Origin of the sequence: Escherichia sp. E2661, assembly GCF_004745185.1 — a bacterium.
GTDB lineage: Bacteria > Pseudomonadota > Gammaproteobacteria > Enterobacterales > Enterobacteriaceae > Escherichia.
This window is the reverse complement of the sequence record NZ_PDIG01000005.1, coordinates 57672-288357: the sequence shown is the minus strand read 5'-3', so window position 1 is coordinate 288357 and position 230686 is coordinate 57672. Positions and strand designations below refer to the sequence as shown.

Annotated in this window: 180 protein-coding genes, 1 tRNA gene, 1 other RNA gene, 41 pseudogenes and 1 other annotated feature (2 of these 224 only partly in view); of the genes and pseudogenes, 123 read left to right on the top strand and 100 right to left on the bottom strand. The window is 52.5% G+C overall.

Annotated features, from left to right (window positions below; translation table 11 throughout):
- The 3 genes and pseudogenes from CRI63_RS04515 to amtB form a co-directional block, all read left to right on the top strand.
- Positions 1–53: the end of a SmdB family multidrug efflux ABC transporter permease/ATP-binding protein gene (locus CRI63_RS04515; RefSeq protein WP_130223209.1), read on the top strand. It extends 1729 nt beyond the left edge of the window; 53 of the gene's 1782 nt are visible here — the last part of the coding sequence; the start codon falls outside the window, past its left edge; it ends in the stop codon at positions 51–53.
- Positions 54–233: 180 nt separating this feature from the next.
- On the top strand, positions 234–572 hold the full coding sequence (gene glnK / locus CRI63_RS04510; RefSeq protein WP_000780338.1) for a P-II family nitrogen regulator: 339 nt from the start codon (positions 234–236) through the stop codon (positions 570–572).
- Positions 573–601: 29 nt separating this feature from the next.
- Positions 602–1889: pseudogene (amtB, locus tag CRI63_RS04505) on the top strand (ammonium transporter AmtB).
- A 182-nt stretch (positions 1890–2071) separates the two neighbouring features.
- On the opposite strand, the gene tesB reads toward amtB, so the two are convergent.
- Positions 2072–2932, bottom strand: a complete 861-nt coding sequence (gene tesB, locus CRI63_RS04500; RefSeq protein ID WP_135518637.1) for an acyl-CoA thioesterase II — start codon at positions 2930–2932, stop codon at positions 2072–2074.
- Between the two features lie 218 nt (positions 2933–3150).
- On the opposite strand from tesB, the gene CRI63_RS04495 reads away from it, so the two are divergent.
- Positions 3151–3723 (top strand): YbaY family lipoprotein, encoded by a 573-nt coding sequence (locus tag CRI63_RS04495; protein ID WP_130258548.1) that lies wholly within the window; start codon positions 3151–3153, stop codon positions 3721–3723.
- Between the two features lie 30 nt (positions 3724–3753).
- Here CRI63_RS04495 and CRI63_RS04490 read toward each other — a convergent pair whose 3' ends face one another.
- Entirely contained in the window at positions 3754–4065 is a 312-nt protein-coding gene (locus tag CRI63_RS04490) for an MGMT family protein (protein WP_130215477.1), read from the bottom strand.
- Between the two features lie 162 nt (positions 4066–4227).
- Here CRI63_RS04490 and ffs point away from each other — a divergent pair.
- Together ffs and CRI63_RS04480 are read left to right on the top strand one after the other, a co-directional pair.
- An RNA gene (ffs, locus tag CRI63_RS04485) (signal recognition particle sRNA small type) lies at positions 4228–4324 on the top strand.
- Between the two features lie 120 nt (positions 4325–4444).
- Positions 4445–4798, top strand: a complete 354-nt coding sequence (locus CRI63_RS04480; RefSeq protein ID WP_064529090.1) for a DUF1428 domain-containing protein — start codon at positions 4445–4447, stop codon at positions 4796–4798.
- A 37-nt stretch (positions 4799–4835) separates the two neighbouring features.
- On the opposite strand, the pseudogene CRI63_RS04475 reads toward CRI63_RS04480, so the two are convergent.
- From CRI63_RS04475 to acrA, 7 genes and pseudogenes are all read right to left on the bottom strand, one after another.
- Positions 4836–6387 (bottom strand): annotated as a pseudogene (locus tag CRI63_RS04475) (EAL domain-containing protein).
- Positions 6388–6549: 162 nt separating this feature from the next.
- Positions 6550–7020 (bottom strand): YlaC family protein, encoded by a 471-nt coding sequence (locus CRI63_RS04470; RefSeq protein WP_130206287.1) that lies wholly within the window; start codon positions 7018–7020, stop codon positions 6550–6552.
- Between the two features lie 113 nt (positions 7021–7133).
- Positions 7134–7685, bottom strand: a complete 552-nt coding sequence (gene maa / locus CRI63_RS04465) for a maltose O-acetyltransferase (protein WP_130206289.1) — start codon at positions 7683–7685, stop codon at positions 7134–7136.
- Positions 7686–7856: 171 nt separating this feature from the next.
- Entirely contained in the window at positions 7857–8075 is a 219-nt protein-coding gene (locus tag CRI63_RS04460; protein ID WP_135518635.1) for an HHA domain-containing protein, read from the bottom strand.
- A gap of 25 nt (positions 8076–8100) precedes the next feature.
- On the bottom strand, positions 8101–8475 hold the full coding sequence (gene tomB / locus CRI63_RS04455; RefSeq protein WP_000344800.1) for an Hha toxicity modulator TomB: 375 nt from the start codon (positions 8473–8475) through the stop codon (positions 8101–8103).
- 557 nt (positions 8476–9032) lie between these two features.
- Complete coding sequence (gene acrB, locus CRI63_RS04450; protein WP_135518633.1) at positions 9033–12182, bottom strand: efflux RND transporter permease AcrB; 3150 nt, start codon at positions 12180–12182, stop codon at positions 9033–9035.
- A 22-nt stretch (positions 12183–12204) separates the two neighbouring features.
- Positions 12205–13398 carry a multidrug efflux RND transporter periplasmic adaptor subunit AcrA gene (acrA, locus tag CRI63_RS04445; protein ID WP_130215483.1) on the bottom strand — a complete coding sequence of 398 codons (1194 nt, stop codon included), beginning with the start codon at positions 13396–13398 and terminating at the stop codon, positions 12205–12207.
- A gap of 141 nt (positions 13399–13539) precedes the next feature.
- Between acrA and acrR the strand changes: the two genes are divergently transcribed.
- The 3 genes and pseudogenes from acrR to CRI63_RS24650 form a co-directional block, all read left to right on the top strand.
- The gene (acrR, locus tag CRI63_RS04440) at positions 13540–14193 is read left to right on the top strand and encodes a multidrug efflux transporter transcriptional repressor AcrR (protein ID WP_130206295.1); all 654 of its coding nucleotides are present in this window, start codon (positions 13540–13542) and stop codon (positions 14191–14193) included.
- A gap of 121 nt (positions 14194–14314) precedes the next feature.
- A pseudogene (gene mscK, locus CRI63_RS04435) lies at positions 14315–17676 on the top strand (mechanosensitive channel MscK).
- A 60-nt stretch (positions 17677–17736) separates the two neighbouring features.
- Positions 17737–17835: pseudogene (locus CRI63_RS24650) on the top strand (hypothetical protein); the annotation flags it as partial.
- A gap of 45 nt (positions 17836–17880) precedes the next feature.
- Here CRI63_RS24650 and rsmS read toward each other — a convergent pair.
- Together rsmS and priC are read right to left on the bottom strand one after the other, a co-directional pair.
- Positions 17881–18048: a pleiotropic regulatory protein RsmS gene (rsmS, locus tag CRI63_RS04430; RefSeq protein ID WP_135403874.1), complete on the bottom strand. Its 168-nt coding sequence runs from the start codon at positions 18046–18048 to the stop codon at positions 17881–17883.
- 13 nt (positions 18049–18061) lie between these two features.
- Positions 18062–18589 (bottom strand): primosomal replication protein N'', encoded by a 528-nt coding sequence (priC, locus tag CRI63_RS04425; RefSeq protein ID WP_135518631.1) that lies wholly within the window; start codon positions 18587–18589, stop codon positions 18062–18064.
- 69 nt (positions 18590–18658) lie between these two features.
- Here priC and CRI63_RS04420 point away from each other — a divergent pair, with 69 nt between their 5' ends.
- The 8 genes and pseudogenes from CRI63_RS04420 to hemH all read left to right on the top strand — a co-directional run bounded on the left by CRI63_RS04420 (position 18659) and on the right by hemH (position 26719).
- Entirely contained in the window at positions 18659–19027 is a 369-nt protein-coding gene (locus tag CRI63_RS04420; protein ID WP_130215613.1) for a DUF454 family protein, read from the top strand.
- A gap of 161 nt (positions 19028–19188) precedes the next feature.
- Positions 19189–19740: an adenine phosphoribosyltransferase gene (gene apt / locus CRI63_RS04415; protein ID WP_064529079.1), complete on the top strand. Its 552-nt coding sequence runs from the start codon at positions 19189–19191 to the stop codon at positions 19738–19740.
- Between the two features lie 118 nt (positions 19741–19858).
- Entirely contained in the window at positions 19859–21790 is a 1932-nt protein-coding gene (dnaX, locus tag CRI63_RS04410) for a DNA polymerase III subunit gamma/tau (protein ID WP_135518629.1), read from the top strand.
- Positions 21123–21187 (top strand) — a sequence feature (DnaX frameshifting element). (Overlaps the previous gene by 65 nt.)
- Positions 21791–21842: 52 nt before the next feature.
- Entirely contained in the window at positions 21843–22172 is a 330-nt protein-coding gene (locus tag CRI63_RS04405) for a YbaB/EbfC family nucleoid-associated protein (protein ID WP_000467098.1), read from the top strand.
- A complete protein-coding gene (gene recR, locus CRI63_RS04400) occupies positions 22172–22777 on the top strand; it encodes a recombination mediator RecR (RefSeq protein WP_130206305.1) in 606 nt (201 codons plus the stop codon). Before CRI63_RS04405 ends, recR begins: the two co-directional genes overlap by 1 nt.
- A 109-nt stretch (positions 22778–22886) precedes the next feature.
- Complete coding sequence (htpG, locus tag CRI63_RS04395) at positions 22887–24761, top strand: molecular chaperone HtpG (RefSeq protein ID WP_135518627.1); 1875 nt, start codon at positions 22887–22889, stop codon at positions 24759–24761.
- A gap of 217 nt (positions 24762–24978) precedes the next feature.
- Positions 24979–25623 (top strand): adenylate kinase, encoded by a 645-nt coding sequence (adk, locus tag CRI63_RS04390; protein WP_001313630.1) that lies wholly within the window; start codon positions 24979–24981, stop codon positions 25621–25623.
- A gap of 131 nt (positions 25624–25754) precedes the next feature.
- Positions 25755–26719 (top strand): annotated as a pseudogene (hemH, locus tag CRI63_RS04385) (ferrochelatase).
- Here hemH and aes read toward each other — a convergent pair.
- On the bottom strand, positions 26694–27662 hold the full coding sequence (gene aes, locus CRI63_RS04380) for an acetyl esterase (protein ID WP_135518625.1): 969 nt from the start codon (positions 27660–27662) through the stop codon (positions 26694–26696). The pseudogene hemH and the gene aes overlap by 26 nt on opposite strands.
- Before the next feature lie 151 nt (positions 27663–27813).
- Here aes and gsk point away from each other — a divergent pair, with 151 nt between their 5' ends.
- On the top strand, positions 27814–29118 hold the full coding sequence (gene gsk, locus CRI63_RS04375) for an inosine/guanosine kinase (RefSeq protein ID WP_135518623.1): 1305 nt from the start codon (positions 27814–27816) through the stop codon (positions 29116–29118).
- Between the two features lie 130 nt (positions 29119–29248).
- On the opposite strand, the gene ybaL is transcribed toward gsk, so the two are convergent.
- Both ybaL and fsr read right to left on the bottom strand, forming a co-directional pair.
- On the bottom strand, positions 29249–30925 hold the full coding sequence (ybaL, locus tag CRI63_RS04370) for a YbaL family putative K(+) efflux transporter (RefSeq protein ID WP_135518621.1): 1677 nt from the start codon (positions 30923–30925) through the stop codon (positions 29249–29251).
- Positions 30926–31162: 237 nt separating this feature from the next.
- Complete coding sequence (fsr, locus tag CRI63_RS04365; protein WP_130223189.1) at positions 31163–32383, bottom strand: fosmidomycin MFS transporter; 1221 nt, start codon at positions 32381–32383, stop codon at positions 31163–31165.
- 217 nt (positions 32384–32600) lie between these two features.
- Here fsr and ushA point away from each other — a divergent pair.
- Positions 32601–34251, top strand: a pseudogene (ushA, locus tag CRI63_RS04360) (bifunctional UDP-sugar hydrolase/5'-nucleotidase).
- 39 nt (positions 34252–34290) lie between these two features.
- Here the strand turns inward: ushA and ybaK are convergent.
- Positions 34291–34771 (bottom strand): annotated as a pseudogene (gene ybaK, locus CRI63_RS04355) (Cys-tRNA(Pro)/Cys-tRNA(Cys) deacylase YbaK).
- 201 nt (positions 34772–34972) lie between these two features.
- Positions 34973–35768 (bottom strand): annotated as a pseudogene (locus CRI63_RS04350) (TraB/GumN family protein).
- Positions 35769–35817: 49 nt separating this feature from the next.
- Here CRI63_RS04350 and CRI63_RS04345 point away from each other — a divergent pair.
- A pseudogene (locus CRI63_RS04345) lies at positions 35818–35895 on the top strand (addiction module antidote protein, HigA family); the annotation flags it as partial.
- Between the two features lie 315 nt (positions 35896–36210).
- Here the strand turns inward: CRI63_RS04345 and copA are convergent.
- Positions 36211–38716, bottom strand: a pseudogene (gene copA, locus CRI63_RS04340) (copper-exporting P-type ATPase CopA).
- A gap of 261 nt (positions 38717–38977) precedes the next feature.
- Between copA and glsA the strand changes: the two are divergent.
- The 7 genes and pseudogenes from glsA (at position 38978) to cueR (ending at position 68420) form a co-directional block, all read left to right on the top strand.
- Positions 38978–39910 (top strand): glutaminase A, encoded by a 933-nt coding sequence (gene glsA, locus CRI63_RS04335; protein ID WP_135518619.1) that lies wholly within the window; start codon positions 38978–38980, stop codon positions 39908–39910.
- A gap of 2 nt (positions 39911–39912) precedes the next feature.
- Positions 39913–41204, top strand: a pseudogene (locus tag CRI63_RS04330) (APC family permease).
- A gap of 342 nt (positions 41205–41546) precedes the next feature.
- Positions 41547–42902, top strand: coding sequence for a TolC family outer membrane protein (locus CRI63_RS04325; RefSeq protein ID WP_130215513.1), 1356 nt, complete (start codon positions 41547–41549; stop codon positions 42900–42902).
- A 108-nt stretch (positions 42903–43010) separates the two neighbouring features.
- Positions 43011–64679: pseudogene (locus CRI63_RS04320) on the top strand (Ig-like domain-containing protein).
- A 3-nt stretch (positions 64680–64682) separates the two neighbouring features.
- The gene (locus CRI63_RS04315; RefSeq protein WP_135518617.1) at positions 64683–66845 is read left to right on the top strand and encodes a type I secretion system permease/ATPase; all 2163 of its coding nucleotides are present in this window, start codon (positions 64683–64685) and stop codon (positions 66843–66845) included.
- Positions 66842–68016, top strand: a pseudogene (locus CRI63_RS04310) (HlyD family type I secretion periplasmic adaptor subunit). The gene CRI63_RS04315 and the pseudogene CRI63_RS04310 overlap by 4 nt, the downstream one beginning before the upstream one ends.
- Positions 68013–68420 (top strand): Cu(I)-responsive transcriptional regulator, encoded by a 408-nt coding sequence (gene cueR, locus CRI63_RS04305; RefSeq protein ID WP_135518615.1) that lies wholly within the window; start codon positions 68013–68015, stop codon positions 68418–68420. Before CRI63_RS04310 ends, cueR begins: the two are co-directional and overlap by 4 nt.
- Positions 68421–68423: 3 nt before the next feature.
- Here cueR and CRI63_RS04300 read toward each other — a convergent pair whose 3' ends face one another.
- Genes CRI63_RS04300 through CRI63_RS04290 form a run of 3 tightly spaced genes read right to left on the bottom strand, consistent with a single transcriptional unit; the run spans position 68424 to position 70149 of the window.
- Entirely contained in the window at positions 68424–68627 is a 204-nt protein-coding gene (locus tag CRI63_RS04300; RefSeq protein ID WP_130215523.1) for a hypothetical protein, read from the bottom strand.
- The gene (locus CRI63_RS04295) at positions 68624–69046 is read right to left on the bottom strand and encodes a hypothetical protein (protein ID WP_130215525.1); all 423 of its coding nucleotides are present in this window, start codon (positions 69044–69046) and stop codon (positions 68624–68626) included. The genes CRI63_RS04300 and CRI63_RS04295 overlap by 4 nt, the downstream gene beginning before the upstream one ends.
- Positions 69047–69099: 53 nt before the next feature.
- Positions 69100–70149, bottom strand: coding sequence for a YadA-like family protein (locus tag CRI63_RS04290; RefSeq protein ID WP_240782716.1), 1050 nt, complete (start codon positions 70147–70149; stop codon positions 69100–69102).
- A gap of 731 nt (positions 70150–70880) precedes the next feature.
- Here CRI63_RS04290 and CRI63_RS04285 point away from each other — a divergent pair.
- A pseudogene (locus CRI63_RS04285) lies at positions 70881–71244 on the top strand (hypothetical protein).
- A gap of 185 nt (positions 71245–71429) precedes the next feature.
- On the opposite strand, the gene CRI63_RS04280 reads toward CRI63_RS04285, so the two are convergent.
- A complete protein-coding gene (locus CRI63_RS04280; protein ID WP_130215529.1) occupies positions 71430–71888 on the bottom strand; it encodes an NfeD family protein in 459 nt (152 codons plus the stop codon).
- Positions 71885–72796 (bottom strand): SPFH domain-containing protein, encoded by a 912-nt coding sequence (locus CRI63_RS04275; protein ID WP_135518611.1) that lies wholly within the window; start codon positions 72794–72796, stop codon positions 71885–71887. Before CRI63_RS04275 ends, CRI63_RS04280 begins: the two co-directional genes overlap by 4 nt.
- Before the next feature lie 151 nt (positions 72797–72947).
- Here CRI63_RS04275 and fetA point away from each other — a divergent pair, with 151 nt between their 5' ends.
- Positions 72948–73625, top strand: a complete 678-nt coding sequence (gene fetA / locus CRI63_RS04270) for an iron ABC transporter ATP-binding protein FetA (RefSeq protein WP_130258563.1) — start codon at positions 72948–72950, stop codon at positions 73623–73625.
- On the top strand, positions 73612–74391 hold the full coding sequence (gene fetB / locus CRI63_RS04265; RefSeq protein ID WP_010347707.1) for an iron export ABC transporter permease subunit FetB: 780 nt from the start codon (positions 73612–73614) through the stop codon (positions 74389–74391). Before fetA ends, fetB begins: the two co-directional genes overlap by 14 nt.
- A 173-nt stretch (positions 74392–74564) precedes the next feature.
- On the opposite strand, the gene cnoX is transcribed toward fetB, so the two are convergent.
- From cnoX to tesA, 3 genes are read right to left on the bottom strand one after another with little or no spacing between them, the layout of a single operon-like run.
- Complete coding sequence (gene cnoX / locus CRI63_RS04260) at positions 74565–75419, bottom strand: chaperedoxin (RefSeq protein WP_016159169.1); 855 nt, start codon at positions 75417–75419, stop codon at positions 74565–74567.
- 60 nt (positions 75420–75479) lie between these two features.
- Positions 75480–76289 carry an NADP(+)-dependent aldehyde reductase gene (gene ybbO, locus CRI63_RS04255; RefSeq protein ID WP_135518609.1) on the bottom strand — a complete coding sequence of 270 codons (810 nt, stop codon included), beginning with the start codon at positions 76287–76289 and terminating at the stop codon, positions 75480–75482.
- Positions 76279–76902, bottom strand: coding sequence for a multifunctional acyl-CoA thioesterase I/protease I/lysophospholipase L1 (gene tesA / locus CRI63_RS04250; RefSeq protein ID WP_001295836.1), 624 nt, complete (start codon positions 76900–76902; stop codon positions 76279–76281). Before tesA ends, ybbO begins: the two co-directional genes overlap by 11 nt.
- Here tesA and ybbA point away from each other — a divergent pair.
- Complete coding sequence (gene ybbA, locus CRI63_RS04245) at positions 76873–77559, top strand: putative ABC transporter ATP-binding protein YbbA (RefSeq protein WP_001110573.1); 687 nt, start codon at positions 76873–76875, stop codon at positions 77557–77559. The two genes, tesA and ybbA, sit on opposite strands and share 30 nt — an antisense overlap.
- The gene (ybbP, locus tag CRI63_RS04240) at positions 77556–79970 is read left to right on the top strand and encodes a putative ABC transporter permease subunit YbbP (protein WP_135518607.1); all 2415 of its coding nucleotides are present in this window, start codon (positions 77556–77558) and stop codon (positions 79968–79970) included. Before ybbA ends, ybbP begins: the two co-directional genes overlap by 4 nt.
- Positions 79971–79985: 15 nt before the next feature.
- Here ybbP and CRI63_RS24645 read toward each other — a convergent pair.
- The 3 genes and pseudogenes from CRI63_RS24645 to allS form a co-directional block, all read right to left on the bottom strand.
- Positions 79986–80084: pseudogene (locus CRI63_RS24645) on the bottom strand (hypothetical protein); the annotation flags it as partial.
- 120 nt (positions 80085–80204) lie between these two features.
- Complete coding sequence (gene mnmH / locus CRI63_RS04235; protein WP_135518605.1) at positions 80205–81299, bottom strand: tRNA 2-selenouridine(34) synthase MnmH; 1095 nt, start codon at positions 81297–81299, stop codon at positions 80205–80207.
- Between the two features lie 68 nt (positions 81300–81367).
- The gene (gene allS, locus CRI63_RS04230; RefSeq protein ID WP_135518603.1) at positions 81368–82294 is read right to left on the bottom strand and encodes an HTH-type transcriptional activator AllS; all 927 of its coding nucleotides are present in this window, start codon (positions 82292–82294) and stop codon (positions 81368–81370) included.
- A gap of 229 nt (positions 82295–82523) precedes the next feature.
- Here allS and allA point away from each other — a divergent pair, with 229 nt between their 5' ends.
- From allA to glxK, 9 genes and pseudogenes are all read left to right on the top strand, one after another.
- Positions 82524–83006 carry an ureidoglycolate lyase gene (gene allA, locus CRI63_RS04225; RefSeq protein WP_130206359.1) on the top strand — a complete coding sequence of 161 codons (483 nt, stop codon included), beginning with the start codon at positions 82524–82526 and terminating at the stop codon, positions 83004–83006.
- 77 nt (positions 83007–83083) lie between these two features.
- Positions 83084–83900 (top strand): annotated as a pseudogene (gene allR, locus CRI63_RS04220) (HTH-type transcriptional repressor AllR).
- 89 nt (positions 83901–83989) lie between these two features.
- A complete protein-coding gene (gcl, locus tag CRI63_RS04215) occupies positions 83990–85771 on the top strand; it encodes a glyoxylate carboligase (RefSeq protein WP_135518601.1) in 1782 nt (593 codons plus the stop codon).
- Positions 85772–85783: 12 nt separating this feature from the next.
- Positions 85784–86561: pseudogene (gene hyi / locus CRI63_RS04210) on the top strand (hydroxypyruvate isomerase).
- Positions 86562–86661: 100 nt separating this feature from the next.
- Positions 86662–87540, top strand: coding sequence for a 2-hydroxy-3-oxopropionate reductase (gene glxR / locus CRI63_RS04205; protein WP_135518599.1), 879 nt, complete (start codon positions 86662–86664; stop codon positions 87538–87540).
- A gap of 170 nt (positions 87541–87710) precedes the next feature.
- On the top strand, positions 87711–89165 hold the full coding sequence (locus CRI63_RS04200) for a putative allantoin permease (RefSeq protein WP_135518597.1): 1455 nt from the start codon (positions 87711–87713) through the stop codon (positions 89163–89165).
- A gap of 61 nt (positions 89166–89226) precedes the next feature.
- Positions 89227–90588, top strand: a complete 1362-nt coding sequence (gene allB, locus CRI63_RS04195; RefSeq protein WP_130223141.1) for an allantoinase AllB — start codon at positions 89227–89229, stop codon at positions 90586–90588.
- 56 nt (positions 90589–90644) lie between these two features.
- Positions 90645–91946 (top strand): uracil/xanthine transporter, encoded by a 1302-nt coding sequence (locus tag CRI63_RS04190; RefSeq protein WP_135518595.1) that lies wholly within the window; start codon positions 90645–90647, stop codon positions 91944–91946.
- Between the two features lie 21 nt (positions 91947–91967).
- Positions 91968–93113, top strand: coding sequence for a glycerate 3-kinase (gene glxK / locus CRI63_RS04185; RefSeq protein WP_135518593.1), 1146 nt, complete (start codon positions 91968–91970; stop codon positions 93111–93113).
- Positions 93114–93317: 204 nt separating this feature from the next.
- On the opposite strand, the gene allE is transcribed toward glxK, so the two are convergent.
- From allE to allD, 3 genes are read right to left on the bottom strand one after another with little or no spacing between them, the layout of a single operon-like run.
- Positions 93318–94103, bottom strand: a complete 786-nt coding sequence (allE, locus tag CRI63_RS04180) for a (S)-ureidoglycine aminohydrolase (RefSeq protein ID WP_135518591.1) — start codon at positions 94101–94103, stop codon at positions 93318–93320.
- Positions 94104–94113: 10 nt separating this feature from the next.
- A complete protein-coding gene (allC, locus tag CRI63_RS04175; protein WP_135518589.1) occupies positions 94114–95349 on the bottom strand; it encodes an allantoate deiminase in 1236 nt (411 codons plus the stop codon).
- Positions 95350–95370: 21 nt separating this feature from the next.
- Entirely contained in the window at positions 95371–96420 is a 1050-nt protein-coding gene (gene allD, locus CRI63_RS04170) for an ureidoglycolate dehydrogenase (protein WP_135518587.1), read from the bottom strand.
- A gap of 315 nt (positions 96421–96735) precedes the next feature.
- On the opposite strand from allD, the pseudogene CRI63_RS04165 reads away from it, so the two are divergent.
- From CRI63_RS04165 to CRI63_RS04150, 4 genes and pseudogenes are all read left to right on the top strand, one after another.
- A pseudogene (locus CRI63_RS04165) lies at positions 96736–98404 on the top strand (acyl-CoA synthetase FdrA).
- 9 nt (positions 98405–98413) lie between these two features.
- Positions 98414–99673: a DUF1116 domain-containing protein gene (locus CRI63_RS04160; protein WP_135518585.1), complete on the top strand. Its 1260-nt coding sequence runs from the start codon at positions 98414–98416 to the stop codon at positions 99671–99673.
- Between the two features lie 10 nt (positions 99674–99683).
- Positions 99684–100498: pseudogene (locus CRI63_RS04155) on the top strand (DUF2877 domain-containing protein).
- Positions 100495–101388: a carbamate kinase gene (locus CRI63_RS04150; RefSeq protein WP_135518583.1), complete on the top strand. Its 894-nt coding sequence runs from the start codon at positions 100495–100497 to the stop codon at positions 101386–101388. Before CRI63_RS04155 ends, CRI63_RS04150 begins: the two are co-directional and overlap by 4 nt.
- A 220-nt stretch (positions 101389–101608) precedes the next feature.
- Here the strand turns inward: CRI63_RS04150 and purK are convergent.
- The 4 genes and pseudogenes from purK to ppiB form a co-directional block, all read right to left on the bottom strand.
- Positions 101609–102677 (bottom strand): annotated as a pseudogene (purK, locus tag CRI63_RS04145) (5-(carboxyamino)imidazole ribonucleotide synthase).
- Positions 102674–103183: a 5-(carboxyamino)imidazole ribonucleotide mutase gene (gene purE / locus CRI63_RS04140; protein ID WP_001295318.1), complete on the bottom strand. Its 510-nt coding sequence runs from the start codon at positions 103181–103183 to the stop codon at positions 102674–102676. Before purE ends, purK begins: the two are co-directional and overlap by 4 nt.
- Before the next feature lie 117 nt (positions 103184–103300).
- Positions 103301–104023: a UDP-2,3-diacylglucosamine diphosphatase gene (gene lpxH / locus CRI63_RS04135; RefSeq protein WP_135518581.1), complete on the bottom strand. Its 723-nt coding sequence runs from the start codon at positions 104021–104023 to the stop codon at positions 103301–103303.
- A 2-nt stretch (positions 104024–104025) separates the two neighbouring features.
- Positions 104026–104519 (bottom strand): annotated as a pseudogene (ppiB, locus tag CRI63_RS04130) (peptidylprolyl isomerase B).
- A 173-nt stretch (positions 104520–104692) separates the two neighbouring features.
- Here ppiB and cysS point away from each other — a divergent pair.
- On the top strand, positions 104693–106078 hold the full coding sequence (cysS, locus tag CRI63_RS04125) for a cysteine--tRNA ligase (protein ID WP_000912345.1): 1386 nt from the start codon (positions 104693–104695) through the stop codon (positions 106076–106078).
- Positions 106079–106113: 35 nt separating this feature from the next.
- On the opposite strand, the gene CRI63_RS04120 is transcribed toward cysS, so the two are convergent.
- From CRI63_RS04120 to folD, 3 genes are all read right to left on the bottom strand, one after another.
- Positions 106114–106635, bottom strand: coding sequence for a metal-dependent hydrolase (locus CRI63_RS04120; protein WP_135492576.1), 522 nt, complete (start codon positions 106633–106635; stop codon positions 106114–106116).
- 107 nt (positions 106636–106742) lie between these two features.
- Positions 106743–106955: a ribosome-associated protein YbcJ gene (gene ybcJ / locus CRI63_RS04115; RefSeq protein WP_000190288.1), complete on the bottom strand. Its 213-nt coding sequence runs from the start codon at positions 106953–106955 to the stop codon at positions 106743–106745.
- Position 106956: 1 nt separating this feature from the next.
- Entirely contained in the window at positions 106957–107823 is an 867-nt protein-coding gene (gene folD, locus CRI63_RS04110; RefSeq protein WP_064529024.1) for a bifunctional methylenetetrahydrofolate dehydrogenase/methenyltetrahydrofolate cyclohydrolase FolD, read from the bottom strand.
- A 372-nt stretch (positions 107824–108195) separates the two neighbouring features.
- Here folD and CRI63_RS04105 point away from each other — a divergent pair.
- Positions 108196–108272 (top strand) — tRNA-Arg (locus CRI63_RS04105).
- 15 nt (positions 108273–108287) lie between these two features.
- Here the strand turns inward: CRI63_RS04105 and CRI63_RS04100 are convergent.
- From CRI63_RS04100 to CRI63_RS04040, 12 genes and pseudogenes are all read right to left on the bottom strand, one after another.
- Positions 108288–109452 (bottom strand): annotated as a pseudogene (locus CRI63_RS04100) (site-specific integrase).
- A 162-nt stretch (positions 109453–109614) separates the two neighbouring features.
- Positions 109615–109679 (bottom strand): annotated as a pseudogene (locus CRI63_RS24205) (helix-turn-helix domain-containing protein); the annotation flags it as partial.
- Positions 109651–109929 (bottom strand): DUF4222 domain-containing protein, encoded by a 279-nt coding sequence (locus CRI63_RS04090; RefSeq protein WP_000488407.1) that lies wholly within the window; start codon positions 109927–109929, stop codon positions 109651–109653. The gene CRI63_RS04090 and the pseudogene CRI63_RS24205, both read right to left, overlap by 29 nt.
- Positions 109930–109976: 47 nt before the next feature.
- Complete coding sequence (locus CRI63_RS04085) at positions 109977–110195, bottom strand: TraR/DksA family transcriptional regulator (RefSeq protein WP_000763364.1); 219 nt, start codon at positions 110193–110195, stop codon at positions 109977–109979.
- A 98-nt stretch (positions 110196–110293) separates the two neighbouring features.
- Positions 110294–110509 carry a hypothetical protein gene (locus CRI63_RS04080; RefSeq protein ID WP_000188870.1) on the bottom strand — a complete coding sequence of 72 codons (216 nt, stop codon included), beginning with the start codon at positions 110507–110509 and terminating at the stop codon, positions 110294–110296.
- Between the two features lie 76 nt (positions 110510–110585).
- The gene (locus CRI63_RS04075; RefSeq protein WP_032255841.1) at positions 110586–111143 is read right to left on the bottom strand and encodes a phage N-6-adenine-methyltransferase; all 558 of its coding nucleotides are present in this window, start codon (positions 111141–111143) and stop codon (positions 110586–110588) included.
- Entirely contained in the window at positions 111140–111298 is a 159-nt protein-coding gene (locus CRI63_RS04070; protein WP_002431455.1) for a DUF1317 family protein, read from the bottom strand. The genes CRI63_RS04075 and CRI63_RS04070 overlap by 4 nt, the downstream gene beginning before the upstream one ends.
- Positions 111295–111975: a lambda exonuclease family protein gene (locus tag CRI63_RS04065; protein WP_135518578.1), complete on the bottom strand. Its 681-nt coding sequence runs from the start codon at positions 111973–111975 to the stop codon at positions 111295–111297. The genes CRI63_RS04070 and CRI63_RS04065 overlap by 4 nt, the downstream gene beginning before the upstream one ends.
- Positions 111972–112757: a phage recombination protein Bet gene (bet, locus tag CRI63_RS04060; protein ID WP_000100847.1), complete on the bottom strand. Its 786-nt coding sequence runs from the start codon at positions 112755–112757 to the stop codon at positions 111972–111974. Before bet ends, CRI63_RS04065 begins: the two co-directional genes overlap by 4 nt.
- A gap of 5 nt (positions 112758–112762) precedes the next feature.
- Positions 112763–113059, bottom strand: coding sequence for a host-nuclease inhibitor Gam family protein (locus tag CRI63_RS04055; protein WP_135518576.1), 297 nt, complete (start codon positions 113057–113059; stop codon positions 112763–112765).
- 75 nt (positions 113060–113134) lie between these two features.
- Positions 113135–113341 (bottom strand): phage encoded cell division inhibitor protein, encoded by a 207-nt coding sequence (locus CRI63_RS04045; RefSeq protein WP_000233576.1) that lies wholly within the window; start codon positions 113339–113341, stop codon positions 113135–113137.
- Between the two features lie 593 nt (positions 113342–113934).
- Positions 113935–114624: a helix-turn-helix transcriptional regulator gene (locus CRI63_RS04040; protein ID WP_064767403.1), complete on the bottom strand. Its 690-nt coding sequence runs from the start codon at positions 114622–114624 to the stop codon at positions 113935–113937.
- Between the two features lie 104 nt (positions 114625–114728).
- Here CRI63_RS04040 and CRI63_RS04035 point away from each other — a divergent pair, with 104 nt between their 5' ends.
- The 7 genes and pseudogenes from CRI63_RS04035 to CRI63_RS04005 all read left to right on the top strand — a co-directional run bounded on the left by CRI63_RS04035 (position 114729) and on the right by CRI63_RS04005 (position 120518).
- A complete protein-coding gene (locus CRI63_RS04035) occupies positions 114729–114959 on the top strand; it encodes a helix-turn-helix domain-containing protein (RefSeq protein ID WP_001067459.1) in 231 nt (76 codons plus the stop codon).
- A gap of 81 nt (positions 114960–115040) precedes the next feature.
- Positions 115041–115580 (top strand): toxin YdaT domain-containing protein, encoded by a 540-nt coding sequence (locus tag CRI63_RS04030; RefSeq protein WP_135518574.1) that lies wholly within the window; start codon positions 115041–115043, stop codon positions 115578–115580.
- Positions 115577–116596 carry a replication protein gene (locus CRI63_RS04025; protein ID WP_205713387.1) on the top strand — a complete coding sequence of 340 codons (1020 nt, stop codon included), beginning with the start codon at positions 115577–115579 and terminating at the stop codon, positions 116594–116596. Before CRI63_RS04030 ends, CRI63_RS04025 begins: the two co-directional genes overlap by 4 nt.
- Entirely contained in the window at positions 116593–117294 is a 702-nt protein-coding gene (locus tag CRI63_RS04020) for a replication protein P (RefSeq protein WP_135518572.1), read from the top strand. The genes CRI63_RS04025 and CRI63_RS04020 overlap by 4 nt, the downstream gene beginning before the upstream one ends.
- Positions 117291–117602: a protein ren gene (locus tag CRI63_RS04015; RefSeq protein WP_135518570.1), complete on the top strand. Its 312-nt coding sequence runs from the start codon at positions 117291–117293 to the stop codon at positions 117600–117602. Before CRI63_RS04020 ends, CRI63_RS04015 begins: the two co-directional genes overlap by 4 nt.
- An 828-nt stretch (positions 117603–118430) precedes the next feature.
- Positions 118431–118670 carry a hypothetical protein gene (locus tag CRI63_RS04010; RefSeq protein WP_240782713.1) on the top strand — a complete coding sequence of 80 codons (240 nt, stop codon included), beginning with the start codon at positions 118431–118433 and terminating at the stop codon, positions 118668–118670.
- Between the two features lie 320 nt (positions 118671–118990).
- Positions 118991–120518 (top strand): annotated as a pseudogene (locus CRI63_RS04005) (recombinase family protein).
- Positions 120519–120652: 134 nt separating this feature from the next.
- Here the strand turns inward: CRI63_RS04005 and CRI63_RS04000 are convergent.
- Entirely contained in the window at positions 120653–121009 is a 357-nt protein-coding gene (locus tag CRI63_RS04000; protein ID WP_135518568.1) for a hypothetical protein, read from the bottom strand.
- A 172-nt stretch (positions 121010–121181) separates the two neighbouring features.
- Between CRI63_RS04000 and CRI63_RS03995 the strand changes: the two genes are divergently transcribed.
- The 8 genes and pseudogenes from CRI63_RS03995 to cspB all read left to right on the top strand — a co-directional run bounded on the left by CRI63_RS03995 (position 121182) and on the right by cspB (position 124100).
- On the top strand, positions 121182–121283 hold the full coding sequence (locus CRI63_RS03995; protein ID WP_077629860.1) for a hypothetical protein: 102 nt from the start codon (positions 121182–121184) through the stop codon (positions 121281–121283).
- Positions 121280–121735: a DNA base-flipping protein YbcN gene (gene ybcN, locus CRI63_RS03990; RefSeq protein WP_059272308.1), complete on the top strand. Its 456-nt coding sequence runs from the start codon at positions 121280–121282 to the stop codon at positions 121733–121735. The genes CRI63_RS03995 and ybcN overlap by 4 nt, the downstream gene beginning before the upstream one ends.
- Positions 121735–121905 carry a NinE family protein gene (locus CRI63_RS03985; protein ID WP_021550626.1) on the top strand — a complete coding sequence of 57 codons (171 nt, stop codon included), beginning with the start codon at positions 121735–121737 and terminating at the stop codon, positions 121903–121905. Before ybcN ends, CRI63_RS03985 begins: the two co-directional genes overlap by 1 nt.
- Positions 121898–122188, top strand: coding sequence for a DUF1364 domain-containing protein (locus CRI63_RS03980; RefSeq protein ID WP_000774477.1), 291 nt, complete (start codon positions 121898–121900; stop codon positions 122186–122188). Before CRI63_RS03985 ends, CRI63_RS03980 begins: the two co-directional genes overlap by 8 nt.
- Positions 122185–122547, top strand: coding sequence for a crossover junction endodeoxyribonuclease RusA (rusA, locus tag CRI63_RS03975; protein WP_130210682.1), 363 nt, complete (start codon positions 122185–122187; stop codon positions 122545–122547). The genes CRI63_RS03980 and rusA overlap by 4 nt, the downstream gene beginning before the upstream one ends.
- Positions 122544–122683: pseudogene (locus CRI63_RS03970) on the top strand (YlcG family protein). The gene rusA and the pseudogene CRI63_RS03970 overlap by 4 nt, the downstream one beginning before the upstream one ends.
- An 80-nt stretch (positions 122684–122763) precedes the next feature.
- A complete protein-coding gene (locus CRI63_RS03965; protein ID WP_135518566.1) occupies positions 122764–123516 on the top strand; it encodes an antitermination protein in 753 nt (250 codons plus the stop codon).
- A 368-nt stretch (positions 123517–123884) separates the two neighbouring features.
- Positions 123885–124100, top strand: a complete 216-nt coding sequence (gene cspB / locus CRI63_RS03960) for a cold shock-like protein CspB (RefSeq protein ID WP_000066486.1) — start codon at positions 123885–123887, stop codon at positions 124098–124100.
- 281 nt (positions 124101–124381) lie between these two features.
- On the opposite strand, the gene ynfU is transcribed toward cspB, so the two are convergent.
- Entirely contained in the window at positions 124382–124552 is a 171-nt protein-coding gene (gene ynfU / locus CRI63_RS24200) for a putative zinc-binding protein YnfU (protein ID WP_001405948.1), read from the bottom strand.
- Between the two features lie 221 nt (positions 124553–124773).
- On the opposite strand from ynfU, the gene essD reads away from it, so the two are divergent.
- Genes essD through CRI63_RS03940 form a run of 4 tightly spaced genes read left to right on the top strand, consistent with a single transcriptional unit; the run spans position 124774 to position 126339 of the window.
- The gene (gene essD / locus CRI63_RS03955) at positions 124774–124989 is read left to right on the top strand and encodes a phage lysis protein EssD (protein WP_000839596.1); all 216 of its coding nucleotides are present in this window, start codon (positions 124774–124776) and stop codon (positions 124987–124989) included.
- Positions 124989–125495 (top strand): lysozyme RrrD, encoded by a 507-nt coding sequence (gene rrrD, locus CRI63_RS03950; protein WP_135518564.1) that lies wholly within the window; start codon positions 124989–124991, stop codon positions 125493–125495. The genes essD and rrrD overlap by 1 nt, the downstream gene beginning before the upstream one ends.
- Positions 125483–125926: a lysis protein gene (locus CRI63_RS03945; protein ID WP_135518562.1), complete on the top strand. Its 444-nt coding sequence runs from the start codon at positions 125483–125485 to the stop codon at positions 125924–125926. Before rrrD ends, CRI63_RS03945 begins: the two co-directional genes overlap by 13 nt.
- Before the next feature lie 38 nt (positions 125927–125964).
- Positions 125965–126339, top strand: a complete 375-nt coding sequence (locus tag CRI63_RS03940; protein WP_089601969.1) for a hypothetical protein — start codon at positions 125965–125967, stop codon at positions 126337–126339.
- Between the two features lie 98 nt (positions 126340–126437).
- Here CRI63_RS03940 and CRI63_RS03935 read toward each other — a convergent pair whose 3' ends face one another.
- The gene (locus CRI63_RS03935) at positions 126438–126620 is read right to left on the bottom strand and encodes a hypothetical protein (RefSeq protein ID WP_135518560.1); all 183 of its coding nucleotides are present in this window, start codon (positions 126618–126620) and stop codon (positions 126438–126440) included.
- On the opposite strand from CRI63_RS03935, the gene CRI63_RS03930 reads away from it, so the two are divergent.
- The 27 genes and pseudogenes from CRI63_RS03930 to CRI63_RS03795 all read left to right on the top strand — a co-directional run bounded on the left by CRI63_RS03930 (position 126619) and on the right by CRI63_RS03795 (position 150329).
- Complete coding sequence (locus CRI63_RS03930; RefSeq protein WP_229986656.1) at positions 126619–126927, top strand: hypothetical protein; 309 nt, start codon at positions 126619–126621, stop codon at positions 126925–126927. The genes CRI63_RS03935 and CRI63_RS03930 overlap by 2 nt on opposite strands.
- A 237-nt stretch (positions 126928–127164) precedes the next feature.
- Positions 127165–127710, top strand: coding sequence for a DNA-packaging protein (locus CRI63_RS03925; protein ID WP_135518558.1), 546 nt, complete (start codon positions 127165–127167; stop codon positions 127708–127710).
- The gene (locus CRI63_RS03920) at positions 127685–129610 is read left to right on the top strand and encodes a phage terminase large subunit family protein (protein WP_135518556.1); all 1926 of its coding nucleotides are present in this window, start codon (positions 127685–127687) and stop codon (positions 129608–129610) included. The genes CRI63_RS03925 and CRI63_RS03920 overlap by 26 nt, the downstream gene beginning before the upstream one ends.
- The gene (locus CRI63_RS03915; RefSeq protein ID WP_000198149.1) at positions 129607–129813 is read left to right on the top strand and encodes a gpW family protein; all 207 of its coding nucleotides are present in this window, start codon (positions 129607–129609) and stop codon (positions 129811–129813) included. Before CRI63_RS03920 ends, CRI63_RS03915 begins: the two co-directional genes overlap by 4 nt.
- Complete coding sequence (locus CRI63_RS03910) at positions 129810–131411, top strand: phage portal protein (RefSeq protein ID WP_135518554.1); 1602 nt, start codon at positions 129810–129812, stop codon at positions 131409–131411. The genes CRI63_RS03915 and CRI63_RS03910 overlap by 4 nt, the downstream gene beginning before the upstream one ends.
- A complete protein-coding gene (locus CRI63_RS03905) occupies positions 131392–132711 on the top strand; it encodes a S49 family peptidase (RefSeq protein ID WP_044862920.1) in 1320 nt (439 codons plus the stop codon). The genes CRI63_RS03910 and CRI63_RS03905 overlap by 20 nt, the downstream gene beginning before the upstream one ends.
- Before the next feature lie 9 nt (positions 132712–132720).
- On the top strand, positions 132721–133053 hold the full coding sequence (locus CRI63_RS03900; RefSeq protein ID WP_001299443.1) for a head decoration protein: 333 nt from the start codon (positions 132721–132723) through the stop codon (positions 133051–133053).
- Between the two features lie 55 nt (positions 133054–133108).
- A complete protein-coding gene (locus tag CRI63_RS03895) occupies positions 133109–134134 on the top strand; it encodes a major capsid protein (RefSeq protein WP_000063252.1) in 1026 nt (341 codons plus the stop codon).
- Between the two features lie 41 nt (positions 134135–134175).
- A complete protein-coding gene (locus tag CRI63_RS03890) occupies positions 134176–134571 on the top strand; it encodes a DNA-packaging protein FI (protein WP_024222986.1) in 396 nt (131 codons plus the stop codon).
- 11 nt (positions 134572–134582) lie between these two features.
- Positions 134583–134936 carry a head-tail joining protein gene (locus CRI63_RS03885; RefSeq protein ID WP_024222985.1) on the top strand — a complete coding sequence of 118 codons (354 nt, stop codon included), beginning with the start codon at positions 134583–134585 and terminating at the stop codon, positions 134934–134936.
- A gap of 11 nt (positions 134937–134947) precedes the next feature.
- The gene (locus tag CRI63_RS03880) at positions 134948–135526 is read left to right on the top strand and encodes a phage tail protein (RefSeq protein WP_135518552.1); all 579 of its coding nucleotides are present in this window, start codon (positions 134948–134950) and stop codon (positions 135524–135526) included.
- A complete protein-coding gene (locus tag CRI63_RS03875; protein ID WP_000683145.1) occupies positions 135523–135918 on the top strand; it encodes a phage minor tail U family protein in 396 nt (131 codons plus the stop codon). Before CRI63_RS03880 ends, CRI63_RS03875 begins: the two co-directional genes overlap by 4 nt.
- A gap of 7 nt (positions 135919–135925) precedes the next feature.
- On the top strand, positions 135926–136666 hold the full coding sequence (locus CRI63_RS03870) for a phage tail protein (RefSeq protein WP_021521695.1): 741 nt from the start codon (positions 135926–135928) through the stop codon (positions 136664–136666).
- 15 nt (positions 136667–136681) lie between these two features.
- Complete coding sequence (locus CRI63_RS03865; protein ID WP_000479202.1) at positions 136682–137095, top strand: phage minor tail protein G; 414 nt, start codon at positions 136682–136684, stop codon at positions 137093–137095.
- Positions 137077–137511, top strand: coding sequence for a phage tail assembly protein T (locus CRI63_RS03860; RefSeq protein WP_001605279.1), 435 nt, complete (start codon positions 137077–137079; stop codon positions 137509–137511). The genes CRI63_RS03865 and CRI63_RS03860 overlap by 19 nt, the downstream gene beginning before the upstream one ends.
- Positions 137504–140065 (top strand): annotated as a pseudogene (locus CRI63_RS03855) (phage tail tape measure protein). Before CRI63_RS03860 ends, CRI63_RS03855 begins: the two are co-directional and overlap by 8 nt.
- Positions 140062–140391 carry a phage tail protein gene (locus CRI63_RS03845; RefSeq protein ID WP_047089015.1) on the top strand — a complete coding sequence of 110 codons (330 nt, stop codon included), beginning with the start codon at positions 140062–140064 and terminating at the stop codon, positions 140389–140391. Before CRI63_RS03855 ends, CRI63_RS03845 begins: the two are co-directional and overlap by 4 nt.
- Positions 140391–141089, top strand: a complete 699-nt coding sequence (locus tag CRI63_RS03840) for a phage minor tail protein L (RefSeq protein ID WP_135518548.1) — start codon at positions 140391–140393, stop codon at positions 141087–141089. Before CRI63_RS03845 ends, CRI63_RS03840 begins: the two co-directional genes overlap by 1 nt.
- Before the next feature lie 5 nt (positions 141090–141094).
- On the top strand, positions 141095–141838 hold the full coding sequence (locus CRI63_RS03835) for a C40 family peptidase (protein WP_135518546.1): 744 nt from the start codon (positions 141095–141097) through the stop codon (positions 141836–141838).
- Entirely contained in the window at positions 141835–142407 is a 573-nt protein-coding gene (locus CRI63_RS03830; RefSeq protein ID WP_000847638.1) for a tail assembly protein, read from the top strand. The genes CRI63_RS03835 and CRI63_RS03830 overlap by 4 nt, the downstream gene beginning before the upstream one ends.
- A 60-nt stretch (positions 142408–142467) precedes the next feature.
- Positions 142468–145866, top strand: a complete 3399-nt coding sequence (locus CRI63_RS03825) for a host specificity protein J (protein ID WP_135518544.1) — start codon at positions 142468–142470, stop codon at positions 145864–145866.
- 67 nt (positions 145867–145933) lie between these two features.
- The gene (locus CRI63_RS03820) at positions 145934–146533 is read left to right on the top strand and encodes an Ail/Lom family outer membrane beta-barrel protein (RefSeq protein WP_135518542.1); all 600 of its coding nucleotides are present in this window, start codon (positions 145934–145936) and stop codon (positions 146531–146533) included.
- Between the two features lie 64 nt (positions 146534–146597).
- Positions 146598–147697, top strand: a pseudogene (locus CRI63_RS24195) (prophage tail fiber N-terminal domain-containing protein); the annotation flags it as partial.
- 971 nt (positions 147698–148668) lie between these two features.
- The gene (locus tag CRI63_RS03810; protein WP_135518540.1) at positions 148669–148947 is read left to right on the top strand and encodes a hypothetical protein; all 279 of its coding nucleotides are present in this window, start codon (positions 148669–148671) and stop codon (positions 148945–148947) included.
- A gap of 10 nt (positions 148948–148957) precedes the next feature.
- The gene (locus tag CRI63_RS24805) at positions 148958–149227 is read left to right on the top strand and encodes a hypothetical protein (RefSeq protein ID WP_135518538.1); all 270 of its coding nucleotides are present in this window, start codon (positions 148958–148960) and stop codon (positions 149225–149227) included.
- A gap of 7 nt (positions 149228–149234) precedes the next feature.
- The gene (locus CRI63_RS03800) at positions 149235–149999 is read left to right on the top strand and encodes a tail fiber domain-containing protein (RefSeq protein WP_135518536.1); all 765 of its coding nucleotides are present in this window, start codon (positions 149235–149237) and stop codon (positions 149997–149999) included.
- 42 nt (positions 150000–150041) lie between these two features.
- Complete coding sequence (locus CRI63_RS03795; RefSeq protein ID WP_135518534.1) at positions 150042–150329, top strand: hypothetical protein; 288 nt, start codon at positions 150042–150044, stop codon at positions 150327–150329.
- 54 nt (positions 150330–150383) lie between these two features.
- Here the strand turns inward: CRI63_RS03795 and CRI63_RS03790 are convergent, their stop codons facing one another.
- Positions 150384–151673, bottom strand: a complete 1290-nt coding sequence (locus tag CRI63_RS03790) for a FliC/FljB family flagellin (protein WP_135518532.1) — start codon at positions 151671–151673, stop codon at positions 150384–150386.
- A gap of 198 nt (positions 151674–151871) precedes the next feature.
- Between CRI63_RS03790 and CRI63_RS24190 the strand changes: the two genes are divergently transcribed.
- On the top strand, positions 151872–151982 hold the full coding sequence (locus tag CRI63_RS24190; RefSeq protein ID WP_135518530.1) for a capsid protein: 111 nt from the start codon (positions 151872–151874) through the stop codon (positions 151980–151982).
- On the opposite strand, the gene CRI63_RS03780 is transcribed toward CRI63_RS24190, so the two are convergent.
- Both CRI63_RS03780 and CRI63_RS23895 read right to left on the bottom strand, forming a co-directional pair.
- The gene (locus tag CRI63_RS03780; RefSeq protein ID WP_135518528.1) at positions 151975–152193 is read right to left on the bottom strand and encodes a DinI-like family protein; all 219 of its coding nucleotides are present in this window, start codon (positions 152191–152193) and stop codon (positions 151975–151977) included. The two genes, CRI63_RS24190 and CRI63_RS03780, sit on opposite strands and share 8 nt — an antisense overlap.
- A 230-nt stretch (positions 152194–152423) precedes the next feature.
- Positions 152424–152582, bottom strand: a pseudogene (locus CRI63_RS23895) (integrase); the annotation flags it as partial.
- A gap of 94 nt (positions 152583–152676) precedes the next feature.
- Here CRI63_RS23895 and emrE point away from each other — a divergent pair.
- Positions 152677–153009 (top strand): multidrug efflux SMR transporter EmrE, encoded by a 333-nt coding sequence (gene emrE / locus CRI63_RS03775; protein ID WP_001070455.1) that lies wholly within the window; start codon positions 152677–152679, stop codon positions 153007–153009.
- 103 nt (positions 153010–153112) lie between these two features.
- Here the strand turns inward: emrE and CRI63_RS03770 are convergent, their stop codons facing one another.
- The 6 genes and pseudogenes from CRI63_RS03770 to cusR form a co-directional block, all read right to left on the bottom strand.
- A complete protein-coding gene (locus CRI63_RS03770) occupies positions 153113–153790 on the bottom strand; it encodes a hypothetical protein (protein ID WP_130223117.1) in 678 nt (225 codons plus the stop codon).
- Between the two features lie 235 nt (positions 153791–154025).
- Positions 154026–154917: pseudogene (locus CRI63_RS03765) on the bottom strand (DUF4434 family protein).
- Positions 154918–157890, bottom strand: a complete 2973-nt coding sequence (gene nfrA, locus CRI63_RS03760) for a bacteriophage adsorption protein NfrA (protein ID WP_135518526.1) — start codon at positions 157888–157890, stop codon at positions 154918–154920.
- Positions 157877–160113: pseudogene (nrfB, locus tag CRI63_RS03755) on the bottom strand (cyclic di-3',5'-guanylate-activated glycosyltransferase NrfB). The gene nfrA and the pseudogene nrfB overlap by 14 nt, the downstream one beginning before the upstream one ends.
- A 149-nt stretch (positions 160114–160262) precedes the next feature.
- Entirely contained in the window at positions 160263–161705 is a 1443-nt protein-coding gene (cusS, locus tag CRI63_RS03750; RefSeq protein WP_135518524.1) for a Cu(+)/Ag(+) sensor histidine kinase CusS, read from the bottom strand.
- Entirely contained in the window at positions 161695–162378 is a 684-nt protein-coding gene (cusR, locus tag CRI63_RS03745) for a copper response regulator transcription factor CusR (RefSeq protein WP_000770953.1), read from the bottom strand. Before cusR ends, cusS begins: the two co-directional genes overlap by 11 nt.
- Positions 162379–162534: 156 nt before the next feature.
- Here cusR and cusC point away from each other — a divergent pair, with 156 nt between their 5' ends.
- From cusC to pheP, 5 genes and pseudogenes are all read left to right on the top strand, one after another.
- Complete coding sequence (gene cusC, locus CRI63_RS03740; RefSeq protein ID WP_135518522.1) at positions 162535–163914, top strand: Cu(+)/Ag(+) efflux RND transporter outer membrane channel CusC; 1380 nt, start codon at positions 162535–162537, stop codon at positions 163912–163914.
- Between the two features lie 26 nt (positions 163915–163940).
- Positions 163941–164273 (top strand): Cu(+)/Ag(+) efflux RND transporter periplasmic metallochaperone CusF, encoded by a 333-nt coding sequence (cusF, locus tag CRI63_RS03735; protein ID WP_000709880.1) that lies wholly within the window; start codon positions 163941–163943, stop codon positions 164271–164273.
- 15 nt (positions 164274–164288) lie between these two features.
- On the top strand, positions 164289–165512 hold the full coding sequence (cusB, locus tag CRI63_RS03730; RefSeq protein WP_000717118.1) for a Cu(+)/Ag(+) efflux RND transporter periplasmic adaptor subunit CusB: 1224 nt from the start codon (positions 164289–164291) through the stop codon (positions 165510–165512).
- 11 nt (positions 165513–165523) lie between these two features.
- A pseudogene (gene cusA / locus CRI63_RS03725) lies at positions 165524–168669 on the top strand (Cu(+)/Ag(+) efflux RND transporter permease subunit CusA).
- Between the two features lie 101 nt (positions 168670–168770).
- Positions 168771–170153, top strand: a complete 1383-nt coding sequence (gene pheP / locus CRI63_RS03720; protein ID WP_064529014.1) for a phenylalanine transporter — start codon at positions 168771–168773, stop codon at positions 170151–170153.
- Positions 170154–170239: 86 nt separating this feature from the next.
- On the opposite strand, the pseudogene ybdG reads toward pheP, so the two are convergent.
- From ybdG to CRI63_RS24800, 6 genes and pseudogenes are all read right to left on the bottom strand, one after another.
- Positions 170240–171488 (bottom strand): annotated as a pseudogene (ybdG, locus tag CRI63_RS03715) (mechanosensitive ion channel YbdG).
- A 228-nt stretch (positions 171489–171716) separates the two neighbouring features.
- Entirely contained in the window at positions 171717–172370 is a 654-nt protein-coding gene (gene nfsB / locus CRI63_RS03710; protein WP_130206403.1) for an oxygen-insensitive NAD(P)H nitroreductase, read from the bottom strand.
- Positions 172371–172463: 93 nt separating this feature from the next.
- Complete coding sequence (locus CRI63_RS03705) at positions 172464–172832, bottom strand: MmcQ/YjbR family DNA-binding protein (RefSeq protein ID WP_135409646.1); 369 nt, start codon at positions 172830–172832, stop codon at positions 172464–172466.
- 64 nt (positions 172833–172896) lie between these two features.
- Complete coding sequence (locus CRI63_RS03700; RefSeq protein ID WP_135518520.1) at positions 172897–173145, bottom strand: DUF1158 domain-containing protein; 249 nt, start codon at positions 173143–173145, stop codon at positions 172897–172899.
- Between the two features lie 65 nt (positions 173146–173210).
- A complete protein-coding gene (locus CRI63_RS03695) occupies positions 173211–174329 on the bottom strand; it encodes a YbdK family carboxylate-amine ligase (RefSeq protein ID WP_135518518.1) in 1119 nt (372 codons plus the stop codon).
- Positions 174330–174538: 209 nt separating this feature from the next.
- A complete protein-coding gene (locus tag CRI63_RS24800) occupies positions 174539–174814 on the bottom strand; it encodes a hypothetical protein (protein ID WP_135518516.1) in 276 nt (91 codons plus the stop codon).
- Here CRI63_RS24800 and hokE (CRI63_RS03685) point away from each other — a divergent pair.
- On the top strand, positions 174783–174935 hold the full coding sequence (gene hokE, locus CRI63_RS03685; protein WP_000956465.1) for a type I toxin-antitoxin system toxin HokE: 153 nt from the start codon (positions 174783–174785) through the stop codon (positions 174933–174935). The genes CRI63_RS24800 and hokE (CRI63_RS03685) overlap by 32 nt on opposite strands.
- Before the next feature lie 152 nt (positions 174936–175087).
- Here hokE (CRI63_RS03685) and CRI63_RS24795 read toward each other — a convergent pair.
- A pseudogene (locus CRI63_RS24795) lies at positions 175088–175317 on the bottom strand (hypothetical protein).
- On the opposite strand from CRI63_RS24795, the gene hokE (CRI63_RS23890) reads away from it, so the two are divergent.
- A complete protein-coding gene (hokE, locus tag CRI63_RS23890; RefSeq protein WP_240782712.1) occupies positions 175286–175438 on the top strand; it encodes a type I toxin-antitoxin system toxin HokE in 153 nt (50 codons plus the stop codon). The pseudogene CRI63_RS24795 and the gene hokE (CRI63_RS23890) sit on opposite strands and share 32 nt — an antisense overlap.
- A gap of 121 nt (positions 175439–175559) precedes the next feature.
- Here the strand turns inward: hokE (CRI63_RS23890) and entD are convergent, their stop codons facing one another.
- Entirely contained in the window at positions 175560–176180 is a 621-nt protein-coding gene (entD, locus tag CRI63_RS03675; protein WP_135518513.1) for an enterobactin synthase subunit EntD, read from the bottom strand.
- A gap of 174 nt (positions 176181–176354) precedes the next feature.
- A pseudogene (gene fepA / locus CRI63_RS03670) lies at positions 176355–178596 on the bottom strand (siderophore enterobactin receptor FepA).
- Between the two features lie 242 nt (positions 178597–178838).
- Between fepA and fes the strand changes: the two are divergent.
- The 4 genes and pseudogenes from fes to wzz(fepE) all read left to right on the top strand — a co-directional run bounded on the left by fes (position 178839) and on the right by wzz(fepE) (position 185489).
- A pseudogene (gene fes / locus CRI63_RS03665) lies at positions 178839–180040 on the top strand (enterochelin esterase).
- Positions 180041–180042: 2 nt separating this feature from the next.
- On the top strand, positions 180043–180261 hold the full coding sequence (gene ybdZ, locus CRI63_RS03660) for an enterobactin biosynthesis protein YbdZ (protein WP_000885782.1): 219 nt from the start codon (positions 180043–180045) through the stop codon (positions 180259–180261).
- A complete protein-coding gene (gene entF, locus CRI63_RS03655) occupies positions 180258–184139 on the top strand; it encodes an enterobactin non-ribosomal peptide synthetase EntF (protein WP_135518511.1) in 3882 nt (1293 codons plus the stop codon). The genes ybdZ and entF overlap by 4 nt, the downstream gene beginning before the upstream one ends.
- Before the next feature lie 216 nt (positions 184140–184355).
- Entirely contained in the window at positions 184356–185489 is a 1134-nt protein-coding gene (wzz(fepE), locus tag CRI63_RS03650) for an LPS O-antigen length regulator Wzz(fepE) (protein ID WP_135404627.1), read from the top strand.
- Here the strand turns inward: wzz(fepE) and fepC are convergent.
- From fepC to fepD, 3 genes are read right to left on the bottom strand one after another with little or no spacing between them, the layout of a single operon-like run.
- The gene (gene fepC, locus CRI63_RS03645; RefSeq protein ID WP_135404626.1) at positions 185486–186301 is read right to left on the bottom strand and encodes an iron-enterobactin ABC transporter ATP-binding protein; all 816 of its coding nucleotides are present in this window, start codon (positions 186299–186301) and stop codon (positions 185486–185488) included. The two genes, wzz(fepE) and fepC, sit on opposite strands and share 4 nt — an antisense overlap.
- Entirely contained in the window at positions 186298–187290 is a 993-nt protein-coding gene (fepG, locus tag CRI63_RS03640) for an iron-enterobactin ABC transporter permease (protein ID WP_135486527.1), read from the bottom strand. The genes fepC and fepG overlap by 4 nt, the downstream gene beginning before the upstream one ends.
- Positions 187287–188291: a Fe(3+)-siderophore ABC transporter permease gene (fepD, locus tag CRI63_RS03635; protein ID WP_001295314.1), complete on the bottom strand. Its 1005-nt coding sequence runs from the start codon at positions 188289–188291 to the stop codon at positions 187287–187289. Before fepD ends, fepG begins: the two co-directional genes overlap by 4 nt.
- Positions 188292–188401: 110 nt before the next feature.
- Between fepD and entS the strand changes: the two genes are divergently transcribed.
- Positions 188402–189652: an enterobactin transporter EntS gene (entS, locus tag CRI63_RS03630; protein ID WP_135518509.1), complete on the top strand. Its 1251-nt coding sequence runs from the start codon at positions 188402–188404 to the stop codon at positions 189650–189652.
- Positions 189653–189655: 3 nt separating this feature from the next.
- On the opposite strand, the gene fepB is transcribed toward entS, so the two are convergent.
- Positions 189656–190612 (bottom strand): Fe2+-enterobactin ABC transporter substrate-binding protein, encoded by a 957-nt coding sequence (gene fepB, locus CRI63_RS03625; RefSeq protein ID WP_135518507.1) that lies wholly within the window; start codon positions 190610–190612, stop codon positions 189656–189658.
- Between the two features lie 299 nt (positions 190613–190911).
- Here fepB and entC point away from each other — a divergent pair, with 299 nt between their 5' ends.
- The 7 genes and pseudogenes from entC to CRI63_RS03590 all read left to right on the top strand — a co-directional run bounded on the left by entC (position 190912) and on the right by CRI63_RS03590 (position 198349).
- On the top strand, positions 190912–192087 hold the full coding sequence (entC, locus tag CRI63_RS03620; RefSeq protein WP_130219399.1) for an isochorismate synthase EntC: 1176 nt from the start codon (positions 190912–190914) through the stop codon (positions 192085–192087).
- A 9-nt stretch (positions 192088–192096) separates the two neighbouring features.
- On the top strand, positions 192097–193707 hold the full coding sequence (gene entE / locus CRI63_RS03615; RefSeq protein WP_135518505.1) for a (2,3-dihydroxybenzoyl)adenylate synthase EntE: 1611 nt from the start codon (positions 192097–192099) through the stop codon (positions 193705–193707).
- Between the two features lie 13 nt (positions 193708–193720).
- Entirely contained in the window at positions 193721–194578 is an 858-nt protein-coding gene (gene entB / locus CRI63_RS03610) for an enterobactin biosynthesis bifunctional isochorismatase/aryl carrier protein EntB (protein WP_135489645.1), read from the top strand.
- Positions 194578–195324: pseudogene (gene entA / locus CRI63_RS03605) on the top strand (2,3-dihydro-2,3-dihydroxybenzoate dehydrogenase EntA). Before entB ends, entA begins: the two are co-directional and overlap by 1 nt.
- Before the next feature lie 2 nt (positions 195325–195326).
- Positions 195327–195740: a proofreading thioesterase EntH gene (gene entH / locus CRI63_RS03600; protein WP_000637953.1), complete on the top strand. Its 414-nt coding sequence runs from the start codon at positions 195327–195329 to the stop codon at positions 195738–195740.
- Between the two features lie 180 nt (positions 195741–195920).
- Positions 195921–198025, top strand: a pseudogene (cstA, locus tag CRI63_RS03595) (pyruvate/proton symporter CstA).
- 126 nt (positions 198026–198151) lie between these two features.
- A complete protein-coding gene (locus CRI63_RS03590; protein ID WP_000460431.1) occupies positions 198152–198349 on the top strand; it encodes a YbdD/YjiX family protein in 198 nt (65 codons plus the stop codon).
- Positions 198350–198358: 9 nt separating this feature from the next.
- Here CRI63_RS03590 and hcxA read toward each other — a convergent pair whose 3' ends face one another.
- Positions 198359–199447, bottom strand: a complete 1089-nt coding sequence (hcxA, locus tag CRI63_RS03585) for a hydroxycarboxylate dehydrogenase HcxA (RefSeq protein WP_135518503.1) — start codon at positions 199445–199447, stop codon at positions 198359–198361.
- 108 nt (positions 199448–199555) lie between these two features.
- Here hcxA and ybdL point away from each other — a divergent pair, with 108 nt between their 5' ends.
- Complete coding sequence (ybdL, locus tag CRI63_RS03580) at positions 199556–200716, top strand: methionine-oxo-acid transaminase (protein WP_135518501.1); 1161 nt, start codon at positions 199556–199558, stop codon at positions 200714–200716.
- On the opposite strand, the gene CRI63_RS03575 is transcribed toward ybdL, so the two are convergent.
- The 4 genes and pseudogenes from CRI63_RS03575 to dsbG form a co-directional block, all read right to left on the bottom strand.
- Entirely contained in the window at positions 200717–201346 is a 630-nt protein-coding gene (locus tag CRI63_RS03575) for a ParB/RepB/Spo0J family partition protein (protein WP_130219409.1), read from the bottom strand. It lies immediately after the preceding gene.
- Entirely contained in the window at positions 201319–202539 is a 1221-nt protein-coding gene (locus CRI63_RS03570; protein ID WP_135518499.1) for a phosphoadenosine phosphosulfate reductase, read from the bottom strand. The genes CRI63_RS03575 and CRI63_RS03570 overlap by 28 nt, the downstream gene beginning before the upstream one ends.
- A gap of 146 nt (positions 202540–202685) precedes the next feature.
- Positions 202686–203589 (bottom strand): annotated as a pseudogene (locus tag CRI63_RS03565) (LysR family transcriptional regulator).
- Positions 203590–203798: 209 nt separating this feature from the next.
- Positions 203799–204546 (bottom strand): annotated as a pseudogene (gene dsbG / locus CRI63_RS03560) (thiol:disulfide interchange protein DsbG).
- A 373-nt stretch (positions 204547–204919) separates the two neighbouring features.
- Between dsbG and ahpC the strand changes: the two are divergent.
- Positions 204920–205483: an alkyl hydroperoxide reductase subunit C gene (gene ahpC, locus CRI63_RS03555; protein WP_130222584.1), complete on the top strand. Its 564-nt coding sequence runs from the start codon at positions 204920–204922 to the stop codon at positions 205481–205483.
- On the opposite strand, the gene CRI63_RS23885 is transcribed toward ahpC, so the two are convergent.
- A complete protein-coding gene (locus CRI63_RS23885) occupies positions 205480–205656 on the bottom strand; it encodes a hypothetical protein (protein ID WP_165383272.1) in 177 nt (58 codons plus the stop codon). The two genes, ahpC and CRI63_RS23885, sit on opposite strands and share 4 nt — an antisense overlap.
- On the opposite strand from CRI63_RS23885, the gene ahpF reads away from it, so the two are divergent.
- The gene (ahpF, locus tag CRI63_RS03550; RefSeq protein ID WP_130219415.1) at positions 205655–207220 is read left to right on the top strand and encodes an alkyl hydroperoxide reductase subunit F; all 1566 of its coding nucleotides are present in this window, start codon (positions 205655–205657) and stop codon (positions 207218–207220) included. The two genes, CRI63_RS23885 and ahpF, sit on opposite strands and share 2 nt — an antisense overlap.
- Before the next feature lie 121 nt (positions 207221–207341).
- Here ahpF and uspG read toward each other — a convergent pair whose 3' ends face one another.
- The 10 genes from uspG to citC all read right to left on the bottom strand — a co-directional run bounded on the left by uspG (position 207342) and on the right by citC (position 216436).
- Entirely contained in the window at positions 207342–207770 is a 429-nt protein-coding gene (gene uspG / locus CRI63_RS03545; RefSeq protein ID WP_130206453.1) for a universal stress protein UspG, read from the bottom strand.
- 355 nt (positions 207771–208125) lie between these two features.
- Positions 208126–208536, bottom strand: a complete 411-nt coding sequence (gene rnk / locus CRI63_RS03540) for a nucleoside diphosphate kinase regulator (RefSeq protein WP_130206455.1) — start codon at positions 208534–208536, stop codon at positions 208126–208128.
- Between the two features lie 240 nt (positions 208537–208776).
- Entirely contained in the window at positions 208777–209583 is an 807-nt protein-coding gene (gene rna / locus CRI63_RS03535; protein ID WP_130219419.1) for a ribonuclease I, read from the bottom strand.
- A gap of 113 nt (positions 209584–209696) precedes the next feature.
- Entirely contained in the window at positions 209697–211160 is a 1464-nt protein-coding gene (gene citT / locus CRI63_RS03530; RefSeq protein ID WP_135518497.1) for a citrate/succinate antiporter CitT, read from the bottom strand.
- Between the two features lie 50 nt (positions 211161–211210).
- Positions 211211–212089, bottom strand: coding sequence for a triphosphoribosyl-dephospho-CoA synthase CitG (gene citG, locus CRI63_RS03525; RefSeq protein WP_130222588.1), 879 nt, complete (start codon positions 212087–212089; stop codon positions 211211–211213).
- Positions 212064–212615: a citrate lyase holo-[acyl-carrier protein] synthase gene (gene citX, locus CRI63_RS03520; RefSeq protein ID WP_000550408.1), complete on the bottom strand. Its 552-nt coding sequence runs from the start codon at positions 212613–212615 to the stop codon at positions 212064–212066. The genes citG and citX overlap by 26 nt, the downstream gene beginning before the upstream one ends.
- Positions 212616–212618: 3 nt before the next feature.
- Positions 212619–214151, bottom strand: coding sequence for a citrate lyase subunit alpha (gene citF / locus CRI63_RS03515; protein ID WP_135518495.1), 1533 nt, complete (start codon positions 214149–214151; stop codon positions 212619–212621).
- 10 nt (positions 214152–214161) lie between these two features.
- Complete coding sequence (citE, locus tag CRI63_RS03510) at positions 214162–215070, bottom strand: citrate (pro-3S)-lyase subunit beta (RefSeq protein WP_000622357.1); 909 nt, start codon at positions 215068–215070, stop codon at positions 214162–214164.
- On the bottom strand, positions 215067–215363 hold the full coding sequence (gene citD / locus CRI63_RS03505) for a citrate lyase acyl carrier protein (protein ID WP_000700703.1): 297 nt from the start codon (positions 215361–215363) through the stop codon (positions 215067–215069). The genes citE and citD overlap by 4 nt, the downstream gene beginning before the upstream one ends.
- Before the next feature lie 14 nt (positions 215364–215377).
- Complete coding sequence (gene citC / locus CRI63_RS03500; RefSeq protein WP_130206465.1) at positions 215378–216436, bottom strand: [citrate (pro-3S)-lyase] ligase; 1059 nt, start codon at positions 216434–216436, stop codon at positions 215378–215380.
- Positions 216437–216823: 387 nt separating this feature from the next.
- Between citC and dpiB the strand changes: the two are divergent.
- Together dpiB and dpiA are read left to right on the top strand one after the other, a co-directional pair.
- Positions 216824–218484 (top strand): annotated as a pseudogene (gene dpiB / locus CRI63_RS03495) (sensor histidine kinase DpiB).
- Positions 218453–219133 carry a two-component response regulator DpiA gene (gene dpiA, locus CRI63_RS03490; protein WP_130206469.1) on the top strand — a complete coding sequence of 227 codons (681 nt, stop codon included), beginning with the start codon at positions 218453–218455 and terminating at the stop codon, positions 219131–219133. The pseudogene dpiB and the gene dpiA overlap by 32 nt, the downstream one beginning before the upstream one ends.
- Positions 219134–219171: 38 nt before the next feature.
- Here the strand turns inward: dpiA and dcuC are convergent, their stop codons facing one another.
- Entirely contained in the window at positions 219172–220557 is a 1386-nt protein-coding gene (gene dcuC, locus CRI63_RS03485) for an anaerobic C4-dicarboxylate transporter DcuC (protein ID WP_130206471.1), read from the bottom strand.
- 561 nt (positions 220558–221118) lie between these two features.
- Between dcuC and pagP the strand changes: the two genes are divergently transcribed.
- Together pagP and cspE are read left to right on the top strand one after the other, a co-directional pair.
- On the top strand, positions 221119–221679 hold the full coding sequence (gene pagP, locus CRI63_RS03480) for a lipid IV(A) palmitoyltransferase PagP (RefSeq protein WP_135518661.1): 561 nt from the start codon (positions 221119–221121) through the stop codon (positions 221677–221679).
- A gap of 175 nt (positions 221680–221854) precedes the next feature.
- A complete protein-coding gene (gene cspE, locus CRI63_RS03475; protein ID WP_000034825.1) occupies positions 221855–222064 on the top strand; it encodes a transcription antiterminator/RNA stability regulator CspE in 210 nt (69 codons plus the stop codon).
- Between the two features lie 54 nt (positions 222065–222118).
- Here cspE and crcB read toward each other — a convergent pair.
- Positions 222119–222503: pseudogene (gene crcB, locus CRI63_RS03470) on the bottom strand (fluoride efflux transporter CrcB).
- 92 nt (positions 222504–222595) lie between these two features.
- Here crcB and CRI63_RS03465 point away from each other — a divergent pair.
- Together CRI63_RS03465 and tatE are read left to right on the top strand one after the other, a co-directional pair.
- Positions 222596–223384, top strand: coding sequence for a deaminated glutathione amidase (locus CRI63_RS03465; RefSeq protein WP_135404611.1), 789 nt, complete (start codon positions 222596–222598; stop codon positions 223382–223384).
- Positions 223385–223512: 128 nt separating this feature from the next.
- On the top strand, positions 223513–223716 hold the full coding sequence (gene tatE / locus CRI63_RS03460; protein ID WP_064528973.1) for a twin-arginine translocase subunit TatE: 204 nt from the start codon (positions 223513–223515) through the stop codon (positions 223714–223716).
- A gap of 99 nt (positions 223717–223815) precedes the next feature.
- Here the strand turns inward: tatE and lipA are convergent, their stop codons facing one another.
- The 7 genes from lipA to mrdA form a co-directional block, all read right to left on the bottom strand.
- A complete protein-coding gene (gene lipA, locus CRI63_RS03455; protein WP_000042625.1) occupies positions 223816–224781 on the bottom strand; it encodes a lipoyl synthase in 966 nt (321 codons plus the stop codon).
- Positions 224782–225083: 302 nt separating this feature from the next.
- The gene (gene lipB / locus CRI63_RS03450; RefSeq protein WP_130206479.1) at positions 225084–225725 is read right to left on the bottom strand and encodes a lipoyl(octanoyl) transferase LipB; all 642 of its coding nucleotides are present in this window, start codon (positions 225723–225725) and stop codon (positions 225084–225086) included.
- 99 nt (positions 225726–225824) lie between these two features.
- Positions 225825–226088 (bottom strand): DUF493 family protein YbeD, encoded by a 264-nt coding sequence (gene ybeD / locus CRI63_RS03445; RefSeq protein WP_130206481.1) that lies wholly within the window; start codon positions 226086–226088, stop codon positions 225825–225827.
- Between the two features lie 109 nt (positions 226089–226197).
- Positions 226198–227409 carry a D-alanyl-D-alanine carboxypeptidase DacA gene (gene dacA, locus CRI63_RS03440; protein WP_064528971.1) on the bottom strand — a complete coding sequence of 404 codons (1212 nt, stop codon included), beginning with the start codon at positions 227407–227409 and terminating at the stop codon, positions 226198–226200.
- Positions 227410–227549: 140 nt separating this feature from the next.
- Positions 227550–228626, bottom strand: coding sequence for an endolytic peptidoglycan transglycosylase RlpA (rlpA, locus tag CRI63_RS03435; RefSeq protein WP_130222594.1), 1077 nt, complete (start codon positions 228624–228626; stop codon positions 227550–227552).
- 9 nt (positions 228627–228635) lie between these two features.
- Positions 228636–229748 carry a peptidoglycan glycosyltransferase MrdB gene (mrdB, locus tag CRI63_RS03430; RefSeq protein ID WP_000131717.1) on the bottom strand — a complete coding sequence of 371 codons (1113 nt, stop codon included), beginning with the start codon at positions 229746–229748 and terminating at the stop codon, positions 228636–228638.
- Positions 229749–229750: 2 nt separating this feature from the next.
- Positions 229751–230686, bottom strand: the 3' end of a protein-coding gene (mrdA, locus tag CRI63_RS03425; protein WP_130219433.1) for a peptidoglycan DD-transpeptidase MrdA. The gene runs 966 nt beyond the window's last position; 936 of the gene's 1902 nt are visible here — the last part of the coding sequence; its start codon lies off the right edge, out of view — the gene reads right to left on this strand; the stop codon is at positions 229751–229753.

Genomic DNA, 230686 nt, shown 5'->3' with positions numbered 1-230686 from the left:
CGGGCGAAGAGCTGGCAGCCAGCGTGCGTGAAGATGAATCTCTGAGCGCCTGATTAGCGCAAAATTTCATCGGTGGTGCAAAAATGTAACGCACTGTGCACTGTCATAGTGCGTTTTTATTTTCAATCTTCTTAACTTCCTGCTCTCTTTCTCGTTTTTCATTTCTGGCACACCGCTTGCAATACCTTCTTCGTGTAGCAGAACCATTACCGAATTCTGACCGGAGGGGATCTATGAAGCTGGTGACCGTGATAATCAAACCATTCAAGCTGGAAGACGTTCGTGAAGCGTTATCTTCCATTGGTATTCAGGGCCTGACCGTCACCGAAGTGAAAGGTTTTGGGCGTCAGAAGGGCCATGCTGAGCTATACAGGGGCGCGGAATACAGCGTCAATTTCCTGCCAAAAGTAAAAATTGATGTGGCGATTGCTGATGATCAACTCGATGAAGTGATCGATATCGTCAGTAAGGCGGCTTACACCGGAAAAATTGGCGATGGCAAAATCTTCGTCGCTGAATTGCAACGCGTCATTCGTATTCGTACCGGCGAAGCCGACGAAGCGGCGCTGTAATCTCTGGCACACAGCAACAGGAACGAAAAATGAAGATAGCGACGATAAAAACTGGGCTTGCTTCACTGGCGATGCTGCCGGGACTGGTCATGGCTGCACCTGCGGTGGCCGATAAAGCCGACAATGCGTTTATGATGATTTGTACTGCGCTGGTGCTGTTTATGACTATTCCGGGGATTGCCCTGTTCTACGGCGGGTTGATTCGCGGCAAAAAACGTGCTGTCGATGCTAACGCAGGTGACCGTGACGTTTGCACTGGTCTGTATTCTCTGGGTGGTTTACGGTTACTCGCTGGCGTTTGGTGAGGGCAACAACTTCTTCGGCAACATTAACTGGTTGATGCTGAAAAACATCGAACTGACGGCGGTGATGGGCAGCATTTATCAGTATATCCACGTGGCGTTTCAGGGATCGTTTGCCTGCATTACCGTAGGCTTGATAGTCGGGGCGCTGGCGGAACGAATCCGCTTCTCAGCTGTGTTGATTTTCGTGGTGGTATGGCTGACGCTCTCTTACATTCCGATTGCGCATATGGTGTGGGGCGGTGGTTTGCTGGCTTCTCATGGTGCGCTGGATTTCGCGGGTGGCACGGTGGTGCACATTAACGCCGCAATCGCCGGTCTGGTGGGCGCGTATCTGATAGGTAAACGCGTGGGCTTTGGCAAAGAGGCGTTTAAACCGCACAATCTGCCGATGGTCTTCACCGGAACTGCCATTCTCTATATCGGTTGGTTTGGCTTTAACGCCGGGTCAGCGGGTACGGCGAATGAAATCGCAGCACTGGCATTTGTGAATACTGTGGTGGCAACGGCGGCGGCGATTCTTGGCTGGATCTTCGGTGAATGGGCGCTGCGTGGTAAGCCTTCACTGCTGGGGGCGTGTTCTGGCGCGATTGCCGGTCTGGTCGGCGTGACGCCAGCCTGTGGCTACATTGGGGTTGGCGGCGCGTTGATTATCGGCGTGGTAGCGGGTCTGGCGGGCTTGTGGGGCGTTACCATGCTCAAACGCCTGTTGCGGGTCGATGATCCTTGCGATGTATTCGGTGTGCACGGCGTTTGTGGCATTGTCGGCTGTATCATGACCGGGATTTTTGCCGCCAGCTCGCTGGGCGGCGTGGGCTTCGCTGAAGGTGTGACGATGGGCCATCAGTTGCTGGTACAGCTGGAAAGCATCGCCATTACGATCGTCTGGTCCGGTGTGGTGGCATTTATCGGCTACAAACTGGCGGATCTGACGGTTGGCCTGCGTGTGCCGGAAGAACAGGAGCGAGAAGGGCTGGACGTCAACAGCCACGGCGAAAATGCCTATAACGCGTAACAAGCAATCAAATGCAATTTCGCCTGATGCACTGCGCTTATCAGGCCTACAATAAAAAACACAATTTGTTGAATTTACGATAATTTGTTGACCGGATAAGGCATTTACGCCGCATCCGGCATCACCAAAAGTACGTTACCAACTATCTGGCAGCCGGACGGTTTTCACCTCCGGCTGTTTTTTTAATTGTGATTACGCATTACCCCTTCCTGAACGGTCGAGGCAACCAGTACGCCGTCCTGGGTATAAAACTCACCGCGCACAAATCCTCGGGCGCTGGACGCTGACGTGCTCTCCACGCTATACAGCAGCCATTCGTTTAAATTAAATGGTCGATGGAACCACATGGAATGGTCAATAGTGGCTATCTGAATCCCCGGTTCGAGAAAACCGATGCCGTGCGGCTGTAGAGCTACCGGCAGGAAGTTAAGATCAGAAGCGTACCCCAGCAGATACTGATGAACGCGCAGATCATCCGGTAGGCTACCATTTGCGCGGATCCACACCTGACGATGCGGCGCGGCGACGTGACCTTTCAGTGGGTTATGAAATTCCACCGGACGCACTTCCAGCGGACGATCGCAGATGAATTTATCTTTCAGCACTGGCGGCAGCAGGTGCGCCAGCGACTGGGCGATCTGTGTTTCCGAGGGCAAACCATCAGGCGCTGGGGCCGGAGGCATCTCTTTTTGGTGTTCGAATCCAACTTCTGGCGCCTGGAAAGACGCTGTCATATAAAAAATGGGTTTGCCGTTCTGAATCGCTGCCACACGGCGAGCACTGAAACTGTTGCCGTCGCGCAGTGTTTCGACATCATAAATAATCGGCTTCTTGCTATCACCAGGGCGAAGAAAGTAGCTGTGGAATGAATGCACCAGACGCTCTTCGGGTACTGTCTCCTTTGCGGCATACAGGGCCTGACCCACGACCTGGCCGCCAAACACCTGGCGTAAACCTAAATCTTCACTCTGGCCGCGAAAGAGTCCTTCCTCAATTTTTTCCAGATTCAACAATGTCAGTAAATTTTTTAAGGCCTGACTCATATTAACTCTCCAGTAACAAAGCTGCCGCAGCAAGCCAAAGTGAGTTGAGTATAACGCAATTTTGTCACTGGTCCGATGGGTGCAATGGTCTGAATTACGGGCTAAATGCAGGCGTAAATACGTGATTTGTGCCACACTTATTGACGTTACGATTTTGTTAACCACTCTTCCGGCGAGGAAAGTTAGCCCGCTGGTGCATTGATAATAAGGAGACGTGAATGAAACTCGTGCACATGGCCAGTGGTTTAGCGGTTGCGATTGCGTTGGCGGCTTGCGCTGATAAAAGCGCGGATATCCAGACGCCAGCACCTGCTGCAAATACCTCTATTGCGGCGACACAACAACCTGCTATACAGCAACCTAATGTCTCCGGTACGGTCTGGATCCGTCAGAAAGTCGCACTGCCTCCCGATGCTGTGCTGACCGTGACACTTTCTGACGCGTCGTTAGCCGATGCGCCGTCTAAAGTACTGGCGCAAAAAGCGGTGCGTACCGAAGGTAAACAGTCACCATTCAGCTTTGTTCTGCCATTTAACCCGGCAGACGTTCAGCCGAACGCGCGTATTCTGTTAAGTGCGGCGATTACCGTAAATGACAAATTGGTGTTTATTACCGATACCGTTCAGCCGGTGATCAACCAGGGCGGAACTAAAGCCGACCTGACATTGGTGCCGGTTCAGCAAACCGCCGTGCCGGTTCAGGCCAGCGGTGGCGCAATGACCACCGTACCTTCGACTTCACCAACTCAGGTGAATCCGTCTTCGGCAGTTCCAGCTCCAACGCAATATTAAGCGAAGTTAACCCTCTCCGCCCGGAGAGGGTTAGTAGTTCCAGCGATAACGCTGTAAGTCGATTTGTCCGTTTCCCGATACCATCACGCCTTCTGCCAGTAATGCCTGCCGCTGACGCTGTAAATCTGGTCCGGTTAATGAGATTGTGCCGTGGCGGTTAACCACCCGATGCCAGGGCAAAGTGCTGCCTTCGGGCAGGCGCTTTAACACACCGCCCACCTGGCGCGCGGCACGGGGCGATCCTGCCAGTTTCGCGACATCGCCGTAAGTAGTGACATACCCTTCGGGAATAGCGGCTACGATTTGCCACACGCGTTGGGGAAATGAATCTTCTTTTTCCATCTTTCCTTCCTGAGGTAATTTCTCAGCATAATCTGGAAAAACGTCCGAGTGAAGCCGCATTGCGCAAGAAACCAGCATCCAGCACGCAATGGGTTGCAATTAGCCGGGGCAGCAGTGATAATGCGCCTGCGCGTTGGTTCTCAACGCTCTCAATGGGGGCTCTGTTGGTTCTCCCGCAACGCTACTCTGTTTACCAGGTCAGGTCCGGAAGGAAGCAGCCAAGGCAGATGACGCGTGTGCCGGGATGTAGCTGGCAGGGCCCCCACCCATTTCTGCCTCCCCACCGTTTCGTCAAAAAATCCCAATATGGCTAAACTTTAATCACGACTGATGCCGCAAGAATTTTCTGGCTGCGCAGTACGCTTCGGAGGTATGTCTGATGAAGTATGTTGATGGTTTTGTGGTTGCTGTTCCTGCCGACAAAAAGGATGCCTATCGTGAAATGGCCGCAAAGGCCGCGCCGCTGTTTAAAGAGTTTGGCGCCCTGCGCATTGTTGAATGCTGGGCCAGCGATGTACCGAATGGCAAAGTGACCGATTTTCGTATGGCGGTCAAAGCGGAAGAGAATGAGGAAGTGGTTTTTAGCTGGATTGAATACCCTTCAAAAGAGGTCCGCGACGCTGCCAATCAGAAGATGATGTCGGACCCACGGATGAAGGAGTTCGGCGAGTCCATGCCGTTTGATGGTAAACGAATGATCTACGGTGGGTTCGAGTCAATCATCGACGAGTAGCGTGACGGGCTGTGCGGCGTGCCGCCAGCCCCAAAATTCACAGATGGTGTTCTGCCCAGCGTAAAAACTCCTCTTTCGGTAATGCTTTGCTGTACAACCACCCCTGGCCGTAATGCACGCCATGCTGGCGTAGCCACTCTTCCTGTTTGCTGGTTTCGATCCCTTCCGCCACCATTTTAAGTTTCAGTGTTTTTGCCATTTCGATGATATGCGGTGTGACATTTTTTATATTCCAGCGCATCAACGAAGGATTTATCGATCTTCAGAATATCGACATCCAGATCCTGCAAATAACTTAAGCTCGAATAACCGGTACCAAAATCATCAAGATAAATTTCATGACCAACCTGTCGATATCGGGAGATTACCGGGGCGCTGATTTTTGGATCGGCAAACTCGCGTTCAGTGAGTTCAAGAGCGATCTGTCTGGGATTGACCTGGTAGTGATTGATCATTTCACGCAGCAATTGCGGGATTTTTCCGAGGTGAGCACGGTGGATTCAAGATTGATCGAAATATGTTGCTGCGGATGCTGACGCAGCCAGTCGCCCATATCTTCAAAGACCGTTTTGATAATAAGCAGAGTCAGAGATTCTGACAGGCCCGTTTGTTGCGCCAGCGGGATAAAACTATCCGGTGACAACCAGCTACCGTCTGTCTGCGGCCAGCGCGCCAGCGCTTCGGCTCCGACAATCTTTCCATTCGATAAGGAGATAATAGGCTGATAGTGCACGCAAATATCGCGGTTTTCGATAGCATCCTGCAGGCGATGATGCGGTGACTGGATACGGCGTAAAATCCGCAAGACGAACATTGCCGCCAGTAGGCCAATTAACAATCCGACAGGCAACCAGATAAAGACCTGCCGATACCAATCTTTTTGTAACGTTTTTGTCGAAGACCAGGTGATTATGGAAATGTTCATCGCGGGGAGAGGCAGGATATCGTAAATGATTCCATTCTTTTCGATGTGTTCGCCCGGTGTTTTTTGCAGCTGGGTAATAATTCCCTGGGCTATTTCGTCACTGCTGGTAATGATAATGTTATGCGCATTGCCAATAATCGCGGCATCAATTTGCCACGAGCTATAAGGAATCACATCTATAAATGAGGCGGGGTCAATCATCACTATGTAATGTGCAGTTCCCATAGCGACCATGTAGCGGGTAATACCTAAATCGTTGTGCGAGGTTAACCATACCCGATAACCATCGTTCGATATTTTACCTGGCTCGGGGAAGGTATCTGGCGGGCTTTCATGTTCCAGAGAAGAGCACTGAGGAACGTTGTTATCGACATAGACCACTTCCTGAATATAGCGATAACTATAAGATACCCGGCGCATTTCCATTAGATGAGCCTCGCTACAGGCTGCGCCTTGCCATTTTTTCCAGTTTTTGTAGTGCATCTTTCCCTTGTGACGCCACTTTGTTGGCGCGAATAGCGACGCGGGATGAGTAGGTATGTAGCTCCTCAACAAATGACGTTTCTACCTGTTGATGAGCCAGCCAGATGCTTAAGCCCACTGGCAGAAGTACGGAAAGGATCAGTACTCCTGAAATTAGGCTGACCAGATGTCGTGTTCTCACCAGCATGTCCTTATTTACGCAGTGTAGGGAAAGTATATCCGATAGCGAATAACGGCATGCAAAAGATAAGTGATGCGGGGGAGTTTCGTTAAATGCGTTGTGGCAACGATTGTTGTCAATTCACCAGGCGCGGAGGTTTACGCCTGGTGAGGGTGATACAACTTATGGTGTCGCTTCGGTGCGGGCGAGAGTGAAAATATCGTAAAAGGACAACTCACCTTTACGAGCGATCATTTTCTGCAACTGTTCTTTGTGGATGTTCGCGACACGCGGCGAGTTCAGAATAGCGTCGACCAATGCAGTTGGAACAAAGCGTGTATTGTACCATTCGCCGTTGTAGCAAACCCGGAAATCCAGAACGTCGATATCTTCGTAATGGTAACGCGGATAAACGTCAAAAAAGAAGAAACCGTTAAGCAGGATGAACAATACCACCAGGAGCCAGACTGAACCAACCAGCGTTTCAGACTGTAACATCACAGCCAGAGTGGCAAAAAAAGCGACATACATACCGATAAACAGCCCCGGATGTTTACGGATAAAACTGATACTAAAGCGAGGTTTATTATCGCGTTTTTCGTGTGCATTTAGTGCATCAATTGTTTCGGTCAGCAGGCGTTGTATTTCAGTCATCTTTTGCCTTTGTGGTATCTGCAACTTTTCAGGGAACACCCTATTTTAACGTGGGAATCATATGATAAAAGTAACAGATTAACCACAATTTTGCATAACAGTTGCAACTATGGTTACAGTTTTTTAATGACAGTGGCCGGGTTACCGCCCACGACAACGTTAGCCGGAACATCTTTTGTGACGACGGCGCCAGAGGCCACCACGACGTTATCGCCAATGGTTACACCAGGGTTGATGACAGCACGTCCGCCAATCCAGACGTTATTACCGATAGTCACAGGTTTCCCCAGTTCAGCGCCACTATTACGGGCTACCGGGTCGACAGGGTGCGTTGCGGTATAAATGTGAACACCTGGTGCCAACATGCAATTATCACCGATACGAATTGGGCAGACATCGAGCATCACGCAATCGAAGTTGGCGTAAAATCCTTTGCCCAAAAAAATGTTATAGCCATAGTCGCAGCGAAAAGAGGGTTCAATATAAGCATCTGCTACCTGACCGAATAAATCGGTGAGAATTTTCTGGCGTAATGTTTGTTCTTCCGGTGCGGAATGATTGTATTGGTGAATAAGCTGACGAGCGCGCAGGCGATCGCGAGATAACTCCTCATCTGCCGAGCGATACAACTCACCAGCAATCATTTTTTCTTTTTCTGTGCTCATTACTGACCTCCCGTTGCTGAAAATGCGGCAACACGGTAATGCGAATAGTCAGTTAAGAGAACGTTCCCGTTTCCCGAGTGTGATGAATGTCACATGCAGTATGCTTTCATTGCGAATAATATAATAATGTTAATAAACAGTCGGTTACATCTTCGAATGTCTGCTATTTAATTACCGAATAAATTTCCATACAGAGGAGGGGATCTTGTCGTACAGTTTATTCATGGTCAATTCTGCGAGGCGGTGATCTGCGGCTGAGTAAAATACCGCCAGTTCATTATCTGATAATTCGTATTTATTTTTCTCGATAACACGCTCAAGCGTGTCAATTGTCTGGCAACGACGCAGACGCATCAAATAATCGGTTTTCGTTAAAGGTTTATCGTACATACTTCTACCCATGGTTGTAATAATTCTAACAAGATAAACTCGCAGGATTCTCTTTAGTGGCATTCACAAAACAACGGAACAGTCGGTTACCTGACTTCCGCCATTTCTGGAGATCCTGCATATTAATACCATAACTACTGAACAACATAAAGGTGTCGTCCAGATATTCATCTATCTGCTCAATGAGCTTATTGTCTTCATTATACTTAATTTTGTAATTAAGTGCGAAGGTTGCTATATGCTCAATGAGTTCATTAAGCTGCAGATTGATGGCCGAGGTAGGGTCGTTAACCCAACCATGGTTACTTTCTTCAAGGTTTGCAAGACAGTCATGATACAAGGTTTCGCAGAGAAATTTAAGCTGCGCGATATCATGTCTTTTTGGTGAGTATTCATCCATAACGCGTCCCCCTTCTTAGCGGTTGAACTAACGGACACCTTTTGGGATGGAAAACTTACAGACCTGGCCTTGCTCTCTCACTTGTTAGATTAACTATAAGCTACTCTTTGGCGGTTTTCATCGTATTATTACGAAAAATTACAATTAGGAGGAGGGGAGGGAAAAGACCCTCTTCCTCATTCCAGCGCCGACGACGTAATGGCTAAAGCACTTTGTCTGATGCTATTCATAACATAATGTAATCAGGATGTTTGAGAGTGATAAAATGGTCTGACGATTTGTCACACTAATACCCAGGATTACTCTGATTATGATGTAATTGACATGAACAAATAAAGAATTGCCGCAAATAATTAAGAATAGCCTCTAGATGCCTGGGGGTTATTAAATCTATCAGTACGACTTAATATAAATTAACTAACAATAAGTATTTTTTATGAATTTTATGCGGCGTTAAAACTAACTTACATTTGAAATCATTAACTATAAACATTTCAACATTAAGATTACGCGTATAAAAAAGGCCGCTTGCGCGGCCTTAGTGATTACGACGTTAATCAGTGATGATCGACTGTATGGTTATGTTCGATATCTTCATTTTTGCGGCTAAAGCGGCGGCGAACCACCACGAAGAACACCGGAACGAAGAAGATCGCCAGTACCGTTGCGGTCACCATCCCGCCCATTACACCAGTACCTACTGCGTTCTGCGCGCCGGAACCAGCACCGGTGCTGATAACCAGCGGCATAACACCGAGGATAAATGCCAGTGAAGTCATCAGGATTGGGCGTAAACGCATCCGCACCGCATCCAGAGTTGCTTCAATCAGACCTTTACCTTCTTTATCCATCAAGTCTTTGGCGAATTCGACGATAAGTATCGCGTTCTTCGCCGACAACCCAATGGTTGTGAGCAGGCCCACCTGGAAGTAAACGTCGTTGGTCAGGCCGCGGAAGGTGGCTGCCAGCAACGCACCGATAACCCCCAGCGGAACGACCAGCATAACGGAGAACGGAATCGACCAGCTCTCGTACAATGCCGCCAGACACAGGAACACGACAATCAACGAAATCGCATACAGCGACGGCGCCTGGTTGCCGGAGAGACGTTCCTGATAGGACATCCCCGTCCAGTCGTAGCCAACACCGGTAGGCAGTTTGCTCGCCAGTTGTTCCATCAGCGCCATTGCTTCACCGGTACTCTTACCTGGTGCCGCCTGGCCTAAGATCTCCATGGATGGCAGGCCGTTGTAACGTTCCAGACGCGGCGAACCGTACTCCCAACGCGAAGAGGAGAATGCCGAGAACGGCACCATCTGGCCATCAGCAGCACGCACATACCAGTTACCGATATCTTCCGGCAGCATGCGGTATTTTGCTTCTGACATGACGTAAACTTTCTTCACACGACCGCGGTCGATAAAGTCGTTCACGTAGCTGCCGCCCCATGCAGCGCCCAGGGTAGTGTTAATATCGTTAATAGAAACACCCAGAGCCTGAGCTTTCTCCTGGTCGATATCAATCTTGAACTGCGGAGTATCTTCCAGACCGTTCGGACGCACGCTGGTCAACAGATCAGGATGTTTCGCCGCTTCGCCCAGCAGCTGGTTACGCGCTTGAGTCAGTTTTTCGTGACCGAGGCCAGCCTGGTCAATCAGCTCAAAGTCGAAGCCGGTTGCCGTACCCAGTTCCACAATCGCAGGCAGGTTAAAGGCGAAGACCATCGCATCTTTAATTTGCGAGAAGGCGCGCGTCGCACGCATGGTAATCGCTTCAACTTTGTTTTCATCACCCGGACGGTCAGCCCAGTCCTTCAACGAAACGAACGCAATACCGGTGTTCTGACCACGTCCCGCAAAGCCGAAGCCGTTAACGGCGAATACCGACTCAACGTTGTTCTTCTCTTTGGTCAGATAGTAATCCGTCACCTCATTGAGCACTTTCTGCGTACGTTCCTGCGTCGCACCCGCTGGCAGTTGGACCATGGTCATAAATACACCCTGGTCTTCATCTGGCAAGAAGGAACTAGGCAGACGTACAAACAGATAAGCCATGCCGACCACAATGATCAGATACAGCACCAGATAACGCCCCGTACTGCGCAGAATGCCGCCTACGCTGTCGGTGTAGTGGTGCGTGCTCTTCTCGAACATGCGGTTAAACCAGCCGAAGAAGCCTTTTTTGCCTTCGCCGTGATCGCCTTTAGCGATAGGTTTCAGCATAGTGGCACAAAGTGCCGGAGTCAGGATCAACGCCACCAGCACTGACAGCGCCATTGCCGAAACAATGGTAATGGAGAACTGACGATAGATTGCACCAGTAGAGCCGCCGAAGAAGGCCATCGGGATAAATACCGCCGACAGCACCATCGCGATACCCACCAGTGCGCCCTGAATCTGCCCCATCGACTTACGTGTGGCTTCTTTCGGCGGCAGACCTTCTTCCGCCATCACACGCTCAACGTTTTCTACCACGACGATGGCGTCATCCACCAACAGGCCGATGGCGAGCACCATCCCGAACATCGTTAGCGTGTTTATCGAGAAGCCAAAGGCGGCAAGGACGGCAAAGGTCCCCAGCAATACCACCGGTACGGCAATGGTCGGAATCAACGTCGCGCGGAAGTTCTGCAGGAACAGATACATAACCAGGAACACGAGGATGATCGCTTCGACCAGCGTTTTAACCACTTCGTGAATAGAGATTTTCACGAACGGCGTCGTGTCGTACGGATAAACGATTTTCAGACCTGACGGGAAGAATGGCTCCATCTTCGACAGTTCAGCACGGATTGCCGCAGCAGTTTCCAGCGCGTTCGCACCGGTTGCCAGCTTGATACCCAGACCCGAAGCCGGTTGTCCGTTAAATTCCGCGATGATGTCGTAGTTCTCACCACCCAGCTCAATCTTCGCCACATCACGCAGCAGCACGCGGGAACCATCCTGATTCACTTTCAGCAGAATTTTGCCGAACTCTTCAGTAGAGGTCAGACGCGTCTGAGCAATAATAGAGGCGTTAAGCTGCTGGCCTTTCACCGGCGGTGTACCGCCGAGCTGACCGGCTGCGACCTGGGCGTTCTGTGCTTTGATAGCGGTAATGACATCAACCGGCGTTAGCTGGTATTTGTTCAACTCATTCGGGTTCATCCAGATACGCATCGCGTACTGTGAACCGAACAGCTGAACGTCACCAACGCCCGACGTACGGCTAATGGCATCTTTCATATTTGCCGCTACGTAGTCAGAGATATCTTCCTGCGTCATGGTGCCGTCAGTGTTGATAACGCCGACAACCATCAGGAAGCTACTGGAAGATTTCTCAACGCTCACCCCTTGCTGCTGTACTTCTTGCGGCAGCAACGGCATCGCCAGCTGCAGTTTGTTCTGCACCTGAACCTGCGCGATATCCGCATCAGTACCAGACTCAAAGGTCAGGGTGATCTGCACAGTACCTGTGGAGTCACTGTTAGAGGACATATACATCAGGTTATCGATACCGTTCATATTCTGTTCGATAACCTGCGTCACCGTGTCCTGCACTGTTTTCGCATCAGCGCCGGGGTAGGAGGCGGAGATCGTGACCGCCGGCGGTGCAATCGTAGGATATTGCGCCACCGGCAGTTTGAGGATCGCCAGCCCCCCTGCCAACATGATAATGATGGCGATCACCCACGCAAAAATCGGGCGATCGATAAAGAAATTAGGCATGTCTTAACGGCTCCTGTTTAAGTTAAGACTTGGACTGTTCAGGCTGAGCACCGCTTGCGGCTTGCTGGTTATTATCAGCGGTAACTTCTTGTGCTTTTACCTGGACACCAGGACGCACTTTCTGCAGCCCACTTATTACTACGCGATCGCCTGCTTTCAGACCTTCTGTCACCAGCCACTTATCGCCAATAGCCTGGCTTGCGACGATTGGGCGGGTTTCCACTTTGTCATCTGCGCCAACCACCAGAACGGTAGCCTCACCGCGTGGTGTACGAGTTACACCCTGTTGCGGAACTAAAATGGCGTTAGGATTAAGCCCTTCTTCCAGACGAGCGCGTACGAACATGCCCGGCAGCAGAGTGTGATCCGGGTTCGGGAAGATAGCGCGTAAAGTGATAGAACCGGTGGTCTGATCGACAGTCACGTCAGAGAACTCCAGCGTACCGTCCTGCGGGAACTTAATGCCGTCGCTGGTGATCAGCGAGACTTTGGCCTTGCCGTTCTCTTGCTTCAGCGTGCCATTTGCCAGTTCCTGTTTCAGACGCAGGAAGTCGTTGCTGGACTGGGTAACATCCACATAGATAGGATCAAGTTGCTGCACGGTTGCCAGCGCAGTCGCCTGACCGTTTTGCACCAGGGCGCCTTCCGTCACGTTCGATTTACCAATACGGCCAGTAATTGGAGAGGTGACTTTGGTGTAAGCCAGATTGATCCGCGCGGTTTCAACAGCCGCTTTTGCCGCAGTGACAGCCGCATTTGCCTGTTGCGCATCAGCCAGCGCCTGATCGTACTCTTGCTTACTGATGTACTGAGTACCCAGCAGTTTCTGGTAACGATTAACAGTCAGTTGCGCGATATTGGCTGCCGCCTGCGCTTTCGCCAGATCGCCTTTTGCACTGTCGTACGCCGCTTGGTAGGTAGCAGGATCAATCTGATAAAGAGAGACGCCTGCTTCGATGTCGCTACCCTCTTTGAAATTACGCTTCAGGATAATCCCGCTAACTTGAGGACGAACTTCTGCGATCCGGTAAGCACTGGTGCGGCCCGGAAGCTCGGTTGTGATCTGCAGAGGTTCAGTTTTGACTGTTACTACCCCAACGGCGGGCATCTGCTGGCCACCTTGTTGGGCCTGTTTGTCGTCACATCCTGTAAGCGCTAAGCTGCCTGAGAGCATCAGAACGATCGCCAGAGGCGTAAACCCTCTGTTTTTGTTCATATGTAAACCTCGAGTGTCCGATTTCAAATTGGTCAATGGTCAAAAGTCGATAAACCCATTGCTGCGTTTATATTATCGTCGTGCTATGGTACATACATTCATAAATGTATGTAAATCTAACGCCTGTAAATTCACTAACATATGGCACGAAAAACCAAACAAGAAGCGCAAGAAACGCGTCAACACATCCTCGATGTGGCGCTACGTCTTTTCTCACAGCAGGGGGTATCATCCACCTCACTGGGAGAGATTGCAAAAGCGGCAGGCGTTACGCGCGGTGCAATCTACTGGCATTTTAAAGACAAGTCGGATTTGTTCAGTGAGATCTGGGAGCTGTCAGAGTCCAATATTGGTGAACTAGAGCTTGAGTATCAGGCAAAATTCCCTGACGATCCACTCTCAGTTTTAAGAGAAATACTAATTCATGTGCTTGAATCGACGGTGACAGAAGAACGGCGTCGATTATTGATGGAGATTATTTTCCACAAATGCGAGTTTGTCGGAGAAATGGCGGTTGTCCAACAGGCACAACGAAATCTCTGTCTGGAAAGTTATGAACGTATAGAGCAAACGTTAAGGCATTGTATTGAAAAGAAATTATTACCAACCAATTTAATGACGCGCCGTGCGGCGATAATTATGCGCGGTTATATTTCCGGCCTGATGGAAAACTGGCTGTTTGCACCGCAATCTTTTGATCTAAAAAAAGAAGCCCGCGATTACGTAGCCATCTTGTTGGAAATGTATCTTCTTTGCCCGACCCTTCGTACTCCCGCCGCCAACGAAAAATCCTGAATCAGACTCCAGGATTTATCCTGGACATTTTCGCTGTTGCTATTCTGGCTCTCTACACCGTGATATTCTAGCCACCCGACTAGTTCAGGTCGTTCTTCAGGTTCAGAAACCTTCATTCATCATGACTATGTTCCAGTATTACAAACGATCACGGCATTTTGTTTTTTCAGCATTTATTGCTTTTGTTCTTGTCTTGTTATGCCAGAACACGGCGTTTGCGCGGGCGTCATCGAATGGTGATCTACCGACGAAAGCAGACCTGCAGGCACAACTTGACTCACTTAATAAACAAAAAGATCTTTCTGCCCAGGACAAGCTGGTGCAGCAAGATATTACTGACACATTAGCCACCCTCGAGAAAATCGATCGCGTAAAAGACGAAACGGTGCAATTACGGCAAAAAGTTGCCGAAGCGCCAGAGAAAATGCGCCAGGCGACCGCAGCGTTAACTGCGCTCAACGATGTGGATAACGACGAAGAAACCCGCAAAATTCTGAGTACGCTATCGTTGCGTCAGTTGGAGTTACGCGTCTCCCAGGCGCTGGACGATTTGCAGAATGCACAAAATGATCTGGCTTCTTATAACAGCCAGTTAGTTTCGTTACAGACGCAGCCTGAACGCGTGCAAAATGCGATGTATACCGCCTCGCAGCAATTGCAACAAATTCGCAGCCGCCTGGATGGAACCGAGGTCGGCGAAGCCGCCTTACGTCCCAGCCAGAAAGTGTTAATGCAGGCACAGCAGGCTTTGCTGAATGCCGAGATTGACCAACAGCGTAAAAGCCTGGAAGGGAACACTGTCTTACAGGACACCCTGCAAAAGCAGCGTGATTACGTGACGGCGAACAGTACGCGACTTGAACATCAGCTACAACTGTTGCAGGAGGCGGTGAACAGCAAGCGCCTGACATTAACCGAAAAAACGGCGCAGGAAGCCGTTACCCCGGATGAAGCTGCGCGTATTCAGGCTAATCCGCTGGTGAAGCAGGAGCTGGAAATAAACCAGCAATTAAGCCAGCGTCTGATTACCGCTACCGAAAACGGTAATGTCCTGATGCAGCAAAACATCAAAGTCAAAAACTGGCTGGAGCGGGCGCTGCAATCGGAACGTAACATCAAAGAGCAGATTTCTGTCCTGAAAGGCAGTCTGCTGCTTTCACGCATTCTTTATCAGCAACAACAAACGCTGCCCTCGGCGGATGAACTGGAAAATATGACCAACCGCATCGCGGACTTGCGTCTCGAACAGTTTGAAGTCAACCAGCAACGTGACGCGCTGTTCCAGAGCGATGCGTTCGTCAGCAAGCTGGAAGAAGGTCACGCCAACGAAGTCAACAGCGAAGTTCACGATGCGTTATTGCAAGTGGTTGATATGCGTCGCGAACTGTTGGATCAGCTTAACAAACAGTTGGGTAACCAGCTGATGATGGCCATTAACCTGCAAATCAACCAGCAGCAGTTAATGAGCGTATCGAAAAACCTGAAATCCATCCTGACTCAGCAAATTTTTTGGGTGAACAGTAACCGTCCAATGGACTGGGACTGGATCAAAGCGTTCCCGCAAACCCTGAAAGATGAGTTTAAATCGATGAAAATTACGGTGAACTGGGAAAAAGCCTGGCCCGCCGTATTTATCGCTTTCCTTGCCGGTTTGCCGCTGCTGTTGATTGCCGGGCTGATTCACTGGCGTTTAGGCTGGCTGAAAGCATATCAACAAAAACTGGCTTCGGCGGTAGGTTCCCTGCGTAACGATAGCCAGCTCAATACGCCAAAAGCGATTCTTATTGACCTGATCCGCGCACTGCCGGTGTGCCTGATTATTCTCGCTGTCGGCCTGATTCTGCTGACTATGCAGCTCAACATCAGCGAATTATTGTGGTCGTTCAGCAAAAAACTGGCGATTTTCTGGCTGGTGTTTGGCCTGTGCTGGAAAGTGCTGGAGAAAAACGGTGTTGCCGTGCGTCACTTTGGTATGCCGGAACAGCAGACCAGCCACTGGCGTCGGCAAATTGTCCGCATCAGCCTCGCGTTGCTGCCGATCCATTTCTGGTCTGTGGTGGCAGAACTCTCCCCGCTGCATCTGATGGATGATGTGCTGGGGCAGGCGATGATTTTCTTCAACCTGCTGCTGATTGCCTTCCTGGTGTGGCCGATGTGCCGCGAAAGCTGGCGTGATAAAGAGTCGCACACCATGCGACTGGTCACCATTACCGTGCTGTCGATTATCCCGATTGCACTGATGGTGCTGACCGCTACAGGCTATTTCTACACCACGCTGCGCCTCTCCGGGCGTGGATTGAAACCGTTTATCTGGTGATCATCTGGAACTTGCTCTACCAGACGGTGTTGCGCGGCTTAAGCGTAGCGGCGCGACGTATCGCCTGGCGTCGTGCGCTGGCGCGTCGGCAGAATCTGGTGAAAGAGGGCGCTGAAGGTGCCGAACCGCCGGAAGAACCCACCATCGCGCTGGAGCAGGTTAACCAGCAGACGCTGCGTATTACCATGTTGCTGATGTTTGCGCTGTTCGGTGTCATGTTCTGGGCAATTTGGTCCGATTTGATCACCGTGTTCAGCTATCTCGACAGCATCACGCTCTGGCATTACAACGGCACTGAAGCTGGCGCTGCGGTGGTGAAAAACGTCACCATGGGCAGTCTGTTGTTTGCGATTATTGCCTCAATGGTGGCCTGGGCGTTGATTCGCAACCTGCCTGGTTTGCTGGAAGTGCTGGTGCTGTCGCGCCTGAACATGCGCCAGGGGGCATCGTATGCCATCACCACTATCCTTAACTACATCATCATTGCCGTTGGTGCGATGACGGTGTTCGGATCGCTGGGCGTCTCGTGGGATAAACTCCAGTGGCTGGCAGCAGCATTATCCGTAGGTCTTGGTTTTGGCTTACAGGAGATCTTCGGTAACTTCGTCTCCGGTTTGATCATCCTGTTCGAACGTCCGGTGCGCATTGGCGATACGGTAACCATTGGTACCTACTCTGGGACGGTCAGTAAGATCCGTATTCGTGCGACAACGATTACCGATTTCGATCGCAAAGAAGTGATCATCCCGAACAAAGCGTTTGTTACCGAGCGTCTGATCAACTGGTCGTTGACTGACACCACCACGCGTCTGGTGATCCGCCTGGGCGTGGCCTATGGCTCCGATCTGGAAAAAGTCCGCAGAGTTCTGCTCCAGGCAGCGACTGAGCATCCAAGGGTGATGCACGAGCCAATGCCAGAAGTCTTCTTTACGGCATTTGGCGCCAGCACGCTGGATCACGAACTGCGCTTGTATGTTCGTGAACTGCGCGACCGTAGCCGCACCGTCGATGAACTGAACCGTACTATCGATCAGTTATGCCGTGAAAACGACATCAACATTGCCTTTAACCAGCTTGAAGTGCATTTGCATAACGAGAAGGGCGATGAAGTGACGGAAGTGAAACGTGACTACAAAGGTGACGATCCGACGCCTGCGGTAGGATAATAACGAAAGGGGCGGCATTTAGTTGCCCCCGAGATTGCTGACAAAGTGCGCGTTGTTCATGCCGGATGCGGCGTGACCGCCTTATCCGGCCTACGAAACCGCGAAAATTCAATATATTGCAGGAGCGGTGTAGGCCTGATAAGCGTAGCGCATCAGGCAGTTTTGCGTTTGCCCGCAATCTTAGGGGACATTTAGCGGCCCCATTTATTTATCACTTTGCGCCTCATCACCGCGCGTTAATTTCTTTTCATAATCACGCTTTACAATATCCAGCGCGCGCAGCACGGTACTGGCAGGGATTTGATTTTCTTCCAGCAGCACAATTAAATCGACGGCCAGTTTGACATCGTCAGGGGCATTTTCCAGTGACATACTTTCTCCATTGTTAGCGGGTTAAACGCGCTAACCTGTTTTCGATTTTTTCCAACGCATGACGGCAACGCGCCAGGCGCGCTTCATAGGCTTCCACTTCACGATGTAGCGTTTGCTGTTCCACGAGATCGGTCGCCCGCACCAGACGGGCTTTACGTTCGGCAACCATTTCACGTAGCCGTCGTTCAAACTCCTGATGCTGAATACGTTTACGCTGCCAGCGGGCAATTTTTGGTGGTGCGCTATCCCACTTGCGTAGCGACCAGGCTGCGGCTTCACGCGCTATAGCCTCCAGTTGTGCCGCCAGATGTTCTGCCAGCCAGGCGACTTGCGGCAGTTGCTGTTGCTCAACCGCATGGCGAAGCGCGGACAAATTATCTCCCGCTTCTTCCAGGCACGCCTGTAACGTTGTCGCACGGGTCTGAAAAAGGTGCCTGTCGAAACGGGCGCTTAACGTGGCGAACTGCGCCACCGGGGCACAACGCTGGCGCAGCGTGGCGAGCTGACCTTCCAGTTTTTCCAGCAGTAGGGCAGTTTTCACGATAAGACCTCAATGAAAATGATAATTGTTATGCTAAAGTAGCCACTCTGTATGCTGACTACACATAATATGCAACGAATCATTTTAATCATCATTGGCTGGCTGGCGGTAGTGTTGGGTACGCTGGGCGTGGTATTACCGGTATTGCCGACGACGCCATTTATCCTGCTGGCCGCCTGGTGCTTTGCCCGTTCATCGCCGCGCTTCCATGCCTGGTTGCTGTACCGTTCATGGTTTGGCAGCTATTTACGCTTCTGGCAGAAATATCATGCAATGCCACGCGGCGCAAAGCCTCGGGCGATATGCATTATTTTACTGACTTTTGCGATTTCACTTTGGTTCGTACATATGACGTGGGTGCGGATTCTGTTATTGGTGATCCTCGGCTGTTTGCTGATTTTTATGTGGCGAATCCCAGTGATTGATGAAAAGCAATAAAAACGGCAAAGCACAACAATCGCTGTTGCAATTATCGCCCACAGCCAGTACATTCTGGCGTTTTCGAGCACAGGCGCAGGCGGTCAAAGGTTAAACAACTGTTACTTTTGACTCGTTTAAAACGCGCCGTGAGTACCACCGTAACAAGCAGGCATACACTTATGACCGCGACTGCACAGCAGCTTGAGTATCTCAAAAATAGCATCAAAAGCATTCAGGACTACCCGAAACCCGGCATTCTTTTCCGCGATGTCACCAGCTTACTGGAAGACCCGAAAGCTTACGCTCTCAGCATCGATTTACTGGTTGAGCGTTACAAAAATGCGGGCATTACCAAAGTTGTCGGCACTGAAGCTCGTGGCTTCTTGTTCGGCGCTCCGGTAGCACTGGGTCTGGGCGTTGGTTTTGTGCCGGTACGTAAACCAGGCAAACTGCCGCGCGAAACTATCAACGAATCTTACGAACTGGAATACGGCACCGATAAGCTGGAAATCCACGTTGATGCCATTAAACCTGGCGACAAAGTGCTGGTGGTTGATGATTTGCTGGCAACAGGCGGCACCATTGAAGCGACGGTTAAACTGATCCGCCGTTTAGGTGGTGAAGTTACTGACGCTGCGTTCATCATTAATCTGTTCGATCTTGGCGGCGAACAGCGCCTCGAAAAGCAGGGCATTACCTGTTATAGCCTTGTCCCGTTCCCGGGCCATTAATTTTCGCCAGCCCACGTCATGGGCAGCACAAGTTGTACATTCAGCCTCGCCGTTCTGACGGGGCTGTGTTAGCATTACCCCTTCGTGAATCCACCTTCCAGCGTTTCAGAGCCTGCCAATGAGTTATCAGGTCTTAGCCCGAAAATGGCGCCCACAAACCTTTGCTGACGTCGTCGGCCAGGAACATGTGCTGACCGCACTGGCGAACGGCTTGTCGTTAGGGCGTATTCATCATGCTTATCTTTTTTCCGGCACCCGTGGCGTCGGAAAAACCTCTATCGCCCGACTGCTGGCGAAGGGGCTAAACTGCGAAACCGGCATTACCGCGACGCCGTGCGGCGTATGCGATAACTGCCGTGAAATCGAGCAGGGGCGCTTTGTCGATTTGATTGAAATCGACGCCGCCTCGCGCACTAAAGTTGAAGATACCCGCGACCTGCTGGATAACGTTCAGTACGCTCCGGCGCGTGGTCGTTTTAAAGTCTATCTGATCGACGAAGTGCATATGCTGTCGCGTCACAGCTTTAACGCACTGTTAAAAACCCTTGAAGAGCCGCCAGAGCACGTTAAGTTTCTGCTGGCGACGACCGATCCGCAGAAATTGCCGGTGACGATTTTGTCACGCTGTCTGCAATTCCATCTCAAGGCGCTGGATGTCGAGCAAATTCGCCATCAGCTTGAGCACATCCTCAACGAAGAACATATCGCCCACGAGCCACGTGCGTTGCAGCTGCTGGCGCGCGCCGCTGAAGGCAGCCTGCGAGACGCCTTAAGTCTGACCGACCAGGCAATTGCCAGCGGTGACGGCCAGGTTTCAACCCAGGCGGTCAGTGCGATGCTGGGTACGCTTGACGACGATCAGGCGCTGTCGCTGGTTGAAGCGATGGTCGAGGCCAACGGCGAGCGCGTAATGGCGCTGATTAATGAAGCCGCTGCCCGTGGTATCGAGTGGGAAGCGTTGCTGGTGGAAATGCTCGGTCTGTTGCATCGTATTGCGATGGTACAACTTTCGCCTGCTGCACTTGGCAACGACATGGCCGCCATCGAGCTGCGGATGCGTGAACTGGCGCGCACCATACCGCCGACGGATATTCAGCTTTACTATCAGACGCTGTTGATTGGTCGCAAAGAATTACCGTATGCGCCGGACCGCCGCATGGGCGTTGAGATGACGCTGCTGCGCGCGCTGGCGTTCCATCCGCGTATGCCGCTGCCTGAGCCAGAAGTGCCACGCCAGTCCTTTGCGCCCGTCGCGCCAACGGCGGTAATGACGCCAACCCAGGTGCCGCCACAACCGCAATCAGCGCCGCAGCAGGCACCGACTGTACCGCTCTCAGAAACCACCAGTCAGGTGCTGGCGGCGCGTCAGCAACTGCAGCGCGCTCAGGGAGCAACCAAAGCAAAAAAGAGTGAACCGGCAGCCGCTACCCGCGCGCGGCCGGTGAATAACGCTGCGCTGGAAAGACTGGCTTCGGTCACCGATCGCGTTCAGGCGCGTCCGGTGCCATCGGCGCTGGAAAAAGCGCCAGCCAAAAAAGAAGCGTATCGCTGGAAGGCGACCACCCCAGTGATGCAGCAAAAAGAAGTGGTCGCCACACCGAAGGCGCTGAAAAAAGCGCTGGAGCATGAAAAAACGCCGGAACTGGCGGCGAAGCTGGCGGCAGAAGCCATTGAGCGCGACCCGTGGGCGGCACAGGTGAGCCAACTTTCGCTACCCAAACTGGTCGAGCAGGTGGCGTTAAATGCCTGGAAAGAGGAGAGCGACAACGCAGTATGCCTGCATTTGCGCTCCTCTCAGCGGCATTTGAACAACCGCGGTGCACAGCAAAAACTGGCTGAAGCGTTGAGCACGTTAAAAGGTTCAACGGTTGAACTGACTATCGTTGAAGATGATAATCCCGCGGTGCGCACGCCGCTGGAGTGGCGTCAGGCGATATACGAAGAAAAACTTGCGCAGGCGCGCGAGTCCATTATTGCGGATAATAATATTCAGACCCTGCGTCGATTCTTTGATGCGGAGCTGGATGAAGAAAGTATCCGCCCCATTTGATCGTAAGCACTGCTTACGATCGTCATCCTTAACGTGATTGAGAGAGAAACCTATGTTTGGTAAAGGCGGTCTGGGCAACCTGATGAAGCAAGCCCAGCAGATGCAAGAAAAAATGCAGAAAATGCAGGAAGAGATCGCGCAGCTGGAAGTCACCGGCGAATCTGGCGCAGGTCTGGTAAAAGTGACCATCAACGGTGCACACAACTGCCGTCGCGTAGAGATCGACCCGAGCCTGCTGGAAGACGACAAAGAGATGCTGGAAGACCTGGTGGCTGCAGCATTCAACGACGCAGCACGTCGTATTGAAGAAACGCAGAAAGAAAAAATGGCCTCTGTATCCTCCGGAATGCAGCTGCCGCCTGGCTTTAAGATGCCGTTCTGATGCAAACCAGCCCGCTGTTAACACAGCTTATGGAAGCACTGCGCTGTCTGCCGGGCGTTGGCCCGAAGTCGGCGCAGCGTATGGCGTTCACGCTGCTTCAGCGCGATCGTAGCGGCGGGATGCGTCTGGCGCAGGCGCTCACCCGGGCGATGTCGGAAATCGGCCACTGCGCCGATTGTCGGACCTTCACTGAACAGGAAGTCTGTAACATCTGTTCAAATCCGCGTCGTCAGGAAAACGGTCAAATCTGCGTGGTAGAGAGTCCGGCGGACATCTACGCCATTGAGCAGACGGGGCAGTTTTCCGGTCGTTATTTTGTGTTGATGGGGCATCTGTCACCGCTGGACGGCATTGGCCCGGATGATATCGGACTTGATCGCCTGGAACAGCGTCTGGCGGCAGAAAAAATCACCGAAGTGATCCTCGCCACCAACCCGACGGTCGAAGGTGAAGCCACCGCTAATTACATTGCCGAGCTTTGCGCGCAATATGACGTGGAAGCCAGCCGTATCGCTCATGGCGTACCGGTTGGCGGCGAGCTGGAAATGGTCGATGGCACCACGTTGTCGCATTCCCTTGCCGGGCGTCATAAGATTCGTTTTTAAGCAAACGAGAGCAGGATCACCTGCTCTCGCTTGAAATTATCCTTCCTTGTCCCCATTTACCCCTCATCCTGTTTTTAACCTTAAAATGGCATTATTGAGGTAGACCTACATGAAAGGACAAGAAACTCGTGGTTTTCAGTCAGAAGTGAAGCAGCTTCTGCACCTGATGATCCATTCTCTCTATTCCAATAAAGAAATCTTCCTGCGTGAGCTTATCTCTAACGCCTCCGATGCGGCGGACAAGCTGCGTTTCCGCGCGCTCTCTAACCCGGATCTGTACGAAGGTGACGGCGAACTGCGCGTTCGTGTTTCTTTCGATAAAGACAAGCGCACGCTGACCATTTCCGATAACGGCGTGGGGATGACCCGCGACGAAGTGATTGACCATCTGGGGACTATCGCTAAATCCGGCACCAAATCATTCCTCGAATCCCTGGGTTCTGACCAGGCGAAAGACAGCCAGCTGATCGGTCAGTTCGGTGTTGGTTTCTACTCCGCGTTTATCGTGGCCGACAAAGTGACCGTGCGTACTCGTGCGGCGGGCGAAAAACCAGAAAACGGCGTGTTCTGGGAATCGGCTGGTGAAGGTGAATACACCGTTGCCGACATCACCAAAGAAGATCGTGGTACTGAAATCACCCTGCATCTGCGTGAAGGCGAAGACGAGTTCCTCGATGACTGGCGCGTGCGTTCCATCATTAGCAAATACTCCGACCATATCGCGCTGCCGGTAGAGATCGAAAAACGCGAAGAGAAAGACGGCGAAACCGTTATCTCCTGGGAGAAAATCAACAAAGCGCAGGCGCTGTGGACCCGTAACAAGTCGGAAATCACCGATGAAGAGTACAAAGAGTTCTACAAACATATCGCCCATGACTTTAACGATCCGCTGACCTGGAGCCACAACCGCGTTGAAGGTAAGCAGGAGTACACCAGCCTGCTGTACATCCCGTCGCAGGCACCGTGGGATATGTGGAACCGCGATCATAAGCACGGCCTGAAACTGTACGTCCAGCGCGTGTTCATCATGGACGACGCAGAACAGTTCATGCCGAACTATCTGCGCTTCGTGCGTGGTCTGATTGACTCCAGCGATCTGCCGCTGAACGTTTCCCGTGAAATCCTCCAGGACAGCACAGTAACGCGTAACCTGCGCAATGCGCTGACCAAGCGTGTGCTGCAAATGCTGGAAAAACTGGCGAAAGACGACGCGGAAAAATACCAGACCTTCTGGCAACAGTTTGGCCTGGTACTGAAAGAAGGTCCGGCGGAAGATTTCGCTAACCAGGAAGCGATCGCCAAACTGCTGCGTTTTGCGTCTACCCATACCGACTCTTCTGCGCAGACCGTGTCTCTGGAAGACTACGTTGCCCGCATGAAAGAAGGGCAGGAGAAAATCTACTACATCACCGCAGACAGCTATGCGGCAGCGAAGAGCAGTCCGCACCTGGAACTGCTGCGTAAGAAAGGCATCGAAGTTCTGCTGCTTTCTGACCGCATCGATGAGTGGATGATGAACTATCTGACTGAGTTCGACGGTAAACCGTTCCAGTCTGTGTCTAAAGTTGACGAGTCGCTGGAAAAACTGGCTGACGAAGTTGATGAGAGCGCGAAAGAAGCGGAGAAAGCACTGACTCCGTTCATCGACCGTGTGAAAGCCCTGCTCGGCGAGCGCGTGAAAGATGTCCGTCTGACCCACCGTCTGACCGATACGCCAGCGATTGTTTCTACCGACGCGGACGAAATGAGCACCCAGATGGCGAAACTGTTCGCCGCAGCGGGCCAGAAAGTGCCAGAAGTGAAATACATCTTCGAACTGAACCCGGATCACGTACTGGTGAAACGTGCGGCAGATACTGAAGATGAAGCCAAGTTCAGCGAGTGGGTAGAACTGCTGCTGGATCAGGCGCTGCTGGCAGAACGCGGTACGCTGGAAGATCCGAACCTGTTTATTCGTCGTATGAACCAGTTACTGGTTTCCTGATGTAATGCCGGATGAATTTTATCCGGCATACAGCTGAATGTGGTGCCGGATGACCTTCGTGTCATCCGGCATTTTTCTTTTCATCCTCTGCAATTTCCGCAAATTATCTCACCATTAACCGTTTCAGCCCCGGGCGCTTTCTTGAGGCAATCGCCTGTTGGTGGTATCGTTTATCGCTTTTTCAAAAAATTCGACACATTTTAAGGGGATTTTCGCAATGCGTATCATTCTGCTTGGCGCTCCGGGCGCGGGGAAAGGGACTCAGGCTCAGTTCATCATGGAGAAATATGGTATTCCGCAAATCTCCACTGGCGATATGCTGCGTGCCGCAGTCAAATCTGGCTCCGAGCTGGGTAAACAAGCTAAAGACATTATGGACGCTGGCAAACTGGTCACCGATGAACTGGTGATCGCGCTGGTTAAAGAGCGCATTGCTCAGGAAGATTGCCGTAATGGTTTCCTGTTGGACGGCTTCCCGCGCACCATTCCGCAGGCAGACGCGATGAAAGAAGCGGGCATCAATGTTGATTACGTTCTGGAATTCGACGTACCGGACGAGCTGATTGTTGATCGTATCGTCGGTCGCCGCGTTCACGCGCCGTCTGGTCGTGTATATCACGTTAAATTCAATCCGCCGAAAGTAGAAGGCAAAGACGACGTGACCGGTGAAGAGCTGACTACCCGTAAAGACGATCAGGAAGAAACCGTACGTAAACGTCTGGTTGAATACCATCAGATGACTGCACCGCTGATTGGCTACTACTCCAAAGAAGCAGAAGCGGGTAACACCAAATACGCGAAAGTTGACGGCACCAAACCGGTTGCTGAAGTTCGCGCGGCTCTGGAAAAAATCCTCGGCTAACCAAGCCGCAGCAGATCTGCTCTCGGGCAGGTCTGCGTATCCTCCTCAGGCCAGACCTCTCACAGCAATTAGTTCTTCTTCCTCACTTTTCCGCTACAATTATCAACAAGTTGAATCGATAAGAGGCGGTAATGCGTCAGACTAAAACCGGTATCCTGCTGGCAAACCTGGGGACGCCCGATGCCCCCACTCCTGAAGCGGTAAAACGCTATCTGAAACAATTTTTAAGCGATAGACGCGTGGTCGATACCTCACGGCTGTTGTGGTGGCCGTTGCTGCGTGGTGTGATTTTGCCGCTGCGCTCGCCGCGCGTGGCGAAGCTGTACGCCTCGGTCTGGATGGAAGACGGCTCGCCACTGATGGTTTACAGCCGCCAGCAACAGCAGGCGCTGGCACAACGTTTACCGGATATGCCAGTGGCGCTGGGCATGAGCTACGGCTCGCCATCACTGGAAAGCGCCGTAGATGAACTACTGGCAGAACATGTTGATCATATTGTGGTGCTGCCGCTCTATCCGCAATACTCCTGTTCAACGGTCGGCGCTGTGTGGGATGAACTTGCACGCATTCTCGCGCGCAAGCGTAGCATTCCGGGGATTTCGTTTATTCGTGATTACGCCGATAACCACGATTACATTAATGCGCTGGCAAATAGCGTGCGGGCCTCTTTCGAAAAACATTGGACGAGCCGGATCTGCTGCTGCTCTCTTATCATGGCATTCCTCAGCGTTACGCGGATGAAGGTGATGATTACCCGCAGCGTTGCCGCACAACGACGCGTGAACTGGCTTCCGCACTGGGAATGGCACCAGAAAAAGTGATGATGACCTTTCAGTCGCGCTTTGGCCGGGAACCCTGGCTGATGCCTTATACCGACGAAACGCTGAAAATGCTTGGAGAAAAAGGCGTCGGTCATATTCAGGTGATGTGCCCGGGCTTTGCTGCGGATTGTCTGGAGACGCTGGAAGAGATTGCCGAGCAAAACCGTGAAGTCTTCCTCGGCGCTGGCGGGAAAAAATACGAATATATTCCGGCGCTTAATGCTACACCGGAACATATCGAAATGATGGCTAATCTTGTTGCAGCCTATCGCTAAAGAATCGAGCACCGTCGCGAAGAGCCTCGTCGGCGGTTTTCATCATCCGTGAATAATGCAAAAAGGCGTGCAGCGTACCGGAGTAGAGTTTGAACTCACAAGGTTGCTGGTGTGCCGCTAACGTCTGGTAAAGCAGGCGACTGTCATCCAGCAGCGGATCGAACTCCGCTCCGGCGATATAACAGGGCGGCACATTTCGAGTGAGATCATTATTAAACAGGCAGTAATACGGCGACTCGCGATCCGCTTCGCTGCCTAAATATGCCTCTTCATACATCTGTAAATCCTGTTGCGTTAAGCCATCCCAGCCACCGCCCAGCAGGCGACGAGTCACGGAATCCCGTAACCCATAAAGTCCATACCACAGCAAAACGCCCACAACCTTACCGCAATCGATCTGTTTATCCCGCAGCCACAAGGCGCTGGCTAGCGCCAGCATTGCGCCAGCGGAATCACCGGCAAAGCCAATACGTGACATATTGATTTGATAATCGCCCGCCTGCTGGTGGAAGTGACAACAGGCGGCCACGATTTCCTCTATCGCCTGCGGAAAACGCGCTTCTGGCGAAAGGGTGTAATCAATGCCAATCACCGTACACTGAGTGTAGATTGCCAGAAGTCGCATGATGCGATCGTGGGTATCTAGGTTGCCGAGAATAAAACCACCGCCGTGAAGATAAAATAGCGTCGCTGGGCTATCTGAATTTGGACAAAATAAGCGGGCCTCCACCTGTCCATATTTTGTCGGAACTGCGTAATCCCTGGTTTCCATTTCTGGAGCGCCAGCATTCCAGAATCGCCGCTCGAGCGTGTAATGCTGACGCTGCTCGGCAAGAGTTCCTTCTGCGGGCCAGGGCGGTAAATCAGGCTGAAGTGTATTAACAACGGCCCTCATTTCGGCAGAAATCAGTTCCAGTGCGGGTAGTTTGTTTTCCATCTTCATAGAAAAACTCCTTTCAAATTGCGCCATTGTAAGGAAGCTCTGCCATGATAATGCGATCTCGTCTGCTGATATTGAAACTGGCTGCATCTCGCGCGTTCCCGTGAGATTGTGTTAACATTCGCCGCTCAGTTAACCACCCGTAAAAACAACCATGAAATTTCCCGGTAAACGTAAATCCAAACATTACTTCCCCGTAAACGCACGCGATCCGCTGCTTCAGCAGTTCCAGCCAGAAAACGAAACCAGCGCCGCCTGGGTAGTGGGTATCGACCAGACTCTGGTCGATATAGAAGCGAAAGTGGATGATGAGTTCATTGAACGTTATGGATTAAGTGCCGGGCATTCACTGGTGATTGAAGATGATGTTGCCGAAGCACTCTATCAGGAACTTAAAGAGAAAAACCTGATTACCCATCAGTTTGCGGGTGGCACTATTGGTAACACCATGCATAACTACTCGGTACTGGCGGATGACCGCTCGATACTACTGGGCGTGATGTGCAGCAATATTGAAATTGGCAGCTACGCCTATCGTTATTTGTGTAATACCTCCAGCCGTACCGATCTTAACTATCTGCAAGGCGTAGACGGCCCGATTGGACGCTGTTTTACGCTGATTGGCGAGTCTGGCGAACGCACTTTTGCCATTAGCCCTGGCCATATGAACCAGCTACGGGCAGAAAGCATTCCGGAAGATGTGATTGCCGGAGCGTCGGCGCTGGTACTCACCTCATATCTGGTGCGCTGCAAGCCGGGCGAACCGATGCCGGAAGCAACCATGAAAGCCATTGAGTACGCGAAGAAATATAACGTACCGGTGGTGCTGACGCTGGGGACTAAATTTGTCATCGCCGAGAATCCGCAGTGGTGGCAGCAATTCCTCAAAGAACACGTTTCCATCCTTGCGATGAACGAAGAAGAAGCCGAAGCGTTGACCGGAGAGAGCGATCCGCTGCTGGCGTCTGACAAGGCGCTGGACTGGGTGGATCTGGTGCTGTGCACCGCCGGGCCAATCGGTTTGTATATGGCGGGCTTTACTGAAGACGAAGCGAAACGCAAAACCCAGCATCCGCTGCTGCCGGGCGCTATCGCGGAATTTAACCAGTATGAGTTTAGCCGCGCCATGCGCCACAAGGATTGCCAGAATCCGCTGCGCGTCTATTCGCACATTGCGCCGTATATGGGCGGACCAGAAAAAATCATGAACACTAACGGTGCCGGAGATGGGGCGCTGGCGGCGCTGTTGCATGACATTACCGCTAACAGTTATCACCGTAGCAGCGTACCAAATTCCAGCAAGCATAAATTCACCTGGTTGACGTATTCGTCATTAGCGCAGGTGTGTAAATACGCCAACCGTGTGAGCTATCAGGTACTGAACCAGCATTCTCCACGCTTAACGCGCGGGCTGCCGGAGCGTGAAGACAGCCTGGAAGAATCTTACTGGGATCGTTAAGTTATCGTCGGTTCGTAGGCCAGATAAGGCGTTCACGCCGCATCTGGCATTTGGCTCTCGATGCCTGATGCGACGCTGGCTGCGTCTTATCAGGCCTACATATCCGCGCCTATTATCCGGTAATCACCGTTTACCCCGTCACCACTTCACCTGCCGGTGGCGTTTCCAGCAGTTCCAGCATGGTACGGGCAATTTCACGCTCGCCCATCACCACCTGATTCGCGCCACGTTCGGTGATATAGGCCACCTCGTCGTCATAATGGGCGCGGGCGATAATCTCAATATCCGGGTTTTTCGCGCGAGCAGATGCCACAATCTCGCCTGCTTCGTAACCGTTGGGAATCGTCAGGATCAGCCATTTTGCGCATTCCAGATGCGCCAGTTGCATGATCTCTTCGTTAGCCGCGTTGCCTAATACCGCCCGGACTCCGCGCTCACGCAGTTCGTCGACGCGAGTACGTGACGTCTCAATCACCACTAAAGGAATATCAGACGCGAGCAATTTCTCCCCCAGCAGGCTGCCCACACGACCATAACCTACCAGCAGCGCATGGTTGCAGATATCCACCGGAATCTGCTTCTCTTCTTCGATAGCTTCCTCCAGCGTCTGCTCTTCCAGCGTTTCGGTTTTCGCCAGGTATTTCTCCAGCAGCGCGAACAGCACCGGGTTGAGCATAATCGACAAAATCGCCCCCGCCAGCACCAGGTTTTGCCCCGCCTGCGGCAGCAGATTCAATGCCATCCCCAGACCTGCCAGTATAAAGGCGAACTCACCAATCTGCGCCAGGCTGGCGGCGATGGTCAACGCCGTACGCTGGGAGTGGCCAAACAACCGGACGAGGAAGAGCGCCGCAACCGATTTACCAAACAGAATAATCGCCAGCGTAGCCAGCACCGCCAACGGCTGCTGAATCAGGATTAACGGATCAAACAACATCCCGACAGAGACGAAGAACAACACTGCAAACGCATCGCGCAATGGCAACGTATCGTGAGCGGCACGGTGGCTAAGTTCGGACTCATTCAGCACCATCCCGGCGAAGAACGCGCCGAGCGCAAAGGAGACGTCAAACAGCTCCACCGCGCCAAAAGCAATCCCTAACGCCAGCGCCAGCACCGACAGGGTAAACAACTCGCGCGAACCCGTTGCTGCGCTGCGTGCCATAATCCACGGCACCAGACGGCGACCTACCAACATCATAATGGCGATAAACGCGACCACTTTGCCGATGGTGATACTCATATCCAGCGCCAGCGTCGCAAAGCCCACATCGCCCTGTTCCAGCATTCCAGCTACCGCTGGCAGCAACACCAGCGTCAGGACCATCACCAAATCTTCCACAATCAGCCAGCCGATGGCGATTTGCCCTCGCTGGCTGTCTATTAATTGCCGTTCTTCAAGTGCACGCAGTAACACCACGGTACTGGCGGTGGAAAGACACAAACCGAACACGATACCGGTCATCAACGACCAGCCCAGCAAGGCGGAGAGCGCCATACCCAGCAGTGTCGCCACGGCTATCTGGGCGATCGCGCCGGGAATGGCGATGGACTTTACCGCCATCAAATCCTTGAGCGAAAAATGCAGGCCGACGCCGAACATCAGCAAAATAACGCCCAGTTCCGCCAGTTCAGGCGCAAGTTTTGTATCGGCAACAAAACCTGGGGTAAAGGGGCCTGCCAGCACACCCGCTAACAGATATCCCACCAGAGGAGAAATACGCAGTTTATTGGCCAGCATGCCGAGGATAAAGGCAAGCACAAGGCCGCCAACAATTGTGGTGATAAGCGGGGTGGCGTGATGCATTCCGTCTCCTTTTCCTGGTGGTGGTTGTCCATATTTTGGCCGGGAAAACCAAAATTACAGGTAATAGTTTATGACAATTTCATAGATGATGTTTATGAATAATTGTTGAATTTTGCAGAAAAATGGAATTAGCCGCAAAAAAGGCACGGATCGGAAAAGTGATGAGGTGTATGAAGAGGAAAGGCTTATGGTTACTGCAAAATGAAGCAGCCAAAGTTTACCTTTGCTGCCGGGAATTCAGGATTTATGCCGATTATCAGGTAAGAATATGGTCAACATTCCAAGAAGCGGCAGGAAAGCACATATTTTATAAACTAACTCGATACTGGTATGGTCGGCGATAAGCCCCAGAACTGCGGCTCCAAGGCCCCCCATGCCAAAAGCAAAACCGAAAAAGAGCCCGGAAACCATGCCGATACGCCCCGGAAGTAGCTCCTGAGCATAAACCAGAATGGCAGAAAACGCCGAGGCGAGGATAAATCCAATAATCACCGTCAAAACCCCCGTCCAGTGCAGGCTTGCGTACGGTAAAATAAGCGTAAAAGGCGCAACGCCGAGGATAGAGCCCCAAATTACATATTTTCGCCCAATCTTATCGCCAACAGGCCCGCCAATCACCGTCCCCGCCGCAACGGCAAATAAGAAGGCAAACAGATGAAGTTGGGCATTCTGGATGGATAATCCGAATTTTTCCATCAGATAAAAGGTGTAATAGCTGCTGATGCTCGCCATATAGAAATATTTCGAGAAAATCAGCACTAACAGTACGCAAACAGCCAGAACGACCTTATTTCGTGGCAGCGGATTGATTATTGGCGCTTTCGGCTTGCCTTTACTCATTCGGTGCTGCGCAGAGTACCAGCGGCTGATTTGCGCCAACACCACGATTGCCAGCAGTGCCGCCAGTACAAACCATGCAACGTTGCCTTTGCCATAGGGGGCGATGAGCACCGCCGCCAGCAAAGGCCCCAACGAACTGCCAAAGTTACCGCCGACCTGGAAGATGGATTGCGCCAGACCATGACGTCCGCCAGACGCCATACGTGCCACGCGGGAAGATTCTGGATGAAAGACCGACGAACCGGTACCGACCAGCGCCGCCGCCAGCAACACCGAGCCAAAACTGCCCGCCAGTGCCAGCAATACCAGGCCGCTTAAGGTAAAGCACATGCCAATTGGCAACGACCACGGCATTGGGTATTTATCTGTCCAGTAGCCGACGACCGGTTGCAGCAGCGAAGAGGCGAGCTGGAAGGTGAGGGTTATCAGCCCAATCTGCATAAACGTCAGGGAAAACTCTGACTGTAATAGCGGATAAATCGCCAGAATCAGCGATTGGATCATGTCGTTCAGCAGATGTGAGAGGCTGATAGCGCCTAAAATACCAAACGAAGTTCGGGCCTTGGTGGCCGACGCAGTCGCGCCCGCCACAGGCTGGGATTGTTCACTCATTGCCATAGGAAAGTCACTTTTTTAGAGTTGCGATGTAAAAAGTTATCTTAATTGTGATTATTACCTGACTAACATACCTGCACGTGCCTTTTGAAGGAAGTCTCAATGTGGAAAACAGAATTTCCAATCTGGATGTAGATTTATCGTAACCGAACGCAGACTTGTCTATGATGTCGCGTCATACTAATTTTCAACACGTTATTATCTGGTCAGGGAGAGAAGTATGAAATTATTGCAGCGGGGTGTGGCATTAGCACTGTTAACCACATTGTCACTGGCGAGTGCAACTGCGTTGGCCTATGAGCAGGATAAAACCTATAAAATTACGGTTCTGCATACCAACGACCATCACGGTCATTTCTGGCGCAATGAATATGGCGAATATGGTCTGGCGGCGCAAAAAAACGCTGGTGGATGGTATCCGCAAAGAGGTCGCCGCTGAAGGCGGGAGCGTGCTGCTACTTTCCGGTGGCGACATTAACACTGGCGTGCCCGAGTCTGACTTACAGGATGCCGAACCTGATTTTCGCGGTATGAATCTGGTGGGCTATGACGCGATGGCGATCGGTAATCATGAATTTGATAACCCGCTCACCGTATTACGCCAGCAGGAAAAGTGGGCAAAGTTCCCGTTACTTTCTGCCAATATCTACCAGAAAAGTACCGGCGAGCGCCTGTTTAAACCATGGGCGCTGTTTAAGCGTCAGGATCTGAAAATTGCCGTTATTGGTCTGACGACGGATGACACAGCGAAGTTAGGCAACCCAGAAAACTTCACCGATATTGAGTTCCGTAAGCCCGCCGATGAAGCGAAGCTGGTGATTCAGGAGCTGCAACAGACAGAAAAGCCAGACATTATTATCGCGGCGACCCATATGGGGCATTACGACAATGGTGAGCACGGCTCTAACGCACCGGGCGATGTGGAGATGGCGCGCGCGCTGCCTGCCGGATCGCTGGCGATGATCGTCGGTGGTCACTCGCAAGATCCGGTCTGCATGGCGGCAGAAAACAAAAAACAGGTCGATTACGTGCCGGGTACGCCATGCAAACCGGATCAACAAAACGGCATCTGGATTGTGCAGGCACATGAGTGGGGCAAATACGTGGGACGGGCTGATTTTGAGTTTCGTAATGGCGAAATGAAAATGGTTAACTACCAGCTGATTCCGGTGAACCTGAAGAAGAAAGTGACCTGGGAAGACGGGAAAAGCGAGCGCGTGCTGTACACCCCTGAAATCGCTGAAAACCAGCAAATGATCTCGCTGTTATCGCCGTTCCAGAACAAAGGCAAAGCGCAGCTGGAAGTGAAAATAGGCGAAACCAATGGTCGTCTGGAAGGCGATCGTGACAAAGTGCGTTTTGTACAGACCAATATGGGGCGGTTAATTCTGGCAGCACAAATGGATCGCACTGGTGCCGACTTTGCGGTGATGAGCGGAGGCGGAATTCGTGATTCTATCGAAGCAGGCGATATCAGCTATAAAAACGTGCTGAAAGTGCAGCCATTCGGCAATGTGGTGGTGTATGCCGACATGACCGGTAAAGAGGTGATTGATTACCTGACCGCCGTCGCGCAGATGAAGCCTGATTCAGGTGCCTACCCGCAATTTGCCAACGTTAGCTTTGTGGCGAAAGACGGCAAACTGAACGACCTTAAAATCAAAGGCGAACCGGTCGATCCAGCGAAAACTTACCGTATGGCGACATTAAACTTCAATGCCACCGGCGGTGATGGCTATCCGCGCCTTGATAACAAACCGGGCTATGTGAATACCGGCTTTATTGATGCCGAAGTGCTGAAAGCGTATATCCAGAAAAGCTCGCCGCTGGATGTGAGTGTTTATGAACCGAAAGGTGAGGTGAGCTGGTAGTAATCCGAAAGTGCCGGATGTTCGCATCCGGCACAATGCTTAATCGCGGCGGGCGATATCAGCAAATTTGGCATCGAGGATCTTCGCCAGATCGCCTGCCGCCAGTTCGATATCCAGTCCGCGCTTGCCGCCGGAAACATAAATAGTGGCAAATTCTTGTGCGGGGGCGTCGATAATCGTTGGCAGACGTTTTTTTCTGCCCCAGTGGGCTAATCCCCCCAACCAGGTATCCCGTCGAACGCTGCGCGACCATCGGATCGGCCATCTCAACTTTCTTGGCACCCAGCGCTTTTGCTACTTTTTTAAGGTCCAGTTGACCTGCGACCGGCGTAACGGCCACGGCAAGGTGTTTCATATCACCGTTCACTGCCACCAGCAGCGTTTTGTAGACCTGATCCGGATTCAAACCTAATTTTTTGACGACTTCATCGCCAAAATTGGTTTCAGCCGGATCGTGTTCGTAGGTATGAACCTGAAAAGAAATTTTGTTTTTTTCGAGTAATTTAACTGCGGGTGTCATCGTAATTTTCCTGCCTCAAACAAAAAACGAAGAAAGCATACGCCTGATGGCGGCCCAAAAAAAAGTGTCATCTTGCCTAAGAGTATTGGCAGGATGGTGAGATTGAGCGACAATCGACTTACACCGTCGTTTAAAGCGACGGCATAATAATAAAAATATGAAATTCCTCTTTGACGGGCCAATAGCGATATTGGCCATTTTTTAGCGCAACATTTGCGGCAAATTCCCTTCTCCATACAGATGTAAAGCACCGACAGCGACCACATAGCGCCCTGGCGGCATAGCATGCAGTTTATCCCGCCAGGCGAGATTTCGCTGGTGCATCAGCACATCGTACAGCGACTGACTGAACGTATTGGGCAGCGTTATTTCATTATTTTGCGGCGGCGCATTCAGCCACCAGCTCATCATTTGTTGCAGCAACCGTGCATTGGTATGCCAGTGAGTCAGCGTATCGTCCAGCAGCGCCTGTCCTTTGTCGGGAAGCTGGAGCAACATGGCAATTTGCTTTTCTGCCCCTTCCAGTTCAATTACAGGTTTATGTTGTTGCTTCGCCGCCTGCAATAACTGGTAATCGATACCGTATTCTGCCCGCAGCCCCAGTTTTTGCGCCTGCGTCGCCTGAAGAACCATCGCGATTTGCCACAGCGGTTGAGTAGAAAAGAGTGAGGGAGAAATGCCCATCTCCTGGCTAATGTGCTGCAGATTTTGCAATTGTTCTTCGCTAATGCGCTCTTCCAGCGCCTCGCAGGCTGGCAAATTGGCAAAAGGCGTATCGCTGGTGGAAACATCCGCCTCGACGATCAGCGCATCGGCGTTTTTTGAGCTTTTTGAGCAAACGGGTGGGCAGGGGAGCCATATCGTGACTCCCCATATGAATACTGCCAATCAGATGAAAATGGCGATTGCCGGGAAGAGAGATATCGATGGCAGGCCAGGTGTAATGATTACCGCGCAGCGCGGCCCAAAGCGTTTTTACCCGGTACAACAGATCCATACGACCTCCCTTTGTGAAATATCATGCTAGCGCGCGGGGAGGGATGGCGCAAATGGAGTTGAGACGGATTGAAACTGCGACCGAATATTTGGCACGCCGTGAAGAGCGTGCAAAAAAGATCGCGTAAGGCTAAAACATCGCTTCATCTCGTAGGTCGGATAAGGCGTTTACGCCGCATCCGGCATCCGAGCACCATTGCCTGATGCGACGCTTACGCGTCTTATCAGGCCTACAAACCTGTGCCTGAACCGTAGGCCGGAGAAGGCGTTTACGCTGCATCCGGCATCCGAGCACTATTGCCTGATGCGACGCTTACGCGTCTTATCAGGCCTACAAACCTGTGCCTGAACCGTAGGCCGGATAAGGCGTTCACGCCGCATCCGGCAGTCATGCGTCGATGCCAAATGCGCCGCCCTAAAGCAGCGCATCCGCAATGACGTACTTATTCCTTCGGTTTAAACCGCAGCAACCGGTTGGCGTTACTCACTACGGTAATCGACGAGAGCGCCATTGCCGCTCCGGCAACTACCGGGTTAAGCAACGTTCCAGTGAACGGCCACAAAATACCGGCGGCGACCGGAATACCGATGCTGTTGTAGATAAACGCGCCGAGCAGGTTCTGCTTCATGTTGCGCAGCGTTGCGCGGGAAATAGCGAGCGCATCCGCAACGCCCATCAGGCTATGGCGCATCAGGGTAATCGCCGCGGTTTCAATGGCAACATCACTGCCGCCCCCCATCGCAATGCCGACGTCCGCCTGGGCCAGCGCTGGCGCGTCGTTAATGCCGTCGCCCACCATTGCCACCTGACGTCCTTCACTTTGCAGGCGTTTAATCGCTTCGGCTTTACCGTCCGGCAGCACCCCGGCGATCACCTCATCAATCCCTGCTTCTTTGGCGATCGCATTGGCGGTGGTTGGGTTATCCCCGGTCAACATCACCAGACGATATCCCGCTTTATGCAGACGTTGCAGCGCCGCCACGCTATCACTACGCAACGGATCGCGTACAGCCAGCAGGGCTACCGCTTTCCCGTCAACCGCCAGCAGCACAGGCGTTGCCCCTTGCGATGCCTGAGCTGAAATATCTGCTTCAATCGCTTTAGTATCAACTTGCTGGTCATTTAACAGCGCCTGATTGCCCAGCAATAACGCATGACCTTCAGCTTCACCGCTCACGCCCAGCCCGCGCAATGTGCGGAAACCGTTGACCTGCGGCAGCTGCATATCGCTTGCTTTATCGAGGATCGCCCGCGCCAGCGGATGGCTGGAACCTTGTTCCAGTGCCGCCGCCAGACGCAGCGCCTGCGCTTCGTCAAAATCAGCAAATGTTTTCACTGCGACAACCTGCGGCTTCCCTTCGGTCAGCGTCCCGGTTTTATCGAACACGACGGTATCGAGTGTACTGGCGCGTTGCAGCGCGTCGGCGTCCCGCACCAGCACGCCAAACTCAGCCGCCCGCCCGACGCCGGAAATAATCGACATCGGCGTCGCCAGCCCCAGCGCACACGGACAGGCAATAATCAGCACCGTGGTGGCAATCACCAGGGTATAGACAATCTGCGGTGCCGGACCAAAGAAATACCAGATTGCCGCACTGACAAGCGCAATCACCACTACTACCGGCACAAATACGGCTGAGATTTTATCCGTCAGCTGACCGATTTCTGGCTTGCTGCTCTGGGCCTGGCGCACCATGCGAATGATTCGTGACAGCGTAGTATGGCTGCCAACCGCACTGGCGCGAAACAGCACGCTGCCGTCCTGAACTACTGTCCCGGCATGGACGCTATCGCCTTCGCCTTTTTGCTGCGGGATAGGTTCGCCCGTCAGCATCGCTTCATCCAGCCATGCTTCGCCCTGGGTAATCTCGCCATCTACTGGCACGCGGTCGCCCGTCGTCAGGCGCAGTAGCATGCCTGGCTGAACTTCCGCCAGCGGCACGCTTTTTTCACCTTCGTCAGTAACCAGGCGCGCCGTCGGCGGAGTTAAATCGAGTAATTTCTCCAGCGCCTTTGAAGAACGCTGACGTGCGCGCGCTTCCAGCATATGACCGAGATTAATCAGACCGATAATCATCGCACTGGCTTCATAGTAAAGATGCCGCGCTTCCATCGGGAACCACTGCGGCCACAGGTTGACGCTCATCGAATAGAGCCACGCCACGCCAGTACCCAGCGCCACCAGTGTATCCATCGTCGCTGCACCGTTCAGCAGGCTTTTCCATGCGCTGCGGTAAAAATGGCCGCCAGCGAAAACCATCACTGCCAGGGTTATCAGGCCGATAACCAACCACAGGCTGCGGTTGTCAGCGGTGACCATCATGTTATCGCCGATCATCCCCCAGACCATTACCGGGATACCCACCGCCAGTGCAACAATTGCCTGCCAGCGGAAGCGCTTCATCGTAGCGACTGCGGTTTCCTGCTGGCGCTCGCGGCGTTTAGCGTCATCTTCAATCGCTTCCGCGCCGTAGCCCGCTTTTTCCACCGCCTGCACTAAATCTTGTGGGGAGGCACTGCCCATCCACCAGCGCAGTACGCTCCGCCAGGTTTACCCGTGCCTGAGTGACGCCCGGTACGCTTTGCAGCGCATTTTGTACGCGGGTGACACAGCTGGCGCAGCTCATGCCGCTCAGCAGCAACTGCTGGCTGTCATCGTCATCGGCGGTCGCTGCCGGAAGCGCCTCAGAAACCGCTGTCAGTGCTTCCGACGGGATTGATGACTCCGCCAGCGGTTTAGCCTTTGGGTGGCTTACAGATGCGTCATAACCCGCTTGTTTGATGGTTTCGATCAGCTGTTCTGCACTGGCAGTGCCGGTAACGTGTGCTTCAGTGACAGACACATCCGCCTGCTCAACGTCCGGGCGCTGTTCGAGACTTTCTTTCACGCGTTTAACGCAGTGACCGCAGGACAGGCCGTCCAGGGTCAGGTCGATAGTTTGTGACATAACGTACTCCTTTAAGACAGTGTTGACTGACTGTGATAAAGGGTAAACCTTCCAGCAAGGGGAAGGTCAAGAAATTATTTATCAGCGAAATGAAAAGTCGGCAGAGATTAAAAAATTGGCGCAATTAGCATCAGAATTAGACATTTATCTCTTTGTTTTCCTTTATCTAAAGTACGGGTGCTAAGTTAAATCAGGATGCCTGAAAACTGGCATCGGGGTGAGGAAATACCTCCCGCATCTATAAAAAGGAGTTAACAAAAGATGTTAGATGCAAACAAATTACAACAAGCAGTGGATCAGGCGTACACCCAATTTCACTCACTTAGCGGCGGACAAAACGCCGACTACATCCCCTTTCTGGCGAATGTCCCCAGTCAACTGGCGAGCGTCGCTATCGTAACCTGCGATGGCAATATCTATAGTGCCGGTGACAGTGATTACCGCTTTGCGCTGGAATCCATCTCCAAAGTCTGTACGTTAGCCCTCGCGTTAGAAGATGTCGGCCCGCAGGCAGTACAGGATAAAATTGGCGCAGATCCCACCGGACTTCCCTTTAACTCGGTCATTGCCTTAGAGCTTCATGGTGGCAAACCGTTATCACCGCTGGTTAATGCGGGGGCTATCGCCGCCGTCAGTCTGATTAAAGCCGAGAATGCAGAACAACGCTGGCAGCGAATTTTACATATTCAACAACAGCTTGCAGGAGAACAAGTCGCGCTCTCTGACGAAGTCAACCAGTCGGAACAAACAACCAACTTCCATAACCGCGCTATTGCCTGGCTGCTGTACTCCGCCGGATATCTCTATTGCGATGCGATGGAAGCTTGTGATGTCTACACTCGCCAATGTTCCACGCTCATCAATACCGTGGAACTGGCGACGCTTGGCGCGACGCTGGCGGCGGGCGGGGTTAATCCGCTAAGTCAAAAACGCATTCTGCAGGCCGACAACGTGCCATACATTCTGGCAGAAATGATGATGGAAGGACTGTATGGCCGCTCCGGTGACTGGGCGTATCGCGTGGGTTTGCCAGGAAAAAGCGGCGTTGGCGGCGGCATTCTGGCGGTCGTACCTGGCGTGATGGGGATTGCCGCGTTCTCCCCGCCGCTGGATGAAGACGGTAACAGTGTTCGGGGTCAGAAAATGGTGGCAAATGTTGCTAACCAACTCGGCTATAACGTGTTTAAGGGCTGATCATGATGAACGCGGAAGGTGATAACGGTAACAAACCCCTCGGGCTATGGAATGTCGTTTCCATTGGCATCGGGGCAATGGTGGGGGCAGGGATCTTTGCCCTGCTGGGGCAGGCGGCGTTGTTAATGGAAGCCTCAACCTGGGTCGCTTTTGCCTTTGGCGGCATAGTGGCGATGTTTTCCGGTTATGCCTATGCGCGGCTTGGGGCGAGTTATCCCAGTAACGGCGGGATTATTGACTTCTTTCGCCGGGGATTAGGGAACGGCGTCTTTTCGCTGGCATTATCCTTGCTTTACCTGATGACGCTGGCGGTGAGTATTGCTATGGTTGCCCGCGCATTTGGTGCTTATGCCGTGCAGTTTCTGCATGAAGGCAGCCAGGATGAGCATCTTATTTTGCTGTACGCGCTGGCTATCATTGCGCTGATGACGTTATTCAACTCTTTAAGCAACCACGCGGTAGGCCGACTGGAAGTTATCCTCGTTGGCATCAAAATGATGATCCTGTTGTTGTTGATCATTGCGGGTGTCTGGTCGCTACAACCTGCGCACATTTCTGTCTCCGCGCCACCCACTTCCGGCGCGTTCTTCTCCTGTATCGGGATTACCTTCCTTGCCTACGCGGGCTTTGGCATGATGGCGAACGCGGCGGATAAAGTAAAAGATCCGGCGGTCATTATGCCACGGGCGTTTCTGGTGGCGATTGGCGTTACTACGCTGCTTTACATCGCACTAGCGCTGGTATTGCTTAGCGATGTTTCGGCATTAGAGTTAGAAAAATATGCCGATACCGCGGTAGCGCAGGCCGCTTCTCCGCTGCTCGGGCATGTGGGGTATGTGATTGTGGTGATCGGCGCTTTACTGGCGACGGCTTCAGCCATTAACGCTAACCTGTTCGCGGTATTTAATATTATGGACAACATGGGCAGCGAGCATGAACTGCCGAAGCTAATGAATAAATCCCTGTGGCGGCAGAGCACATGGGGCAACATCATCGTGGTGGTGTTGATCATGCTGATGACGGCGGCGTTGAATTTAGCTCGCTCGCCAGCGTCGCCAGTGCCACTTTTTTGGTCTGTTACCTGGCGGTGTTTATGGTCGCTATCCGCCTGCGTCATGATATCCACGCCTCGTTGCCAATCCTCATCGTTGGCACGCTGGTTATGTTGTTGGTGATCATCGGTTTTATTTACAGCCTGTGGTCCCAGGGCAGTAGTGCGCTGATGTGGATTATAGGCGCACTATTACTAAGCCTTATTGTGGCAATGGTAATGAAACGGAATAAAACGGTATAAACCTTCTTGTGCGCAGTGCTTTCTGCACTGCGCTTTTATTTTTTATCCTTAATTTAATTCCTTGCTTATGCTTTTAATAAATAATTCACACCAAAAAGATATATAGACGATAAAACTGTGATTTCTATCACTTCTTATCGTGGATTATTCTTAACGAGGATGATGGTAAACTAAAAGTCGTAGTGTATTCTTAATAAATAACGTATAAGCTTTTTCACTGCATTTCTTTTAATGGGGGAAGTAAAAACAAAAGAGATGCACAAGTTATTACCCTTCTTAAATAAAATGATGCTGGTTATAAAGATCAGTTAAAATAATGACCTGGAAGGAAGTGACTTATCTATGGCGCGATTACAATTAAAAAACCGTAAAAATAAAGGTCTGATATTTTTAATCAGTTTTATTGTGATGGGTGGAGACGCGCTTGCTGCGCCATTACCGCAATGGGCGAATGCCCCTGCGGTTACGCCGGTTGCCAGTTTATCGTTACAGGAAAGCATATTGCGTGCCTTTGCGCGAAACCCCGACGTCACCCAACAGGCGGCGCAGATAGGTATTGGTGAAGCGCAAATCGATGAAGCCAAAAGCGCCTGGTATCCGCACATCGGTTTAACGGGTAATGCGGGGCCTTCCCGGCAAACGGACTCCAGCGGCAGGCTGGATAACAACGTTTCTTATGGCATAACCCTGACGCAGCTGGTGTATGACTTTGGTAAAACCAGTAACGATATCAAACTGCAAACTGCTGCTCGTGACAGCTACCGCTTTAAATTGATGGCAACCTTAACCGACGTAGCCGAAAAGACGGCGACGACCTATATGGAAGTCAGTCGTTATCAGGCTTTGTGCGACGCAGCGCAACGTAACATTCACTCTCTGGAAAACGTCTACAACATGGCTGCACTACGCGCCAACGCCGGGCTTAATTCATCATCCGATGAGTTACAGGCGCAAACGCGTATAGCGGGAATGCGCTCGACGCTGGAACAATATCAGGCACAGATGACAAGCGCCAAAGCACAGCTGGCGGTGCTCACAGGCGTACAGCCGGAGGCGATAGCTTCGCCGCCAGCCGCATTAGCCGAACAGCCAGTGTCGCTAAAAAATATCGACTATCAGTCCATCCCGCTGGTACTGGCGGCAGAAAACTTACGCCAGTCTGCCCAGTACGGCGTGGAGAAAACCAAATCGCAATACTGGCCTACGCTCAGTATTCAGGGCGGCAAAACACGCTACCAGACCAGCGACCGCTCGTATTGGGATGATCAGTTACAACTGAACGTCAACGCGCCGCTGTATCAGGGCGGCGCGGTTTCAGCCCAGGTGCAACAGGCCGAAGGGCAACAAAAAATCTCTGCTTCGCAGGTTGAGCAGGCAAAACTGGACGTGCTTCAACGAGCGTCGGTGGCGTATGCCAACTGGACTGGCGCACGGGGTCGTGAAGAGGCTGGGTTAGCGCAATCTGAAAGTGCGCACAAAACGAGAGATGTGTACCAAAATGAATATAAATTGGGTAAACGCAGCCTGAATGATCTATTAACCGTCGAGCAAGATGTCTTTCAGGCGCAATCGGCTGAAATAAATGCCAATTATGATGGCTGGGTCGCCGCAGTGAATTATGCCGCTGCGGTTAATAACCTTATTCCATTAGCGGGAATTAAACAGGGCTTATACAACGACTTACCCGACTTGAAATAATCCTGCCATTATTAATATCAGGTATGCATCGTTGTTGAGTGATTACCTTTGTCTTATTTAGATAAATGGACTCGCTAAGGATGTGCGCCATTTATCAGGAATGCCATTATGAGCCTGATTATTGATGTTATTTCGCGAAAAACATCCGTCAAACAAACGCTGATCAATCCTGGCGACGTTACGGTTGTCATTTATGAGCCCTCTGTGGTGCAGGTTCATGCTCAGGCATCTGCCGTTGCGCGTTATGTTCGTGACGGAAATGACTTGTTGATCTATATGCAGGACGGCACGGTGATCCGCTGCAACGGTTATTTCCTGCAAGCGGCAAATACCAGCGAACAATCCGAACTGGTGTTTGCCGATGGTCAACAGCTGACTCATGTCACCTTTGCCGATACCGCGGCAGGTGGATTAGCGCCCGTGGAGCTGACCGCTCAGACTACGGCAATTGAAAGCATTGCGCCGTACCTTGATATCGTCGGCCAGACGACGGCTTTCCCGTGGGGATGGCTGGCGGGGGCGGCGGTAGGTGGCGGCGCGCTAGGCGCTTTACTGGCAAGCGGTGGCGATGATGACTCAAAAACTGAAGTGGTTAACAACCCACCGCCAGCCGAACCCGGCAACGCCACGCCATCGTTTTTGGTAACCGATAATCAGGGCGATCAACGCGGTATTCTTTCCGCCAACGATACCACCGATGACACTACGCCAACCTTTAGCGGCAGCGGGCAGGCGGGGGCAACCATTCAGATTAAAGACAGCAATGGTGACACCATCGCCAGTACTCAAGTCGGTAGCGATGGACGCTGGAGCGTCGATTTGCCCACGCAAAGCGCGGGCGAACATACCTGGTCAGTGGTGCAAATCGTCGGTAGCACCATTACTAACGCCGGTTCGATAACGTTAACCATCGACAATAGTCAGGCCGCCGTACAGCTCGCCACCACCGCAGGCGATAACATCATTAACGCCAGCGAACAGGCCGCCGGATTTACGCTTTCTGGCACGAGTAGCCATCTGGCACAGGGAACAGAACTCACCGTCACGCTAAACGGCAAAACCTACACTACCACCGTTGGGGCTAACGGTGGATGGAGCGTGCAGGTGCCGACTGCCGATGCGCAAGCGTTAGGCGAAGGGAATCAGGCGGTGCTGGTCAGTGGGAAAGATGCCACGGGCAATACGGTCACTGGCGCGCAACTGTTAACGGTCGATACCCAACCGCCGACACTTGCTATCAACACCATCGCCCAGGACAACATTGTCAGCGCCGCCGAGCATAACGCCGCGCTGGTACTGAGCGGTACGTCGAATGCGGAAGCGGGGCAAACCGTAACCCTGACCGTCAACGGGAAAAGCCATACAGCAACCGTCGGTAGCGACGGAACCTGGCAAGTGACGCTGCCTGCTACGGAGGTCCAGGCACTGGCGGAGGGTAATTACGCTGTCAATGCCAGTGTCAGCGATCGGGCAGGGAACAGCACCAGCAACAGCGCGAATTTTACGGTAGACACCTCAGCACCCGTGGTCAGTGTTAATACCGTAGCGGGCGACGATATTCTTAATAATGCCGAGCAGGCCGTCGCGCAGATCATCTCCGGACAAGTCAGCGGTGCTTCTCCTGGCGATACGGTAACGGTGAAATTGGGCACTCATGTCCTGACGGGCATTGTGCTGGCAGATGGCAGCTGGAATGTGGCGCTGGATCCGGCGGTAACCCGTACTCTGGCGCGTGGCCCTAACGACATCATCGTCACGGTTACTGATGCCGCTGGAAATACCGGTACAGCGACCCATAACATCACGCTGGCAGGCGTCGCGCCGCAGGTGGCAATAGATACTATCAGCGGTGATAACGTACTGAATGCGCTGGAATCTCAGCAGCCGCTCACGTTAAGTGGCACCAGCAATTTACCTGACGGCGGCACGGTTAACGTGACGCTGAATAATGTCACGTATAGCGCTCAGGTCAGCGGCGGCGTCTGGTCGCTGAATGTTCCGGTGAGCGATGTCCTGAATCTGGCAAACACCAATTACACCGTTACCGCCAGCGCCACCGATGTGACCGGCAACACCGGCACCGCGCAGAGCAATTTGCTGGTCGATACGGTGCTGCCGCAGGTGATCATCAACACCTTTGCAGGCGACAACATTGTTAACAACGCCGAAGCAGCGGCAGATCAAACCCTCAGTGGGCGCGTCGTGGGTGCGGTGCAGGGCGATACCGTCACTATTGAACTGGGCGGTCATACCTACACGGCGACGGTGGGCAGCAACCTTACCTGGAGCGTGAACGTACCGACGGCGGATTTACAGGCGCTGGGCGATGGGGCGTTAACGATAAATGCCTCTGTGACGAACGGGCATGGCAACACTGGTAATGGTGAGCGTGATATCACCATCAGCGCCACGCTGCCGGGACTGCGTATCAATACTGTCTCCGGCGATGACATTATTAACGCTCTCGAACAGCAGCAGGATTTGGTCATTTCTGGCAGCAGTAGCCATTTACCTGCGGACACTACCGTGACGGTAACACTCGGCAACGAAAGCTATCAGGGCGTGACCGACAGCAACGGCAACTGGCAGGTGGGTGTTCCAGCTGCGGACTTGCAGGCGCTCACTGCGGGCACGGTTATTGTTACCGCCAGTGCGGAAGATCCGGCAGGTAACCCGGTTTCTATCAACCATAATGTGCTGGTTGATGCGGGTAGCGTGGCGATTGTTATCAATACCGTCTCCGGCGATGACATTATTAATGCCGCAGAAAAAGGCGCGCCGCTGACGCTGACCGGCACTACTCAAGGAGTAGAGGCCGGGCAAACGGTAGTCGTGAAATTTGCCGGGCAAACCCTGACGACCACTGTTCAGAATGACGGTTCCTGGAGCCTGACCGTTCCCGCCAGCGCGGTGAGCAGCCTGGCAGATGGCGCAGCGGAAATCACCGCGACCGTCACCAACATCAGCGGTAACACTGGCGACACCTCCCGCACCATTACCGTCGACAGCCAGGCCCCGGCGTTGAGCATCGATCCGCTGACCGCCGATAACATCATCAACGCCGCCGAAAGTGGTCAGGATCTGCAAATCACTGGCACCACCGACGCCCAGCCGGGGCAGACGGTGACCGTTACGTTGAATGGGCAAACCTATCAGGGCGTCGTGCAGCCAGACGGCACCTGGAGCGTGACCGTTCCCGCCGCGAATGTTGACGCACTGGCTGACGGCAACGCCACCGTCACCGCCAGCGTGAACGATATCGCAGGTAACCCGACCAGCGTCTCACGCGTGGCGTTGGTGGACGCCACGCCACCTGTAGTAACCATTAATCCGGTGGCGACCGATAACGTCATCAACACGCCGGAACACACTCAGGCGCAAATTATCAGCGGCACGGTCACTGGCGCACAGGCGGGCGATATCGTCACCGTGACGCTGAATAATGTGAATTACACCACCGTGGTGGATGCTTCCGGCAACTGGAGTCTGGGCGTTCCGGCCTCGGTGGTCAGTGGGCTGGCGGACGGCAGTTATCCTGTCAGCGTCTCAGTAACCGATCGTGCCGGAAACACGGGCAGCCAGTCACTGACCGTCACGGTCGATACCGCCGCGCCGGTGATTGGTATTAACACCATTGCTGGTGATGATGTGATTAACGCCAGCGAAAAAGGGGCCGATGTTCAAATTACCGGCACCAGCGATCAGCCTGTTAATACCGCCATCACCGTGACGCTGAACGGGCAAAACTATACGGCGACGACCGACGCCTCCGGCAACTGGAGCGTGACGGTTCCGGCATCGGCGGTCACCGCCCTGGGCCAGGCCAACTATACGGTGACGGCAGCGGTGACCAGCGGTATCGGCAACAGCGCCACCGCCAGCCATAACGTGCTGGTCGACAGCGCGTTGCCCGGTGTGACAATTAACCCGGTGGCAACCGACGATATTATTAACGCCGCCGAAGCGGGCGTAGCGCAAACCATCAGCGGGCAGGTTACTGGAGCCGCCGTTGGCGACACGGTAACGATTACGCTGGGCGGTAATACTTACACCACCACCGTGCAGGCCAATTTAAGCTGGAGCGTGAGCGTTCCGGCGGCAGATATTCAGGCGCTGGGTAATGGCGATTTAACGGTGAGCGCCTCGGTCACCAATCAAAACGGCAATACCGGTAGCGGCACGCGGGATATCACCATCGACGCCAATCTGCCCGGTCTGCGGGTCGATACGGTGGCGGGCGATGATGTGGTCAATATCATCGAACACGGGCAGGCGCTGGTTGTCACCGGCAGCAGCTCGGGGCTGGCAGAAGGCACGCCGCTTACCGTCACAATTAATAATGTGGACTACACCACTGCGGTGCAGGCCGATGGCAGCTGGAGTGTGGGCGTTACGGCGGCGCAGGTTAGCGCCTGGCCTGCGGGGACGGTTAATATTGCCGTGTCCGGGGAAAGTAGCGCCGGAAATCCGATAAGCATTACGCATCCGGTAACGGTGGATCTCACTCCGGCGGCGATCACCATCAACACTATCGCCACGGACGATGTGATTAACGCCGCAGAAAAAGGCGCTGATTTAACGCTTTCCGGCACCACCACGAATGTAGAAGCCGGGCAAACGGTCACCGTGACCTTTGGCGGTAAAAACTACACCGCTACCGTGGCGAGCGATGGTAGCTGGACCGCCACTGTTCCCGCCGCCGATCTGGCGTCATTAACCGATGGCAGCGCCTCCGCGCAGGCCAGCGTCAGCAATATCAACGGCAATAGCGCCTCGGCGGTGCATAGCTACAGTGTCGACAGCAGCGCGCCAACCATCATTATCAATACCGTCGCGAGCGACAATATCGTCAACGCCAGCGAAGCTGATGCGGGCGTGACGGTGAGCGGCACCACCACCGCCGAAGCGGGGCAGATTGTTACGATAACGCTCAATAGCCCGACCGTGCATACGTATCAGGCAACGGTACAGGCCGACGGCAGCTGGAGTATTAATATTCCGGCGGCAGATCTTGAGGCATTGACCGATGGCAGCCACACCCTGACCGCGACGGTCAATGACAAAGCGGGCAACCCGGCGAGCACCACGCATAATCTGGCGGTGGATCTCACCGTTCCGGTACTCACCATCAATACCATTGCGGGCGACGATATTATTAACGCTGCCGAGCACGGGCAGGCGCTGGTGATTTCCGGTTCCAGCACTGGCGGAGAAGCGGGGGATGTCGTCAGCGTCACGCTAAACAGTAAAACCTATACAACAACCCTGGACGCTTCCGGCAACTGGAGCGTCGGCGTTCCGGCGGCGGATGTCACTGCGCTTGGTAGCGGCCCGCAAACCATCACTGCCAGCATTACCGATGCCGCCGGTAACAGCGATAGTGAGACGCACACGGTTACCGTTAACCTTACCGCGCCGACCATTGGCATCAACACCATCGCCACCGATGACGTGATTAACGCCACCGAAAAAGGCGCGGACCTGCAAATTTCCGGCACCAGCAATCAGCCCGCAGGCACCACAATTACGCTGACGCTTAACGGACAAAATTACACCGCCACGACGGACGCCGCAGGAAACTGGAGCACCACGGTGCCAGCCTCCGCCGTCAGTGCGCTGGGCGAAGCCAGTTACACGGTGACGGCGAACGTCACCGACAGCGCAGGCAACAGCAATTCCGCCAGCCATAACGTGCAGGTCAATACCGCGTTGCCGGGTGTCACCATTAATCCGGTAGCGACTGACGATATTATTAACGCCGCCGAATCGGGCGTGGCGCAGACCATCAGCGGTCAGGTGACGGGCGCGGCGGCGGGCGATACGGTTACCGTGACGTTTGGCGGGAAAACCTACACCGCTACCGTGCAGGGGAATTTAAGCTGGAGCGTGGACGTTCCGGCAGCGGATATTCAGGCCATCGGTAATGGCGACCTCACGGTTAACGCCTCGGTGACCAACGGCGTTGGCAATACCGGCAGCGGTTCGCGCGATATAACTATCGATGCCAACCTGCCAGGTCTGCGCGTTGATACCGTGGCGGGCGATGATGTGGTCAATAGCATTGAGCACGCTCAGGCGCTGGTAATAACCGGTAGTAGCAGCGGGCTGGCGACGGGCGCGGCGCTGACGGTGGTGATTAACACGGTCACTTACGCTGCGACAGTATTAGCCGATGGCACGTGGAGCGTTGGTGTTCCGGCGGCAGATGTGGGCAACTGGCCTGCGGGGACGGTGAATATCACGGTTTCAGGCGCCAGTAGCGCCGGAAACCCGGTCACTATCACTCATCCGGTCACCGTCGATCTGGCAGCGGTGGCGATCTCCATTCACACCGTTTCCGGCGATGATGTGATTAACGCCGCTGAAAAAGGGGCTGATTTAACCCTTTCCGGCAGCACTTCCGGCGTGGAAGCGGGGCAAACCGTCACCGTCACCTTTGGCGGCAAAACCTACACCGCCACCGTAGCGGGCGATGGCAGCTGGACAACCACCGTGCCTGCCGCCGATCTCAGCGCATTACGCGACGGTGACGCCACGGTACAGGCCAGCGTCAGCACTATTAACGGCAACACGGCTTCGGCGACGCACGACTATAGCGTCGATGCCACAGCCCCGACGCTTGCCATTAACACCATCGCCACCGACGATATTCTTAACGCCGCCGAGGCGGGCAATCCGTTAACCATCAGCGGCAGCAGCACCGCCGAAGTGGGGCAGACGGTAACCGTCACGCTTAATGGCGTGACTTACAGCGGCACCGTCCAGGCTGACGGAAGCTGGAGCGTCAGCGTACCGACGGCGGATCTCAGCAATCTGACCGCCAGCCCGTACACGGTCAGCGCCTCGGTAAGCGATAAAGCGGGTAACCCGGCGACCGCCACTCACGGTCTGGCGGTGGATCTCACTGTTCCAGTGCTGACCATCAACACCGTCTCTGGCGATGACATTATTAACGCCGCCGAACACGGGCAGGCGCTGGTTATTTCAGGCTCCAGCACTGGCGGCGAAGCGGGCGATGTCATCACCGTCACGTTAAACAGTAAAACCTACACCACCACGCTGGACGCTTCCGGCAACTGGAGCGTCGGCGTTCCGCTGTCAGATGTCACTGCGCTGGGCAGCGGCCCGCAAACCATCACTGCGGCAATTACCGACGCGGCAGGCAACAGCGATGACGCCAGCCACACGATCACTGTGAATCTCACCTCGCCAACCATTGGTATCAACACTATCGCCGGCGATGACGTGATTAACGCCACGGAAAAAGGCGCGGATCTGCAAATTTCCGGCACCAGTAATCAACCCGCAGGCACCACAATTACAGTGACGCTGAACGGGCAAAATTACACCGCCACCGCAGATGCTTCCGGCAACTGGAGCGCCACGGTGCCAGCCTCAGCGGTTAGCGAGCTGGGTGAGGCCAACTACACGGTAACCGCGAACGTCACCGACACGGCAGGCAACAGCAATTCCGCCAGCCATAACGTGCTGGTCAACAGCGCCTTGCCTGCCGTCACCATTAACGCGGTGGCGACCGACGATATTATCAACGCTGCCGAATCGGGCAATGCGCAAACCATCAGCGGCCAGGTCACGGGTGCCGCGGCGGGGGATACGGTCACCGTTACGCTGGGTGGCAACACCTACACCACCACGGTGCAGGCCAACTTAAGCTGGAGTGTGGACGTTCCGGCGGCGGATATTCAGGCGCTGGGTAACGGTTCTCTGACAGTTAACGCCTCGGTCACCAATGGCGTCGGCAATACAGGCAGCGGCTCGCGAGATATCACTATCGACGCCAATCTGCCTGGTCTGCGTGTCGATACCGTAGCGGGCGATGATGTTATTAACAGCATTGAGCACAATCAGGCGCTGGTGATCACCGGGAGCAGCACCGGACTGACGGCAGGAACCGCGTTAACGGTCGTTATCAATAATGTGACTTACGCCGCGACGGTGTTAGCCGACGGCACATGGAGCCTTGGTGTTCCGGCAGCCGACGTCAGCAACTGGCCTGCGGGTACGGTGGATATTACGGTAAGCGGCACCAACAGCGCCGGAACAACCTCCACCATTACCCATCCGGTTACCGTCGATCTGGCGGCGGTCGCCATCACCATTAACACACTCTCTGGCGATGATGTGATCAACGCCGTCGAAAAAGGCGAAACGCTGGTCGTAAGCGGCAGCACCAGCGGCGTGGAAGCCGGACAGACGGTGACCGTCACCTTTGGCGGTAAAAATTACACCACCACCGTGGAAGCCAACGGTAGCTGGACGGTGAATGTGCCGCCTGCCGATCTCGCCGCGCTGCCTGACGGCGCGGGCAACGTGCAGGCGAGCGTCAGCAACATTAACGGCAACAGCGCCCAGGCGGATCGCGCGTACAGCGTCGATGCCACCGCGCCGCTTGTGATCATCAACACCATCGCCAGCGACGATATTCTCAACGTGAGCGAAGCGGGCGCGGGGATCACCATCAGCGGCACCACCACGGCGCAGGCCGGGCAGACGCTGACCGTCACGCTCAATAACAACACGTACCAGACCACCGTCCAGGCCGATGGCACCTGGAGCGTGAATGTTCCGGCAACGGATTTAAGCGGATTAACCGCCAGCAGCTATACCGTGACTGCGACGGTGAGCGACAAAGCGGGCAACCCGGCAAGCGCCGACCATGCGCTGGCGGTGGACGTCACCGCGCCGGATCTCACCATTAACACCGTCGCGGGCGATGACATTATTAACGCCATCGAACACGGGCAGGCGCTGGTGGTGAGCGGCACTAGCACGGGCGCGGAACCCGGCGATATGGTCACCGTCACGCTCAACGGCAAAACTATACGACCACGCTGGACGCCTCCGGTAACTGGAGTGTGGGCATTCCGGCGGCGGATGTCACGGCGCTGGCAACCGGTAGCCAGACCATCACCGCCAGCCTGATCGATCGCGCGGGCAACAGCGACAGCACGACTCACGATGTGACCGTTGATCTCAGCGGCCCGACGCTGACCATCAATATCGTCTCCGGCGATGACATTATTAACAGTACCGAGAAAACCCAGGATCTGACCATCAGCGGTGGCTCCAGCGGCCTGGCGACAGGCACCACGGTCACTGTGATGTTGAATGGCCTGGCGTACAGCGCCACTACCGATAGTTCCGGCAACTGGAGCGTTACCGTGCCTGCTTCGGCAGTCGGCGCATTGGGCGAGGCGGTGTACCAGATTAGCGCCAGCGCCACCGATAGCGCGGGCAACAGCGGCAGCACAACGCATACGGTGAATGTCGAATCACTTCTGCCTGGGGTGATCATTAATACTGTGGCAGGTGATGACATTATCAACGCCGCTGAAATCGCCGTTAACCAGACCATCAGCGGTCAGGTGACGGGAACGGCGGCTGCGGGGAATACGGTGATTGTCACTATTGGTGGCAATCAATATAACGCCACCGTACAGCCAGATTTAAGCTGGAGCGTCAGCGTACCTGCGAACGTTTTGCAGGCGCTGGGCAACGGAGAACTGACCATCAGCGCCTCGGTGACCAATTCCGCAAATAATACTGGCACCGCAACGCACGACATCGTAATAGACGCCAACCTGCCTGGTCTGCGCGTCGATACCGTGGCAGGCGATGATGTGGTCAATATTATCGAGCACGGTCAGGCGCTGGTGGTCACCGGTAGCAGCACCGGACTGGCGGCGGGCGCGGCGTTGACGGTAGTCATCAACAACGTTACCTATGGCGCAACGGTACTTGCCGATGGCACCTGGAGCGTGGGAATTCCGGCAGCGGATGTCACAAACTGGCCTGCGGGGACGGTCAATATTGCCGTCTCTGGCACTAATACCGCCGGAACCACAACCAGCATTAGCCATCCGGTCACGGTCGATCTTGCTGCCGTGGCGATTACCATCAATACCCTTTCCACTGACGATATCATTAACGCCGCCGAGAAAGGCAGCGATTTGCAGCTCTCCGGCACCACCTCCGGCGTGGAAGCGGGGCAGACCATTACCGTTATTTTCGGCGGCAAAAGCTACACCACCACCGTGGCAACGGGCGGTAGCTGGGGCTTGACAGTTCCGGCAGCGGATCTCGCAACCTTGCCAGATGGCGCAGCAAACGTACAAGCCAGCGTCAGCAACGTAGCTGGCAACATCGCCCAGGCAACGCATGCTTACAGCGTTGATGCCACCGCGCCATCCGTTACTATCAACACCATCGCCTCGGACGATATTCTTAATGCCGCTGAAGCCGGAACGGCGCTGACCATCAGCGGCACCAGTACGGCAGAAGCCGGGCAGACGGTGACCGTGACGCTAAACGGCGTCAGTTACAGCGGGAACGTACAGGCTGACGGTAGCTGGAGCGTCAGCGTCCCGACTGGCGATTTAGCCAACCTTACCGCCAGCTCGTATACGGTGAGCGCGGCGGTCAGTGACAAAGCCGGAAATCCGGCCTCGGCAACGCATAATCTGACGGTAGATCTCGTTGCCCCAGTCGTCACCATCAACACGGTAGCGGGCGATGACATCATCAACGCCACGGAACATGCTCAGGCGCAGATTATCAGCGGCTCGGCAACGGGCGCGACGACGGGTAACACGGTTTCCGTGACGATTGGCACGACCACCTACACCACCGTGCTGGACGCCAACGGCAACTGGAGCATCGGCGTGCCTGCCAGCGTGATTACCGCACTGGCGCAGGGCGATGTGACCATTACCGCCACGGTCACCGACTCCGCCGGCAACAGTGGCACAGCCTCGCACACCGTCACCGTGGCGCTCGGCGCACCCGTGCTCGGCATCAACACGATTGCCGTCGATGACATTATCAACGCCACGGAGAAAGGCGCGGATCTGGCGATTTCCGGCACCAGCAACCAGCCTGCGGGTACGCAGGTAACCGTTACGCTCAACGGGCAAAATTACACCACCACAGCCGATGCCTCAGGTAACTGGAGCGTGACCGTTCCGGCGTCCGCTGTGAGCGCGCTTGGTGAAGCGACTTATACCGTAACCGCCGCCGCAACCGATGTTGATGGCAACAGCGGTTCCGCCAGCCATAATGTGCAGGTCAATACCGCGCTGCCGGGCGTCACCATTAACGTTGTGGCGAGCGACGATATTATTAACGCTGCCGAAGCGGGCGCGGGCCAGACCATCAGCGGTCAGGTCACAGGCGCGGCGGCAGGCGACACGGTAACCGTCACGCTCGGCGGGGCGACTTACATCGCCACGGTGCAGGCCAATTTAAGCTGGAGTATTAATGTTCCGGCAGCCGCTTTACAAGCATTGGGCAACGGCGAACTGACCATTTCGGCTTCGGTAACGAACAGCGTAGGCAATACCGGTAACGGCACGCGTGAAATCACCATCGACGCGAATCTGCCCGGTCTGCGGGTCGATACCGTGGCTGGCGATGATGTGGTCAATATTATCGAGCACGGACAGGCGCTGGTGATTACCGGCAGCAGTTCCGGTCTGGCGACGGGCAGCAACGTCACTCTGACCATTAACGGGCAAACCTATGTTGCGGCGGTACTGGCGGATGGCACCTGGAGCGTCGGCGTTCCGGCGGTGGATGTCAGCGCCTGGCCTGCGGGGACGGTCACAATTACGGCGAGCGGTAGCACCACAGCCGGAAATCCGGTCAGCGTTACGCATCCGGTGACTGTCGATCTCTCGGCGATTGCCGTCAGCATCAACGCCATTACCGCCGATGATGTGATTAACGCCGCTGAAAAAGGCGCGGCGTTAACGCTCACCGGTAGCACTTCCGGCGTCGAAGCCGGGCAAACGGTCACCGTGACCTTTGGCGGCAAAACATATAGCGCAAGCGTCGCGGCGAATGGTTCCTGGAGTACCACGGTTCCGGCGGCGGATATGGCAGCCCTGCGTGATGGTGATGCCAGCGCACAGGCCAGCGTCAGCAATGTTAACGGCAACAGCGCCACTACGACCCATGCTTACAGCGTCGATGCCAGCGCGCCAACGGTGACCATCAACACCATCGCGGGCAACGACATTCTTAACGCCGCCGAAGCCGGAGCGGCGCTGACCATCACTGGCAGCAGCACGGCGGAAGCGGGGCAGACGGTGACCGTTACGCTCAATGGCGCAAACTATACCGGCACGGTACAGACGGACGGCCGCTGGAGCGTCAGCGTGCCGTCAGCCGACTTAAGCGCGCTGACCGCCAGCAACTACACCGTCAGCGCGGCAGTGAGCGACAAAGCCGGAAACCCGGCCTCCGTTAACCACAACCTGACGGTGGATACTTCCGTTCCGGTCGTCACCATCAACACGGTGGCAGGCGATGATGTGATCAACGCGACGGAACACGCCCAGGCGCAGATTATCAGCGGCTCCGCCACGGGCGCGGCAACCGGTAGCACCGTGACGGTGACTATCGGCATAAACACCTTTACCACGGTGCTGGATGCCAGCGGTAACTGGAGCGTCGGTGTTCCGGCAAGCGTTGTCTCGGCGCTGGCGAACGGCACGGTGACCATTAACGCCAGCGTCACCGATGCCGCCGGAAACAGCGGCAGCGCCACCCATCAGGTGACGGTCAATACTGGCCTGCCGTCAATTACCTTTAACGCCATCAGCGGCGATAACGTCCTGAACGCCGATGAAAAAGGCCAGCCGTTGACCATCAGCGGTAGCAGTACGGGGCTGGCGACGGGCGCACAGGTTACCGTCACGCTCAACGGTCATAACTACAGCGCCACCACCGACGCGGCGGGCAACTGGACCTTAACCGTTCCGGTCAGCGATCTGGCGGCTCTAGGCCAGGCTAACTATACGGTCAGCGCCAGTGCCACCAGTGCGGCGGGCAACACCGCCAGCAGCCAGGCGAATTTACTGGTCGACAGCGGCCTGCCGGGCGTCACCATCAATACTGTGGCGGGTGACGATATTATCAACGCCGCTGAAGCGGGGGCCGATCAAACCATCAGCGGGGTAGTGACCCGCGCCGCCGCTGGCGATACGGTCACCGTGACGCTGGGCGGCAACACTTACACCACCACGGTACAGGGCAACTTAAGCTGGAGTATCAGCGTTCCGGCAGCCGATCTTCAGGCGGCTGGGCAATGGCGATTTGACCATTACCGCCTCGGTGACCAACGCGAATGGCAATACAGGTAGCGGCACGCGGGATATCACCATCGATGCCAACCTGCCAGGTCTGCGGGTGGATACCGTGGCGGGCGATGATATCGTCAACAGTATCGAACACGGGCAGGCGCTGGTGATCACCGGCGGCAGTAGCGGCCTGAATGCAGGCGCAGCGCTGACGGTCACCATCAACGGTGTGGCCTATGCCGCCACGGTACAGGCTGACGGTAGCTGGAGCGTCGGCATTCCGGCGGCGAACGTTAGCGCATGGCCTGCGGGGCCGTTGGCCGTTGACGTGGCAGGACAGAGCAGCGCCGGAAACCCGGTCAGCGTCAGCCATCCGTTCACCGTCGATTTAACGGCGGTGGCAATCAGCATCAACACCGTTGCCAGCGACGACGTGATTAACGCCGCCGAAAAAGGCACCGACCTGACCCTTTCTGGCAGCACCAGCGGGATTGAAAGCGGGCAAACCGTTACCGTCACCTTTGGCGGCAAAACCTACACCGCAAGCGTTGCCGCCAACGGAAGCTGGAGCGTGAACGTTCCGGCGGCAGATCTGGCAACTCTGCCAGACGGCGCGGCGAACGTGCAGGCCAGCGTCAGCAGCGCGAGCGGTAACAGTGCCTCGGCGACCCATGCGTATAGTGTTGATGCCAGCGCACCGACGCTCACCATAAACACCATCGCCAGCGATGACATTCTTAACGCCACAGAGGCGGGAAATCCGCTTACCCTCAGCGGCACCAGCACCGCCGAAACCGGGCAGACGGTCACCGTCACCCTTAATGGCGCAACCTACAGCGGTAATGTGCAGGCGGACGGTAGCTGGAGCGTCAGCGTTCCCACCTCAGCCTTAGGTGCGCTGACCGCAAGCAATTACACCGTCAGCGCCACGGTCAACGACAAAGCGGGCAACCCCGGCAGCGCCAGCCATAATCTGGCGGTAGACACCAGCGCGCCCGTTCTCACCATTAACACCGTGGCGGGCGATGACATCATCAACGACGCCGAACACGGGCAGGCGCTGGTGATCTCCGGCACCAGCACGGGCGGGGAAGCGGGCGATGTGGTGAGCGTTGTGCTCAACGGCAAAACCTACACCACCACCCTGGATGCCTCCGGCAACTGGAGCGTTGGCGTACCGGCAGCGGATGTTACGGCACTCGGTAGCGGCGCACAGACCATCACCGCCAGCGTCAGCGATCGGGCAGGCAACAGCGATGACGCCAGCCGCACCGTGACCGTCAGCCTCACCGCGCCAGTGATTAGCATCAACACCATCGCGGGCGATGATGTGATCAACGCGACGGAAAAAGGATCCGATCTGGCGCTTTCCGGCACCAGCGATCAGCCTGCGGGTACGGCGATCACCGTGACGCTGAATGGACAAAACTACAGCGCCACCACCGACGCCTCCGGCAACTGGAGCGTCACCGTTCCCGCCTCGGCGGTCAGTGCGCTGGGCGAAGCCACCTACAGCGTGACGGCGAGCGTCACCAATGCTCAGGGCAACAGCAGCACCGCCAGCCATAACGTGCAGGTCAATACCGCGCTGCCGGGCGTCACCATTAATCCGGTGGCGACGGACGACATTATCAACGCTTCAGAGGCGGGCAGCGCGCAAACTATCAGCGGCCAGGTAACCGGTGCGGCGGCGGGCAACTCCGTCACCGTTGAACTGGGCGGCAAAACTTACACCGCCACCGTCCAGCCAGATTTAAGCTGGAATGTGAGCGTACCAGCCGCCGACTGGCAGGCGCTGGGTAACGGTGAGTTAACGGTTAATGCCTCGGTGACCAACGCCGTTGGCAACACCGGCAGCGGCACGCGCGATATCACCATCGATGCCAGTCTGCCAGGTCTGCGGGTGGATACCGTTGCGGGCGATGATGTGGTCAATATCATCGAACACGCTCAGGCGCAGGTGATCACCGGCAGCAGCTCCGGCTTTGCGGTAGGCACGGCGTTGACAGTGGTGATTAACAACCAAACTTACGCCGCGACGGTGCTGGCGAACGGATCCTGGAGCGTCGGCGTTCCGGCGGCGGATGTCAGCAACTGGCCTGCGGGAACGCTGAACATTACCGTTAGCGGCGCGAACAGTGCCGGAACGCAAACCAGCATTACCCATCCGCTGACCGTTGATCTCACTACCGTCGCCGTCAGTATTAACACCATCACCAGCGATGATGTGATAAACGCCGCCGAAAAAGGCGCGGCGCTAACGCTCTCCGGCAGCACGTCCGGCGTCGAAGCGGGGCAAACCGTTACCATTACTTTTGGCGGTAAAACCTACACCACCACGGTGGCGGCAAACGGTAGCTGGAGCACCACTGTTCCGGCGGCGGATATGGCGGCCCTGCGTGATGGCGATGCCAGCACCCAGGTGCGGGTGACTAACGTCAACGGCAACAGCGCCACGGCAACGCACGAATACAGCGTCGATAGTGCCGCGCCAACGGTGACTATCAACACCATTGCCAGCGATAACATCATCAATGCCAGCGAAGCGGCAGCGGGCGTAACGGTGTCCGGCACCAGCACGGCGGAAACGGGGCAGACGCTCACCGTCACGCTAAACGGCACTAACTACCAGACCACGGTGCAGGCGGACGGTAGCTGGAGCTTAACGCTACCCGCCAGCGACATAACCGCACTGGCAAATAACGGCTACACCCTGACCGCCACGGTCAGCGATCTGGCGGGGAATCCTGGAAGCGCCAGCAAAGGCGTGACCGTCGATACCACCGCGCCCGTCATCAGCTTTAACACCGTGGCGGGCGATGATGTGATTAACAACGTCGAACACACTCAGGCGCAGATTATCAGCGGCACCGCCACGGGCGCGGGCGCGGGCGACCGCCTGGTGGTGACCATCGCCGGGCAGCAGTATGTCACCAGCACCGATGCCAGCGGCAACTGGAGCGTCGGCGTGCCTGCCAGCGTGATTTCCGGCCTTGCGGACGGCACGGTGACCATCAGCGCCACTATCACCGATAGCGCAGGCAACAGCAGCACCCAGACGCACAATGTGCAGGTGAACACGGCGGCAGTGTCACTTTCGGTCAGCACCATCAGCGGCGATAACCTTATTAATGCCGCCGAAGCAGGCAGTGCGCTGACCCTGAGCGGCACTGGCACTAATTTTGCGACAGGCACAGTGGTGACCGTGTTGCTTAACGGCAAAGGCTACAGCGCCACTATTCAAAGCAACGGGAGCTGGAGCGTGAATGTGCCAGCGGCAGACGTTGCGGCGCTGGCGGATGGTACCAGCTACACGGTCAGCGCTTCCGCTCAGGACAGCGCCGGAAACAGCGCCACGGCTTCGCGCAGTGTGGCCGTGGATCTCACCGCGCCGATTATCAGCATTAACACCGTTTCGACGGACGACCGACTTAACGCCGCAGAACAACAGCAGCCGTTAACCCTTAACGGCTCTACCAGCGCGGAAGTGGGGCAGACGGTCACCGTGACCTTTGGCGGCAAAACTTACACTGCCACGGTTGCCGCCAATGGCACCTGGGCGCTTAACGTGCCTGCGGCTGATCTGGCATCGCTCGGGCAGGGCGCGCAGACCATTACCGCCAGCGTGAACGATCGCGCCGGTAACCCCGGACAGGCCACGCACGCTCTGACCGTTGACACCGTTGCGCCAACGGTGACCATCGCCACCGTGGCGGGTGACGATATTATCAACAACGCCGAGCAGCTTGCCGGGCAGACCATCAGCGGCACCACCACCGCCGAAGTGGGTCAGACGGTGACCGTCACCTTTAACGGTCAGAGCTGGACCGCCACGGTCGGCAGCGGCGGAAGCTGGTCGGTCTTTATTCCGGCGCAGCAGTTTGCCGGATTAAGCGACGGCAGCTACACCATCAGCGCGACGGTCGCCGATCAGGCCGGAAACCCCGGCAGCGCCAGCCGTGGCGTGACGTTGAACGGCGATGTGCCTACCGTCACTATTAACACCTTTGCGGGCGATGATGTGGTGAATGCAGCGGAACACGGCTCGTCTTTGGTGATCAGCGGCACCACCACCGCCCCAGTCGGGCAGACGCTGACCCTGACCTTAAACGGTAAAACCTACACCACCACCGTGCAGACCGGCGGTAGCTGGAGCTACACCCTCGGCAGCGCCGATGTCACCGCGCTGGCGGACGGCAACGCCTACGTGATTAACGCCTCGGTGAGCAATGCCATTGGCAATACCGGCAGCAGCAATCACACCATTACCGTCGATCTCAGCGCCCCGGCGATGGGTATTAATATCGATTCCCTGCAAGCCGACACCGGCCTTAGCGCCAGCGACTTTATCACCAGCGTCAGCCCGGTGGTGGTCAACGGCTCGCTCACCGCCGCGCTTGCCAGTAACGAGACGGCGCAAATCAGTATCGACGGCGGCGTAACCTGGATCACGCTCACCGTTACCGGCACGACCTGGCGCTATAACGACAGCCGCACGCTGACCGATGGCAACTATCTCTATCAGGTGCGGGTGATTGACGCGGCGGGCAACGTCGGCGCCACCGACAGCCAGAATGTGGTGATCGACACCATCGCGCCAGATCCAGCGGTGAAAACCATCGCCATCAGCGCGATCACTACCGATACGGGCTTGATCGCTAACGATTTTGTCACCAGCGACACGACGCTTGCGGTGAGCGGCACGCTGGGCGCGACGCTTTCTGCCGGTGAGTTCGCGCAAATCAGTATCGATGGCGGCACCACCTGGCAGAATCTTTCGGTAAGCGGTTTGACCTGGACGTACCTTGACGGACGCACGCTGGCTGACGGTAACTACAACTATCAGGTGCGGGTGATCGACACCGCCGGAAATATCGGTGCGACCGCCAGCCAGATTGTCACCGTGGACACCACCGCGCCGCTGGCGAGCAAAACCATCGCCATTGCGGGCATCAGCGATGACACCGGGTTAAGCAGCAGCGATTTTGTTACCCGCGATACCACGCTGACCGTGCGTGGGACGCTCGGCGCGGCGCTGGCCGCCGATGAACGGGCGCAAATCAGCCTCGACGGCGGGGTTACTTGGACCACCTTAACCGTTATCGGCACCAGCTGGAACTATACCGATGGTCGCACACTGACCGACGGCACCTGGAACTACACGGTGCGGGTGGTGGATCTGGCGGGGAACGTCGGGCAGACCGCAACGCAAAACGTGGTGGTCGACACCAGCAGCCCGGAAGTGGCGAAAAGTATCACCATTACCGGCATCAGCGATGACACCGGAGCCAGCAGCAGCGATTTTATTACCAGCGACACCTCGCTGACCGTGCGCGGCGTACTGGGCGCGGCGCTAGGGGCTAATGAGTTCGCGCAAATCAGTACCGATAACGGTGCAACCTGGGTGAACGTAACGCTGGCGGCAGACGGCCTGAACTGGAGTTACGTTGACGGACGCACGCTAACGAATGGCACGACGACCTGGCAGGTGCGGGTGGTCGATCTGGCGGGTAACGTCGGCGCAACCGGCAGCCAGACGGCGCAGATCGACACCGTTAACCCGGCGCAGGTGCTCACCATTGCCAGCATCAGCACCGACACGGGGAGTTCGGCAACTGACTTTATCACCAGTGACACCACGCTCACGCTAACCGGTTCGCTGGGGGCGGGGCTTGCCAGCGGCGAAGTGGCGCAGATTAGCCTTGATGGCGGTGCGACCTGGATCACGCTCACTACCAACGGCACGCAGTGGACTTACACCGACAGCCGCACGTTGACCGACGGCAGCTATATTTATCAGGTGCGGGTGCTGGATCTGGCGGGAAATACCGGCCCGGTGGTGTCGAAAACGGTGGTGGTCGATACGATTAACCCCACCGCCACGCCGACTATTGTGTCGTATACCGATGATGTCGGGCAGCGACAGGGGACGTTAAGCAGTTCGCAGGCCACCGACGATACCACGCCACTGCTGAACGGCGTGCTCTCCGGCCCGCTGGCCAGCGGCGAAGTGGTTTACCTCTACCGCAATGGCTTGCTGTTAGGCGCGGTAACGATGGTCGGCGCACTCAACTGGACCTACAGCGACAGCGGGCTGGTCAGCGGTGCCTATACCTACAGCGCGCGGGTAGTGGATCTGGCAGGGAATATCACCTCCTCCAGTGATTTTATCCTGACGGTCGATACTTCTATTCCGACCACGCTGGCGCAAATCACCAGCCAGACCACGCGCGATACTACGCCGATTATCAGCGGGGTGATCACTGCCGCGCTCGCCAGCGGGCAGTATGTCGAAGTGGTCATCAATGGCAAAACCTACACCTCGCAGCCGGGCGGTGCGGTGGTAGTCGATCCGGCACACAACACCTGGTATGTGCAGTTACCGGATACCGATGTGCTGGCGGCGTCCGCGACCGCCTATAACGTCACCGCGCAGGTGAAAAGCTCGGCGGGCAACGGCAACACCGCCAACGTCAGCAATGGCACGGTGACGGTTAACGCGGCGATTGATTACACGCCCGCCTGGACAACTGCCAATAAAACGACCGCCTGGGGGCTGACCTACGGCCTCGACAACCACGGGATGTGGACGGTGCTGGCTAACCAGCAAATTATGCAATCAACCGATCCGCTCACCTGGTCGAAGACCGCACTGACGCTGGTGCAAAGCGGCAACAACTACGCCACCAGTTCAATTGCCGATTATGACCGTAACGGCACGGGCGATCTGTTTATCACCCGTGATGACTACGGTACGGGCTATATCAACGGTTTTACCAACAACGGCGACGGCACCTTTTCCAGCGCGATTCAGGTGAACGTCGGCACGCTGACGTGGTATGGCTCGATTGTGGCGTTTGATAAAGAGGGCGACGGCTATCTCGATTTCTGGATTGGCGACGCAGGCGGGCCGGACTCCAACACCTTCCTGTGGAATAACGCAGGCACTCTGGTAGGCAACTCCACCACCGCCAACAACGGAGGAAGCGCCACGGTCGGCGGGGTAGTAAACGGCTATCTTTCCCTTAACGAAGGTTCCGGCGTCGATCTGAATAATGACGGCAGGGTAGACCTGGTTCAGCACACCTTCAACCTGAATAACTACTACACCCTTTCATCGCTCATCAGCCAGGGCAACGGCACTTTTGTCTGGGGACAAAACACCATCAATACCTTCCTCAGCGTTGCAGGCAGCGGCGGTAACTCGACGTCTGTCTCCATGACCTGGGCGGATTTCGATGGTGACGGCGATATGGATCTGTTCCTGCCCGCCAGCCAGGGAAGAGCTAACTACGGCTCGCTGTTATTCAACACCAACGGCGTGCTGGGAAGTCCGGTGGCGGTGGGGGCAACGGCAACCACCTACGCCAGTCAGTTTAGCCTGGCGGTGGACTGGAACCATGACGGTCTGATGGATATCGCCCGTATCGCCCAGACCGGACAATCGTATCTTTACACCAACGTTGGTGGTGCCAGCAACTGGACGCAGTCGGTACTCGGCGGCAGCCAGAGTGGCACCACCAGCGGCGTGGCGGCAATGGACTACGACTGGGACGGCGCGGTGGATGTACTGGTGACCAAACAGTCGGGCAGCGTATTCCTGATTCGCAACACCAACACGGTGAGCTACGGCACCTCGCTGCACTTACGCATCACCGATCCCAACGGCATTAACGTCTATTACGGCAATACCGTAAAACTCTACAACTCGGCGGGTGTGCTGGTCGCCACGCAAATCATCAACCCGCAGTCGGGGATGGGGGTTAACGACACCTCGGCGCTGGTCAATTTCTACGGGCTGAATGCCGGGGAAACCTACAACGCGGTGCTGATCAAATCCACTGGCACCACCGCCAGCAATATTGACCAGACGGTGAATAGCACCTGGGGCGGTTTACATGCCACCGATGCTACCCACGCTTACGATCTCAGCGCCGAAGCAGGCACGGCGAGCAACAACGGTAAGTACGTTGGTACCGGCTATAACGATACCTTCTTCGCTACCGCAGGTACCGACACCTACGACGGTTCCGGCGGCTGGGTGTACAGCTCTGGCACCGGAACCTGGCTGGCGAACGGCGGGATGGACGTGGTTGATTTCCGCCTCTCCACGGTGGGGATCACCGCCAACTTAAGCACCACTACTGCCCAGACGACCGGCTTTAACACCTCGACATTTACCAATATCGAAGGTATTTCCGGCTCCAACTTTAACGACACTCTGACCGGCAGCACGGGCGATAACCAACTGGAAGGGCGCGGCGGTAACGACACGCTCAACATCGGCAACGGCGGTCACGATACCTTGCTCTATAAACTGCTCAACGCCAGCGACGCCACTGGCGGCAACGGCTCGGACGTGGTGAATGGTTTTACGGTAGGGACATGGGAAGGTACCGCCGACACCGATCGCATTGATATTCGTGAACTGTTGCAGGGCAGCGGCTACACCGGAAATGGCAAAGCCAGCTACGTCAACGGCGTAGCGACGCTGGATGCGCAGGCTGGGAACATCAGTGATTTTGTCAAAGTCACCCAGAGCGGCAGCGACACCATCGTGCAGATCGACCGCGACGGCACGGGCGGCACTTTTGCGGCAACTAACGTGGTCACGCTGACGGGCGTGCATACCGACCTCGCCACATTGCTGGCGAATCATCAGTTGATGGTGGTGTAAATAATGAAAAAAAATGCCCAGTCCGTGGAAGCCTGGCTGGAGGCGATGATCGCCGTGGCGCGTTATTACCGCCTCGATTTTTCTCAGGAGAACGTGCGCGCGACCGTCAACTGGGAGCGCGACAGCAAGCGGGAAGAGTTACTTACCGATATGGCGCGGCAACTGGGGATGGGGTTACGGCTGGTGGAGTTTTCCGCCGATTCGCTTAACCCCTGGCGGCTGCCGCTGATCGCGGTATTTGATAATCAGCAGATTGGTGTGATCACTCGCCGCGATAACCACGACAATATCAGCATTCAGTTCAGCGGTGACGAAGGGCTGGAAACCACGCTTAACGTCGCGGATGTTGAGGATAAAATCGTCGAACTGGCGCTACTTCGCCCGCTCAGTGCCATTCCAGATGCGCGCGTAGATGACTACATTCGCCCGTATCAGGCGAACTGGTTCTGGAGCCTTTCGCTAAAAGACTGGCGGCGCTACGGCGATATTATGCTGGCGTCACTGGTGGCGAACGTGCTGGCGCTGGCGGCGATGATTTTCTCGATGCAGGTTTATGACCGGGTGGTTCCGGCGCAGTCGTACCCGACGCTATGGGTGCTGTTCGCCGGGGTGATGATGGCGATCCTGTTTGAGTTCTGTATGCGCATGGTGCGCACGCATCTATCTGATGTGATCGGCAAGCGGGCGGACCTGCGTATTTCGGATCGCGTTTTTGGTCATGCGCTACGGCTGAAAAACAACGTGCGATCGAAATCCACCGGATCGTTTATCTCGCAGATCCGCGAACTGGAATCGGTGCGAGAGCTGATCACTTCCACCACCATCGGCGCGGTGGCGGATCTGCCGTTCTTCCTGCTGTTTGTCTTTATTCTGTGGATGATCGGCGGCTGGCTGGTGCTGGTGGTTTTGCTGGCGCTGCCGTTATTGGTGATCCCCGGCCTGCTGGTGCAACGCCCGCTGGCACGGCTGGCGAACGAAGGGATGCGCGAGTCAGCGGTACGCAACGCTACGCTGGTGGAAGCCGTGCAGTCGATTGAAGATATTAAACTGCTGCGCGCCGAACAGCGTTTTCAGAATCAGTGGAATCACACCAACGACGTAGCCTCGTCCATCAGCATGAAGCAACGCTTTCTCACCGGGCTGCTGCTCACCTGGACCCAGGAAGTGCAATCCATCGTCTACGTGGTGGTGCTGTTGGTGGGCTGCTTTATGGTGATGAACGGCGACATGACCACCGGTGCACTGGTCGGGACGACGATCCTGGCTTCGCGCACCATCGCGCCGCTGTCGCAGATATCCGGCGTGCTCTCGCGCTGGCAGCAGGCAAAAGTGGCGCGTAACGGCCTTGATGAACTGATGAAGCGCCCGGTGGATCAGCCGGAGCACGGCAAACTGGTGCATAAAGCGGTGCTGCACGGCAATTATCAGTTCAGCAACGCGGTGTTTTATTACGACGAAGAAGAGAAGATTGCCGATGTGGCGATTGGCAAACTCAACATTCAGGCCGGAGAGAAAATCGCCATTCTCGGGCGCAACGGCGCGGGTAAATCAACGCTACTGCAAATGCTCGCCGGAATGCGTATCGCCCAGCAGGGGCAGGTGCTGCTGGATAACATCAGCATCGGGCAGCTTGATCCGGCAGATCTGCGCCGCGACATGGGGCTGCTCAGCCAGACCGGGCGACTGTTCTTCGGTTCGCTGCGGGAAAACCTGACGATGGGGATGTCGGAAGCCAGCGATGAAGATATCGAACGCGCATTAACCCTCAGCGGGGCGCTGCCCTTTGTGCAGAAGCAGAAAAACGGCCTCAACTACATGATTCAGGAAGGGGGATTTGGCCTCTCTGGCGGTCAGCGGCAAACGCTGCTGCTGGCGCGGCTCCTCATCTCTCAACCCAATATCGTCCTGCTCGACGAACCCAGCGCCTCGCTGGATGAAATGGCGGAAGCTTATTTAATCGAACAACTGAAACAGTGGATTGGGCATCGCACGCTGGTCATCGCCACTCACCGCACGGCGATGCTGCAACTGGTCGACAGAATCATCGTGATGGATCAGGGGCGGATTGTGATGGATGGCACGAAAGAGGCCATTTTGCGTGAACAGGGCGAACCCACGGCGCGACGGGTGGTGTTGCAGGAGAAGAATAAGGGGTCTGCTGCATGAACGGACAACTGCAATACAACCGTGGCCTGACTGAACCCCGCCTGCCGCGCTCGGCGCTGGCGGTACGTGTGACCGTCGTCATGCTGCTCTGTTTTCTCGGCTGGGCGTGGTATTTCCAGCTTGATGAAGTCACTACCGGCAGCGGCACGGTAGAACCTTCCGGGCGCGAACAGGTGGTGCAGTCGCTGGAAGGCGGAATTCTGTATCATCTGAACGTGAAAGTTGGCGATATAGTTGAACAGGGCCAGCCGCTGGCGCAGCTTAACCGCACCAAAACGGAATCCGACGTTCAGGAAGCGATGTCGCGGCTGTACGCGGCGCTGGCAACCTCGGCGCGGCTGCGGGCGGAAGTGAGTAATAAACCGCTGGTCTTCCCTGACGAACTGAATAAATTCCCCGAACTTATCGAGTCGGAAACGGCGTTGTACAACACTCGCCGCGACGGGTTGAACAAAGCCACCACCGGGCTGACGCAGGGGATTAGCCTGGTCAACCGTGAACTGGCGATGACCCAGCCGCTGGTGAAACAGGGGGCGGCGAGCAGCGTCGAAGTGCTGCGCCTGCAACGCCAGGCCAATGAACTGGAAAACAAACTCAGCGACGTGCGCACGCAATACTACGTTCAGGCGCGCGAAGAGTTAGCAAAAGCCAATGCGGAAGTGGAAACCCAGCGTTCGGTGATCCGTGGACGGGAAGATTCCCTCACCAGGCTCAACTTTACTGCGCCGGTACGAGGCATTGTTCAGGACATTGACGTCACCACGGTTGGCGGCGTCATCGCCCCCGGTGGTAAACTGATGACCATCGTGCCGCTGGATGAGCAACTGCTGATCGAAGCAAAAATCTCCCCGCGCGATGTGGCGTTTATCCATCCGGGGCAAAATCGCTGGTGAAAATAACTGCCTACGATTACTCCATCTATGGCGGCCTGCCGGGGGAAGTGGCAGTGATATCACCAGACACCGTGCAGGATGAAGTGCGGCGCGATGTTTATTACTATCGGGTGTACATTCGCACCTTCAGCAACCATCTGGAAAATAAACATAAACAGCAGTTTCCGATATTCCCCGGTATGGTGGCGACGGTCGATATCCGCACGGGTAAAAAAAGCGTGCTGGATTATCTGTTGAAACCCTTTAACAAAGCACAGGAGGCGTTGCGCGAACGATGAACATTAGCGATGTGGCAAAAATTACCGGCCTGACCAGCAAAGCCATTCGCTTCTATGAAGAGAAGGGACTGGTGACACCGCCGATGCGCAGCGAAAACGGTTATCGCACCTACACGCAGCAGCATCTCAACGAACTGACCTTACTGCGGCAGGCACGCCAGGTGGGCTTTAACCTGGAAGAGTGCGGCGAACTGGTGAATCTGTTTAACGACCCGCAGCGTCATAGCGCCGACGTCAAACGTCGTACGCTGGAGAAGGTGGCGGAGATCGAACGGCATATCGAAGAACTGCAATCCATGCGCAACCAGCTACTGGCGCTGGCGAATGCCTGCCCCGGTGATGACAGCGCCGACTGCCCGATTATCGAAAATCTCTCCGGCTGCTGTCATCATCGGGCGGGGTGAAAATCAGTTAATCCCCGTTTGCACCGAGAGAATATGTTGCAAACTTTCTACCATAATGCGTCCCGACTGAAATAAGCCTTCCTGGATTTCGTTGTTAACATTCACAGCGTGCACCAGGGAGGCTAATAATGCTACTTGCAAGAAGGCAAAAATAAACGCACCGATAATCATAATATGCGTCAGGGCCATTTTCTTTTGCTCCTTCATTTTAAATAGCCCACAAACTGGCCTTCTTTCATTAAGGCGACTTTTCCTGTGTGATGATAAACAATGACGTTATACAGACCCGACTGATAAACCGTAGCATCGGTATTATCTTCATCTATGGCACATAGTGAATCATTGAGGTAAGCAAAGTTTTTACTGCTCATTCTGAAGGTGACGCCAAATCCTTTATAAATGGATTTTTTAGCGGCCTGGGCATGTTGTGCGGCTTCTGCATTTTTAAATGCCTGCGCCTCGGATGCACTTAAAATAGCCGCCTGACGCTGTTGTTCTGCGAGATAACAGGTGTCATGACTGACGCCCTGCGCCTGGCAATCTGCGATGCGGGAAGTGGGAGAACTACAGCCAGCCAGTAATATCACCGCCAGCAGGGAAAACGATTTAATGGTGCTATTCATCATTGTTAACCTTAAATAATGTGCGGAAAATTGCGAATAAGAAATTGCTATTAAAATTAGAACGAATATCCCACGCCGACACCTGCGCCGAAATCAGATTGTGTATCCGCTGAGACTCCCGCTTTAATTACCGTATGAATTCCAGCATTAAAAGATGTTCCGACAGACACCGCAGATTCACCGTTGAACGTTCCTGCTCCCGCTGACACCATCATTAAATCACCGGTTTTCACCTGCGGCTGTGAGGCAATGGCAATGGCTGACGCGATCCCCGCATTAGCATCTTTACGGTTATCTTCAACTTCGTTTTTCAGCGAACTGAAATTGTTATTGAGCGTGTTAATTTGCTGGCTGTTATCCGCTACTCGTTTTTGCGTGTTGCTTAACTGCTGATGCGTTTGGGTTGCGTCTTGTGTCAGGCTGTCAATTTGTTCATGCGTTTGCGTTGAGTCTTGCGCCAGACGCTGAATTTGCTCCCCGTACTGCACGCTATCGATATGTTGTTGAGTTGCCTGGTTAGTCGCAAGGGTATCAATTTTCTGTTTTTGTTCTGCTGCAATACGCGCATTCGCATCATTTTGTGCGGTCAGTCTGGCGTTAACCATCTGCTGATAATGTGCGCTGGTCTGGGCATCGCCAAGTGCAGAAACCGTTTTTTGCGTCGCGTCGATTTGCTTCTGCTGATCGGTAATTTGTTGCTGCTGGGTGTCTGCTTGTTCCTGCTGCGCGTTGGTAGCGGCTGTCTGCCTGGCGTCAATCATGCCCTGATATCGGGCAGCAGTCTGTACATCACCGGTGGCAGCAACGGTTTTCTGGGTTTCGTCGAGCTGTTGCTGCTGGTCAGCAATATCGCTGCGGTTCTGTTCGATATTATTTTTATTTTCCGTCACGGCAGCGGAGAGTTTGACGTCGTTCAGCAGTGCGGTGTTGGCGTTAGCGTTGGCATGGTCAGCCGTTGACTGGGCATGTGCGACATCGCCTTTTATGGTGCTGACGTCTGACTGTACGGCGGAGACATCATTGCGGGCGTCGGTGATGGCAGCTTTATTGGCATCAATATCCGTCTGCGCCACCATAATGGCATGATGCGCATCATCGGCTTTCAGCGATGCCCAGTTGGCAGTGTGCTGCGCGTTCTGAATGGCGGTATCCTGCCCGTTGTCGCGGTCGATCTGCGCTTGATTGGTTATCGGGTTCAGCGTACTGGTAGGCTGTACGGGAGAAGCCGTTGTATCTTCCTGAGGCGTTGTAGTTTTGTAATCATGCGCAATCAGGTAATTTTGTGCGGCTGCGCTATTTCCTGTCCTTTCTAAAAATCGACCAATTTTCTGATCAATTTCCATTTGCGACATTCCTGGCTGGATTGCCGCTAATTTTGTCGCTGCTGCCTCAACAGTATCACCCGCAAACGCAGATGGACTTACCGCGGTAGCAACAACGACAGCCAGTAAAGACAGCTTTACAGTTTTCATGCATTTTTTCTCGTTCAAAGTAAGTCACATATTTGTTTCTATAAGCAACGTATAACGTTGTTATAAGAATTAATTTGCGTTGCAATTTAATCGAAATCTACGCCGCCATTTGTGTGATGTAAAGCGCGTTTTTGTCTTGTGTAAGCGTAAACATCACCTATAAGAAACAAAAAATGTTTCTTATATAAATAAAATTGAAAATCATTTTGTGCTCTTTCAATGTAAAAAAGAGTAAAGACTTGTTTTGATAAGCGAAATAAATGTTGTTTCTGGGCTAAACGTGAAGCGGTTCCTGATGTGTGCTAGAATGCGTTTCTTTGATAAATCTCAATTTTTAAGAGGTTTACGCCAGGCAGGAAAATTAAATGAATGAATTTGAGAAGATTTTTAATGAAATGAATCTGGACAGGGCGCTGCTCCCCATCCTTTTTCGTTCGAATCGCTCTACGGTGTGGAAGTATTTAAGCGGCGATAGTACGGCTCCTGCCTCTGCCATGTCGCTGATCATGCTGTTGCAGTTGATCCAGAAGAGAAACCCCGATCTGTTAGCCGAATGGTTAACGCTTTCTGATTTCACCATTCCGCCAGAAGTTTACCTGGACCAGCCTGATTACTGGAAAGGGTGGGTGTATACCCAACACAAGGTCAATAAAAAACGTCCTGGAATATCTAAAAAAACACTATCCGGATGAAGACCAAAAAAACATGAATAAAGGTAGTGACGAGTAATTTGCCAATACCAGTCAATATGGCGGAGGCGGCCTACGATTCGGGTGCAGACTTCCAGGCATGATAAGACGCGTCCGCGTCGCATCAGGCATCGGCGCATAACCGCCGGATGCGGCGTAAACGCCTTATCCGGCCTACGGTTCGGGCACAGTTTTGTAGGCATGATAAGACGCGCCAGCGTCGCATCAGGCGATGATCGCACGGATGATCAGCGTTATCCCTTCAATCGCAATCACCTCAACATGCGTACCTGCACCGAGATCCTCGCTGGCGCTGACGGGCCATGAACTGTCGCCGACGCGCATATGACCGCGCCCGTTGACTAACGGTGATTCCAGCACAAAACGTCGGCCAATCAGCTGTTGACCGCGCTGGTTTAAATGACTGTCACTGTGCTTTTGTTCGCGCACGCCTCGTGCCAGCCATTTCCACCACAGCCAGGCGGCGAGCAGCGTCAGGACGGCAAACATCACCCCTTGCCACTCCCAACCCAGCGGCAGCAGCCAGACCACCAGGCCAGTAATCACCGCCGCGACACCGCTCCACAGTAGATAACCATTGCCGCCCAGCATCTCGGCAGCCAGCAGCAGACCGCCGAGACTCAGCCAAAAAATATGCGGATGGATAGCTATCATCTCGATCATGATTTATTTCGCTCGTTCGCGCTGTCTTTCACCAGTTCAGCAATCCCGGCAATCGACCCCATCAGGCTGCTGGCGTCTAATGGCATCATCACCACTTTGCTGTTACTGGAGGAACCAATCTGCTGTAACGCTTCGGTGTATTTCTGCGCCACGAAGTAATTCACCGCCTGAATGTCACCAGAAGCAATGGCTTCAGACACCATTTGGGTCGCGCGGGCTTCCGCTTCGGCAGAACGTTCACGCGCTTCGGCCTGTAAGAATGCCGACTGACGTTCGCCTTCTGCTTTCAGGATTTGTGACTGTTTTTCACCTTCGGCTTTGAGGATTTCCGCCTGACGGATCCCTTCCGCTTCAAGGATGTAAGCGCGTTTGGTACGTTCCGCTTTCATCTGCGCGTTCATCGAAGAGATAAGCTCAGCCGGTGGGCGCACATCGCGAATTTCAATACGGGTGACTTTTATCCCCCACGGATTAGTGGCTTCATCGACAATATGCAGCAGACGCGAGTTAATGCTGTCGCGCTGAGAGAGCATTTCATCGAGTTCCATTGAACCCAGAACGGTACGGATATTAGTCATGGTCAGGTTGATGATCGCAAGTTCCAGATTGCTGACTTCATAAGCGGCACGCGGGGCATCAATCACCTGAATAAAGCAAACGGCGTCGATAGTGACGTTGGCGTTATCTTTCGAGATAACTTCCTGGGATGGGATGTCGAGCACTTGCTCCATCATATTGATCTTACGACCAATGCGGTCCATAAACGGCACCACCAGACTTAGCCCCGGCTGTAATGTTTTGGTATAACGACCAAATCGTTCTACCGTCCACTGATAGCCCTGCGGAACGATTTTGACGCCCGCGCCAACAATGACCAGCGCGACAAAAATGAGAATCGGGATAAAAATAAAGCATCGGAAAACCTCCTAGTTGTACCGTCCATAAAGAGCAAAATTGCTGCTTGATTAAACAAATTATACCTGATTACTGAAAGAGAGTTCCCCCTTATTCTTGCGGAGGATAAACTGTTTTTAGTAAAAATCAGAAAAGGGATGGGCAATGCAGGAAAATAGTCTTTTGCTCCAACTACAAAATGTTGGATATCAGGCGGGCGATACGAAGATTCTCAATAACATCAATTTTTCGCTGCGTGCTGGCGAATTTAAGTTAATTACCGGCCCTTCTGGCTGCGGTAAAAGTACGCTACTAAAAATAGTTGCTTCATTAATCAGCCCGACCAGCGGAACGTTACTGTTTGAAGGTGAGGATGTCAGCACACTAAAGCCAGAAACCTATCGCCAACAAGTTTCTTACTGCGCCCAGACGCCGGCTCTGTTTGGCGACACGGTCTACGATAACCTGATCTTTCCCTGGCAGATCCGTAACCAGCAGCCTGATCCGGCCATTTTTCTCGATTTTCTCGAACGTTTCTCCTTGCCGGACACCATTTTGACGAAAAATATCGCCGAGCTATCTGGTGGTGAAAAACAACGCATCTCATTGATTCGTAACCTACAATTTATGCCGAAGGTTTTATTGCTCGACGAAATCACCAGTGCGCTGGATGAAAGCAACAAACGCAACGTCAATGAGATGATCCACCGCTATGTACGTGAGCAAAATATTGCGGTGTTGTGGGTGACGCACGATAAAGACGAAATTAATCATGCGGATAAGGTGATTACACTGCAACCGCATGCCGGAGAAATGCAGGAAGCACGCTATGAACACGCATAATATTACCAACGAGTCACTGGCCCTGGCATTAATGCTGGTGGTTGTCGCAATCTTAATTAGCCATAAAGAAAAACTGGCGCTGGAGAAAGATATTCTCTGGAGTGTGGGGCGTGCGATAATTCAGCTGATTATTGTCGGCTATGTGCTGAAGTATATTTTCAGCGTGGATGATGCCAGCCTGACATTATTGATGGTGTTATTTATCTGCTTTAATGCGGCGTGGAATGCGCAAAAGCGCAGTAAATATATTGCTAAAGCTTTTATCTCATCGTTTATTGCCATTACGGTCGGGGCGGGAATTACTCTGGCGGTGCTGATTCTCTCAGGGTCGATTGAATTTATCCCGATGCAGGTGATCCCTATCGCCGGGATGATTGCCGGTAACGCGATGGTGGCGGTGGGGTTGTGTTACAACAATTTAGGGCAACGGGTCATTAGCGAACAGCAACAGATTCAGGAGAAACTGAGTCTTGGCGCGACGCCGAAGCAGGCTTCAGCGATATTGATTCGCGACAGTATTCGCGCGGCTTTAATTCCGACGGTGGATTCGGCAAAAACGGTTGGCTTAGTGAGTTTACCAGGAATGATGTCCGGGCTGATATTTGCCGGGATTGATCCGGTGAAGGCGATTAAATATCAGATTATGGTGACCTTTATGCTGCTCTCAACCGCCAGCTTGTCGACCATTATTGCCTGTTATTTAACCTATCGTAAGTTTTACAATTCGCGCCACCAGTTGGTGGTGACGCAATTGAAGAAGAAATAATGCGATGCCTGATGCGACGCGGGTGCGTCTTATCATGCCTGGAAATCTGCGCCCGAATCGTAGGCCGGATAAGGCGTTTACGCCGCATCCGGCGGTTATGTGACGATGCCTGATGCGACACTGGCGTCTTATCAGGCCTGCAAACCTGCACAGCATCGCATTTCAACGGAAAATTAATACAACAACGCATACAGCTGGCGGCGATACTTCGACGCCAGTGCATCACCCGTACCCAGCGCAGCGAGGATCTCCTGGAACGTTTTACGTGTCTGACCGTCTGCGGCGGTGAGATCTTTACGCAGATGTCCGAACAGTAACTCCAGCGCCTCTTCATTGCGCCCAACCTGATGCAGTTGCAGCGCCAGTTGCGTCGCCAGTGCGGCATCTTCTGGATTCTCTGCCACCTGCTGTTGCAGCTGCTGAATTTCCGGCGTATCAGCCGCCTGCTTCAGCAGTTCGATTTGCGCCACCAGCCCCTGGTAGCGGGTGTCCTGATCCTGCAACGGAATCGTTTTCAGCACCGCTTCTGCATCTTCAGAACGGTTCAGCGCAATCAGCGTTTCTGCCAGCAGCAGGCCGATCTCCCCGTTCTGATTCGACAACTGCCAGGCGTCTTTCAGCAATGGCAGGGCATCGGTGTAATTGCCTTCCTGCATCAGTTGCATCGCCTGCTGCGCTTTCAGCTCTTCTTCGCGCGGCAGCACTTTATCCAGCAGGGCGCGGATCGCTTCTTCCGGTTGCGGCCCCTGGAAGCCGTCTACCGGTTGCCCGTTCTGGAACAGATAAACGGTCGGAATCGCGCGCAGACCAAACTGGGAAGCAATCATCTGCTCGGCGTCGCAGTCCAGCTTCGCCAGAATAAATTGCCCGTTGTACTGCGCCGCGAGGCTTTCCAGGATCGGGGTTAACTGCAAACAGTGCTGGCTACGTTCAGACCAAAAATAGAACAGCACCGGTGTGGTCATCGACTGTTCAAGAACCTGTTGCAGGTTAGATTCGTTAATGTTGACAATATTTTCTACGGACATGGAGTCGCTCTCTGTTGTCGATATTTTCTTTGACATGGGGGCTTAAGCGCGCGCTTCAACTCACCCCTGCAATATTTTGTCCATCACACGCCCCGGCAGCAGGCGCTTAAGCACCATTACTGCCCAGGTCACCAGCGTTACCGGATAGCGCATCTTCGGTTTCTCGCTAATAAAAGCATGGCGCACTTTGTTGACCACCGCTTCTGGCCCCAACGTAAAGCGAGCGGCGATGCCGGGATTTTCGACCGGTTTATCGCTTTGCGTCTGGTTGACGTTGTCGGTGAAGCGGGTACGAATGGGACCGGGTTCGATCAGGCTAACTTTAATTCCGCTGTGGCGCAGCTCCATGCGCAGCGCGTCTGACCACGCCTCCAGCGCATATTTACTGGCCGCGTAAGCGCCGCGACCCGGCGTGGAGATTAATCCCATCACCGATGAGGTCATCACAATACGCCCTTCACCGTGCGGCAACATCGCGGGTAGCAGGCGCATGGTGAGCTGGTGTGCGCCGAAAAAGTTGGCGGAAAACTGCTGTTCCATCTGCGTACGGCTGATGGTGGAAAGGGGGCCATACATGCCGAATCCGGCATTGTTAAAGATCCCATACAGACAATTATCGGTCAGGGCGATCACTTCGTCGGCTGCGCGATCAACACTTTCTGGCGAATCCAGATCGATCAACACACCGGTGAATCCCATGCTGTTCATGCGCTCAACATCATCCGCTTTCCGGCAACCTGCCAGCACATGAAAACCCTGGCGTTTTAATTCGAGCGCGCTTTCCAGACCAATTCCACTGGAACATCCGGTAATTAAGACCGATTTTTGCATAACTTTACCTGTCAGGATCTCCGTTGCTTTATGAGTCATGATTTACTAAAGGCTGCAACTGCTTCGCCATCCAGTCGGCAATAAACGGCTGGGCGTCGCGGTTGGGATGAATACCGTCATCCTGCATCCATTGTGGCTTGAGGTAGACCTCTTCCATAAAAAAGGGCAGCAGCGGAACATCAAACTCTTTGGCGAGTTTGGGGTAAATGGCGCTAAAGGCTTCATTATAACGGCGACCATAGTTTGCAGGCAGACGTATTTGCATTAACAATGGTTCAGCGTTGGCGGCTTTGACATCCTGCAAAATCTGGCGCAGCGTTTGCTCGGTTTGTTGTGGCTGAAAACCACGCAAACCGTCATTGCCGCCCAGTTCAACCAGCACCCAGCGCGGCTGATGCTGTTTCAGCAGAGCCGGAAGGCGCGCCAGCCCTTGTTGCGAGGTGTCGCCGCTGATGCTGGCATTAACTACCGACGTTTTACTCTGCCACTTATCATTCAACAAGGCAGGCCAGGCCGCGCTGGCAGACATTCGATACCCGGCGCTCAGGCTATCACCCAGAATCAATAACGTGTCCGCTGCGGCGGCACGGAAGGTTAACAGGACCAGGAACAGGAAGGGCAAATGCCAGCGGAAAACATTGTTGAAGTTCATCATCTTAAGAAGTCCGTCGGTCAGGGGGAGCATGAACTCTCCATCCTCACCGGAGTTGAGCTGGTTGTCAAACGTGGCGAGACCATCGCGCTGGTGGGCGAGTCGGGATCGGGTAAGTCAACCTTGCTGGCGATCCTCGCCGGGCTGGATGACGGCAGCAGTGGCGAAGTGAGTCTGGTGGGACAACCGCTACATAATATGGACGAAGAAGCGCGGGCAAAGTTGCGCGCGAAGCACGTAGGCTTTGTTTTTCAGTCATTTATGTTAATTCCTACCCTTAACGCACTGGAAAACGTCGAGCTTCCGGCGCTGCTGCGCGGTGAGAGTAGCGCGGAAAGTCGTAACGGGGCGAAAGCGTTGCTCGAACAGTTAGGGCTGGGTAAACGTCTTGATCATCTTCCGGCACAGCTTTCCGGCGGTGAACAGCAACGGGTGGCGCTGGCGCGAGCCTTTAACGGTCGACCTGATGTGCTGTTTGCCGACGAACCCACTGGCAACCTTGACCGCCAGACGGGCGATAAAATTGCCGACCTGCTGTTTTCCCTCAACCGTGAGCATGGCACCACGTTGATTATGGTGACCCACGACCTGCAACTGGCGGCACGCTGCGACCGCTGCTTACGGCTGGTGAACGGGCAGTTGCAGGAGGAAGCATGATTGCACGTTGGTTCTGGCGCGAATGGCGTTCGCCGTCGCTATTAATTGTCTGGCTAGCGCTAAGCCTGGCGGTGGCCTGCGTGCTGGCGCTGGGCAATATCAGCGATCGCATGGAGAAGGGCTTAAGCCAGCAAAGCCGTGAGTTTATGGCGGGCGATCGGGCGTTGCGCAGTTCGCGCGAAGTGCCACAAGCGTGGCTGGAGGAAGCGCAAAATCGCGGCCTGAAAGTTGGCAAGCAGCTGACTTTCGCCACGATGACCTTTGCGGGCGACACACCGCAGCTGGCGAATGTCAAAGCGGTGGATGATATCTACCCGATGTATGGCGATCTGCAAACCAATCCCCCAGGCCTGAAACCGCAGGCGGGCAGCGTATTGCTGGCCCCACGCCTGATGGCACTGCTTAACCTGAAAACGGGCGACACCATCGACGTGGGCGATGCCACCTTGCGGATTGCCGGAGAAGTGATTCAGGAACCGGATTCCGGTTTTAACCCCTTCCAGATGGCTCCGCGTCTGATGATGAATCTGGCGGATGTTGATAAAACCGGAGCCGTGCAGCCGGGGAGTCGGGTCACCTGGCGTTATAAATTCGGTGGCAGCGAGAACCAGCTCGACGGCTATGAGAAATGGTTGTTACCCCAGCTTAAACCCGAACAACGCTGGTACGGTCTGGAACAGGACGAAGGCGCGCTGGGGCGCTCAATGGAACGCTCGCAACAGTTCCTGCTGCTTTCGGCGCTTCTGACCTTGCTGCTGGCAGTGGCTGCGGTGGCGGTGGCGATGAATCATTACTGTCGCAGTCGCTACGATCTGGTGGCGATCCTCAAAACGCTGGGGGCAGGGCGAGCGCAACTGCGTAAGTTAATCGTCGGTCAGTGGTTGATGATTCTGGTGCTTTCAGCCGTTACCGGCGGGGCGATTGGCCTGTTGTTCGAAAGCGTATTGATGGTACTGCTCAAGCCCGTTCTGCCTGCCGCACTACCGCCTGCCAGCCTCTGGCCGTGGCTGTGGGCGCTCGGCACCATGACGGTCATCTCGCTGCTGGTGGGGCTACGACCGTACCGCTTGTTACTGGCAACACAGCCTTTACGCGTATTACGTAATGATGTGGTAGCGAACGTCTGGCCGCTGAAGTTTTATCTGCCGATTGTCAGTGTGGTGGTTGTGCTGCTGCTCGCCGGATTAATGGGCGGCAGTATGCTGCTTTGGGCGGTGCTGGCGGGCGCGGTAGTACTGGCTTTGCTGTGCGGGGTTCTGGGCTGGATGCTGCTGAATGTACTTCGCCGCATGACGCTGAAATCGCTGCCTCTGCGCCTGGCGGTTAGCCGCCTGTTACGTCAGCCGTGGTCAACGTTAAGCCAGCTTTCGGCATTTTCGCTCTCCTTTATGCTGCTGGCACTGCTGCTGGTGTTGCGTGGCGATCTGCTCGACCGCTGGCAGCAGCAGCTACCGCCAGAAAGCCCGAACTACTTTTTAATCAACATCGCCACAGAACAGGTTACGCCGCTAAAAACGTTCCTCGCGGAACATCAAATAGTCCCGGAATCGTTTTATCCGGTGGTGCGGGCGCGACTGACGGCGATTAACGGCAAGCCGACAGAAGGCAATGAAGATGAGGCGCTCAATCGCGAACTCAATCTCACCTGGCAAAATACGCGGCCCGATCATAATCCGATTGTCGCCGGTAACTGGCCGCCAAAAGCCGATGAAGTGTCGATGGAAGAGGGGCTGGCGAAACGCTTAAACGTTGCCCTCGGCGATACCGTCACCTTTATGGGCGATACCCAGGAGTTCCGCGCTAAAGTGACCAGTCTGCGCAAAGTAGACTGGGAAAGTCTGCGGCCTAATTTCTATTTTATTTTCCCGGAAGGGGCATTAGACGGGCAACCGCAGAGCTGGCTTACCAGTTTCCGCTGGGAGAATGGCAACGGCATGTTGACGCAACTCAACCGCCAGTTCCCGACCATTAGCCTGTTAGATATTGGCGCGATTTTAAAACAGGTCGGTCAGGTGCTGGAGCAGGTAAGTCGGGCGCTTGAAGTGATGGTGGTGCTGGTCACCGCCTGCGGTATGTTGTTGTTGCTGGCTCAGGTGCAGGTGGGAATGCGTCAGCGTCATCAGGAGCTGGTGGTGTGGCGCACACTCGGTGCGGGGAAAAAACTGCTGCGCACGACATTGTGGTGTGAGTTCGCCATGCTTGGGTTTGTTTCCGGCCTGGTGGCCGCAATTGGTGCGGAAACGGCGCTGGCAGTGTTGCAGGCGAAAGTGTTTGATTTCCCGTGGGAGCCCGACTGGCGATTGTGGATTGTGCTGCCGTGCAGCGGTGCGCTGCTGCTATCGCTTTGCGGCGGCTGGCTGGGTGCGCGACTGGTTAAGGGTAAGGCGCTGTTCAGGCAGTTTGCGGGGTGATGACAGGCGTTAGATTGCCTGATGCGCTACGCTTATCAGGCCTACGAAGAGCGTGCAATATATTGATTTTGCAAGATTGTGTAGGCCGGATAAGGCGTTTACGCCGCATCCGGCATGAACAGCGTGCATTTTGGCAATAAATCTGAAACCGACTGTCATGTCGGTTTTTTTATATCTGTATTCTGGTGCAACCATTCTGTTCTCACGACAATCGCCGTTTCAGAATACCGCCCATCACTGCGCCTTAACCCATTCCGCCACTTCCGCCCACTCACCGCGAAAGACAACTTTTTCCGCTTTTTTCTCAAGCTGATAGCGATACATCGGGTCGTAATATTCTTCAAGTAACGGCACCAGCCAGGCCAGATGACCGTCGGTGCTGCCGGTGGTGAGTTGCGTTGTCAGCGCTGCATCCAGCCTTGCAGCCAGTTCGTTATATCGCTGTAGCCCCAGCCGACGCTTAATCGCCGAAAGACCATGATGCAGGTATTCGCAATACTCTTGCCAGCCCTGTTCGTCGCCATAAGCATGGGTAAAATCATGATGCATACGTAAGAAATACTCTTCGTTCAGGCGCTCAAGACGGATCTCAAACGGATCTTCTACCACCGCAATCGCCGCCTGAGTCATTCGCTCGCGCAGGCATTCCGGCAGGTGATTCGAACCGATCATCCGGCTTTCATCTTCCATCACCCACAGGCGCAGCTCCTGACGGGCGTCGGTTTTTAGCATTTCGGCAGCCAGCAGGTTTTCAAAACTCGCCTGACTAAGTTGCGGCTGCAATGTGCGACCAAAAGCAGAACCGCGATGGCGCGCCAGCCCTTCCAGATCAACACCGTTCGGCTGTTGTTGCACTAACAGCGTTTTGCCGCTGCCGGTACAACCGCCAATCAGCACTATCGGTTTTTGTGCCAGTTCAATGGTCGCCTGAATCGCGGTCTGGCGCAGAGCCTTATAACCACCTTCCACCAGCGGATAATCAATCCCCGCTTCATGCAGCCAGCGTTGCACAATATGTGAACGTTGACCGCCACGGGCGCAGCAGAGAATACCTTGCGGATTTTGCAGACACGCTGCCCGCCAGGCGTCCATGCGCTGCTGACGAATTTCACCCGCCACCAGTTTATGCCCCAGCGCCAGCGCCGCGTCAGACCCTTGCTGTTTATAGCAGGTGCCAACGGCGGCGCGTTCATCATTATTCATTAACGGCAGATTGATAGCGGCGGGCATTGCGCCTTGCTCAAACTCGATGGGGGCGCGAACATCAATAATGGGCGTATCAGCAATCAGCAGGGCACGATAGTCCTGTTCCGTGTGTCTCTCTTGCATAGTAAAAAGTGAACCTCAAATCAGCTTGCGCGCTATTTTACGCGCCAACGCGCAAGGAAACTTGATTTTTAACTGTGTGAGTTGCCGAAAATTTCTAAAAATCCACTGATTTCCGGCCTGCGCTGGGTAAACAAGGCCACAATATCTTCCACCGCTTTGCCGCTGCCAAATTTGCGCCATGCCAGACTCAATGGCGAAGGCGGGCGCATCGTTGGAATGACCCGGCTGACCAGTTGTTGATTATCAATCATCGACTGGCAAAGTGATTTTGGCAAAAAACCAATGCCAACGCCCGCCAGATGGGCGGCGATTTTCGTTTCCATATCAGGAACAATAATCTCCTTTTGCCCCGGCAAACGCCAGGCGACGCGTTTGGTTAAGGTGCGGGCGCTGTCTTCAATATTGACCGCAGGAAAGCGCCGCAACTGCGCTTCTGTTAGCGGCTCTTCAACCTTCGCCAGTGGATGATCCGCCGCGATAACAAAGCGCCATTGCACCGAACCTAAGGGATCAAGGCTAAAAGTATTTGCCAGTGCTTCGGTTCCCGTGACGCCGATGGCCAGTGAAAAACCTTCGTAAAGTAGCGAATCCCAGACGCCCATATAGATTTGTCGGGAGATGTGAAACTGGGTAAACGGGTAACGTTCATTCAGCCACGCCAGCAGTTGGGCGACGGCCTGGGGATTGTAGAGCAGGTTGTTGATGACAATATTCACCTGGCGTTCCACGCCATCATTCACCTGTTGTAGCTCGCTCGGCATGCTTTCCAGCCAACTCAGCCAGTCTCTGGCCTGGCAAAGCAGATGTTCGCCAGCCGCTGTCAACGTTACGCTACGAGTCGTGCGGAAAAACAGCGCTACTCCGGTATTCTCTTCCAGAAGCTTAATGCGATAACTGATGGTCGCCGTCGTTTTACATAATCGTTCTGCCGCTTTTGAAAAACTTCCCGTTTCGGTAACAGCAATGAAAGTCCGCAAAGTTTCTGGATCAAACATCTTCAGGTATCCCCTTTTAAATCAGCAGGTTGCGTGATTTTCCTGTCCTTTGATTTACCTGTATTTTCACATGATAACCCTGCGTGATTTGTGGGCTAAATCTAGTTTTGGAAAAATATTCCAACTTTTGTATTGATGTTGTTCTCTTAAGGTTTTAGATTGCCTGTTATTGAAACCAAGCTGACCGGTCGGCGGTGGTTGAACGGAATTATGTTACAAGGACAAAAAGATGAAACTTCAGGTATTACCGTTAAGTCAGGAAGCCTTCTGTGCTTATGGCGACGTTATTGAAACGCAGCAACGGGATTTTTTCCATATTAACAATGGCCTGGTGGAGCGCTATCACGATTTGGCGCTGGTTGAGATTCTTGAGCAAGACCGTACGCTTATCAGCATTAACCGCGCGCAACCGGCGAATCTGCCGCTGACCATCCACGAACTCGAACGTCACCCGCTGGGTACTCAGGCATTTATCCCGATGAAAGGTGAAGTGTTTGTAGTGGTCGTGGCGTCAGGTGACGATAAACCAGACCTGTCAACCCTGCGGGCGTTTATCACCAACGGTGAGCAGGGGGTGAATTATCATCGTAACGTCTGGCATCACCCGCTTTTCGCCTGGCAGCGCGTCACCGATTTTCTGACCATCGATCGCGGCGGCAGTGACAACTGTGATGTTGAAAGTATTCCTGAACAGGAACTCTGTTTTGCGTGACGCCTGCAACCGACTTGCATAAGATAAACTAATTGTTCATTGTTTATGCTCACTTGTAGGTCGGAGTTAACGTAGGTATGACGGAAGTTAGACGGCGCGGCAGGCCAGGACAGGCGGAGCCTGTGGCACAGAAGGGCGCACAGGCGTTAGAGCGGGGAATTGCGATTCTGCAAATATCTGGAAAAAAGTGGAGGAAGCTCGTCGGTTAGCGATATTTCTCTCAATCTGGATTTGCCGCTCTCGACGACCTTTCGCCTGTTAAAGGTTTTACAGGCAGCGGATTTTGTCTATCAGGACAGTCAGTTAGGCTGGTGGCATATAGGATTAGGTGTCTTTAACGTCGGCGCGGCGTACATCCATAACCGTGATGTCCTCTCCGTCGCCGGGCCGTTTATGCGCCGCCTGATGCTACTTTCCGGCGAGACGGTCAATGTCGCGATTCGTAACGGCAATGAAGCGGTATTAATTGGTCAGTTAGAGTGTAAATCGATGGTCAGGATGTGTGCGCCGCTGGGCAGTCGTCTACCGCTGCATGCTTCCGGTGCGGGCAAGGCGCTGCTTTATCCGCTGGCGGAAGAGGAGCTGATGAGCATCATCCTGCAAACCGGTTTGCAGCAGTTTACGCCAACTACGCTTGTGGATATGCCCACCTTGCTGAAGGACCTGGAACAAGCGCGTGAACTGGGCTATACCGTAGATAAAGAAGAGCATGTTGTAGGCCTGAATTGCATAGCTTCAGCAATTTACGATGATGTAGGTAGTGTTGTTGCCGCTATCTCCATCTCCGGGCCTTCATCAAGACTGACAGAAGATCGTTTTGTCAGTCAGGGTGAGCTGGTCAGAGACACCGCCCGTGATATCAGCACGGCGTTGGGACTGAAAGCACATCCATAGTGTCTGTCGCATCCCGCTCTGCGGAGCGGGTTTTTTTGACAAAATTTAAAAGTTGGAAAATTTTTCCAATTAATAGAGGTAGGAATAAAATGGCAAAAATGAGAGCCGTTGACGCGGCAATGTATGTGCTGGAGAAAGAAGGTATCACCACCGCCTTCGGCGTTCCGGGAGCAGCAATCAATCCTTTCTATTCAGCGATGCGTAAGCACGGCGGTATTCGTCACATTCTGGCGCGTCACGTGGAAGGTGCGTCGCACATGGCGGAAGGCTATACCCGCGCAACGGCTGGGAATATCGGCGTTTGTCTGGGGACTTCAGGTCCGGCGGGTACTGACATGATCACCGCGCTCTATTCTGCTTCAGCTGATTCCATTCCTATTCTGTGCATTACCGGCCAGGCTCCGCGCGCCCGTCTGCATAAAGAAGATTTCCAGGCCGTAGATATCGAATCTATCGCCAAGCCGGTCAGTAAAATGGCGGTTACAGTACGTGAAGCGGCACTGGTGCCTCGTGTGCTGCAACAGGCATTTCACCTGATGCGTTCTGGTCGTCCGGGTCCGGTACTGGTGGATTTACCGTTCGACGTTCAGGTTGCGGAAATCGAGTTTGATCCTGACATGTACGAACCGCTGCCGGCCTACAAACCTGCTGCCAGCCGTATGCAGATCGAAAAAGCGATAGAAATGTTAATTCAGGCCGAACGCCCGGTGATTGTTGCCGGGGGCGGGGTAATCAACGCCGATGCCGCGGCGCTGTTACAACAGTTTGCCGAACTGACCAGCGTTCCGGTGATCCCAACGCTGATGGGCTGGGGCTGTATCCCGGACGATCACGAACTGATGGCCGGGATGGTGGGTCTGCAAACTGCGCATCGTTACGGTAACGCAACGTTGCTGGCGTCGGACATGGTGTTTGGTATCGGTAACCGTTTTGCTAACCGTCATACCGGTTCGGTAGAGAAATACACCGAAGGGCGCAAAATCGTTCATATCGATATTGAACCGACGCAAATTGGCCGCGTGCTGTGTCCGGATCTCGGCATTGTCTCCGACGCCAAAGCGGCGCTGACGCTGCTGGTTGAAGTGGCGCAGGAGATGCAAAAAGCAGGTCGTCTGCCGTGTCGTAAAGAATGGGTCGCCGACTGCCAGCAGCGCAAACGTACTTTGTTGCGTAAAACTCACTTCGACAACGTGCCAGTGAAACCGCAGCGCGTGTATGAAGAGATGAACAAAGCCTTTGGACGTGATGTTTGCTATGTCACCACCATCGGCCTGTCACAAATCGCTGCGGCGCAAATGCTGCATGTCTTTAAAGACCGTCACTGGATCAACTGTGGTCAGGCAGGCCCGCTGGGCTGGACCATTCCGGCTGCGCTGGGCGTGTGTGCTGCTGATCCAGAGCGCAATGTGGTGGCGATTTCCGGTGACTTCGACTTCCAGTTCCTGATTGAAGAATTAGCCGTTGGCGCACAGTTCAACATTCCGTACATCCATGTGCTGGTGAATAACGCCTATCTCGGCCTGATTCGTCAGTCACAACGCGCATTTGATATGGATTACTGCGTACAGCTCGCGTTCGAAAATATTAACTCCAGTGATGTGAACGGTTATGGCGTTGACCACGTGAAAGTAGCGGAAGGTTTAGGTTGTAAAGCTATCCGCGTTTTCAAACCGGAAGATATTGCGCCAGCCTTTGAACAGGCGAAAGCCTTAATGGCGCAGTACCGTGTCCCGGTGGTGGTGGAAATTATGCTGGAACGTGTAACCAATATTTCGATGGGCAGTGAACTGGATAATGTCATGGAATTTGAAGATATCGCTGATAGCGCAGCGGACGCGCCGACTGAAACCTGCTTCATGCACTATGAATAAGGGAGATAAATAATGTTACGTTTCTCTGCTAATTTATCGATGTTATTTGGTGAATATGATTTTCTCGCCCGTTTTGAGAAAGCCGCGCAGTGTGGTTTTCGCGGTGTTGAATTTATGTTTCCTTATGACTACGACATTGAAGAATTAAAACATGTACTGGCGAGTAATAAACTCGAACATACGTTACATAATTTACCGGCGGGTGACTGGGCGGCAGGCGAGCGGGGTATTGCCTGTATTCCTGGCCGTGAAGAAGAGTTTCGTGATGGCGTAGCAGCAGCGATTCGTTATGCCCGTGCGTTGGGGAATAAAAAAATCAACTGTCTGGTCGGTAAAAACGCCGACTGGTTTCAGCAGTGAACAGATTCACGCAACGCTTGTGGAAAACCTGCGTTATGCCGCGAATATGTTGATGAAAGAAGATATTTTATTACTGATTGAACCTATCAACCATTTCGATATTCCTGGTTTCCATCTCACCGGAACTCAACAGGCGCTGAAACTGATTGACGATGTTGGTTGCTGCAATTTGAAAATACAGTATGACATTTATCACATGCAGCGGATGGAAGGTGAATTAACCAACACCATGACCCAATGGGCCGATAAAATTGGTCACCTGCAAATTGCCGATAATCCACATCGCGGCGAACCAGGGACCGGAGAAATTAATTACGAATATCTCTTTACGGTAATTGAAAATTCTGACTACAACGGTTGGGTTGGGTGTGAATATAAACCTCAAACCACCACGGAAGCTGGTTTACGCTGGATGGATCCGTACCGTTAAAACGTAACGCTGTTCAGGCAATGCTTTTTTAGGCCGCTAAGTCGGCAGGGGATCGTGTTGTCTGGATTCAGGAATAGCGACATTTAAAAAGAGGTTAATTATGAAACTGGGATTTATTGGCTTAGGCATTATGGGTACTCCGATGGCCATTAATCTGGCGCGTGCCGGTCATCAATTACATGTCACGACCATTGGACCGGTTGCTGATGAATTACTGTCACTCGGTGCCGTTAATGTCGACACCGCGCGCCAGGTAACGGACGCTGCCGACATCATTTTTATTATGGTGCCGGATACGCCGCACGTTGAAGAAGTTCTGTTTGGTGAAAATGGTTGTACCAAAGCCTTGCTGAAGGGCAAAACCATTGTTGATATGAGCTCCATTTCACCGATTGAAACTAAACGTTTCGCTCGTCAGGTGAATGAACTGGGTGGCGATTATCTCGATGCGCCAGTCTCCGGCGGTGAAATCGGCGCGCGTGAAGGGACGTTGTCAATTATGGTTGGCGGTGACGAAGCGGTATTTGAACGCGTGAAACCGCTGTTTGAACTGCTCGGTAAAAATATCACCCTCGTGGGCGGTAACGGCGACGGTCAAACCTGCAAAGTGGCAAACCAGATTATCGTGGCGCTCAATATTGAAGCGGTTTCTGAAGCCCTGCTATTTGCTTCAAAAGCCGGCGCGGACCCGGTACGTGTGCGCCAGGCGCTGATGGGCGGCTTTGCTTCCTCACGTATTCTGGAAGTTCACGGTGAGCGCATGATTAAACGCACCTTTAATCCGGGCTTCAAAATCGCTCTGCACCAGAAAGATCTCAACCTGGCACTGCAAAGTGCGAAAGCACTGGCGCTGAACCTGCCAAACACCGCGACCTGCCAGGAATTGTTTAATACCTGTGCGGCAAACGGTGGCAGCCAGTTAGATCACTCTGCATTAGTACAGGCGCTGGAATTAATGGCGAATCATAAACTGGCCTGATACCAGTAATAAAAAATGGCCGGTATCAGCAAATGAATCGGCCAGTAGTATTAAAAAAAGAAAGCAGCCAATGACGTTGCTTCAGAATTAAAAATAATATTTTTATTTTATTTGTTCCTCATAGCTAGATTAAAACAACGTTATTCGATACGTGAAATTAAGAGGGATTTATGGAACATCAGAGAAAACTATTCCAGCAACGCGGCTATAGCGAAGATCTATTGCCGAAAACGCAAAGCCAGCGGACCTGGAAAACATTTAACTATTTTACCTTATGGATGGGTTCGGTTCACAACGTTCCCAATTATGTGATGGTCGGCGGCTTTTTTATTCTCGGCTTGTCTACCTTTAGTATTATGCTGGCAATTATCCTTAGCGCCTTTTTTATTGCTGCGGTAATGGTATTAAACGGTGCGGCGGGCAGTAAATACGGCGTACCGTTTGCCATGATCCTGCGTGCTTCTTACGGCGTACGCGGCGCACTGTTTCCCGGATTATTAAGAGGTGGTATTGCTGCCATTATGTGGTTTGGCCTGCAATGTTACGCGGGGTCACTGGCCTGCTTGATCCTGATTGGCAAAATCTGGCCGGGATTTTTAACTCTCGGTAGTGATTTTACCCTGTTAGGGCTTTCTCTACCGGGCTTAATCACTTTCTTACTCTTCTGGCTGGTTAACGTTGGTATTGGTTTTGGCGGCGGCAAAGTTTTAAATAAATTCACCGCCATTCTTAACCCGTGCATCTATATCGTTTTCGGCGGCATGGCGATTTGGGCGATTTCGCTGGTTGGGATCGGTCCAATTCTCGACTACATTCCCAGTGGAGTGCAGAAAGCAGAAAACGGTGGCTTCCTGTTCCTGGTGGTGATAAACGCGGTGGTTGCGGTTTGGGCGGCACCGGCGGTGAGTGCATCTGACTTTACGCAAAACGCCCACTCTTTCCGTGAGCAGGCGCTGGGGCAAACGCTGGGTTTGGTCGTAGCTTATATTCTGTTTGCGGTCGCCGGGGTAAGTATTATTGCTGGCGCCAGTATTCATTACGGTGCTGATACCTGGAACGTGCTGGATATTGTTCAGCGTTGGGACAGCTTGTTCGCCTCATTCTTTGCGGTACTGGTTATTCTGATGACGACCATTTCCACTAACGCCACCGGTAATATTATTCCAGCCGGTTATCAGATTGCCGCCATTGCACCGACAAAACTGACCTATAAAAACGGCGTACTGATTGCCAGTATTATCAGTCTGCTGATCTGCCCGTGGAAATTAATGGAAAATCAGGACAGTATTTATCTGTTCCTCGATATTATCGGCGGGATGCTGGGTCCGGTAATTGGTGTAATGATGGCGCATTATTTTGTGGTGATGCGCGGACAAATTAATCTTGATGAACTGTATACCGCAGCAGGTGATTTCAAATATTACGATAACGGATTTAATCTCACGGCGTTCTCAGTAACTCTGGTAGCGGTTATTTTATCTCTCGGCGGTAAATTTATTCCGGTCATGGAACCGTTATCGCGTGTTTCATGGTTTGTCGGCGTTATCGTCGCCTTTGCGGCCTACGCTTTATTAAAAAAACGCACAGCAGTCGAAAAAACAGGAGAGCAAAAAGTCACAGGTTAATTAATCCCGATATTCAAAATTGAGTTAGAAAAACCAATCTGTATTTTACAAGGAGTTTGTTATGTCTTTTGATTTAATTATTAAAAACGGCACCGTCATTTTAGAAAACGAAGCTCGCGTTGTAGATATCGCCGTTAAAGGCGGAAAAATTGCCGCTATCGGTCAGGATCTGGGTGATGCAAAAGAAGTTATGGATGCGTCTGGCCTGGTGGTTTCTCCGGGCATGGTCGATGCGCACACCCATATTTCTGAACCGGGCCGTAGCCACTGGGAAGGTTATGAAACTGGTACTCGCGCAGCGGCAAAAGGCGGTATTACCACCATGATCGAAATGCCGCTCAACCAGCTGCCTGCAACGGTTGACCGCGCTTCTATTGAACTGAAGTTCGATGCTGCTAAAGGCAAGCTGACTATCGATGCGGCACAACTCGGTGGCCTGGTGTCTTACAACATCGACCGTCTGCACGAGCTGGATGAAGTGGGCGTTGTCGGCTTCAAATGCTTCGTTGCGACCTGTGGCGATCGCGGTATCGACAACGACTTCCGTGACGTCAATGACTGGCAGTTCTTCAAAGGCGCGCAGAAGCTGGGCGAACTGGGTCAGCCGGTGCTGGTGCACTGCGAAAACGCGCTGATCTGTGACGAACTGGGCGAAGAAGCGAAGCGTGAAGGCCGCGTAACCGCTCATGACTATGTGGCTTCGCGTCCGGTATTTACCGAAGTGGAAGCGATTCGCCGCGTGCTGTACCTGGCGAAAGTTGCTGGTTGCCGTCTGCACGTTTGCCACGTCAGCAGCCCGGAAGGTGTTGAGGAAGTCACTCGTGCACGTCAGGAAGGTCAGGACGTTACCTGTGAATCCTGCCCGCATTACTTTGTACTGGATACCGATCAGTTCGAAGAAATTGGCACCCTGGCGAAGTGTTCTCCGCCGATCCGCGATCTGGAAAACCAGAAAGGCATGTGGGAAAAACTGTTTAACGGTGAAATCGACTGCCTGGTTTCCGACCACTCTCCATGCCCGCCGGAAATGAAAGCAGGCAACATCATGAAAGCATGGGGCGGTATCGCCGGTCTGCAAAGCTGCATGGACGTGATGTTCGATGAAGCGGTACAGAAACGCGGTATGTCTCTGGCAATGTTCGGCAAATTAATGGCGACTAATGCAGCAGATATTTTCGGTCTGCAGCAAAAAGGCCGTATCGCCCCAGGAAAAGATGCCGACTTCGTCTTCATTCAGCCGAATAGCAGCTATGTTCTTACCAATGACGATCTGGAATATCGCCACAAAGTCAGCCCGTATGTTGGCCGTACCATTGGCGCGCGTATCACGAAAACCCTCTTACGTGGTGATGTGATTTACGACATCGAACAGGGCTTCCCTGTTGCGCCGAAAGGTCAATTTATCCTTAAACATCAGCAGTAATCTGGCCCCTGCAATGCCCGTCCTTGCGGCGGGCATTCTCCGGTTAAGGTGTGTTTATGTTCAATTTTGCAGTGAGCCGCGAAAGCCTGTTATCAGGATTTCAGTGGTTTTTCTTTATTTTTTGCAACACGGTTGTGGTTCCTCCTACGCTACTTTCTGCTTTTCAGTTGCCGCAAAGTAGCCTGCTTACGCTCACGCAATATGCTTTTCTCGCAACCGCGCTGGCCTGCTTCGCTCAGGCATTCTTCGGTCATCGTCGCGCTATTATGGAAGGGCCAGGTGGCCTGTGGTGGGGAACCATCCTCACGATTACTCTCGGCGAAGCCTCGCGCGGGACACCGATCAACGATATCGCTACCAGCCTGGCGGTGGGGATTGCGCTCTCTGGCGTGCTGACGATGTTGATTGGTTTTAGCGGATTAGGTCATCGCCTGGCACGGTTATTTACGCCGTCGGTGATGGTCCTGTTTATGTTGATGCTGGGCGCGCAACTGACCACTATCTTTTTCAAAGGTATGCTCGGGCTGCCGTTTGGCATAGCCGACCCAAATTTTAAAATTCAGTTACCGCCGTTCGCGCTCTCAGTCGCGGTGATGTGCCTGGTACTGGCGATGATTATCTTCCTGCCGCAACGTTTTGCCCGTTACGGCTTGCTGGTCGGTACCATAACCGGCTGGTTGTTGTGGTACTTTTGCTTTCCTTCTTCGCACTCGCTCTCCGGTGAGTTGCACTGGCAGTGGTTCCCACTCGGCAGCGGCGGTACTTTGTCGCCGGGGATTATTCTGACGGCGGTGATTACAGGTCTGGTAAATATCAGCAATACCTACGGTGCGATTCGGGGCACGGATGTTTTTTATCCGCAACAGGGCGCGGGGAATACGCGTTATCGTCGCAGCTTTGTGGCGACCGGATTTATGACGCTGATAACCGTACCGCTGGCGGTAATTCCATTTTCACCGTTTGTTTCATCCATTGGTTTATTAACCCAGACTGGCGATTACACGCGGCGTTCGTTTATTTATGGCAGCGTTATTTGCCTGCTGGTGGCGCTGGTTCCGGCACTCACGCGACTGTTTTGCAGTATCCCTTTACCCGTGAGTAGTGCGGTCATGCTGGTTTCTTATCTGCCTTTACTCTTTTCCGCGCTGGTGTTTAGCCAGCAAATAACGTTTACCGCTCGCAATATTTATCGACTCGCATTGCCGTTATTTGTCGGCATATTTTTAATGGCATTACCGCCTGTGTATCTGCAAGACCTTCCATTAACGCTTCGTCCTCTGCTCAGTAACGGCTTATTGGTCGGGATTTTACTGGCTGTTCTTATGGATAACCTTATTCCGTGGGAACGCATCGAATAATTTGTTGAAAAAGGATTGATAATGAAGATTGTCATTGCGCCAGACTCTTTTAAAGAGAGCTTAAGTGCAGAAAAATGTTGTCAGGCAATTAAAGCCGGGTTTTCGACCCTCTTTCCCGATGCGAACTATATCTGTTTGCCGATAGCGGATGGCGGCGAAGGGACGGTGGATGCGATGGTCGCCGCGACGGGCGGTAACATCGTGAAGCTTGAAGTCTGCGGGCCGATGGGCGAAAAAGTGAATGCTTTTTATGGCCTTACCGGGGACGGGAAAACAGCGGTGATTGAGATGGCGGCAGCAAGCGGCCTGATGCTGGTCGCGCCTGAAAAGCGTAATCCGTTGCTGGCCTCCAGTTTTGGTACGGGGGAGTTAATTCGCCATGCGCTGGATAACGGCATTCGCCATATTATTCTCGGCATTGGTGGTAGCGCGACGGTCGACGGCGGTATGGGCATGGCGCAGGCGCTTGGTGTGCGTTTCCTTGATGCCGACGGTCAGGTGCTGGCGGCTAACGGCGGCAATTTAACACGCGTGGCAAGCATTGAAATGGAGGAATGCGATCCGCGTCTGGCGAACTGCCATATTGAAGTAGCATGTGACGTTGATAACCCGCTTGTAGGGCCACGCGGCGCGGCGGCGGTGTTTGGCCCGCAAAAAGGGGCAACGCCGGAAATGGTCGAAGAGCTGGAGCAGGGGCTGCAAAATTACGCCCGTGTTTTACAACAGCAAACTGAAATCAACGTCTGCCAGATGGCGGGCGGTGGCGCGGCGGGCGGTATGGGCATTGCGGCGGCGGTATTCCTCAATGCGGATATTAAACCGGGCATTGAGATTGTGTTGAATGCGGTCAATCTTGCGCAGGCAGTGCAGGGTGCAGCGCTGGTGATCACCGGGGAAGGGCGCATCGACTCGCAAACGGCGGGCGGTAAAGCGCCGCTGGGCGTGGCGTCTGTGGCGAAGCAGTTTAATGTCCCGGTGATTGGGATTGCAGGCGTATTGGGCGATGGCGTGGAAGTGGTGCACCAGTACGGCATTGATGCGGTATTCAGCATTTTGCCACGTCTGGCACCTTTAGCCGAAGTGCTCGCCAGCGGTGAAACCAATCTCTTCCACAGTGCGCGAAATATTGCCTGCGCCATTAAAATAGGTCAGGGAATTAAACTCTGATTATTACCATTAGAGCGGATGCGGTTTATATCGCATCTGCTTCAGATTGCTGACAACGTGCGTGTTGTGTATGCCGGATCCATCCCGAAAATTATCATGTAGGCCTGATAAGCGAAGCGCATCAGGCAATGTTGCAAAAAAAGCCACGGTATAAACCGTGGCAAAATCCAACATAGCTAAAAATAATCAGGCGAGTGGTATGACTTAAATCTCTACGTCGCGGTTGCAATCTTTCGAGTAAATATAGCTGAATGCTTCACCACGCCCTACGCCATAACCAGCCTGTAAAGAATAAGCGCCCATAAAGATGTAATCGCCTTTTTTCACCGGGATCCAGTTATTGTCGAGGTTATAAACCCCCTGACCGGAAAGAATATAGGCACCGTGTTCCTGAACGTGTGTTTCGATATAACCGTGGCTGGCACCTGGCGCAAAAGAGAGGATATGCATGTTCATATCAAAACCTAACTCTTTGGGCAGGAAATCCAGCAGGATCACATCATCCATACCTTCATAATGAATGCGTTCCAGTTCGCTGGCATTGCCAGAAACCAGCCACGGCGCATGACCTTCTACCGGAACATAGCGACGCTTATATAAAAAGATTTGGCTGTCTTCGGCCTGGGCGTTAACAAACGTCATTAAGGTGCCAGGCGGGCAATAAAGATAGCCACCTTCGCTTAAGGCAAATGTTTTCCCTTCGGCTTTGGCAGTGACATTTCCAGAGATCACATACAGGAACGTTTCAATACCTTCGCCACCGAAGCCCTGTTGGTTGCCGCCGTTTTGATGCAGTGTGACCAGATAATCAACAAAAGAGGCACCCAGCTTTGGCGTGGAGAGGATTGTCGCGTCACAATTTTCAAAGCCCGGAATAATATTTTTTACCAGACCATCCGGGGTTAACAGCGCGAAATTACCGTGTTTCACAATTGCACGGTTAGCCAGTAAATCATCGCGGTAACCGGTGACGTTATTTAAATATCCCATTTATGACTCCTTATTTCTGCCAGGCAAGTTGATAAAGCATGAGTGCCAACGTTTTGACCCCTTCGGCAAGGTCGTTAATATTGGTGCGTTCCGCCGGGTTATGGCTGATCCCGTTAATGCTGGGGATAAAAATCATGCAGGTTGGTACGCGAGGCGCGAAAATTTGCGCGTCGTGCCCGGCACCACTGTGCATCACCCGGTAATTCAGTTTTTCGCTTTCACACAATTCTGTCAGGGGGGCGACCAGCTCCTTGTTCATCGGCACGGGTTCTTCGTCCATCCATAAATCGATATCAATACCAATGTCCATTTCATCGCAAATCGCCCGCATGTCGTTTTCTAACTGTTGGGTGAAATCGCGCAGCACGGCGGCGTCGGTATGACGACAATCAATGGTGAACGTGGTTTTCCCCGGCACTACATTCACCGTATTCGGGCGCGGCTCTACTTTGCCAAAAGTCAGCACCAGCGGGTCGCCCATCTTTTTCGCTTTTTCGACCGACTGATGGCAAATGCGACTGAAAGCGTAAACCGTATCACGACGATAGCCCATCGGCGTGGTGCCTGCATGGTTTGATTCGCCGTTCAGCGTCACCGTATAGCGACGTTGCCCGACAATTGCATTCACCACGCCAATTGACTGCCCATTACTTTCCAGCACACAGCCCTGTTCAATATGCAATTCGACAAAGGCTTTAATATCCTGACGCGGAGTTAGTGGGGCGTTCGGCAGAGTAAATCCGCAAGCCTTCATCGCATCGACAAAGCCATTTCCTTTGGCATCACAGATATTCCGCACGTCGTCAGGATTCGCCAGGCCAAAAATATTTTTACTGCCCCAGAAGACATACGGGAAGCGGCTGCCTTCTTCTTCTGCCATCGCCACCACTTCGACCGTACGTAGCGGCGCGCCGTATTGCGTTTTCAGCCAGTCAATTGCCAGCCACGCCGCCAGCGCGCCGAATTGCCCGTCGAGGTTACCGCCGTTGACCACGGTATCGATATGCGAACCGCTCAGAATCACTTCCTGTGGATATTCGGTGCCATTCAGGCGACCGTATAAATTCCCTACTTCATCGAAACGTGTTTCCAGCCCACTTGCTGCCATTCTTTTTTTAAATTGCTGCTGGGTTTCCAGCCATTCCGGCGAATAAAGTAGACGGGTCATCCCACCCGTTGGGTCAGCGCCAAAAGAGGAAAGCCAGGGCAGCGTTTCTTCTATAGCTTGACGGAAATGTGTAATCATAAGAAAGTCCTGTCTCAATAATTATTGCGCAAAGGGATTTTTCGTTTCGTATGACGTGTTATAAAGCGCGTCGGCAATTAAATACTGGTAAATATCATCAACAATTTCGATGCCTTCGACGGCGGCTTTGCGTTGTTTAATATCCTGATCCTGTCCGGGATAATAAACCTGATTAAAACCGGGCGCGGGGGTAATGGCATTTAATTCGCGCATGGTCTGGCTAAGATGTTGACGGAATAATTCGCTGGAGGAGAAAAAGTTCGGGTTAATAACTATATGTAATTGCCCCAAATTACGCCCGGCGTGTAAATCGTCATACATCGAACTAACCTGTCGCCCGAACGGTAAGCCGAGTAACACGCCTGAGAGGACGTCAATCATCATCATCAGGCCATACCCTTTCGGCCCAGCGGCGGGGAGCAGAGCATGTACCGCGAACGGATCGGTTGTTGGTGCACCGTTTTTATCGACCGCCCAGGTGTCCGGGATAGACATATTACGCGAGCGGGCGTCGAGCACTTTTCCCCATGCCTGTACGGTAGTCGCCATATCAAAGGTAAGGATCTCGTCGCCTTCTCCCGGTGCGGCAAAGGCCAGTGGGTTAGTACCGTAGTAAATTTCCGCGCCGCCAAACGGCACCACCATTGGATCGGACTGGCACATCGAAATGCCAATTAATCCGGCGCGAGCTGCCTGCTGCACAAAATAAGAGATTGCGCCGCTGTGACCCATCCGGCTGATGCCGACCACCGCAACGCCATTTTGCTGGGCGGTTTTGATGGCATGTTCCATACCCATTTTCGCCGCGACCTGCCCGGCGGCATTATCGGCATGTAAAATTGCCGAACATGGCCCGGTTTCTTCAAGACGAAACTCCGGTTCGCGGTTGGTGCCGCCTTTTGAAATGCGTTCGGCGTAGTATTCCACGCGCACCGCGCCATGAGAGTGGATCCCTCTGGCATCGGCATAAACCAATACTTCAGCCACGGTTGCAGCGTGCTCACGTTTTAACCCAGCCTGGCAGAGTTTATTCTCAATTAGCTGGTGGAGTGTTTCCCGACTGATTTTCATCTGTCTTCCTTTTTAACGACGGTGTGAAGCATGACTGCAATTAACATACAGGGAAAATATCTGGATTATGTGATCCAGACAGGCAAAAAAATATAGTTAGAATTTATTTGATAATCCGCTCGTTTTTAACCTGTTTTTTAAAACAACCATGCTTATTAAAAATAACGCGTAATTGCCTGGTGGTTATTTGAATTCTTTTGTTAATAATCCCTGTGTGATATTCATCACCTTATTTACCCGTTGTCATCGATACCGTAATCGCCACATTAACACTGCTCGTGCAATTGCCATGGGTGCAATTTTTAAGGAGTTGTTATGATCCACGCCTTTATTAAAAAAGGGTGTTTTCAGGATTCAGTCAGTTTAATGATTATTTCACGAAAACTCAGCGAATCAGAAAATGTTGATGATGTTTCCGTAATGATGGGTACGCCCGCCAATAAAGCGTTATTAGAGACTACAGGTTTCTGGCATGACGATTTTAATCACGCCACGCCGAACGATATTTGCGTGGCAATTCGTAGCGAAGCGACGGATGCGGGGATCGCGCAGGCGATTATGCAGCAGCTTGAAGAGGCGTTAAAACAACTGGCGGCAGGGGGCAGGCAGCAGCCAGGCGTTGACGCAGGTACGTCGCTGGGACAGTGCCTGTCAGAAATTACCCGATGCCAATCTGGCGCTGATTTCAGTGGCTGGTGAGTATGCGGCGGAGCTGGCAAACCAGGCGCTGGATCGCAACCTCAACGTGATGATGTTCTCCGATAACGTCACGCTGGAAGATGAAATCCAACTTAAAACCCGCGCGCGGGAAAAAGGCCTGCTGGTGATGGGGCCGGACTGCGGTACATCAATGATTGCCGCCACGCCGCTGGCTTTTGCCAACGTAATGCCGGAAGGCAACATTGGCGTCATTGGCGCTTCCGGTACCGGGATTCAGGAGCTGTGCTCACAGATTGCGCTGGCAGGGGAGGGAATTACTCACGCGATTGGCCTTGGCGGGCGCGACCTCAGCCGTGAAGTGGGCGGCATCAGTGCGCTGATGGCGCTGGAAATGCTCAGTGCAGACGAGAAAAGCGAAGTGCTGGCATTTGTTTCAAAACCACCTGCCGAAGCTGTGCGTCTGAAAATTGTTAATGCCATGAAAGCAACCGGCAAACCGACGGTGGCGCTGTTTTTAGGTTATACCCCGGCGGTGGCCCGCGACGAGAATGTCTGGTTTGCCTCCTCGCTGGATGATGCTGCGCGCCTGTCTTGTCTACTTTCTCGGGTCACGGCGCGACGTAATGCGCTAGCGCCTGCCAACAAAGGTTTTATTTGCGGTTTGTATACCGGCGGTACGCTGGCTGCCGAAGCGGCGGGATTACTTGCCGGACACCTTGGCGTGGCAGCCGACGATACCCATCAACATGGCATGATGCTGGATGCCGATGGACATCAGATCCTCGACCTGGGCGATGATTTTTACACCGTTGGGCGTCCCCATCCGATGATCGACCCGACCTTACGCAACCTGTTAATTGCCGATCTCGGTGCTAAACCACAAGTGCGCGTGTTGCTGCTTGATGTGGTGATTGGCTTTGGTGCGACCGCCGATCCTGCCGCCTCGCTGGTGAGCGCCTGGCAAAAAGCCTGTGCCGCGCGTTCAGACAGCCAACCGCTGTACGCCATTGCCACGGTGACAGGTACCGAACGTGACCCGCAATGCCGCTCGCAGCAAATCGCCACGCTGGAAGATGCGGGGATCGCAGTAGTCAGTTCGCTGCCGGAAGCCACCTTGCTGGCGGCGGCACTGATTCGTCCGCTTTCGCCTGCCACTCAGCAACACACACCGTCATTACTGGAAAACGTCGCCGTGATTAATGCCGGATTACGCAGTTTTGCGCTGGAGCTACAAAGTGCCAGCAAACCAGTAGTGCATTACCAATGGGCGCCAGTCGCTGGCGGCAATAAAAAACTGGCTCGTTTATTAGAACGTTTGCAATAAGGGGTTCCCATGTTTACATCAGTGGCGCAAGCCAATGCTGCGGTTATCGAACAAATTCGTCGCGCTCGTCCACACTGGCTGGATGTGCAACCGGCTTCTTCACTTATTAGCGAACTACACTCGGGCAAAACACTGCTTCACGCCGGGCCGCCAATGCGCTGGCAGGAGATGACCGGACCCATGAAAGGGGCGTGCGTGGGCGCATGTCTGTTCGAAGGCTGGACGAAAGAGGAAGCGCAGGCACTGGCGATGCTGGAGCAGGGGGAAGTGAACTTCATTCCTTGTCACCATGTGAATGCCGTCGGGCCAATGGGCGGCATTACTTCTGCCAGTATGCCGATGCTGGTGGTCGAGAACGTGACCGACGGCAACCGGGCGTACTGCAACCTCAACGAAGGTATCGGCAAAGTGATGCGTTTTGGCGCTTACGGCGAAGATGTCCTGACTCGCCATCGCTGGATGCGCGATGTGTTAATGCCAGTATTAAGCGCGGCGCTGGGGCGCATGGAGCGCGGTATCGATCTCACCGCGATGATGGCGCAGGGTATTACCATGGGCGATGAGTTCCATCAACGCAATATTGCTTCCTCAGCACTGTTAATGCGCGCGCTGGCCCCACAAATTGCTCGCCTCAATCACGATAAACAGCACATCGCCGAAGTGATGGATTTCCTCAGCGTGACCGATCAGTTCTTCCTCAACCTCGCGATGGCTTACTGCAAGGCGGCGATGGATGCAGGCGCGGTGATTCGTGCGGGCAGTATCGTTACGGCTATGACCCGCAACGGCAATATGTTCGGGATTCGGGTAAGCGGGCTGGGCGATCGCTGGTTTACTGCGCCTGTAAACACTCCACAAGGTCTGTTTTTCACCGGCTTCTCGCAGGAGCAGGCGAACCCGGATATGGGCGATAGCGCGATTACCGAAACCTTTGGTATCGGAGGTGCCGCAATGATCGCCGCACCTGGCGTAACGCGCTTTGTCGGTGCGGGTGGCATGGAAGCTGCCAGAACGGTATCTGAAGAGATGGCGGAAATCTTCCTTGAGCGCAATATGCAGTTGCAGATCCCCGGCTGGGATTTCCAGGGCGCATGCCTGGGGCTGGATATTCGTCGCGTGGTAGAAACCGGCATTACGCCACTCATCAATACCGGAATCGCCCATAAAGAGGCGGGGATCGGGCAGATTGGCGCAGGCACCGTGCGGGCACCGCTGGCGTGCTTTGAACAGGCGCTGGAAGCACTGGCTGAAAGTATGGGGATTGGTTGAGGAACGCGCAATGACGATCATCCATCCTCTGCTTGCCAGCCGTAGCGCACCGAATTATCGCCAGTCCTGGCGGTTAGCGGGAGTGTGGCGGCGGGCGATTAACCTGATGACGGAAAGCGGCGAACTGTTAACGCTGCATCGTCAGGGTAGTGGTTTCGGCCCCGGAGGATGGGTGCTTCGCCGCGCGCAATTCGATGCGTTATGCGGTGGATTATGCGGCAATGAACGACCGCAGGTTGTGGCACAAGGGATTCGCCTCGGGCGTTTCACGGTTAAACAGCCACAGCGTTATTGTTTGCTGCGTATTACACCGCCTGCGCATCCTCAACCGCTTGCAGCTGCATGGATGCAACGCGCGGAGGAAACTGGGCTTTTCGGGCCACTGGCGTTGGCGGCAAGCGATCCGCTGCCTGCTGAATTACGCCAGTTTCGCCACTGTTTTCAGACCGCGCTCAATGGTGTTAAGACCGACTGGCGGCACTGGCTGGGTAAAGGTCCCGGATTAACGCCAAGTCATGATGACACGCTAACGGGAATGCTGCTGGCGGCCTGGTATTATGGCGCTTTAGATGCGCGCTCCGGTCGCCCGTTTTTGCCTGTTCCGACAATCTTCAACTCGTTACCACAGCGGTGAGCGTCAGTTATTTACGTTATGCCGCGCAAGGATATTTCACCTCGCCACTCCTGCACTTTGTTCATGCTCTGAGTTGCCCGAAACGTACCGCTGCGGCGATTGATTCGCTGCTGGCGCTGGGGCATACGTCAGGGGCAGATACGCTGCTGGGGTTCTGGCTTGGTCAACAATTATTACAAGGAAAACCATGAAAACACTGGTTGTAGCTCTTGGGGGCAACGCCTTACTCCAGCGCGGTGAGGCACTGACGGCAGAAAATCAATATCGCAATATTGCCAGTGCTGTACCCGCGCTGGCGCGCTTGGCCCGTTCTTATCGGCTGGCGATTGTTCACGGCAACGGGCCGCAGGTGGGGCTGCTGGCATTGCAGAATCTGGCGTGGAAAGAGGTAGAACCGTATCCGCTGGATGTGCTGGTGGCGGAAAGCCAGGGGATGATTGGCTATATGCTGGCGCAGAGTTTGAGCGCACAGCCGCAGATGCCGCCTGTCACGACGGTGCTGACGCGCATTGAAGTTTCGCCTGATGATCCGGCGTTTCTGCAGCCAGAGAAATTTATTGGTCCGGTTTATCAGCCAGAAGAACAAGAGTCGCTGGAAGCGGCTTACGGCTGGCAGATGAAACGTGATGGTAAATACTTGCGCCGGGTGGTGGCGTCTCCGCAACCGCGTAAAATTCTCGACAGCGAAGCCATCGAGTTGTTGCTCAAAGAGGGGCATGTGGTGATTTGCAGTGGCGGCGGCGGTGTGCCTGTGACGGAAGACGGGGCAGGGAATGAAGCGGTGATTGATAAAGATCTCGCCGCTGCGTTGCTTGCTGAGCAGATTAACGCCGATGGACTGGTGATCCTCACTGATGCCGACGCGGTTTATGAAAACTGGGGAACGCCGCAGCAACGCGCCATTCGCCGTGCCACACCGGATGAGTTAGCGCCATTTGCCAAAGCCGATGGTTCGATGGGGCCGAAGGTAACGGCGGTGAGTGGTTATGTCAGAAGCCGTGGTAAACCCGCGTGGATTGGGGCGTTATCGCGGATTGAAGAGACGCTGGCGGGCGAAGCGGGGACCTGTATTTCGCTGTAGTCGTAGGCATTAGACATTTGTGCCTGATTCGATGCTGATTATCCGACCTGGAAATATCATCACTTCCGCAGGCCGGATAAGGCGTTCACGCCGCATCCGGCAATCGGCGCACCATGCCTGATGCGACGCTTGCCGCGTCTTATCAGGCCTACAATGGGTACCGGATCGGTAGGTCGGATAAGGCGTTCACGCCGCATCCGGCAAGAATATGAGCACCAGGTTAACTGAACTTACTCTGCGCCCAAATCACGCCGCTGGCATACTCTGGCGGCAGCAGCGGGATTAAGGCTTCCAGCGTTGCGGTCAGACGCGATGTGTCGCTGTCGGTCAAATTCAGATGCCCCACTTTACGCCCCGGACGGACTTCTTTGTCGTACCAGTGCAGATGCACCAGCGGCAGTTTCAGCCAGTCATAATTCACATCGCTACCAATCAGGTTGATCATCACCGACGGACTATTCACTACTGGTTGCGGTAACGGCAGATCGGTAATCGCCCGCAGATGCAGCTCAAACTGGCTGATGCTGGCACCGTTTTGTGTCCAGTGACCGCTGTTATGCACACGCGGAGCCAGTTCGTTGATCAACAGACCTTGCGGGGTGACAAAACACTCCATCGCCATCACGCCCACATAGCCCAGCTCCTGCATAATCGCCGACAGCATCTCTTCGGCTTGCGCTTGCTGCTGCGCATTGGCCTGCGGGAAAGCGACGCTTGTGCGCAAAATACCGTCCTGATGCAGGTTATGTGTCAGCGGATAAAACACGGTGCTGCCATCAAAGCCGCGCGCGCCAACCAGCGATACTTCGCCAGAGAAGTTAATGCCTTGCTCGACAATACATTCACCGTAACATTCAGCCGGTAACTGTTCGGTTTCATCGGCGCGTAAACGCCATTGACCGCGACCGTCATAGCCACCAGTGCGACGCTTAACAATCGCCAGTTCACCTAAACGCTCAAACACCGCAGGCCACTCGCTGCGATCGGCAAGTAACTGCCACGGCGCGGTCGGCAGGTGGAGCTTGTCGAAAAGCTGCTTCTGAGTCAGACGGTCGAGCAATAATCGGGAACACATCGCGGTTCACAAAGGCCGGATGGCGCGCCAGCTCGCGGGTTAATGCGGTTTCCGGCCAGCGTTCGATCTCAGCGGTAATCACGCTTTGTTGAAAAGGCACCGCCGCCGGTTCAGCGTCCAGCCCGACCGGCCAGACAGCAATGCCTAACGGTTCGCCTGCCTGACGCAACATACGGCCTAACTGCCCGTTCCCGAGCACGCAAACCTGTTTCATGCCGCACCTCGCGGGTCCGGGTTTTCCAGCACTTCGTCGGTCTGGGCTTTGCGCCAGTCATTCAGACGCTGGTGTAGCTCTTTATCGTGAGTCGCAAGAATTTGTGCTGCCAGTAACGCCGCGTTTGCCGCGCCAGCTTTACCAATCGCCAGTGTACCCACCGGAATGCCGCGCGGCATTTGTACGATGGAGTAGAGGCTATCGACACCGCTCAGTGCGGCGCTCTGTACTGGCACGCCCAGCACTGGCACCAGCGTTTTGGCGGCAATCATGCCTGGCAGGTGCGCTGCGCCGCCTGCGCCCGCAATAATCACCTGATAACCGTTCTCTTCGGCGCTTTCGGCGAAGCTGAACAGTTTATCGGGGGTGCGGTGAGCAGAAACCACTTCAACGTGGTGCGGGACATTCAGGATTTCGAAGATTTCGGCGGCGAACTGCATGGTAGCCCAGTCGCTTTTGGACCCCATCACGATGGCGACACGCGCCGGATTATTGCGGGAAGACATGCGTCTTAAAACTCCTGTGGTGCACAACTCTCGGCTTTAGAGGGCACAGAGAATAGCACGGAAAGAGAGCAAGGAAAACGGTTGCGTAGCTGTGAAATCAGCAAAGCTGCGGGTTTTTTAAAACGGAAAATGGATCAGCTCAACGTCATCCGCCGTGACTTTCACCATTGAACCTTCAGTATGCCAGGCTCCCAGCACGACGCGGAAACCAGGTTGCTGGTTGGCGATAAGTTCATGTACCGCCGGGCGATGGGTATGCCCGTGGATCAGCCATTGCACCTGATGTTTTTCCATCGCACTGACCACCGCGTTTTGGTTAACGTCCATGATCGCCAGCGATTTACTGCTGTTGGCTTCTTTACTGTTCGCGCGCATTCGCGCGGCAATGCGTTTGCGCACAAACAACGGCAGGGCGAGGAATAGCGTTTGCAACCAGGGTTTGTGGACTTTGGCGCGAAAAGCTTGATAACCCACATCGTCAGTGCACAGCGTGTCGCCATGCATAATCAACACCCGACGACCATAAAGTTCGAGCACCTTTTCTTCCGGCAATAACGTCATGCCACTTTCACGGGCAAAGCGTTTGCCGAGCAGAAAATCACGGTTGCCATGAATGAAATAACAGGGAACGCCGGAATCGGACACCGCTTTGATCGCTGCGGCCATCTGGCGATGAAACGGGCTGGGATCGTCGTCGCCAATCCAGGCTTCAAACAGATCGCCAAGAATATACAGCGCGTCGGCGTTGCGGGCTTCTCCCGCTAAAAAACGCAGAAAACCGGCGGTGATCGCCGGTTCTTCCACGCAGAGATGAAGATCTGCAATAAAGAGTGTCGCCACGATTACTCGCTAACGGTCACGCTTTCAATGATAACGTCTTCTTTTGGCACGTCCTGGTGCATACCGCTACGACCGGTAGCGACACCTTTGATTTTGTCGACTACGTCCATGCCTTCAACCACTTCAGCAAACACGCAGTAACCCCAACCTTGCAGCTCTCGCCGGAGAAGTTCAGGAAGTCGTTATCAACCACGTTGATGAAGAACTGGGCAGTTGCAGAGTGCGGTGCCTGAGTACGGGCCATTGCCAGCGTACCACGGGTGTTTTTCAGACCGTTGTTGGCTTCGTTTTTGATCGGCTCTTTGGTGGCTTTTTGTTTCATGCCCGGCTCAAAACCGCCGCCCTGAATCATAAAACCGTTGATAACACGGTGGAAAATGGTGTTGTTGTAAAAACCTTCGCGGCAGTAGTCCAGGAAGTTTTTAACTGTTTCAGGTGCTTTATCGTCAAAAGTTTTGATGACAATATCGCCGTGATTGGTGTGGAAAGTAACCATTTTTGCATCCTGTTCCGTTTGATTGGTGCTTCAACCCTGTTCGGGTCATATATAGGGTGGTGTTATAGCATAACCGCACGATCGGATCATCTCGCAATGTATGCTGATTCGCGCGGGAAATATGGGTATTATACGCAACTCAATTACCCACACATGTCTAAACGGAATCTTCGATGCTAAAAATCTTCAATACTCTGACACGCCAAAAAGAGGAATTTAAGCCTATTCACGCCGGGGAAGTCGGCATGTACGTGTGTGGAATCACCGTTTACGATCTCTGTCATATCGGTCACGGGCGTACCTTTGTTGCTTTTGACGTGGTTGCGCGCTATCTGCGTTTCCTCGGCTATAAGCTGAAGTATGTGCGCAACATTACCGATATCGACGACAAAATCATCAAACGCGCCAATGAAAATGGCGAAAGCTTTGTAGCGCTGGTGGATCGCATGATCGCCGAAATGCACAAAGATTTTGATGCTTTGAACATTCTACGCCCGGATATGGAGCCGCGCGCGACGCACCATATCGCAGAAATTATTGAACTCACGGAACAACTGATCGCCAAAGGTCACGCTTATGTGGCGGACAACGGCGACGTGATGTTCGACGTCCCGACCGATCCGACTTATGGCGTGCTGTCGCGTCAGGATCTCGACCAGCTGCAGGCAGGCGCGCGCGTTGACGTGGTCGACGACAAACGCAACCCGATGGACTTCGTTCTGTGGAAGATGTCGAAAGAGGGCGAACCGAGCTGGCCGTCTCCGTGGGGCGCGGGCCGTCCAGGCTGGCACATTGAATGTTCGGCAATGAACTGCAAGCAGCTGGGTAACCACTTTGATATCCACGGCGGCGGTTCTGACCTGATGTTCCCGCACCACGAGAACGAAATTGCCCAGTCCACCTGTGCGCACGATGGCCAGTATGTGAACTACTGGATGCATTCCGGTATGGTGATGGTTGACCGCGAGAAGATGTCTAAATCGCTGGGTAACTTCTTCACCGTGCGTGATGTGCTGAAATACTACGATGCGGAAACTGTGCGTTACTTCCTGATGTCGGGTCACTATCGCAGTCAGTTGAACTACAGCGAAGAGAACCTGAAGCAGGCGCGTGCGGCGCTGGAGCGTCTCTACACTGCGCTGCGCGGCACAGACAAAACCGTTGCGCCTGCCGGTGGTGAAGCGTTTGAAGCGCGCTTTATTGAAGCGATGGACGATGATTTCAACACCCCGGAAGCCTATTCCGTACTGTTTGATATGGCGCGTGAAGTAAACCGTCTGAAAGCAGAAGATATGGCAGCGGCGAATGCAATGGCGTCTCACCTGCGTAAACTTTCCGCTGTATTGGGCCTGCTGGAGCAAGAACCGGAAGCGTTCCTGCAAAGCGGCGCGCAGGCAGACGACAGCGAAGTAGCTGAGATTGAAGCGTTAATTCAACAGCGTCTGGATGCCCGTAAAGCCAAAGACTGGGCGGCGGCAGATGCGGCGCGTGACCGTCTTAACGAGATGGGGATCGTGCTGGAAGATGGCCCGCAAGGGACCACCTGGCGTCGTAAGTAATTGCTCTATTGCCGGATGCGAGTTCTCGCATCCGGTTATCGCCTGCGCCACCACAACATTCCCATCAGCACCATCCCCGGCAACCATACCCACATCAATTCAGAAATTATCACCTGATGCCCGTACGGTGTGGTGTAACGAGACAACGCAAACGGCGCGACTTTAATCACCTGCCAGGGCGCGAAAAAGCGTTCATCTGACCACGGCCACAGCCAGCCAACGCCTTTACCGCCAGTGGTTACCGAATCCAGCAAGCTGTGCGATAGCAATGATACGGTTAAAAACAGCCAGCAGCGAATCAGCCCAGCCCTGAACCATCGACGCCCAATCAGTACGCATAACAGCGGGACAACAAACGCAAACACCAGCGAATGGGTAAACCCGCGATGACCAAAAACATTGCCGTAAGCAACGCCAAATTTAAACGACAATACATCGGCATCGGGCAGCATCGCCAGGACGATTCCGGCAAATAACAGACGCGGCGGGATGATTTTCGAACCCAACCCTAAACCAATGCATAGGGGAACGGCGGCGTGCGTAATAACGGTTGGCATGATGGTCGCTTCGGCAAAATGTCGATGCTATCAGCATGGCTGAACGGGGCGTAGAGGGTAAAAGTCTGAAAAGAGAACCGGCCTGTTGATACAGGCCGGGAAAGGGATCAGGCAACAACCTGTACGCTGTGACCTGCAAAACTCACTGTCTGACCGGCGACGATTTTGCAGCGTTTGCGCGTTTCAACCGCACCGTCGACTTTCACCTGGCCTTCGGCTATCGCGATTTTCGCCTGCGCGCCGCTTTCGCTCCAGCCTTCCAGTTTCAGCAAGTCGCACAGCTCAACGTGCGGATGTTTACCTAAAGAAAATGTCGCCATGTTACTCACCCTGTGGATCATGATATTCAACGCACGCCTGTAGCGTGTTTTCAATCAGCGTGGCAACCGTCATCGGGCCAACGCCGCCCGGAACAGGCGTAATGTATGAGGCGCGTTTAGCCGCGTCTTCAAACACGACGTCGCCCACAACTTTGCCATTTTCCAGACGGTTGATGCCGACATCAATCACAATTGCGCCTTCTTTGATCCAGTCACCAGGAATAAAGCCTGGCTTACCGACGGCGACGATCAACAGATCGGCGTTTTCTACATGATGACGCAGATTTTTAGTGAAGCGGTGAGTCACGGTGGTGGTGCAACCTGCGAGCAACAGTTCCATGCTCATCGGGCGGCCAACGATATTCGATGCGCCAATCACCACGGCGTTGAGGCCGAAGGTATCAATGTTGTAACGCTCAAGCAGCGTGACGATGCCGCGCGGGGTGCAAGGACGCAGACGCGGCGCACGCTGGCACAGACGACCGACGTTGTAAGGATGGAAACCGTCCACGTCTTTGTCAGGATGAATACGTTCCAGCACTTTGACGTTATCAATACCCGCCGGTAATGGCAGTTGTACCAGAATGCCATCGATGGTGTTGTCGGCATTCAGTACATCGATAAGCTCCAGCAGCTCTGCTTCGCTGGTGGTTTCCGGAAGGTCGTATGAGCGGGAGATGAATCCCACCTCTTCGCAAGCTTTGCGTTTGCTTGCGACATAAATTTGCGATGCAGGGTTGCTACCCACCAGCACAACGGCCAGTCCTGGCGCCCGCAGTCCGGCTGCAATACGCGCCTGAACTTTTTGAGCAACCTCAGAGCGCACCTGCTGCGCAATCGTTTTACCATCTATAATCTTTGCTGCCATCAGAGAGAGGATTCCATCTGTTACGTAGGTCGAAGGGGATGCGCCTATTTTGTCAGAAGCGGGGCGCGCTGTCAGGTTTCGTTTTCTGGACTATCTGTAATCCGCTGTTTTTTGGGCAACAGCGCGTTGCTGGTTTGATAGTTACCCGGCTCATATAAACGCACAATTTTTCGTAACGTAAGAAAATAGTACTCTTTATAAATGAAAAACAGGTTTACCTGTTCCAGACTGAGGGAGGATATGTGTTTCCTTGCTTTCATGGTGAGATAAATAGACATCGCCGTACACTTGTTCAGCAACCGGTTCAAAAGCCATTGACTCAGCAAGGGTTGACCGTATAATTCACGCGATTACAGCATCTCGCGGTGTAATGCGCCCTTAGCTCAGTTGGATAGAGCAACGACCTTCTAAGTCGTGGGCCGCAGGTTCGAATCCTGCAGGGCGCGCCATTACAATTCAATCAGTTACGCCTTCTTTATATCCTCCATAATTCCAGAGTGGGACATATTTGGGACATTATCACCAAAAATGTCGTCTATTTTCCTCGCGTGCTCTGTCAAATGATTAGGCGCAAGGTGAGCATATCTACGAACCATTTCTATGGACTCCCATCCGCCCATTTCCTGAAGCACTGATAATGGGACGCCTGACTGAATCAGCCAGCTTGCCCAGGTGTGTCTGAGGTCATGGAAACGGAAATCTTCAATTCCTGCACGACGACAAGCTGATAGCCATGATGTCTTGCTGTCGATGCGCATCTTCCTGACCGCAGGCGTTGATGTTCCATCTGCTCGCTTAGCCGCCTTGGTATGTACAAACACCCATTTGTGATGCTTGCCTATTTGATCACGCAACACTTTACAGGCGGTATCGTTCAGCGCCACACCAATGGCGCGGTTTGATTTGCTCTCTTCTGGATTCACCCAGGCAACTCGTCGCTGCATGTCGATTTGTTGCCATTCCAGATTTATGATGTTCGACTTTCTCAGACCAGTTGCCAGCGCAAACTTGACGACAGATTTCAGTGGTTCGGGGCACTCATCAATAAGGCGTTTTTGCTTCCTCCTTTTCCAGCCATCTGACTCGCTTGTTTCTGACCGCTGGTATCTTGATGACAGGCGCTTTTTCCAGCCACTTCCAGTCGCGTTCTGCAGCACGGAGAATGGCCTTTATCATGGCAAGATGCTTTGCCTTTGTCTGAGTTGATACTGGCTTTGGTTCATAAACAGGCGGTTCTTTACCTTTCCTGATGGCGGCCTGAACTTTCTGTTTCCATATTTCTTTCGTCTTTCTGTTATGCATTCTGCTTACAGCAGAGTAAATCTTTGCCTCCGAGATATCTTTAAGCCTTATACCCTCAAAATGTTCAAGCCAGAACTCAATCCGGCTTTTATCTGAATCGAGAGATTTTTTATCAGCTTTTTCCTCAAGCCATCTTAGGCAGGCCTCTTCAAAAGTGACATCAGGTAAATCCCCTAGCTTTTCTACTCGCCAGAGTTCTGCTTTTCGCTTGTCGTGCAACTCCTGAGCTTGCCGCTTGTCCTTTGTGCCAAGAGATTCCTTAATTCGTTTCCCGCCCGGGAGCGAGTACGAGGCATACCATATTTCATTTCTGCGGAAGAGTGACATTTTCTTTCCTCTGTTATGCCATCACCCGCGCTCACCTGGACAGTATGCAGCGGAGACTGAAGCGCCGCAATGCAGGCTTGCCGTGTTGTGAGGTAAGGAGATTTTGGTTTAGTGGGATCTTTGCGTGTTGCCTGTAGGCGGCCTGTTCGTATCCAGTTGGTAGCGGTAGGTCTGGATATCTTGAGAAACTGACAGGCCTCATCGAGTGTGAGGCTGTATGATTCCATGGTTACCTCTGCTTTTTGAACGCATGTCACGTAACTTCTTAATGTGTTCTGCCGTTTCGATCTCTTCTGCTATCCGATCTGCATCAGCTTTATTCACAGGTTCAAAGTCATGATTAAAGCGGAACATGCTGGCGATACATGTTCTGCCTTTTCGGATGTAGTGAACTTTGTTGTGGGTAGAACGCAGGATTTTGCAGGGAGTGCCGTGGTGGTCGACGTACCAGGTGTTAGGAAAAATGATTCTGAACATTTTTACACCTCAGTTGGACGATGTTGAAATTTGCTGCTTTGAGGCCATCACAATCCCCATTGTTTGTTCTTAAGTTCGATCTCCTCCTGGCAACTTGCACAAGTCCGACAACCCTGAACGGCCAGGCGTCTTCGTTCATCTATGGGATCGCCACACTCACAACAATGAGTGGCAGATATAGCCTGGTGGTTCAGACGACGCATTTTTATTGCTGTATTGCGCTGTAATTCTTCAATTTCTGATGCTGAATCAATGATGTCTGCCATCTTTCATTAATCCCTGAATTGTTGGTTAATACGCTTGAGGGTGAATGCGAATAATAAAAAAGGAGCCTGTAGCTCCCTGATGATTTTGCTTTTCATGTTCATCGCTCCTTAAAGACGCCGTTTAACATGCCGATCGCCAGGCTTAAATGAGTCGGTGTGAATCCCATCAGCGTTACCGTTTCGCGGTGCTTCTTCAGTACGCTACGGCAAATGTCATCGACGTTTTTATCCGGAAACTGCTGTCTGGCTTTTTTGATTTCAGAATTAGCCTGACGGGCAATGCTGCGAAGGGCGTTTTCCTGCTGAGGTGTCATTGAACAAGTCCCATGTCGGCAAGCATAAGCACACAGAATATGAAGCCCGCTGCCAGAAAAATGTATTCCGTGGTTGTCATGCAGCCTCCCGACGGGCAAGAATCCTTGAGCCGAACGCCATCAACTCTCCACGATCAACGGTCGTAAAGTGGCAGTGTGTACGGGGGTATGGGTGCCAGATAATGAGCATCGAGCCTTTATTATTTCCACTGACGGGTTTCCCGGTGAGTGGGTTAATAAATGCCAGTCGTCCTGCCGTGATGAATCTGACCTCACTGGCGGTTTGTATCGCTTCATGAAACCATCCGACAGATGTGTCAGCAGGCAATAACATTACACATCCCACACTACTGAATTTGTTTTCAGTGGCTGCCTTTTTCACAAAAGGGGAAATATTGCTGTATGGTGGATTCAACCAGACATAACCAGAGGCATATCCCATTGCTTCAGGCCATGAAGTGGTTAATGTGTTCTGCTCCTGTGAGATAAAAAGCCGACATAGTCGGTTTTTTTCGCTGGCTGCAGCATCAAGTTGAAAAACGAACTCTGCATTAAGCGCAGCAAAAATCTCTGGTGGTGTGCGCCAGCTGTCGCGATGTTCGGCAGGAGTATTGCTTCCGGTGAAATCAGTCATACAGCCCCCCGTTTATTATTTATCTCCTCAGCCAGCCGCTGTGCTTTCAGTGGATTTCTGATAACAGAAAGGCCGGGAAATACCCAGCCTCGCTTTGTAACGGAGTAGACGAAAGTGATCGCGCCTACCCGGATATTATCGTGAGGATGCGTCATCGCCATTGCTCCCCAAATACAAAACCAATTTCAGCCAGTGCCTCGTCCATTTTTTCGATGAACTCCGGCACCATCTCGTCAAAACTCGCCATGTACTTTTCATCCCGCTCAACCACGACATAATGCAGTCCTTCACGCTTCATACGCGGGTCATAGTTGGCAAAGTACCAGGCATCTTTTCGTGTCACCCACATGCTGTACTGCACCTGGGCCATGTAAGCCGACTTTATGGCCTCGAAACCACCGAGCCGGAACTTCATGAAATCCCGGGAGGTAAACGGGCATTTCAGCTCAAGGCCATTGCCGTCACTGCATAAACCATCGGGAGAGCAGGCGGTGCGCATACTTTCGTCGCGATAGATGATCGGGGATTCAGTAACATTCACGCCGGAAGTGAATTCAAACAGAGTTCTGGCGTCGTTCTCGTACTGTTTTCCCCATGCCAGCGCCTTAGCATTAACTTCCGGAGCCACACCGGTGCAAACCTCAGCCAGCAGGGTGTGGAAGTAGGACATTTTCATGTCAGGCCACTTCTTTCCTGTGCGGGGCTTTGCTATCACGTTGTGAACTTCTGAAGCGGTGATGACGCCGAGCCGTAATTTGTGCCATGCATCATCCCCCTGTTCGACAGCTCTCACGTCGATCCCGGTACGCTGCAGGATAATGTCCGGTGTCATGCTGCCACCTTCTGCTCAGTGGCTTTCTGTTTCAGGAATCCAAGAGCTTTCACTGCTTCGGCCTGTGTCAGTTCTGACGATGCGCGAATGTCGCGGCGAAATATCTGGGAACAGAGCGGCAATAAGTCGTCATCCCATGTTTTATCCAGGGCGATCAGCAGAGTGTTAATCTCCTGCATGGTTTCATCGTTAACCGGAGTGATGTCGCGTTCCGGCTGACGTTCTGCAGTGTATGCGGTATTTTCGACAATGCGCTCGGCTTCATCCTTGTCATAGATACCAGCAAATCCGAAGGCGAGACGGGCACACTGAATCATGGCTTTATGCCGTAACATCCGTTTGGGATGCGACTGCCACGGCCCCGTGATTTCTCTGCCTTCGCGGGTTTTGAATGGTTCGCGGCGGCATTCATCCATCCACTCGGTAACGCAGATCGGATGATTGCGGTCTTTGCGGTAAATCCGGCATGTGCAGGATTCGTTGTCCTGTTCAAAGTCCATGCCGTCAAACTGCTGGTTTTCGTTGATGATGCGGGACCAGCCATCAACGCCCACCACCGGAACGATGCCGTTCTGCTTATCAGGGAAGGCGTAAATTTCTTTCGTCCACGGATTAAGGCCGTATTGGTTGGCGACGATCAGCAATGCGATGAACTGCGCATCGCTGGCATCACCTTTAAATGCCGTCTGGCGAAGAGTGGTGATCAGCTCCTGTGGGTCGACAGAATCCATGCCAACACGTTCAGCCAGCTTCCCTGCCAGCGTTGCGAGTGCAGTACTCATTCGTTTTATACCTCTGAATCAATATCAACCTGGTGGTGAGCAATGGTTTCAACCATGTACCGGATGTGTTCTGCCATGCGCTCCTGAAACTCAACATCGTCATCAAACGCACGGGTAATGGCTTTTTTGCTGACCCCGTGGCGTTGCAAATGATCGATGCATAGCGATTCAAACAGGTGCTGGGGCAGACCTTTTTCCATGTCGTCTGCCAGTTCTGCCTCTTTCTCTTCACGGGCGATCTGCTGGTAGTGACGCACCCAGCTCTGTGCCTCAAGACGATCCTGAATGTAATAAGCGTTCATGGCTGAACTCCTGAAAATGGCTGTGAAAATATCGCCAGCGAAATGCCAGGCTGATTAGAAAAACAGGAAAGGGGATTAGTGATTCAGGCCGTTGCCGCGTCCGTCAAGAAAAACTTCCACGAGCAAGTCACGGGTATAAGTGCGCTCGATGCCGCGATGCAGATAAAGCCGTCCGCGTAAATTAGCTGATGCTGTCCAGGTACCATCTTTGTGTTTGACCAGCATTCCTGGCATGACCGCACCGCGATTAACGGTCTGCGTTCCGTAATGTTGATGAACCATAAAAACTCCTGCCCGTAAGCTGGGCTGCTGAACAAATGAGGGGTTGCGCAGTATCTGGCGGTGGATGGCCGCCGGTTGTCATAACTAAGCCGCCTTGTTGAAGCGACTGAGGTATGAGGTGTTGAGTTGATTTCAGCTGGTCACACCGACGTTCACGCGTCCGTTTCACCCCTCGCACTCCCCGGAGCCTGCTGAAATTCAAGCTGCGGATCTAAGCGGTCATCGCAACGGTGAATCAGGTGGTTGCCGTATCGTTGTGTTGTTGCGATGAACTTATTTAAAACTATAGTTGTTTTATCGTCAACAACAAAAGTTGTTTTATTGGTTGTTTTAGATATAACTGGTTGTATTTAGGATGGATTTATTTTGTGACTTGAATCGCATAGCGATAACTGAAGCGAGGTTATGGTGGTTTTTTTAACGGTGTGTGTGATGAGGGGAGGGCAAAAGAAAACCCGGCACGGTGACCGGGATTCTTACGCCGTTAGGTAAAGATATTATTGCGGTGGCTTAATATTACTACCTAGAGCAAAGATAGGAATTAGTTCTTTACTGAATGAGCACAATGCCCAGTTGATAATTTTTAATTGGTACTACCCATGCTTCCTATATGTCTGCGGCATGCTCCCAATAACCTTACCGAAGATGAACACCCGGTTCATCTCGTCTTTCTCGATCGGGTCCCACGGTGAGTAGCTTTTGTTATCAGAGATGACCAGCAGCTTATCCTTCATCATTTGCAGGCGCTTTACATGGGCTGTGTCGTCGTACAGAAACGCATAGATACCATCACCGTCGAAAGATTTAACAGTGATATCAACGAACAGCAGATCACCTGGTTCGATAGTTCCTGACATGCTGTCACCACGCACGTTAATGATGCGGATATTTTCCGCCTTCCTACCATCGAACATGTGACGAGCATCGTCAAACGAGTACTCAACCGAGCGTAGAACTTCTACAAACTCACGGTTGATGACTCCCGGCCCAGCACTGACTTCTATATCAAGAACGTCAATCTTGAAGTATTTGGAATGGCTGAGAGTTGATTGTATTGGTTGCACTGTACTGTCTGACATATTTCCAATGCCAGAAGATAACCATTCTGCGCGCACACCCAAAGCGTTCGCGATCTCCACGATTTTAGTTGTTTGGTTAGCTTTCCCTGTTTCGATTTTCTGAATAGCAGCCTGGCTAACCCCAACCAAATCCCCAAGTGCCTTTTGTGTAAGGCCTCGCGCTGATCTGGCTTCTTTAAGTCTTTCTGAGAGTGTTGTTTTCATAGACCAAATGTACAACCAAGGTTTTATTCCATCAAACGAAAATGGTTGTTGACTAAAAACAACCATAGTTTTAATCTTGGTTCAGATTAACCACGGAGGTTGTTATGAACCCAGCAATCAAAACAGCGATCAATATAGTTGGTTCACAAAAGAAACTGGGCGATGCCTGCGAAGTTTCACAGCAGGCCGTCTATAAGTGGCTTCACAACAAAGCAAAGGTATCCCCTGAACATGTCGGCAGCATTGTTACGGCTACTGGTGGAGTTGTGAAGGCATACCAGATTCGCCCGGATCTTCCGAAGTTGTTTCCACACACCGAAAAGAACGCAGCTTAAATTTCCATTTCACGCTCTTTAACAATAAGCAATCAACTTAACAGACTGATTAACAGTCAATTCAAACTAAAGGAATCAATTATGCAACCAATTACATACCAACAGACTAGCGGATTTACCCCGACTGCGGTGATAAATCGTTCTCAAACAAAACAGGCGCCAGGCCACGAAAAAATCCGTGATGCCGTTCGCGCCTGGTCGGCTGCAGATAATCAGGATGTTGTTGCCGCACTCATTGTGAATGAGTATCGGGAGCTGGGCGGCGGCACCATCGATTTCCCTGATGATGTCAGCCGTGCACGCCAGAAGTTGTTCCGCTTCCTCGATAACAAATTCGATTCTGAAAAATACCGAAATAACGTGCGTGAACTGACCCCGGCAATTCTGGCGGTACTACCGCTGGAATATCGCGGCCACCTGGTTGAGCAGGATAGCTTCATGGCTCGGCTGGCTGAAATGGAAAAGGAACTCAGTGAGGCAAAGCAGGCGGTCATTCTCAACGCACCACGCCACCAGAAACTGAAGGAAATGAGTGAAGGTATTGTGTCGATGTTTCGTGTGGACCCGGATCTGGCTGGTCCATTAATGGCGATGGTTACCACCATGCTGGGGGCAATATGACAGGTTCAGAAATGGCGAAAGTCGGTCTGCGGGAACAGAACCGACTTTCAGGTGCAAATCGTAACGCACTCATTGCGGGAGGAATTATGGCAAACACTGCTGAGATATTCAATTTTCCAGTGCCGGATGTGGCACAAAAGGAGCCGCGCGTGGCAGATCTCGATGATGGTTATACGCGCATTGCAAATGAGTTGCTGGAAGTTGTAATGCTGGCCGGATTAACACAGCACCAGCTTCTGGTCTTCCTGGCTGTCATGCGCAAAACATATGGCTTTAATAAAAAACTGGATTGGGTGAGCAACGAGCAACTTTCCGAGTTAACCGGGATATTGCCGCACAAGTGTTCTGCTGCAAAAAGTGTTCTGGTAAAGCGTGGGATTTTAATTCAGAGCGGGCGGAATATCGGCATCAATAATGTGGTCAGTGAATGGTCAACATTACCCGAATCAGGTAAGAAAAATAAAGTTTACCTGAAAGAGGTAAATTTATCTGAATCAGGTAAGAAAAGTTTACCTAAATCAGGTAAAGGCGTTTACCCGAATCAGGTAAACACAAAAGACAAACTAACAAAAGACAATATAAAACCTTTTTCGTCCGAGAATTCTGGCGAATCCTCTGACCAGCCAGAAAACGATCTTCCTGTGGAGAAACCGAATGCTGCAATTCAGAGCGGCAGCAAGTGGGGGACAGCAGAAGACCTGACCGCCGCAGAGTGGATGTTTGACATGGTGAAGACCATCGCGCCATCAGCTAGAAAACCGAATTTTGCAGGGTGGGCTAACGATATCCGCCTGATGCGTGAACGTGACGGACGTAACCACCGCGACATGTGCGTGCTGTTCCGCTGGGCATGCCAGGACAACTTCTGGTCCGGTAACGTGTTGTGTCCGGCCAAACTCCGCGATAAGTGGACACAGCTCGAAATCAACCGAAACAAGCAGCAGGCTGGCGTGACAGCTGGCAAACTAAAACTCGACCTGACGAACACTGACTGGATTTACGGGGTGGAGCTATGAAAAACATCGCCGCACAGATGATTAATTTTGACCGTGAGCAGATGCGCCGGATCGCCAACAATATGCCGGAACAGTACGACGAAAAGCCGCAGGTACAGCAGGTGGCGCAGATAATCAACGGTGTATTCAGCCAGTTACTGGCAACTTTCCCGGCGAGCCTGGCTAACCGTGACCAGAACGAACTGAACGAAATCCGCCGCCAGTGGGTTCTGGCTTTCCGGGAAAACGGGATCACCACGATGGAGCAGGTTAACGCAGGAATGCGCGTAGCCCGTCGGCAGAATCGACCGTTCCTGCCATCACCTGGGCAGTTTGTCGCCTGGTGCCGGGAAGAAGCGTCCGTTAACGCCGGGCTGCCAAACGTCAGCGAGCTGGTTGATATGGTTTATGAGTATTGCCGGAAGCGTGGCCTGTATCCGGATGCAGAGTCTTATCCGTGGAAATCAAACGCGCACTACTGGCTGGTTACCAACCTGTACCAGAACATGCGGGCCAATGCGCTGACTGACGCGGAATTACGGCGTAAGGCTGCCGATGAACTGACCTGTATGACAGCGCGAATTAACCGTGGTGAGGCTATACCTGAACCAGTAAAACAACTTCCTGTCATGGGCGGTAGACCTCTAAATCGTGCACAGGCTCTGGCGAAGATCGCAGAAATTAAAGCTAAGTTCGGACTGAAAGGAGCATGTGTATGACGGGCAAAGAGGCAATTATTCATTACCTGGGGACGCATAATAGCTTCTGTGCGCCGGACGTTGCCGCGCTAACAGGCGCAACAGTAACCAGCATAAATCAGGCTGCGGCTAAAATGGCGCGGGCAGGAATCTTAGTCATTGATGGTAAGGTCTGGCGAACGGTGTATTACCGGTTCGCTACTAGGGAAGAACGGGAAGGGAAGGTGAGCACGAACCTGATTTTCCAAGAGTGTCGCCAGAGTGTCGCGATGAAACGAGTGTTGGCTGTGTATGGAAAAGTAAACGCACTATCATTGATGACAACCTAAATATTTACAAAATGGAATTATCAATGGTCATATAATTACATGCCCCAGCATATAATGCTTGGGGCAAATATATTGAATGTTAATAGTTTATTCTTTCTGATATATACCCGTCGAGATCTGAAAGAATTTCGCCAGTTTCAATATCTATTGCGGTTAATATTCTATCAATATAGAAACTTCGCATACTTTTTCTTAAATGGCACCGTGCATATATTTTTTTCTTTGAAGGGTCGTATTTTATGATAGATATATGGCGATTAGTGATTTCGCCCTTCGCATCCTGATAAGTTATATCTAACTCAATGATATCGGTACTATAACTATAGTTAGTTTTGCGTTTTTTTATGTGTGGGTGCCTTTATTTTTTTAGTAGTACGAACTGGTTGCGAAGGTGGATTTTGGGATTTGGAGCTTTTAAAAACGAAAGCGGCAATAATCAGGATAGCTATTAATACTATAAACCACATACTTAACACCTAAAAACTGTTTAAAGTCAGTATGATAGAGCGATTTCTGGAACGTGTTGAGTGATGGTGATCACATTATGAGAATGAATGACTGCAGTTGACCGCCACCATTCACTGGGCTAATTCTTTGTGTTGCCGCAAAATCGGCACACGGGATTGGCGTCCCGGAACACTACTCAACGCATACCGCGTTAAGCGGTTTTTTATGCGCTAAGCGCGGTTACGCCCAAATTATGGTGGGCTGTGTGAGGGCTTCTTCGGAAGGGCCGGGTTTGAGTAGCCGGTTACGCCAACCTTGCACAGTTCACCACCTGTCGATTGGCGTCGTTGGTGGTGATGGTTAACCTGATGAGGTGATACTATGACTACTCAATTAGCATTCCTCAAAACGACGTTTACCCCGATTTGCCACAATAACAGAATTTGGCTTACTGCCACTGAAGTTGGTTTAGCACTGGAATATGCGGACGATAAAGCAGCTAAGCGCATTTACTCTCGTCACTCAGATGAATTTACAGACATGATGACAGGAGGGGCCAAAGTGACCACCCTCGTGGGATGCAGGCGTCTTGAGTATTTAGCCTTCGGGGAGACCAACTGATCGTCATGTTCGCACGAACTCCTGTGGCCAAAGAGTTCCCCCGCTGGGTTCTGAATATTCTCGATCGAGAAGTTCAATAATCCCCAATCACAGAACAATTCACTGATAACGAACTTCTTTTTATACTGTTGATAAATGTTTTTAGGCTGCTTATACACTATATTCTTTTGTGTCTGTGAATTTATGTGGCAGCAAATTGCTATGCGGTATTTGTTGTATATTTAAGAAAATGTGATCTCGATTGTCTTTTTAAATAAAAATTAAACAAAATTATAACTCGCCGCTAAGGTTTATAAAAGTATGCGTTAGCAGGTGTCAACATGAAAAAAGCCATAGCATATATGCGATTTTCATCACCAAGCCAGATGTCTGGTGATTCATTAAACCGCCAGAGAAGGCTTATTACTGAATGGCTAAAGGTAAATAGTGATTATTACCTTGATACCGTAACGTATGAAGATTTGGGGTTAAGCGCATTCAATGGAAAGCATGCACAGTCAGGAGCTTTTTCGGAATTTTTAGATGCCATAGAGCATGGCTGTATATTGCCAGGAACTACATTGCTAGTTGAAAGTCTGGACAGACTTTCAAGAGAAAAAGTCGGTGAGGCGATTGAACGCCTGAAACTGATTTTAAATCATGGTATTGATGTTATAACTCTGTGCGATAATACAACTTATAATATTGATTCTTTAAATGAACCATATTCATTAATAAAAGCAATACTTATAGCTCAAAGGGCCAATGAAGAAAGCGAGATAAAGTCAAGCCGAGTTAAATTATCATGGAAGAAAAAAAGACAAGATGCAATGGAGTCAGGTACGATTATGACGGCATCTTGCCCGAGATGGCTTTCATTAGATGAAAAAAGAACGTCGTTTGTCTTAGACCCTGACAGGGTGAAAACGATTGAGCTGATTTTTAAACTAAGGATGGAAAGACGCTCTTTGAATGCAATTGCTAAGTATTTAAATGATCATGCTATAAAGAATTTCTCAGGAAAAGAAAGTGCATGGGGGCCTTCTGTAATTGAAAAATTATTAGCTAATAAAGCGCTGATAGGTATATGCGTACCTTCATATCGTGCAAGAGGGAAGGGAATAATTGAAATCGCTGACTATTATCCCAGAGTGATATCAGATGATTTGTTTTACTCTGTGCAGGAAATTCGGCTAGCACCTTTTGGTATTAGCAATAGTAGCAAGAACCCTATGTTGATAAATCTACTGCGAACAGTTATGAAGTGCGGCGCTTGTGGTAATACTATGATTGTTAATGCAGTATCAGGAAGCTTGCACGGCTATTATGTTTGCCCGATGAGAAGATTGCATCGATGTAACAGGCCATCAATAAGAAGAGATTTGGTTGACTATAATATAGTCAATGAATTGCTTTTTAATTGTAGTAAAATCCAACCAGTTGAAAATAAGAAAGATGTTAATGAAACTCTGGAGTTGAAAGTTATTGAACTTCAGATGAAAATTAATAATTTAATTGTTGCATTATCTGTTGCACCTGAAGTTACCGCTATAGCAGAAAAAATCAGAGTATTAGATAAAGAATTGCGAAGGGTTTCTATATCATTAAAAACTTTGAAGAGTAAAGGTGTAAGTACACTTGGTGATTTCCATGACATTGATTTAACCAGTAAAAATGGGCGGGAATTATGTCGTACACTTGCTTATAAAAACATTCGAAAAAATTATAATAAACACAGATAACAAAACATGTGATATCTATTTTATGAATGGTATTGTTTTTAAACACTATCCTTTGATGAAAATAATATCTGCCCAACAGGCGATAAGTACTCTCAGGTATATGATTGATGGGGAAGTTTATTTTTAAATAATTAACTCTGTTTCAGAATAAATATTAAGTTAGAGAATGCTGCCACAGCTATTTAGAGTAAATTGTATATTGTTTGTTGGCGGCACATATGATTTAGATAAAAAGTAACCCACCGAAGTGGGTTACTATCATCATCCTGCGTTTTCGCACCCAGGAAGGCTGCGGTCAATAATGAGATTCCCTTCAACACGTAAACCAATTTTACCAACCAGGAATGATTGGTTAAGTTGTGTTACAACAACGTCAGTCAGACCCACAGCGCAACGGTCTTGCTCGATTGCACGATCGGCAGCAGTTTTTACATTGGGAATACCTGTTGGGAAGATGATAACAGGATAGCTATCTTCTGCAGTTACGCGTTTTCCTTTGTAAAATTTACCACCATTTAAATTATAGTTTTTTGTACTGGCTACAGTAAGGTCTGCTACACGAACGGTACATCCGGTCAGCAAAAGGGTTGTCAATGCGACAGCCAACATTTTTTTCATTATTTTTTTCTTTTGTTACACTAAAAAATCCGGCGGATTCTATCATGTGGTTCTTATCTGATCACATCATTTACCGATAAAATTCTTTTGATTTTCAATTATCAATAAGAGAAAATTCTTCTGCTGTCGGCCTGAACACCCGGCGGTGGGGTTGCGCTAAACGGGGACGTTTATGCGCACATACAATCTAAACTCTCTTCTCCCTTCACAGATGCAGAAATGCACCTGCGATTCTTTGCATCCAACGTTTGACCTCTGCGGAGGTGAAGCGTGAACCTCCCACAAGACGGCATCAAATTACATCGCGGCAACTTCACCGCTATCGGTCAGCAGATCCAGCCTTATCTGGAGGATGGCAAATGCTTTCGCATGGTGCTTAAACCGTGGCGCGAGAGACGCAGTCTTTCCCAGAATGCACTCAGCCACATGTGGTACAGCGAAATCAGTGAGTACCTCATCAGCAGGGGTAAAACGTTCGCTACTGCAGTATGGGTAAAAGATGCACTCAAACACACATACCTCGGTTATGAAACCAAGGACCTGGTTGATGTCGTAACCGGCGAAATCACTACGATCCAGTCGTTACGCCATACCTCCGATCTTGATACCGGAGAGATGTATGTCTTCCTGTGTAAGGTTGAAGCCTGGGCGATGAATATTGGCTGCCACCTGACTATTCCGCAGAGCTGCGAGTTCCAGCTGCTGCGCGACAAGCAGGAGGCGTAATGGCTACACCGCTTATTCGTGTCATGAGCGGACACATCTACAGAGTACCAAATCGTCGTAAGCGTAAGCCTGAGCTGAAACCATCCGAAATACCAACACTGCTCGGATATACCGCCAGCCTGGTTGATAAAAAATGGTTGCGACTGGCAGCAAGGAGGAACCATGGCTGATTTGAGAAAAGCAGCGCGTGGTCGGGAATGCCAGGTAAGAATCCCTGGCGTATGTAATGGCAATCCTGAAACGTCTGTACTGGCACATATCCGGCTGGCTGGATTGTGCGGTACCGGTATCAAACCGCCAGACCTGATTGCCACCATTGCATGTTCTGCCTGTCACGACGAAATCGACCGCCGCACACATTTTGTCGATGCTGAGTATGCAAAAGAATGCGCGCTGGAAGGTATGGCGAGAACGCAGGTTATCTGGCTGAAAGAGGGGGTAATCAAGGCGTGAATACTTACTACATCACACTACCCTGGCCGCCGAGCAATAACCGCTACTACCGCCATAATCGCGGGCGCACGCACATCAGCGCAGAGGGGCAGGTATACCGCGATAACGTCGCCCGAATCATCAAAGGCTCCATGCTGGATATCGGTCTGGCTATGCCAGTGAAAATCCGTATTGAGTGCCACATGCCGGATCGCCGTCGCCGTGACCTGGATAATCTGCAAAAAGCAGCTTTTGACGCACTCACCAAAGCAGGTTTCTGGCTGGATGATGCTCAGGTCGTTGATTATCGCGTTGTGAAAATGCCCGTTACCAAGGGTGGAAAGCTGGAACTGATCATCACCGAACTGGGGGATGAATGATGTGTGAGTCATATATGGCAGAACTCCTTCGCTACCGCTGGGTGCGCCTGCGCTTATATCGTTTCCCGGTTCTGTTTTGACCGATTACCGGATACTGAAGAATTACGCCAAAACACTGGCAGAGACAATTGTATGAAGCCAGAGATAACGATCGGTTGATGCCGTTTTATTGTTTTTTGCTGCCAATTGGCGTGCTGGTGTAAATGGAGAGCGAGAATGAATCTTGAGGCCTTACCAAAATATTACTCCCCAAAATCTCCAAAATTGAGCGATGACGCACCGGCGACAGACTCAGGTGGTTTATCAATTACGGATGTGATGGCTGCGCAGGGGATGGTGCAGTCGAAAGCACCGATTGGGTTTGCCTTATTCCTGGCAAAAGTTGGTGTTCAGGACCCTCAGTTTGCGATTGAAGGTCTGCTCAATTACGCGATGGCACTGGATAACCCGACATTGAATAAATTGAGTGCAGAAACACGGTTACAGATTATTCCTTACCTCGTGAATTTTGCCTTTGCTGATTATTCCAGGTCTGCGGCAAGTAAGGCTCGCTGTGAGCATTGTGCTGGTACGGGATTTCATAATGTATTGCGCGAAGTGGTGAAACATTCCAGAAGCGGGGAATCCGTTATCAAGGAAGAGTGGGTGAAGGAACTATGTCAGCATTGTCATGGTAAGGGAGAAGTCAGCACAGCGTGCAGAGGGTGTAAGGGTAAAGGTATTGTCCTGGATGAAAAAAGGACCCGGCTTCATGGCACGCCTGTTTATAAGATTTGTGGGCGTTGCAATGGAAACCGGTTTAGCCGTTTACCAACCACACTGGCGCGGCATCATGTCCAGAAACTGGTACCGGACCTGACGGATTATCAGTGGTACAAGGGGTATGCTGATGTTATTGATAAACTGGTTACAAAGTGCTGGCAGGAAGAAGCATATGCAGAAGCACAGTTGAGAAAAGTGACAAGATAAATAATTTTCGCCGAAGATATCGACATGATGCTTGCATTTTTCAAAAAATATGGATAGGATTTTCTCAACGATGGGCTTTGTATGTCCGGTGTTGAGAAAAAGTAGAAAACCCGCTAATGAGCGGGTTTTTGTGTTTTAAATGGGGAGGTGGCTGGATGTCTAAAATAAACATTGCTTCCAAGTGTACAACTATGCGTTAATGGCTGCGTCGGTTTGAAGAACAGACGATATACGAAGTAGTTTACTAAAGCAGTTCTCATTTCAGGTGTTATTCACTTATTCCTTCTTTGAGTCTCTCCAATTAAGTATGAAGTCGTTTCTGTTATACAAATCATTTATGCCGAAAGGCTCAAGTTAAGGAATGTAGAATGTCAAATAAAATGACTGGTTTAGTAAAATGGTTTAACGCTGATAAAGGTTTTGGCTTTATTTCTCCTGTTGATGGTAGTAAAGATGTGTTTGTGCATTTTTCTGCAATTCAGAATGATAATTATCGAACCTTATTTGAAGGCCAAAAGGTTACCTTCTCTGTAGAGAGTGGTGCTAAAGGTCCTGCAGCAGCAAATGTCATTATTACTGATTAAAATTCATAGCTTGTCTGTATACGATAACGAAGAAGGCTGATGCCTGAGTAGAGATGCAGATAGAGTTGTGGGTATTGAATCCCATTTTGTGGTGAAGTGCAGGTTTGCTGCATGAATAGTTTTACAGTAGAAGCTAACTGCTGGCATAGCAATACAAAGTGCGTAAGTGGGTAACTACCACAAAAAGCATCACAATCTCAAACCCGCGCAGGCGGGTTTTTTATTATCTGATTTAAATATATTATTAAAATATAAAAACTCTTTGTAAGTAATCAAAACACTCAGGCAACAGCTTTAAGATTTGTTTGGAATACTTTGTTGCAATGAGGGCAGATCAAAAGGGCACCTTTTTGTACTCTAGAAAAACTGTGTTCTGATTCTTGGGTACAGTTTGGGCAGGAACATTTTACGAGATAATTACGGCGTGATTTTGAGTCTTTACGTTCTGACATAGGCTTTTCCTGTATAAATGGCCGTATACATTACACTAAATAGAAAAATATATCCCGCATTATTATTTAATAGATGGTTTTTCTTTTAAAATATTTAACCACATTATTTTAATTTTCTGTTTTTTGAGCGTCGTTGAGAACAACGTTTGCTGTAAAAACTAACCCGTAGACTCCGATCTTTTCAAACATATTGCACCATCCGTGTACATCGGGGTGAGGATATGAAATCAATGGATAAGTTAACAACAGGTGTCGCCTATGGCACCTCTGCAGGCAGTGCTGGCTACTGGTTTTTACAGTTGCTCGATAAAGTCACGCCATCACAGTGGGCGGCAATAGGTGTGCTGGGTAGTCTGGTATTTGGCCTGCTGACGTACCTGACAAACCTTTATTTCAAGATTAAAGAAGATAAGCGTAAGGCTGCGAGAGGTGAATAATGTCGCCATCATTACGCAAGGCTGTTGCAGCTGCTATTGGTGGTGGGGCTGTTGCCATAGCGTCTGTGCTCATCACTGGTCCGAGTGGTTACGATGGTCTGGAAGGTGTCAGCTACATACCATATAAAGATATCGTTGGCGTATGGACTGTATGTTACGGGCACACCGGAAAAGACATTATGCTCGGTAAAACGTATACCGAAGCAGAATGCAAAGCCCTCCTGAATAAAGACCTTGCCACTGTCGCCAGACAAATTAACCCGTACATCAAAGTCGATATACCGGAAACAACGCGCGGCGCTCTTTACTCGTTCGTCTATAACGTGGGCGCAGGCAATTTCAGAACATCTACTCTTCTTCGCAAAATAAACCAGGGCGATATCAAGGGCGCATGTGACCAGCTACGTCGCTGGACATACGCTGGCGGTAAGCAATGGAAAGGCCTGATGACTCGTCGTGAGATTGAGCGTGAGGTCTGTTTGTGGGGGCAACAATGGGCAGGGTAACCGCGATTATCTCCGTTCTGGTTATCTGCATCATCGTCTGCCTGTCATTGGCTGTTAATCATTACCGTGATAACGCCATCGCCTACAAAGACCAGCGCGATAAAGCCACATCCATCATCGCTGATATGCAGAAGCGTCAACGTGATGTAGCAGAACTCGACGCCAGATACACAAAGGAGCTTGCTGATGCTAACGCGACTATCGAAAGTCTTCGTGCTGATGTTTCTGCTGGTCGTAAGTGGCTGCGCGTCAAAGCAGTCTGTCCGGACATGCATAAAACCACCGCCGCCTCCGGCGTGGATGATGGCGCCAGCCCCAGACTTACTGACACCGCTCAACGGGATTATTTCGTTCTCAGAGAGCGCATCGAAACCATAACTAACCAATTGAATGGCCTGCAAGAGTATGTGAGATCACAGTGTTCATATTAGAAAAGTCTTATCATAAGATTTTTGTATATGGATGCATTATGTCTCAATACGCGCGCGCCGCTTTAATTGCTTATTATTTGGTTGCTGATAATTCAATATCCCCGCGTGATGCATGGGATGCTGCTGTCGCTGAGGTTACAGAAAGCGAATCGGCAAGAAAGAAGGGATGCCCAAGGGCAACGTTTCTCGCTCTGGCGGATAGCGGTTATCTGAAGAATGTAAAACCACATCATGGGGAGAAAAAGATCGGTAAGTTGTACCAAAGGGCAATTGAAGTTGCGAATCTGATTCTTGATTTACCCGGAATTAGCAAAGCTGAGCTAGTTGATAAAACTTGCTATAAAGACAGGCAAGGGTCTTATGACATTGCTCTAACTCTCGCTCAGCACGGATTACTCCAGCGTCCTCAATAAGATATTAAGTGATTTATGGCCTCGCTTTTAGCGGGGCTTTTTCATATCTGAATCTCACCATGCATATCATCACCTGACTGGAACGTCAGGAGAATTCGTTACCGGGATTCGATAAAGGTATTCAAGCCTGACACATCATGCGCTGTATCGTCGCTGTATTCCCGCATTAACCATGACCGTAGCCCGACGGGGAACTCCTTCTGCGCGAGTGTGCGGGAATAATCAAAAACGATGCACACCGGGTTTTTACCGCGTTTATGATTCGCGGGGTTGTCCCTCATGCTCGCCAGTCCTGTGCGGGGGTGGAAGAAACAGGACGTGTATTCAGGTCTGTGCGACCGTGGCCGCACGCATTTCTTTTATTGCTTTGAGGTAGATATGTCAGTAGCTGTTTTCGAGGCACTCAATGCACGTATTAACCAACTTGAAAGTAAGGTGAAGGAATACGAGCAGCGACAGGCTGAGGCAGATGAGAAGACTCAGAACGAACTTTTCCTGGAGTTTCTTGCCATCGTTCACGAACTGATGCCGTTAGTTAATCAGGCGCTGATGACAGGGCTGAAGGATGGAGATTTACACAGTAGGTAAACCTGATCTTCTGTCTTACGGGTCCTTTCCGGTGATCCGGAGCGTTACGGGGCGGAAGGCGCGCGGGTTTTCGCTATTTATGAAAATTTTCCGGTTTAAGGCGTTTCCGTTCTTCTTCGCCGTAACTTAATGTTTTTATTTAAAACACCCCCTGAAAAGAAAGGAAACGACAGGTGCTGAAAACGGGCTTTTTGGCCTCTGTCGTTTCCTTTCTCTGTTTTGTCCGTGGAATGAACAATGGAAGTCAACAAAAAGCAGCTGGCTGACATTTTCGGCGCGAGTATCCGTACCATTCAGAACTGGCAGGAGCAGGGAATGCCCGTTCTGCGGGGTGGCGGCAAGGGTAATGAGGTGCTTTATGACCCTGCCGCCGCCATAAAATGGTATGCCGAAAGGGATGCTGAAATTGAGAACGAAAAGCTGCGCCGGGAGGTTGAAGAACTGCGGCAGGCCAGCGAGACAGATCTGCAGCCAGGGACTATTGAGTACGAACGCCATCGACTTACGCGTGCGCAGGCCGACGCACAGGAGCTGAAGAATGCCAGAGACTCCGCTGAAGTGGTGGAAACCGCATTCTGTACTTTCGTGCTGTCGCGGATCGCAGGTGAAATTGCCAGTATTCTCGACGGGATCCCCCTGTCGGTGCAGCGGCGTTTTCCGGAACTGGAAAACCGACATGTTGATTTCCTGAAACGGGATATCATCAAAGCCATGAACAAAGCAGCCGCGCTGGATGAACTGATACCGGGGTTGCTGAGTGAATATATCGAACAGTCAGGTTAACAGTCTGCGGCATTTTGTCCGCGCCGGGCTTCGCTCACTGTTCAGGCCGGAGCCACAGACCGCCGTTGAATGGGCGGATGCCAATTACTATCTCCCGAAAGAATCCTCATACCAGGAAGGGCGCTGGGAAACACTGCCCTTTCAGCGGGCCATCATGAATGCGATGGGCAGCGACTACATCCGCGAGGTGAATGTGGTGAAGTCTGCCCGTGTCGGTTATTCCAAAATGCTGTTGGGTGTTTATGCCTACTTCATAGAGCATAAGCAGCGCAACACCCTTATCTGGTTGCCGACGGATGGTGATGCCGAGAACTTTATGAAAACCCACGTTGAGCCGACCATCCGCGATATTCCGTCGCTGCTGGCGCTGGCCCCGTGGTATGGCAAAAAGCACCGGGATAACACGCTCACCATGAAGCGTTTCACCAATGGGCGTGGTTTCTGGTGCCTGGGCGGTAAAGCGGCAAAAAACTACCGTGAAAAGTCAGTGGATGTGGCGGGTTATGATGAACTTGCTGCCTTTGATGATGATATTGAACAGGAAGGCTCTCCGACGTTCCTGGGTGACAAGCGTATTGAAGGCTCGGTCTGGCCAAAGTCCATCCGGGGCTCCACGCCCAAAGTGAGAGGCACCTGTCAGATTGAGCGTGCAGCCAGTGAATCCCCGCATTTTATGCGTTTTCATGTTGCCTGCCCGCACTGCGGGGAGGAGCAGTACCTTAAATTTGGCGACAAAGAGACGCCGTTTGGCCTCAAATGGACGCCGGATGACCCCTCCAGCGTGTTTTATCTCTGCGAGCATAATGCCTGCGTCATCCGTCAGCAGGAGCTGGATTTCACTGATGCCCGTTATATCTGCGAAAAGACCGGGATCTGGACCCGTGATGGCATTCTCTGGTTTTCGTCATCCGGTGAAGAGATTGAGCCGCCGGACAGTGTGACCTTTCACATCTGGACGGCGTACAGCCCGTTCACCACCTGGGTGCAGATTGTCAAAGACTGGATGAAAACGAAAGAGGATACGGGAAAACGTAAAACCTTCGTGAACACCACGCTCGGTGAGACATGGGAAGCGAAAATCGGTGAACGTCCGGATGCTGAAGTGATGGCAGAGCGGAAAGAGCATTATTCAGCGCCCGTTCCTGACCGTGTGGCTTACCTGACTGCCGGTATCGACTCCCAGCTGGATCGCTACGAAATGCGCGTATGGGGATGGGGGCCGGGTGAGGAAAGCTGGCTGATTGACCGGCAGATTATTATGGGCCGCCACGATGATGAACAGACGCTGCTGCGTGTGGATGAGGCCATCAATAAAACCTATACCCGCCGGAATGGTGCAGAAATGTCGGTATCCCGTATCTGCTGGGATATTGGCGGGATTGACCCGACCATTGTGTATGAACGCTCGAAAAAGCATGGGCTGTTCCGGGTGATCCCCATTAAAGGGGCATCCGTCTACGGTAAGCCGGTGGCCAGCATGCCACGTAAGCGAAACAAAAACGGGGTTTACCTTACCGAAATCGGTACGGATACCGCGAAAGAGCAGATTTATAACCGCTTCACACTGACGCCGGAAGGGGATGAACCGCTTCCCGGTGCCGTTCACTTCCCGAATAACCCGGATATTTTTGATCTGACCGAAGCGCAGCAGCTGACTGCTGAAGAGCAGGTCGAAAAATGGGTGGATGGCAGGAAAAAAATACTGTGGGACAGCAAAAAGCGACGCAATGAGGCACTCGACTGCTTCGTTTATGCGCTGGCGGCGCTGCGCATCAGTATTTCCCGCTGGCAGCTGGATCTCAGTGCGCTGCTGGCGAGCCTGCAGGAAGAGGATGGTGCAGCAACCAACAAGAAAACACTGGCAGATTACGCCCGTGCCTTATCCGGAGAGGATGAATGACGCGACAGGAAGAACTTGCCGCTGCCCGTGCGGCACTGCATGACCTGATGACAGGTAAACGGGTGGCAACAGTACAGAAAGACGGACGAAGGGTGGAGTTTACGGCCACTTCCGTGTCTGACCTGAAAAAATATATTGCAGAGCTGGAAGTGCAGACCGGCATGACACAGCGACGCAGGGGACCTGCAGGATTTTATGTATGAAAACGCCCACCATTCCCACCCTTCTGGGGCCGGACGGCATGACATCGCTGCGTGAATATGCCGGTTATCACGGCGGTGGCAGCGGATTTGGTGGGCAGTTGCGGGCGTGGAACCCACCGGGTGAAAGTGTGGATGCAGCCCTGCTGCCCAACTTTACCCGTGGCAATGCCCGCGCAGACGATCTGGTACGCAATAACGGCTATGCCGCCAACGCCATCCAGCTGCATCAGGATCATATCGTCGGGTCTTTTTTCCGGCTCAGTCATCGCCCAAGCTGGCGCTATCTGGGCATCGGGGAGGAAGAAGCCCGTGCCTTTTCCCGCGAGGTTGAAGCGGCATGGAAAGAGTTTGCCGAGGATGACTGCTGCTGCATTGACGTTGAGCGAAAACGCACGTTTACCATGATGATTCGGGAAGGTGTGGCCATGCACGCCTTTAACGGTGAACTGTTCGTTCAGGCCACCTGGGATACCAGTTCGTCGCGGCTGTTCCGGACACAGTTCCGGATGGTCAGCCCGAAGCGCATCAGCAACCCGAACAATACCGGCGACAGCCGGAACTGCCGTGCCGGTGTGCAGATTAATGACAGTGGTGCGGCGCTGGGATATTACGTCAGCGAGGACGGGTATCCTGGCTGGATGCCGCAGAAATGGACATGGATACCCCGTGAGTTACCCGGCGGGCGCGCCTCGTTCATTCACGTTTTTGAACCCGTGGAGGACGGGCAGACTCGCGGTGCAAATGTGTTTTACAGCGTGATGGAGCAGATGAAGATGCTCGACACGCTGCAGAACACGCAGCTGCAGAGCGCCATTGTGAAGGCGATGTATGCCGCCACCATTGAAAGTGAGCTGGATACGCAGTCAGCGATGGATTTTATTCTGGGCGCGAACAGTCAGGAGCAGCGGGAAAGGCTGACCGGCTGGATTGGTGAAATTGCCGCGTATTACGCCGCAGCACCGGTCCGGCTGGGAGGCGCAAAAGTGCCGCACCTGATGCCGGGTGACTCACTGAACCTGCAGACGGCTCAGGACACGGATAACGGCTACTCCGTGTTTGAGCAGTCACTGCTGCGGTATATCGCTGCCGGGCTGGGTGTCTCATATGAGCAGCTTTCCCGGAATTACGCCCAGATGAGCTACTCCACGGCACGGGCCAGCGCGAACGAGTCGTGGGCGCACTTTATGGGACGGCGAAAATTTATCGCATCCCGTCAGGCGAGCCAGATGTTTCTGTGCTGGCTGGAAGAGGCCATCGTTCGCCGCGTGGTGACGTTACCTTCAAAAGCGCGCTTCAGTTTTCAGGAAGCCCGAAGTGCCTGGGGGAACTGCGACTGGATAGGCTCCGGTCGTATGGCTATCGATGGTCTGAAAGAAGTTCAGGAAGCGGTGATGCTGATAGAAGCCGGACTGAGCACCTACGAGAAAGAGTGCGCAAAACGCGGCGACGACTATCAGGAAATTTTTGCCCAGCAGGTCCGTGAAACGATGGAGCGCCGCGCGGCTGGTCTTAAACCGCCCGCCTGGGCGGCTGCAGCATTTGAATCCGGGCTGCGACAATCAACAGAGGAGGAGAAGAGTGACAGCAGAGCTGCGTAATCTCCCGCATATTGCCAGCATGGCCTTTAATGAGCCGCTGATGCTTGAACCCGCCTATGCGCGGGTTTTCTTTTGTGCGCTTGCAGGCCAGCTTGGGATCAGCCGCCTGACGGATGCGGTGTCCGGTGACAGCCTGACTGCCCCGGAGGCACCCGCGACGCTGGCGTTATCCGGTGATGATGACGGACCACGACAGGCCCGCAGTTATCAGGTCATGAACGGCATCGCCGTGCTGCCGGTGTCCGGCACGCTGGTCAGCCGGACGCGGGCGCTGCAGCCGTACTCGGGGATGACCGGTTACAACGGCATTATCGCCCGTCTGCAACAGGCTGCCAGCGACCCGATGGTGGACGGCATTCTGCTCGATATGGACACGCCAGGCGGAATGGTGGCGGGGGCATTTGACTGCGCTGACATCATCGCCCGTGTGCGTGACATAAAGCCGGTATGGGCGCTGGCCAATGACATGAACTGCAGCGCAGGTCAGCTGCTTGCCAGTGCCGCCTCCCGGCGTCTGGTCACACAGACCGCCCGGACAGGCTCCATCGGCGTCATGATGGCTCACAGTAATTACGGTGCTGCGCTGGAGAAACAGGGTGTGGAAATCACGCTGATTTACAGCGGCAGCCATAAGGTGGATGGCAACCCCTACAGCCATCTTCCGGATGACGTCCGGGAGACACTGCAGTCCCGGATGGATGCAACCCGCCAGATGTTTGCGCAGAAGGTGTCGGCATATACCGGCCTGTCCGTGCAGGCTGTGCTGGATACCGAGGCTGCAGTGTACAGCGGTCAGGAGGCCATTGATGCCGGACTGGCTGATGAACTTGTCAACAGCACCGATGCGATCACCGTTATGCGTGATGCACTGGATGCACGTAAATCCCGTCTCTCAGGAGGGCGAATGACCAAAGAGACTCAATCAACAACTGTTTCAGCCACTGCTTCGCAGGCTGACGTTACTGACGTGGTGCCAGCGACGGAGGGCGAAAACGCCAGCGCGGCGCAGCCGGACGTGAACGCGCAGATCACCGCAGCGGTTGCGGCAGAAAACAGCCGCATTATGGGGATCCTCAACTGTGAGGAGGCTCACGGACGCGAAGAACAGGCACGCGTGCTGGCAGAAACCCCCGGTATGACCGTGGAAACGGCCCGCCGCATTCTGGCCGCAGCACCACAGAGTGCACAGGCGCGCAGTGACACTGCGCTGGATCGTCTGATGCAGGGGGCACCGGCACCGCTGGCTGCAGGTAACCCGGCATCTGATGCCGTTAATGATTTGCTGAACACACCAGTGTAAGGGATGTTTATGACGAGCAAAGAAACCTTTACCCATTACCAGCCGCTGGGCAATAGTGACCCGGCTCATACCGCAACCGCGCCCGGCGGATTGAGTGCGAAAGCGCCTGCAATGACCCCACTGATGCTGGACACCTCCACCCGTAAGCTGGTTGCGTGGGATGGCACCACCGACGGTGCTGCTGTTGGCATTCTTGCGGTTGCTGCTGACCAGACCAGCACCACGCTGACGTTCTACAAGTCCGGCACGTTCCGTTATGAGGATGTGCTCTGGCCGGAGGCTGCCAGCGACGAGACGAAAAAACGGACCGCGTTTGCCGGAACGGCAATCAGCATCGTTTAACCTTACCCTTCATCACTAAAGGCCGCCTGTGCGGCTTTTTTTACGGGATTTTTTTATGTCGATGTACACAACCGCCCAGCTGCTGGCGGCAAATGAGCAGAAATTTAAGTTTGATCCGCTGTTTCTGCGTCTCTTTTTCCGTGAGAGCTATCCCTTCACCACGGAGAAAGTCTATCTCTCACAAATTCCGGGACTGGTAAACATGGCGCTGTACGTTTCGCCGATTGTTTCCGGTGAGGTTATCCGTTCCCGTGGCGGCTCCACCTCTGAATTTACGCCGGGATATGTCAAGCCGAAGCATGAGGTGAATCCGCAGATGACCCTGCGTCGCCTGCCGGATGAAGATCCGCAGAATCTGGCGGACCCGGCTTACCGCCGCCGTCGCATCATCATGCAGAACATGCGTGATGAAGAGCTGGCCATTGCCCAGGTCGAAGAGATGCAGGCAGTTTCTGCCGTGCTTAAGGGCAAATACACCATGACCGGTGAAGCCTTTGATCCGGTTGAGGTGGATATGGGGCGCAGTGCGGCGAACAACATCACACAGTCCGGTGGCACGGAGTGGAGCAAGCGCGACAAGTCCACGTATGACCCGACCGATGATATCGAAGCCTACGCGCTGAACGCCAGCGGTGTGGTGAATATCATCGTGTTTGATCCGAAAGGCTGGGCGCTGTTCCGTTCCTTCAAAGCCGTCAAGGAGAAGCTGGATACCCGTCGCGGCTCTCATTCCGAGCTGGAGACAGCGGTGAAAGACCTGGGTAAAGCGGTGTCCTATAAGGGGATGTATGGCGATGTGGCCATCGTCGTGTATTCCGGACAGTACGTGGAAAACGGCGTCAAAAAGAACTTCCTGCCGGACAACACGATGGTACTGGGGAACACTCAGGCACGCGGTCTGCGCACCTATGGCTGCATTCAGGATGCGGACGCACAGCGCGAAGGCATTAACGCCTCTGCCCGTTACCCGAAAAACTGGGTGACCACCGGCGATCCGGCGCGTGAGTTCACCATGATTCAGTCAGCACCGCTGATGCTGCTGGCTGACCCTGATGAGTTCGTGTCCGTACAACTGGCGTAATCGTGGCCCTTCGGGGCCATTTTCTCTCTGTGGAGGAGTCCATGACGAAAGATGAACTGATTGTCCGTCTCCGGTCGCTGGGTGAGCAACTGAACCGTGATGTCAGCCTGACGGGGACGAAAGAAGAACTGGCGCTCCGTGTGGCAGAGCTGGAAGAGGAGCTTGATGACACGGATGACGCTGCCGGTCAGGATACCCCTCTCAGACCGGAAAATGCGCTGACCGGACATGAAAATGAGGTGGTATCAGCGCAGCCGGATACCATGATTGATACGGCTGCTCTGGTCACGGTCGTGGCACTGGTGACGCTGCATACTGATGCACTTCACGCCACGCGGGATGAACCTGTGGCATTTGTGCTGCCGGGAACGGCGTTTCGTGTCTCTGCCGGTATGGCAGCTGAAATGACAGAACGTGGCCTGGCCAGAATGCAATAACGGGAGGCGCTGTGGCTGATTTCGATAACCTGTTCGATGCCGCCATTGCCCGCGCCGATGAAACGATACGCGGGTACATGGGAACGTCAGCCACCATTACATCCGGTGAGCAGTCCGGTGCTGTGATACGTGGTGTTTTTGATGACCCTGAAAATATCAGCTATGCCGGACAGGGCGTGCGCGTTGAAGGCTCCAGCCCGTCCCTGTTTGTCCGGACTGATGATGTGCAGCAGCTGCGGCGCGGAGACACACTGACCATCGGTGAGGAAAACTTCTGGGTAGATCGGGTTACGCCGGATGATGGCGGAAGCTGTCATCTCTGGCTTGGGCGGGGGGTACCGCCTGCAGTTAACCGTCGCCGCTGAAAGGGGGATGTATGGCCATAAAAGGTCTTGAGCAGGCCGTTGAAAACCTCAGCCGTATCAGCAAAACGGCGGTGCCTGGTGCCGCCGCAATGGCCATTAACCGCGTTGCTTCATCCGCGATATCGCAGTCGGCGTCACAGGTTGCCCGTGAGACAAAGGTACGCCGGAAACTGGTAAAGGAAAGGGCCTGGCTGAAAAGGGCCACGGTTAAAAATCCGCAGGCCAGAATCAAGGTTAACCGGGGGGATTTGCCCGTAATCAAGCTGGGTAACGCGCGGGTTGTCCTGTCCCGCCGCAGGCGTCGTAAAAAGGGGCAGCGTTCAGCCCTGAAAGGTGGCGGCAGCGTGCTTGTGGTGGGTAACCGTCGTATTCCCGGCGCGTTTATTCAGCAACTGAAAAATGGCCGGTGGCATGTCATGCAGCGTGTGGCCGGGAAAAACCGTTACCCCATTGATGTGGTGAAAATCCCGATGGCGGTGCCGCTGACCACGGCATTTAAACAGAATATTGAACGGATACGGCGTGAGCGTCTTCCGAAAGAGCTGGGCTATGCGCTGCAGCATCAACTGAGAATGGTAATAAAGCGATGAAACATACTGAACTCCGTGCAGCCGTACTGGATGCACTGGAGAAGCATGACACCGGGGCGACGCTTTTTGATGGTCGCCCCGCTGTTTTTGATGAGGAAGATTTTCCGGCAATTGCCGTTTATCTCACCGGCGCTGAATACACGGGCGAAGAGCTGGACAGCGATACCTGGCAGGCGGAGCTGCATATTGAAGTTTTCCTGCCTGCTCAGGTGCCGGATTCAGAGCTGGATTCGTGGATGGAGTCCCGGATTTATCCGGTGATGAGCGATATTCCGGCACTGTCAGATTTGATCACCAGTATGGTGGCCAGTGGCTATGACTACCGACGCGACGATGATGCGGGCCTGTGGAGTTCAGCCGATCTGACTTATGTCATTACCTATGAAATGTGAGGACGATATGCCTGTACCAAATCCAGTAATGCCGGTGAAAGGTGCCGGGACCACACTGTGGGTTTATAAGGGGAACGGTGACCCTTATGCGAACCCGCTTTCAGACGTTGACTGGTCGCGTCTGGCAAAAGTTAAAGACCTGACGCCCGGCGAACTGACCGCTGAGTCCTATGACGACAGCTATCTCGATGATGAAGATGCGGACTGGACTGCGACCGGGCAGGGGCAGAAATCAGCCGGAGATACCAGCTTCACGCTGGCGTGGATGCCCGGAGAGCAGGGGCAGCAGGCGCTGCTGGCGTGGTTTAATGAAGGTGATACCCGTGCCTATAAAATCCGCTTCCCGAACGGCACGGTCGATGTGTTCCGTGGCTGGGTCAGCAGTATCGGTAAAGCGGTGACGGCGAAGGAAGTGATCACCCGCACGGTGAAGGTCACCAATGTGGGACGCCCGTCGATGGCTGAAGATCGCAGTACGGTGACGGCAGCAACCGGCATGACGGTAACGCCAGCCAGTGCTTCTGTAGTGAAAGGGCAGAGCACCACGCTGACCGTGGCATTCCAGCCGGAAGGTGTAACCGACAAGAGCTTCCGTGCGGTGTCTGCGGATAAAACAAAAGCCACCGTGTCGGTCAGTGGTATGACTATCACCGTGAACGGCGTTGCTGCAGGCAAGGTCAACATTCCGGTTGTATCCGGTAATGGTGAGTTTGCTGCGGTTGCAGAAATCACCGTCACCGCCAGTTAATCCGGAGAGTCAGCGATGTTCCTGAAAACCGAATCATTTGAATATAACGGCGTGACCGTCACGCTTTCTGAACTGTCAGCCCTGCAGCGTATTGAGCATCTCGCCCTGATGAAACAGCAGGCAGAATCCGACAGTAACCGGAAGTTTACTGTGGAAGACGTCATCAGAACCGGCGCTTTTGTGGTGGCGATGTCTCTGTGGCATAACCATCCGAAGAAGACGCAGATGCCGTCCATGAATGAAGCCGTTAAACAGATTGAGCAGGAAGTGCTTACCACCTGGCCCACAGAGGCAATTTCTCATGCTGAAAACGTGGTGTACCGGCTGTCCGGTATGTATGAGTTTGTGGTGAATAATGCCCCTGAACAGGCAGAGGACGCCGGGCCTGCAGAGCCTGTTTCTGCGGGAAAGTGTTCGACGGTGAGCTGAGTTTTGCCCTGAAACTGGCGCGTGAGATGGGGCGACCCGACTGGCGCGCCATGCTTGCCGGGATGTCATCCACGGAGTATGCCGACTGGCACCGTTTTTACAGTACCCATTATTTTCATGATGTTCTGCTGGATATGCACTTTTCCGGGCTGACGTACACCGTGCTCAGCCTGTTTTTCAGCGATCCGGAGATGCATCCGCTGGATTTCAGTCTGCTGAATCGGTGTGAGGCTGACGAAGAGCCTGAAGATGATGTGCTGATGCAGAAAGCGGCAGGGCTTGCCGGAGGCGTCCGCTTTGGTCCGGACGGGAATAAAGTTATCCCCGCTTCCCCGGATGTGGCGGACATGACGGAGGATGACGTAATGCTGATGACAGTATCAGAAGGGATCGCAGGAGGAGTCCGGTATGGCTGAACCGGTAGGCGATCTGGTCGTTGATTTAAGTCTGGATGCGGCCAGATTTGACGAGCAGATGGCCAGAGTCAGGCGTCATTTTTCCGGTACGGAAAGTGATGCGAAAAAAACAGCGGCAGTCGTTGAACAGTCGATGAACCGGCAGGCGCTGGCTGCACAGAAAGCGGGGATTTCCGTCGGACAGTATAAAGCCGCCATGCGTATGCTTCCTGCACAGTTCACCGACGTGGCCACGCAGCTTGCAGGCGGGCAAAGTCCGTGGCTGATCCTGCTGCAACAGGGTGGTCAGGTTAAGGACTCCTTCGGCGGGATGATCCCCATGTTCAGGGGGCTTGCCGGTGCGATCACCCTGCCGATGGTCGGGGCCACCTCGCTGGCAGTGGCGACCGGTGCGCTGGCGTATGCCTGGTATCAGGGCAACTCAACCCTGTCTGAGTTCAACAAAACGCTGGTCCTTTCCGGTCATCAGTCAGGTCTGACGGCAGATCGTATGCTGGTCCTGTCCAGAGCCGGGCAGGCGGCAGGGCTGACGTTTAACCAGACCAGCGAGTCACTCAGTGCACTGGTTAAGGCGGGGGTAAGCGGTGAGGCTCAGATTGCGTCCATCAGCCAGAGTGTGGCGCGTTTCTCCTCTGCATCCGGCGTGGAGGTGGACAAGGTTGCTGAAGCCTTCGGGAAGCTGACCACTGACCCGACGTCGGGGCTGACGGCGATGGCGCGCCAGTTCCATAACGTGACGGCGGAGCAGATTGCGTATGTTGCTCAGTTGCAGCGTTCCGGCGATGAAGCCGGGGCATTGCAGGCGGCGAACGAGGCCGCAACGAAAGGGTTTGATGACCAGACCCGACGCCTGAAAGAGAACATGGGCACGCTGGAAACCTGGGCAGACAGGACAGCACGGGCATTCAAATCCATGTGGGATGCGGTGCTGGATATTGGTCGTCCTGATACCGCTCAGGAGATGCTGATTAAGGCAGAGGCTGCGTTTAAGAAAGCAGACGACATCTGGAATCTGCGCAAGGATGATTATTTTGTTAACGATGAAGCGCGGTCGCGTTACTGGGATGATCGTGAAAAGGCCCGTCTTGCGCTTGAAGCCGCCAGAAAGAAGGCTGAACAGCAGAGTCAACAGGACAAAAATGCGCAGCAGCAGAGCGATACCGAAGCGTCACGGCTGAAATATACCGAAGAGGCGCAGAAGGCTTACGAACGGCTGCAGACGCCGCTGGAGAAATATACCGCCCGTCAGGAAGAACTGAACAAGGCACTGAAAGACGGGAAAATCCTGCAGGCAGATTACAACACGCTGATGGCGGCGGCGAAAAAGGATTATGAAGCGACGCTGAAAAAGCCGAAACAGTCCGGCGTGAAGGTGTCTGCGGGCGATCGTCAGGAAGACAGTGCTCATGCGGCCCTGCTGACGCTTCAGGCAGAACTCCGGACGCTGGAGAAGCATGCCGGAGCGAATGAGAAAATCAGCCAGCAGCGCCGGGATTTATGGAAGGCGGAAAATCAGTTCGCGGTACTGGAGGAGGCGGCACAACGTCGCCAGCTGTCCGCACAGGAGAAATCCCTGCTGGCGCATAAAGATGAGACGCTGGAGTACAAACGCCAGCTGGCTGCACTTGGCGATAAGGTCACGTATCAGGAGCACCTGAATGCGCTGGCGCAGCAGGCGGATAAGTTCGCACAGCAACAACGGGCAAAACGGACAGCCATTGATGCGAAAAACGGGGGCTTACTGACCGGCAGGCAGCGCGGGAAGCCACAGAACAGCGCCTGAAGGAACAGTATGGCGATAATTCGCTGGCGCTGAATAACGTCATGTCAGAGCAGAAAAAAGACCTGGGCGGCTGAAGACCAGCTTAACGGGAGCTGGATGGCTGGCCTGAAGTCCGGCTGGAGCGAGTGGAAAGAGAGTGCCACGGACAGTATGTCGCAGGTTAAAAGTGCTGCCACGCAGACCTTTGATGGTATTGCGCAGAATATGGCGGCGATGCTGACCGGCAGTGAGCAGAACTGGCGCAGTTTCACCCGTTCCGTGCTGTCCATGATGACAGAAATTCTGCTTAAGCAGGCAACGGTGGGGATTGTCGGGAGTATCGGCAGCGCCATTGGCGGAGCTGTTGGTGGCGGCGCATCAGCGTCAGGCGGTACAGCCATTCAGGCTGCTGCGGCGAAATTCCATTTTGCGACCGGAGGTTTTACGGGAACCGGTGGCAAATATGAGCCTGCCGGGATTGTTCACCGTGGTGAATTTGTCTTCACGAAGGAGGCAACCAGCCGGATTGGCGTGGGGAATCTCTACCGGCTGATGCGCGGCTATGCCACCGGTGGTTATGTCGGTACACCGGGCAGTCTGGCGGACAGCCGGTCGCAGGCGTCCGGGAAGTTTGAGCAGAATAACCATGTGGTGATTAATAACGACGGCACGAACGGTCAGATAGGGCCACAGGCGCTGAAGGCGGTTTATGACGTAGCCCGTAAGGCGGCAATGGATGTCGTGACCGGGCAGATGCGTGATGGTGGTCTGTTCTCCGGAGGTGGGCGATGAAAACCTTCCGCTGGAAAGTGAAACCGGGTATGGATGTGGCTTCGGCTCCTTCCGTCAGGGAGGTGCGCTTTGGTGATGGTTACTCCCAGCGCGCGCCTGCCGGGCTGAATGCCAACCTGAAAACGTACAGCGTGACGATTTCTGTCCCCCGTTGGGAGGCCACGGCGCTGGAATCGTTTCTGGCAGAGCACGGAGGCTGGAAAGCCTTTCTGTGGACGCCGCCTTATGACTGGCGGCAGATAAAGGTGACCTGCGCAAAATGGACGTCGCGGGTCAGTATGTTGCGTGTTGAGTTCAGCGCAGAGTTTAAACAGGTGGTGAACTGATGCAGGATATCCGGCAGGAAACACTGAATGAATGCACCCGTGCGGAGCAGTCGGCCAGCGTGGTGCTCTGGGAGATCGATCTGACAGAGGTCGATGGAGAACGTTATTTTTTCTGTAATGAGCAGAACGAAAAAGGTGAGCCGGTCACCTGGCAGGGGCGGCAGTATCAGGCGTATCCCATTCAGGGGAGTGGTTTCGAACTGAATGGCAAAGGCACCAGTACGCGCCCCACGCTGACGGTTTCTAACCTGTATGGCATGGTCACCGGGATGGCGGAAGATCTGCAGAGTCTGGTCGGCGGAACGGTGGTCAGGCGTAAGGTTTATGCCCGTTTTCTGGATGCGGTGAACTTCGTCAACGGAAACAGCGACGCCGATCCGGAGCAGGAGGTGATTAGCCGCTGGCGCATCGAGCAGTGCAGCGAATTGAGCGCGGTCAGTGCCTCCTTTGTGTTGTCCACACCGACGGAAACGGATGGTGCCGTTTTTCCGGGGCGCATCATGCTGGCCAACACCTGCACCTGGACCTATCGCGGTGATGAGTGCGGTTATAATGGTCCGGCTGTCGCGGATGAATATGACCAGCCGACGTCCGATATCACGAAGGATAAATGCAGCAAATGCCTGAGTGGCTGTAAGTTTCGCAATAACGTCGGCAACTTTGGCGGCTTCCTTTCCATTAACAAACTTTCGCAGTAAATCCCATGACAGAGACAGAATCAGCGATTCTGGCGCACGCCCGGCGATGTGCGCCAGCGGAGTCGTGCGGCTTCGTGGTGAGAACGCCGGAGGGGGAAAGATATTTTCCCTGCGTGAATATCTCCGGTGAGCCGGAGGATTATTTCCGGATGTCGCCGGAGGACTGGCTGCGGGCAGAAATGCAGGGTGAGATTGTGGCGCTGGTGCACAGCCATCCCGGTGGTCTGCCCTGGCTGAGTGAGGCCGACCGGCGACTGCAGGTGCAGAGTGATTTGCAGTGGTGGCTGGTCTGCCGGGGGGCGATTCATAAGTTCCGCTGCGTGCCGCATCTCACCGGGCGGCTCTTTGAGCACGGGGTGACGGACTGTTACACGCTGTTCCGGGATGCTTACCATCTGGCGGGGATTGAGATGCCGGATTTTCATCGTGAGGATGACTGGTGGCGTAACGGTCAGAATCTCTATCTGGATAATCTGGAGGCCACAGGGCTGTATCAGGTGCCGTTGTCAGCGGCGCAGCCGGGCGATGTGCTGCTGTGCTGTTTTGGTTCATCGGTGCCGAATCATGCCGCCATTTACTGTGGTGATGGCGAGCTGCTGCACCATATTCCTGAACAACTGAGCAAACGAGAGAGGTATACCGACAAATGGCAGCGACGCACACACTCCCTCTGGCGTCACCGGGCATGGCACGCATCTGCCTTTACGGGGATTTGCAACGATTTGGCCGCCGCATCGACCTTCGAGTGAAAACGGGGGCCGAAGCCATCCGGGCGCTGGCCACGCAGCTCCCTGCGTTTCGTCAGAAACTGAGCGACGGCTGGTATCAGGTACGGATTGCCGGGCAGGATGTCAGCACGTCCGGATTAACTGCGCAGTTACATGAGGCTCTGCCTGATGGCGCTGTGATTCATATCGTTCCCAGAGTCGCAGGGGCCAAGTCAGGTGGCGTATTCCAGATTGTCCTGGGGGCAGCCGCCATTGCCGGATCATTCTTTACCGCCGGAGCCACCCTTGCAGCATGGGGGGCTGCCATTGGTGCCGGTGGTATGACCGGCATTCTGTTTTCTCTCGGTGCCAGTATGGTGCTCGGCGGTGTGGCTCAGATGCTGGCACCAAAAGCCAGAACTCCCCGCACACAGACAACGGATAACGGTAAGCAGAACACCTATTTCTCCTCACTGGATAACATGGTTGCCCAGGGCAATGTCCTGCCTGTTCTGTACGGTGAAATGCGCGTGGGGTCGCGGGTGGTTTCTCAGGAGATCAGCACGGCAGACGAAGGGGACGGTGGTCAGGTTGTGGTGATTGGTCGCTGATGCAAAATGTTTTATGTGAAACCGCCTCCGGGCGGTTTTGTCGTTTATGGAGCGTGAGGAATGGGTAAAGGCAGCAGTAAGGGGCATACCCCGCGCGAAGCGAAGGATAACCTGAAGTCCACGCAGTTGCTGAGTGTGATCGATGCCATCAGCGAAGGGCCGATTGAAGGTCCGGTAGATGGATTAAAAAGCGTGCTGCTGAACAGTACGCCGGTGCTGGACAGTGAGGGTAATACCAATATCTCCGGTGTCACAGTGGTGTTCCGGGCAGGTGAGCAGGAGCAGACTCCGCCGGAGGGTTTTGAATCCTCCGGATCCGAGACGGTGCTGGGTACGGAAGTGAAATATGACACGCCGATCACCCGGACCATCACGTCTGCAAACATCGACCGTCTGCGCTTTATCTTCGGTGTGCAGGCACTGGTGGAAACCACCTCAAAGGGGGACCGGAATCCATCGGAAGTCCGCCTGCTGGTTCAGATCCAGCGTAACGGTGGCTGGGTGACAGAAAAAGACATCACCATTAAGGGCAAAACCACCTCGCAGTATCTGGCCTCGGTGGTGGTGGATAACCTGCCGCCGCGCCCGTTCAATATCCGGATGCGCAGGATGACGCCGGACAGCACCACAGACCAGCTGCAGAACAAAACACTCTGGTCGTCATACACCGAAATCATCGATGTGAAACAGTGCTACCCGAACACGGCACTGGTCGGCGTGCAGATGGATTCGGAGCAGTTCGGCAGCCAGCAGGTGAGCCGTAATTATCATCTGCGCGGGCGCATTCTGCAGGTGCCGTCGAACTATAACCCGCAGACGCGGCAATACAGCGGTATCTGGGACGGGACGTTTAAACCGGCATACAGCAACAACATGGCCTGGTGTCTGTGGGATATGCTGACCCATCCGCGCTACGGCATGGGGAAGCGTCTCGGTGCGGCGGATGTGGACAAATGGGCGCTGTATGTCATCGGCCAGAATTGCGACCAGTCGGTGCCGGATGGCTTTGGTGGCACGGAGCCGCGCATCACCTGTAATGCCTACCTGACCACACAGCGTAAGGCGTGGGATGTTCTCAGTGATTTCTGCTCGGCGATGCGCTGTATGCCGGTATGGAACGGGCAGACGCTGACGTTCGTGCAGGACCGACCGTCGGATAAGGTGTGGACCTATAACCGCAGTAATGTGGTGATGCCGGATGATGGCGCGCCGTTCCGCTACAGTTTCAGCGCCCTGAAGGACCGCCATAATGCCGTTGAGGTGAACTGGATTGACCCGAATAACGGCTGGGAAACGGCAACAGAGCTTGTGGAGGACACGCAGGCCATTGCCCGTTACGGTCGTAACGTCACGAAGATGGATGCCTTTGGCTGTACCAGCCGGGGGCAGGCGCACCGCGCCGGGCTGTGGCTGATTAAAACGGAATTGCTGGAAACGCAGACCGTGGACTTCAGCGTGGGTGCAGAAGGGCTTCGCCATGTACCGGGTGATGTCATTGAAATCTGTGATGATGACTATGCGGGGATCAGCATCGGCGGGCGCGTGCTGGCGGTGAACAGCCAGACGCGGACACTGACGCTCGACCGTGAAATCATGCTGCCATCCTCCGGCACCACGCTGATAAGCCTGGTAGACGGAAATGGCAATCCGGTCAGCGTGGAGGTCCAGTCCGTCACCGACGGCGTGAAGGTAAAAGTGAGCCGTGTTCCTGACGGCGTTGCCGAATACAGCGTGTGGGGGCTGAAGCTGCCGACGCTGCGTCAGCGCCTGTTCCGCTGTGTGAGTATCCGTGAGAACGATGACGGCACGTATGCCATCACCGCCGTGCAGCATGTACCGGAAAAAGAAGCCATCGTGGATAACGGGGCGCACTTTGACGGCGACCAGAGCGGCACGGTGAATGGTGTCACGCCGCCAGCGGTGCAGCACCTGACTGCCGAAGTCACCGCAGACAGCGGGGAATATCAGGTACTGGCGCGATGGGACACGCCGAAGGTGGTGAAGGGTGTGAGCTTTATGCTTCGCCTGACCGTGGCAGCGGATGACGGCAGTGAGCGGCTGGTCAGCACGGCCCGGACGACGGAAACCACATACCGCTTCACGCAACTGGCGCTGGGAAACTACAGGCTGACAGTCCGGGCGGTAAATGCCTGGGGGCAGCAGGGCGATCCGGCGTCGGTATCGTTCCGGATTGCCGCACCGGCAGCACCGTCGCGGATTGAGCTGACGCCGGGCTATTTTCAGATAACCGCAACGCCGCATCTTGCCGTTTATGACCAGACGGTACAGTTTGAGTTCTGGTTCTCGGAAAAGCGGATTGCGGATATCAGGCAGGTTGAAACCACAGCCCGCTATCTTGGCACGGCGCTGTACTGGATAGCCGCCAGTATCAATATCAAACCGGGCCATGATTATTATTTTTACGTTCGCAGTGTGAACACCGTTGGCAAATCGGCATTCGTGGAAGCTGTCGGTCGGGCGAGCGATGATGCGGAAGGTTACCTGGATTTTTTCAAAGGCCAAATAACCGAATCCCATCTCGGCAAGGAGCTGCTGGAAAAAGTCGAGCTGACGGAGGATAACGCCAGCAAACTGGAGGAGTTTTCGAAAGAGTGGAAAGACGCCAACGATAAATGGAATGCCATGTGGGGCGTCAAAATTGAGCAGACCGAAGACGGCAGGCATTATGTCGCGGGGCTTGGCCTCAGCATGGAGGATACGGAGGAAGGTAAACTGAGCCAGTTCCTGGTTGCCGCTAACCGTATCGCGTTTATTGACCCGGCAAACGGGAATGAAACGCCGATGTTTGTGGCGCAGGGCAACCAGATATTCATGAACGAAGTGTTCCTGAAGTATCTGACGGCTCCCACCATTACCAGCGGCGGCAATCCGCCGGTATTTTCCCTGACACCGGACGGGCGGCTGACGGCGAAAAATGCCGATATCAGCGGTAACGTGAATGCGAACTCCGGGACGCTCAATAATGTCACGATTAACGAGAACTGTCGGATTCTGGGAAAACTGTCTGCCAACCAGATTGAAGGCGATATTGTTAAAACGGTAGGTAAGGCTTTCCCGCGAGATCCCCGAGCACCGGAACGCTGGCCATCAGGGACCATTACCGTCAGGATTTATGACGATCAACCTTTTGACCGGCAAATTGTTATTCCTGCTGTCGCGTTTTGTGGGGCGAAGCACCGGCAGGCATCCACAAACAGTGAATACTATTCATCCTGTCGCCTTATTGTAAAAAAGAATGGCACTGTAATTTATGATAACTCGACCACCGATGTTACAGCCATTTACACAGGCATCATGGATATGCCAGCAGGTTATGGAGGGATAACTCTGGAGTTTTCAGTTTCAGCTTCAAATGGAAAATATTATCCCACCGCAAGCATCAGCGATTTGCTGGTTGTCGTGATGAAGAAATCAACCGCCGGTATCAGTATCAGTTGAATTTTATAACCCAAATACGGGCGCCAGAAATGGCGCCTTTTTTATTGCAGAAAAGCGAGAGGTAATTATGCGTAAATTATGTGCTGTTATTCTGTCTGCAGTAGTCTGGCTGGTCGCCGCTGGTACGCCAGCGAGTGCAGCAGAGCATCAGTCCACACTAAGCGCCGGGTATCTTCAGTCCCATACAGATATGCCCGGCAACGATGACCTGAAGGGAATTAACGTGAAATACCGTTATGAATTTACGAACACGCTGGGGCTGGTGACGTCATTCAGCTATGCCGGAGACAAGAATCGCCAGATTACCCGTTACAGCGATACCCGCTGGCATGAAGATTCAGTGCGTAACCGCTGGTTCAGCATGATGGCGGGGCCATCTGTGCGCGTGAATGAATGGTTCAGTGCTTATGCGATGGCGGGTGTGGCTTACAGCCGTGTTTCGACGTTTTCCGGGGATTATCTCCGCGTAACTGATAACAAGGGGAAAACGCACGATGTGCTGACCGGAAGTGATGACGGTCGCCACAGCAACACGTCTCTGGCGTGGGGGGCTGGCGTGCAGTTTAACCCGACCGAATCCGTGGCCATTGACCTTGCTTATGAAGGCTCCGGCAGTGGCGACTGGCGCACTGACGGTTTTATCGTGGGTGTCGGTTATAAATTCTGATTAGCCAGGTAACACAGTGTTATGACAGCCCGCCGGTTCAGGCGGGCTTTTTTGTGGAGTGGATATGGCAGCAGTAAAAATCTCAGGTGTGCTGAAAGATGGTGCGGGAAAACCAATACAGAACTGCACTATTCAACTGAAGGCAAAGCGTAACAGCACCACGGTACTGGTGAACACGGTAGCCTCTGAAAATCCGGATGAAGCCGGGCGTACAGCATGGATGTTGAGTATGGCCAGTACAGCGTCACCCTGCTGGTTGAAGGTTTTCCGCCTTCACATGCCGGGATCATTACCGTCTATGAAGGTTCCAGACCAGGTACGCTGAATGATTTTCTCGGTGCCATGACGGAAGATGATGTCATGCCTGAGGCATTGCGCCGTTTTGAGGAAATATTGGAAGAAACGGCACGAAACGCTGAAGCTGCCTCTCAGAGCGCAGCGGCGGCAAAGAAATCCGAAACTGCAGCGGAATCATCGAAGAACGCGGCGAAAACGTCAGAGACGAATGCAGGTAACAGCGCGAAAGCGGCAGCCTCTTCAAAAACAGCCGCACAAAACGCAGCAACAGCAGCAGAACGTTCAGAGACAAATGCCCGAGCGTCAGAAGAAGCCTCCGCAAACAGTGAAGAGGCTTCCCGCCGTAATGCAGAGTCAGCCGCTGAAAATGCCGGAATCGCCACCACAAAAGCGCAGGAGGCCGCAGCAGACGCAACAAAGGCCGGGCAGAAAAAGGATGAAGCCGTCGCGGCGGCGACACGTTCGGAAGCGGCGGCAGACCGCGCAGAAGCGGCAGCGGAAGTGACTGTAAAACCATATGTGAATATAGTTCCGCCGTTGCCTGATGTCTGGATTCCGTTTAATGATTCGCTGGATATGATTACGGGCTTTTCGCCATCATATAAAAAGATTGTTATTGGTGACGATGAAATAACGATGCCTGGCGACAAGATTGTTAAGTTTAAACGTGCATCAACTGCTACATATATCAATAAATCCGGGGAACTGAAAATTGCAGCAATCGACGAACCACGATTTGAAAAAGATGGTTTACTGATTGAAGGACAACGAAGCAATTCATTTGCAGATTCTAATAATCCGTCGTTATGGAATAAAGCCGCACAATTGAATATAACCAATGGTAAAGATGAATTTGGTTTTACCTATGGTCTTATTAATGTTGCAGCCGAAACAAGCACTACCGGACGCGCTACATTTATTTCAACTGGATATCCAAGATCCATGCCAGCAAAGGCAGGGGAATCACTTACAATATCCTTCCGAGTTAAAAAAGTTGCTGGTGATGGGATTCTGACAGTATATCCGAGGATTGCTTATGTAAATGAGGATGGCTCTAGTAATACTCTTTCTTCGAATGCCTATATAAATGCGGAAACGGGCGAAGTTTTAGGAACTCCTGCAGGCGGAAGCTCGACGAAAGTATATACTAAAATTGAATCCAATGGATGGTTGTTTGTATCTTTGACTTATAAAACCGCAGAAGACAAAACATTTTATGGTCGAATTGAAGTTGGTGCGCATAAACGAGATATACAGATTGGTGATCAGTGGATGATAACGACACCGCAATTTGAAGTTGGTAGCAGTGCTTCTTCTTTTATTATTTCTGGATCTGCGACAACGACAAGAGCGAGTGACTTAGTTACGATCCCAATCAAAAACAACATCTACAATTTACCGCTTACTGTAATGTGCGAAACCAATCTTAATTGGGAATGGGATTCTCCGCCAAATGCCGCACCTAGAATAATGGATTTTACTGGTCAAAAAGCGGGGCAGGCCATAATTTATGGTCTACGTGGTGGGACTGCGGTTGATACTGGATCGCCCTATGTTGATATGGGTGATGGCGCTACAAGAATTAATAAGTATGTAAAAACAACAAATCGAAAGTTTATCTCTGGATTTAGGTGTAAAGAAAATGGAGATACTCAAGCGTTTTGCAATTCTGTTTTTTCATCGTCTGCAAGGACAGATTATATTCATGTAGCACCAACTGCTACGATAAGATTTGGTGGGCAAACCAGTACTGGTGAGCGTCATATATTCGGACACATCCGAAATTTCAGGATTTGGCATAAAGCGTTAACTGATGCACAAATGGGGGAATCAGTAGAATGAAAGATTTAACACTGAAATTTCGAGATCGGGAAGACTATAAAGCATTCTTGAATGAAATTAATTGGGAAGATAACGAAGTATTGCAAGATCAACTCCTGATTGATGAAATTGGATTCGCTTTCGATGAAGTCGGCAGAACTGCCGACGACGAACCAATTTATCAACGACGCGACGGTTATTTTGTAAATATTAGAATCTTAGATGAAAAGCTGGACGCATCACCATTTTCCGGAAATGTAGTGATTCTTGATGCTCCGCTTCGTGAATGGGCTTGAGGGGCAATACATGGCGAGCGTAACAGTAATTCCTGATGACATCAAAACGCTAAAATCCGATGTTAGTAAATTAAAAACCGATCAAGAAAGCTACGCAACAAAATCCTATGTTGATGGTAAACGCGAGGTTTTAGGTGATTGGGATGCTACCAAAAAAGATAATACCTTGCCGACAACTGGTACTGTCTTTGGTGGTAAACATCGTTCAATTCATAAGACTGCCGATAAAATCGATGTATATACTGAGTTTTATACCCGAAAAAAATGTTGCAGGCGATGAAGCTGCAATGGCGCGACTACACGTAAAAGATGGCGAAAAGGGTATTTGGTGGGACTTTAGTAATCTTTACGGCGGAACATTAATTTTTCCAGGCAGTGATGGTTACCTTAAGATGGGGAACTGTCTCATGTCGTATGGTGTGCGGGGAAGTAACGCGCTTATTAAGTTTGACTACACAGACACATTACAAATCAAATACGCTAATCATGGGTCAACCATGACATTAAACACACAGGGAACCGCTTATGCTGGTGTTACTGCTAAATTGTGGGGCAACTCCAGCCGTCCTGTTGTTTATGAAGTCGGTGTTGATGGTGGCGCTTATATGTTCTACGGTCAGAAACAAACCGATAATACCTATGCGTTCGCTGTTAATGGTGCATGTCATGCCACCGCCTTTAACCAGGCTTCCGACCGGGATCTGAAAGATAATCTTCAGGTGATTGATAATGCAACAGATCGTATCCGCAAGATGAACGGCTATACCTATACCCTTAAGGAAAACGGTATGCCCTATGCAGGTGTCATTGCACAGGAAGCTCTGGAAGCAATCCCGGAAGTTGTAGGCTCCGCAATGAAATATCAGGACGGTGGAAACGGCTCGGAAGGGGAAGAAGGCGAGCGTTACTACACAGTAGATTATTCTGGTGTTACTGGCTTGCTTGTTCAGGTAGCCAGAGAGTCAGACGACAGAATAACAGCACTGGAAGAAGAAAACGCAGAATTAAGACAAAGATTATCTGCAATTGAGGCGGCGCTTGCGTCTAAATAATATTAAGGGGCCGTGAGTCCCGTTTTATTGGGTAGGATGAAAATGGATATAACACCTTTCCTTCACGCGCTTTGTGCTGTGGCTGCGCAGGTACTGGTTGGTCTTTTTACCGGAAACTGGGCTTACGGTGCGATAGCTGGTTGTACGTTCTTCATCGCTCGTGAACATACCCAGGCAGAATATCGCTGGATTGAAATGTTCGGGCATGGCAAGCGTATGAATATGCCGTGGTGGGGCGGTTTTGATCCTCGTGCATGGGATGTGGCAAGCCTGATGGATTTTGCTGTGCCGGTGATAGCGTGTCTGCTGGTCTGGCTGTTGTTTCGATGAATATCGGCAGGATAATATGGGGCACTGGCAGAATTATTCTGCCAGTGGGGCATATTAACGCAGAAGCTGCAAAACGTTCTGTGGAACCTGGTTAGCCTGCGCAAGAACCGAAGTACCCGCAGACTGCAGGATATTAGCGCGGCTCATTTCAGACACTTCAGATGCAAAGTCAGCGTCGAGAATACGGGAACGAGACTCGGACAGGTTGTTAACGGTATTGTTCAGGTTGCTGATAACAGAATCGAAACGGTTCTGTACAGCACCAAGACCAGAACGCAGTTTGTCAACCTGGGCAAGTGCTGCGTCGATAGTTTTCAGCGGGTCGGATGTAAGAGTATGGGAGTCAGAAACCGCAACGCCTGTATCGGTAAATGAACTCACCATCATCCCTGGCAAAGCTCCGTGTGGAGTTATTGATAGGTTGGCATTGGTCAGGTTACCTTGCCCATCATCAAGATAAAAATTTCCATCACCGTCAGTTTCCAGCATTTTACCATTAGGTATAGAATTGGGATCGATAAGGAAAATAAATGAATATGCTTTACCAAGCACGGAACTCAGTTTCGCTGGGTCTGGAGTTTGCGCTAAGGCTGGGGTACTGTCAAAATATAGTTCCCCACTATCTAATTCCTGTACGGTAAAATAATTACCACCAGATACCGCATAAAGCGTACCTGTGTCTTTGTCTTGAACTATATCTTGCGGTATATTGTTAGGGTTATTAGTATCAAATGCATAATCTAACTTATAAGTTGAATGCACTAGAGGTGTTTCCCCAGCGTGTAATTCGGTTAGCGGCGCTCCTTTAATATTGTCTTCAACTGTGAAATCGTCCATGTCCAGGCTTTTGGTATCCATTTTTTTAAGCTGAATATCGATGGTTTCACTGTCATTTGCACCTACCTGAATAGACAGAGACTGGTCACTACTTAGAACCTTGACGCCGTTAAATTCCGTCTGATCGGAGATACGGTTAATTTCATCCAGACGAGCGTTAATTTCATCCTGAATAGATTCGCGGTCAGAAGCTGAGTTAGTACCGTTTTGTGCTTGTACGGTCAGGCGACGGATATTCTGCAGGTTATCGTTAACTTCGTTCAGAGCACCTTCAGTGGTCTGCGCGATAGAAATACCATCATTTGCGTTACGAGAAGCCTGAGTCAGGCCGGAGATGCTGGCGGTGAAACGGTTGCTGATAGCCTGGCCTGCAGCATCGTCTTTTGCGCTGTTAATACGCAGACCCGAAGACAGGCGCTGAATTGCCGTACCCAGAGTGGACTGCGATTTGTTCAGGTTATTCTGTGCAACAAGGCTCAGAGCATTAGTATTGATTACTTGTGACATCTATATGATTCCTATGCGTTGGGCGGAGCGGGCCGCAGACATATAATTAAAACAAAATATGAAAAAGTGTTTGGCAGCGTGAACTGTTTGATACGATTATAAAAAATATATGCAATGCTGCTGCCGTATGTTGAATATCGGCAACGAAATGAAATGACTAAAGGGACGGAAACGGAGATTACACAATAAAAAACACAGGTGGCCAGTCTAGGTGTGTCGTACAAGAACGCGCTGCGACTGGCTGGAGAACTTTCTATAGTACGAGTATTGAATGATTTCCAGCCTTTATCGATTTTACGTGTTAATTAATGACAAACCACTCGTCAGCAGACTCCCAGGTATCTTTCAGAGTTTCCTGAACAAAAGTTTTAGCTGAATCTTTATCGGCGGTGCGCGTAACAGAAAGGCCATCGTTGCTGGTGACTTTTACGATCACCTCTACATCGTCATAACGCTTACTGATGCGTCGAGTTAATTCTTCCGTTAACGCATCCACTGCACCGTTTGGTATTTTGGTCATTTATCCTTTGGCTATACAGTCGTGATCCAAAGGTGGGACAAAACTGAGACACATAAGGCCTCACAATGGCTTGCAAGGCTTTACATGTTTTGAGGTAGTGGGACGTGTGAGCGCAGAGATGGCGCGGTAAGTTGTTGACTTAAAATGTCGTTCTAGGAACTTCTAAGTCGTGGGCCGCAGGTTCGAATCCTGCAGGGCGCGCCATTACAATTCAATCAGTTACGCCTTCTTTATTTCCCCATAATTTCAGAAATGGCACATCTTTGAGGCGTCATTACCAAAATGTCGTCTGTTTTCCTCGCGTGCTCCGTCAAATGATTCGGCGCAAGGTGAGCATATCTACGCACCATTTCTATGGATTCCCATCCGCCCATTTCCTGAAGCACTGATGAAAAACATCAATGAATGCACCAGGAGGAAACTGATGAGTTAGGTTCAAACTGTAGTACAATTCTCTTCGGTATTAACAGGAAAGAATAGGCTATGAACCCTTATATTTATCTTGGTGGTGCAATACTTGCAGAGGTCATTGGTACAACCTTAATGAAGTTTTCAGAGGGTTTTACACGGTTATGGCCCTCTGTTGGTACAATTATTTGTTACTGCACATCATTCTGGTTATTAGCTCAGACGCTGGCTTATATTCCTACAGGGATTGCTTATGCTATCTGGTCAGGCGTCGGTATCGTCCTGATTAGTTTACTTTCCTGGGGATTTTTCGGCCAACGGTTGGATCTGCCAGCCATTATCGGCATGATGTTGATTTGTGCCGGAGTGTTGGTGATTAATTTGTTGTCACGAAGTGCACCACATTAAAAATAGTTTCGTTCGAGTTTAATAAAATGCATCAGCCCGTATGTTTATACGGGCTGCTTTTTTACGCTACAATAATGCAAATGATAGTGGACAAAAAACACAATCAGTCGATGGATTCACCGTAGGATGCAACTGCCTGAGCGGGGAAACCCCCGCTCAATTCCTGTCTGACCCCTTCATTTTCCAGCCAATAATAAGTATTACTTTCTTTATTCAAAGCGTAAATTCTACAAATACCTGCACCCTCACTATTTGTGTTCCATCCACTATTAGCTACATTGCCCCATTCCTGGTAAAGTCCTGCGTTAACTTCTCGCTTGATAATATGTCCTGAATTATGATCATTATAATCGTAACTATCAATATCATGCGCTTCAGGAAATTCTCCGCTCATTTTTTCAATCCACGGTAAAATATCTTTAACTGACTTATAAGTTTCAATGCTGTATTTGAAAAAACGTCTCACAGTAAAAATATAAATACCGGCAGATTTGTTCGTTGATTTATCAGTGGCGAAAATAGCAAAAATCTTCCCAATACACTTTTCGTCAACGTCAGGAAAAGTTACTGTGCCATCCTGACTGACCGCCAGAACATCATTGTCTGCATCAGTGCTACAGCTCCATTTTACCTTGTCATTATTAACCGGGTCATTATCAATAACCATCTTGAAGGTGGCGCCTGGAAACAAGCAGTTAGGAAAATGGTAACCATTCTTCATATCATTTTTAATATCATAGATATGGTTGTCAACTAAAACGCCTGTAATTTTACTCATCATTAACTCTCTTTGTTTATTAAATAAAAGGTTTTATTCCTGTGTAAAGGAATAAGCTGATATTAATGCAACTGATGAATAATTGTTCTTATTTAATAGTTATATGGTGGCATGAATATGATTATATAATGCCTCTGAGTAGTGGCTACACTGATTATTTGTGTCCAATTAATATTTACAGGATTCTGACCAGGAAAGTGAAAAGGAAAGGAGCAAGCAAAGTTGCTCCCTTAAATCATTAATACTCAAGAATGCCGTGAGCGACAGGCAAATAGCGCAGGGAGAAATAGAGCACGTCTTTGCCGCAGGAGGAACGTTTCGCTAACAGCGAAGCAATTTCTGCATCCGGTTTTGGTTTTGCTTCAAAGGTTTTACCTTTACCGGCGACAAACAGTTCATAAACAACGCCGCTGGCGGGGGAGAACGTTTGGCAATCGGCACTGGCCTGCAGATAACGCTCACGCTGTTCGGCAGTAAGTTTATCGACGCCGCTACCATCCTGAACCCAGACGTGGATGCCAGTAGATTTCACTTGTTCCAGCAGTTGCCGATAGCCATCGGGCGACATGTTTCCGGCGAAAAAGCTACTGATATAAACCGGTTTTGCCGAAACATCACTGATCAGCCGTTGTGAGTTGTTTAACCACTTCAGCAATGGCTGGCGAGCGGCTTCGCTGCGCCAGTTCAGGTCGTCAATTTCTGCGCTGATATACCAGCCATCCGGCGTAACGCCGGGTGCGGCGCTCCATAATCTGGCCTGCTGGAGATCGGCGACCAGCAGGCGATTAAGATAGCTCTCCAGCGCCGCGGACGACTGCTTCTGATGCAGAAAAAAATTCCGGATCGGCATGCAAACCAACAATCAGCTTCAGGCCAGCTTGTTGCGCAGCTGCGGCACGCTTAAACAATAATGCCCGCTGTTCTGGCTGGGTGAACGCATCGCCGTAACGGGTCCATTGCATAATCAGGGTGTCGAATCCTTGCAAATGCAACTGACTCATCAGCCCACGCCACTGGGCGTCGGTGACCTGACTATCGCGGTTTTGTGGTTGCCAGATAATACCTTTCATCGCAAAGGAAAAAGGACTGACCAACAAAAGTGTCAGCAATACGAAAATTAACTTACGCATTTACCAGTGCACTCCAATGGTGAGAAACGCGTTGTTGCGCTCCCCTGTACGTTGATTAATCGCCTTAAAGGTATGTTGATATTCGACGCCGAGACTGACTTTGTGCGGCCAGGCGTCGTAGTGCGTCTCGCCGGTCCAGATGTTCCAGCGTACGCCAACGCCGCCCACCTGCGCGCCCTGAGTACCTTTATCCCGATAGCCGTTACCCTGTACGTGAGCGTAAGGTTCAATAGTCTGCCCGTTCGCTACCTTCTGATGCCAGCTCACTCGATAATCTGCCGTCCACGCCTGAATATCCTGACGAAAATATTGCGCCGCATCGAGATACAGATTTTGCGCAAACCAGCCAGAACCGTTCGGGTGCCACTCATCGCTGTATTTTCCGCCGTTAAAGAACGAGGCGCTGGCACGCAGCATGGTGTCGGAGGCGCCATTTTGCCCGTTTAGTGGGAACTGCTGTTCAACGGCGAGGAAAAAGATCTGATCGCGCAGCGGCTTCCAGCGCAATCCGGTGCCGGACATCGGATTTTTCACCGGCATCATCACTCCGTTTTCTCCGGTATCGGCAAAGACGCGGCTATAAACCGAGAGCAGGTCGCCTTCCAGCACCATATTGCGCCCGATGCGGTACTCCGCTTCCAGCTGCCCGTAACTGCGATAGCTTTTACCTGGCGCCGAACCGCCGACATTATTGCTTGCCGAGCTTATTGCCCCTGAGCGTAAACCGATAGAGGAATCAAAATTAAAACTCCAGCGGCGACCGGTATCCTCATGCAAGCGACGGAAATTAAAGCGTTGTTGATTTTGTTCCGGCGTTAGCGGTGTAATCAGCGCCTGATTATCAATGTCATCAATCACCAGCCGGGCGTAGTGCTGCGTCGCAGGCATATCATCCAGGCGCTGGTTCACGTAGGCCAGTTGTCGGATCAGTGCCGGATCGTCCGGTAGTCCTTTATGCGCCTGTTCCAGCATTTCCCGCGACTGCGCGATATCACCGCTATCCCACAGGGCGTAGCCGAGTGCCGCCTGGGTGTTGCTGTTATTGGGCTCCAGTTCAAGCGCGGCGCGCAAATCACTCACCGCGGCCGGGACATTATGACGTTGCCGATAAATCGTTGCCCGCGCGACGTAAGCGTTGGCAGAAGGCGCAATATTGATTGAGCGCGTGAGATCGTTCAGTGCGAGTTCTGGCTGAGCTGGGATATAACGTTGCGCATGCAGCCACCAGTATTGAGCATTGTTTCCCAGCCCACGTTGTTCTGCCTGTTGAAGCCAGCGATCGCGAGCCGCGCCATTTCCCGCTGCCTGAGCGGTGTTGGCGGCGGCGAGCAGATCCTCATTGCTCATTTCGTGAAGGCTGATTTTCTCCCAGGCTGCCAGGGCGGTGCGGTAATCTTCCACCTGGTAAGCCTGATAAGCCACAGCGCGATGTTGCCAGGCGTTCGGTTGTCGTTGTTCGGCCTGAAGCCATGCATACAACGCCACACCGGGTAGCGTGTCCCGATAACACTTTGCCAGACGGTTCCAGGCGGCGGCATCGTAGGAAGGCGACATATCGCCCAGCAAGCGAACTATTGCCGGGCAATTATCTGCAATACCCGGCAACTGGCTTTGCCACTGACGTTGCGCCGCCAGCGGCAAGGGTTTTGATAAAATCGCCACCTTCGCCGGAGTTGCCAGGTAAGGATGACTTTCCAGCAGAGACGCCAGTCGCGCCATTAAAGTCTGGCTGACACGCGCATCGCCCTGGAAAGGATAGCGTTGCAGCAATAAATCGGCAGCTTCGCGTGACTGCCCGGCCTGCATCAGTTGCCAGGTGAGTTGATCCAGTCGCGTAAGATTTGCCGGTTCTCGCTGATACAACAATCGTGCCAGACGCAGGGCTTCAGCCTTGTTACGGGTCGCTACGCTAACGGCATAACGCTCTTCAAGCATTTCATCGGCGGGGAGGGTAGCGAGCAGTCTTTGCGCCGCGTCGTACTGACCTTCTTTTAACAGCACCGGTAGCGTTGCGCCAACAACATACTGGCGGTTATCGGCAAACTGTACCTGATGATTCGCCAATGCCTGCACGGGGTTGGCGCTGTATTTCGATAACAGATAGAGCCAACTTTTCTCTTGTGCGTCCGTGGTAAATAGCGGCGTATTTTCAGCGAGATAACGCTGGAGACGTGCTTTTTCGCCACGATAAGCCAGCGCGGTCGCGTAAGTAATGTACGACTGTGGATCGGTGAAGATCCCCACTGATTGCAGAGCAAGGATCCGATCGTCCAGTTCTCCGGCAAGAAGAACGTCAAACCACTGACGGCGCTCTGCCGCGTTTAATGTGTTCTGCTGGCGTGCTTCATTGTATAGCGTATCTGCCTGCGACCATTGTTTCAGGTAGATTGCTCGTTGCAGCAGATCGGTCCGCAACGTTCTCCCTTCCGGCGACGCGGCAAACTTTGCATCGTCCAGTTGCGCTCTGGCAACAGGTAATTGTGCCAGCCGCAGGGCATTCTGCCCGACTTCGCTGCGACAACGCAGGGTCGGCGCAGCCTCGCACGCTTTTTGCTGGGCGAGCAACTCTTCAACAGTCGTAACGCTTTTCACTTCAACTGGAATTGCCGCCAGACTGCGCTCAAGTCGGGCATCTCCAGGGTGACGTTTCAGTTGATCCTCAAGCAATAATCGCGCGCGGTCATCATGACCAAAATGGCGATAAGCTTCCGCCAGATATAACGTCAACGGAATATTATCCGGCACCTGCTGATGAATATATTCAAATTCGCGGATGGCGGTTGCTTCGTCGTTATTTTTCTGTGCCTTCAGCGCCTTATCGAGACGGGGATAAATAACAAAATGGCGATAGTCACTCAGCCCCAGCTCTTCTGCGCTGGTGCCGATAGTGTCTGCGAGTGCGCTGGTACTCAATAAGGACGTCAGCAGCAAACCAGACCATCCGATGACGCGATTAAGGTTATTCTCCTTCATTTTCGGACTCCAGTTGTGCAACCTGTTCGGTGGTTAAACCTGCTTTTAGTAATAGTGATTGCATCGAAACTTGTAATTCGCGCTGAATTGACAGTACGCGATCCAGCGTTTCCTGGCTGATAACACCTTCGGTGACCAAAAATTTGCCGAGCGGCAGAGAGCTGCGTTCATGGCGCAATAACAACACGTTAATTGCTGAACGATTAATATGACCGAGCGTGGTCAGTATTTCGGCGAACAGGAACTGATGCGGCACATATTGCCGCCAGATATCGCTGGCTTGTTGTTCCGTGAGCCACTGATGCTGAACCGCATTGTACAACATTGACCGCGGGTCATGGCCGCGCTGACGTGCATACCAGTGACGTAATCCGGTGACAATTTGTCCACGCAGAACAATGACGTAACGTACTTTCCGTCCGACCTTACGCGCCAGCGCCGCCAGCGAAACAGGGTCGATGCCATCTTCACTGCCGACAATTAATTCATCATTTTCCAGACGCAGCGGCAGCACTGCATAATGCAGAGCCACGGAGGCCGGCATCGCGGCAATCAGCGAAGAAGGGATCTGCCAGGCATCGATCGATTCCCACGCTACGCCATTTTGTTCAGCCAGTGCTTGCGCCAGTTGTTCGGCGCTAATCAGTCCTTGCATTAGCATCGAGCCGCCGAGACGTAAACCTTCGACACGATTACGCAGTGCCGTATCGAGTTGCTCTTCGGTGATGACCTGATTTTCCAGCAGAATTTGACCTAATGGGCGCAACGAACGGGTATCGCCAGTCACGCTGGGGAAATCGTGCGTCGTTTTATCCCACGCCACGCGACGCGGATCGCCGTGCTGAAGAACCTGTTTCAGCGCACGCCAGTTAGCCATAAAGTTAATCAGGTTGCCCCAGAACAGACGCAGGATGGAAAGCAGGCCCTGTGTCAAACCGTAGTAGCCGGTGACAAAAATCACCCGCTGCACAATGCGGTTAACCATCAAGCCAAAGTTTAGCCACAGCAGGGTCATAAACCATGCACTGCCGCTGAAGATAGAAAGGAAATGCCAGGCATCAGGCCACAAGCTTTCATACGCCAGCAACAGCAAAAGCTGGATCATTACCAGCATCGCGAGGAAGCTGACAAAGTTACTGATTGCCCCTTTGCGGTCGCGCCAGAGAAAGTAGTTCAGCGTCAGGCTGGAGGTCCATTTGTGGGTTTTAAAACCCTGGAAACAATGCCGATGATCCAACGAGACTTTTGCCGAACCGCAGTCGAAAAGGTATCGGGGAAATATTCGCGCACGCAGATCATGTTTGATGTCCGCGCGTGCTGTAAAAATTTACGCTGCTCGCGTTCTTTGGCTTCGTCCACCACCGGAAAACGGACAAAAATTTCCGTCATACCTTTCTCTTTCAGGCGGAAACCAATGTCGTAATCTTCAGTAAGACTCTGCACGTCGAAAGCGATACCGTCACCGTCGGCTAACAGCGCGGTCACGGCGCGGCGGCTGAAGCAGGTACCGACGCCTGCGCTAGGCACCTGTCCGGCGAGAGCTTCACGCACCGGAACATCTTTGCCATGCAGTTCTGAAAACTCATCGATATAGGTCATGCTGGTGAAGTGCGTCCATTCGCGTTCGAACGGATACACCGGGATCTGAATCAGATCTTTACGCTCGACCAGATAGTTGAATAGACGCAATTCCATTGGCGAAATCACGTCTTCAGCATCATGCAGAATAAAACCAGCAAAAGCGAAATTGGCGCTACGTTCAAACTGGGTAATGGCATCCAGCACATTGTTCAGACAGTCTGCTTTACTGGTGGGGCCAGGACGCGCGCAGACCACCTTGTGCACATTCGGGAAGCGAGCGCACACTTCGTCAACATCACGCTGGGTGTCAGGGTCGTTGGGGTAAGTGCCAACAAAGATATGATAGTTTTCGTAGTCGAGCGTGGTTGCCGCCAGTTCGGCCATATTGCCGATGACGCCAGTCTCATTCCACGCCGGAACCATAATCGCTAACGGTTTTTCATCTGGTTTATACAGTTCGCGGTAACTCATTCGCGGGTAGCGGCGATAAACACTCAACTTGCGCTTAATGCGGCGTACCCAGTAGACGACATCAATGAAAAAATCGTCCAGCCCGCTGATGAACATAATGACCGCTAACGTTATCGCGATTACTTTTAAGCCATATAGCCAGGTAGCAAAAACATCAAGAAGCCAGTCCACACAAAAACCTTACATTAACGCTGGTTATGTTTAGGGTGGCGTATATTAAGGTTTTTTATGAATCGTGACAGCTTTTTATCATTAATAGGTAGGATTATTGCGGCACGTTATTTTTACACTGGTTATAAAAGCTGCCATTTGCTGAATGATTAAGCGGGTAATGTGATAACAAACCTTGTCCCCCGCGCATCTGACGTTACTGCAACCGTGCCTTTATGCGCGACAACAATCGATTTCACTATCGCCAGCCCAATGCCGCTACCTTCGCCTTTTCGCTGGCGGGAAGGGTCAACGCGGTAGAAACGGTCAAACAATCTCGGTAAGTGTTCGGGCGCAATGGGCGTACCGGGGTTTTCGACGGTAACTTGCACCTGGTGATCGACCGTCTGGCAGCGCACTACAATTGTCTCTCCGGGGGGCGTATAACGCAGGGCGTTAGAAAGCAGGTTGCTTAACGCCCGACGCAGCATCAGCGGATCGCCCGCAACCTGGCACTCGTTGCCAACAAACCGCAGCTCCACGCCGCGATCTTCCGCTAACGCCTCGAAAAAATCGAACACTTTGCCGACTTCATCCGCCAGGTTGAGCATTTTCTTTTCGGGGATTAACTGGTTGTTATCGGCCTGGGCGAGAAACAGCATATCGCTGACCATTTTCGCCATTCGCGTCAGCTCTTCGAGATTAGAGTAGAGCACATCTTCCAGCTCCTTCTGGCTGCGCGACTGGCTGAGGGCGATTTCCGTTTGCGTAATGAGATTCGTAATCGGCGTGCGAATTTCGTGGGCGATATCCGCTGAGAAATTGGACTGACGAGTAAAAACATCTTCAATACGCTCGATCATATGGTTGAACGACAGTACCAACTGTTCCAGCTCAATCGGCACGGTTTGCGGGTCAAGGCGAACGTCGAGATCTTTCGAGGTGATATTCTGGATTTGACGGCTGACGTTGCGGATCGGCGCGTGACCTTTATGTACCGCCAACAGCACGATAAAGACGATCAGGATGCTGATGATCGATGCGGTCATAATAAGTTTATTCATCAAATCATTTATGTAATGAAGATGAAAATCGATCGAAAGCGCAATGTAGAGCGTATAAATCGGTTTGCCGTCCACCAACGGGCCAACCGGCAAGTTAATCATCCGCCAGTTGCTGTGTTCCATATGCCCGTGACCGTGGCCTGGCATCATAATTGTCGGGCCGGAAAGGAGATACACCTCGCCGCCCTGCGCGTCTTTATCGGGTATGGCGTCACGCGTAAACTCGCGGATATCCGGCGCACCGGGGGAGTGATACACCGTTTTACCATGGCTATCTGCCAGGGAAATCAACACATTGGAATAACCACTGACGATATCTTCCAGCGTCATTAAGCGTCGGGCTTGCGTCTCTTCGGGATGATTAAGAACGCGCTTGAGTGTGGCGCTAATCTCTTTTAAATCATTAATATCCTGCTCGGCAAAATGCACTTTTACCGAGTGGATCATGATCCAGGCAAAGGCGAAAAACGCCGCGATGGTGGCCAGGCTGATAAAAAAGGTCAGGCGTGTTGCCAGCGAAAACGGGCGCTGAAATGGCTTACTGACCATCCGGCACCTCTAGCATGTAACCCACGCCGCGCACGGTCTGAATCAGCTTTGGCTCAAAGTCGTTGTCGATTTTGCCGCGTAGCCGCTTCACCGCCACATCAATGGCGTTGGTGTCGCTGTCGAAATTCATGTCCCACACCTGCGAGGCGATAAGCGAGCGGGGCAGCACTTCGCCCTGATGACGAAGGAAAAACTCCAGCAGAGTAAATTCTTTACTGGTCAAAGTGATGCGCGTGCCGCTGCGGGTGACTTTGCGGCTGACGAGATCGACCATCAAATCGGCAACCTGAAACTGACTTTCGATAATCACCGCCGCCCCGCGCCGCAGTAGAGTGCGCACCCGCGCCAGCAGTTCAGCAAAAGCGAACGGCTTCACCAGATAGTCATCCGCCCCCAACTCCAGCCCCTTGACGCGATGTTCAATGGTGCCAAGCGCGGTAAGCAACAGAATCGGCATCCCTTTATTGGCGGAGCGCAACATGCGCACGATATCCCAGCCGTTCACGTCCGGCAGCATAATATCGAGGATTATCAGGTCATAATCACCGGTCATCGCCAGATGGTAGCCATTCAGCCCGTTGTCGGCCAAATCGACCACAAAACCGGCTTCGGTTAACCCTTTGGTCAAGTATTCTCCGGTTTTCTTTTCATCTTCGACAATCAACAGTTTCATATTTCCTCCGCATGTTGCCCGGGCAATTCTAGAGTAGCGGGATCAGATGGCAATCGCTTATTGGCAAAATGACAATTTTGTCATTTTCCTGTCACCGGAAAATCAGAGCCTGGCGAGTAAAGTTGGCGGCATAAAATCACCAGAAATTATGAGCCTATGTCTCCTTGTAAACTTCTGCCATTTTGTGTGGCCCTTGCGCTAACCGGTTGTTCACTGGCACCGGATTATCAGCGCCCGGCAATGCCCGTGCCGCAGCAGTTCTCACTCAACCAGAACGGCCTGGTTAATGCAGCAGATAACTACCAGAACGCGGGCTGGCGCACCTTTTTTGTTGATAATCAGGTGAAGACGCTGATTAGCGAGGCGCTGGTGAATAACCGGGATTTGCGCATGGCGACGCTGAAAGTGCAGGAGGCACGGGCGCAATATCGTCTGACCGATGCCGACCGCTACCCACAGCTCAATGGCGAGGGCAGCGGCAGCTGGAGCGGCAATCTTAAAGGTGATTCTGCCACGACGCGGGAGTTCTCGACTGGCCTTAACGCCAGCTTTGATCTCGATTTTTTCGGGCGCTTAAAGAACATGAGCGAAGCCGAGCGCCAAAATTATTTAGCCACTGAGGAAGCTCAGCGCGCGGTGCATATTCTGCTGGTTTCTAATGTCGCGCAAAGCTATTTCAATCAGCAGCTGGCGTATGCGCAATTGCAAATAGCCGAAGAAACGCTGCGTAATTATCAGCAGTCATATGCGTTTGTCGAAAAACAACTGTTGACCGGTAGCAGCAATGTTCTGGCGCTGGAACAGGCTCGCGGGGTGATAGAAAGTACCCGCAGTGACATCGCTAAACGTCAGGGGGAACTGGCGCAGGCGAATAATGCATTGCAACTGTTATTGGGAAGCTACGGCAAGCTGCCGCAAGCGCAGACAGTAAACAGCGACAGTCTGCAAAGCGTTAAATTACCGGCGGGCTTGTCGTCGCAAATCTTATTGCAGCGTCCGGATATTATGGAAGCTGAACACGCGTTGATGTCGGCTAATGCCAATATTGGTGCTGCGCGTGCGGCATTTTTCCCGTCTATCAGCCTGACCAGCGGAATATCAACCGCCAGTAGCGATCTATCGTCATTATTTAACGCCAGCAGCGGGATGTGGAATTTTATTCCCAAAATTGAGATCCCCATTTTTAATGCCGGACGCAACCAGGCCAATCTGGATATCGCCGAAATTCGCCAGCAGCAGTCGGTAGTGAATTATGAACAGAAAATCCAGAACGCCTTTAAAGAAGTGGCAGATGCGCTGGCATTACGTCAAAGCCTGAACGATCAAATCAGCGCCCAGCAGCGTTATCTGGCGTCGCTGCAAATTACTTTGCAACGGGCGCGGGCATTATATCAGCACGGCGCGGTAAGTTATCTGGAAGTGCTGGATGCCGAGCGTTCTTTATTTGCAACCCGACAAACCTTACTTGACCTGCATTATGCCCGTCAGGTTAACGAAATTTCTTTATATACCGCACTTGGTGGCGGTTGGCAGTAGTAATTTTTAACTCCAGGAGAGAATAAATGAAAAAAGCACTGCAAGTCGCAATGTTCAGTCTGTTTACCGTTATTGGCTTTAATGCCCAGGCTAACGAACATCATCATGAAACCATGAGCGAAGTACAACCGCAGGTTATTAGCGCCACTGGCGTGGTAAAAGGTGTTGATCTGGAAAGCAAAAAAATCACCATCCATCACGATCCGATTGCTGCCGTGAACTGGCCGGAGATGACCATGCGCTTTACTATCACCCCGCAGACGAAAATGAGTGAAATTAAAACCGGTGACAAAGTGGCGTTTAATTTTGTCCAGCAGGGCAACCTTTCTTTATTACAGGATATTAAAGTCAGCCAGTAACCCAGGTTTAATGAGATGAAAAAAATCGCGCTTATTATCGGCAGCATGATCGCGGGCGGTATTATTTCTGCGGCAGGTTTTACCTGGTTTGCAAAGGCGGAACCGCCTGCAGAAAAAACGTCGACCGCAGAACGTAAAATCTTATTCTGGTACGACCCGATGTATCCCAATACGCGGTTCGATAAACCAGGTAAATCGCCGTTTATGGATATGGATCTGGTGCCGAAATATGCCGATGAAGAGAGTTCTGCGTCTGGTGTGCGCATTGACCCGACTCAGACGCAGAATCTGGGGGTGAAAACGGCTACCGTCACGCGCGGGCCGCTGACTTTTGCCCAGAGTTTTCCGGCGAATGTCAGTTACAACGAGTATCAGTATGCCATTGTGCAGGCTCGCGCTGCCGGGTTTATCGATAAGGTTTATCCGCTTACCGTGGGCGATAAAGTGCAAAAGGGCACACCGCTTCTCGACCTGACCATTCCCGACTGGGTGGAAGCGCAGAGTGAGTATTTACTGCTGCGCGAAACCGGCGGTACGGCGACCCAGACTGAAGGCATTCTTGAGCGGCTGAGACTGGCGGGAATGCCGGAGGCGGATATTCGCCGCCTGATTGCCACGCAAAAAATCCAGACTCGCTTTACGCTCAAAGCGCCCATTGATGGCGTAATCACCGCGTTTGATCTGCGCGCGGGAATGAATATCGCCAAAGATAACGTGGTCGCGAAAATTCAGGGTATGGACCCGGTGTGGGTCACTGCTGCGATCCCGGAGTCCATCGCCTGGCTGGTGAAAGATGCCTCGCAGTTTACGCTCACCGTTCCGGCACGACCTGATAAAACACTCACCATCCGCAAATGGACGCTGCTACCCGGCGTGGATGCCGCGACCCGCACGCTGCAGCTGCGTCTGGAAGTCGACAACGCCGATGAGGCGCTAAAACCGGGAATGAACGCCTGGTTGCAACTCAATACTGCCAGCGAACCGATGCTGCTCATTCCGTCACAAGCGCTGATTGATACCGGCAACGAACAGCGGGTGATTACCGTTGATGCTGACGGGCGCTTTGTACCGAAACGCGTTGCTGTTTTCCAGGCATCGCAAGGTGTCACCGCGTTACGCTCTGGTCTGGCGGAAGGTGAAAAGGTGGTTTCCAGCGGCCTGTTCCTGATTGATTCTGAAGCCAATATTTCTGGCGCACTGGAGCGGATGCGCTCTGAAAGTGCTACCCATGCGCATTGAGGGAATAACCAATGATTGAATGGATTATTCGTCGCTCGGTGGCGAACCGTTTTCTGGTACTGATGGGCGCGTTGTTTCTGAGCATCTGGGGCACCTGGACCATCATTAACACGCCAGTGGATGCACTGCCGGATCTCTCTGATGTACAGGTGATTATTAAAACCAGCTATCCCGGTCAGGCACCGCAAATCGTTGAAAATCAGGTGACTTATCCGCTAACCACCACCATGTTGTCGGTGCCTGGCGCGAAGACTGTGCGCGGTTTCTCGCAGTTTGGCGACTCTTATGTGTATGTCATTTTCGAAGATGGCACCGATCCGTACTGGGCGCGCTCGCGGGTGCTGGAGTACCTCAACCAGGTACAGGGTAAGCTGCCTGCGGGAGTCAGCGCCGAGCTGGGGCCAGATGCCACGGGTGTTGGCTGGATCTATGAATATGCACTGGTGGATCGCAGCGGTAAGCACGATCTGGCCGATTTACGCTCATTGCAGGACTGGTTTCTCAAATATGAGCTAAAAACCATCCCTGACGTTGCGGAAGTGGCGTCGGTGGGCGGTGTGGTGAAAGAGTATCAGGTGGTTATCGATCCTCAGCGCCTGGCGCAGTATGGCATCAGTCTCGCCGAAGTAAAAAGCGCGCTGGATGCTTCAAACCAGGAAGCGGGCGGTTCGTCGATCGAACTGGCGGAAGCGGAATATATGGTGCGCGCCAGCGGCTATCTGCAAACGCTCGACGACTTTAATCACATCGTCTTAAAAGCCAGTGAAAATGGCGTGCCTGTTTATCTGCGTGATGTTGCGAAGGTCCAGATTGGCCCGGAAATGCGCCGGGGCATTGCCGAGCTGAATGGCGAAGGCGAAGTGGCGGGCGGAGTGGTGATCCTGCGCTCCGGCAAAAACGCCCGTGAAGTGATCGCTGCCGTGAAGGACAAACTGGAAACGCTGAAAAGTAGTCTGCCGGAAGGCGTGGAGATAGTTACAACATACGATCGCAGCCAGCTCATTGACCGCGCCATCGACAACCTCAGCGGCAAGTTGCTGGAAGAGTTTATTGTGGTGGCGGTAGTCTGCGCGCTGTTTCTCTGGCATGTGCGCTCGGCGCTGGTGGCGATTATTTCGTTGCCGCTGGGGTTGTGTATTGCTTTTATTGTCATGCACTTTCAGGGACTGAACGCCAATATTATGTCTCTGGGCGGCATTGCGATTGCCGTCGGGGGCGATGGTCGATGCCGCCATCGTCATGATCGAGAATGCGCATAAACGGCTGGAAGAGTGGCAGCACCAGCATCCTGACACCAGGCTGGATAATAAAACGCGCTGGCAGGTGATCACCGATGCATCTGTTGAAGTGGGTCCGGCGCTGTTTATCAGTCTGCTGATTATCACGTTGTCGTTTATCCCGATCTTCACCCTGGAAGGGCAGGAAGGGCGTCTGTTTGGCCCGCTGGCGTTCACCAAAACTTATGCGATGGCGGGCGCGGCGCTGCTGGCGATCGTAGTGATCCCTATCCTGATGGGCTACTGGATCCGTGGCAAAATTCCACCGGAAAGCAGTAACCCGCTCAATCGCTTTTTGATTCGTATTTATCATCCGCTGTTGCTGAAAGTACTGCACTGGCCGAAAACCACGCTGCTGGTGGCGGCGCTTTCGGTGCTGACGGTTCTCTGGCCGCTTAATAAAGTTGGCGGGGAATTTTTACCGCAGATCAATGAAGGCGACTTGTTGTATATGCCATCGACGCTGCCGGGGATTTCCGCAGCAGAGGCGGCGAGTATGCTGCAAAAAACCGACAAGCTAATTATGAGCGTACCTGAAGTGGCGCGGGTATTTGGCAAAACCGGGAAAGCGGAAACCGCCACCGATTCTGCTCCGCTGGAGATGGTAGAAACGACCATCCAGCTTAAGCCGCAGGATCAGTGGCGGCCTGGCATGACGATGGACAAAATCATTGAAGAACTGGATAACACCGTGCGTCTGCCGGGGCTGGCGAATCTGTGGGTGCCGCCAATTCGTAACCGTATCGATATGCTCTCAACTGGCATTAAAAGCCCCATCGGCATTAAAGTTTCCGGCACTGTGCTGGCGGATATCGACGCGATGGCAGAGCAAATTGAAGACGTGGCGCGAACGGTGCCAGGCGTGGCTTCTGCCCTTGCCGAGCGTCTGGAAGGTGGGCGCTATATCAACGTTGAGATTAACCGTGAAAAAGCCGCGCGTTACGGTATGACGGTGGCGGATGTGCAGTTGTTTGTGACCTCTGCGGTGGGCGGGGCGATGGTTGGCGAAACGGTGGAAGGGATTGCCCGTTATCCAATTAATCTGCGTTATCCGCAAAGCTGGCGCGATAGTCCGCAGGCGCTGCGCCAGCTACCGATCCTGACGCCGATGAAGCAGCAAATTACCCTGGCAGACGTAGCCGACGTTAAAGTCTCTACCGGACCGTCGATGCTGAAAACCGAGAATGCGCGCCCGACGAGCTGGATTTATATCGATGCCCGCGATCGTGACATGGTGTCGGTGGTTCACGATCTGCAAAAAGCGATTGCTGAGAAAGTGCAGTTGAAACCAGGCACCAGCGTGGCGTTTTCCGGGCAGTTCGAGCTACTGGAGCGCGCCAACCATAAGCTGAAACTCATGGTGCCGATGACGTTGATGATCATCTTCGTGCTGTTATATCTGGCGTTCCGTCGGGTGGGCGAAGCGTTGCTGATTATCAGCAGCGTACCGTTTGCGCTGGTGGGCGGCATCTGGTTGCTGTGGTGGATGGGCTTTCATCTTTCTGTGGCAACGGGCACTGGCTTTATCGCCCTTGCCGGGGTCGCCGCCGAATTTGGCGTGGTGATGCTGATGTATTTACGTCACGCCATAGAGGCCGAGCCGTCGCTGGATGATCCACAAACATTCAGCGAGCAGAAGCTGGATGAGGCGTTGTATCACGGCGCGGTACTGCGCGTGCGCCCGAAAGCGATGACGGTGGCGGTGATTATCGCCGGTCTGCTGCCGATTCTGTGGGGAACGGGAGGCAGGTTCAGAGGTGATGAGTCGCATCGCCGCGCCGATGATTGGCGGCATGATCACCGCGCCTTTGCTGTCGCTGTTTATTATCCCGGCGGCGTATAAGCTGATGTGGCTGCACCGACATCGGGTACGGAAATAAAAGCAGGATACCCCGTTTAACCGTGTGGATTGTGTCTTGCGACGATGGGCACTAAATGTTAAAAGGTGCCCCTCAACAAAAAAGACACACAGGGGAAAGGCGTGAAAAACGCGTCAACCGTATCGGAAGATACTGCGTCGAATCAAGAGCCGACGCTTCATCGCGGATTACATAACCGTCATATTCAACTGATTGCGCTGGGTGGCGCAATTGGTACTGGTCTGTTTCTTGGCATTGGCCCGGCGATTCAGATGGCGGGTCCGGCTGTATTGCTGGGCTACGGCGTCGCCGGGATCATCGCTTTCCTGATTATGCGCCAGCTTGGCGAAATGGTGGTTGAGGAGCCGGTATCCGGTTCATTTGCCCACTTTGCCTATAAATACTGGGGACCGTTCGCGGGCTTCCTCTCTGGCTGGAATTACTGGGTGATGTTCGTGCTGGTGGGAATGGCAGAGCTGACTGCTGCGGGCATCTATATGCAGTACTGGTTCCCGGATGTTCCAACGTGGATTTGGGCTGCCGCCTTCTTTATTATCATCAACGCCGTTAACCTGGTGAACGTGCGCTTATATGGCGAAACCGAGTTCTGGTTTGCGCTGATTAAAGTGCTGGCGATCATCGGCATGATCGGCTTTGGCCTGTGGCTGCTGTTTTCTGGTCACGGCGGCGAGAAAGCCAGTATCGATAACCTCTGGCGCTACGGTGGTTTTTTTGCCACCGGCTGGAATGGGCTGATTTTGTCGCTGGCGGTAATTATGTTCTCCTTCGGCGGTCTGGAGCTGATTGGGATTACTGCCGCTGAAGCGCGCGATCCGGAAAAAAGCATCCCGAAAGCAGTGAATCAGGTGGTGTATCGCATCCTGCTGTTTTATATCGGTTCACTGGTGGTTTTACTGGCACTCTATCCGTGGGTGGAAGTGAAATCCAACAGTAGCCCGTTTGTGATGATTTTCCATAATCTCGACAGCAACGTGGTAGCTTCTGCGCTGAACTTCGTCATTCTGGTGGCATCATTATCGGTGTACAACAGCGGGGTTTATTCTAACAGCCGGATGCTGTTTGGTCTTTCTGTGCAGGGGAATGCGCCGAAGTTTCTTACCCGTGTTAGCCATCGCGGCGTGCCGATCAACTCGCTGATGCTTTCCGGAGCGATCACTTCGCTGGTGGTGTTAATCAACTATCTGCTGCCGCAAAAAGCGTTTGGTCTGCTGATGGCGCTGGTGGTAGCAACGCTGCTGTTGAACTGGATTATGATCTGTCTGGCGCATCTGCGTTTTCGTGCAGCGATGCGACGTCAGGGGCGTGAAACACAGTTTAAGGCGCTGCTTTATCCGTTCGGCAACTATCTCTGCATTGCCTTCCTCGGCATGATTTTGCTGCTGATGTGCACGATGGATGATATGCGCTTGTCGGCAATTCTGCTGCCGGTATGGATTGTATTCCTGTTTGTGGCGTTTAAAACGCTGCGTCGGAAAGCGAAATAATAGTGCAGGTTGGATAAGGCATTCACGCTGCATCCGACAACACGATGACAACCGCTCTCATCCATTCGATGAGAGCGGTTTTTTAATTACTGCTTAAATGCTTCTGCCAGGGAGCGAATATCATTGCTGGTTGGCGACTGATGAAGTCGCAGACCAAACTCTTCGACGATCGCAAATATGTGATCGAATATATCAGCCTGAATGCTTTCATATTCCAGCCACACCACGGTGTTGGTAAACGCATAGATCTCGAGCGGTAAACCGTTATCACCAGGAGCTAACTGGCGCACCATTAAGGTCATATCTTTGCGAATCCGCGGATGATTGCGCAGATATTCGTTCAGATAGGCACGAAAGGTTCCAACATTGGTCATTCGGCGCAGGTTTAATACTGACTCCGTAGACCCTTGCAGGCGGTTCCACTCATTAATTTCCTGATGGCGACTGGTTAAATAAGGCTTTAACAGATGCGCTTTATTCAGCCGCTGCATTTCAGTTTCATCAAGAAAACGAATACTGGTGACATCAATACTGATACTGCGCTTAATACGCCGCCCGCCAGAGGCTGACATCCCGCTCCAGTTTTTAAAGGAGTCAGATACCAGCGACCAGGTGGGAATAGTGGTAATAGTATTGTCCCAGTTGCGCACTTTGACGGTGGTTAAGCCGATATCGATCACCGCGCCATCCGCGCCGTATTTTGGCATTTCCAGCCAGTCGCCCAGTTTCAGCATATCGTTTGCGGAAAGCTGAATACCTGCAACCAGACCAAGAATCGGATCTTTAAACACCAACATCAGCACGGCGGCCATCGCGCCAAGACCACTGATCAGAATTGCTGGCGACTGACCAATCAGCAGTGAGATCATCAAAATGCCGACCAGAATCGCGCCGATCAGTTTAATCCCCTGAAATATCCCTTTTAACGGCAACTGCTTTGCCGCGGGGAATTTCTGTGCCAGATTCAAAATAACATCCAGCAGAGAGAAGACAGAAAGCAGCGCATACATCATGATCCACAACTGCGCGCAGGTGGTCAGAATATCAGCCGCTTCGGTGCCTTTTTGCAGCCAGAATACCGCCTGAATATTGACGATAATCCCCTGGAGGGTAAAAGCTAAACGGTGGAAGAGTTTATTCTGGGTAATGATTTGCAGCCACAGCCGTGAACTGGCAATGGCGCGTTTTTTCGAAGGTACGCAGTACCACCCAGTGCAAAATAATATGCACTACAACGGCGGTCAGAATAATAATACCGAAAATCATCACCATCGAGGTGGTGTGATCAAACTCAATACCCGCTAAATCTTCAACCTGGGATATTAAATCCTGCATAACGTCTCCTATATACAACAGCGGCCTATGATGACGGCTGAAACAGGGTTATGCAAATCAGGAGAATCTGATGGGAGAATTTCCTGCGAGGGCTGATGGCAAATATAAAATTGCCTGATGCGCTACGCTTATCATGCCTACCTTGAATGAATTGGCACGAACTTGTAGGCAGGATAAGGCACTTTGTCAGCAATCTGAGCCGGGATAGGGTCCCGGCTGTCAGGAGAATTACACTTCGGTTAAGGTGATACTTTGTGGCAGACGAGATTTCGGCAGCGTCGCGTTAAAATCTTCAACGCTGTGATGACCTACAGGAACAACCACCAGACTGGTATAGCCTTTCTCTTTCAGACCAAATTCTTCATCGAGGATCGCGGCGTCAAAACCTTCGATGGGTACCGCGTCCAGACCCAGCGCTGCAACGCCGAGCAGGAAGTTACCGACGTTGAGATAAACCTGTTTTGCCATCCACTCTGCATCATCATGCAGATCTTTACGGTGCATATCGGCGAAGAACTTGCGACCTTTATCGTTCGCGGCTTTCGCTTCCGGCGTGGCAAAGCGGCCATCGGCATCTTCCTGGTCAACAACCAGCTTCAGCCAGGCATCGTCCATCGCAGTTTTTGCACAGAACACCACGACGTGCGAGGCATCAAGCATTTTACGCTCGTTGAACACGTAATTACCGGCAGCGGATTTGGCAACACGCGCTTTACCTTCTTCCGTGCTGGCAACAATAAAATGCCACGGCTGGGAGTTGGTGCTGGATGGGCTGTATTGCAGCAGGGTTTTAATCTGCTCGGCCTGTTCCGGGGTAAGTTTTTTGCTGGCATCAAATGCCTTAGTGGAATGACGCTTTAAGGCGACAGAAATGATATCCATAAAGACTCCATGTGAATGTAATTTTGCGTGCCAGCAGATTACAAGGTTCAACGAGAAATGGTAAGCGGGAAAAATGCGCTATAGATTTCCACTTTAGCCCGGACGCACTCTTTTTTGATCGCGCTTTGCTAAACCATCAACCACTAAGTTCCAGGAGTCGTTGATCAGATCGCTAAGTAACGCTTCGGAGATTTCCTCGCCGGGATAAACCGAAATCCAGTGCTTTTTATTCATGTGATACCCTGGCTTAATGCTTGGGTATATCTGCTGATTTAACAGGGATTTTTGTGGATCGGACTTCAAATTGACAAAGGGAACGCCGCGCAGTTCTGACGACAACATAAAAATCTTTCCGCCAATTTTAAACACATCAAACTCCGGGCCAAACGGCCAGCAAAGCTCGACAAAAGGCAGCTCAAGCGCCAGGCGTTTCGCCGTTTCGTGCAGTGATTGCTTATCCATAAACGTTCCTTTAGGCGAAGGAGAATAAGCAAAGTATGCCGCGAAGCACGACGATAATCGACGTTTAATCCGCCAGCGAGAACCAGCGTCGCCAGATAAAGCGCAGAACAAAATACTCAATAGCGCCCAGCACTAAAAACCACAGGCAAAACAATAAAGTGTAAAGCTGACTAAGATCCATCAGATGGAACGTGGTCACCAGATTTTGTGCCAGCGTCAGCCCCAGTGCGGGGGCGGGCAGCAGCAGGCAAGAGAGGAAAGCCATCAGCAAAATGCCTGCTGCGGTGGTCAAGGTTTCTAAAGGGTGTTTCATAATATTGTTAAATGTAAGTTAAAACACCATTGTCAGGGATATTCTTCTGTAAGGCAATTCCCGACTTAGTCACCGGCCCAGATCTCACAATGTTTTTTCACCAGCCCAATCAGCGAGCCGCCATCGGCGACGAAATCGCGCATCAGCTGCGCTTCATTCAGACCGCTGACGACCTGGCGATGCAATGCTTCAATTGCGCTCGATGCGCCAATTTTATGTGCGGAAGGGGCGATTTTTTCCAGTAAACGCAAGGTGTCTTTCGCTAGTGGCCTACGATCGCCAGTGTGCGGATCGGTGATGACGCCTTCCAGACCATAACGGCAGGCCTGGAAACGGTTGAATTTATACAGCAGGTAATCTTTCTCCTGATGTTTGAACGGGCGTTCCGTCAGTAACCAGTGGGCGGTAGCCTGAATTAATCCCGCCATATTTACCGCGTGGCTAAGGGTTAACGGGGTATCCATCACCCGAACCTCCACCGTGCCAAAATGAGGACTGGGGCGAATATCCCAGTGCAGATCTTTAATGCTGTCGATCATCGTGGTGTAACTCAGGCAGCGAAACAGGGCTTCAAATTGTTGCCAGTTACTGACCCACGGCATCGGGCCATTATCGGGAAAGGCGGAAAAAATATTCGGTCGTGAGGAGGCAAAACGCGTATCCGTTCCCTGCATATACGGCGACGCGGCGGAAAGGGCGATGAAGTGCGGCACAAACCGTGACAGGCCGTGCAGCAAATAAATGGCGTCATCGCCACTGGCGCAACCAACATGGACATGCTGACCAAAAACGGTCGCCTGCTGAATGAGATAGCCAAAGTTTTCCAGCGTTCGTTGATAGCGTTCGTTATCGCATACCTCCTGACGCTGCCATTTCCCAAACGGGTGCGTGCCACCGCCGCAAATTTCCAGATGATGGTCTGCGGCTGCCTGCAATACGACTTTCTGCATCGCTGAAAATTGCCCGGCAGCCTGGTTGATATCACGGCAAACATCCGTCGCCAGCTCCAGCATACTTTCGGTGATATCGTGCTTTACCTCTCCGGCCGTGATCTCATTTTTAACCGCGTCAATCAGTGTTGAAGAGTCCTGGCTTAAGTCATAGCCCGGCGGATTAACCACCTGCATTTCCAGTTCAATACCGAGGGTAAAAGGTTCAGAAACATGAAAATCGGGTAATGGCATAGGTTTCTCTTATGTTGGCGTTTTTCTATTCAGTATAGAAGTCGGAGCGGCTGGGCGAGATGCGGAAGTTCTTGGAATGTTTCTTTCTTTGGTGATGGTGAACTGATTGTGACTGAAGCAATTTGGCTACTTTTGCAATGTGACCAGTTGCGTCATAGCTGGCTGGCGGCGAAGAATTTTGACGATTGAGGCATGCAGAAAAAACGGGTTCAGCTTCGGTTGATCAAATGGGGAGTGAGAAGTCCGAAACAGGATTTACTGTATAAATAAACAGCTATTTTGCTAAGGAAGGGTAAGATAACGGCGGGTGCCTGAAGCTTTCCGGTTTCAGGTTTACTTTGAGGTCTGGAAAGATGAAGCCCCAGGACGATATTTCTATCAACCCTGGGGCTGCCACTCCAAACCCGAACAATTTGGATGGTAGTCCCTTCTTCGCATGGAGGCAATATAAACATGCTGACGAAATATGCCCTTGTGGCAGTCATAGTGCTGTGTTTAACAGTGCTGGGATTTACGCTTCTGGTCGGAGACTCGCTGTGTGAGTTCACCGTAAAGGAACGTAATATTGAGTTTAAGGCTGTTCTCGCTTACGAACCGAAGAAGTAGCCGTTGTGCGGGGAGCAATCCCCGCATATCCGGTTGTCAGGTCAGGATGGTAAGGCACCTGCTTTACACTTTCGCCCGCGGTCAGTGATGGCTGCGGGCGATTTCGTTTTAAGGGCAATGATCAGTTTTGCCGACAGAAGTCCGAAACAGGATTAACTGTATAAATAAACAGCTATTTTGCTAAGGAAGGGTAAGATAACGGCGGGTGCCTGAAGCTTTCCGGTTTCAGGTTTACTCTGAGGTCTGGAAAGATGAAGCCCCAGGAGATATTTCTATCAACCCTGGGGCTGCCACTCCGAACCTCAACAACTCGGATGGTAGTCCCTTCTTCGCATGGAGGCAATATAAACATGCTGACGAAATATGCCCTTGTGGTAGTCATAGTGCTGTGTTTAACGGTGCTGGGATTTACGCTTCTGGTCGGAGACTCACTGTGTGAGTTCACCGTAAAGGAACGTAATATTGAGTTTAAGGCTGTTCTCGCTTACGAACCGAAGAAGTAGCCGTTGTGCGGGGAGTAATCCCCGCATATCCGGTTGTCAGGTCAGGATGGTAAGGCACCTGCATTACACTTTCGCCCGCGGTCAGTGATGGCTGCGGGCGAACCGTACCAGATGTTGTCAATTAATCGTGTTGGCACAGCGTTATGACTATCTTTTGTTTAAGCTGCCAGTGCACAGCAAACTGCTCATCCTCTAGTCGAATGATGATCCGCTGTTTATTCCAGCTAATTATCTGATAATTCAGAAAACCTTGTTCTGTCTGTAACTTGCTTGCCTTAAATGCACTTTCTTTTGCTGAAAATGCCAGTGTAAGCGCCATAGGGAAAGGTAAATCGCAGCCTGTAATAATCTCGTGTTCAGTGTGGGTAATAATGTTGTCTGTCAATTCTGCCGCTGTTTGCGCAGAAAAAATTTCTTCGATATCAATGCCAATCGGTTGACGAGATACCACGGCTAATGCCGTAGTCCCGCAGTGGCTAATACTGCCGTATACCTCCGCAGGCCACACAGGTTGACGTAGCTCGCCGATTGCGGGTACACATTTATAGCCATATTCCCGCAACTCATAAACAGCAGCGATCCGCCCGGCCAAATGTTCGGCTTTGCGTTTCCGTCCAGCGTTTTGCAGTTGCGCGTAGTGCGGCAGCCAGAGTAAATCCTGCTCGCGAAAACTCGCCGGATCAAACTCAACAAAATGCAGCGTATGTCCGGCAAAGGGGAGGGCGGTATGCGTAGTTTTCATGTCGACCATATTTGAGACTGATGACAAACGCAAAACTGCCTGATGCGCTACGCTTATCAGGCCTACGTGATCCTGCAATATATTGAATTGGCAAGATTTTTGTAGGCCGGATAAGGCGTTCACGCCGCATCCGGCATGAACGACGCGCACTTTGTCAACAATCTGACGTTAGCATCAGAAGTGGGTGTTTACGCTCATGTACCACGTACGTCCCGGCTCGTTATAGGTATACGCCCCAGCACCGGCGATATAGTTGGCTCCTGCCAGATCGCCTGTGGTCTGGGCATTGCCCGCACGCCACAAACGCTTGTCGAACAGGTTGTCCACGCCGCCGGTCAGACTGACATTCTTCGTCACATCCCAGGTAGCGCTCAGGCCAACAATGCTGTACGGACTGATTTCTTTGGTTTCCGGGCCAACCGCTGGCTGACCTTTATAGTTGTACTTCTTCGGCTGCTGCTTGCCGTACCAGGTGAAGGTCGTTTGCATCGACAAATCTTCTCGTGCCTGCCAGCTCAGCGTTGAGTTCAACGTATATTCCGGGATGATCGACAAACGGTCGCCCGTGGTTTTGTTTTCACTCTTCAGCATATAAGTGATGTTATTGGTCCACATCACCGTTTCGCTAACCGGTACGTTTAACGATCCTTCCAGACCTTCAACCACTGCTTTCGGCACGTTATCCCACTGATAGAGATCGGTGCCGGCTGCGTTTTGCCCTACAGCCACATAGCCCGCTTCAATCTTATTGCGATAATCGTTACGGAACCAGGTGACGCCCGCCAGCCAGCCGTCGCGTTTGAACTCCAGACCAATCTCTTTGTTGATACTGGTTTCCGCTTTCAGGTCATCGTTACCTTGCAGATAGCAGCCGCCCGCGCTGGCGTAACAGCCCTGACCTTTACTGTAGAGAATGTAGTTCGGGTTAGTCTGGTACAGGCTCGGCGCTTTATAGGCGCGGGCAATGCCCATTTTCAGCGTGAAGTCATCGCCTAAACCTTGCGATATGTTCAGCGCCGGGCTCCAGTTATCGCCAACAATGCTGTGATGATCGAAACGCAACCCCGGCGTTACGATGGTGCTGTCAGTCAGCTCCATGTTGTTTTCGGCAAACAGCGAGAAAATTTCTGCTTTTGAATATGGGCTACGGTCGGTGGCGTTCACGCCATCAATAGCACCACCAGTATTCGTTCCGGTCAGCGCCTGGGTGTTGGAACTTAAGTCCTTCATCCGCTGCTGATTCCACTCCGTACCCAGCGTCAGAGTCTGGTTAACAAGGAAATCAATCGGCAGGTTAATTTCGCTGTGCAGCATCACGTCATCAAGATCGATATCGACGAAATCTTGCGTCGCTTTTTCGTTAAATTTCCCTTCAGTGCCGCCCGCCAGACCTTCCGGAATACGTGAGTTACGCGTGTGTTCGTACTGTACCCAGTTGCTGGTGGTCACGCCGTTATCCCAGCCGCCGTTCCAGGTCAGCGAGTAGTTCTGGCGATACAAGCGGTTAGTTTCATCACCATATTTTGAGCGGGTATAGGAATCGGAGTTGGTGTTCTGTGTGTCGCCCGCATACAGGTTGCCCTGGCGGCTGTAGCCTGCTTCCAGTTCAAGTGATTGCAGAGGCGCGAAGTCCCAGCGAACTACGCCATTAATATCCTTGTTGATCACCCCTTCGCGCCCGGCGGGCAGCGTATCCGCATATGTACCGGCACGCGCGGACTGATGCCCCCGGTTAATATCCCACGCGTCAGCCTGAGTTTTGTCGAGGTTGCCATATAAACGGAAGCTGAATTCATCACCCAGCGGGCCGGTCAGGCTGAAGTTGGTACGTTTGGTGGCACCTTCCTCTTTATGTTCTGGGGCGTTGAAATAAGCATCCCAGGAGCCATGCCACTCACCGCTGCCTTTTTTGGTAATGATGTTAACCACGCCGCCCGCCGCGCCGTTGCCATAACGCGCAGCTGCCGGACCACGCAGAACTTCAATACGTTCAATCATTTCTGGCGGCACCCAGGAAGTATCACCACGGGTATCGCGCTCGCCACGCCAGCCCTGACGTACAGAGTTACGGCTGCTGACCGGTTTGCCGTCAATCAAAATCAGCGTGTTTTCCGGACCCATACCACGAATATCAATCTGGCGGTTATTACCACGTTGACCACTGGTGGAGTTACCGGTCAGGTTAACGCCTGGCATGGTACGGATGATTTCCGACACATCGGCGGGCAACGGGGTTTTTGCGGATTTCATCTGCGGTGATGGTCGAAACGCCAGGCGCCTGCAAGTTCTGCTCTGCGGCGGTAACGACAATGGTATCGTCATGTGAAACAGGAGTATCAGTTGGCTCTTGTGCCTGTGCTACCCCATAAATCCCCAGATTGACCAACAAGGCCAGGGAATGAATCTTCTTGTTCATTGTTTTATTCCTGCATTTTTGCCACGAATTGCAACTGTCGGGCATGGTCGTCATCAACACGACGCATCCCGCTACCGCGAAAACCTTTGATCCTGAAAGACACGCAGTGCAGTTGGTTAATAAATGTCCGCGCTTCCCACGGCGCGCCATTACGCTATTGCAAATGCAAATAGTTATCAATAATATTATCAATATATTTCTGCAATCAATGAAAAAATTCACAATAAACATAAGGTTATGATGTGGCGGCGTTAAAGGTGGGAAGTGATAGCTGGTGGCAGTTGAAACATGGCCCTGAATGGCAGCGTCTTAATGACGAAATGTTTGAGGTCACTTTCTGGTGGCGTGATCCACAAGGTTCTGAAGACTACTCGACGATAAAGCGCGTATGGGTCTACATTACTGGCGTCACCGATCACCATCAAAATAGCCGCCCCCAGTCGATGCAGCGAATTGCAGGTACCAACGTCTGGCAGTGGACGACACAACTCAATGCCAACTGGCGCGGCAGCTACTGTTTTATTCCCACCGAACGCGATGACATTTTTTCTGCACCATCCCCCGATCGCCTCGAATTACGTGAAGGCTGGCGAAAACTATTACCCCAGGCGATAGCGATCCGCTGAATCCACAAAGCTGGAAAGGCGGGCGAGGGCACGCTGTTTCTGCACTCGAAATGCCGCAAGCGCCCGTGCAACCTGGTTGGGATTGTCCGCAAGCGCCAGAAACGCCTGCCAAAGATATTATCTGGAAAAGTGAACGGTTGAAAAATTCACGGCGTGTATGGATTTTTACCACCGGCGATGTACCAGCAGAAGAACGCCCGCTGGCAGTTTTGCTCGATGGCGAATTTTGGGCGCAGAGTATGCCCGTCTGGCCTGTGCTGACTTCGCTGACCCATCGTCAGCAACTTCCTCCCGCCGTGTATGTGTTGATCGACGCTATCGACACCACGCACCGCGCCCACGAACTGCCGTGTAATGCCGATTTCTGGCTGGCAGTACAGCAAGAGTTATTACCCCTGGTGAAAGCTATTGCCCCTTTTAGCGATCGCGCCGATCGCACCGTGGTCGCCGGGCAGAGTTTTGGTGGGCTTTCCGCGCTGTATGCCGGACTGCACTGGCCTGAACGCTTTGGCTGTGTATTAAGCCAGTCAGGATCGTACTGGTGGCCGCATCGGGGCGGGCAGCAAGAAGGTGTTTTACTTGAGCAACTTAAAGCTGGTGAAGTTAGCGCCGAAGGTCTGCGCATTGTGCTGGAAGCGGGTATTCGCGAGCCGATGATCATGCGGGCCAATCAGGCGCTGTATGCGCAATTACACCCCATAAAAGAATCCATTTTCTGGCGTCAGGTTGACGGCGGACATGATGCGCTTTGTTGGCGCGGTGGCTTGATGCAGGGGCTAATCGACCTCTGGCAACCACTTTTCCATGACAGGAGTTGAATATGGCATTCAGTAATCCCTTCGATGATCCACAGGGAGCGTTTTACATTTTGCGCAATGCGCAGGGGCAATTCAGTCTGTGGCCGCAACAATGCGCCTTACCTGCAGGCTGGGACATTGTGTGTCAGCCGCAGTCACAAGAGTCCTGCCAGCAGTGGTTGGAAGCCCACTGGCGTACTCTGACACCGGCGAATTTCACCCAGTTGCAGGAGGCGCAATGAGCCAGCATTTACCTTTGGTCGCTGCACAGCCCGGCATCTGGATGGCAGAAAAACTGTCGGATTTACCCTCCGCCTGGAGCGTGGCGCATTACGTTGAGTTAACCGGAGAGGTTGATGTGCCATTACTGGCCCGCGCGGTGGTTGCCGGATTAGCGCAAGCAGATACACTGCGGATGCGTTTTACGGAAGATAACGGCGAAGTCTGGCAATGGGTCGATGATGCGCTGACGTTCGAACTGCCAGAAATTATCGACCTGCGAACCAACATTGATCCGCACGGTACTGCGCAGGCATTAATGCAGGCGGATTTGCAACAAGATCTGCGCGTCGATAGCGGTAAACCACTGGTCTTTCATCAGCTGATACAGGTGGCGGATAACCGCTGGTACTGGTATCAGCGTTATCACCATTTGCTGGTCGATGGCTTCAGTTTCCCGGCCATTACCCGCCAGATCGCCAATATTTACTGCACATGGCTGCGTGGCGAACCAACGCCTGCTTCGCCGTTTACGCCTTTCGCTGATGTAGTGGAAGAGTACCAGCAATACCGCGAAAGCGAAGCCTGGCAGCGTGATGCGGCATTCTGGGCGGAACAGCGTCGTCAACTGCCACCGCCCGCGTCACTTTCTCCGGCACCTTTACCGGGGCGTAGCGCTTCGGCAGATATTTTGCGCCTGAAACTGGAATTTACCGACGGGGAATTCCGCCAGCTGGCTACGCAACTTTCAGGTGTGCAGCGTACCGATTTAGCCCTTGCGCTGACGGCTTTGTGGCTGGGGCGATTGTGCAATCGCATGGACTACGCCGCCGGATTTATCTTTATGCGTCGACTGGGCTCGGCGGCGTTGACGGCTACCGGACCCGTGCTCAACGTTTTGCCGTTGGGTATTCACATTGCGGCACAAGAAACGCTACCGGAACTGGCAACCCGACTGGCAGCACAACTGAAAAAAATGCGTCGTCATCAACGTTACGATGCCGAACAAATTGTCCGTGACAGCGGGCGAGCGGCAGGTGATGAACCGCTGTTTGGTCCGGTACTCAATATCAAGGTATTTGATTACCAACTGGATATTCCTGGTGTTCAGGCGCAAACCCATACCCTGGCAACCGGTCCGGTTAATGACCTTGAACTGGCGCTGTTCCCGGATGAACACGGTGATTTGAGTATTGAGATCCTCGCCAATAAACAGCGTTACGATGAGCCAACGTTAATCCAGCATGCTGAACGCCTGAAAATGCTGATCGCCCAGTTCGCCGCGGATCCGGCGCTGTTGTGCGGTGATGTCGATATTATTCTGCCAGGTGAATATGCGCAGCTGGCGCAGATCAACGCCACTCAGGTTGAGATTCCAGAAACCACGCTAAGCGCGCTGGTGGCAGAACAAGCGGCAAAAACACCGGATGCTCCGGCGCTGGCAGATGCGCGTTACCAGTTCAGCTATCGGGAAATGCGCGAGCAGGTGGTGGCGCTGGCGAATCTGTTGCGTGAGCGCGGCGTTAAACCGGGCGACAGCGTGGCGGTGGCATTACCGCGCTCGGTCTTTTTGACCCTGGCGCTACATGCGATTGTTGAAGCAGGTGCGGCCTGGTTACCGCTGGATACCGGCTATCCGGACGATCGCCTGAAAATGATGCTGGAAGATGCGCGTCCGTCGCTGTTAATCACCACCGACGATCAACTGCCGCGCTTTGCCGATGTTCCTGATTTAACCAGCCTTTGCTATAACGCCCCGCTTACCGCACAGGGCAGTGCGCCGCTGCAACTTTCACAACCGCATCACACGGCCTATATCATCTTTACCTCTGGCTCCACCGGCAGGCCGAAAGGAGTAATGGTCGGGCAGACGGCTATCGTTAACCGCCTGCTGTGGATGCAAAACCACTACCCGCTTACAGGCGAAGATGTCGTTGCCCAAAAAACGCCGTGCAGTTTTGATGTCTCGGTGTGGGAGTTTTTCTGGCCGTTTATTGCCGGGGCTAAACTGGTGATGGCTGAACCGGAAGCGCACCGCGACCCGCTCGCTATGCAGCAATTCTTTGCCGAATATGGCGTAACGACCACGCACTTTGTGCCGTCGATGCTGGCGGCATTTGTTGCTTCGCTGACACCACAAACCGCTCGCCAGAGTTGCGCGACGTTGAAACAGGTTTTCTGTAGCGGTGAAGCCTTACCGGCTGATTTATGCCGCGAATGGCAACAGTTAACCGGCGTGCCGTTGCATAATCTATATGGCCCGACGGAAGCGGCGGTAGATGTCAGCTGGTATCCGGCTTTTGGCGAGGAACTGGCACAGGTGCGCGGCAGCAGTGTGCCGATTGGTTATCCGGTATGGAATACGGGTCTGCGTATTCTTGATGCGATGATACATCCGGTGCCGCCGGGTGTGGCGGGTGATCTCTATCTCACCGGTATTCAACTGGCGCAGGGGTATCTTGGACGCCCCGATCTGACCGCCAGCCGCTTTATTGCCGATCCTTTTGCCCCAGGTGAACGGATGTACCGTACCGGAGACGTTGCCCGCTGGCTGGATAACGGTGCGGTGGAGTACCTCGGGCGCAGTGACGATCAGCTAAAAATTCGCGGGCAGCGTATCGAACTGGGCGAAATCGACCGCGTGATGCAGGCGCTGCCGGATGTCGAACAGGCCGTTACTCATGCCTGTGTGATTAACCAGGCGGCAGCCACTGGTGGTGATGCGCGTCAACTGGTGGGCTATCTGGTGTCGCAATCGGGCCTGCCGTTGGATACCAGCGCATTGCAGGCGCAGCTTCGCGAAACATTGCCACCGCATATGGTGCCCGTGGTTCTGCTGCAACTTCCACAGTTACCTCTTAGCGCCAACGGCAAGCTGGATCGCAAAGCCTTACCGTTGCCTGAACTGAAGGTACAAGCGCCTGGGCGTGCGCCGAAAGCGGGCAGTGAAACGATTATCGCCGCGGCATTCTCGTCGTTGCTGGGTTGTGACGTGCAGGATGCCGATGCTGATTTCTTTGCACTTGGCGGTCATTCGCTACTGGCAATGAAACTGGCAGCGCAGTTAAGTCGGCAGTTTGCCCGCCAGGTGACGCCGGGGCAGGTGATGGTCGCGTCAACCGTCGCTAAACTGGCAACGATTATTGATGGTGAAGAAGACAGCTCCCGGCGCATGGGATTCGAAACCATTCTGCCGTTGCGTGAAGGTAATGGCCCGACGCTGTTTTGTTTCCATCCGGCATCCGGTTTTGCCTGGCAGTTTAGCGTGCTCTCGCGTTATCTCGATCCACAATGGTCGATTATCGGCATTCAGTCGCCGCGCCCTCATGGCCCCATGCAGACGGCGGCAAACCTGGATGAAGTCTGCGAAGCGCATCTGGCAACGCTACTTGAGCAACAACCGCACGGCCCTTATTACCTGCTGGGGTATTCCCTTGGCGGTACGCTGGCGCAGGGTATTGCGGCGCGACTGCGTGCCCGTGGCGAACAGGTGGCATTTCTTGGCTTGCTGGATACCTGGCCGCCAGAAACGCAAAACTGGCAGGAAAAAGAGGCTAATGGTCTGGACCCGGAAGTGCTGGCGGAGATTAACCGCGAACGCGAGGCCTTCCTGGCGGCACAGCAGGGAAGTACTTCAACGGAGTTGTTTACCACCATTGAAGGCAACTACGCTGATGCTGTGCGCTTGTTAACCACCGCCCATAGCGTACCGTTTGATGGCAAAGCGACGCTGTTTGTTGCGGAGCGTACACTTCAGGAAAGTATGAGCCCCGAACGCGCCTGGTCGCCGTGGATAGCTGAGCTGGATATTTATCGTCAGGATTGCGCGCATGTGGATATTATTTCTCCAATAGCATTTGAAAAAATTGGACCAATTATTCGTGCTGCTCTAAATAAATAACTTTATCTTAAATGCAAATCCATAATTACGATAAATAATTATGGATTTTGTTATTTGTTGTATTAATATTTGCTGAGTGGTTTGTCTGAAAATGCGCCAAACATTGCGTTTGCTGCGTGGAATTTACAAAGTTCAGCTTCGGATAATTCTCACCAACTGGTAAAGTGTGCGCCGTGGAAATTTACCCTCATTGGACTCATTTTCAGGTTATACCGTATGTCAACACTGAATATTAAGCAGGAAAGCGACTCGCATTTTCCCGATTATCATCTGGCGCCAGCCAGTAATAATGAAATTGATTTACTTAATCTTATCGAAGTTTTATGGCACGCAAAAAAACAGATCATGGCTGTCGTTTTTGCCTTTGCCTGTATCGGGTTGCTGGTGTCATTTATCCTACCGCAAAAATGGACCAGTGCGGCGGTTGTAACGCCGGCAGAACCTGTTCAATGGCAAGATCTGGAGAAAACATTTACTAACCTTCGGGTACTGGATCTGGATATCAAAATTGATCGTACAGAAGCATTTAACCTGTTTATCAAGAAGTTTCAGTCCATTAGTTTGTTGGAAGATTATCTTCGTTCATCCCCGTATGTTATGAACCAATTGAAAGAGGCGAAAATTGATGAACAGGAGTTGCATCGGGCTATTGTCACATTGAGCGAGAAGATGAAAGCGGTTGATGACAACGCCAGTAAGAAAAATGAGCCGTCCGCGTTATATACTTCCTGGACGCTAAGTTTCACCGCACCCACCAGTGAAGAGGCACAGAAAGTGTTGGCCGGGTATATCGATTATATCTCTGCGTTGGTGGTGAAAGAGTCGATAGAAAACGTCCGTAATAAACTGGAAATCAAAACCCAGTTTGAAAAAGAAAAACTGGCGCAGGATCGCATTAAAACGAAAAACCAACTTGATGCAAACATTCAGCGTCTCAATTATTCACTCGATATTGCTAATGCAGCAGGCATTAAAAAACCTGTTTACAGTAATGGTCAGGCAGTAAAAGATGACCCTGATTTTTCTATTTCTCTCGGCGCAGACGGTATTGAACGCAAACTGGAAATTGAAAAAGCAGTCACTGACGTTGCGGAACTGAATGGTGAATTACGTAATCGTCAGTATCTTGTCGAGCAATTAACAAAAGCAAATGTCAACGATGTTGATTTTACGCCGTTTAAATATCAGTTGCGTCCGACGTTGCCGGTGAAAAAAGACGGTCCGGGCAAAGCGATTATTGTGATCCTTTCCGCGTTGATCGGCGGTATGGTGGCTTGTGGTGGCGTGCTGTTGCGCCATGCGATGGCATCCAGAAAACAGGATGCCATGATGGCAGACCACTTAGTTTAAATCTTCGCGGTTGAAGGTGCCGTTCGTCCGAGCGGCACCACGAGCGGCGTTCCGGCAACTGGATCGTCAATAATCATGCAGCGCAGGCCATAAATGCGCTCGATCAATTCAGCAGTGACAATCTCCTTCGGCGCTCCCTGCGCAACAATTTTCCCTTCCCGCAATGCAATCAAATGGCTGGCGTAACGACAGGCCTGATTAAGATCGTGCAGCACCGCCGCCAGGGTATAGCCTTTTTCGCGGTTCAGCTCGCTTAACAACTCCAGCAAATCAATCTGATGACTGATATCCAGCCAGGTTGTGGGTTCGTCGAGCAGCATAATTGCCGTTTCCTGGGCCAGCACCATCGCGATCCACGCCCGCTGGCGTTGTCCGCCAGAAAGGGTATCCACGCTTTGATCCGCCAGATGGGTGATTCCCGTGGCTTGCATCGCTTTCGTTACCGCTTCTTCATCTTCTTTGCGCCAGCGGGTAAACAGCGGTTGATGCGGGTAACGCCCACGCGCTACCAGCTCCTGCACGGTGATATCTCCCGGTGTGGTAGCATTTTGCGCCAACAGACCAATCCGGCGTGCAACCTCTTTACTGGCGTAATGTTGAATGTGCTCGCCATCCAGCCAGACATGCCCGTGAGCAGGCGTTATCAGGCGGCTTAAGGTACGCAGTAACGTGGATTTACCGCAGCCATTTGGCCCGATAATCGCCGTGAAGTGACCATCAGGTATTTCTACAGTCAGATTTTCCGCAACGGTATATTTGCCATATCCGAGGGTTAACTGTTCGCCGCGCAAACGGGCTACTGATTCGGTCATTTTTTGCGAGACTCCTGAATTAACAAGACGATAAGGTAAATACCGCCGAGGCTGACGGTAACGACGCCAACCGGAAGTTGATACGGCATAAACAGTTGTTGGGCGCAGAGATCGGCTGCCAGCAGTAACAGCGCCCCGCACAGCGCCGCTTGGGTCAGCCCCCAGCGAGCGGTGCCGCTAATGCGTCGGGCAATGTGCGGCGCGACTAAAGCAATAAAGGAAATCGGCCCGGCAAGCGCTGTTGCCGCAGCGGTAAGCACCACTGCAACCAGCATCATTAACAGCCGCGAACGTTCGACGCTGACGCCCAGCGCACACGCGGTATCATCGCCCATTTCCAGCAAGCGCATTCGCCGCACCAGCAAGGCGGCGGCAATGAGCATCAATATAATGATGGGCGCGGAAGGCGAGGTTTTTGCCCACGTCAGGCCGTTGAGCGATCCGGCATTCCACAAACCCGCTGTTAGCGCCGTTTCTAAAGACGCTTTCAGCAACAGCCAGGTATTAAAGGCCACCAGCATGGCACGAACACCGATACCGATGATAATCAACCGAAAGGTATCGATACCGTTACGCCAGGCGAGCAGCCAGACCAACAGCGAAGTGACAATGCCGCCCATCATTGCTGCCAGCGCGATAGCCGTCAGGTCCTGACCAAACAGCACCATCGCCACCAGCACGCCGCTCCACGCCCCGGTGTTAAAGCCCATTACGTCAGGGCTGCCGAGCGGGTTACGCATCAGCGACTGAAAAATCGCGCCGCTGACGCCCAGTGCCGCGCCAATCAACAGCGCCATCAGCACGCGTGGTAAACGCCATTCGGTGACCACCATCGTCATACTGCGCGGCGCATCGCCCATTAACGCGGCGAATACCTGCGAGGTTTCCAGCGTGACGGCACCGCTGCGTAATCCCCAGATACCTGCAACCACACAGGCGGAAACCAGCAGCAAACAGGTGATGATTAATCGGCGAGAGACGTAAATCATGCACCACCTCGTGTTTTACGTCGCACGAGGAAGATCAGCACCGGCGCGCCAATAAACGCACTGACCACGGAAACGCGCAGTTCACCGGGCACAATCACCCGCCCGATGATATCGGCAAACAGCAGCAGGGCAGGGGTGGCAAGTAGCGTGACGGGCAGCGACCAGCGATGATCGGCACCTACCAGCCAGCGCGCCATGTGCGGCATCATCAGGCCAATAAAGGCAATCGGGCCAACTACCGCCGTCGCACTACCACAAAGCACGGTAATCGCCAGCAGACCAATCAACTGTGTGCGCGCCACGCGACTGCCCAGCGCCGTCGCGGTGTCACTGCCGAGGCTCAAACTGTTCAGCGCGCGACTCAGTAATAGCGCAGTTGCTCCGGCGATCAGCACCGGGATCAGCACCACTTTTAAGGTATGTAGATTGCGAATATCCAGCGAACCGGCTTGCCAGAAACGCAGTTGATCGTAGACGTCAGGATTAAGCAGGGCGATGCCGCTGGTCAGCCCTTCCAGCACCGCCGCCAGCGCCACGCCCGCCAGGGTTAAACGCACCGGACTTAACTGCCCGCCGCCCTGGCTGCCGGTAAAGGCAACAATCAACGAGGCCACCAGCGCCCCAGCGAAGGCCATCGCCAGTTGTTCCTGCGCGGATGAGTAACCAAACAGCGCAGCTCCCAGCACAATGGCAAAGCTGGCTCCGGCGTTCACGCCAAGCAAGCCGGGGTCGGCAAGTGGGTTTCGGGTGAGGGTTTGCATTAACGCCCCGGCAAGCCCAAGCGCGCCGCCGGCCAGTAAACCGGCAAGGGTGCGCGGCAGTCGCGCGTCGAGCACGATGGTGCAGTCGGCGCTCTGGCAGGTGCCGGAGAGGGCCTCCAGCACTACGGAAGCGGGGAGTGATTTTGCCCCAATGAGCAGGCTTAATGCCGTCGCGATAATCAGTAATAACAGCAATCCGGGCACGGCAATGGCGCGTGTCACGGCAACAGAACCAGACATACGAACTTCCATGATAATGAAATTAATTATCGTTATCGATCTTATTTGGATATGTTAGCATGTGCAGCCTAAGAATAGGTATTTAAAATATTTGATGGCAAGGCATTGTAATGAATAAACAATCCTGGCTGCTTAACCTCAGCCTGTTGAAAACGCACCCGGCGTTTCGCGCAGTATTCCTCGCTCGTTTTATCTCAATTGTGTCTCTGGGGTTGCTCGGAGTCGCGGTGCCGGTGCAGATCCAGATGATGACGCATTCTACCTGGCAGGTGGGGCTTTCGGTGACGCTGACCGGCGGCGCGATGTTTGTCGGTTTGATGGTCGGCGGCGTGCTGGCGGATCGCCATGAGCGCAAAAAAGTGATTCTGCTGGCGCGCGGCACCTGTGGCATTGGTTTTATTGGCCTGTGCCTGAATGCGCTGCTACCGGAGCCATCTCTATTGGCAATCTATTTACTTGGTTTATGGGATGGTTTTTTCGCATCACTTGGCGTTACGGCGCTACTGGCGGCAACACCCGCACTGGTAGGGCGTGAAAACTTAATGCAGGCCGGGGCGATCACCATGTTGACCGTGCGTCTGGGGTCGGTGATTTCGCCCATGATTGGCGGTTTACTGCTGGCGACCGGAGGCGTAGCCTGGAACTACGGTCTGGCGGCGGCGGGCACGTTTATTACCTTGCTACCGTTGTTAAGCCTTCCGGCGTTGCCACCGCCACCGCAGCCGCGTGAGCATCCGTTGAAATCATTACTGGCAGGATTTCGTTTTCTGCTCGCCAGCCCGCTGGTGGGAGGGATTGCGCTGCTGGGTGGTTTATTGACGATGGCGAGCGCGGTGCGGGTACTGTATCCGGCGCTGGCTGACAACTGGCAGATGTCGGCGGCACAGATTGGTTTTCTCTATGCGGCGATCCCGCTCGGCGCGGCTATTGGCGCGTTAACCAGTGGGAAGCTGGCACATAGCGCGCGACCAGGGTTATTGATGCTGCTCTCCACGCTGGGATCGTTCCTCGCCATTGGTCTGTTTGGCCTGATGCCGATGTGGATTTTAGGCGTGGTTTGTCTGGCGCTGTTCGGCTGGCTGAGCGCGGTTAGTTCGTTGCTGCAATATACAATGCTGCAAACGCAAACCCCGGAAGCGATGTTAGGGCGGATTAACGGTTTGTGGACGGCGCAAAACGTGACCGGCGATGCCATAGGCGCGGCGCTGCTGGGCGGTTTGGGAGCGATGATGACACCGGTTGCTTCCGCAAGCGCGAGCGGTTTTGCTTTGTTGATTATCGGCGTGTTGTTGTTGCTGGTGCTGGTGGAGTTGCGGCGTTTTCGCCAGACGCCGCCGCAGGTGACAGCGTCCGACAATTAATGCTTAAAACAGCGCCTTAAGTCGTTCCAGCACTTGCATGGCGCTGTAGTAATCCAGACGGAACGTCTCGGTTCCCAGCGCATAAACCTGCTTGTTTTGTACTGCAGGCAGGTGCGCGAGCAGTGGATTAGCATAAATAGCATCGGCGTCTTTCTGATCACCGGCGAACAGGAATAGTGACTCGCCATTTAACCCTGCAGCCAGATTTTCTCCACCAAGCTGAATGATGTCATGGCGTTTGCCCTGGCTTTGGCTGGCGTTTAACCCTGCGGGCAACTTCGCCAACGTAAAGCCGAGTTGTTCCAGCATCTGCCCTTGTGCTGATTCCGGCGTCCAGAGATTGGCACTGTGTGCAGCGGCGGTATAGACAATGGCAGTGACCGGCTGCGGCGGTAATTTGATTTGCTCTTTCGCCGCTGCCAGTTGCTTATCAAACTGTGCAATCCGCTCTGCCGCTTGTCTCTCATGCCCGGTAATTTCGCCTAACTGCGTTAACAGCGACTGCCAGCTTTTGTCGTCGTAATTGATGATTAACGTCGGCGCGATGGTGGAAAGCTGATCGTACAGCGCCAGCGCCGAATCACCGCCGGTGGCGCTAATTAAAATCAGATCTGGCATTTGCGCGGCAACGGCTTCGGCGTTCGGTTCCCCGATATAGAGGCGCTGCAGTTTGCGTTCTTTCGCCACCTCGCTCCACTGGCGTAAAAAGCCCTGGTCATCCGCGACGCGGTTATTTGGCGTAGTTGCGCCACTGGCGATCACCGGAGCATCAATCGCCAGCAGTGATCCGGTCAGGGTGACGCTGGTGGAAACAATACGCTGCGGCTGGCTTTCCAGGGTATGAGTGCCACGGCTGTCAGTAATCTGACGCGGCCAGTCGGCGGCCTGAACTGCGGCTATTCCTGAAAGCAAAAGTCCTGTTAATAGAAGGGCGTTGCGGTAGAGCGGGGCGAGTCTCACAAATCAGCTTCCTGTTATTAATAAGGTTAAGGGCGTAATGACAAATTCGACAAAGCGCACCATTCGTCCCCTCGCTCCTTTGGGGAGAGGGGGCAGAACGGCGCAGGCCATCACATTGCGCTTATGCGAACCCATCAATAATGCTTCTCATTTTCATTGTAACCACAACCAGATGCAACCCTGAGTTGCAGATTGCGTTACCTCAAGAGTTGACATAGTGCGCGTTTGCTTTTAGGTTAGCGACCGAAAATATAAATGATAATCATTATTAAAGCCTTTATCATTTTGTGGAGGATGATATGGATACGTCACTGGCTGAGGAAGTACAGCAGACCATGGCAACACTTGCGCCCAATCGCTTTTTCTTTATGTCGCCGTACCGCAGTTTTACGACGTCAGGATGTTTCGCCCGCTTCGATGAACCGGCTGTGAACGGGGATTCGCCCGACAGTCCCTTCCAGCAAAAACTCGCCGCGCTGTTTGCCGATGCCAAAGCGCAGGGCATTAAAAATCCGGTGATGGTCGGGGCGATTCCCTTCGATCCACGTCAGCCTTCATCGCTGTATATTCCCGAATCCTGGCAGTCGTTCTCCCGTCAGGAAAAACAAGCTTCCGCACGCCGTTTCACCCGCAGCCAGTCGCTGAATGTGGTAGAACGCCAGGCAATTCCGGAACAAGCCACGTTTGAACAGATGGTTGCCCGCGCCGCCGCACTTACCGCCACGCCGCAGGTCGACAAAGTGGTGTTGTCACGGTTGATTGATATCACCACTGACGCCTCCATTGATAGCGGCGTATTGCTGGAACGGTTGATTGCGCAAAACCCGGTTAGTTACAACTTCCATGTGCCGTTGGCTGATGGTGGCGTTCTGCTCGGGGCCAGCCCGGAACTGCTGCTGCGCAAAGACGGCGAGCGTTTTAGCTCTATTCCGTTAGCCGGTTCCGCGCGTCGTCAACCGGATGAAGTGCTCGATCGCGAAGCGGGTAATCGTCTGCTGGCGTCAGAAAAAGATCGCCATGAACATGAACTGGTGACTCAGGCGATGAAAGAGGTACTGCGCGAACGCAGTAGTGAGTTACACGTTCCTTCTTCTCCACAACTGATCACCACGCCGACGCTGTGGCATCTCGCAACTCCCTTTGAAGGTAAAGCGAATTCGCAAGAAAACGCACTGACTCTGGCCTGTCTGCTGCATCCGACCCCCGCGCTGAGCGGTTTCCCGCATCAGGCCGCGACCCAGGTTATTGCTGAACTGGAGCCGTTCGACCGCGAACTGTTTGGCGGCATTGTGGGTTGGTGTGACAGCGAAGGTAACGGCGAATGGGTGGTGACCATCCGCTGCGCGAAGCTGCGGGAAAATCAGGTGCGTCTGTTTGCCGGAGCGGGGATTGTGCCTGCGTCGTCACCGTTGGGTGAGTGGCGCGAAACAGGCGTCAAACTTTCTACCATGTTGAACGTTTTTGGATTGCATTAAGGAGCGAGGATGAGCATTCCATTCACCCGCTGGCCGGAAGAGTTTGCCCGTCGCTATCGGGAAAAAGGCTACTGGCAGGATTTGCCACTGACTGACATTCTGACTCGCCACGCTGCGAGTGACAGCATCGCGGTTATCGACGGCGAGCGGCAGTTGAGTTACCGGGAGCTGAATCAGGCGGCGGATAACCTCGCCTGTAGTTTGCGCCGTCAGGGCATTAAACCTGGTGAAACCGCGCTGGTACAACTGGGTAACGTCGCTGAACTTTACATTACCTTTTTCGCACTGCTGAAACTGGGCGTTGCGCCGGTGCTGGCGCTGTTCAGCCATCAGCGTAGTGAACTGAACGCCTATGCCAGCCAGATTGAACCGGCGTTACTGATTGCCGATCGCCAACATGCGCTGTTTAGCGGGGATGATTTCCTCAATACTTTCATCACAGAACATTCCTCCATTCGCGTGGTGCAGCTACTCAACGACAGCGGTGAGCATAACTTGCAGGATGCGATTAACCATCCGGCTGAGGATTTTACTGCCACGCCGTCACCAGCTGATGAAGTGGCCTATTTCCAGCTTTCCGGCGGCACCACCGGCACACCGAAATTGATCCCGCGCACTCATAACGACTACTACTACAGCGTGCGTCGTAGCGTCGAGATTTGTCAGTTCACACAACAGACGCGCTACCTGTGCGCGATCCCGGCGGCTCATAACTACGCTATGAGTTCGCCAGGATCGCTGGGCGTCTTTCTTGCCGGAGGAACGGTTGTTCTGGCGGCCGATCCCAGCGCCACGCTTTGCTTCCCGTTGATTGCAAAACATCAGGTTAACGTTACCGCGCTGGTGCCGCCAGCAGTCAGCCTGTGGTTGCAGGCGCTGGCTGAAGGCGAAAGCCGGGCGCAGCTTGCCTCGCTAAAACTGTTACAGGTCGGCGGCGCACGTCTTTCTGCCACACTTGCGGCGCGTATTCCCGCTGAGATTGGCTGCCAGTTGCAGCAGGTGTTCGGCATGGCGGAAGGGCTGGTGAACTACACCCGACTTGATGATAGCGCGGAGAAAATTATCCATACCCAGGGCTATCCAATGTGTCCGGACGATGAAGTGTGGGTTGCCGATGCTGAAGGAAATCCACTGCCGCAAGGGGAAGTTGGACGCCTGATGACGCGCGGGCCGTACACCTTCCGCGGTTATTACAAAAGTCCGCAGCACAATGCCAGCGCCTTTGATGCCAACGGTTTTTACTGTTCCGGCGATCTGATCTCTATTGATCCAGAGGGTTACATCACTGTGCAGGGGCGCGAGAAAGATCAGATCAACCGTGGCGGCGAGAAGATCGCTGCCGAAGAGATCGAAAACCTGCTGCTGCGCCATCCGGCGGTGATCTACGCCGCACTGGTGAGCATGGAAGATGAGCTGATGGGCGAAAAAAGCTGTGCTTATCTGGTGGTAAAAGAGCCGCTGCGCGCGGTGCAGGTGCGTCGTTTCCTGCGTGAACAGGGTATTGCCGAATTTAAATTACCGGATCGCGTGGAATGTGTGGATTCACTTCCGCTGACGGCGGTCGGGAAAGTCGATAAAAAACAATTACGTCAGTGGCTGGCGTCACGCGCATCAGCCTGAAGGAGAGAACACGATGGCTATTCCAAAATTACAGGCTTACGCGCTGCCGGAGTCTCACGATATTCCGCAGAATAAAGTCGACTGGGCCTTTGAACCGCAACGTGCCGCGTTGTTAATCCATGATATGCAGGATTATTTTGTTAGCTTCTGGGGTGAGAACTGCCCGATGATGGAGCAGGTGATCGCGAATATTGCGGCGCTGCGCGACTACTGCAAACAGCACAATATTCCGGTTTATTACACTGCCCAGCCGAAAGAGCAGAGCGATGAAGATCGGGCGCTGTTGAATGATATGTGGGGGCCGGGCCTGACCCGTTCGCCGGAACAGCAAAAGGTGGTGGATCGCCTGACGCCAGATGCCGACGACACGGTGCTGGTGAAGTGGCGCTACAGCGCGTTTCATCGTTCTCCGCTGGAGCAAATGCTCAAAGAGAGTGGGCGTAACCAGCTGATTATTACCGGGGTATATGCCCACATTGGCTGTATGACCACCGCAACCGACGCATTTATGCGCGATATTAAACCGTTTATGGTGGCGGATGCACTGGCCGATTTCAGTCGTGACGATCATTTGATGTCGCTGAATTATGTGGCCGGACGTTCTGGCCGGGTGGTGATGACCGAAGAATTACTGCCAGCCCCGATCCCTGCCAGCAAAGCGGCGCTGCGTGAGGTGATCCTGCCGTTGCTGGACGAGTCCGATGAACCGTTCGATGACGACAACCTGATCGACTACGGTCTGGATTCGGTGCGCATGATGGCGCTGGCGGCGCGCTGGCGCAAAGTGCATGGCGATATCGACTTTGTCATGCTGGCGAAAAACCCGACCATCGACGCCTGGTGGAAGCTACTCTCCCGCGAGGTGAAATAATGGATTTCAGCGGTAAAAAATGTCTGGGTAATCGGCGCGGGGAAAGGTATCGGCTACGCCACGGCGCTGGCGTTTGTTGAAGCGGGAGCGAAAGTCACAGGTTTTGATCAAGTGTTCGCTCAGGAGCAATATCCCTTTGCGACCGAAGTGATGGATGTTGCCGATGCTGCGCAGGTGGCGCAGGTATGTCAGCGACTGTTAGCTGAAACGGAGCGACTGGACGTGCTGGTCAATGCGGCGGGAATTTTGCGCATGGGCGCGACCGATCAGCTCAGTAAGGAGGACTGGCAGCAGACTTTTGCGGTTACGTCGGCGGTGCGTTTAACCTGTTCCAACAGACCATGAACCAGTTTCGCCGTCAGCGGGGCGGGGCGATTGTTACTGTTGCGTCCGACGCCGCACACACGCCGCGTATTGGCATGAGTGCTTACGGTGCGTCGAAAGCGGCGCTGAAAAGCCTGGCGTTGAGCGTCGGGCTGGAACTTGCGGGTAGTGGCGTGCGCTGTAATGTGGTTTCGCCGGGCTCCACCGACACCGATATGCAACGCACGCTGTGGGTGAGCGATGACGCCGAAGAGCAGCGTATTCGTGGCTTTGGCGAGCAGTTTAAACTTGGCATTCCGCTGGGGAAAATCGCCCGTCCACAAGAGATCGCCAACACGATTTTGTTCCTCGCCTCTGACCTCGCCAGCCATATCACGCTACAGGATATTGTGGTAGATGGCGGCTCAACGCTGGGGGCATAAGCATGATCTGGAAACGCCATTTAACACTCGACGAGCTGAACGCCACCAGCGATAACACAATGGTGGCGCATCTGGGAATTGTGTATACCCGTCTGGGCGATGATGTACTCGAAGCCGAAATGCCGGTTGATACCCGTACTCATCAGCCGTTCGGTTTACTACATGGCGGTGCGTCGGCGGCGCTGGCGGAAACTTTGGGATCGATGGCCGGATTTATGATGACCCGCGATGGGCAGTGTGTGGTGGGCACGGAACTTAACGCCACCCATCATCGCCCGGTGTCTGAAGGCAAGGTACGTGGCGTCTGCCAGCCGCTGCATCTTGGGCGGCAAAATCAGAGTTGGGAAATCGTTGTTTTCGATGAACAGGGGCGGCGTTGCTGCACTTGTCGGCTGGGTACGGCAGTTTTGGGATGAACCCGACAGAATTAAATGAGATTGCAGGAAAACTCGGTTAACGGAGTGATCGAGTTAACATTGTGAAGTTAAATATTGGTTTCAACTCCGATTTACATGGTTGCTGTGTTGTTAAATTATCCAAAGATGTTATAGAAACAAAATGTAACATCTCTATGGACACGCACACGGATAACAACTATGAACAAATCAGGGAAATACCTCGTCTGGACAGTGCTCTCTGTAATGGGAGCATTTGCTCTGGGATACATTGCTTTAAATCGTGGGGAACAGATCAACGCGCTGTGGATTGTGGTGGCGTCGGTCTGTATCTATCTGATCGCCTACCGTTTTTATGGCCTGTATATCGCCAAAAATGTACTGGCGGTTGACCCGACGCGTATGACGCCAGCGGTGCGCCATAACGACGGGCTGGACTATGTGCCGACGGACAAGAAAGTGCTGTTCGGTCACCATTTTGCGGCCATTGCCGGAGCAGCCCGCTGGTGGGGCCGGTACTGGCGGCGCAAATGGGCTACCTGCCGGGGATGATCTGGCTGCTCGCCGGGGTGGTTCTCGCCGGTGCAGTGCAGGATTTCATGGTGCTGTTTGTTTCTACGCGTCGTGACGGTCGCTCGCTGGGTGAGCTGGTCAAAGAAGAGATGGGGCCAACCGCCGGGGTGATTGCGCTGGTGGCCTGCTTTATGATCATGGTCATTATCCTTGCCGTGCTGGCGATGATCGTGGTGAAAGCCCTGACTCATAGCCCGTGGGGAACGTATACCGTTGCGTTCACCATTCCGCTGGCGCTGTTTATGGGGATCTACCTGCGCTATCTGCGTCCAGGGCGTATTGGTGAAGTGTCGGTGATTGGTCTGGTGTTCCTGATTTTCGCCATTATCTCTGGCGGCTGGGTGGCAGAAAGTCCGACCTGGGCACCGTACTTTGACTTTACCGGCGTGCAGCTGACCTGGATGCTGGTGGGTTACGGTTTTGTAGCGGCGGTGCTGCCGGTGTGGCTGCTGCTGGCTCCGCGCGACTACCTCTCTACCTTCCTGAAAATCGGGACGATCGTCGGTCTGGCGGTAGGCATTTTGATTATGCGCCCGACGCTGACCATGCCTGCGTTGACTAAATTTGTTGATGGTACTGGCCCGGTATGGACCGGTAACCTGTTCCCGTTCCTGTTTATCACTATCGCCTGTGGCGCGGTGTCTGGCTTCCATGCGCTGATCTCTTCCGGCACCACGCCGAAGATGCTGGCGAACGAAGGGCAGGCGTGCTTTATTGGCTACGGCGGGATGTTGATGGAATCCTTCGTGGCGATTATGGCGCTGGTTTCTGCCTGTATCATCGATCCGGGTGTGTACTTCGCCATGAACAGCCCGATGGCGGTGCTGGCTCCTGCAGGGACGGCGGATGTAGTCGCTTCTGCCGCGCAGGTAGTGAGTAGCTGGGGCTTTGCGATTACCCCGGATACGCTAAACCAGATTGCCAGCGAAGTGGGTGAACAGTCGATCATTTCCCGTGCGGGCGGTGCGCCGACCCTGGCGGTGGGGATGGCCTACATTCTGCACGGTGCGCTGGGCGGCATGATGGATGTGGCGTTCTGGTATCACTTCGCCATTTTGTTTGAAGCACTGTTTATTCTGACGGCGGTGGATGCAGGTACGCGTGCCGCGCGCTTTATGTTGCAGGATCTGCTGGGCGTGGTGTCTCCGGGCCTGAAACGGACCGATTCATTGCCTGCTAACCTGCTGGCAACGGCGCTGTGCGTGCTGGCGTGGGGCTACTTCCTCCATCAGGGCGTGGTCGATCCGCTGGGCGGTATTAACACTCTGTGGCCGCTGTTTGGTATTGCCAACCAGATGCTGGCAGGGATGGCGCTGATGCTCTGTGCTGTGGTGCTGTTCAAAATGAAACGTCAACGTTACGCCTGGGTGGCGCTGGTACCAACGGCCTGGCTGCTGATTTGTACCCTGACCGCAGGCTGGCAGAAAGCGTTTAGCCCGGATGCGAAAGTCGGCTTCCTGGCCATTGCTAACAAGTTCCAGGCAATGATCGACAGCGGCAATATTCCGTCGCAGTATACTGAGTCACAACTGGCGCAACTGGTGTTCAACAACCGTCTGGATGCCGGGTTAACCATCTTCTTTATGGTGGTCGTGGTGGTTCTGGCGCTGTTCTCGATTAAGACGGCACTGGCGGCATTGAAAGAGCCGAAGCCAACGGCGAAAGAAACACCGTATGAGCCGATGCCGGAAAATGTCGGAGAGATCGTGGCGCAGGCGAAAGGCGCGCACTAAAGTCAGAGTGAGGGGGAATGTTGGCATAGTGCCGAGGGTTCCCCTTACTCTCAGCAATTCCAGTCCGGATAAGGCGTTCGCGCCGTATCCGGCAATATTTCAGCAACCTGATTACCGGAGGTATTGATGTTTGATTCACTGGCAAAAGCCGGAAAATATTTAGGTCAGGCGGCGAAATTGATGATTGGTATGCCTGATTACGACAACTATGTCGAACATATGCGGGTTAATCATCCCGATCAAACGCCGATGACCTACGAAGAGTTTTTCCGTGAGCGGCAGGACGCGCGCTACGGTGGGAAAGGCGGCGCGCGCTGCTGCTAAATTTGTACGTCAGGCTTTAAACGATTCCACTTTTTCGAACGCTGCACGCAACGTATCTGGTGTCAGCGTGACTGGCAGGTAATGAATAGATTCCACCGGACGTAAGGTGTGGGCAATCACTTTGTCGATCTCCGCCTGATTATTGATATCCACTTCCAGCTCCGCCAGCGTAGTCGGCAGATGAAAACGCTGATACGCTCCAGTTAATTGCGCGAGCACATCATCCTGACCCAGCAAGGCGCTTTGCACCAGAATTCCGTAGGCGACTTTGGTGCCGTGGAGAAACTTCTCGGTTTGCGGCAGCACGGTCAGACCGTTATGCACGGCATGAGCCGCCGCCACACGCGTAAAACGATCGCCCAGACCACCGACCATTCCACCTCCGGCGATAATCGCATCCACCACATCGCAAAATGATTGCGTTAACTGCTGATTTTGCTGATCGGCAAGCGCCTGTTCGCTACTGTTTAACAAGACGTCGCGAATGGCCTGTGCATTATTGAGCCCCAGCCGCACGGTTAGCGGCAACGTTTCTGGTTGCGGAGCCAGCACTACCGCTTCATACCATTTCGCCAGCGTGTCACCGATCCCCGCCAGCAGATATTCTTGCGGCGCATTGAGGATAATCTCCGGTTCCACCAGCACCATAAAATTGGCGTCGTCGAAAATCTCATAATGCAGCGCCTGTCCGGCATCGTTATACCAGACGGAGAGCGGTGTCCAGGCGGCGCAGGTTGCGGCGATCGTCGGAACGGCAACAAACGGCAGACCGAGACGGCGGGCGAGGGCTTTCGCGGTGTCGAGCAGTGCGCCGCCCCCGACGCCAATCACCACGCTGCGGTCGTCACCGGACTCAGCCGCCAGTTGTTGTACATCGCTTTCGCTGCAATGACCGCGAAACAAAATATGCTTTGCCCCCGGCAGTTCAAACGCTGGCGGAAGTTTGGTTTGCGCCGCAGCAATGGCGCGTTCGCCGTAGATCCACACCGCGCGAGAAAGTTGTTCATCAGTGAAAAAATCGTGCAGGTGATTGAAACTTCCTGGATGTGAAAAGTAGTTAGCCGGGCCGACGACCACGCGGATAGGATTGTGAGGCATGTTGTGTTGTCCTTATTGTTTTATTTAGACATCTAAACGTCTTGATTGCCAAATACTAGCATCGTGTTATAGTGCCTTCAACACGCAACTTCGTCAGGTACAATAAAAATGACAAATAACCCTCTGATTCCACAAAGCAAACTTCCACAACTTGGCACCACTATTTTCACCCAGATGAGCGCGCTGGCGCAGCAACACCAGGCGATTAACCTTTCGCAAGGTTTTCCTGATTTTGATGGTCCGTGCTATTTACAGGAGCGGCTGGCGTACCACGTTGCCCAGGGGGCAAACCAATACGCGCCCATGACCGGCGTGCAGGCATTGCGCGAGGCGATTGCTCAGAAAACGGAACGTTTGTATGGCTATCAACCAGATGCCGATAGCGATATCACCGTAACGGCAGGGGCGACGGAGGCGTTATACGCGGCGATTACTGCATTGGTGCGCAATGGCGATGAAGTGATTTGTTTTGATCCCAGCTATGACAGTTACGCCCCCGCCATCGCGCTTTCTGGGGGAATAGTGAAGCGTATGGCACTGCAACCACCGCATTTTCGCGTTAACTGGCAGGAGTTTGCCGCATTGTTAAGCGAGCGCACCCGACTGGTGATCCTCAACACCCCACATAACCCCAGTGCTACTGTCTGGCAGCAGGCTGATTTCGCCGCTTTGTGGCAGGCAATTGCCGGGCACGAGATTTTTGTCATTAGCGATGAAGTCTACGAGCACATCAACTTTTCACAGCAGGGCCATGCCAGCGTGCTGGCGCATCCGCAGCTGCGTGAGCGGGCAGTGGCGGTGTCATCGTTTGGCAAGACCTATCATATGACCGGCTGGAAAGTGGGTTATTGCGTTGCGCCAGCGCCCATCAGTGCCGAAATTCGCAAGGTACATCAGTATCTGACCTTTTCGGTGAATACCCCGGCACAGCTGGCGCTTGCGGATATGCTACGTGCAGAACCTGAGCATTATCTTGCGTTACCTGACTTTTATCGCCAGAAGCGCGATATCCTGGTGAACGCCTTAAGTGAAAGTCGGCTGGAGATACTACCCTGCGAAGGTACTTACTTTTTGCTGGTGGATTACAGCGCCGTGTCTACGCTGGATGATGTTGAGTTTTGCCAGTGGCTGACGCGGGAGCACGGCGTAGCGGTAATTCCTCTGTCGGTGTTTTGCGCCGATCCCTTCCCACATAAACTGATTCGTCTCTGTTTTGCCAAGAAGGAATCGACGTTGCTGGCAGCAGCTGAACGCCTGCGCCAGCTGTAGTTATTTGACAGTCCAGGCGCGGGAATATTGACGGTCGGCAAACAACTCTTGCAGGCCGTTAATTTGCTTCAGGCGCAGCACTTCGTCGCTGTCCATTCCCAGTTCTTTGCCGATTTTATTGTCGTCCCATCCCAACTGGCTGAGTTCACGGACGATTTCTGACATGGCGGTGATTTGATGGCGTCCACGAGCGCGGTTGTGGCGAATAGTTGCAGCAATCCGTTGATTACGCGTACCTTCCAGACAGGTCACCGGCAAATAACCTTTTAAGCGTAATTTTAACGATGATAAGCCTTTACCTATTTCATGGCGGTGAAAACCATCAACAATTTCCAGAGCATTTTTATCTGTATGCGTGACCACAATGGGTTGCGTAAAGCCATCTATTTCAATGGATTTTTGCAGCAGTTTTTTCTCTGGTGGTGCCACATTATTGGGGTTGTAATCATTCGGCACGAGCTGGCTATTTTTCACCCACAAAACACAATCCACCGGCTCTTCACGAAAGGGGCTAACCTGATGGATCGCCATGCGGATTTCATTAATCGCTTTGATGCGATCGTCTTCCGGCAAGCTGGCGAGAAATTGGGTTAAATCCTGCGTTAATCGTTGTTGCATAGTATCCCCCATTCCTGACGTTTTCCTTTTATCCGTTCGTTATAACGCTGATAGTTCTTCGCTTTCGTAGGGCTAAATGATAATGCCCGGCACCAGTAATCGTTATTGAGTAAAACTTTGCATATTCGCCGCCAGGAGGGGATATCTTTCGTGCCAATGTCCCCTTGCTGGGTTTGTGGAACCTCGATGCCTTTTTTCTGATACCAGTGCAAATAAATGGCGATTTTATTGCGGTAATGCTCCGCAGTTTTTTCCGGCATGCTATTGAGCAGCAATAATGCATACTCTTGCCAGTCTAAATGCTCTGGCTTGAGGATTTTCCGATGCCCATAGAAATGATTGTCATGTCCGGCGTAAATTCCGCCGCTTTTTACACCGCTGACTCGTGCGCACATAGCAGCCCAGCGATCCGGTTCGATAACGTGATAGAGCCATAATCCCTGTCGTTGCTCCGGGCCAAAAGGTTCGCAAATTCGCATTTGACGCAGAGGGACGCCCGCCTGATACATTAGGTTATACAGTGGGTTGCAGAGACTTTGATGATTTGCATACCAGGTCCAGATATCAGCCACTTTCCAGTCGTAGATGGGGTAAATGTACCAGCTATGACCGCCTGGTGCGGCCGTAGTCCAGGGTTTATCGTCGGCAAAACGCTGTTTATTCGAACTGGCGATAGCAACGAAACGGTTATAGGACTCATCCGCACGGATACCGATCATCATCGCCGCCGGACGTTTTTGTGAAAACCATTCGGCAAATTCACGCACGAAATGTTCAAAAGTCATGCCTGGCTGGTAAAACGGGAAATAAGCGGGATCGGTTATTGCATCTTCCGGGGGCTGGCGTACCCATTCAACATCAGGTTCCCAGCATTGCCATTCGGGTTGATACTGAGAAAGAGAGTTTTGCGTCGTAAGAGGCAGCGCTACCCAATAAAATTCTTCAATGACATCTGCATACTGCTCTCGTAGGGACTGAATATAGTGAATAGTTAAAGAAAACTGTGCTTCCCAGTCGATAAACAGAACGTATATTTTTTTGCCCATTTTTCTGGCCAGATTCGCGGTTAGATGAAGCATTAAGCCTGAATCTTTACCGCCAGAAAATGAGACACAAACGCGGGGTAGGGTGTTGAGTGTCCAGGTAATACGTTCTTGTGCAGCTTCCAGAATATTGAGCGGAAGAGGAATTTTATAAATAGACATCTAAAGATGCTCTCTGAACCTGACAGGTAGATAATGCGATAGTTTTTTAATTATAAAGTAAATAAATTCAAATAAGATATATTATTTTATGTATTTACATTGTGAATTTTTCATTGAAAAACATTTTGCCAACGGATAGATGTTTATTATAAATTGTCATTCAAACGATCAATGAATCGTGAGAACGCAAGGTTATTTAATGATGATTTATTATAGGACATATAAAGCGTGTTTGAAGGCAACGGGTGTTCAAGTTTTATTTGTTTTAGCTGAAGTATTTTATGATAACTGCGGTATAATTCGTAAGGCACAATACCAATTAAATCGGTAACTGCAATTGTATTAATAATGGTAAACAGAGAGGAACTACGAAACGATATTTTACGGTTTGCCATGAGTGCTTCTATTTCCATCTGGAAATCTTCTAATCCAGGGATTTTAGATATCAGAAAGGTAAATTCTTCATCAAGAATTTGTGCATGGGTGCTCCGTTCATTTATTCTCGGATGGGTAGTACTACAGATGAGTGTATTACGAATTGACTGAAAAGGGATGCAGCTCACAGAACGACTGATAACTGGTGCCAATGTCACTACGAGATCCGCTTTGCGGTAAGCCAGTAAGTCTTCGGCGCTTTCTACGGCCATCATAATGTCATGATGTTCAATGTCGATAACTGCATCCTGGCGCAGACTATTGATCAAAAGGCTGCTGTTTGTCGCAGAGATGAATTGTGGACCATAAATTATAAATTTTTTCTTTAATTCAGATTTATTGACGATATTTATTGTTTGTTCCAGGTTTCTAAGGTTTTTCTCAAGATGATGATGAAGATTTAACCCAGTAGTCGTTGGCGTAATACCTTTTCCGGCACGAGTAAACAAAGGATCATTAAATTGCGTACGTAAGCGCTGCAGGGACTGACTAACCGCAGAGGGCGTTATATATAGCGATTCTGCAGCCTTACTAATGCTGAGATGTTGGTAAATGCACTCGAAGATTACCAGTAAATTCAAGTCAAATTTTTTTTAAGTCGTAAAGATTGGCCATGATGTACTCCATTCATATCATTGCACTCATCATGATATTCATTAAATATATAATATGAATTTATATATTTGTATTTATTATGTTCTTTTACTTAATTCATGATTAAGTTTTTCTAAAATAGCATAGCCGATTTATTGTTTGTGATCAATTCTTGCGATATTCAGGATAACTGAAAAGCTGTATGTATTTCAGTTATCCATGATTTAATATTATTTATTGCCCATGATGATATTTAAGGTCTTTTGATCCGGTAATCCGACCGCCTGTTGCAATGTATTCTCCGGGCTCATGTAATAGATAGCAGGCGTGACGTTTGCGCCAAGTTCATCCATCAGTTTTTTCATTGGCACTTAAGATTTTCATTTGCTCTGCACCAACGGTGGCCGGAATGTTTAGCTTTAGCTTCTTGTCTGATGCTTCATACTCTTGCCATGCTTTAGCCGGATCTTTAGCCGCGAGGATCGCCGCAGCAGTCGCTGGGCTTTCCGGTTTGATTACGCCAACCAGTAGTGTGCGAAGCTGAACTTTACCAGCCTCAACCCACGGGCGCGTCTGCTGCCAGAACTGTTTACAATACGGACAAAATGGATCGGCAAAGACATAAACCACAACAGGCGCATCTTTTTTGCCGTCGAGGATCCAGTGGGATTGCTCCATCCGTTGCCACATTTCTCGACCGACTGGCGCATAAATTTCTTTCTCAATAAGCGTGTTACTCAGGTTTTCACCTTTTTCGTTGTACATATAACCTGAGATGGCGTGCTTGCCGTCTGGTGTCAGGTAGATAGTAACTCCCATATCCTGATACTTTCCGAGATAACCTTTCATTCCCCCGGGGGCATCAAAAGATTTGAGGATAGTAATACCCTGTTTTTCAATGGCTTTTACTGGGGCTGGAAGTTCCTCTGCGAAGGCGACTGCAGGAAGCAGAGCCAATAAAAGTATCTTTTTTAACATTAATTTGTCCTTTTCAGTCAGTGCAAAATTTGAGTAAAAGGCATAACCTATCACTGTCATAGGTAAGAGCTTAGAACAGGTGATTGCCCTTTGTTTATGAGGGTGTTGTAATCCATGTCGTTGTTGCATTTGTAAGGGCAACACCGCAGCCTGCTGAACAGGCGCTGAAGATACCAAAGGGTAGTTCAGATTACACGGTCACCTGGAAAGGGGGCCCATTTTACTTTTTATCGCCGCTGGCGGTGCAAAGTTCACAAAGTTGTCTTACGAAGGTTGTAAGGTAAAACTTATCGATTTGATAATGGAAACGCATTAGCCGAATCGGCAAAAATTGGTTACCTTACATCTCATCGAAAACACGGAGGAAGTATAGATGTCCTTGATTAACACCAAAATTAAACCTTTTAAAAACCAGGCATTCAAAAACGGCGAATTCATTGAAGTAACCGAGAAAGATACCGAAGGCCGCTGGAGCGTCTTCTTCTTCTACCCGGCTGACTTTACTTTCGTATGCCCGACCGAACTGGGCGACGTTGCAGACCATTACGAAGAACTGCAGAAACTGGGCGTAGACGTATACGCAGTATCTACCGATACTCACTTCACCCACAAAGCATGGCACAGCAGCTCTGAAACCATCGCGAAAATCAAATACGCGATGATCGGCGACCCGACTGGCGCCCTGACCCGTAACTTCGACAACATGCGTGAAGACGAAGGTCTGGCTGACCGCGCGACCTTCGTTGTTGACCCGCAGGGTATCATCCAGGCAATCGAAGTTACCGCTGAAGGCATTGGCCGTGACGCGTCTGACCTGCTGCGTAAAATCAAAGCTGCTCAGTATGTAGCTTCTCACCCAGGTGAAGTTTGCCCGGCTAAATGGAAAGAAGGTGAAGCAACTCTGGCTCCGTCTCTGGACCTGGTTGGTAAAATCTAAATTTCCTTCGTCTTTCGCGCTACCAACTCCGGCGCGAAATACTTAGGAAATTCACCTAATTCTTCGGGTGCTGCGGCACCCGATTTTCTTCCCCGCATCATGATGCAAGCTGCATCCAGGTAGCCGATGAAGGCCGCTTGCATGATGATGTTTAAAGCCCAGGAGATAAACATGCTCGACACAAATATGAAAACTCAACTCAAGGCTTACCTTGAGAAATTGACCAAGCCTGTTGAGTTGATTGCCACGCTGGATGACAGCGCTAAATCGGCAGAAATCAAGGAACTGTTGGCTGAAATCGCAGAACTGTCAGACAAAGTCACCTTTAAAGAAGATAACAGCTTGCCGGTGCGTAAGCCGTCTTTCCTGATCACCAACCCAGGTTCTAACCAGGGGCCGCGTTTTGCAGGCTCCCCGCTGGGTCATGAGTTCACCTCGCTGGTACTGGCGTTGCTGTGGACCGGTGGTCATCCGTCGAAAGAAGCACAGTCTCTGCTGGAGCAGATTCGCCATATTGACGGTGATTTTGAATTCGAAACTTATTATTCGCTCTCTTGCCACAACTGCCCGGACGTGGTGCAGGCGCTGAACCTGATGAGCGTACTGAACCCGCGCATCAAGCACACTGCAATTGACGGCGGTACTTTCCAGAACGAGATTACCGATCGCAACGTGATGGGCGTTCCGGCAGTGTTCGTAAACGGGAAAGAGTTTGGTCAGGGCCGCATGACGTTGACTGAAATCGTCGCCAAAATTGATACTGGCGCGGAAAAACGTGCGGCAGAAGAGCTGAACAAGCGTGATGCTTATGATGTATTAATCGTCGGTTCCGGCCCGGCGGGTGCGGCGGCAGCAATTTACTCCGCACGTAAAGGCATTCGTACGGGTCTGATGGGCGAACGTTTCGGCGGTCAGATCCTCGATACTGTTGATATCGAAAACTACATCTCTGTGCCGAAAACCGAAGGCCAGAAACTGGCAGGCGCGCTGAAGGTTCACGTTGATGAATACGATGTTGATGTGATTGATAGCCAGAGCGCGAGCAAACTGATCCCGGCAGCGGTTGAAGGCGGCTTGCATCAGATTGAAACGGCTTCTGGCGCGGTACTGAAAGCTCGCAGCATTATCGTGGCGACCGGTGCAAAATGGCGCAACATGAATGTTCCGGGCGAAGATCAGTATCGCACCAAAGGCGTGACCTACTGCCCGCACTGCGACGGCCCACTGTTTAAAGGCAAACGCGTAGCGGTCATCGGCGGCGGCAACTCCGGTGTGGAAGCGGCAATCGACCTGGCAGGGATTGTTGAACACGTAACGCTGCTGGAATTTGCCCCTGAAATGAAAGCCGACCAGGTTCTGCAGGACAAACTGCGCAGCCTGAAAAACGTCGACATCATTCTGAATGCGCAAACCACGGAAGTGAAAGGCGATGGCAGCAAAGTCGTTGGTCTGGAATATCGTGATCGTGTCAGCGGCGATGTTCACAACATCGAACTGGCCGGTATTTTCGTCCAGATTGGTCTGCTGCCGAACACCAACTGGCTGGAAGGCGCAGTCGAACGTAACCGCATGGGTGAGATAATCATTGATGCGAAATGCGAAACCAATGTCAAAGGTGTGTTCGCTGCCGGTGACTGTACGACGGTTCCGTACAAGCAGATCATCATCGCTACTGGCGAAGGTGCTAAAGCCTCTCTGAGTGCTTTTGATTACCTGATTCGCACCAAAACTGCATAAGAAGAAGTAAGATTCACCTGCAATTGCTTAGCCGCCGGGGTCAAACCTGGCGGCTTTTTTTTATAAAAAAAACGCCCTGCCGGGATTGCTCAGGGCAGGGCGTCATAAATGCGTTAATTTGTTAACGAACGACTAATACCGGCAGATTGGCGTGGCGGATCACGTTGGAAGCGTTGGAACCTAACAGATGGGTTGAAATCGATGGATTTCGCGAACCGATAACCACAACATCCGCATCCAGTTCTTTAGCTAATTCGTTCACTTCATCTCGCACGTTACCAAAACGGACATGTGGTTTGATACGGGATGGATCAATATTGAAATGGCCGACCATTGTCTGTAAGCGTTCTTCGGCTTCATGTTGCAAATGTTCTTCGAAACGACGCACATCAGCAGCAAAACGGTGCAGACTAAGGCTTGCGGCGCCCGGTAATACATGGAGTAAATGAATTACGCCATCATCCTGGGCGAGAAATTCAGCGTGACGAACGGCTTTGTCGCTCAATTCCATTTCAAATACGTCTACTGGCATAATGATTGTTTTGTACATAAGCATTCCCTCCTTGCTATTGCATGAACATATAACAGCATATTATTGATTATGATTCTATGATTTGCGAAGTTGATTTGATCTGGGATAGCAATTGATCTGGAAAATGGATTAAGTCAGCTACTACCAGCGTTGCTCAAGATATAGCACTGCCACAACAATAATTGCTGCAATGAATATATAAAACGCAGTAATACCGAGAGCTTCGCTCATAGGGGGGATCCGCTGGTGGATAACTTGTTCAGATTAGAACGCAGCGGTGAAGAGCAAAATGATAAATCTGGTTGATATTTGAGCGGAAAGAGGATGCAGAAGCATCCTCCGGGCAAAGCGAATAACGCTTGTGCAGATGGGATTAAAGCAGGTAGTCGCCAGCGGCTTCAGGCTGGTATTCGAGTTCCAGCACTTCAAGGTGGGTAGCAACGCCGCCCGGAAGTTCCCAGTGGATGGTATCGCCAACGCGCAACCCCAGCAGTGCGGCACCAACCGGAGCCATAACGGAAAGTTGAGTATTGCTGTCGGTCATCTTTGCCGGATACACCAGTGTACGCACACGGACTTCGCCATCGCTAAGATTGCGGAATTTAACCCGGCTGTTCATCGTCACCACATCGTGTGGCATCTCTTCTGGCGAACACATTTGGGCGCGATCCAACTCTGCGTTTAACGCGTCGGCGATTGGCAAACCGGCATAGGCAGGTTGCTCCAGCAGAATATCGATGCGTTCGGCATCCAGGTCGTTAATGATGATTGTTGGTCTGGACATTTTTACTCCATGTCGTCGGTACTGCGAGTGTCGCAGATAAACATACCCAAAAGAAAACCCTCACCGTCAGGCGGCGAGGGGTTTAGCTCATATGATGATACTGACTGTTGCTCACTCTTTGAAGTGATTTACATCACATTCAGGTAATTCCTTAATGCTGAGCGATTTGTATAAATCTTAATCGAAAAACAGCGTAAGGGATAAATTTTCGTGATGGATTAACTTCCGCTGCGCTGGATCTCAATAACCTGCTTTATCAATCACAAAGTTTTTGCCACAGTTGCCTGGGTGTGGTTGTGGCAAGAATGAGTTTGCAGAAAGCGGCGCATTGATGGCGTCAGCTTTGATTGAAATCTGGATTTCAGTCAAATATGCCGGATTACCCTGGCAGGTTAACTTGACTGCTTTGACGTTCTCTTTCCCCCAGCTTTTGGCAAAGGCGGCGTCAAAGTCACTGCGGCTCACGGTTTTACCGTAGTTATCCGCAAGGAATTTTCCGGCTGTGCTTTCTTTGATCTCTTGATTCAGACGTACCATCGTACCGAAGTAAGCGTCCGGATCAAAACCAAAGCAGGCGCCGTGTTTCGCGTATTCATAACGTTCCAGACAGGAACGACCACCTGCGCCCGGCATAACTTCACTCAATTTAGCTGCTGTTTCCAGCGATAACCCTGTTTCCGGTGAAGAACACATCCGGCTGGCGCGAGCTTCCGGCAGGTTTGGGACTGGGCGAGTGGCGCAGCCGAAGCGCATCCAGCGGCGTTCATCAACGCCACGCGCAGCAACCGATTTAGGCAATCCTGGCCACAGACCATGTACGGTCAGAAAATCGGCCTTGTTGCTCGTTTCGGTTTGCAGTCGACACTCATCGCGTTCGTTACGATTTCGATCGTGCTGACTCTGGCAAAACCCGGTTTGCCAGGAAAGAGCTAAAACGTAACGATCAAAATCGCCATACTGTTTTGCCTGTAATGCAGCGGCGTTGACAGAAGATAAGGGGAGCAGAGAAGCCGCCAGTAAAGCGGCGTTACGCCAGAATGTTTTCATAGTGGGTGTGGAACTCATACATGCACTGAATACTATCTATTAAATCATAAAAAAGCCCGCCAGGTTGGCTAACCTGGCGGGCGCGGTGATTTATTCAGCGTTTGGCGAACGTATTAGTTCCACATGGCGAGAATCGGCCAGCCTACCAGAAGCAGCATGGCAATATAAATCACCCCGAAGATAGCCCCAAGACGCCAGTAATCTTTTGATTTCACATAGCCGCAGCCGTAAATAATCACACCAGGGCCAGTAGCATATGGGGTCAGACAGCCCATGATACCGATAGACAGCACCAGCAGAATACACAGTTGTTCCATCGGTACACCTGGAATCCCTTTACCGACCGCCAGAATGACCGGCAGCATGGTTGCGGTGTGCGCTGACAGGCTGGCAAACAGGTAATGAGCAAAATAGAACACCAGCACGAGGACGATAACCGTCGCATTTGGCGAAAAACCTTCCAGATGCGTACTCATGGTGTTGGCGAACCAGTCGATAAATCCGGAACGAGTCAGGCCATTAGCCATGACGACCAGCGTTGCCAGGTTAACCAGCGTGTTCCATGCGCTGTTATAGCGGGTAATGTCTTTCCACGGCACAACGTGCAGCGCCAGCATCAGTGAAACTGCCAGCAGACCAACCGCAGTGGCGTTAATCACTTCGCTGCCAAATACCCATAAACCTAAGCTGAGTAATACAAGGCCAATCAGCGTCCACTCTCTGCGTGTCAGACACCCCATGGTTTTCAGCTCATCACCTGCCCAGGTTGCGACTTCTTCACTATGGGTAACTTCCGGTTTGTACAGCACGTAGGAAAGCCACGGCGCAATGATAAGCAAGATAACCCCAACCGGCAGGAAGCAGAGGAACCACTGTAACCAGCTAATCTGGATACCGGCAATTTTGCTGACGAACTCCAGACCCAGCACGTTTGGTGCTGCACCGGTGACAAACATGGAAGAACTCAGACTGGTACTAATGACCATCATCCACATCAAATAGCCGCCAATACGACGCGCGGACGGATCGTTCGGGAATGATTTAAATAGCGGCGGCAGGTTTTTAATGACCGGAAAAACCGTACCCCCGGTACGCGCGGTGTTGGACGGTGTAAACGGTGCCAGCAAAATGTCGATAATGACAATCGCATAACCCAACGTCAGCGTGCGTTTGCCCATGAATTTCACCAGGAAAAGGGCAATGCGACGACCTAACCCGGAAACTTCATATCCTAATGCAAAGATAAATGCGCCAAATACCAGCCAGACTGTGGTACTGGAAAAACCAGCCAGCCCCCATTTCAGCGCCTGTTTTTGCGCATTAAACGCTGGGTCAGCTAATTCTTTGGCGTCAAAGAGCAGGTAATTACTGCCAATCACGCAAATGGTTACTGCAATAAAACTGATCGCTGTTGCCGGGATTGGCTCGAGAATCATGCCGACAATCATTGCCACAAACACAGCGAAGTAATGCCATGCCTGCGGCGGCATACCGTCAGGTACAGGGATAAGAAACATGACACCCATCACCACCAGTGGGGCCAATAGTTTCCATATATTATCTTTTGCTAAAGACATACGGGCTCTCCGAAAATTAATATTTCCAAATTTATCAAGTGCTTAAATAATTAAATCTGTGCTAAAAACCAGGTAAGGATCAGCAGGTCGGCACTGCCGCCTGGACTGAGATTTCGTTCGATACACTCCCTGTCGAACTGCCGGAGATAATCGAGATCGGCGGGGGTTCGAATGCCCCCTTTTTGCAATAGTGTTTGCGCCTCGCGCTGTAGCCAGCGCAGGCCCCCCTCGCCACCGCGCGATGCAACATTGGTATCGCCGTTGGTAGCCATCAGTAGGAGCAAGGTATCGAGCAATGCCAGTTCAGGATCTAACCCCTGATCCAGCAGAGTGAGGTAATGCGGAAGTGCGTGGTTGATCACCAGTGGATAACCTGCTTCGGCTTCACCGCGCGCGCCGGTAAGGCCAAGTTGCTGGTACAACCGTTGACCTGCGGTCAGTTGTTGATTATTGGTACGCAGTTCGCGATCGGTCAGACCACGGCAGAAACTTGCCGCCGTCGAACAAACGGTTGTGGGCGTTACCGGCTGGTTGAGCTGAAGCAAACGGCCAATCGCCGCGCACAGTAGCCCTAAAGAAAAAATGCTGCCTTTATGCGTGTTTACGCCCGCAGTGGCACGGAACATATCGCCTTCACAGGCCATACCAATTGGGCGTAATCCGTGGAGTACTGCTTCGGGGGCCATTTCTGCACTACAGGCACCAAATTCGATAAAACGGGGTAACCAGGCCTGGATCGCCAGTGCGCTACGGTGGAAATCTTCCAGCGCCATATCTTTGTGCGCACCGCAGTTAATGCGATCCACGAGGCCTGGTTTCGGTGACAGATTGACTTCAGTCAGCATGGCGCGCCAGCCCAGCAGGGCATATTCATCGATTAATGACGTCGCAAGCTTTGTGGTTTTAGTTGACGTTGCAGGCATCGACATCGTTCAGCAGCGCCTCCATGCGGTTGAGTAAATCGGTCAGTTGGTGGGTTTTTCCACGCGCGCAGACGGCTGCGCTTTGCTCGCACAACAGGCAGCGGCGAGGCGGCAGCGAATAATCGCGGCGGGAGAGAATTTCGCCTTCGGGCGTCAGGACATCGATATCCCATAAACGCCCGAGAGGATGGCTATGTTCAAGCTCAATGGTGGCGAGCTTGAGGTCGCGAGCTGGAGCGGCAATGCTCAACATGCCCTCCGGCCCGCTGGCGGAAACCAGTGCAGCCTGCTCCTGAATTTGCCAGCCCTGTTTTGCGGCTAAGGCACGCAAGGCTGTCACGCCATGATTAAAAATTCGGCGTGTGACCTCGCTGTCTTTAATCGGACCCGGCGCAACCACGGTAAAGGAGACCAGTGGAACAGGATGGCGCTTGAGCCAGGCGTGTTGCCGTGCTTGCCTTTCATCCCGGCTGACGAGCAGCTCGGGAATTGACACCGCATGGTGGCTGGCGAGTTCAGGAAGCAGGTGCATGGCTTATTCCTTCACCTGATGCACAACGTCAATCACCGAGCCATCGCGGTAGCGCACGACGGCAACGACGCGGTCGGTGAATTCAATCGGCTGTGGTTCACCGGTCAGCAGACGCGCACGTTCGCGCAGCCACTCAATGGAAACCACTTTAATGCCTGCTTCCTGCAGACGTTCTGCCAGTTCCGGACGTGCCGGGTTAACAGCGACGCCGTGGTCGGTGACCAGAATATCGACGCTGGACCCTGGGGTAATGCAGGTCAGCACGTTATCCACCAGAGTCGGGATACGACCGCGCACCAGCGGCGCAACAATGATGGAAAGCGCAGAGGCAATTGCGGTATCGCAGTGACCGCCGGAAGCGCCACGCAGCACGCCATCAGAGCCGGTCAGCACGTTGACGTTGAACTGGGTATCAATTTCCAGCGCGCTCAGTACCACCACGTCGAGACGATCAACCGATGCGCCTTTAGAGCCCCAGTTAGCGTACTGGTTGGCACTGATTTCGATGTGATTGGGGTTACGGGCCAGCGATTGCGCAGCGTGGCTGTCAAAGCTCTGCACATCCAGCAGTTTGCGGATCAGACCTTTTTCGTGCAGATCAACCATCGTTGCGGTAATGCCACCGAGGGCGAAGTCGGCGCGAATATCGCGGCTACGCATTTTGTCTTCCAGGAAACGGGTTACCGCAAGCGAAGCGCCGCCGGTGCCGGTCTGCAGGGAGAAACCTTCTTTGAAGTAGCCAGAGTTGACAATCACATCCGCAGCGCTGCGGGCAATCAGCAGTTCGCGCGGGTTAGTGGTCATACGGGTTGCGCCAGCGCCGATTTTCGCGGCATCGCCGACACGATCAACTTTGACGATCAGATCAACCTGATCCTGTTCAATGCTCGCCGGATTATGCGGATAAGGCAGCAGTTCTTCGGTGAGCATCACCACCTGTTTTGCGTTGTCGGCATCAACCATTGCATAACCGAGGGAGCCGCAGCAGGCTTTGCCGGTGTAGCCGTTGGCATTACCGAATTCATCACAGGACGGGACGCCGAGGAAAGCGACGTCGATGTTCAGTTCGCCGCTCTGTACCAGATGCACACGTCCGCCGTGAGAGTGGATTTGCACCGGTTCAGCCAGCAGGCCACGGGAGATTTCTTCTGCCAGTGGGCCGCGTAAGCCGGAGGTATAAATGCGGGTAACCACGCCCTGGCGAATGTGTTCTACCAGCGGTGCATGGCAATCACTTAGGGAACTGGACGCCAGGGTCAGGTTTTTAAAGCCCATCTTCGCGATGACGTCCATCACCATATTGACGGTCAGGTCACCACCACGAAAAGCATGGTGGAAGGAGACGGTCATACCATCTTGCAAACCAGAACGACGAATGGCTTCTTCCAGGTTGGCGCACAGTTTGCGATCGCGCGCTTTTTCGGCCTGATAGGTTTGTTTCGGCGAGTTCTGGAAAGCGGCAAGATCGCATTCAGCGTGACGATTCCAGGCTGCTACCCGTTCTTGTCGTTGAGATTGTTCAATTTTCTGCGTCATTTTGATTGCCTTATTCTTCGCGGATGCCGGAAAGTTCTGCACGGGAGAGCACCAGACGGGCGCGATCGATAACCGGACCGTCAACCATCTTGCCGTTCAGGGAAACGACGCCAAGGCCTTCGCGAGCGGCGGCTTCAGCGGCTTCTACGACGCGGCGTGCGTGATCCACTTCTTTCTGGGTTGGAGCGTAGAGGTTGTGCAGCAGATCAATCTGACGCGGGTTGATCAGCGATTTGCCGTCAAAGCCCAGCTGTTTGATGTGGGCGGCTTCTTGCAGGAATCCGGCTTCGTTGTTGGCGTCGGAATAGACGGTATCGAACGCCTGAATACCCGCAGAACGTGCGGCCTGCAAAATAGAGCAGCGAGCGAACAGCAGTTCAGTTCCTTCCGGGGAGCGTTCTGTACGCAGGTTGCGCACGTAGTCTTCTGCACCGAGGGCGATACCGATCAAACGCTCGGAAGCGTGAGCGATTTCCACCGCGCGGGTAATGCCCAGCGGAGATTCAATCGCCGCCAGCAGCCCCGTGCTGCCGGGTTCGCGACCGCAGGCTTTTTCGATACGCAGGATCTCTTTTTCGATATCCAGAACGTCCTGAGCGGTATCGGTTTTCGGCAGACGCACAACGTCTGCGCCGCCACGAACGACGGCTTCCAGGTCGTTAACGCCCCATTCAGAATCCAGCGCGTTAACACGTACGATGGTTTCAATATCGCGATACAGCGGATGTTGCAGCGCGTGGTAGACCATACGACGTGCAGTGTCTTTTTCACGCAGCGCCACGGAGTCTTCGAGGTCGAACATCAGAGCATCAGCCGGGTAGATGAAGGAGTTGCTGACCATCGCGGCATTGGCGCCAGGCACAAACAGCATGCTGCGGCGGGTGCGAGTTTTACGTTGTTGCAGCGAAGCAGAAATCATTGGCAATCCTCCCAAGGCAGCGCCGGGATACCGCTGGCGCGCGCCAGCAAGGCTTCCAGTCGTGCACGTAAAATGCAGTCCAGTGCGCCTTTGTCATCGACATTCAGCTGTACGCCGCGCACGTTATAGCGGGCGAGAACGTCCAGAATGGTGGTGCGAATCGCATCGCCAAACTGTTTCTCAACGCTGCTGTTGATTTGCAGGTCGATATCCTGCGTATCGAGTGGGGCGATGCGTATCATCACATCCCCAGACTCAAGGGTGCCTGCAACGGCGGGCTGGTTTATTTTCATTTTTCACCTGTTTCTTATGCGGGGGTCTTTTGACGAACTGCCGCGTCCTGGCGGGCGTGTTCAAGCAGATTCTGCAAGTAATGCAGAGTGGGTGCCGGGACCAGTGGCGCGATAGCCGTGAGATCGTTTTTCACCAGCAGTTGACGTACCCGGGAAGCGGATATCGGCAGTTCCTGGTAACGCAGTCGCTCAATTTCAACCAGTTCGATGGGCGGTGCGGAGATGGTCGGTGTTTCCAGCCAGTAGCGCATATCCTGGTTGTACTGGGCGGTCACGCGACAAATGGGTTCAGTACCAACAAAGCGGTGAGTAACGCCCAGCGCGGGCGCGAGGTACTGACGGAAAATTTTCAGGTCAATTTCGGTGTAACAATGGTTGATGACGCTCTGTTCTTTAATGAAGTAGCAGGGGAACGTGGCGCGGGAGATGATGTACTCGGAGCCGCGATGCACGGTCAGACGCGGAATATCGGCGGTGCCTTTTAACACCAGATCTAACCGGTCGTCATAGGGAAAGCGTGAAGAATCTTCTTTGACTAAAAACAGATGCAGCCAGTCGCACTGTGCCGCAGCTTGTTGAATCAGATAACGGTGGCCGTTAGTAAAGGGATTGGCGTTCATGACGATACAGCCAATCTTCTTCCCTTCATGACGGAATTTTTTCAGCGATTCGGCATAGCGTTTCAGACGTGTGGCGCTATTTTCCATCAACACCATCACGCCAGGTACGCTGGTTAACGTGTAGAAACCGCACTGACGGAACAGCGCCTCGTATTCGGTTTTGGTATAAATAAACAGATGCGTGCTGTGCCGTTCATAGGCGAGGTTTATCAGTTCGGTGGCTAATGTCAGCGCCAGTCCTTCACCGCGAACTGATTCACTAATAGCGACGCACTTAATGATATTTCCGGCAATTCCGCCGCAGGCAATAAGGCGGTCGTTACGGGTTACGGTAATAAATACCTCGACCGTGGTGTCAACACTCAAATCATTTTCATGCAGAAAGTGGGTAATTTCCGCCATCTTTTTATTTTCTGAACGTTTTACCCGGGTGAAAATATCATTGCCGAACATAATAAATAGTATCCTGAAGGTGCATGTTGTTATCGGGTTGCAATAAATGTTGTTCGATGTAGCAAATTGATAACCTTTTATTTTCAGTTGAGAGAAAGGGCTGTGAGTGAGGTATTTCTGTTTCTCCTTTCGCCATACATCCTAAGGAGTATTGCATCGTGAAATTTTGATTTATTTCACATAGAGTTAGTGGTTTTTTATTTATTTAATGGTTTTAAGTTTTTTAATTAATGTAATTACGAATTGACCCGTAGATTTAATTGATTTAATTGATTTAATTGATTTAATGAATGAAATTTGTCACGATCATATTTGATATTTATAAATCGAGATTCAACATTTTAATTACATCCGCCAAAAAACAGGGCTTACCCCGCAAGGAAAACAATGTTGCAGCTTAATGAGAATAAACAGTTTGCTTTTTTCCAACGACTGGCGTTCCCGCTGCGTATTTTTTTGCTGATTTTGGTGTTCTCGATATTTGTCATCGCTGCGTTGGCGCAATATTTTACGGCCAGCTTTGAGGACTATTTAACGCTTCATGTTCGTGATATGGCAATGAATCAAGCGAAAATTATTGCCTCCAATGACAGTATCATCACCGCAGTGAAAACGCGTGACTACAAACGACTGGCTACTATTGCCAATAAATTGCAAAGAGATACCGACTTCGATTATGTGGTGATTGGTGACCGGGATTCGATCCGCCTTTACCATCCTAATCCGGAAAAGATTGGTTACCCCATGCAGTTTACCAAACCGGGAGCGCTGGAAAGAGGGGAGAGTTACTTCATCACCGGCAAAGGGTCGATAGGTATGGCAATGCGCGCCAAAACGCCGATCTTTGATGACGATGGCAAAGTCATCGGCGTGGTGTCGGTGGGGTATCTGGTAAGTAAAATCGATAGCTGGCGGGCTGAGTTTTTATTACCGATGGTGGGTGTGTTTGTCGTGCTGTTAGGCATTCTGATGCTGCTGTCGTGGTTCTTAGCTGCGCATATCCGCCGCCAGATGATGGGCATGGAACCAAAGCAGATTGCGCGCGTGGTCCGCCAGCAAGAGGCGCTTTTTAGTTCGGTTTATGAAGGGCTGATTGCGGTGGACCCGTATGGGCATATTACTGCCATCAACCGCAATGCAAGAAAAATGTTGGGGCTGAGTTCTCCCGGACGGCAGTGGCTGGGCAGACCTATTGCAGAGGTTGTTAGACCGGCTGATTTTTTTACCGAACAAATTTGATGAAAAAACGTCAGGATGTGGTGGCGAATTTTAATGGCCTGAGCGTTATTGCTAACCGTGAAGCTATTCGTTCTGGTGATGATTTGCTAGGTGCAATTATTAGTTTTCGTAGTAAAGACGAAATATCTACCCTTAATGCGCAACTGACGCAAATTAAACAATATGTTGAAAGTCTGCGCACACTACGTCATGAACATCTCAATTGGATGTCTACGCTCAATGGTCTGTTGCAGATGAAAGAGTATGATCGTGTGCTGGCGATGGTTCAGGGGGAGTCCCAGGCTCAGCAGCAACTTATTGATAGTCTGCGTGAAGCATTTGCCGATCGCCAGGTGGCGGGGCTTCTTTTTGGTAAAGTGCAGCGCGCCCGGGAGCTGGGGCTAAAAATGACGATTGTTCCAGGCAGCCAACTTTCACAACTGCCGCAAGGGCTGGACAGCACTGAATTTGCGGCGATAGTGGGCAACTTACTCGATAATGCCTTCGAAGCCAGTCTGCATAGTGATAAAGGGAATAAGACAGTCGAATTATACCTGAGCGATGAAGGCGACGACGTGGTAATCGAAGTGGCCGATCAGGGCTGCGGCATTCCAGAGTCTCTTCGCGACAAAATATTTGAGCAGGGCGTCAGTACGCGTGCTGATGAACCCGGTGAGCATGGCATTGGGTTGTATCTTATTGCCAGCTATGTAACGCGCTGCGGTGGAGTTATCACTCTCGAAGAGAATGATCCCTGCGGTACTTTATTTTCAATCTATATTCCGAAAGTGAAACCTGATGACAGCTCCATTAACCCTATTGATCGTTGAGGACGAAACACCGTTGGCAGAAATGCATGCGGAATATATTCGTCACATTCCCGGCTTCAGTCAGATATTGCTGGCGGGAAACCTGGCGCAGGCCCGAATGATGATTGAGCGTTTTAAGCCGGGGCTTATCTTGCTGGATAACTATCTTCCTGATGGTAGGGGCATTAATTTGTTGCATGAGTTGGTGCAGACGCATTACCCCGGCGATGTGGTGTTTACCACTGCCGCCAGCGATATGGAAACGGTATCTGAGGCTGTGCGCTGCGGTGTGTTTGATTATTTAATCAAGCCAATCGCTTATGAGCGTCTGGGGCAGACATTAACTCGTTATCGCCAGCGTAGACACATGCTGGAAAGTATTGATAGCGCCAGTCAGAAGCAAATTGATGAGATGTTCAACGCTTACGCTCGCGGTGAACCAAAGGATGAGCTGCCAACTGGCATTGACGCGTTGACGCTAAACGCAGTGAGAAAACTGTTCAAGGAGCCTGGTGTGCAACATACGGCTGAGACAGTAGCGCAGGCTTTAACCATAAGCCGCACCACTGCGAGACGTTATCTTGAATATTGCGCCAGCCGACATCTGATCATCGCCGAGATTGTTCACGGCAAAGTCGGCCGGCCACAGCGCATTTACCACAGCGGATGAAGAGAGTGCCGGAGGACGCGCTCCTCCGGCCTGGGAAATTACTTACCAGCAACCGCGGCGGTCGTACCGGGTACCATCAACTCTGTAGCCACAATGACAATCACCAGCCCAACAAGCACCGGCACCGAGGTGCGTTTAACCACTTCAAAAGGTGATATTTTAGCCATCCCCGCAACGGCAACCACCACGCCAGAGACTGGCGAAAGCGTGCGCCCCAGGTTTGACGCCTGCAGCATCGGGATTGTCAGGTACGCTGGGTTAATGCCGGAAGAGTGTGCCAGTTTCGGGATCATCTCAACAAAGGCATAGAATGGCGCATTGCCGGAACCCGTGGTGACTGCTGCCAGCATTGTCAGGATAACCAGCACCAGCATCAGGATAATGCTCGCCGAACCGAACGAGGTGGCGATTGAGATCAGGCTCTGGATAAAGCCGATGGTGCTAAGGCCCTGAGCGAAAACCCCTGCGGCAACTAATAACATGACTACGTTAGCGAAGGCATCAGCCATGCCGCGGTAAGCTACCTCGAGGCCCGAAAAGACTTTTTGCGTATTAAAGCCGCGAAGAAATTCCAGAACAGAGGCAATCAGCATACAGATCACCAGAATGGTGATGATGTGCAATTGCGGACCCCATTTGCCGTCAAAAAATAGCACGCCAATGATCGGTGTAAACGGCAGAATGGCGTAAAACGCGGGCGCGGTGGTTGTGATTTCGCTGACATCTAACATTTCATGAGAGATGTGCTCTTTTTTGTCCAGATAACGCTGCCAGAAAAAGTGGGCAATCGCCATGCCGATAATCGCAGCAATTGAGATAGGAAGTGTTGTTTTGAAGGCGAAGTCAATCAGCGGCATTTCAGAAGCCTGTGCTGCCAGCACCACATCACCAGATGTTGGTGCGAGAATAATTGCTGCTGGTGAGGCACAAATGGCAGCTGCCGCGCCGCGACTGATACCAACGTTCACCATCACCGGGAACAACGTTGCCATCAGTAAAACGCCAAGACCGGTTGCGGAAGAGACTGCCAGTGACATCAGACAGGCGACAAAGTAGGCGGCAATCATCAGCAGGTAAGGGGAGTTAATGTACTGCAGCGGTTTTGATGCCAGTTTGACAACCATATCGTTCGCGCCGATGTGGGTCATATAAGCGGCAAAGCCACACAGCATCATGATCATCATGCCGAGATCGCCGCCACGGCTCATCAGTAATATTTTAATGTATTCAACGATATCTGTGGCGCTGTAGCCAGTGGAAGTCTGGCTGGAAGGTAAAACTTTGTGTCCCATTATAGCGCTGATGATCAGCAGTAGCAGGCCGCCAACAAATAGCACCCCGGTGGCGGAATACCCTTTAATGATGTAGCGAGCTACACCCACAATAACGACAACCCCAATAAGGAGTTCAATAAATGTCTGCATATTCTTTCCTGTCTCCAGAATCTACAATAAATAATAAAAAAGTCCTAAAATAAGAAAAAAATATGCCGAATAAATTGACATCAGGTGCTGATTGAAATCAAGAAAGCTGTCATTAAGACATTGATGTTGTTGTTTTTATACCTGGATAACAAAATTTATTTTAAGAGGAGTAATTACAACATAACGATGTTTATAAACTGATGAGTAATTGATGCAATTTTGTTAATTATTTTGTGGTATTTTGTCCGTCCAAAAAATAATCTTGTATGCGTATCATGTGGCAATGCAAACAATGACTTTATTGGTGGTTTATTGTATCTAATTGAAAAATAAATGAATGATAATTGTTTTTATGGGTGTAACTTTTATTTGCATGAGTTGTTCTTTAGCTGAAAATATTTCTTAGTCTCCGGAATAATCCGATGGTTTTATTAGTAAATTTCATGAAATAAATTTTTTCAGACACTCGGATTATTCTTCATGTTTGCCTTGTTAAGGTTGTATTTATTTTTCTTTGGCTATGCTGGTAATATATTTTTGATAAATTTTCTGTGGTTGCTAATGGGCGCTAGTAAATGTGTTACCGTATTTTCCTTTACTTTTATTCAGTTAATCAGCATTGAAGAAGTTTCTGCTAGTGCAGAGCAATGGATTGCTACATTTAAAGATAATGTCGCAGAAACCTGGCAGCGGCCAGAACATTATGATCTGTATATTCCCGCCATTACCTGGCATGCACGTTTCGCTTATGACAAAGAAAAAACCGATCGCTATAACGAAAGACCGTGGGGTGGCGGTTTTGGTCAGTCACGTTGGGATGAGAAAGGCAACTGGCACGGTTTGTACGTGATGGCGTTTAAGGATTCATGGAATAAATGGGAGCCCATTGCCGGATACGGTTGGGAAAGCACCTGGCGACCGCTTGCCGATGAAAACTTTCATGTCGGTCTGGGATTCACCGCTGGTGTGACGGCGCGTGATAACTGGAACTACATACCTGTTCCGCTGATACTGCCATTGGCTTCTGTGGGCTATGGCCCTGCAACTTTTCAGATGACCTATATCCCTGGCACTTACAACAACGGCAATGTTTACTTTGCCTGGATGCGGTTTCAGTTTTAGACAAGTCACGTTTTAATAAAAGCCTTAAAAATCAGTATGTAATGAAATTAACATCAAAAATAACGCGACTTTTTATCACTTTTTAGTAAAGTTGCACTGGACAAAGCGTACCACAATTGGTGTACTGGTAACCGACACAGCATTTGTGTCTATTTTTCATGTAAAGGTAATTTTGATGTCTAAGATTAAAGGTAACGTTAAGTGGTTTAATGAGTCCAAAGGATTCGGTTTCATTACTCCGGAAGACGGCAGCAAAGATGTGTTCGTACACTTCTCTGCAATCCAGACTAATGGTTTTAAAACTCTTGCTGAAGGTCAGCGCGTAGAGTTCGAAATCACTAACGGTGCCAAAGGCCCTTCTGCTGCAAACGTAATCGCTCTGTAAGATACGTCAGCAAGAATTCAAAACCCGCTTATTCAGCGGGTTTTTTTTTGGTCTTCAGTGTGCGGTTGATGCTGAAAATAGCCAAAAAGCCAGTGCGGTCATGGCAAAGGAACCTAACAGGTTAACGAAGACGTTCAGTATCGCCCAGCCAAAACGCCCCTCCTGCAATAAAAACACCACTTCTGCCGAAAATGTTGAGAAGGTCGTTAGCCCGCCCACAAAAACCAGTGGTGATTAATACTTTCCACACCGGATCGATATTAGTCATGCGGCTAAACCAGGCAAACCCCATTCCTATGATAAATGCCCCAATCAGGTTTGCTGCCAGAGTTCCGAGTGGAATAGCCTGGTGCAGTGGGTTAAACCGCATACTTAACATCCATCTCGCCACGCTTCCCGTACCACCACCAATAAAAACTGCTAAAAGGAGTTGTAACACAGCTAAATCCTGCTATTTGATTTGTATGAGTGATAAGTTTAACGCCGAATATTCGTCGTTGGCGAATTTTACAACTCTGACAGGAGGTGGCAATGCTGGTTGCCGCAGGACAATTTGCTGTTACATCAATATGGGAAAAGAACGCTGAGATTTGCGCCTCGTTAATGGCACAGGCGGCGGAAAACGACGTATCGCTGTTTGTCCTGCCGGAAGCGCTTCTGGCGCGCGACGATCTTGACCCGAATTTGTCAGTTAAATCGGCACAGTTGCTGGAAGGGGAATTCCTCGAACGTTTACTGCGGGAAAGTAAACGTAACATGATGACGACGATTCTGACGATTCATGTTCCCTCAACCCCTGGGCGCGCGTGGAATATGCTGGTGGCGCTGCAGGCGGGGAAAATTGTCGCCCACTATGCCAAATTGCATCTCTATGATGCGTTTGCCATTCAGGAATCGCGCCATGTGGATGCAGGTGATGAAATAGCCCCTTTACTGGAGGTTGAAGGCATGAAAGTGGGGCTGATGACCTGCTATGATTTACGCTTTCCAGAGTTGGCATTAGCCCTGGCATTACAGGGGGCGGAAATCCTGATCCTGCCAGCGGCCTGGGTTCGCGGGCCACTCAAAGAGCACCACTGGTCAACCTTGCTAGCCGCTCGTGCTCTGGATACCACCTGTTATATGGTGGCAGCGGGGGAGTGCGGGAACAAAAATATCGGGCAAAGCCGGATTATAGATCCCTTTGGCGTCACCATTGCGGCAGCGGCAGAAATGCCTGCACTCATTATGGCGGAAGTGACGCCCGAACGTGTGCGTCAGGTGCGCGCGCAACTTCCCGTCTTAAACAACCGTCGCTTTGCGCCGCCGCAATTATTATGATGTTTTTTTACTCGGCGCTTGATTCACCTTGTTACAGATTGCTATTGTGTGCGCGCGTCGAATGACCGTTAATATTCTCTGGTTTTTAAGGCGCGTTCTGTTGCCAGTTTTATGTCAAGAAGGTATCTATGGGTGAGATTAGTATTACCAAACTGCTGGTAGTTGCGGCGCTGGTCGTTCTGCTGTTTGGGACTAAGAAGTTACGTACGCTGGGCGGAGACCTGGGAGCGGCCATTAAAGGGTTCAAGAAAGCGATGAATGATGATGACGCTGCGGCTAAAAAAGGCGCAGACGTTGATATTCAGGCTGAAAAGCTCTCTCATAAAGAGTGACGTGGCGAGCAGGACGCTCCCTCAATATCTTGTTCGATAAAAAAACCCGCTTCAGATAGCGGGTTTTTTATCAGACAGATGTAAGCAATTATTACGCGATTACTTAACTTCCATCCCTTTCGCCTGCAAGTCGGCGTGATACGAAGAGCGGACAAATGGACCGCATGCAGCATGGGTAAAGCCCATCGCCAGCGCTTCGGCTTTCATTTCATCAAACTCATCCGGGCTAACGTAACGTTGAACCGGCAGGTGATGGCGGCTTGGCTGCAGATATTGCCCCAGTGTCAACATGGTTACACCATGACGGCGCAGATCGCGCATTACCTCAATAATTTCTTCATTGGTTTCACCCAGTCCCACCATCAGACCAGACTTGGTCGGGATTTCCGGATGCGCTTCTTTAAAGCGTTCCAATAGTTTTAGCGACCAGTTGTAATCTGCGCCCGGGCGTACCTGACGGTAAATACGCGGTACGTTTTCCAGGTTGTGGTTGAACACGTCTGGCGGCGTGGCGGTCAGAATATCCAGCGCGCGATCCATACGACCACGGAAATCCGGCACCAGAGTTTCGATTTTGATTTCCGGGCTTTTTTCCCGGATGGCAGTAATGCAATCCGCAAAGTGCTGGGCTCCGCCATCGCGCAGGTCATCGCGGTCAACGGAGGTGATAACCACATAACGCAGCGCCATATCAGCAATGGTCTGCGCCAGTTTTACCGGCTCGTTGGCATCCGGGGCGACCGGGCGACCGTGGGCAACGTCACAGAACGGACAACGGCGCGTACAAATGGCGCCGAGGATCATAAACGTTGCTGTGCCGTGGTTGAAGCATTCTGCCAGGTTAGGGCAGGAGGCTTCCTCACAGACAGAATGCAGGCCATTTTTGCGCATTGCGGCTTTGATGCCCTGGATACGTGTAGAGTCCGCGGGAAGCTTGATTTTCATCCATTCCGGCTTGCGCAGCAGGGCTTCGCGCTCTGTTGCCACGTTTTTAACCGGGATAAGGGCCATCTTATCGGCATCGCGGTATTTAACACCGCGTTCCATCACAATGGGTTTACTCATAGCGTGCGTGTTCCAGTTGCGAATTACGAAGGAAAGCGTTTCAATTCAATGGATTGTTGTAATTATCAACTATTTTTGAATTAACGACTGGCAGTATATCATTGAAACGGCCCAGAAAGCAGCCAAAGCGGTCGCGAAAATGTAAAATTGTTGTTGGTTTGTGCCATTTTATCGTTCTGCGCTGTGAACGCTATGTAACGATACTTTTTCAAAACACATTCGATAGCATCAGTTCCCCGCGAAGCATTGGAACACGCTGACTACAATGACCCAATATGATTTGGGTCATTAATGAGGGGGAATTAAGCAGGGATATATTCTACGTCAGGATTTTTGAGTAGCGCTAAAATATTTGCCAGTAAGCGTGGTGCAATATTATCGGTGGTCGCATCAGGTTTCCATTGTGATATTTTTGCCATTTCCATCCCGGCATAACCACAAGGGTTGATACGTAAAAATGGCGAAAGATCCATATTGACGTTTAATGCCAGACCGTGGAATGAACAGCCGCGGCGAATACGCAATCCGAGCGAACAAATTTTCTTTTCCCCAACGTAGACACCTGGAGCATCAGCCCGAGGGTGCGCTTCAATATCCAGCTCGGCCAGGGTATTCACTACCGTTTGTTCGAGCAAGGTCACCAGTTCACGCACGCCCAGCTTCCTACGTTTGAGGTTAAGCAACACATACATCACCTGTTGCCCCGGCCCGTGATAAGTTACCTGGCCGCCGCGATCGCTCTGGATCACCGGAATATCACCCGGCATTAAAATATGTTCCGCTTTACCTGCTTGTCCTTGGGTAAATACAGGATGGTGTTCAACCAACCAGATTTCATCAAGGGTATTTTCATCACGGGTATCGGTGAATTCATGCATAGCCTGAGAAATAGGCTCGTAAGGCTGAAGGCCGAGCTGGCGGACAAGAATTTTATCCTGATACAAAACGGCATCTCCGTGGAGAATGAGTAAAAGTGGGGAAAATTATATCACAGCGAGGGGAGGGGAGTTACCCGACCAGAGGCCGGGTAACGGAGAAGCGAATTACAGAACCATACGGACGATATCGATTTTGCCCAGTTCTTCGTACAGAGTTTCAACCTGCTCGATATGAGTGGCGTTGATAGTGATAGATACCGAGTGGTAGTTGCCTTTGCTGCTTGGTTTTACCGTTGGGTTGTAGTCACCTGGCGCATGGCGCTGTACCACTTCAACCACCTGATCAACCAGCTCAGGTAACGCCTGCCCCATTACTTTGTAGGTAAAAGGAGTAGGGAATTCAAGCAGTTCGTTAAGTTTGGTTTTCATGTCAGCTCCGGCGTAACGTAATTAAATAGCAACTCCCGCCAGAGGGCGGGAGTTTTTTACTGATGCTTAGTATATGGGGGCGGAAATTACACTTTCAAGTGTTCAATTTTTAGCCGAACCAGTGATGGAACATTAATTTAATGTAATCAATGATTTTGCCGAAGAAGTTACCTTCCGGAATTTCCTGTAACACCACCAGCGGGCGCTGTTCGATAGTTTTGCCATCAAGCTGGAAGTTGATGGTGCCAACGACCTGGTTCTTTTGCAGAGGCGCATGTAGTTCACTGCTGTTCAGCACGTAGCTGGCTTTCAGGTCTTTCATGCGGCCACGCGGAATGGTCAGGTAAACGTCTTTATCAACCCCTAACGAAGCGCGGTCAGTATTACCAAACCATACCGGTTCAGAGGCGAACTCTTTGCCAACTTTCAGCGGGTTAACCGTTTCGAAGAAACGGAAGCCCCAGGTCAGCAGTTTTTTACTTTCGGTTTCACGGCCTTTGAACGTGCGTCCGCCCATGACTGCGGAGATCAGACGCATCTGACCTTCCGTTGCGGAGGCGACAAGGTTGTAGCCCGCCTTGTCAGTATGGCCAGTTTTGATACCGTCGACATTCAGGCTGTTATCCCATAGCAGGCCGTTACGGTTGAGCTGGCGAATACCGTTAAAGGTAAACTCTTTCTCTTTATAGATAGCGTATTCGTTAGGGACATCACGAATCAGGGCCTGACCGATCAGCGCCATATCACGCGCGGAGCTGTACTGACCGTCAGCGTCCAGACCGTGTACAGTCTGGAAGTGGGTATTTTTCAGGCCCAGGGCGTTAACGTAACTGTTCATCAGACCAACGAAAGCATCCTGGCTACCGGCGGCGAAGTCAGCCATGGCAACACAAGCATCGTTACCAGATTGCAGGTTGATACCACGGATAAGCTGAGAAACCGGTACCTGCATGCCAGGTTTGAGGAACATCAGCGAAGAACCTCTGAACACCGGGTTACCGGTGGCCCAGGCGTCATTGCCGATGGTCACTAAATCAGATTCTTTGAATTTACCTGCTTTCATTGCCTGACCGATAACGTAGCTGGTCATCATTTTGGTCAGACTTGCAGGGTCGCGACGGACATCCGCATTTTGCTCGGCGAGCACTTTGCCGGAGTTATAGTCGATCAGGATGTAAGACTCCGCGTCGATCTGCGGTACACCCGGGATCATGGTTTTGATATTCAGGTCATCGGCATGTGCAGCAGAGATAAAGGCTGTGCAAAGAGCCGTGGTGAGCGCCAGGCGCTTCATGATACGAGCGGAAAAAATGGTATTCATGGTCTGAACTACGACATCCGTGATGGAATTTAAAATAAGTGCCCTACTATAGCAAATGCACTACCGCCAGGCATCTGACTTTCCGCGTGACTTTGTTAACGTCATTTACAGAAATTGACATTTCAGATGCCTGCTTTACGTTATTGCGCGGTGGTAATAAATGACTGTAATTGGGCTTCGGTTTGTAAACGTTGCTGTAAGGCACTGGCTTCAGCTTTGTTGGCGAATGGACCAAGCTGAATACGCCAGACCGCGCCGTTTTGGGTCACGCGACCGGGTACACCGAACTTTTGTCCCAGTTGCTGTTGATACTGTTGCGCGCGTGCCTGATCGCTAACGGCCCCCACTTGCACCATAAAGTTACCGCTGGCGCTTTGCGAAGCGGCTTGCGGTGTCACCATTGCAGGTGTTGTTGCAGGTGCCGAGACAACGGGCTGTGGTGCAGGCGTCGGTTCGCTGCCTTCCAGTACGCCGGGCGCCAGGGTGGTCGGTGCGCCGAGGAAGCCGCTGCTGGTTACCGGCGCGCCGGTCGGATCTTCGCTTTTCAGCGTCGAGTTGCTGACCGGGAGAATATCACCCTGCGGGACAGACATAGAGTTTGTTCCGCTGCCGCCGTTTAAATCGGGCGGCGCAGGCAGGGCGTAAGTCTGTTTGGCAATGGTAGTACAAGCCATGCCTGGGCCAGAAAATGAACCATCCTGGGCGACGATAATAGGATCGATACGAACTTTTGTATTGTTCGAGGTGTTAAGACGGTCAGCTGCCGCGCGTGAAAGTGAAATCACACGGTCGTTGCCGTAGGGACCGCGATCGTTAATGCGCACCACGATCATCCGCCCGTTAGCCAGGTTGGTGATTCTGGCGTAGCTGGGGATGGGGAGCGTGGGATGCGCCGCCGTCAGCTGCGTTGGATCAAATGCTTCGCCAGATGCCGTCAGATTGCTGCCAGGTTCGGCATCATAAATGGCTGCAAGGCCCGCCTGACTAAAGCGTGAAGGGTCCTGCACGATTTTGTAGCTTCTGCCGTCGCGCTGATAATCCTGATTTGCCGTCGCGTTCAGTGGTTCGAAACGTGGTTCCGCCCCGCTAATTTCAACTATAGGGCCGTTACATACCGCAGGCTGCGGCACACTTACCGTCTGTTGCTGACCATCATCGCTAGTACATGCCGCGAGCATTCCTGCCGCGATGCAGATCCCGAGCCACTGCTTACGCATTCGCACCTCTTACACGCTTTTCGACAACATTTTCCTGTGGGTGTGGATTGACATCACAATCCCAAACCCAGCCATCAGCACTATGAGCGCCGATCCTCCATAACTGACCAGCGGGAGTGGAACCCCTACAACCGGCAGAATACCGCTTACCATACCAATATTTACGAAGACATAAACGAATAATATCAGCATTAAGCCGCCAGCCATGACGCGACCAAAGGTAGTTTGTGCTCTGGCTGCAATCCACAGTCCGCGCATGATGAGCAGAATATAGAGAGCAAGCAGAATCAAAATACCCACTAATCCCAACTCTTCCGCCAGTACCGCGAAGATAAAATCGGTATGGCGTTCGGGCAGAAATTCAAGCTGTGACTGGGTACCGTGCAGCCAGCCTTTACCGCGTAATCCGCCGGAGCCAATAGCAATTTTAGACTGAATAATGTGATAGCCCGCGCCGAGTGGGTCTGATTCCGGGTCGAGTAGCATCATTACGCGCTGGCGCTGGTAATCATGCATCAGGAAGAACCACAAGATTGGGATAAATGCTGCCACCAGTACCACTGCAACGCCAATCAGGCGCCAGCTAAGTCCGGAGAGAAACAGTACAAACAGACCGGAAAGCGCAACGAGGATTGACGTCCCCAGGTCAGGCTGCGCTGCCACCAGCAACGTAGGCATAAAAATCAGCACCAGCGCGATGGCGGTATTTTTTAACGACGGCGGGCAAACGTCACGGTTGATAAAGCGAGCCACCATGAGCGGCACAGCTATTTTAGCGATTTCCGAGGGCTGGAAACGAACGATACCGAGATCCAGCCAACGTTGAGCGCCTTTGGAGATGGCCCCAAAGGCATCTACCGCTACCAGCAAAATAATACAGATGATATAGAGATAGGGCGCCCAGCCTTCATAAACGCGCGGCGGAATTTGGGCCATCACCACCATAATGACCAGCCCCATCGCGATCTGGCCGATTTTACGCTCCATCATGCCGATGTCCTGGCCGCTGGCGCTCCAGATTACCAGGGCGCTGTAGACCAGTAATGCCAGTAAGATCAGTAGCATTGTGGGATCAAGATGGACTTTATCCCAGAATGTTTTTTTATTCGGATTATCCGTCATGATTAATGGTCCTCCGCAGCAGTAACCGCCGGGTTTTCTGCAGGCAGATCGGTGTTGTTGTCACCAAGCATAATATGGTCGAGGATCTGGCGCATCAGCGTACCGACCGCCGGGCCAGCCCCGCCGTTTTCCAGAATCATAGCGACAGCGACTTGCGGATTGTTATACGGCGCAAACGCGGTCATCAGTTTGTGGTCGCGCAGACGCTCGGCAATTTTGTGCGCATTATAGGTTTCGTTCGCCTTCAGGCCGAAGACCTGCGCGGTACCGGATTTCGCCGCAATTTTGTAGGGCGCGCTGGCAAAGTATTTATGTGCCGTACCGTTAGGACGGTTAGCAACACCAAACATGCCGTCTTTCGCCAGTTCCCAGTAACCAGAATGAATATCGCCTACCGGCGGTTCATGCGGCTGTACCCACGGCACTTGTTTGCCATTTTCGGCGGTGCTCATCAGCAAATGCGGAACCTTCACAATACCGTCGTTAATCAGGATCATCAGTGCTTTGTTCATCTGGATAGGGGTCGCTGTCCAGTACCCCTGACCGATACCGACCGGAATGGTGTCACCCTGATACCACGGTTTTTTAAAGCGTTTCTGTTTCCATTCGCGGGTCGGCATATTACCGGAGCGTTCTTCCGACAGGTCGATACCGGTGTAATGACCGTAGCCAAATTTACCCATCCATTCAGAAAGGCGGTCGATGCCCATATCGTAGGCAACCTGATAGAAGAAGGTATCTGCTGACTCTTCCAGCGATTTAGTGACATTCAGGCGACCGTGGCCCCATTTTTTCCAGTCACGATAACGCTTTTCAGACCCCGGCAACTGCCACCATCCAGGATCAAACAGGCTGGTATTACGGGTGATCACCCCTGCACTTAATGCCGAAACCGCCACATAAGGTTTAACCGTCGACGCTGGCGGATAAACCCCCTG

What these genes read in the sequence shown, in the direction of transcription:
- CRI63_RS03695 (WP_135518518.1), bottom strand. Translation starts at nt 174,329, where the DNA reads ATGCCATTACCCGATTTTCATGTTTCTGAACCTTTTACCCTCGGTATT.
- allE (WP_135518591.1), bottom strand. Translation starts at nt 94,103, where the DNA reads ATGGGATATTTAAATAACGTCACCGGTTACCGCGATGATTTACTGGCT.
- CRI63_RS03890 (WP_024222986.1), top strand. Translation starts at nt 134,176, where the DNA reads ATGACGAAAGATGAACTGATTGTCCGTCTCCGGTCGCTGGGTGAGCAA.
- CRI63_RS04015 (WP_135518570.1), top strand. Translation starts at nt 117,291, where the DNA reads ATGACGGGCAAAGAGGCAATTATTCATTACCTGGGGACGCATAATAGC.
- fepD (WP_001295314.1), bottom strand. Translation starts at nt 188,291, where the DNA reads ATGTCTGGTTCTGTTGCCGTGACACGCGCCATTGCCGTGCCCGGATTG.
- entH (WP_000637953.1), top strand. Translation starts at nt 195,327, where the DNA reads ATGATCTGGAAACGCCATTTAACACTCGACGAGCTGAACGCCACCAGC.
- CRI63_RS04120 (WP_135492576.1), bottom strand. Translation starts at nt 106,635, where the DNA reads ATGCCAACCGTTATTACGCACGCCGCCGTTCCCCTATGCATTGGTTTA.
- CRI63_RS03465 (WP_135404611.1), top strand. Translation starts at nt 222,596, where the DNA reads ATGCTGGTTGCCGCAGGACAATTTGCTGTTACATCAATATGGGAAAAG.
- ahpF (WP_130219415.1), top strand. Translation starts at nt 205,655, where the DNA reads ATGCTCGACACAAATATGAAAACTCAACTCAAGGCTTACCTTGAGAAA.
- hokE (WP_240782712.1), top strand. Translation starts at nt 175,286, where the DNA reads ATGCTGACGAAATATGCCCTTGTGGTAGTCATAGTGCTGTGTTTAACG.
- acrR (WP_130206295.1), top strand. Translation starts at nt 13,540, where the DNA reads ATGGCACGAAAAACCAAACAAGAAGCGCAAGAAACGCGTCAACACATC.
- CRI63_RS03790 (WP_135518532.1), bottom strand. Translation starts at nt 151,673, where the DNA reads ATGTCACAAGTAATCAATACTAATGCTCTGAGCCTTGTTGCACAGAAT.
- citF (WP_135518495.1), bottom strand. Translation starts at nt 214,151, where the DNA reads ATGACGCAGAAAATTGAACAATCTCAACGACAAGAACGGGTAGCAGCC.
- fepC (WP_135404626.1), bottom strand. Translation starts at nt 186,301, where the DNA reads ATGACCGAATCAGTAGCCCGTTTGCGCGGCGAACAGTTAACCCTCGGA.
- cspE (WP_000034825.1), top strand. Translation starts at nt 221,855, where the DNA reads ATGTCTAAGATTAAAGGTAACGTTAAGTGGTTTAATGAGTCCAAAGGA.
- CRI63_RS04300 (WP_130215523.1), bottom strand. Translation starts at nt 68,627, where the DNA reads ATGAAGGAGCAAAAGAAAATGGCCCTGACGCATATTATGATTATCGGT.
- uspG (WP_130206453.1), bottom strand. Translation starts at nt 207,770, where the DNA reads ATGTACAAAACAATCATTATGCCAGTAGACGTATTTGAAATGGAATTG.
- citE (WP_000622357.1), bottom strand. Translation starts at nt 215,070, where the DNA reads ATGATTTCTGCTTCGCTGCAACAACGTAAAACTCGCACCCGCCGCAGC.
- cspB (WP_000066486.1), top strand. Translation starts at nt 123,885, where the DNA reads ATGTCAAATAAAATGACTGGTTTAGTAAAATGGTTTAACGCTGATAAA.
- allB (WP_130223141.1), top strand. Translation starts at nt 89,227, where the DNA reads ATGTCTTTTGATTTAATTATTAAAAACGGCACCGTCATTTTAGAAAAC.
- mrdB (WP_000131717.1), bottom strand. Translation starts at nt 229,748, where the DNA reads ATGACGGATAATCCGAATAAAAAAACATTCTGGGATAAAGTCCATCTT.
- CRI63_RS03900 (WP_001299443.1), top strand. Translation starts at nt 132,721, where the DNA reads ATGACGAGCAAAGAAACCTTTACCCATTACCAGCCGCTGGGCAATAGT.
- CRI63_RS03795 (WP_135518534.1), top strand. Translation starts at nt 150,042, where the DNA reads ATGGATATAACACCTTTCCTTCACGCGCTTTGTGCTGTGGCTGCGCAG.
- CRI63_RS04025 (WP_205713387.1), top strand. Translation starts at nt 115,577, where the DNA reads ATGACAGGTTCAGAAATGGCGAAAGTCGGTCTGCGGGAACAGAACCGA.
- apt (WP_064529079.1), top strand. Translation starts at nt 19,189, where the DNA reads ATGACCGCGACTGCACAGCAGCTTGAGTATCTCAAAAATAGCATCAAA.
- glxK (WP_135518593.1), top strand. Translation starts at nt 91,968, where the DNA reads ATGAAGATTGTCATTGCGCCAGACTCTTTTAAAGAGAGCTTAAGTGCA.
- CRI63_RS04085 (WP_000763364.1), bottom strand. Translation starts at nt 110,195, where the DNA reads ATGGCAGACATCATTGATTCAGCATCAGAAATTGAAGAATTACAGCGC.
- CRI63_RS03575 (WP_130219409.1), bottom strand. Translation starts at nt 201,346, where the DNA reads ATGGGGGATACTATGCAACAACGATTAACGCAGGATTTAACCCAATTT.
- CRI63_RS03590 (WP_000460431.1), top strand. Translation starts at nt 198,152, where the DNA reads ATGTTTGATTCACTGGCAAAAGCCGGAAAATATTTAGGTCAGGCGGCG.
- CRI63_RS03880 (WP_135518552.1), top strand. Translation starts at nt 134,948, where the DNA reads ATGGCCATAAAAGGTCTTGAGCAGGCCGTTGAAAACCTCAGCCGTATC.
- CRI63_RS03980 (WP_000774477.1), top strand. Translation starts at nt 121,898, where the DNA reads ATGGCTGATTTGAGAAAAGCAGCGCGTGGTCGGGAATGCCAGGTAAGA.
- gcl (WP_135518601.1), top strand. Translation starts at nt 83,990, where the DNA reads ATGGCAAAAATGAGAGCCGTTGACGCGGCAATGTATGTGCTGGAGAAA.
- entC (WP_130219399.1), top strand. Translation starts at nt 190,912, where the DNA reads ATGGATACGTCACTGGCTGAGGAAGTACAGCAGACCATGGCAACACTT.
- tesB (WP_135518637.1), bottom strand. Translation starts at nt 2,932, where the DNA reads ATGAGTCAGGCCTTAAAAAATTTACTGACATTGTTGAATCTGGAAAAA.
- adk (WP_001313630.1), top strand. Translation starts at nt 24,979, where the DNA reads ATGCGTATCATTCTGCTTGGCGCTCCGGGCGCGGGGAAAGGGACTCAG.
- recR (WP_130206305.1), top strand. Translation starts at nt 22,172, where the DNA reads ATGCAAACCAGCCCGCTGTTAACACAGCTTATGGAAGCACTGCGCTGT.
- CRI63_RS03825 (WP_135518544.1), top strand. Translation starts at nt 142,468, where the DNA reads ATGGGTAAAGGCAGCAGTAAGGGGCATACCCCGCGCGAAGCGAAGGAT.
- ybdL (WP_135518501.1), top strand. Translation starts at nt 199,556, where the DNA reads ATGACAAATAACCCTCTGATTCCACAAAGCAAACTTCCACAACTTGGC.
- CRI63_RS04045 (WP_000233576.1), bottom strand. Translation starts at nt 113,341, where the DNA reads ATGGTTCATCAACATTACGGAACGCAGACCGTTAATCGCGGTGCGGTC.
- ybbP (WP_135518607.1), top strand. Translation starts at nt 77,556, where the DNA reads ATGATTGCACGTTGGTTCTGGCGCGAATGGCGTTCGCCGTCGCTATTA.
- mnmH (WP_135518605.1), bottom strand. Translation starts at nt 81,299, where the DNA reads ATGCAAGAGAGACACACGGAACAGGACTATCGTGCCCTGCTGATTGCT.
- CRI63_RS03820 (WP_135518542.1), top strand. Translation starts at nt 145,934, where the DNA reads ATGCGTAAATTATGTGCTGTTATTCTGTCTGCAGTAGTCTGGCTGGTC.
- ahpC (WP_130222584.1), top strand. Translation starts at nt 204,920, where the DNA reads ATGTCCTTGATTAACACCAAAATTAAACCTTTTAAAAACCAGGCATTC.
- CRI63_RS04080 (WP_000188870.1), bottom strand. Translation starts at nt 110,509, where the DNA reads ATGACACCTCAGCAGGAAAACGCCCTTCGCAGCATTGCCCGTCAGGCT.
- fepG (WP_135486527.1), bottom strand. Translation starts at nt 187,290, where the DNA reads ATGATTTACGTCTCTCGCCGATTAATCATCACCTGTTTGCTGCTGGTT.
- allS (WP_135518603.1), bottom strand. Translation starts at nt 82,294, where the DNA reads ATGTTTGATCCAGAAACTTTGCGGACTTTCATTGCTGTTACCGAAACG.
- CRI63_RS03965 (WP_135518566.1), top strand. Translation starts at nt 122,764, where the DNA reads ATGAATCTTGAGGCCTTACCAAAATATTACTCCCCAAAATCTCCAAAA.
- entD (WP_135518513.1), bottom strand. Translation starts at nt 176,180, where the DNA reads ATGAAAACTACGCATACCGCCCTCCCCTTTGCCGGACATACGCTGCAT.
- CRI63_RS03840 (WP_135518548.1), top strand. Translation starts at nt 140,391, where the DNA reads ATGCAGGATATCCGGCAGGAAACACTGAATGAATGCACCCGTGCGGAG.
- CRI63_RS04090 (WP_000488407.1), bottom strand. Translation starts at nt 109,929, where the DNA reads ATGTTCAGAATCATTTTTCCTAACACCTGGTACGTCGACCACCACGGC.
- cusB (WP_000717118.1), top strand. Translation starts at nt 164,289, where the DNA reads ATGAAAAAAATCGCGCTTATTATCGGCAGCATGATCGCGGGCGGTATT.
- tomB (WP_000344800.1), bottom strand. Translation starts at nt 8,475, where the DNA reads ATGGATGAATACTCACCAAAAAGACATGATATCGCGCAGCTTAAATTT.
- CRI63_RS03865 (WP_000479202.1), top strand. Translation starts at nt 136,682, where the DNA reads ATGTTCCTGAAAACCGAATCATTTGAATATAACGGCGTGACCGTCACG.
- CRI63_RS04295 (WP_130215525.1), bottom strand. Translation starts at nt 69,046, where the DNA reads ATGATGAATAGCACCATTAAATCGTTTTCCCTGCTGGCGGTGATATTA.
- emrE (WP_001070455.1), top strand. Translation starts at nt 152,677, where the DNA reads ATGAACCCTTATATTTATCTTGGTGGTGCAATACTTGCAGAGGTCATT.
- CRI63_RS04070 (WP_002431455.1), bottom strand. Translation starts at nt 111,298, where the DNA reads ATGACGCATCCTCACGATAATATCCGGGTAGGCGCGATCACTTTCGTC.
- allA (WP_130206359.1), top strand. Translation starts at nt 82,524, where the DNA reads ATGAAACTTCAGGTATTACCGTTAAGTCAGGAAGCCTTCTGTGCTTAT.
- CRI63_RS03895 (WP_000063252.1), top strand. Translation starts at nt 133,109, where the DNA reads ATGTCGATGTACACAACCGCCCAGCTGCTGGCGGCAAATGAGCAGAAA.
- ybdZ (WP_000885782.1), top strand. Translation starts at nt 180,043, where the DNA reads ATGGCATTCAGTAATCCCTTCGATGATCCACAGGGAGCGTTTTACATT.
- CRI63_RS04040 (WP_064767403.1), bottom strand. Translation starts at nt 114,624, where the DNA reads ATGAAAACAACACTCTCAGAAAGACTTAAAGAAGCCAGATCAGCGCGA.
- citX (WP_000550408.1), bottom strand. Translation starts at nt 212,615, where the DNA reads ATGCACCTGCTTCCTGAACTCGCCAGCCACCATGCGGTGTCAATTCCC.
- CRI63_RS04160 (WP_135518585.1), top strand. Translation starts at nt 98,414, where the DNA reads ATGTTTACATCAGTGGCGCAAGCCAATGCTGCGGTTATCGAACAAATT.
- glnK (WP_000780338.1), top strand. Translation starts at nt 234, where the DNA reads ATGAAGCTGGTGACCGTGATAATCAAACCATTCAAGCTGGAAGACGTT.
- CRI63_RS04280 (WP_130215529.1), bottom strand. Translation starts at nt 71,888, where the DNA reads ATGATCGAGATGATAGCTATCCATCCGCATATTTTTTGGCTGAGTCTC.
- acrA (WP_130215483.1), bottom strand. Translation starts at nt 13,398, where the DNA reads ATGAACAAAAACAGAGGGTTTACGCCTCTGGCGATCGTTCTGATGCTC.
- CRI63_RS23885 (WP_165383272.1), bottom strand. Translation starts at nt 205,656, where the DNA reads ATGTTTATCTCCTGGGCTTTAAACATCATCATGCAAGCGGCCTTCATC.
- fetA (WP_130258563.1), top strand. Translation starts at nt 72,948, where the DNA reads ATGCAGGAAAATAGTCTTTTGCTCCAACTACAAAATGTTGGATATCAG.
- CRI63_RS03705 (WP_135409646.1), bottom strand. Translation starts at nt 172,832, where the DNA reads ATGGATAAGCAATCACTGCACGAAACGGCGAAACGCCTGGCGCTTGAG.
- ybaL (WP_135518621.1), bottom strand. Translation starts at nt 30,925, where the DNA reads ATGCATCACGCCACCCCGCTTATCACCACAATTGTTGGCGGCCTTGTG.
- CRI63_RS24800 (WP_135518516.1), bottom strand. Translation starts at nt 174,814, where the DNA reads ATGACTGCCACAAGGGCATATTTCGTCAGCATGTTTATATTGCCTCCA.
- CRI63_RS04055 (WP_135518576.1), bottom strand. Translation starts at nt 113,059, where the DNA reads ATGAACGCTTATTACATTCAGGATCGTCTTGAGGCACAGAGCTGGGTG.
- CRI63_RS04495 (WP_130258548.1), top strand. Translation starts at nt 3,151, where the DNA reads ATGAAACTCGTGCACATGGCCAGTGGTTTAGCGGTTGCGATTGCGTTG.
- ybcJ (WP_000190288.1), bottom strand. Translation starts at nt 106,955, where the DNA reads ATGGCGACATTTTCTTTAGGTAAACATCCGCACGTTGAGCTGTGCGAC.
- pagP (WP_135518661.1), top strand. Translation starts at nt 221,119, where the DNA reads ATGGGCGCTAGTAAATGTGTTACCGTATTTTCCTTTACTTTTATTCAG.
- CRI63_RS04000 (WP_135518568.1), bottom strand. Translation starts at nt 121,009, where the DNA reads ATGAAAAAAATGTTGGCTGTCGCATTGACAACCCTTTTGCTGACCGGA.
- CRI63_RS04460 (WP_135518635.1), bottom strand. Translation starts at nt 8,075, where the DNA reads ATGTACGATAAACCTTTAACGAAAACCGATTATTTGATGCGTCTGCGT.
- rsmS (WP_135403874.1), bottom strand. Translation starts at nt 18,048, where the DNA reads ATGTCACTGGAAAATGCCCCTGACGATGTCAAACTGGCCGTCGATTTA.
- rlpA (WP_130222594.1), bottom strand. Translation starts at nt 228,626, where the DNA reads ATGCGTAAGCAGTGGCTCGGGATCTGCATCGCGGCAGGAATGCTCGCG.
- rna (WP_130219419.1), bottom strand. Translation starts at nt 209,583, where the DNA reads ATGAAAACATTCTGGCGTAACGCCGCTTTACTGGCGGCTTCTCTGCTC.
- CRI63_RS03915 (WP_000198149.1), top strand. Translation starts at nt 129,607, where the DNA reads ATGACGCGACAGGAAGAACTTGCCGCTGCCCGTGCGGCACTGCATGAC.
- ynfU (WP_001405948.1), bottom strand. Translation starts at nt 124,552, where the DNA reads ATGTCAGAACGTAAAGACTCAAAATCACGCCGTAATTATCTCGTAAAA.
- CRI63_RS03845 (WP_047089015.1), top strand. Translation starts at nt 140,062, where the DNA reads ATGAAAACCTTCCGCTGGAAAGTGAAACCGGGTATGGATGTGGCTTCG.
- nfrA (WP_135518526.1), bottom strand. Translation starts at nt 157,890, where the DNA reads ATGAAGGAGAATAACCTTAATCGCGTCATCGGATGGTCTGGTTTGCTG.
- CRI63_RS04030 (WP_135518574.1), top strand. Translation starts at nt 115,041, where the DNA reads ATGCAACCAATTACATACCAACAGACTAGCGGATTTACCCCGACTGCG.
- CRI63_RS03835 (WP_135518546.1), top strand. Translation starts at nt 141,095, where the DNA reads ATGACAGAGACAGAATCAGCGATTCTGGCGCACGCCCGGCGATGTGCG.
- CRI63_RS04035 (WP_001067459.1), top strand. Translation starts at nt 114,729, where the DNA reads ATGAACCCAGCAATCAAAACAGCGATCAATATAGTTGGTTCACAAAAG.
- essD (WP_000839596.1), top strand. Translation starts at nt 124,774, where the DNA reads ATGAAATCAATGGATAAGTTAACAACAGGTGTCGCCTATGGCACCTCT.
- htpG (WP_135518627.1), top strand. Translation starts at nt 22,887, where the DNA reads ATGAAAGGACAAGAAACTCGTGGTTTTCAGTCAGAAGTGAAGCAGCTT.
- entE (WP_135518505.1), top strand. Translation starts at nt 192,097, where the DNA reads ATGAGCATTCCATTCACCCGCTGGCCGGAAGAGTTTGCCCGTCGCTAT.
- ybbA (WP_001110573.1), top strand. Translation starts at nt 76,873, where the DNA reads ATGCCAGCGGAAAACATTGTTGAAGTTCATCATCTTAAGAAGTCCGTC.
- glxR (WP_135518599.1), top strand. Translation starts at nt 86,662, where the DNA reads ATGAAACTGGGATTTATTGGCTTAGGCATTATGGGTACTCCGATGGCC.
- CRI63_RS03770 (WP_130223117.1), bottom strand. Translation starts at nt 153,790, where the DNA reads ATGATGAGTAAAATTACAGGCGTTTTAGTTGACAACCATATCTATGAT.
- folD (WP_064529024.1), bottom strand. Translation starts at nt 107,823, where the DNA reads ATGGCAGCAAAGATTATAGATGGTAAAACGATTGCGCAGCAGGTGCGC.
- CRI63_RS04065 (WP_135518578.1), bottom strand. Translation starts at nt 111,975, where the DNA reads ATGACACCGGACATTATCCTGCAGCGTACCGGGATCGACGTGAGAGCT.
- hokE (WP_000956465.1), top strand. Translation starts at nt 174,783, where the DNA reads ATGCTGACGAAATATGCCCTTGTGGCAGTCATAGTGCTGTGTTTAACA.
- CRI63_RS04420 (WP_130215613.1), top strand. Translation starts at nt 18,659, where the DNA reads ATGCAACGAATCATTTTAATCATCATTGGCTGGCTGGCGGTAGTGTTG.
- CRI63_RS04325 (WP_130215513.1), top strand. Translation starts at nt 41,547, where the DNA reads ATGGCGCGATTACAATTAAAAAACCGTAAAAATAAAGGTCTGATATTT.
- aes (WP_135518625.1), bottom strand. Translation starts at nt 27,662, where the DNA reads ATGAAGATGGAAAACAAACTACCCGCACTGGAACTGATTTCTGCCGAA.
- CRI63_RS03870 (WP_021521695.1), top strand. Translation starts at nt 135,926, where the DNA reads ATGCCTGTACCAAATCCAGTAATGCCGGTGAAAGGTGCCGGGACCACA.
- allC (WP_135518589.1), bottom strand. Translation starts at nt 95,349, where the DNA reads ATGATTACACATTTCCGTCAAGCTATAGAAGAAACGCTGCCCTGGCTT.
- citG (WP_130222588.1), bottom strand. Translation starts at nt 212,089, where the DNA reads ATGTCGATGCCTGCAACGTCAACTAAAACCACAAAGCTTGCGACGTCA.
- CRI63_RS04470 (WP_130206287.1), bottom strand. Translation starts at nt 7,020, where the DNA reads ATGACTGAAATACAACGCCTGCTGACCGAAACAATTGATGCACTAAAT.
- cysS (WP_000912345.1), top strand. Translation starts at nt 104,693, where the DNA reads ATGCTAAAAATCTTCAATACTCTGACACGCCAAAAAGAGGAATTTAAG.
- cusR (WP_000770953.1), bottom strand. Translation starts at nt 162,378, where the DNA reads ATGAAACTGTTGATTGTCGAAGATGAAAAGAAAACCGGAGAATACTTG.
- dnaX (WP_135518629.1), top strand. Translation starts at nt 19,859, where the DNA reads ATGAGTTATCAGGTCTTAGCCCGAAAATGGCGCCCACAAACCTTTGCT.
- CRI63_RS03780 (WP_135518528.1), bottom strand. Translation starts at nt 152,193, where the DNA reads ATGACCAAAATACCAAACGGTGCAGTGGATGCGTTAACGGAAGAATTA.
- allD (WP_135518587.1), bottom strand. Translation starts at nt 96,420, where the DNA reads ATGAAAATCAGTCGGGAAACACTCCACCAGCTAATTGAGAATAAACTC.
- CRI63_RS04010 (WP_240782713.1), top strand. Translation starts at nt 118,431, where the DNA reads ATGACTACTCAATTAGCATTCCTCAAAACGACGTTTACCCCGATTTGC.
- ybeD (WP_130206481.1), bottom strand. Translation starts at nt 226,088, where the DNA reads ATGAAAACCAAACTTAACGAACTGCTTGAATTCCCTACTCCTTTTACC.
- hcxA (WP_135518503.1), bottom strand. Translation starts at nt 199,447, where the DNA reads ATGCCTCACAATCCTATCCGCGTGGTCGTCGGCCCGGCTAACTACTTT.
- CRI63_RS03925 (WP_135518558.1), top strand. Translation starts at nt 127,165, where the DNA reads ATGGAAGTCAACAAAAAGCAGCTGGCTGACATTTTCGGCGCGAGTATC.
- CRI63_RS04200 (WP_135518597.1), top strand. Translation starts at nt 87,711, where the DNA reads ATGGAACATCAGAGAAAACTATTCCAGCAACGCGGCTATAGCGAAGAT.
- CRI63_RS04075 (WP_032255841.1), bottom strand. Translation starts at nt 111,143, where the DNA reads ATGACTGATTTCACCGGAAGCAATACTCCTGCCGAACATCGCGACAGC.
- CRI63_RS03875 (WP_000683145.1), top strand. Translation starts at nt 135,523, where the DNA reads ATGAAACATACTGAACTCCGTGCAGCCGTACTGGATGCACTGGAGAAG.
- citC (WP_130206465.1), bottom strand. Translation starts at nt 216,436, where the DNA reads ATGTTCGGCAATGATATTTTCACCCGGGTAAAACGTTCAGAAAATAAA.
- lipA (WP_000042625.1), bottom strand. Translation starts at nt 224,781, where the DNA reads ATGAGTAAACCCATTGTGATGGAACGCGGTGTTAAATACCGCGATGCC.
- tatE (WP_064528973.1), top strand. Translation starts at nt 223,513, where the DNA reads ATGGGTGAGATTAGTATTACCAAACTGCTGGTAGTTGCGGCGCTGGTC.
- fetB (WP_010347707.1), top strand. Translation starts at nt 73,612, where the DNA reads ATGAACACGCATAATATTACCAACGAGTCACTGGCCCTGGCATTAATG.
- cnoX (WP_016159169.1), bottom strand. Translation starts at nt 75,419, where the DNA reads ATGTCCGTAGAAAATATTGTCAACATTAACGAATCTAACCTGCAACAG.
- entF (WP_135518511.1), top strand. Translation starts at nt 180,258, where the DNA reads ATGAGCCAGCATTTACCTTTGGTCGCTGCACAGCCCGGCATCTGGATG.
- cueR (WP_135518615.1), top strand. Translation starts at nt 68,013, where the DNA reads ATGAACATTAGCGATGTGGCAAAAATTACCGGCCTGACCAGCAAAGCC.
- CRI63_RS04405 (WP_000467098.1), top strand. Translation starts at nt 21,843, where the DNA reads ATGTTTGGTAAAGGCGGTCTGGGCAACCTGATGAAGCAAGCCCAGCAG.
- CRI63_RS03910 (WP_135518554.1), top strand. Translation starts at nt 129,810, where the DNA reads ATGAAAACGCCCACCATTCCCACCCTTCTGGGGCCGGACGGCATGACA.
- citD (WP_000700703.1), bottom strand. Translation starts at nt 215,363, where the DNA reads ATGAAAATAAACCAGCCCGCCGTTGCAGGCACCCTTGAGTCTGGGGAT.
- glsA (WP_135518619.1), top strand. Translation starts at nt 38,978, where the DNA reads ATGTTAGATGCAAACAAATTACAACAAGCAGTGGATCAGGCGTACACC.
- citT (WP_135518497.1), bottom strand. Translation starts at nt 211,160, where the DNA reads ATGTCTTTAGCAAAAGATAATATATGGAAACTATTGGCCCCACTGGTG.
- maa (WP_130206289.1), bottom strand. Translation starts at nt 7,685, where the DNA reads ATGAGCACAGAAAAAGAAAAAATGATTGCTGGTGAGTTGTATCGCTCG.
- entB (WP_135489645.1), top strand. Translation starts at nt 193,721, where the DNA reads ATGGCTATTCCAAAATTACAGGCTTACGCGCTGCCGGAGTCTCACGAT.
- rnk (WP_130206455.1), bottom strand. Translation starts at nt 208,536, where the DNA reads ATGTCCAGACCAACAATCATCATTAACGACCTGGATGCCGAACGCATC.
- gsk (WP_135518623.1), top strand. Translation starts at nt 27,814, where the DNA reads ATGAAATTTCCCGGTAAACGTAAATCCAAACATTACTTCCCCGTAAAC.
- purE (WP_001295318.1), bottom strand. Translation starts at nt 103,183, where the DNA reads ATGTCTTCCCGCAATAATCCGGCGCGTGTCGCCATCGTGATGGGGTCC.
- CRI63_RS03700 (WP_135518520.1), bottom strand. Translation starts at nt 173,145, where the DNA reads ATGAAACACCCTTTAGAAACCTTGACCACCGCAGCAGGCATTTTGCTG.
- CRI63_RS04150 (WP_135518583.1), top strand. Translation starts at nt 100,495, where the DNA reads ATGAAAACACTGGTTGTAGCTCTTGGGGGCAACGCCTTACTCCAGCGC.
- CRI63_RS04490 (WP_130215477.1), bottom strand. Translation starts at nt 4,065, where the DNA reads ATGGAAAAAGAAGATTCATTTCCCCAACGCGTGTGGCAAATCGTAGCC.
- acrB (WP_135518633.1), bottom strand. Translation starts at nt 12,182, where the DNA reads ATGCCTAATTTCTTTATCGATCGCCCGATTTTTGCGTGGGTGATCGCC.
- CRI63_RS04315 (WP_135518617.1), top strand. Translation starts at nt 64,683, where the DNA reads ATGAAAAAAAATGCCCAGTCCGTGGAAGCCTGGCTGGAGGCGATGATC.
- bet (WP_000100847.1), bottom strand. Translation starts at nt 112,757, where the DNA reads ATGAGTACTGCACTCGCAACGCTGGCAGGGAAGCTGGCTGAACGTGTT.
- nfsB (WP_130206403.1), bottom strand. Translation starts at nt 172,370, where the DNA reads ATGGATATCATTTCTGTCGCCTTAAAGCGTCATTCCACTAAGGCATTT.
- CRI63_RS03810 (WP_135518540.1), top strand. Translation starts at nt 148,669, where the DNA reads ATGAAAGATTTAACACTGAAATTTCGAGATCGGGAAGACTATAAAGCA.
- cusC (WP_135518522.1), top strand. Translation starts at nt 162,535, where the DNA reads ATGTCTCCTTGTAAACTTCTGCCATTTTGTGTGGCCCTTGCGCTAACC.
- CRI63_RS03985 (WP_021550626.1), top strand. Translation starts at nt 121,735, where the DNA reads ATGGCTACACCGCTTATTCGTGTCATGAGCGGACACATCTACAGAGTA.
- CRI63_RS03930 (WP_229986656.1), top strand. Translation starts at nt 126,619, where the DNA reads ATGCTCGCCAGTCCTGTGCGGGGGTGGAAGAAACAGGACGTGTATTCA.
- ybbO (WP_135518609.1), bottom strand. Translation starts at nt 76,289, where the DNA reads ATGACTCATAAAGCAACGGAGATCCTGACAGGTAAAGTTATGCAAAAA.
- CRI63_RS03570 (WP_135518499.1), bottom strand. Translation starts at nt 202,539, where the DNA reads ATGTCTATTTATAAAATTCCTCTTCCGCTCAATATTCTGGAAGCTGCA.
- CRI63_RS04190 (WP_135518595.1), top strand. Translation starts at nt 90,645, where the DNA reads ATGTTCAATTTTGCAGTGAGCCGCGAAAGCCTGTTATCAGGATTTCAG.
- CRI63_RS03995 (WP_077629860.1), top strand. Translation starts at nt 121,182, where the DNA reads ATGCGCACATACAATCTAAACTCTCTTCTCCCTTCACAGATGCAGAAA.
- dacA (WP_064528971.1), bottom strand. Translation starts at nt 227,409, where the DNA reads ATGAATACCATTTTTTCCGCTCGTATCATGAAGCGCCTGGCGCTCACC.
- rrrD (WP_135518564.1), top strand. Translation starts at nt 124,989, where the DNA reads ATGTCGCCATCATTACGCAAGGCTGTTGCAGCTGCTATTGGTGGTGGG.
- cusS (WP_135518524.1), bottom strand. Translation starts at nt 161,705, where the DNA reads ATGGTCAGTAAGCCATTTCAGCGCCCGTTTTCGCTGGCAACACGCCTG.
- dpiA (WP_130206469.1), top strand. Translation starts at nt 218,453, where the DNA reads ATGACAGCTCCATTAACCCTATTGATCGTTGAGGACGAAACACCGTTG.
- cusF (WP_000709880.1), top strand. Translation starts at nt 163,941, where the DNA reads ATGAAAAAAGCACTGCAAGTCGCAATGTTCAGTCTGTTTACCGTTATT.
- dcuC (WP_130206471.1), bottom strand. Translation starts at nt 220,557, where the DNA reads ATGCAGACATTTATTGAACTCCTTATTGGGGTTGTCGTTATTGTGGGT.
- CRI63_RS24805 (WP_135518538.1), top strand. Translation starts at nt 148,958, where the DNA reads ATGGCGAGCGTAACAGTAATTCCTGATGACATCAAAACGCTAAAATCC.
- fsr (WP_130223189.1), bottom strand. Translation starts at nt 32,383, where the DNA reads ATGGCAATGAGTGAACAATCCCAGCCTGTGGCGGGCGCGACTGCGTCG.
- tesA (WP_001295836.1), bottom strand. Translation starts at nt 76,902, where the DNA reads ATGAACTTCAACAATGTTTTCCGCTGGCATTTGCCCTTCCTGTTCCTG.
- CRI63_RS04480 (WP_064529090.1), top strand. Translation starts at nt 4,445, where the DNA reads ATGAAGTATGTTGATGGTTTTGTGGTTGCTGTTCCTGCCGACAAAAAG.
- entS (WP_135518509.1), top strand. Translation starts at nt 188,402, where the DNA reads ATGAATAAACAATCCTGGCTGCTTAACCTCAGCCTGTTGAAAACGCAC.
- CRI63_RS03945 (WP_135518562.1), top strand. Translation starts at nt 125,483, where the DNA reads ATGGGCAGGGTAACCGCGATTATCTCCGTTCTGGTTATCTGCATCATC.
- CRI63_RS03800 (WP_135518536.1), top strand. Translation starts at nt 149,235, where the DNA reads ATGGCGCGACTACACGTAAAAGATGGCGAAAAGGGTATTTGGTGGGAC.
- CRI63_RS04020 (WP_135518572.1), top strand. Translation starts at nt 116,593, where the DNA reads ATGAAAAACATCGCCGCACAGATGATTAATTTTGACCGTGAGCAGATG.
- CRI63_RS03935 (WP_135518560.1), bottom strand. Translation starts at nt 126,620, where the DNA reads ATGAGGGACAACCCCGCGAATCATAAACGCGGTAAAAACCCGGTGTGC.
- CRI63_RS03940 (WP_089601969.1), top strand. Translation starts at nt 125,965, where the DNA reads ATGTCTCAATACGCGCGCGCCGCTTTAATTGCTTATTATTTGGTTGCT.